The sequence below is a fragment of the Wohlfahrtiimonas chitiniclastica genome (assembly GCF_002252325.1).
Taxonomy (GTDB): domain Bacteria; phylum Pseudomonadota; class Gammaproteobacteria; order Cardiobacteriales; family Wohlfahrtiimonadaceae; genus Wohlfahrtiimonas; species Wohlfahrtiimonas chitiniclastica.
This window is the reverse complement of record NZ_NEFL01000002.1, coordinates 230,686-461,371: the sequence shown is the minus strand read 5'-3', so window position 1 is coordinate 461,371 and position 230,686 is coordinate 230,686. Positions and strand designations below refer to the sequence as shown.

At 42.5% G+C, this 230,686-nt stretch carries 207 protein-coding genes, 2 pseudogenes and 3 riboswitches (2 of these 212 running past the window's edge); of the genes and pseudogenes, 90 read left to right on the top strand and 119 right to left on the bottom strand.

Annotation, left to right across the window (positions count from 1 at the left end):
- The 6 genes from murD to B9T10_RS07370 form a co-directional block, all read right to left on the bottom strand.
- Positions 1–45 carry the beginning of a UDP-N-acetylmuramoyl-L-alanine--D-glutamate ligase gene (gene murD / locus B9T10_RS07395; RefSeq protein WP_094538182.1) on the bottom strand. 1,332 nt of this gene lie to the left of the window's left edge, so the window shows 45 of its 1,377 coding nt (coding positions 1–45); the start codon lies at positions 43–45; the stop codon falls past the left edge of the window.
- Positions 32–481, bottom strand: a complete 450-nt coding sequence (locus B9T10_RS07390; protein ID WP_063455658.1) for a hypothetical protein — start codon at positions 479–481, stop codon at positions 32–34. The genes murD and B9T10_RS07390 overlap by 14 nt, the downstream gene beginning before the upstream one ends.
- A gap of 76 nt (positions 482–557) precedes the next feature.
- The gene (gene hpf, locus B9T10_RS07385; RefSeq protein WP_008316765.1) at positions 558–899 is read right to left on the bottom strand and encodes a ribosome hibernation-promoting factor, HPF/YfiA family; all 342 of its coding nucleotides are present in this window, start codon (positions 897–899) and stop codon (positions 558–560) included.
- Between the two features lie 120 nt (positions 900–1,019).
- Entirely contained in the window at positions 1,020–1,940 is a 921-nt protein-coding gene (locus B9T10_RS07380) for a Dyp-type peroxidase (RefSeq protein WP_094538181.1), read from the bottom strand.
- A gap of 159 nt (positions 1,941–2,099) precedes the next feature.
- Entirely contained in the window at positions 2,100–2,648 is a 549-nt protein-coding gene (locus tag B9T10_RS07375) for an isochorismatase family protein (protein ID WP_094538180.1), read from the bottom strand.
- Between the two features lie 21 nt (positions 2,649–2,669).
- The gene (locus B9T10_RS07370) at positions 2,670–3,167 is read right to left on the bottom strand and encodes an acyloxyacyl hydrolase (RefSeq protein WP_008316769.1); all 498 of its coding nucleotides are present in this window, start codon (positions 3,165–3,167) and stop codon (positions 2,670–2,672) included.
- A 201-nt stretch (positions 3,168–3,368) separates the two neighbouring features.
- Between B9T10_RS07370 and B9T10_RS07365 the strand changes: the two genes are divergently transcribed.
- Positions 3,369–4,481 (top strand): glycerol dehydrogenase, encoded by a 1,113-nt coding sequence (locus tag B9T10_RS07365; RefSeq protein ID WP_094538179.1) that lies wholly within the window; start codon positions 3,369–3,371, stop codon positions 4,479–4,481.
- 48 nt (positions 4,482–4,529) lie between these two features.
- On the opposite strand, the gene B9T10_RS07360 is transcribed toward B9T10_RS07365, so the two are convergent.
- From B9T10_RS07360 to B9T10_RS07345, 4 genes are all read right to left on the bottom strand, one after another.
- Positions 4,530–5,687 carry an iron-containing alcohol dehydrogenase gene (locus tag B9T10_RS07360; RefSeq protein WP_094538178.1) on the bottom strand — a complete coding sequence of 386 codons (1,158 nt, stop codon included), beginning with the start codon at positions 5,685–5,687 and terminating at the stop codon, positions 4,530–4,532.
- 12 nt (positions 5,688–5,699) lie between these two features.
- On the bottom strand, positions 5,700–7,556 hold the full coding sequence (locus B9T10_RS07355; RefSeq protein ID WP_063455653.1) for an SLC13 family permease: 1,857 nt from the start codon (positions 7,554–7,556) through the stop codon (positions 5,700–5,702).
- A gap of 84 nt (positions 7,557–7,640) precedes the next feature.
- A complete protein-coding gene (locus B9T10_RS07350) occupies positions 7,641–8,144 on the bottom strand; it encodes a chorismate--pyruvate lyase family protein (protein WP_094538177.1) in 504 nt (167 codons plus the stop codon).
- 24 nt (positions 8,145–8,168) lie between these two features.
- The gene (locus B9T10_RS07345) at positions 8,169–9,209 is read right to left on the bottom strand and encodes a DUF481 domain-containing protein (protein ID WP_094494129.1); all 1,041 of its coding nucleotides are present in this window, start codon (positions 9,207–9,209) and stop codon (positions 8,169–8,171) included.
- A gap of 175 nt (positions 9,210–9,384) precedes the next feature.
- Here B9T10_RS07345 and B9T10_RS07340 point away from each other — a divergent pair, with 175 nt between their 5' ends.
- A complete protein-coding gene (locus B9T10_RS07340; protein WP_094538176.1) occupies positions 9,385–11,670 on the top strand; it encodes a TonB-dependent hemoglobin/transferrin/lactoferrin family receptor in 2,286 nt (761 codons plus the stop codon).
- 83 nt (positions 11,671–11,753) lie between these two features.
- Here B9T10_RS07340 and B9T10_RS10305 read toward each other — a convergent pair whose 3' ends face one another.
- The 35 genes and pseudogenes from B9T10_RS10305 to ndk form a co-directional block, all read right to left on the bottom strand.
- Positions 11,754–13,274: a toxin-antitoxin system YwqK family antitoxin gene (locus tag B9T10_RS10305; protein WP_246782178.1), complete on the bottom strand. Its 1,521-nt coding sequence runs from the start codon at positions 13,272–13,274 to the stop codon at positions 11,754–11,756.
- A 31-nt stretch (positions 13,275–13,305) separates the two neighbouring features.
- Positions 13,306–13,911, bottom strand: a complete 606-nt coding sequence (locus tag B9T10_RS07330) for a hypothetical protein (protein WP_094491652.1) — start codon at positions 13,909–13,911, stop codon at positions 13,306–13,308.
- Positions 13,904–14,545: a hypothetical protein gene (locus tag B9T10_RS07325; protein ID WP_094538175.1), complete on the bottom strand. Its 642-nt coding sequence runs from the start codon at positions 14,543–14,545 to the stop codon at positions 13,904–13,906. The genes B9T10_RS07330 and B9T10_RS07325 overlap by 8 nt, the downstream gene beginning before the upstream one ends.
- Positions 14,546–15,775 (bottom strand): annotated as a pseudogene (locus B9T10_RS07320) (HlyD family type I secretion periplasmic adaptor subunit); the annotation flags it as partial.
- A pseudogene (locus B9T10_RS10360) lies at positions 15,768–15,920 on the bottom strand (heteromeric transposase endonuclease subunit TnsA); the annotation flags it as partial. The pseudogenes B9T10_RS10360 and B9T10_RS07320, both read right to left, overlap by 8 nt.
- Before the next feature lie 377 nt (positions 15,921–16,297).
- Positions 16,298–19,096: an NACHT domain-containing protein gene (locus tag B9T10_RS07315; protein WP_179220635.1), complete on the bottom strand. Its 2,799-nt coding sequence runs from the start codon at positions 19,094–19,096 to the stop codon at positions 16,298–16,300.
- A gap of 257 nt (positions 19,097–19,353) precedes the next feature.
- Positions 19,354–20,493 carry a hypothetical protein gene (locus B9T10_RS07310; RefSeq protein WP_094538172.1) on the bottom strand — a complete coding sequence of 380 codons (1,140 nt, stop codon included), beginning with the start codon at positions 20,491–20,493 and terminating at the stop codon, positions 19,354–19,356.
- A gap of 59 nt (positions 20,494–20,552) precedes the next feature.
- On the bottom strand, positions 20,553–20,960 hold the full coding sequence (locus B9T10_RS07305) for a hypothetical protein (RefSeq protein WP_094538171.1): 408 nt from the start codon (positions 20,958–20,960) through the stop codon (positions 20,553–20,555).
- A gap of 8 nt (positions 20,961–20,968) precedes the next feature.
- Positions 20,969–22,756, bottom strand: a complete 1,788-nt coding sequence (locus tag B9T10_RS07300; protein ID WP_094538170.1) for an anti-phage protein — start codon at positions 22,754–22,756, stop codon at positions 20,969–20,971.
- A 49-nt stretch (positions 22,757–22,805) separates the two neighbouring features.
- Positions 22,806–23,456 carry a Cap15 family cyclic dinucleotide receptor domain-containing protein gene (locus tag B9T10_RS07295; protein ID WP_094538169.1) on the bottom strand — a complete coding sequence of 217 codons (651 nt, stop codon included), beginning with the start codon at positions 23,454–23,456 and terminating at the stop codon, positions 22,806–22,808.
- A complete protein-coding gene (locus B9T10_RS07290) occupies positions 23,437–24,330 on the bottom strand; it encodes a nucleotidyltransferase domain-containing protein (protein ID WP_094538168.1) in 894 nt (297 codons plus the stop codon). Before B9T10_RS07290 ends, B9T10_RS07295 begins: the two co-directional genes overlap by 20 nt.
- 44 nt (positions 24,331–24,374) lie before the next feature.
- A complete protein-coding gene (locus B9T10_RS07285) occupies positions 24,375–25,739 on the bottom strand; it encodes a hypothetical protein (RefSeq protein ID WP_094538167.1) in 1,365 nt (454 codons plus the stop codon).
- A gap of 9 nt (positions 25,740–25,748) precedes the next feature.
- Positions 25,749–27,266 (bottom strand): Tn7-like element transposition protein TnsE, encoded by a 1,518-nt coding sequence (locus B9T10_RS07280; protein ID WP_094538166.1) that lies wholly within the window; start codon positions 27,264–27,266, stop codon positions 25,749–25,751.
- A complete protein-coding gene (locus tag B9T10_RS07275) occupies positions 27,266–28,789 on the bottom strand; it encodes a TnsD family Tn7-like transposition protein (protein ID WP_094538165.1) in 1,524 nt (507 codons plus the stop codon). Before B9T10_RS07275 ends, B9T10_RS07280 begins: the two co-directional genes overlap by 1 nt.
- Before the next feature lie 4 nt (positions 28,790–28,793).
- On the bottom strand, positions 28,794–30,479 hold the full coding sequence (locus tag B9T10_RS07270) for an AAA family ATPase (RefSeq protein WP_094538164.1): 1,686 nt from the start codon (positions 30,477–30,479) through the stop codon (positions 28,794–28,796).
- A 5-nt stretch (positions 30,480–30,484) separates the two neighbouring features.
- The gene (locus tag B9T10_RS07265; RefSeq protein ID WP_094538163.1) at positions 30,485–32,632 is read right to left on the bottom strand and encodes a Mu transposase C-terminal domain-containing protein; all 2,148 of its coding nucleotides are present in this window, start codon (positions 32,630–32,632) and stop codon (positions 30,485–30,487) included.
- Complete coding sequence (locus B9T10_RS07260) at positions 32,619–33,419, bottom strand: TnsA endonuclease N-terminal domain-containing protein (protein WP_094538162.1); 801 nt, start codon at positions 33,417–33,419, stop codon at positions 32,619–32,621. Before B9T10_RS07260 ends, B9T10_RS07265 begins: the two co-directional genes overlap by 14 nt.
- Before the next feature lie 364 nt (positions 33,420–33,783).
- The gene (locus B9T10_RS10295; protein WP_094538161.1) at positions 33,784–44,148 is read right to left on the bottom strand and encodes a calcium-binding protein; all 10,365 of its coding nucleotides are present in this window, start codon (positions 44,146–44,148) and stop codon (positions 33,784–33,786) included.
- 27 nt (positions 44,149–44,175) lie between these two features.
- The gene (locus B9T10_RS07250; RefSeq protein WP_008315648.1) at positions 44,176–45,159 is read right to left on the bottom strand and encodes a toxin-antitoxin system YwqK family antitoxin; all 984 of its coding nucleotides are present in this window, start codon (positions 45,157–45,159) and stop codon (positions 44,176–44,178) included.
- Positions 45,160–45,189: 30 nt separating this feature from the next.
- A complete protein-coding gene (locus tag B9T10_RS07245; protein WP_008315649.1) occupies positions 45,190–46,623 on the bottom strand; it encodes an HlyD family type I secretion periplasmic adaptor subunit in 1,434 nt (477 codons plus the stop codon).
- A 12-nt stretch (positions 46,624–46,635) separates the two neighbouring features.
- Positions 46,636–48,777 (bottom strand): type I secretion system permease/ATPase, encoded by a 2,142-nt coding sequence (locus tag B9T10_RS07240; protein ID WP_018122655.1) that lies wholly within the window; start codon positions 48,775–48,777, stop codon positions 46,636–46,638.
- Positions 48,778–48,979: 202 nt separating this feature from the next.
- Positions 48,980–50,542, bottom strand: a complete 1,563-nt coding sequence (locus tag B9T10_RS07235; protein WP_008315651.1) for a Tn7-like element transposition protein TnsE — start codon at positions 50,540–50,542, stop codon at positions 48,980–48,982.
- A complete protein-coding gene (locus B9T10_RS07230; protein WP_008315652.1) occupies positions 50,539–52,095 on the bottom strand; it encodes a TnsD family Tn7-like transposition protein in 1,557 nt (518 codons plus the stop codon). The genes B9T10_RS07235 and B9T10_RS07230 overlap by 4 nt, the downstream gene beginning before the upstream one ends.
- Positions 52,096–52,097: 2 nt before the next feature.
- On the bottom strand, positions 52,098–53,774 hold the full coding sequence (locus B9T10_RS07225) for an AAA family ATPase (protein WP_008315653.1): 1,677 nt from the start codon (positions 53,772–53,774) through the stop codon (positions 52,098–52,100).
- 18 nt (positions 53,775–53,792) lie between these two features.
- Positions 53,793–55,895 carry a Mu transposase C-terminal domain-containing protein gene (locus B9T10_RS07220; RefSeq protein ID WP_018122654.1) on the bottom strand — a complete coding sequence of 701 codons (2,103 nt, stop codon included), beginning with the start codon at positions 55,893–55,895 and terminating at the stop codon, positions 53,793–53,795.
- Positions 55,879–56,694: a heteromeric transposase endonuclease subunit TnsA gene (locus B9T10_RS07215; RefSeq protein WP_008315655.1), complete on the bottom strand. Its 816-nt coding sequence runs from the start codon at positions 56,692–56,694 to the stop codon at positions 55,879–55,881. Before B9T10_RS07215 ends, B9T10_RS07220 begins: the two co-directional genes overlap by 17 nt.
- A gap of 150 nt (positions 56,695–56,844) precedes the next feature.
- The gene (gene glmS / locus B9T10_RS07210) at positions 56,845–58,635 is read right to left on the bottom strand and encodes a glutamine--fructose-6-phosphate transaminase (isomerizing) (protein ID WP_008315656.1); all 1,791 of its coding nucleotides are present in this window, start codon (positions 58,633–58,635) and stop codon (positions 56,845–56,847) included.
- A 21-nt stretch (positions 58,636–58,656) separates the two neighbouring features.
- Positions 58,657–60,111 carry a ribosome biogenesis GTPase Der gene (gene der, locus B9T10_RS07205; RefSeq protein ID WP_063455649.1) on the bottom strand — a complete coding sequence of 485 codons (1,455 nt, stop codon included), beginning with the start codon at positions 60,109–60,111 and terminating at the stop codon, positions 58,657–58,659.
- 3 nt (positions 60,112–60,114) lie between these two features.
- Complete coding sequence (gene bamB / locus B9T10_RS07200) at positions 60,115–61,263, bottom strand: outer membrane protein assembly factor BamB (protein WP_094538160.1); 1,149 nt, start codon at positions 61,261–61,263, stop codon at positions 60,115–60,117.
- Positions 61,264–61,298: 35 nt separating this feature from the next.
- Complete coding sequence (locus B9T10_RS07195; RefSeq protein WP_008315659.1) at positions 61,299–61,916, bottom strand: YfgM family protein; 618 nt, start codon at positions 61,914–61,916, stop codon at positions 61,299–61,301.
- 15 nt (positions 61,917–61,931) lie between these two features.
- Entirely contained in the window at positions 61,932–63,209 is a 1,278-nt protein-coding gene (gene hisS, locus B9T10_RS07190) for a histidine--tRNA ligase (RefSeq protein ID WP_094538159.1), read from the bottom strand.
- A gap of 2 nt (positions 63,210–63,211) precedes the next feature.
- Positions 63,212–64,216, bottom strand: coding sequence for a RodZ domain-containing protein (locus B9T10_RS07185; protein WP_094538158.1), 1,005 nt, complete (start codon positions 64,214–64,216; stop codon positions 63,212–63,214).
- A 27-nt stretch (positions 64,217–64,243) separates the two neighbouring features.
- On the bottom strand, positions 64,244–64,975 hold the full coding sequence (locus tag B9T10_RS07180) for a tetratricopeptide repeat protein (protein ID WP_008315662.1): 732 nt from the start codon (positions 64,973–64,975) through the stop codon (positions 64,244–64,246).
- 51 nt (positions 64,976–65,026) lie between these two features.
- On the bottom strand, positions 65,027–66,142 hold the full coding sequence (rlmN, locus tag B9T10_RS07175; RefSeq protein WP_281463838.1) for a dual-specificity RNA methyltransferase RlmN: 1,116 nt from the start codon (positions 66,140–66,142) through the stop codon (positions 65,027–65,029).
- A 12-nt stretch (positions 66,143–66,154) separates the two neighbouring features.
- Positions 66,155–66,595, bottom strand: coding sequence for a nucleoside-diphosphate kinase (gene ndk / locus B9T10_RS07170; protein WP_008315664.1), 441 nt, complete (start codon positions 66,593–66,595; stop codon positions 66,155–66,157).
- A 227-nt stretch (positions 66,596–66,822) separates the two neighbouring features.
- Between ndk and uvrD the strand changes: the two genes are divergently transcribed.
- The 4 genes from uvrD (at position 66,823) to B9T10_RS07150 (ending at position 71,379) form a co-directional block, all read left to right on the top strand.
- A complete protein-coding gene (gene uvrD / locus B9T10_RS07165) occupies positions 66,823–69,006 on the top strand; it encodes a DNA helicase II (protein ID WP_094538157.1) in 2,184 nt (727 codons plus the stop codon).
- Between the two features lie 70 nt (positions 69,007–69,076).
- On the top strand, positions 69,077–69,511 hold the full coding sequence (locus B9T10_RS07160) for a DUF1090 family protein (RefSeq protein ID WP_008315667.1): 435 nt from the start codon (positions 69,077–69,079) through the stop codon (positions 69,509–69,511).
- 113 nt (positions 69,512–69,624) lie between these two features.
- The gene (locus tag B9T10_RS07155) at positions 69,625–70,827 is read left to right on the top strand and encodes an MFS transporter (protein ID WP_063504218.1); all 1,203 of its coding nucleotides are present in this window, start codon (positions 69,625–69,627) and stop codon (positions 70,825–70,827) included.
- A gap of 171 nt (positions 70,828–70,998) precedes the next feature.
- The gene (locus B9T10_RS07150; protein ID WP_008315671.1) at positions 70,999–71,379 is read left to right on the top strand and encodes a YgiW/YdeI family stress tolerance OB fold protein; all 381 of its coding nucleotides are present in this window, start codon (positions 70,999–71,001) and stop codon (positions 71,377–71,379) included.
- A 70-nt stretch (positions 71,380–71,449) separates the two neighbouring features.
- Here B9T10_RS07150 and xseA read toward each other — a convergent pair whose 3' ends face one another.
- Both xseA and mazG read right to left on the bottom strand, forming a co-directional pair.
- On the bottom strand, positions 71,450–72,748 hold the full coding sequence (xseA, locus tag B9T10_RS07145; protein ID WP_246782177.1) for an exodeoxyribonuclease VII large subunit: 1,299 nt from the start codon (positions 72,746–72,748) through the stop codon (positions 71,450–71,452).
- The gene (mazG, locus tag B9T10_RS07140) at positions 72,718–73,482 is read right to left on the bottom strand and encodes a nucleoside triphosphate pyrophosphohydrolase (protein ID WP_246782176.1); all 765 of its coding nucleotides are present in this window, start codon (positions 73,480–73,482) and stop codon (positions 72,718–72,720) included. The genes xseA and mazG overlap by 31 nt, the downstream gene beginning before the upstream one ends.
- A 112-nt stretch (positions 73,483–73,594) precedes the next feature.
- Here mazG and yoaA point away from each other — a divergent pair, with 112 nt between their 5' ends.
- Entirely contained in the window at positions 73,595–75,535 is a 1,941-nt protein-coding gene (yoaA, locus tag B9T10_RS07135; protein WP_094538155.1) for a DNA repair helicase YoaA, read from the top strand.
- A 25-nt stretch (positions 75,536–75,560) separates the two neighbouring features.
- Positions 75,561–76,181, top strand: a complete 621-nt coding sequence (gene plsY, locus B9T10_RS07130; RefSeq protein WP_008315676.1) for a glycerol-3-phosphate 1-O-acyltransferase PlsY — start codon at positions 75,561–75,563, stop codon at positions 76,179–76,181.
- Here plsY and rpoN read toward each other — a convergent pair whose 3' ends face one another.
- The gene (gene rpoN, locus B9T10_RS07125) at positions 76,182–77,639 is read right to left on the bottom strand and encodes an RNA polymerase factor sigma-54 (RefSeq protein WP_094538154.1); all 1,458 of its coding nucleotides are present in this window, start codon (positions 77,637–77,639) and stop codon (positions 76,182–76,184) included.
- 171 nt (positions 77,640–77,810) lie between these two features.
- Here rpoN and B9T10_RS07120 point away from each other — a divergent pair, with 171 nt between their 5' ends.
- From B9T10_RS07120 to B9T10_RS07075, 10 genes are all read left to right on the top strand, one after another.
- Entirely contained in the window at positions 77,811–78,491 is a 681-nt protein-coding gene (locus B9T10_RS07120) for a response regulator transcription factor (protein WP_018122636.1), read from the top strand.
- On the top strand, positions 78,484–79,875 hold the full coding sequence (locus B9T10_RS07115) for a HAMP domain-containing sensor histidine kinase (RefSeq protein WP_008315679.1): 1,392 nt from the start codon (positions 78,484–78,486) through the stop codon (positions 79,873–79,875). The genes B9T10_RS07120 and B9T10_RS07115 overlap by 8 nt, the downstream gene beginning before the upstream one ends.
- A gap of 75 nt (positions 79,876–79,950) precedes the next feature.
- Complete coding sequence (rluB, locus tag B9T10_RS07110) at positions 79,951–80,991, top strand: 23S rRNA pseudouridine(2605) synthase RluB (RefSeq protein ID WP_094538153.1); 1,041 nt, start codon at positions 79,951–79,953, stop codon at positions 80,989–80,991.
- The gene (locus B9T10_RS07105) at positions 80,978–81,928 is read left to right on the top strand and encodes an ABC transporter ATP-binding protein (protein WP_094538152.1); all 951 of its coding nucleotides are present in this window, start codon (positions 80,978–80,980) and stop codon (positions 81,926–81,928) included. Before rluB ends, B9T10_RS07105 begins: the two co-directional genes overlap by 14 nt.
- A complete protein-coding gene (locus tag B9T10_RS07100) occupies positions 81,921–82,694 on the top strand; it encodes an ABC transporter permease (RefSeq protein WP_094492644.1) in 774 nt (257 codons plus the stop codon). Before B9T10_RS07105 ends, B9T10_RS07100 begins: the two co-directional genes overlap by 8 nt.
- 31 nt (positions 82,695–82,725) lie before the next feature.
- On the top strand, positions 82,726–83,478 hold the full coding sequence (locus B9T10_RS07095; RefSeq protein WP_094492643.1) for an MlaA family lipoprotein: 753 nt from the start codon (positions 82,726–82,728) through the stop codon (positions 83,476–83,478).
- A gap of 2 nt (positions 83,479–83,480) precedes the next feature.
- Positions 83,481–84,398, top strand: coding sequence for a lysophospholipid acyltransferase family protein (locus tag B9T10_RS07090; RefSeq protein WP_094538151.1), 918 nt, complete (start codon positions 83,481–83,483; stop codon positions 84,396–84,398).
- A 3-nt stretch (positions 84,399–84,401) separates the two neighbouring features.
- The gene (locus tag B9T10_RS07085; RefSeq protein ID WP_094538150.1) at positions 84,402–85,139 is read left to right on the top strand and encodes a 16S rRNA (uracil(1498)-N(3))-methyltransferase; all 738 of its coding nucleotides are present in this window, start codon (positions 84,402–84,404) and stop codon (positions 85,137–85,139) included.
- A gap of 72 nt (positions 85,140–85,211) precedes the next feature.
- Entirely contained in the window at positions 85,212–86,180 is a 969-nt protein-coding gene (gene gshB / locus B9T10_RS07080; protein WP_094538149.1) for a glutathione synthase, read from the top strand.
- Positions 86,170–86,730 carry a YqgE/AlgH family protein gene (locus tag B9T10_RS07075; RefSeq protein WP_063504208.1) on the top strand — a complete coding sequence of 187 codons (561 nt, stop codon included), beginning with the start codon at positions 86,170–86,172 and terminating at the stop codon, positions 86,728–86,730. The genes gshB and B9T10_RS07075 overlap by 11 nt, the downstream gene beginning before the upstream one ends.
- Positions 86,731–86,765: 35 nt before the next feature.
- On the opposite strand, the gene B9T10_RS07070 is transcribed toward B9T10_RS07075, so the two are convergent.
- Genes B9T10_RS07070 through nfo form a run of 3 tightly spaced genes read right to left on the bottom strand, consistent with a single transcriptional unit; the run spans position 86,766 to position 89,050 of the window.
- Entirely contained in the window at positions 86,766–87,440 is a 675-nt protein-coding gene (locus B9T10_RS07070) for an HAD family hydrolase (protein WP_094538148.1), read from the bottom strand.
- A gap of 9 nt (positions 87,441–87,449) precedes the next feature.
- Positions 87,450–88,202 (bottom strand): class I SAM-dependent methyltransferase, encoded by a 753-nt coding sequence (locus B9T10_RS07065; protein ID WP_246782175.1) that lies wholly within the window; start codon positions 88,200–88,202, stop codon positions 87,450–87,452.
- A complete protein-coding gene (gene nfo, locus B9T10_RS07060) occupies positions 88,199–89,050 on the bottom strand; it encodes a deoxyribonuclease IV (protein ID WP_008315692.1) in 852 nt (283 codons plus the stop codon). Before nfo ends, B9T10_RS07065 begins: the two co-directional genes overlap by 4 nt.
- Positions 89,051–89,190: 140 nt before the next feature.
- On the opposite strand from nfo, the gene B9T10_RS07055 reads away from it, so the two are divergent.
- Complete coding sequence (locus B9T10_RS07055) at positions 89,191–89,964, top strand: hypothetical protein (protein WP_094538146.1); 774 nt, start codon at positions 89,191–89,193, stop codon at positions 89,962–89,964.
- On the opposite strand, the gene nagZ is transcribed toward B9T10_RS07055, so the two are convergent.
- The 6 genes from nagZ to rimO form a co-directional block, all read right to left on the bottom strand.
- A complete protein-coding gene (nagZ, locus tag B9T10_RS07050) occupies positions 89,894–90,868 on the bottom strand; it encodes a beta-N-acetylhexosaminidase (RefSeq protein ID WP_246782174.1) in 975 nt (324 codons plus the stop codon). The genes B9T10_RS07055 and nagZ overlap by 71 nt on opposite strands.
- Positions 90,865–91,872 (bottom strand): Holliday junction branch migration DNA helicase RuvB, encoded by a 1,008-nt coding sequence (gene ruvB, locus B9T10_RS07045; protein WP_026165744.1) that lies wholly within the window; start codon positions 91,870–91,872, stop codon positions 90,865–90,867. Before ruvB ends, nagZ begins: the two co-directional genes overlap by 4 nt.
- Entirely contained in the window at positions 91,873–92,310 is a 438-nt protein-coding gene (gene dtd, locus B9T10_RS07040) for a D-aminoacyl-tRNA deacylase (protein WP_008315696.1), read from the bottom strand. It abuts the gene before it with no gap.
- Complete coding sequence (locus tag B9T10_RS07035) at positions 92,307–92,816, bottom strand: LPS-assembly lipoprotein LptE (protein WP_094538144.1); 510 nt, start codon at positions 92,814–92,816, stop codon at positions 92,307–92,309. The genes dtd and B9T10_RS07035 overlap by 4 nt, the downstream gene beginning before the upstream one ends.
- A 10-nt stretch (positions 92,817–92,826) precedes the next feature.
- Positions 92,827–94,914: an EAL domain-containing protein gene (locus B9T10_RS07030; protein WP_094538143.1), complete on the bottom strand. Its 2,088-nt coding sequence runs from the start codon at positions 94,912–94,914 to the stop codon at positions 92,827–92,829.
- Positions 94,915–94,978: 64 nt separating this feature from the next.
- Complete coding sequence (rimO, locus tag B9T10_RS07025) at positions 94,979–96,295, bottom strand: 30S ribosomal protein S12 methylthiotransferase RimO (RefSeq protein WP_094538142.1); 1,317 nt, start codon at positions 96,293–96,295, stop codon at positions 94,979–94,981.
- A gap of 123 nt (positions 96,296–96,418) precedes the next feature.
- Here rimO and gpt point away from each other — a divergent pair, with 123 nt between their 5' ends.
- The 5 genes from gpt to fabB are packed head-to-tail and all read left to right on the top strand — an operon-like array spanning position 96,419 to position 100,613.
- Positions 96,419–96,895, top strand: a complete 477-nt coding sequence (gpt, locus tag B9T10_RS07020) for a xanthine phosphoribosyltransferase (protein WP_008315700.1) — start codon at positions 96,419–96,421, stop codon at positions 96,893–96,895.
- A 2-nt stretch (positions 96,896–96,897) separates the two neighbouring features.
- Positions 96,898–97,800, top strand: a complete 903-nt coding sequence (gene lpxL / locus B9T10_RS07015; RefSeq protein WP_094538141.1) for an LpxL/LpxP family Kdo(2)-lipid IV(A) lauroyl/palmitoleoyl acyltransferase — start codon at positions 96,898–96,900, stop codon at positions 97,798–97,800.
- Complete coding sequence (locus B9T10_RS07010) at positions 97,793–98,812, top strand: glycosyltransferase family 9 protein (protein WP_094538140.1); 1,020 nt, start codon at positions 97,793–97,795, stop codon at positions 98,810–98,812. The genes lpxL and B9T10_RS07010 overlap by 8 nt, the downstream gene beginning before the upstream one ends.
- A gap of 47 nt (positions 98,813–98,859) precedes the next feature.
- Positions 98,860–99,375, top strand: a complete 516-nt coding sequence (fabA, locus tag B9T10_RS07005) for a 3-hydroxyacyl-[acyl-carrier-protein] dehydratase FabA (RefSeq protein ID WP_008315704.1) — start codon at positions 98,860–98,862, stop codon at positions 99,373–99,375.
- 17 nt (positions 99,376–99,392) lie between these two features.
- Entirely contained in the window at positions 99,393–100,613 is a 1,221-nt protein-coding gene (gene fabB, locus B9T10_RS07000; protein WP_008315707.1) for a beta-ketoacyl-ACP synthase I, read from the top strand.
- A 59-nt stretch (positions 100,614–100,672) separates the two neighbouring features.
- Here the strand turns inward: fabB and rlmH are convergent, their stop codons facing one another.
- The gene (gene rlmH, locus B9T10_RS06995; protein ID WP_063504198.1) at positions 100,673–101,143 is read right to left on the bottom strand and encodes a 23S rRNA (pseudouridine(1915)-N(3))-methyltransferase RlmH; all 471 of its coding nucleotides are present in this window, start codon (positions 101,141–101,143) and stop codon (positions 100,673–100,675) included.
- A 1-nt stretch (position 101,144) separates the two neighbouring features.
- Complete coding sequence (gene rsfS / locus B9T10_RS06990; protein ID WP_008315709.1) at positions 101,145–101,459, bottom strand: ribosome silencing factor; 315 nt, start codon at positions 101,457–101,459, stop codon at positions 101,145–101,147.
- A 142-nt stretch (positions 101,460–101,601) separates the two neighbouring features.
- On the opposite strand from rsfS, the gene hemL reads away from it, so the two are divergent.
- The 9 genes from hemL to rpsT all read left to right on the top strand — a co-directional run bounded on the left by hemL (position 101,602) and on the right by rpsT (position 108,326).
- A complete protein-coding gene (gene hemL, locus B9T10_RS06985; protein WP_094491626.1) occupies positions 101,602–102,885 on the top strand; it encodes a glutamate-1-semialdehyde 2,1-aminomutase in 1,284 nt (427 codons plus the stop codon).
- 3 nt (positions 102,886–102,888) lie between these two features.
- Complete coding sequence (gene rpe, locus B9T10_RS06980) at positions 102,889–103,560, top strand: ribulose-phosphate 3-epimerase (RefSeq protein ID WP_094538139.1); 672 nt, start codon at positions 102,889–102,891, stop codon at positions 103,558–103,560.
- Between the two features lie 60 nt (positions 103,561–103,620).
- On the top strand, positions 103,621–104,658 hold the full coding sequence (locus B9T10_RS06975; protein ID WP_008315712.1) for a type IV pilus twitching motility protein PilT: 1,038 nt from the start codon (positions 103,621–103,623) through the stop codon (positions 104,656–104,658).
- A 109-nt stretch (positions 104,659–104,767) separates the two neighbouring features.
- Complete coding sequence (rpmB, locus tag B9T10_RS06970) at positions 104,768–105,004, top strand: 50S ribosomal protein L28 (RefSeq protein WP_008315714.1); 237 nt, start codon at positions 104,768–104,770, stop codon at positions 105,002–105,004.
- Between the two features lie 11 nt (positions 105,005–105,015).
- Positions 105,016–105,183 carry a 50S ribosomal protein L33 gene (rpmG, locus tag B9T10_RS06965; RefSeq protein WP_008315715.1) on the top strand — a complete coding sequence of 56 codons (168 nt, stop codon included), beginning with the start codon at positions 105,016–105,018 and terminating at the stop codon, positions 105,181–105,183.
- Between the two features lie 135 nt (positions 105,184–105,318).
- The gene (locus B9T10_RS06960) at positions 105,319–106,335 is read left to right on the top strand and encodes a methionine ABC transporter ATP-binding protein (RefSeq protein WP_008315716.1); all 1,017 of its coding nucleotides are present in this window, start codon (positions 105,319–105,321) and stop codon (positions 106,333–106,335) included.
- 3 nt (positions 106,336–106,338) lie between these two features.
- Positions 106,339–107,076, top strand: coding sequence for a methionine ABC transporter permease (locus B9T10_RS06955; protein WP_008315718.1), 738 nt, complete (start codon positions 106,339–106,341; stop codon positions 107,074–107,076).
- A 31-nt stretch (positions 107,077–107,107) separates the two neighbouring features.
- Entirely contained in the window at positions 107,108–107,881 is a 774-nt protein-coding gene (locus B9T10_RS06950; protein ID WP_018122612.1) for a MetQ/NlpA family ABC transporter substrate-binding protein, read from the top strand.
- A 178-nt stretch (positions 107,882–108,059) separates the two neighbouring features.
- A complete protein-coding gene (gene rpsT / locus B9T10_RS06945; RefSeq protein WP_008315720.1) occupies positions 108,060–108,326 on the top strand; it encodes a 30S ribosomal protein S20 in 267 nt (88 codons plus the stop codon).
- Positions 108,327–108,434: 108 nt separating this feature from the next.
- On the opposite strand, the gene secA is transcribed toward rpsT, so the two are convergent.
- A complete protein-coding gene (gene secA / locus B9T10_RS06940; RefSeq protein ID WP_094538138.1) occupies positions 108,435–111,185 on the bottom strand; it encodes a preprotein translocase subunit SecA in 2,751 nt (916 codons plus the stop codon).
- A 67-nt stretch (positions 111,186–111,252) separates the two neighbouring features.
- Positions 111,253–112,362 carry a glutamate 5-kinase gene (gene proB / locus B9T10_RS06935; RefSeq protein WP_063504194.1) on the bottom strand — a complete coding sequence of 370 codons (1,110 nt, stop codon included), beginning with the start codon at positions 112,360–112,362 and terminating at the stop codon, positions 111,253–111,255.
- A 109-nt stretch (positions 112,363–112,471) separates the two neighbouring features.
- On the opposite strand from proB, the gene leuC reads away from it, so the two are divergent.
- Genes leuC through alaS form a run of 3 tightly spaced genes read left to right on the top strand, consistent with a single transcriptional unit; the run spans position 112,472 to position 117,181 of the window.
- Complete coding sequence (gene leuC, locus B9T10_RS06930; protein ID WP_008315723.1) at positions 112,472–113,872, top strand: 3-isopropylmalate dehydratase large subunit; 1,401 nt, start codon at positions 112,472–112,474, stop codon at positions 113,870–113,872.
- A 9-nt stretch (positions 113,873–113,881) separates the two neighbouring features.
- Positions 113,882–114,547: a 3-isopropylmalate dehydratase small subunit gene (leuD, locus tag B9T10_RS06925; RefSeq protein WP_063455624.1), complete on the top strand. Its 666-nt coding sequence runs from the start codon at positions 113,882–113,884 to the stop codon at positions 114,545–114,547.
- Positions 114,548–114,574: 27 nt separating this feature from the next.
- Complete coding sequence (alaS, locus tag B9T10_RS06920; RefSeq protein WP_094538137.1) at positions 114,575–117,181, top strand: alanine--tRNA ligase; 2,607 nt, start codon at positions 114,575–114,577, stop codon at positions 117,179–117,181.
- 63 nt (positions 117,182–117,244) lie between these two features.
- On the opposite strand, the gene B9T10_RS06915 is transcribed toward alaS, so the two are convergent.
- Positions 117,245–118,315: a zinc-dependent alcohol dehydrogenase family protein gene (locus tag B9T10_RS06915; RefSeq protein ID WP_343231741.1), complete on the bottom strand. Its 1,071-nt coding sequence runs from the start codon at positions 118,313–118,315 to the stop codon at positions 117,245–117,247.
- A 300-nt stretch (positions 118,316–118,615) separates the two neighbouring features.
- Between B9T10_RS06915 and B9T10_RS06910 the strand changes: the two genes are divergently transcribed.
- Positions 118,616–120,643, top strand: a complete 2,028-nt coding sequence (locus tag B9T10_RS06910; RefSeq protein ID WP_094538136.1) for a TonB-dependent receptor domain-containing protein — start codon at positions 118,616–118,618, stop codon at positions 120,641–120,643.
- 71 nt (positions 120,644–120,714) lie between these two features.
- Here B9T10_RS06910 and B9T10_RS06905 read toward each other — a convergent pair whose 3' ends face one another.
- The 6 genes from B9T10_RS06905 to rpoH all read right to left on the bottom strand — a co-directional run bounded on the left by B9T10_RS06905 (position 120,715) and on the right by rpoH (position 126,255).
- Complete coding sequence (locus B9T10_RS06905; RefSeq protein ID WP_008315730.1) at positions 120,715–121,230, bottom strand: PAS domain-containing protein; 516 nt, start codon at positions 121,228–121,230, stop codon at positions 120,715–120,717.
- Between the two features lie 108 nt (positions 121,231–121,338).
- Positions 121,339–121,899 carry an L-threonylcarbamoyladenylate synthase gene (locus B9T10_RS06900; RefSeq protein WP_094488840.1) on the bottom strand — a complete coding sequence of 187 codons (561 nt, stop codon included), beginning with the start codon at positions 121,897–121,899 and terminating at the stop codon, positions 121,339–121,341.
- A 3-nt stretch (positions 121,900–121,902) separates the two neighbouring features.
- Positions 121,903–123,369, bottom strand: a complete 1,467-nt coding sequence (locus B9T10_RS06895; protein WP_008315732.1) for an inorganic phosphate transporter — start codon at positions 123,367–123,369, stop codon at positions 121,903–121,905.
- Positions 123,370–123,425: 56 nt separating this feature from the next.
- Positions 123,426–124,763: a glutathione-disulfide reductase gene (gene gorA / locus B9T10_RS06890; RefSeq protein WP_094538135.1), complete on the bottom strand. Its 1,338-nt coding sequence runs from the start codon at positions 124,761–124,763 to the stop codon at positions 123,426–123,428.
- 9 nt (positions 124,764–124,772) lie between these two features.
- The gene (locus B9T10_RS06885; RefSeq protein ID WP_008315734.1) at positions 124,773–125,375 is read right to left on the bottom strand and encodes a BON domain-containing protein; all 603 of its coding nucleotides are present in this window, start codon (positions 125,373–125,375) and stop codon (positions 124,773–124,775) included.
- 13 nt (positions 125,376–125,388) lie between these two features.
- A complete protein-coding gene (gene rpoH / locus B9T10_RS06880) occupies positions 125,389–126,255 on the bottom strand; it encodes an RNA polymerase sigma factor RpoH (protein WP_094488841.1) in 867 nt (288 codons plus the stop codon).
- A gap of 191 nt (positions 126,256–126,446) precedes the next feature.
- Here rpoH and B9T10_RS06875 point away from each other — a divergent pair, with 191 nt between their 5' ends.
- From B9T10_RS06875 to B9T10_RS06865, 3 genes are all read left to right on the top strand, one after another.
- Positions 126,447–128,768, top strand: coding sequence for an NADP-dependent malic enzyme (locus B9T10_RS06875; RefSeq protein ID WP_094492909.1), 2,322 nt, complete (start codon positions 126,447–126,449; stop codon positions 128,766–128,768).
- A 115-nt stretch (positions 128,769–128,883) separates the two neighbouring features.
- Positions 128,884–129,582 (top strand): peptidoglycan DD-metalloendopeptidase family protein, encoded by a 699-nt coding sequence (locus B9T10_RS06870; protein ID WP_094492910.1) that lies wholly within the window; start codon positions 128,884–128,886, stop codon positions 129,580–129,582.
- A gap of 117 nt (positions 129,583–129,699) precedes the next feature.
- Positions 129,700–130,131, top strand: a complete 432-nt coding sequence (locus B9T10_RS06865; protein WP_008315742.1) for a TOBE domain-containing protein — start codon at positions 129,700–129,702, stop codon at positions 130,129–130,131.
- Between the two features lie 52 nt (positions 130,132–130,183).
- On the opposite strand, the gene panC is transcribed toward B9T10_RS06865, so the two are convergent.
- Together panC and panB are read right to left on the bottom strand one after the other, a co-directional pair.
- Positions 130,184–131,011: a pantoate--beta-alanine ligase gene (gene panC / locus B9T10_RS06860; protein WP_094538134.1), complete on the bottom strand. Its 828-nt coding sequence runs from the start codon at positions 131,009–131,011 to the stop codon at positions 130,184–130,186.
- 9 nt (positions 131,012–131,020) lie between these two features.
- Positions 131,021–131,812 carry a 3-methyl-2-oxobutanoate hydroxymethyltransferase gene (gene panB / locus B9T10_RS06855; RefSeq protein ID WP_063504184.1) on the bottom strand — a complete coding sequence of 264 codons (792 nt, stop codon included), beginning with the start codon at positions 131,810–131,812 and terminating at the stop codon, positions 131,021–131,023.
- 83 nt (positions 131,813–131,895) lie between these two features.
- On the opposite strand from panB, the gene B9T10_RS06850 reads away from it, so the two are divergent.
- Positions 131,896–132,834, top strand: a complete 939-nt coding sequence (locus B9T10_RS06850; RefSeq protein WP_008315745.1) for an arsenic resistance protein — start codon at positions 131,896–131,898, stop codon at positions 132,832–132,834.
- Between the two features lie 41 nt (positions 132,835–132,875).
- Here the strand turns inward: B9T10_RS06850 and B9T10_RS06845 are convergent, their stop codons facing one another.
- The 4 genes from B9T10_RS06845 to B9T10_RS06830 are packed head-to-tail and all read right to left on the bottom strand — an operon-like array spanning position 132,876 to position 135,761.
- Positions 132,876–133,643 (bottom strand): ABC transporter ATP-binding protein, encoded by a 768-nt coding sequence (locus B9T10_RS06845; protein WP_094491615.1) that lies wholly within the window; start codon positions 133,641–133,643, stop codon positions 132,876–132,878.
- Complete coding sequence (locus B9T10_RS06840) at positions 133,636–134,481, bottom strand: ABC transporter permease (RefSeq protein WP_008315747.1); 846 nt, start codon at positions 134,479–134,481, stop codon at positions 133,636–133,638. The genes B9T10_RS06845 and B9T10_RS06840 overlap by 8 nt, the downstream gene beginning before the upstream one ends.
- A gap of 6 nt (positions 134,482–134,487) precedes the next feature.
- Positions 134,488–135,456: an ABC transporter substrate-binding protein gene (locus tag B9T10_RS06835; protein ID WP_008315748.1), complete on the bottom strand. Its 969-nt coding sequence runs from the start codon at positions 135,454–135,456 to the stop codon at positions 134,488–134,490.
- A 20-nt stretch (positions 135,457–135,476) separates the two neighbouring features.
- Positions 135,477–135,761 (bottom strand): YerC/YecD family TrpR-related protein, encoded by a 285-nt coding sequence (locus B9T10_RS06830; protein WP_008315749.1) that lies wholly within the window; start codon positions 135,759–135,761, stop codon positions 135,477–135,479.
- Positions 135,762–136,056: 295 nt separating this feature from the next.
- On the opposite strand from B9T10_RS06830, the gene B9T10_RS06825 reads away from it, so the two are divergent.
- On the top strand, positions 136,057–137,412 hold the full coding sequence (locus B9T10_RS06825; protein ID WP_094538133.1) for an MFS transporter: 1,356 nt from the start codon (positions 136,057–136,059) through the stop codon (positions 137,410–137,412).
- A 32-nt stretch (positions 137,413–137,444) separates the two neighbouring features.
- On the opposite strand, the gene B9T10_RS06820 is transcribed toward B9T10_RS06825, so the two are convergent.
- Positions 137,445–138,380: a LysO family transporter gene (locus B9T10_RS06820; protein ID WP_063455613.1), complete on the bottom strand. Its 936-nt coding sequence runs from the start codon at positions 138,378–138,380 to the stop codon at positions 137,445–137,447.
- Positions 138,381–138,540: 160 nt separating this feature from the next.
- On the opposite strand from B9T10_RS06820, the gene B9T10_RS06815 reads away from it, so the two are divergent.
- The 3 genes from B9T10_RS06815 to glnA all read left to right on the top strand — a co-directional run bounded on the left by B9T10_RS06815 (position 138,541) and on the right by glnA (position 141,078).
- Positions 138,541–139,224 (top strand): AzlC family ABC transporter permease, encoded by a 684-nt coding sequence (locus B9T10_RS06815; protein WP_094538132.1) that lies wholly within the window; start codon positions 138,541–138,543, stop codon positions 139,222–139,224.
- Positions 139,225–139,563, top strand: coding sequence for an AzlD domain-containing protein (locus B9T10_RS06810; RefSeq protein ID WP_008315760.1), 339 nt, complete (start codon positions 139,225–139,227; stop codon positions 139,561–139,563).
- A gap of 102 nt (positions 139,564–139,665) precedes the next feature.
- Positions 139,666–141,078: a type I glutamate--ammonia ligase gene (glnA, locus tag B9T10_RS06805; protein WP_008315761.1), complete on the top strand. Its 1,413-nt coding sequence runs from the start codon at positions 139,666–139,668 to the stop codon at positions 141,076–141,078.
- 56 nt (positions 141,079–141,134) lie between these two features.
- On the opposite strand, the gene queE is transcribed toward glnA, so the two are convergent.
- The 5 genes from queE to B9T10_RS06780 form a co-directional block, all read right to left on the bottom strand.
- Complete coding sequence (gene queE / locus B9T10_RS06800; RefSeq protein ID WP_094538131.1) at positions 141,135–141,842, bottom strand: 7-carboxy-7-deazaguanine synthase QueE; 708 nt, start codon at positions 141,840–141,842, stop codon at positions 141,135–141,137.
- The gene (gene queD / locus B9T10_RS06795) at positions 141,839–142,264 is read right to left on the bottom strand and encodes a 6-carboxytetrahydropterin synthase QueD (protein ID WP_094538130.1); all 426 of its coding nucleotides are present in this window, start codon (positions 142,262–142,264) and stop codon (positions 141,839–141,841) included. Before queD ends, queE begins: the two co-directional genes overlap by 4 nt.
- Positions 142,264–142,926: a 7-cyano-7-deazaguanine synthase QueC gene (queC, locus tag B9T10_RS06790; RefSeq protein ID WP_179220634.1), complete on the bottom strand. Its 663-nt coding sequence runs from the start codon at positions 142,924–142,926 to the stop codon at positions 142,264–142,266. Before queC ends, queD begins: the two co-directional genes overlap by 1 nt.
- Before the next feature lie 4 nt (positions 142,927–142,930).
- Positions 142,931–142,975: riboswitch (PreQ1 riboswitch) on the bottom strand.
- 84 nt (positions 142,976–143,059) lie between these two features.
- Positions 143,060–144,319: a sodium/glutamate symporter gene (gene gltS / locus B9T10_RS06785; protein ID WP_008315765.1), complete on the bottom strand. Its 1,260-nt coding sequence runs from the start codon at positions 144,317–144,319 to the stop codon at positions 143,060–143,062.
- A gap of 86 nt (positions 144,320–144,405) precedes the next feature.
- Positions 144,406–146,625, bottom strand: coding sequence for an NADP-dependent isocitrate dehydrogenase (locus B9T10_RS06780; RefSeq protein WP_063455607.1), 2,220 nt, complete (start codon positions 146,623–146,625; stop codon positions 144,406–144,408).
- A 143-nt stretch (positions 146,626–146,768) separates the two neighbouring features.
- On the opposite strand from B9T10_RS06780, the gene B9T10_RS06775 reads away from it, so the two are divergent.
- Entirely contained in the window at positions 146,769–147,317 is a 549-nt protein-coding gene (locus B9T10_RS06775; protein WP_094538128.1) for a hemerythrin domain-containing protein, read from the top strand.
- A gap of 21 nt (positions 147,318–147,338) precedes the next feature.
- Here B9T10_RS06775 and gatB read toward each other — a convergent pair whose 3' ends face one another.
- From gatB to B9T10_RS10200, 15 genes are all read right to left on the bottom strand, one after another.
- Complete coding sequence (gene gatB / locus B9T10_RS06770; RefSeq protein WP_281463880.1) at positions 147,339–148,781, bottom strand: Asp-tRNA(Asn)/Glu-tRNA(Gln) amidotransferase subunit GatB; 1,443 nt, start codon at positions 148,779–148,781, stop codon at positions 147,339–147,341.
- 14 nt (positions 148,782–148,795) lie between these two features.
- On the bottom strand, positions 148,796–150,241 hold the full coding sequence (gene gatA, locus B9T10_RS06765) for an Asp-tRNA(Asn)/Glu-tRNA(Gln) amidotransferase subunit GatA (protein WP_008315771.1): 1,446 nt from the start codon (positions 150,239–150,241) through the stop codon (positions 148,796–148,798).
- Positions 150,242–150,272: 31 nt separating this feature from the next.
- Positions 150,273–150,563 carry an Asp-tRNA(Asn)/Glu-tRNA(Gln) amidotransferase subunit GatC gene (gene gatC, locus B9T10_RS06760; RefSeq protein ID WP_008315773.1) on the bottom strand — a complete coding sequence of 97 codons (291 nt, stop codon included), beginning with the start codon at positions 150,561–150,563 and terminating at the stop codon, positions 150,273–150,275.
- Positions 150,560–150,766 (bottom strand): cbb3-type cytochrome oxidase assembly protein CcoS, encoded by a 207-nt coding sequence (gene ccoS, locus B9T10_RS06755; protein ID WP_008315774.1) that lies wholly within the window; start codon positions 150,764–150,766, stop codon positions 150,560–150,562. Before ccoS ends, gatC begins: the two co-directional genes overlap by 4 nt.
- Positions 150,763–153,195: a heavy metal translocating P-type ATPase gene (locus B9T10_RS06750; RefSeq protein ID WP_094488850.1), complete on the bottom strand. Its 2,433-nt coding sequence runs from the start codon at positions 153,193–153,195 to the stop codon at positions 150,763–150,765. Before B9T10_RS06750 ends, ccoS begins: the two co-directional genes overlap by 4 nt.
- A 3-nt stretch (positions 153,196–153,198) precedes the next feature.
- Positions 153,199–154,020 carry a FixH family protein gene (locus tag B9T10_RS06745; RefSeq protein ID WP_008315776.1) on the bottom strand — a complete coding sequence of 274 codons (822 nt, stop codon included), beginning with the start codon at positions 154,018–154,020 and terminating at the stop codon, positions 153,199–153,201.
- A gap of 75 nt (positions 154,021–154,095) precedes the next feature.
- Positions 154,096–155,505, bottom strand: a complete 1,410-nt coding sequence (gene ccoG / locus B9T10_RS06740) for a cytochrome c oxidase accessory protein CcoG (protein ID WP_063455603.1) — start codon at positions 155,503–155,505, stop codon at positions 154,096–154,098.
- A gap of 146 nt (positions 155,506–155,651) precedes the next feature.
- Positions 155,652–156,593 (bottom strand): cytochrome-c oxidase, cbb3-type subunit III, encoded by a 942-nt coding sequence (ccoP, locus tag B9T10_RS06735; protein ID WP_008315778.1) that lies wholly within the window; start codon positions 156,591–156,593, stop codon positions 155,652–155,654.
- A 27-nt stretch (positions 156,594–156,620) separates the two neighbouring features.
- Entirely contained in the window at positions 156,621–156,887 is a 267-nt protein-coding gene (locus tag B9T10_RS06730) for a cbb3-type cytochrome oxidase subunit 3 (RefSeq protein WP_008315779.1), read from the bottom strand.
- A gap of 26 nt (positions 156,888–156,913) precedes the next feature.
- The gene (gene ccoO / locus B9T10_RS06725) at positions 156,914–157,717 is read right to left on the bottom strand and encodes a cytochrome-c oxidase, cbb3-type subunit II (RefSeq protein WP_026165734.1); all 804 of its coding nucleotides are present in this window, start codon (positions 157,715–157,717) and stop codon (positions 156,914–156,916) included.
- Positions 157,718–157,738: 21 nt separating this feature from the next.
- Positions 157,739–159,199, bottom strand: coding sequence for a cytochrome-c oxidase, cbb3-type subunit I (ccoN, locus tag B9T10_RS06720; protein ID WP_018122577.1), 1,461 nt, complete (start codon positions 159,197–159,199; stop codon positions 157,739–157,741).
- A 162-nt stretch (positions 159,200–159,361) separates the two neighbouring features.
- The gene (locus B9T10_RS06715) at positions 159,362–160,732 is read right to left on the bottom strand and encodes a deoxyguanosinetriphosphate triphosphohydrolase (RefSeq protein ID WP_094538127.1); all 1,371 of its coding nucleotides are present in this window, start codon (positions 160,730–160,732) and stop codon (positions 159,362–159,364) included.
- On the bottom strand, positions 160,725–161,753 hold the full coding sequence (tsaD, locus tag B9T10_RS06710; protein WP_094491603.1) for a tRNA (adenosine(37)-N6)-threonylcarbamoyltransferase complex transferase subunit TsaD: 1,029 nt from the start codon (positions 161,751–161,753) through the stop codon (positions 160,725–160,727). The genes B9T10_RS06715 and tsaD overlap by 8 nt, the downstream gene beginning before the upstream one ends.
- A 24-nt stretch (positions 161,754–161,777) precedes the next feature.
- Entirely contained in the window at positions 161,778–162,146 is a 369-nt protein-coding gene (locus tag B9T10_RS06705) for a diacylglycerol kinase (protein ID WP_094538126.1), read from the bottom strand.
- On the bottom strand, positions 162,143–162,286 hold the full coding sequence (locus B9T10_RS10200; protein WP_008315786.1) for a hypothetical protein: 144 nt from the start codon (positions 162,284–162,286) through the stop codon (positions 162,143–162,145). Before B9T10_RS10200 ends, B9T10_RS06705 begins: the two co-directional genes overlap by 4 nt.
- 195 nt (positions 162,287–162,481) lie before the next feature.
- Between B9T10_RS10200 and B9T10_RS06700 the strand changes: the two genes are divergently transcribed.
- The 6 genes from B9T10_RS06700 (at position 162,482) to B9T10_RS06675 (ending at position 172,356) form a co-directional block, all read left to right on the top strand.
- Positions 162,482–164,965 (top strand): DNA topoisomerase I, encoded by a 2,484-nt coding sequence (locus tag B9T10_RS06700; protein ID WP_094538125.1) that lies wholly within the window; start codon positions 162,482–162,484, stop codon positions 164,963–164,965.
- A gap of 2 nt (positions 164,966–164,967) precedes the next feature.
- Positions 164,968–166,347, top strand: a complete 1,380-nt coding sequence (locus B9T10_RS06695) for a sigma-54-dependent transcriptional regulator (protein WP_008315791.1) — start codon at positions 164,968–164,970, stop codon at positions 166,345–166,347.
- 4 nt (positions 166,348–166,351) lie between these two features.
- Complete coding sequence (locus tag B9T10_RS06690; protein ID WP_094538124.1) at positions 166,352–167,062, top strand: YggS family pyridoxal phosphate-dependent enzyme; 711 nt, start codon at positions 166,352–166,354, stop codon at positions 167,060–167,062.
- A gap of 118 nt (positions 167,063–167,180) precedes the next feature.
- The gene (gene dnaK / locus B9T10_RS06685; protein WP_063455598.1) at positions 167,181–169,112 is read left to right on the top strand and encodes a molecular chaperone DnaK; all 1,932 of its coding nucleotides are present in this window, start codon (positions 167,181–167,183) and stop codon (positions 169,110–169,112) included.
- A gap of 135 nt (positions 169,113–169,247) precedes the next feature.
- Positions 169,248–170,414 (top strand): molecular chaperone DnaJ, encoded by a 1,167-nt coding sequence (dnaJ, locus tag B9T10_RS06680; RefSeq protein ID WP_008315794.1) that lies wholly within the window; start codon positions 169,248–169,250, stop codon positions 170,412–170,414.
- Between the two features lie 376 nt (positions 170,415–170,790).
- The gene (locus B9T10_RS06675) at positions 170,791–172,356 is read left to right on the top strand and encodes an AbgT family transporter (protein ID WP_172635341.1); all 1,566 of its coding nucleotides are present in this window, start codon (positions 170,791–170,793) and stop codon (positions 172,354–172,356) included.
- 56 nt (positions 172,357–172,412) lie between these two features.
- On the opposite strand, the gene B9T10_RS06670 is transcribed toward B9T10_RS06675, so the two are convergent.
- The 4 genes from B9T10_RS06670 to B9T10_RS06655 all read right to left on the bottom strand — a co-directional run bounded on the left by B9T10_RS06670 (position 172,413) and on the right by B9T10_RS06655 (position 174,543).
- On the bottom strand, positions 172,413–172,733 hold the full coding sequence (locus B9T10_RS06670) for a Dabb family protein (RefSeq protein ID WP_063455595.1): 321 nt from the start codon (positions 172,731–172,733) through the stop codon (positions 172,413–172,415).
- Positions 172,734–172,812: 79 nt separating this feature from the next.
- Positions 172,813–173,148 carry a DMT family transporter gene (locus B9T10_RS06665; RefSeq protein WP_008315798.1) on the bottom strand — a complete coding sequence of 112 codons (336 nt, stop codon included), beginning with the start codon at positions 173,146–173,148 and terminating at the stop codon, positions 172,813–172,815.
- The gene (locus B9T10_RS06660) at positions 173,141–173,488 is read right to left on the bottom strand and encodes a DMT family transporter (protein WP_063455593.1); all 348 of its coding nucleotides are present in this window, start codon (positions 173,486–173,488) and stop codon (positions 173,141–173,143) included. The genes B9T10_RS06665 and B9T10_RS06660 overlap by 8 nt, the downstream gene beginning before the upstream one ends.
- A 200-nt stretch (positions 173,489–173,688) precedes the next feature.
- Positions 173,689–174,543: an EamA family transporter gene (locus tag B9T10_RS06655; RefSeq protein WP_063504166.1), complete on the bottom strand. Its 855-nt coding sequence runs from the start codon at positions 174,541–174,543 to the stop codon at positions 173,689–173,691.
- A 245-nt stretch (positions 174,544–174,788) separates the two neighbouring features.
- Between B9T10_RS06655 and B9T10_RS06650 the strand changes: the two genes are divergently transcribed.
- The 4 genes from B9T10_RS06650 to B9T10_RS06635 are packed head-to-tail and all read left to right on the top strand — an operon-like array spanning position 174,789 to position 178,470.
- A complete protein-coding gene (locus B9T10_RS06650; protein ID WP_018122565.1) occupies positions 174,789–175,745 on the top strand; it encodes an ABC transporter permease in 957 nt (318 codons plus the stop codon).
- Positions 175,742–176,689: an iron chelate uptake ABC transporter family permease subunit gene (locus tag B9T10_RS06645; RefSeq protein ID WP_094491600.1), complete on the top strand. Its 948-nt coding sequence runs from the start codon at positions 175,742–175,744 to the stop codon at positions 176,687–176,689. Before B9T10_RS06650 ends, B9T10_RS06645 begins: the two co-directional genes overlap by 4 nt.
- A complete protein-coding gene (locus B9T10_RS06640; protein WP_008315805.1) occupies positions 176,683–177,441 on the top strand; it encodes an iron ABC transporter ATP-binding protein in 759 nt (252 codons plus the stop codon). Before B9T10_RS06645 ends, B9T10_RS06640 begins: the two co-directional genes overlap by 7 nt.
- Before the next feature lie 24 nt (positions 177,442–177,465).
- Positions 177,466–178,470, top strand: a complete 1,005-nt coding sequence (locus tag B9T10_RS06635) for a siderophore ABC transporter substrate-binding protein (protein WP_063455592.1) — start codon at positions 177,466–177,468, stop codon at positions 178,468–178,470.
- A gap of 42 nt (positions 178,471–178,512) precedes the next feature.
- Here B9T10_RS06635 and B9T10_RS06630 read toward each other — a convergent pair whose 3' ends face one another.
- From B9T10_RS06630 to B9T10_RS06605, 6 genes are all read right to left on the bottom strand, one after another.
- Positions 178,513–179,352, bottom strand: a complete 840-nt coding sequence (locus B9T10_RS06630; protein WP_246782173.1) for a formate/nitrite transporter family protein — start codon at positions 179,350–179,352, stop codon at positions 178,513–178,515.
- Between the two features lie 46 nt (positions 179,353–179,398).
- Positions 179,399–180,001 carry a hypothetical protein gene (locus B9T10_RS06625; RefSeq protein ID WP_008315809.1) on the bottom strand — a complete coding sequence of 201 codons (603 nt, stop codon included), beginning with the start codon at positions 179,999–180,001 and terminating at the stop codon, positions 179,399–179,401.
- A gap of 57 nt (positions 180,002–180,058) precedes the next feature.
- Positions 180,059–180,919: a magnesium transporter CorA family protein gene (locus B9T10_RS06620; RefSeq protein WP_094538122.1), complete on the bottom strand. Its 861-nt coding sequence runs from the start codon at positions 180,917–180,919 to the stop codon at positions 180,059–180,061.
- A 9-nt stretch (positions 180,920–180,928) separates the two neighbouring features.
- Positions 180,929–181,879 (bottom strand): magnesium transporter CorA family protein, encoded by a 951-nt coding sequence (locus B9T10_RS06615; RefSeq protein ID WP_094538121.1) that lies wholly within the window; start codon positions 181,877–181,879, stop codon positions 180,929–180,931.
- An 8-nt stretch (positions 181,880–181,887) separates the two neighbouring features.
- Positions 181,888–182,787, bottom strand: a complete 900-nt coding sequence (locus tag B9T10_RS06610; RefSeq protein ID WP_094538120.1) for a magnesium transporter CorA family protein — start codon at positions 182,785–182,787, stop codon at positions 181,888–181,890.
- 125 nt (positions 182,788–182,912) lie between these two features.
- A riboswitch (M-box (ykoK) riboswitch) is annotated at positions 182,913–183,093 on the bottom strand.
- A gap of 69 nt (positions 183,094–183,162) precedes the next feature.
- Positions 183,163–184,026, bottom strand: a complete 864-nt coding sequence (locus B9T10_RS06605) for a pirin family protein (RefSeq protein WP_094538119.1) — start codon at positions 184,024–184,026, stop codon at positions 183,163–183,165.
- A gap of 107 nt (positions 184,027–184,133) precedes the next feature.
- Here B9T10_RS06605 and B9T10_RS06600 point away from each other — a divergent pair, with 107 nt between their 5' ends.
- On the top strand, positions 184,134–184,697 hold the full coding sequence (locus B9T10_RS06600; protein WP_094538118.1) for a YceI family protein: 564 nt from the start codon (positions 184,134–184,136) through the stop codon (positions 184,695–184,697).
- Position 184,698: 1 nt separating this feature from the next.
- Here B9T10_RS06600 and B9T10_RS06595 read toward each other — a convergent pair whose 3' ends face one another.
- The 7 genes from B9T10_RS06595 to B9T10_RS06565 all read right to left on the bottom strand — a co-directional run bounded on the left by B9T10_RS06595 (position 184,699) and on the right by B9T10_RS06565 (position 190,122).
- The gene (locus tag B9T10_RS06595; protein ID WP_246534806.1) at positions 184,699–184,848 is read right to left on the bottom strand and encodes a hypothetical protein; all 150 of its coding nucleotides are present in this window, start codon (positions 184,846–184,848) and stop codon (positions 184,699–184,701) included.
- A 41-nt stretch (positions 184,849–184,889) separates the two neighbouring features.
- Positions 184,890–185,519 (bottom strand): YdcF family protein, encoded by a 630-nt coding sequence (locus B9T10_RS06590; protein WP_008315817.1) that lies wholly within the window; start codon positions 185,517–185,519, stop codon positions 184,890–184,892.
- 30 nt (positions 185,520–185,549) lie between these two features.
- A complete protein-coding gene (gene ribH / locus B9T10_RS06585) occupies positions 185,550–186,017 on the bottom strand; it encodes a 6,7-dimethyl-8-ribityllumazine synthase (protein WP_008315819.1) in 468 nt (155 codons plus the stop codon).
- A gap of 18 nt (positions 186,018–186,035) precedes the next feature.
- The gene (locus B9T10_RS06580; RefSeq protein ID WP_008315822.1) at positions 186,036–187,241 is read right to left on the bottom strand and encodes a bifunctional 3,4-dihydroxy-2-butanone-4-phosphate synthase/GTP cyclohydrolase II; all 1,206 of its coding nucleotides are present in this window, start codon (positions 187,239–187,241) and stop codon (positions 186,036–186,038) included.
- A 1-nt stretch (position 187,242) separates the two neighbouring features.
- Positions 187,243–187,866, bottom strand: a complete 624-nt coding sequence (locus B9T10_RS06575) for a riboflavin synthase (RefSeq protein WP_008315823.1) — start codon at positions 187,864–187,866, stop codon at positions 187,243–187,245.
- The gene (ribD, locus tag B9T10_RS06570; protein ID WP_094538117.1) at positions 187,866–188,972 is read right to left on the bottom strand and encodes a bifunctional diaminohydroxyphosphoribosylaminopyrimidine deaminase/5-amino-6-(5-phosphoribosylamino)uracil reductase RibD; all 1,107 of its coding nucleotides are present in this window, start codon (positions 188,970–188,972) and stop codon (positions 187,866–187,868) included. The genes B9T10_RS06575 and ribD overlap by 1 nt, the downstream gene beginning before the upstream one ends.
- A 76-nt stretch (positions 188,973–189,048) precedes the next feature.
- Positions 189,049–189,173: riboswitch (FMN riboswitch) on the bottom strand.
- Between the two features lie 46 nt (positions 189,174–189,219).
- Complete coding sequence (locus B9T10_RS06565; protein WP_063504156.1) at positions 189,220–190,122, bottom strand: LysR family transcriptional regulator; 903 nt, start codon at positions 190,120–190,122, stop codon at positions 189,220–189,222.
- Between the two features lie 111 nt (positions 190,123–190,233).
- On the opposite strand from B9T10_RS06565, the gene B9T10_RS06560 reads away from it, so the two are divergent.
- Together B9T10_RS06560 and B9T10_RS06555 are read left to right on the top strand one after the other, a co-directional pair.
- On the top strand, positions 190,234–190,647 hold the full coding sequence (locus tag B9T10_RS06560; protein WP_094538116.1) for a DoxX family protein: 414 nt from the start codon (positions 190,234–190,236) through the stop codon (positions 190,645–190,647).
- A gap of 70 nt (positions 190,648–190,717) precedes the next feature.
- The gene (locus B9T10_RS06555; protein WP_008315827.1) at positions 190,718–192,049 is read left to right on the top strand and encodes an MATE family efflux transporter; all 1,332 of its coding nucleotides are present in this window, start codon (positions 190,718–190,720) and stop codon (positions 192,047–192,049) included.
- A gap of 59 nt (positions 192,050–192,108) precedes the next feature.
- Here the strand turns inward: B9T10_RS06555 and lpdA are convergent, their stop codons facing one another.
- The 3 genes from lpdA to B9T10_RS06540 form a co-directional block, all read right to left on the bottom strand.
- Positions 192,109–193,536 (bottom strand): dihydrolipoyl dehydrogenase, encoded by a 1,428-nt coding sequence (lpdA, locus tag B9T10_RS06550; RefSeq protein WP_008315828.1) that lies wholly within the window; start codon positions 193,534–193,536, stop codon positions 192,109–192,111.
- A 73-nt stretch (positions 193,537–193,609) separates the two neighbouring features.
- Positions 193,610–194,815, bottom strand: coding sequence for a 2-oxoglutarate dehydrogenase complex dihydrolipoyllysine-residue succinyltransferase (gene odhB / locus B9T10_RS06545; protein ID WP_063455584.1), 1,206 nt, complete (start codon positions 194,813–194,815; stop codon positions 193,610–193,612).
- Between the two features lie 31 nt (positions 194,816–194,846).
- Positions 194,847–197,681 (bottom strand): 2-oxoglutarate dehydrogenase E1 component, encoded by a 2,835-nt coding sequence (locus B9T10_RS06540; protein WP_008315833.1) that lies wholly within the window; start codon positions 197,679–197,681, stop codon positions 194,847–194,849.
- Between the two features lie 364 nt (positions 197,682–198,045).
- Between B9T10_RS06540 and B9T10_RS06535 the strand changes: the two genes are divergently transcribed.
- Genes B9T10_RS06535 through B9T10_RS06520 form a run of 4 tightly spaced genes read left to right on the top strand, consistent with a single transcriptional unit; the run spans position 198,046 to position 200,857 of the window.
- Complete coding sequence (locus B9T10_RS06535) at positions 198,046–198,918, top strand: hydrogen peroxide-inducible genes activator (RefSeq protein WP_008315834.1); 873 nt, start codon at positions 198,046–198,048, stop codon at positions 198,916–198,918.
- Positions 198,919–198,935: 17 nt separating this feature from the next.
- Positions 198,936–199,913 carry a GTP 3',8-cyclase MoaA gene (gene moaA / locus B9T10_RS06530; protein WP_008315835.1) on the top strand — a complete coding sequence of 326 codons (978 nt, stop codon included), beginning with the start codon at positions 198,936–198,938 and terminating at the stop codon, positions 199,911–199,913.
- A 24-nt stretch (positions 199,914–199,937) separates the two neighbouring features.
- On the top strand, positions 199,938–200,144 hold the full coding sequence (locus B9T10_RS06525; RefSeq protein ID WP_008315836.1) for a hypothetical protein: 207 nt from the start codon (positions 199,938–199,940) through the stop codon (positions 200,142–200,144).
- The gene (locus B9T10_RS06520; RefSeq protein ID WP_094538115.1) at positions 200,144–200,857 is read left to right on the top strand and encodes an HAD-IIB family hydrolase; all 714 of its coding nucleotides are present in this window, start codon (positions 200,144–200,146) and stop codon (positions 200,855–200,857) included. Before B9T10_RS06525 ends, B9T10_RS06520 begins: the two co-directional genes overlap by 1 nt.
- Here B9T10_RS06520 and B9T10_RS06515 read toward each other — a convergent pair whose 3' ends face one another.
- Positions 200,858–201,922, bottom strand: a complete 1,065-nt coding sequence (locus tag B9T10_RS06515) for a methyltransferase (RefSeq protein WP_094538114.1) — start codon at positions 201,920–201,922, stop codon at positions 200,858–200,860. It abuts the gene before it with no gap.
- A 103-nt stretch (positions 201,923–202,025) separates the two neighbouring features.
- On the opposite strand from B9T10_RS06515, the gene B9T10_RS06510 reads away from it, so the two are divergent.
- Genes B9T10_RS06510 through B9T10_RS06425 form a run of 18 tightly spaced genes read left to right on the top strand, consistent with a single transcriptional unit; the run spans position 202,026 to position 215,747 of the window.
- Complete coding sequence (locus tag B9T10_RS06510) at positions 202,026–202,712, top strand: beta-ketoacyl synthase chain length factor (protein WP_094538113.1); 687 nt, start codon at positions 202,026–202,028, stop codon at positions 202,710–202,712.
- A complete protein-coding gene (locus B9T10_RS06505; protein ID WP_094538112.1) occupies positions 202,712–203,500 on the top strand; it encodes a lysophospholipid acyltransferase family protein in 789 nt (262 codons plus the stop codon). Before B9T10_RS06510 ends, B9T10_RS06505 begins: the two co-directional genes overlap by 1 nt.
- The gene (locus tag B9T10_RS06500; RefSeq protein ID WP_008315843.1) at positions 203,497–203,757 is read left to right on the top strand and encodes a phosphopantetheine-binding protein; all 261 of its coding nucleotides are present in this window, start codon (positions 203,497–203,499) and stop codon (positions 203,755–203,757) included. The genes B9T10_RS06505 and B9T10_RS06500 overlap by 4 nt, the downstream gene beginning before the upstream one ends.
- Position 203,758: 1 nt before the next feature.
- Positions 203,759–204,004, top strand: coding sequence for an acyl carrier protein (locus tag B9T10_RS06495; RefSeq protein WP_008315845.1), 246 nt, complete (start codon positions 203,759–203,761; stop codon positions 204,002–204,004).
- A 31-nt stretch (positions 204,005–204,035) separates the two neighbouring features.
- Complete coding sequence (locus tag B9T10_RS06490; protein ID WP_094538111.1) at positions 204,036–204,572, top strand: COG4648 family protein; 537 nt, start codon at positions 204,036–204,038, stop codon at positions 204,570–204,572.
- On the top strand, positions 204,572–205,882 hold the full coding sequence (locus B9T10_RS06485) for an AMP-binding protein (protein WP_179220633.1): 1,311 nt from the start codon (positions 204,572–204,574) through the stop codon (positions 205,880–205,882). Before B9T10_RS06490 ends, B9T10_RS06485 begins: the two co-directional genes overlap by 1 nt.
- Entirely contained in the window at positions 205,875–206,225 is a 351-nt protein-coding gene (locus B9T10_RS06480) for an ApeI family dehydratase (RefSeq protein WP_008315850.1), read from the top strand. Before B9T10_RS06485 ends, B9T10_RS06480 begins: the two co-directional genes overlap by 8 nt.
- A gap of 3 nt (positions 206,226–206,228) precedes the next feature.
- Complete coding sequence (locus B9T10_RS06475) at positions 206,229–206,969, top strand: glycosyltransferase family 2 protein (RefSeq protein ID WP_094538109.1); 741 nt, start codon at positions 206,229–206,231, stop codon at positions 206,967–206,969.
- A complete protein-coding gene (locus B9T10_RS06470) occupies positions 206,962–207,930 on the top strand; it encodes a lysophospholipid acyltransferase family protein (protein WP_094538108.1) in 969 nt (322 codons plus the stop codon). The genes B9T10_RS06475 and B9T10_RS06470 overlap by 8 nt, the downstream gene beginning before the upstream one ends.
- Positions 207,905–208,342, top strand: a complete 438-nt coding sequence (locus B9T10_RS06465; RefSeq protein WP_063455577.1) for an acyl-CoA thioesterase — start codon at positions 207,905–207,907, stop codon at positions 208,340–208,342. The genes B9T10_RS06470 and B9T10_RS06465 overlap by 26 nt, the downstream gene beginning before the upstream one ends.
- On the top strand, positions 208,321–208,917 hold the full coding sequence (locus B9T10_RS06460) for a LolA family protein (RefSeq protein ID WP_094538107.1): 597 nt from the start codon (positions 208,321–208,323) through the stop codon (positions 208,915–208,917). Before B9T10_RS06465 ends, B9T10_RS06460 begins: the two co-directional genes overlap by 22 nt.
- A complete protein-coding gene (locus B9T10_RS06455) occupies positions 208,895–211,192 on the top strand; it encodes an MMPL family transporter (protein WP_094538106.1) in 2,298 nt (765 codons plus the stop codon). The genes B9T10_RS06460 and B9T10_RS06455 overlap by 23 nt, the downstream gene beginning before the upstream one ends.
- The gene (locus tag B9T10_RS06450; protein WP_008315856.1) at positions 211,192–211,755 is read left to right on the top strand and encodes a DUF3261 domain-containing protein; all 564 of its coding nucleotides are present in this window, start codon (positions 211,192–211,194) and stop codon (positions 211,753–211,755) included. Before B9T10_RS06455 ends, B9T10_RS06450 begins: the two co-directional genes overlap by 1 nt.
- 13 nt (positions 211,756–211,768) lie before the next feature.
- On the top strand, positions 211,769–212,956 hold the full coding sequence (locus B9T10_RS06445) for a beta-ketoacyl-[acyl-carrier-protein] synthase family protein (protein ID WP_094538105.1): 1,188 nt from the start codon (positions 211,769–211,771) through the stop codon (positions 212,954–212,956).
- Positions 212,940–213,380 (top strand): hotdog family protein, encoded by a 441-nt coding sequence (locus tag B9T10_RS06440; RefSeq protein WP_063504140.1) that lies wholly within the window; start codon positions 212,940–212,942, stop codon positions 213,378–213,380. The genes B9T10_RS06445 and B9T10_RS06440 overlap by 17 nt, the downstream gene beginning before the upstream one ends.
- Positions 213,381–213,386: 6 nt before the next feature.
- Positions 213,387–214,106: a 3-ketoacyl-ACP reductase FabG2 gene (locus B9T10_RS06435; protein ID WP_094538104.1), complete on the top strand. Its 720-nt coding sequence runs from the start codon at positions 213,387–213,389 to the stop codon at positions 214,104–214,106.
- A complete protein-coding gene (locus B9T10_RS06430; protein WP_063455570.1) occupies positions 214,103–215,329 on the top strand; it encodes a beta-ketoacyl-ACP synthase in 1,227 nt (408 codons plus the stop codon). Before B9T10_RS06435 ends, B9T10_RS06430 begins: the two co-directional genes overlap by 4 nt.
- Positions 215,330–215,372: 43 nt before the next feature.
- Complete coding sequence (locus B9T10_RS06425; protein ID WP_094538103.1) at positions 215,373–215,747, top strand: hypothetical protein; 375 nt, start codon at positions 215,373–215,375, stop codon at positions 215,745–215,747.
- A gap of 43 nt (positions 215,748–215,790) precedes the next feature.
- Here the strand turns inward: B9T10_RS06425 and prmC are convergent, their stop codons facing one another.
- Positions 215,791–216,624: a peptide chain release factor N(5)-glutamine methyltransferase gene (prmC, locus tag B9T10_RS06420; protein WP_246782008.1), complete on the bottom strand. Its 834-nt coding sequence runs from the start codon at positions 216,622–216,624 to the stop codon at positions 215,791–215,793.
- A 74-nt stretch (positions 216,625–216,698) separates the two neighbouring features.
- On the opposite strand from prmC, the gene B9T10_RS06415 reads away from it, so the two are divergent.
- The 7 genes from B9T10_RS06415 to B9T10_RS06385 all read left to right on the top strand — a co-directional run bounded on the left by B9T10_RS06415 (position 216,699) and on the right by B9T10_RS06385 (position 225,710).
- A complete protein-coding gene (locus B9T10_RS06415; protein WP_063455569.1) occupies positions 216,699–217,505 on the top strand; it encodes a sulfite exporter TauE/SafE family protein in 807 nt (268 codons plus the stop codon).
- 237 nt (positions 217,506–217,742) lie between these two features.
- Positions 217,743–218,132: a succinate dehydrogenase, cytochrome b556 subunit gene (gene sdhC, locus B9T10_RS06410; RefSeq protein WP_008315866.1), complete on the top strand. Its 390-nt coding sequence runs from the start codon at positions 217,743–217,745 to the stop codon at positions 218,130–218,132.
- A gap of 12 nt (positions 218,133–218,144) precedes the next feature.
- A complete protein-coding gene (gene sdhD, locus B9T10_RS06405) occupies positions 218,145–218,531 on the top strand; it encodes a succinate dehydrogenase, hydrophobic membrane anchor protein (protein ID WP_008315867.1) in 387 nt (128 codons plus the stop codon).
- 48 nt (positions 218,532–218,579) lie between these two features.
- Positions 218,580–220,382, top strand: coding sequence for a succinate dehydrogenase flavoprotein subunit (sdhA, locus tag B9T10_RS06400; protein ID WP_008315868.1), 1,803 nt, complete (start codon positions 218,580–218,582; stop codon positions 220,380–220,382).
- Positions 220,383–220,393: 11 nt separating this feature from the next.
- The gene (locus B9T10_RS06395) at positions 220,394–221,176 is read left to right on the top strand and encodes a succinate dehydrogenase iron-sulfur subunit (protein WP_018122539.1); all 783 of its coding nucleotides are present in this window, start codon (positions 220,394–220,396) and stop codon (positions 221,174–221,176) included.
- Between the two features lie 381 nt (positions 221,177–221,557).
- Positions 221,558–224,767 (top strand): pilus assembly protein, encoded by a 3,210-nt coding sequence (locus B9T10_RS06390; protein ID WP_246782172.1) that lies wholly within the window; start codon positions 221,558–221,560, stop codon positions 224,765–224,767.
- Between the two features lie 94 nt (positions 224,768–224,861).
- The gene (locus B9T10_RS06385; RefSeq protein WP_094538101.1) at positions 224,862–225,710 is read left to right on the top strand and encodes a PhzF family phenazine biosynthesis protein; all 849 of its coding nucleotides are present in this window, start codon (positions 224,862–224,864) and stop codon (positions 225,708–225,710) included.
- Here the strand turns inward: B9T10_RS06385 and B9T10_RS06380 are convergent, their stop codons facing one another.
- Entirely contained in the window at positions 225,711–226,109 is a 399-nt protein-coding gene (locus B9T10_RS06380) for an MORN repeat-containing protein (RefSeq protein WP_094538100.1), read from the bottom strand.
- Positions 226,110–226,116: 7 nt separating this feature from the next.
- Complete coding sequence (gene recG, locus B9T10_RS06375; protein WP_094493643.1) at positions 226,117–228,153, bottom strand: ATP-dependent DNA helicase RecG; 2,037 nt, start codon at positions 228,151–228,153, stop codon at positions 226,117–226,119.
- Between the two features lie 83 nt (positions 228,154–228,236).
- Here recG and ispB point away from each other — a divergent pair, with 83 nt between their 5' ends.
- Both ispB and glnE read left to right on the top strand, forming a co-directional pair.
- Complete coding sequence (ispB, locus tag B9T10_RS06370) at positions 228,237–229,217, top strand: octaprenyl diphosphate synthase (protein WP_008315879.1); 981 nt, start codon at positions 228,237–228,239, stop codon at positions 229,215–229,217.
- A 50-nt stretch (positions 229,218–229,267) separates the two neighbouring features.
- Positions 229,268–230,686, top strand: partial view of a bifunctional [glutamate--ammonia ligase]-adenylyl-L-tyrosine phosphorylase/[glutamate--ammonia-ligase] adenylyltransferase gene (gene glnE / locus B9T10_RS06365; RefSeq protein ID WP_094538099.1) — the 5' portion only. Its footprint extends 1,374 nt past the window's final position; only the first 1,419 of its 2,793 coding nucleotides appear in the window; it begins with the start codon at positions 229,268–229,270; the stop codon falls past the right edge of the window.

The following is a 230,686-nucleotide window of genomic DNA, read 5'->3' as shown; positions in this document are numbered from 1 at the left end:
AAACCCCACCACTAAATGTTTAGCTGATCCCTCAATCGGAAACATGACAAGCGCCTCGCTCTTTAAATGTAATTGTTTCTTGCTGCAATACAGCATGATCTTTGTCAAAAATCGTCCGCTGCCACACTTTTTGCTGCCTGTGATCTTTCAGTGTGATCTTCACAAAAAAGCGTGCGGAGACATTTTGACAAGTGCCGGAAATTTTATACCCATCTTGGTGATTTTCAATCAAATTGTCGCAAAATTGCGCCAACTGCGCTGAATCTTTATTCACCGAGAAGATTTTGGCAAACTCATCCTGACTAAAGCATAGCGCATCCTCACTGATTAACGTGCGCGCTGCCCCCTCAATGCGTTGATGAGATTTTGCCCAAAGACGGGGTGCCTTTCGGTCAATCAAATGGGTCATGTGCTGACTTTGCCAAAGAATGCCTAAGGCTGTGAGCATCAATAGCCCACAGCTGATGATGATTTTGTTCATGATTCCTAAAAATTAACACGCATAAAAAAACCTTAAAAACAGAGTACCATTTTTAAGGTTTTAAGAGAATGTGCAATTATTCTTCGTCAGTTTCGCGTACTTCTTTCTCGTGTTCTTGACGTTGACGTTGAAGCGTCATCGCTTTATCTTTCATTTTCAGATATTGCTTTTCAAGCTTATTGACGGCTTCATCAATCGATACATAGAGATCATCGGTTGTGGCTTCTGCATTAATGTCTGCCGCATGGGGAACATTCATGCTGATTTCAGCTTTTTGGCGTTTGTTTTCCACAGATAACACCACGTCCACTTGAGTGATTTGATCACGATGGCGCTCGATTTTGCTTAAACGTTCTTTGACATGTTCTTGGATTGCAGCGGTTAATTCTAAACCATCACCAGTAATGTTAATGTTCATAACTACTCCTTTTATAATCGACGTTGAAACGTTTTGTTGTGACTGTGTAGCTGTTACTTACCCTTCACATTAATACAGATTCTGAGAAATGAGAAGGGATAAATCCGATTCGTACAATGTTTAATCATCCCCTAAGGCATCTAATTGATCCACCGAAGGTGCATAGAGATAACTGCCGGTCACCGCATGGGTGTAACAGAACATGCGATCAAAATGCTCATCTTTTTCACCACACATATTGGTGAGCATCGCATCAATCGCCGTCAAATGCGCGCAATAACCCACAAAATACAAACCATGTTTGCCGCTTGCTTGACCATAGGGCAAGCTTTGACGTACGATTTCAAGCTCCTCACCATCTTCTTCAATCACCACGCGCTCTGTATGTGCACCGACAGGCTTTTCATCATCACCCATTTCGATGTCATCTTGTTTTGTGCGCCCAAAGGTGCCCTCTTGTGTGGCTAAATCTAAGTGGTGAAACTGCTCTAAATGATGCTCCCAACGCTGAGCAATCACGTAGCTGCCACCTACATCGATACCATCGTTGATCACTGCAACATCGACGCGATCCTGTATGCCTTTAGGATTTTCTGTGCCATCGACAAAACCGCCTAAATCACGCGCATCTAACCAACGAAAACCATGCACCTCTTCCTCAATCGTCACCACATCTTTAAAAATGCGGACAAACTCTTGGGCAAGTGTGAAATTCATTTTATGTTCGTTTGACACTAAATGCACAAAGAGATCGCGCTGCGTACCGGCGACCATGCCATGGGCTTTATCTGTAAGATCAAATAATTCAGGGGCACTGTCATCATTGCCGGATAATTTTTTCCATGCTTGTTGGCCAAATGCCATCACAGAGGCAATGCCCATGTGACCATAACGGGTTTTGTATGAGCGAATGCGCGCCATAAACTCAGCGATGGCATCTTTGATGGCATCCATATCCTCTGTTTTAAAATTTGCTTCAATAAAAATGGCATGATCTCGATTTTCCACAACCATGCCATCTTGATAATTCAATTCGCTCATTCATTCACTCCAAAAGATCATTATTGCTATGTGATAACTCATATTATGGGGATGATTCCACCTTTTAAAAGCACAACTTCAATAAAAATGATTTAAAACAATTTTTCAGTCAATCGCCGCATGAAGCACCACCCTTCATGCAGCAACCGATGCCTTTACTTACTTAATTAAACGGCTGATCTCTTTAAATTTCGGATGTTCTGCCGTTTCTAACAATTCAAACAACAAAGATTCTAATGATGTGACCCCAGCGCCATAACCGACCATGCGATCAATGCCAATCTCTTTGTTCTCTTTTGTGCGTGAAGAGACACAATCGACCACCACATCTACCGTCACATCATTCTCTTCTAACAATAAATCACGCGCGGTTTGAAAGACGCACACATGGGATTCAATGCCTGCAAGCAACACATGATCTGCCCCTGATTCTGCCAACGCACGGCGAAACTCAGCTGAACCCATCGCACTGAAACAATTTTTAATGATGGGTGAATACCCACCTTCCACTAAAATCTCTTTTAAAGAGCCCACCGTTTCCCCTAAGCCTTGAGGATATTGCTCTAACCATAAAACAGGCACATCCAAGATTTGTGCACCTTTGAGTAATTTTTCAAGTTGTGGCACAAGTTCATCTTGATTGTGCATCACTTGTGTGAGTTTCTCTTGTACATCGACAAATACAATGATTGGGTTTGCGTATTTCATCTCTCAATCCTCCACGGATGGTTAAAACTCATAAGCATAATAGAGCGCATAGCTCTCAATGCCTTCATTGGGCCTTTTCAAGCCCGCATTTGAATAGTGGATGGCGCGTGCACCAAAAGTGTGTGCGCCAATGGTTGCCCCTATTCCAATGCGATCCTCAAAATTCACACTGCTGCCTAGATTTTGATCACCCACTTTGGTTTTTGAAAACGCCGCAATTCCGACACCCAATTCAATAAAGGGTTCCATGCCGCTCCCCGTATAAAAGTTATAGGTTAACACGGGACTTAAAGAGATCGAGCTCACATCTTTGCCATATTTGCCTTTTTCCCAATAAGTGTACGCCACATCCCAATAGCCTGATAAATAACCCACAGATGTGTCAAAATATTTCCCTTCCCAAGGCGATCTTGCGCCAATGCGAAATGTATTTTCACTTTGCCCGGTGTGCCCTGCGGACACCTCTAATTGCCAAGCACTCGCTAAATTCACAGAGGCGGCAACCATCGTTGCAAGCATCACTCTTTTTGTTAGTAGATTCACGTGATTCACTCCAGATTGAACAAAATGATCTCAATATAACCGATCGGCTAGCAAAATTAAACCATCATTCCTCGAACTCAAATTTGTCACACAGATCTGTTATACTGAAATTGAAGTCACAACAAAGTTGCAACACGATTCACATCGATACAACAACATAAACATAAGGAGCTTCGTATGCTAAAAGTATTACAATCCCCCGGTAAATATGTTCAAGGTCCCGATGCACTTGCTAAAATTGCTGATTACATCGCACCCCTTGGCAAAAAGGCTTTCGTGATCGCCGATGAATTTGTCTTTAGCCTCGTCAAAGAGATTGTGGAAAAAAGTTGTCAAACTCAAAACATCCCTTACAGTGAAGCGATTTTTCAGGGCGAATGTTCTGCAAAAGAGATCGATCGCTTAAGCGATGCCTTTAAACAGAGCGGTGCAGATATTGTCGTTGGCATCGGTGGCGGTAAAACCCTAGATGCTGCAAAAGCTGTGGCTCATTATGGTCACGCGCCCATCATCATCGCGCCAACGATCGCCTCAACCGATGCGCCGACAAGCGCGCTCTCTGTCATCTATACAGACAATGGCGAGTTTGAAAGCTATCTGCTCTACCCTAAAAATCCTGATGTTGTCTTGATGGATACGCGCATCATTGCCAATGCACCGGTTCGCCTTTTTGTGGCAGGCATGGGCGATGCGCTCGCCACTTATTTTGAGGCCAGAAGCTGCTCAGAGGCACAAAAGACCACTATGGCCGGCGGATTGACCTCATTAGCCGCGATGTCACTGGCCACATTGTGTTATGAAACACTGCTTGAAGAAGGTTTTAAAGCAAAATTGGCGGTGGAAAATAAAGTCAGCACCAAAGCGGTGGAAAACATTGTCGAAGCCAATACGCTCCTCAGTGGTTTAGGCTTTGAAAGCGCAGGTTTAGCCGCCGCTCATGCCATTCACAATGGTTTAACGGTGATTGAAGCGTGTCATGATCGTTATCATGGTGAAAAAGTCGCCTTTGGTACATTGGTGCAATTGGTGCTGGAAAATAGCCCGATGGAAGAGATTGAAGAAGTGCTCGATTTTTGTACACAAGTGGGTTTACCTGTCACCTTAGCAGAACTTGGTTTAACGGCGGATGCGCCAAATTATCATGAATTATTGCATGCAGCCGCTGAGTTAAGCTGTGCAAAGGGTGAAACCATTTATAACATGCCTTTTGAAGTGAAAGTGGAAGATGTCTATGCCGCGCTTTTAACGGCGGATCGACTCGGGCGCGCATGGCGCAATGAAGACATCTGATGCATCTTGTCATCATAAAAAAGCCCTGCATTGACAGGGCTTTTACTTTTATAGGCGAAGCGTTAAAATCTCACGCACGCGTTTGGCATCAATCGATTGATGCTCTCCAAGCTGCCAACCACGCTCGGCAAAACGGGCACAAATGGCATCGATGGCTGTGGCATCTAATTGATAATCACTCAAGCGCGTTTTCATGCCAACGCTGTGGAACCATGCCTCAACTGCCGCAATCGTCTGTGTGATGAGTGCATCATCATCGATGGCATCAATGCCAAACACATTGCGCCCAAGCTGCATGATCTTACGGGCTTTGTGCGCTTTTTCCATCACCATTATACCTGGCAACACAATGGCTAAGGTTTGGGCATGATCTAAACCATACAATGCCGTCAATTCATGCCCAATGGCATGCGTTGCCCAGTCATTGGGCACGCCCACTCCAATCCAACCATTGAGCGCCCAGGTGGCCGCCCACATAAAATTGGCGCGCGAATTGTATTCCGGTGCTTGATGAATGATGGCCTCTGAGGTTTCAATCAATACCTTCACCACCGCTTCTGCCATATAATCTTGTACCAAGGCTTGATGTTGATCCGTTAAATATTGCTCCATCACATGAATGAATGCATCCACCAATCCATTGGCCAATTGACGCGTTGGCAATGTATATGTGGTCAAAGGATCCAGCACAGAAAATGCAGGAAACGTGTGAGGACTTGTGAATGATAATTTTTCCTGCGTTGCGGCACGGGTGATGACGCCACCATCATTCATCTCTGAACCTGTCGCGGGCAATGTCATCACTGCACCAAATGGCAAGGCCTGTGTGATGCTGCTGCCACCATCAAGCAAAATTTGCCAAGGATCATCCCCTGTATAACTGGCCGCAGCAGCAATGAATTTCGTGGCATCTAACACAGAGCCACCACCCACCGCGAGCAGAAAATCGATCTTCTGCTCACGAATGCATGTCACTGCTTGTAAACACGTTTCATAATGTGGGTTCGGCTCAATGCCCGCAAATTCAATCACGGTGTGTTCACTCAATGCCGCCTTGACTTGATCATAGACGCCATTACGTAAAATGCTCCCACCGCCATAAATCATGAGCACGCGTGCCGCCTTTGGCACCACATCTTTGAGTTTTTCAATCATCCCCTGACCAAAAATGATCTCAGTGGGATTTGCATACATAAAATTGTTCATCAACGTTCCTCATTAAGGTGAGACAGGACTCAATGATAACGGAAAGAGGAGCGGAACGAAAAGCACAGCAATCAACATCACAATCATCGCAAAGGGTAATCCCACCTTCACAAAGTCCCCAAAGCTGTAATTACCGGGCGCAATCACCAAAGTATTAACAGGCGATGACACCGGCGTAATGAAAGCGGCCGATGAAGCAATCGCCACTATCATGGCAAATGGATAAGGTGATAAGCCAAGTACAGAGGCGGTTTGGATGGCGATCGGTGCCAATAAAACCGCTGTGGCGGTATTGGAAATAAAGAGCCCGGTGAGCGCCGTGACACCAAAGAGAATCATCAATAAAATCCGTGGACTCGCATCCCCGCTGATCTCTAATAAAAATTTAACCGCTAAATCCACACCACCCGTATTTTGTAGGGCAATCGCAAAAGGAAACATCCCTACAATCAGGATAATGCTTTGCCAATGGATGGATTTATAAGCACTGTCCATCGTAATGCAACCAAATACGCCCATCAATAGCGCCCCAAAAATCGCCACAAGCACCGTTGGAAAAATACCGGAAATCATCAATCCCACTGTGATCAACAGCGCCACAACGGCATACGGCGCTTTTTCCATGGCCGGCGCCACTTCATCCACTTCTGCCGGAATGGTGAGCACCACAAAATCATCTTTTAAGGATTGTAATTGACGAATCGCTTTCCACATCCCGATGACCAACAATGTATCGCCCTGCTTTAAGCGCTCATCTAACAGCTCATTTTCCACAATTTTGCCTTGGCGACGCAGCCCGATCACGTTGAGATTGTAATTGGTGCGAAAGGCATTTTCTAAAATGGTTTTATCAATGAGTTGTGAGTCCGGATGAATCGTCACTTCCACCATGCCAATTTCGCGCGCATGCTCATTGAAGTAGCTGCTCAATAGCGGCAAAGACATCAAATGAAACTCTAAACAAAATTGATTGATCTTTTCAGGATAGAAAAAGTCAAAGAGCAAAATGTCATTCTCTTGAATGATCCGATCCGGCACAGCATCGAGCACCACATTTTTAAAGCGGCTCAAACGGCGTTCAACAGCAATGATATTCGCCCCATGCTTTTCCCGTAGGTGCATGTCTGACAATCTTCGCCCCACTAAAGGTGAATCTTTCCCAACGCTCGCGCGGTGATTGCGCCCTTTGAGTTGATATTCACTCACTAAATAGTCAATGTCCACGCGGGATTTACGAGATTTTTTAGTAGCTTCATCGGCTTTTTTTCCAAGCAAACGGCGGGCAAACAACATATACACAACGCCAACGATGAGCACCATTAAGCCAATCGGTGTGAATGAGAAAAACTCAAAGCCTTCGTGACCAGACAGTTGCAATTGCCCAGACACCACCAAGTTAGGTGGCGTTGCCACCAACGTCATCATGCCACTGATGAGCCCTGCAAAGCTGAGCGGCATCATCAATCGGCGGACATCTGCCTTCATTTTTGCGGCAATGCTGAGCACAATCGGAATGAAGATTGCCACAATCCCTGTTGAACTCATCACTGAGCCTAAAATCGCCACCGACAGCATCAACAAAACAATGAGCCGAGTTTCACTGTTTTTAGATTGGCGAATCAGCCAGTCACCCACGCGAAAGGCAACGCCTGTACGCACAAGCCCATCCCCAATGATGAAAAACACCGCCACAATGATGACGCTTGTGTCACTGAAGCCAGCTAAAGCTTGATCGAGCGTCACGCTGCCCGTTACAGGCAATGCAAGCAGCGCGCACACCGCCACCACATCCATGCGTGGCTTGTTGATCATAAATGCAATCACGGCTGCAAACAGCAGCCCTAACACAATCATTAATTCGTGAGTCATAATCTTTATTCTTTGAAGACTTTTTTAGGGAGATCTCGCCATTATAGTGATTTACACAAAGGTTTCATCTCCTATTCACATCTCTTAAGATTTTGATGCAAACTGCTGCAATGTGGGCAGATAATACTCAGTTAAGGTTAAACTTTCTTGATTCATATAAAACGTAGAACGGCGCGCTACGACAGTTGTCAATGACATTTGGCAATGATCACGCAAAGCACTTGGCAACTCATGCGGCTCAAAGATTTGATAGCTGAAGGCTGATCGCTCAATCACATTTTCGCCACTGAATAATTTGCGCCCTAAAGATTGCGTGCCACAGTTTAAATAATCACACCAAAAATGCGCCGTTTGATCACACAAACTTTCTGCCCAAATGACTGCAATGCCTGATAATTGCAAGACCACTTGACGACTGAATGCATCACCCTTTTCACCTAAAAAAAGTAAATTGACGCTAAAGTCATCCTTTAAAGCCTCTAACCCCACCGTCAATGATTGAATGGTGAGCAATGGCTCATACAGCTCAATTGATAAACCGGCTTGTGTGAGTTCTGTGTGCAGCTGATCCTCATGAAACCATCGCATCGAAACACTCCTTATCCATAAAAATCACCAATGATACCCCAATCCAAAATGGACGCTGCGATTTCTCGATTCACCATCTTTTGAGCGAATCTTTTCATAGCTCACGCCTGTATTGACGGAAATGGCATCCGTTAATTGATAGGAAAGCGTCGCCCCTAAATTTAAATCGAGCGTCACCGCTTGATTAAAGCTTCGACCCACCTCACCAGTTGTGCTGAATTTAATGGATTGATTCATCAAGGCTTGTCGATAATCCCATTTTAATGAAGCTTGTGGGTTTTCACGATGATCACCATTTCGATACTCAAGCACCTGATAATTTAAGAGCGTTGCCACTGAAAAGGCTGAGCGCTCATTGTTCCAAAGCTGCCAACCAGGACCTGTACCCACCATGGTATTTTCACGAATCTCTTCTATCCAATCATGCTGATAACTCATCGCGCTTTGCCAGAAAAAATGAGGCGAGAAAAAACGATCCACTGAATAACCTAAATTATAATAATAGCTCTTAGTGCGATCACTCTCTGTTTTTCGATAAAACGCGCCATTCAATGTATGCCGCCACAATCCGTGCTCAATTTTAATGGTATTGGCCCAATTGTAACGCGCTGTTTTTGTACTGTCGCGGTCAATATAGGCACCAAAAGTGACATTGCCCGTCACTTTCAAATCTTGGCGTTTAGGCATCTTCTCATTGATTTTCGCGAGTGAAATTTGCTCACTCATTGGCATTTGCACAACGCCGTCATCAGTATCCACCAACAGCAATCGCTGTGCACGCTTGCCCTCTTTTTTGACAATCTTAAACTCAGCGCCGTGCCCCACAATTTCAGAAGAGAAGAGATCACGCTTCACATTGACGGCATTTGTTGTTGTAAAACTGACCACTTGCGATTGATCAATCTTCACTGTCCCGGCGTAATCTGTTTTTAAAAAAAGATACGGCCCTTCTAGATATGTGATTTGTCCTGATAAACGATCGCCGTTTTTCAGAGCCACTTCATCGGCAAAGACCGAAGATAAGAGCAAGAGTCCGACGCTCCATCCAATTTTTTTCACTGACATTCTTCCTGTGTTTTGCACAAATACACTGCCATTATAGCGCCCTTTTAATGAGAACCGATTGATAACTGTATAAAAATTATGATGATTGTGATCAACAATGAGATTGATAATCAAATACTATCATGATACATTTGCATACGATAATGATTCCCATTGACATTTGGACCCAATTTACATGCACCCTAAATATCCTGTGACCACTGCTTTAGCAATGTCTTCATTGCTGCTCCCCCATTTTACATTTGCTCAGCCATCCTCTGATGAGGAAGATACCAATGCCATCAACCTTGATAAAGTTGTGGTCATTGGTGAAGTCAAACCACAAGCCGTCTTTAAATCCACACAAACGGCTGCAGACATCACCAAAAATATGGTGCAAGATGAGCGTGATCTCTTTCGCAATGAATTGAGTGTGGGCGTCACTGAAAGTGGCCGTGCTGGCAGCAATGGTTATGCCATTCGCGGCGTGGATAAAGATCGCGTGGCCGTCATTGTCGATGGTTTACCTCAAGCTGAAACCTTCATGCCCTCTATTTATAAAGGCTATGGTTATTTTAATGGCAGCATGAACAATACAGAGTTTGAAAACATCAGTTCAGTGACTGTCAATAAAGGCGCAAACTCTGTCAGTGATGGCAGTGGCGCCGTCGGTGGCTCTGTTTACTTTAAAACCAAAACTGTGGATGATTTTGTCAAACCGGGTGAAAAGCTTGGACTCTACACTAAAGGGGCGTACTCCTCTAAAAATAAAGAGTGGCGCTATGTGTTAGGGGCAGGCTTTAAAGTCAATGGCTTTTTTGGTTTTGCACAATTAACGCAGCGCCGCGGCCATGAAACGAAAAATAATGGCCGAGGGGATGATGTGTATGGCTGGACACGTGGCCGCCCGGATCCTTCAAAATTTCGCACCACATCATGGCTGACAAAATTTGGCTATGAGCTCAATGAGTCAAACCGCATCACCGCTTTTTATGAAGATCGTGCGCATCGTCAATTTACTGAAGAAAAAACATTTGATAGCTGGAATACGCACCGCTTTGCTTCAGATACTGCACCTTATCGCCGCTATGGCTTAGAGTATGACTACTTTGCCACCGATTCCACATGGTTAGACACCATTAACATCATCGCCGCTGATCAGAAAATCAAAATGCAAGCGCACACTTATAATGTGAATCAACGCGATTTTAAAGTGGATCAACGCTATTTTCGTGAGTTTGAACAGCGTCAAAAATTACTAAAAGCACAACTCTTTACACAAGCCATCAACCTCGGTGGCATCGAGCATACCTTCCAAGGCAAGTTAGAGTTCCGTAAAGGGCACCTTAAAAATCAAAACTATGATGTTTTATATTTCACAGACAGCGTACATCCGTCAAAATACAGCATCATGACGCCCGTCAGCTCAAAAGTGCTCGCACTCTCTTTGCAAGATGAAATTCAAGTCACCCCTGAATTACATTTGTCCCTAGGTGCCCGTTATGATCAATACACATACAGCCCAAAATTAGATGGCAGCAACCAATTCCCCATCAGTTTTGACGACAGTAAAAAACATTTCTCGCGCCCATCTTGGTCAATCGGCGCAACCTATAACTTTACGCCAGAGCATCAAATCGGCTATAAAATCAGCACAGGCTTTAGAGCCCCTAAAATTGAAGAACTCTTTTTTGAATTCGGTAAAGGCGGCGCCAATCACTTTATGCCAAATCCACAACTGAAACCTGAAACAGCCCTCAATCAAGAGATCACCTACCAATTCCAAAATGATTACAGCCAATTTGGCATTGGCATCTTCGAAAGCCGCTATCGTAACTTTATTGATGAGCGTGTTTCAGAGGGTCGAGCACCGAATCCCTATTATGATCCATACAACCGATGGAGTGGTGGCGAATACTTCTTCGTGAATCAAATCCAGTTTGTGAACATTGCCCGCGCAAAAATCAAGGGCATTGAAATCAATGGCTCAATCAATGGTGAATTATTGGGATTATCGGACAGCTGGAACTTTAACGCTAAAGCACAATACAGTCGCGGTAAAAATCAAGATGGTGATCCACTCAAATCCATTCAACCTTGGAGCGCATTGGTAGGCATTGAATATCAAGCACCTTCTGATCGCTGGAACCTCGCCTTAACCGGTCGTTACAGCGCCGCGAAAAAGGGTAAAGACACCAAAGAAACACAATATTCATGGCGCGGTGTTGAGGAAAAAGAGTGGCCTTGGTTAAGCCCATCTTATTTCGTAGTGGATTTAACAGGGCAAGTGAACATTGATAAAGACATGACCATCAACTTTGGTGTGTTCAACCTCTTTAATCGCAGTTACACCACATGGGACAGTTTACGAGACATTCCTACTTATGGTACAACGAATCTCGTGGATCCAAAAGGTAAAGGCTTAAATCGTTTCACAGCGCCTAAACGTAACTTTATGATTTCGTTTGAAGCTCGATTCTAACAACAATTTTTAATCAACCAATATTACCGATGATGCTCATGTATCATCGGTTTTTTTATTGCGCTTTCAGCATAGCTCAATCCTTAATTATCCTGTTTTATTAATATATTTAAATTGGAACACTCTTTAATCATTTCTTCTGTTCCTAAATGAGGTTTGTTTATATCTATTTTATTATCGGAGAAATAACCTTCTGCAATCAAATCCCCAACTTCATCCCAAACTTTCCAAATCCCCACCCTATCATTTGCCCACAATCCATCTGAATCGTACATTCCTTCACATCTTTTCTCACCATTACTATGCCAATACTCAGCCCATCCATGATTAGCTGAACTAGTCTGTTTATGTTTTTTAAACATAGCCTGCCCATTTTCGTACCAAGCAAAATCTTCTCCTGATTGGCTACTAGGGTAATCATGAATGAACATGCTTTTTTTTGAACCATTTGAATAAAACGTCTGATCCCATAACCGACTCCCATCGTTGCTATAAGCAATGATAGTTCTCAAAGTATTTTTTTCATCATATTCATGCTTTTCACTAAAATATCGTGTTTTTTTGAATTGGCCATTACTATATTTTTCTGCTGTTAGTAAAGAGCCTTCTTCTTTTTTTGTACCATCTTCTCTCCATAAACGATATGGACCACCAATATGGCCATCTATCAATTGGTATTCTGCTCGCTTAATCCCTTTTTCATCTATTACAACTTTTTTTTCAATATTTCCTGTACGGTAATCCCCTCTAAAATTAACCCAAACTAAATCCCAGAGTTCACCAACTGATGAAATATCGTAAGTATCCTTACCAATTCCTGCATCTGTCTTAAATTGATCCCAGCTCCCAGAAAGAAAATTCCCATCTTTATCTAAAATTGTAGCTGAAATGGCTTTTTTCATAGAAAAATAAGCAAATAGTACATTTTTAAGATCATCCATTCGGTTAAATGAGACTTTATTAATGCGATCTCCATATTCATCATTATCTCCTAAATAGTCTCCTGCTGTAAATAAACGCCAAGTTTGATCGCTACCTAATGACGTAAATAACATCGTACCAGACCAACCTGCATTCATAGAAGCATATGCATTTTCGCCATCAGATTTAGCAGTATCACCATTTTCTAATCCTGAAAATAATACCTGCCCGACACCGATAGCATCTTGTAGAGAAATATCTTCAATCGTAGGAAAAGAATAAAAACCATCTTGATCAAGTTCTCTATCTAAAATATCATTCATAGCATTTTCGGCCACTTTATTAGAGGCTTGTTGCATTAATGCATCAGAATAACTGATGCCTCTTAATGCCATCTGTTGTTCACTGTATTCACGAATCATTACAGAATAAACACTCGTACTATCAGGATTATTTGCTTGTGCCGCCCCTCTAAACCACACAACTACAGGATGATCCTCTCCTTTTCTTAACTCTCCATTACCTGTATAGATATTATCTAGATCTAGCTTCTTTTCTAGTAGTTCGGCAATTGCAGTATAAGCATGGCTCCAATTAGGTGGATTTCCTTGTGCTTTTCCATCATATAGTTTTTGTATTGTATCTCGCTCTGCTTGAGTTAATTTAATTTGATATTCACTCATTATTTTTTCTCCATTAATAATTTACTATCGCTTATTCTGAATAATACTTTTTAATACTTTCTTCTATCTCTTTAGGAATTCTGACAAGAAATTCTAGTTCTTCATCTAATTTTTCTAAATCTGATCCAAAAACATACCTAATTGACACACCATGTGCTGAATCCCAAAAACTACTAGTACATAAACCATCATCTCGACAAGAAATAAAGAAATCTCTACCATCAATTAATCTATATTCTTCTTTATGACTTAAATATTTTATTGATTGAAGTTTTTTGTCATCCCATCTCACAACATATTTAGTAAAACCTTGTTCAGATAGTTCTATTTGTTCTACTATTGTATGCCCTCGTGTTTTAGGAATAATACGATCTAACTCTTCTTCTCTAAACTTATCTCTTCTTTCATCAACTTCTTTCTGTGTTCGTGTAGGGCTAAAACTAAGTTGCACACCAACTTTTTTTATTTTAACCATACTATCATCCGCAAACTTTAATTTAGGCGGTTTCCATTCAAGAACTTGGCTTGTATCTAGCTTTTGTGATTTTGGAGATAAAAGTTTATCAAAAAAATAAACCCCAAAAATAAATACGATAATCGCTAAAATAATATAGCCAGTGTTATTGGGCTTACTCATTATTTTCTCCTTTAATTATTAATTGTGGATTTTCTTCATAATATTTTTTAATACTTATCTCTATTTCTCTTTGAATTTTTACTATATTTTCTAACTCATTCTCTAATCTATTTAGATTTATCCAAAAGTCATACATTACTGATAATCCATGTACTGAATCCCAAAAACTACTTGTACAAAAACCATCATCTCCTCGGCAATAAAGAAAGAAATTTCTACCATCTATACTGTAATGATTTTCTTGGTGACTTAAATATTGTATTGACCATATTCTATCTTCGTATCTTTCGATAAATTTGGTAAAACCTTTCTTTGGCAACTCCACTGTTTCAACAGTAAATACGCCTCCTGACTTAGGAATAATACGATCTAACTCTTCTTCTCTAAACTTATCTTTTCTGGCATTAACTTCTTCTTGTGTGCTTATAGAACTCTCGTAAGTTTCTATATAAACTCCATATTTTCGCACCAAGCTATCATCCGCAAACTTTAATTTAGGCGGTTTCCATTTGAGTACTTGACTTTCATCAATTTCTTGAGGTTTTGGAGATAAAAACTTATTAACAAAATAAGCTCCAAAAGCAAATACGATAATCGCTAAAATAATATAACTAATGTTATTTTTCTTATTCATTTACAACTCCCTCATACTCTCTTGCACCTTCGTTTGTAGTGGACTTAAGAAATAATCTATCACTCGACGCTCTCTGATCTTAATCTCAGCCGTCACATTCATGCCCGCTGTCAGCGGTATTTTCTTTTCATTAATCATTAAAAAATCTTTATCTAATTTAATGATTGCTTGATACACCAATCCATAATCTTGATGCTCGATTGCATCAAAGCTAATGCTTTTCACTCTTCCTGTAATGTAGCCATATCTCGTGTATGGAAAGCTTTCCACCTTGATAACAACCTCTTGGTTATGTTCAATAAAGCCAATGTCTTTATTCGGCACCAATGCTTCCACCTCCATAAAGTCACCTTCAGGCACAATCACCATTAACTCTTCACCATGGGAAACAACACCGCCTTCTGTATGGATATTCAGCTGTTGCACAGTGCCATTGGCTGGCGCTTTAATGTGTGCTTGATCCATACGGTGTTTGGCTCGTTGGCTATCAGCTGTATATTGAGGAATCAGTTCTTGGGCTTCTCGTAAGCCGTTTAATGTTTCTTGTTTGAGCTGATATTCAGTATATTGTCGCTCTTTCTCTAACTGTATTTTACCTTCATTGATTTCAATGAGTCGGCTCTCTTGAGAGGCTAACTCATGTTTAGCATTGATATGATCTTGTCTCTTTTGGTTATATTGATGTTTAGAGACACCTTTACTCTTATTATTGCTGAGCTTTTCATAGTCCTGTAGCTCTTCTTCGATGAGCTCGATGTTTTGTGTGAGCTTTTCCACTTGGGCATTGGTGGTGCGATACTCTGCATCCTTTTGACGAATGGCTGAACCATAACGATCATCTTGGGATTGCCATAGCTGATACTGGTTTTGCACCAGTTGTTCAGCCTGTTTGAGTTCATCTAGTGTGATGCGTTCTGTGGCTTCTTCTGTGATGAGTGGCATCTCTTGATTTTGGAGTGCTTTAATCAATGCTTCAGAGCGGTATTTTAACAATGTTGCTGCTTCTAAAGATTGCTCTGCTTTTTCATAATCTTGATCAGCACCTAAAAAATCCAAAGTGACTAAAGGGTCATCTTTTTTAACTTCATCACCATTTTTCACATAGATTTTAACAATGCCACCATCCTCTAGGCTTTTGATGGCTTTACTGCGCCCACTTAATACTGTTTTCTCTTGTGCAGTTGCCACAACTTCCATATGACCTAAGATGGCCCATAAAAGAGTGATGAGTCCGTCTAGATTTATATCCATATACTCGATGCGAACGACCACTCGAAGGAATATCTCTCACCGTTATCCACGGTTTATACAATGAACCTTCACCTGATCCTCTACCTTCTTTAACCCATTTCTCTTGTTGCTTTTCACTAGCCATAAAAAAACACCCATTATTCTAATTTTCAACAGAATAACAGGTGCTTTTAAACCGAACAACCATTTTAGTTCCAAACTTTATTGTTCAGTATGATACTTTATTGTCTAGTTCCAAACTTTATTACTCGCTTACAAGGGTTTGTAAACGAACAATATAGTTTGGAACTAATAATCACCTAACTATATGATTATTACCTAACACCCAAACAATAAAGTTTCATACTCAATTTCGTCATTTTCTAACTGATCAAAAATACAGACAATAAAGTACCATACTGAAATAAAGTTCACATGCATTTACGAGACATTTAATACACGTATGCTACAGTTTGTTCTAGTCAAGCTAAATAAAGGAATAAATATATTTAAACTTCAAATTTAAACATTGGATAATTCATCAATAATCAAAGATAAGTTATCACCCTTCAAGTTCTGAGTTAAAAAATCCTTAACTTCTTTAGCATAATCTTTACATACTTGGTAGCCATCCGCTGAATCGAACTTAGATGACTCTTTTATCAATATTCCTTTAATACTTAACATATTAATTATATAAGAAAGTTTATAGTTTCCCTTTAAACTAGCGCATTGTTGCTTATATACGCCTTCAGATTTCCATAAAAAGCTACTATTTTTAAAGCCCACTTTGAAAATTTTCTTCAAATCTAAAATAACATTTTCTTTATTTTTACTATCATGAAAATCTGAAAGATCTAATAATGCTCTAAATTCATTTAATATACAATCACTATCAAAGTGATTTTTTAACAATTGTTGTTTCCCAAATATTTTCGTATCAAAATTGCAGAAGGTACTATTATAAAAAATAGTTTCATCGATTGGTATATTACTTTTAGAGAGACTATTATAACCATCGAAATAACCATTCTTAACTTTAAATAATGAAAAGTCTAAAGGAAAAAACTCCCCAAATATAGAAAAATTATCAAGAATACTACCTTCATTTACATCATATAACTTCAGAATTTGATTTGTCATATCAATTCTATTATTTGTTTCTTGAATTGTTAAATATAATAATGCTGAGATAATCTTACGATTATTTAGTTCTTCCCTATTCTGCGTAATATTCTTACTAAGATTCTGAATAATATTTCTAGCATATTGACTTTCATTAGATAAGCTTTTTTTAATTTCTTCGACTAAAGCCCCACCTCTATAGCAGCTACGTACAAATTCACGCATAATCTGTTCATCATTTTCTGTATCACGATGATTGATTAAATAAGATAAATATCTAGATTTAATCCAAAACTCTAAAGAATCATATTTAATATGAAATTCTCTGCCTGTATTATTCAATAAGTTTGATGTATGGTAATTTCTAGCAACATCTTTATTACATTCAATACCAGTGCCAGCTAAGGTTAATTCAACTAACTCAAATAATTGCTCTTCATTCACGTTACCATTATATTGAAATATAATATCTTTCAAAATTTCAAAATATTGCTCACAACTTTCAATACCTAGTGATTGTTTACCAATTTCTCTTTCCATTAGTTGATAAATAATCTGATCCAATGCATTATGTAAAATAAAATATTTAACCGCACCATCCGTATATGAAGTTTTTCGTCCTTCTTCGACTAAATCACATACTAACCTTAAAATTAAAGGAGTAATTTGAGAATCATTTTGTAACTCTGAAATATATTCTTTTGCCATACTTTTTAATTTAGCAACATTTTCCTTCGCTTTAAATCTTTTATCTAGATATTTATCTATTAAGTCTTCATCAAAACCATAAATATTAAAAATATGAATATCTTGATCTATCAAAGATTTATTTATTATCACTCGTGAAGTAATAATAACAGAACAGTTTTTATATGTATCATTCAATGTTTGGACAGAATGTATAAATTCATCTAATCTAAACTGCTCTTTTAACTTTGATTGAATTTCATCCAAACCATCAATAATTACTAATATATTTCCTGAACTTATATTTAAGTTCAAACTATTTTGATCGATACTACCATCATCAGATACTAAGTTATATAAACCTTCAATAGAATTCACAATATAATTTTCATTTAATATATTTTCAGGAATATCAAATGAAGAAATTAAAATAATCTTCTTCTTTACACCCTGTTTTTGTTGCTCATTAATCAACTGCATTGCTTGATCACAGAATGTAGTTTTCCCTGCTCCTCCATCACCAAAAATTATATAGATTGGTTTTTTAGATTTAATTTGATTGGGTTTATTAGTAATTAGCTCGTTGATAAAATCTAAACCTAATATGCTTACTTCATCTGATTGTAATTTTTGATCAATAAAATATGGTTCTGAAGGTACATCTATAATTTCTTTAGCTGCATGCGATAAACAACGTTCCCAAATATAATCTTCAATAAAGTCGTATGTTAAATTCAATGTTGAAATTTTACCTAAAACTTCTTCTGATATTTTTTTTATATTTTCTTTTCTATTTTTTACTGCTTTACCAGTAGCCTCGCTTATCTCTCTAGGAAACAAAAGAGTCAAACTAGTTAAACCACTCAACTCTTGTAATGTAAAAATTTTCTCAAAAACTCTTTTAAAACTAATATTTCTACCAAGAAATAATATTCCTATTTTCCTAGTATCAGCTTCTTCCAAAGCATAAAATTCAAATCCTTTACTGATTTCTTTTTTAAAAATTACTCTATTTGGATAAACTATCGATAAAATTTTTTCACATCGCCAATTTTCATCTTCTATCACTGATTCATATAGTCTCCTATATATTTCATCAGGAATTACCTCATCAATATAAATCTTATCTTTTGAATCAAAAATCAACTTCAATAAACTATTAATTGCTTGAGAAACTTTTTGTTGATCCTCATTCGTTATAACTTCTTCATTGTCATGTGAGTCTATATTTCCTAATTGTTGGATAATATTCAACTCAATTTTAATACGTTTTAAATGATTATCAGGTATAGATAAGTTTTTAGTCGTTAAAGATTCTATTAAAACATTAAACTTACTATTACTAATAATCTTTTCCTTTCCAAATTCACCACCATTATTTAACAATAATATTTTACAAAAAGCTTCTCCTGCTTTTCTTGCATAATTTATAGTTAGCTGTTCATCAAAACTTTTAATATGTTGATTAAGTCTACCTATAACATTGCCTATTACTAATTCTGTACACACTTTAAAAATCCTTTACTTATAATATGCTAAATGATGTATTCTAGGTCAGCAAAGATGAATTTGTCACAGTATTTTTATAAACTATTGAATAATTTCATTCTATTCATTAGGATTATACTTTTCTGTCTCAGATTAGATAATAGTACCTGTAGTATGCTTAAAATCAGTTAAGACCTTCTTTGTAGTCAATTCACTCTTCATCTACAACAACGCCTTAGGTATTTCAATATTAATAAATAGTCGTAATATAAACATTATTATTTTGTAATAAATGTACTAATTTTTTGATTAAACCCGCCATCATCAGTGCGTAACATAAAATTAAATACCACTTGGCTTAAAATAGATTGTGGCAAATTGTAATTACGCTTAAATGGTCCTATATTCCAGTCATTTGCTATAGCTCGCTCATATTGTCTTTGTATATTACCAACAACCGAATTAGCTGCTTGTTGTTTAGAAATTCCACCTTTCATATAGTATGCAGCTGCATCCTTACAAGCACGCCAAATAAAAGTGTATATTTGAGCAACAGAATAGACACCTAAAAGCTGAATAAAAATAGCTTTTGTTTTCTCTCCTGGATTAAATGGTAAGTTATGCTCATCTAAGTTGTATTCTAAAAATGCTATACATTCCATCAAACTAATTTCAATGAGCAGCTCATAAAAATCCTCTTTATATGCATCAATAAATTCAGAATCAAGCAATAAATTTTCTATTTGTTTTAGAAAATACCCTAAACTTACTCCTTCTTCTAGCTCTATTTGCCACACAGAGTCAATCAATGAAAAAGTAGTAAGCTCATCTCCTGTAAAATGGAAAGCATTTTGAGGACTATCATCACTGAGAGAAATCACATCTGACTTATATAAAAAACGAATGAGATCCCCTGGTAAATTTGGATGTGGCATTAATTGCTCAGCTTTATTCTTGGAGATAGCATGAAATTTCACCAACATCTCATCAGAACTATGTCTAATTAGGGCTAATAGATAAGCACATTGTTTAAGAGATAAGTCACTTATGTCAATAGACCCTGTTTGGGTACGTTCGATAAGATCATCAATTTGTTTTTGCCGAATATTTAAAATATTATCCTGCTCATCTTGTATACAAGCTGCACACTTCCATGCATTTCGATAACGATGATGTGAACTATAATCTGTTCTATTAGATAACTCATATGGTTGTTCACATTCAATACAGTAAACTGTATTGGAATATACAACACACGATTCTTTCATAAGACTAGAAATTTGAATAGGTTTTATACCCATCATGTTAGCAATTTCTGACACTTTATATTTAAATCGTTCTTCTGTTTCTAATTCCCAATATAATCTGCAAACTGCTTCATTTTTGTCTTGAAAAATATCTATATTTAATTGTTCCATATTAATTCTATTACTCTTGTCCAACTTTGATAAAAATTTTGTTATCTATATTAAGTATGCTACGAATAATGTATTTCCCATTCTGACAATAGAGTAGTTTTACTAGCAAGATCTAATAATTCATCATTTAATTTAATCCAAGCTTCCAAGTTATTAATAACATCCTTTCTCTTAGATAATAATTTCAATACTTTATGCTTTGTTCTGACTTCCTGGATTAATTCTATTGCCCTATCCCCACATTGCCCAAAAAACACTTTATTTGTTTTTCTAAAATGTTTTGTTGCAACACCTATAACTTGTGAATTAAATATGAATACAGACTTTTCAGAATCTAACCGTTTCAATTCTTTTTTTGAATAAATTTTTATAGGTTGTTTTTGAGATAAAAATTCCTCAAATCGATTCTTTAGATAATTTCCTGCAATTCTATCTTTAACATCTACTTCAAAAAACTCAGAAAACATAAATACCTCTACTTAAAATATTCATCATCCATCTCTGGATCGGGGATAAAATTTGTTTCAATAAACCTTATACTGCAGTCTTCATATGGTAATTCATCTATTCTTTTTAAAGCTTTATTTATTCTTTCACATCTGTTTTCATTTATATAAAATCTATGTTTATCTAACCAATTTTTAAACTCCCAATAATTATCAGCATCTGCACCTTCTAGTTGAGTGATATATGCATCCAATTCCCTTTCTGATACTTTAGGCCTTAATAAAGGCTCTACCTCAACTGATTTATCATCAGAGATAATAACTGCTAACCTTCCTATCTGCCTTTTTACTTTGCCATACACATAACGCATCGCAGAATTGTATCTTGAACCTCGAGCTGGAGAACACTTTAAGTTTACATCCCCATCTAGTATTACGCCTATTGCATAACACATACCTGTATAATCCAATAAAATACTTCCATCTATACGCCTAACCCTAGTTAAGAGTTCTTTTGTTAATAATATTGGTTCGATGGGGGTGCTTTGCTTTGCTAATCGTTGTGACTCATTTTCAGCATCATCTACAATGACCAGCATGCATCCTGAAAGATCACATAAAGCATAATTAACTAAATCCCATATATGTTGCTGGTTCTCATAAGTAGAATTTGGAAAAATTCTAACAAAATTGTCTATAAATAATTTCTGCTCAATTATAGTTTTAGGAACCATAGGTTTCTCATAGACACTACGTATAATTCCTCGATTCTGATAATATAAACACCAATCATAATGATCTAAAAACTCAATGAAAAACGTAGCATTTATGGCATTAGGATTATTAACATTTAGACAACCTAACCCATAAATTTTGTTACCATCAGAGATCAATGAAATATCTTTTGTTGTCATATGTAACAACTTTCTTATCCATCGATAGTTACGAACAGAAACCTGATGCTCAAATTTCAAATAAAAATGTACAGAATCATCTTCTGGGTTAAAGATAATTATTTTTCCTTCAATCGGCTGACCCTCATATGAAAAAGAAGATATCTTATTTAAATCATCAAATAATGACTCTCGCCCCATATATTCATGCTTACCATTTTGAATGGCATTTGCGTGTATAGAACGATATAAGCTTGTTAACAAGTATTTTGCAGCGAAAGGGATCACATGATCTGTTTTACTAAAAGCATCCAAGAAATCTTTACCTGGATTTGGCTTAGACAATTCTATTGTTGCTTGTTCTAACAACTCTGTAATACATGTTTTTATAAGCGATGTTTGGCAGCTCTGCTTTTCTCCCACATAATGGTTATATATTTCAATATCTACAAGTCCTGATCTATCAAGCAATTCAGTTTCTATCTGTATTACAGGAACAACGTAGTAATCATCCACAGGGTATGCTGTGCCACAGAAAGATTGTGTATTATTCTTATTGTCATATTCCTTCAACGCTTCAGATATCGCAGAAGTAACACAATACCGCATTATCTTTTCGGGCTTTTCTCGCATTGCAATTTCATCATTACTATAGAATACTTGATGATTAGGATCATTTTTATAATCTTCATCGATTTTTTGAATTATCCCTTCAAATATATCTAATCCCCATTTTTGAAATTCTGGCTCAATGCATACAGGATGATATGATTTGCTACCTTTCCTTTTAACCCCAACTAAAATTACTTCAGCCTCACATTCAAATCCTATTTGAGCTAAAGTTTCTTCAGTAAAAGACTTTAATCGACTGCAAAAATAGTGCTGGAATCCCCACATAAACAGGTGAATAGTTTTTCTTGCCATGCAGTTTTACCTTTCTCTTCATAAAAACATTTACTAGTATTTATATACATTATATTTTTTCATTAGGATGCCTATCAAAATCATCAGGAAGTTCTTCAAGTATATCTTTTGAATAGAATTTAAGAACAATTTCACCTTTAGTTAATCGATCAGTCCAATACCTACCTACTAACTTTCTATCTGGCTTTTCAACGATATTCAATACCACAGTCCCATCATGGGGAATGCTTTTACTCTCCACACTACTACGTGTCTTGCTACTATAAAAATATGTTAGACGCTTAATTTGGCGGTCAGTATCAATAAGAAAGTTCTCAGAATAAGAAGAACTTTCCATTTCACCTGTACGCATTATGCAACTAATATGAATAAAAGACTGACTAATTGTAAGCATTATTGGAATTTTTGGAATTTTCTCTCCCGTTTTAGTATCTATCCATTCGGATTGGATATGGCCTGTCCAACTCCCACTCAAATCAGGAAAAAGCACTAACCATCCTTTAAAATATTTATACTTCCATCCCCATTTCATAAAGATCATGACTGCAATTAAATCAATGGTTACTACTTTTGAAAAAACACTAAAATAATCCTGCCATTTTGAAAAATCCAATCCACCAATATAATAAATTAATAAACAAACTATCCCAGAAAATCCAAGAAATATTTGGATAAAATATTTAAAATTTATATTTCGCATTTTTTAATCCCAAGTAATTCCAAGCAATCTTTGCAAATTCTCTTCCATCTTTTCTACTCCACTCTTGATCAGCATGGAACAAATCAGAGTATTCATTTACTTCTACCCAACGATTCAACACTGGTTCATCATCCTGCAATTCTTTAAAAATATGGCGAAGCATTGCTTTAAGACATTCAGTCCATGTTTCATGCATAAATACCTCATCGGGGCAGTTATAAGCCAAACACTCCATAAAATATGACGGTAATTCACGAAACAGACCTTTTTCTGCCATTTCATTTTCAATGCGCTTTAATAGTCGAGCACCTTTTTTATAAGAATGATTTGTTCGATTATTTTTGATCCTTCCATTTTCTAATTGTTTTTTAGGATAATTAACCAAACTGCTTCCATCTTTCTTAAAAATTGCTGTCCCTTCTCTAAATCCTGTTTCCATATAATAACGATAAGTAAAACAAGGAACGACATCAGCATCTACTCTTGCTGAACTGGAGTTTATTTGTATTGCAGTACTTCCAGTTGGATCAACCTGTTCACCAAATTCAGCCTCCATAGCAAAAACAAGTTCTTCCCGTAATTTATCTGGCGTCCAAACTCCAGTATATGGGGCTCCTATTGGAGGAGGTATTTCTTCAGCTTTTTCCCAATAAAATACTTCAGTACATTCAACAGCAATATCTACATCACTATCTGAGCGTACATTAGTATTATTGGCATAAGATCCTTTTGCATAAATTTCTAAATTACAACCGTCAAAAGCACGATGAGAAGATATTGCCTCACGAATCATCCGTTCGGTACGTTCTTGTTTTTCTTGCTCTGTGTCACTTGACGGTTTTGTCCAACTTATCAATTTTTCTTCTAAAGACATGCTATTAACCCTAATAATTATTTAATCGATATATATTTGATACTTTATACTAGCTTTCTAAAACCATGATTGTCATCAACGCCATCATAATTTGGTAGCCACATCAAAGCCCGTATCAAAACCTCTCGAATATAACGAGTAGATTCTCTTCTTGCTTCTTCTAACCTATTAAATTTCTCACTCGATAAACCATGCAAAATTTGAGAACGTCCATCACCATAAATTCTCTTTACAAGGTTTTCTATATCTGATGAATCACCATATATTTTTTTAAATACGACTGTTATTGGGGTTTGACTGCCTGCTTGAAATAATATATCTAATGCTGTAGCCATTTTAGGCAATGCTATATAGTCATGTAACTCTCTGCACCCTTCAGCATACCAATGCAAAGCAGTAACCCATCTCTCACTTAATTTTGGATGTTTAGATAAATTAGGACTCATTACACCGCCCAACACAATCTTCAATGAGTTCATATATTTATCGTTATTTTCAATCGTACTTAATGCTTTTTTACCAGATATAATAGGAACTCTATTACTTAGACTCTTACCTGGTAATGATAGATAATTGTTTATTTCCAATAGTTTGTATGACATAACAGATTCAATGCGCTCATCAGATAGTATTTGTTGATGAAAACAATCCTTATTAAATAATAATGAAATAGAATCTAAAACTGTTTGTGCTAAAATTTTCCCATACCTATGTGCATAATCTGTATCCATATCTGGTAAAGAGATAGATATAACTGAACGATGCTGTTTGATAATTGGGTAAATAATTTCAGCAAATTTAGATATATTACCGATATCAGAACTTTTATCGTTATTATTCAGAAGTTTTTCAATATCTTGCTTCCATTTTATTTCATCACCATATTGATAAATATGATTTTCTTGCTTGAAAGCAGGAAAATTAACTTTTTGAATCCAATGTTCTCTACTCGTTATTGTAATATTACCTATTTCTAAAGGCTTATGTTTCTCAAAACCTAAAGTAGATGCTGGATAATAAAATATTCTTTCTAATTCTAATCCCTGTTCAATAATAGATCGAATAGTATCCTTTATTTGCTTAATTGTATTTGTTACATCTTCTGTTTCTATATAATTTAATTCTTCCCAATTATCTATAACTACCTGCTTCATGATCTGTTGCAATTTCGTTTTATCTATAATTTTTAATATATCTCTATTATCGGAGAATATACCCTTATCACTCGGTAGTACACTTTCAGTCATTTCATTAATTAAAATTAAATATTTTTGAGTAAGAATAATTTGTTTTCCTAACTTTGATGTTAAAGAATTAAATGAAAGATCATTTTCATCTAAAGTACTTTTATTTAGTTCATCAAAAACTTCAGGAATAATTTTCTTCCAAGATCTTTTATTTTTGGACATTATGAATAACTAGCCTCTCTCTACTATTGTATTAATTACACGCTGTAAATATGCTTGATAATCAATAGAATGATTCAAATAATATGGTTTACCAACTTCATTTAGATTCTTTCTAGGCCAACTTAATGAGCCTGCTACAATTTTTTTGGTAATTTTTGGAAGATCATTGTCCCATTTATTGAGAGCATATGACGTTACCATTAATGTTGACATTGATTTAACGCCATCACTGATATCTACTTCTAAAATTGAATAGAAAGCTCCATTCAATTGAAATTGTACTTCCATCATATACCTAGCTCGTCCATCCGACATTCTATGGCACTTAGACTTACCAACACCTGGCAATTTATGTAAATACTCTTTGTACTCAAAGCCACATTGTTTGCTCAACTCAGCAATCATAGATTTAAATAATTCAAATCGACCTAATATAGATTGCTGATCGTCATTATTAACACCTAAATATTCGCCTTTGAATGCATTGCCATTAGAGGTTGCTTCTCCTGTATTAACAGCAACTTCATCAAGTTTCTTTTCTGTGTCAGATTCTATAATAACCCCTCCAGCATGTTTAGATTCATCTAAGACCTTCTTCGTAACTAATTCACCATTAAATTGCAACAATGCCATAGGAACTTCAATATTAACAATATCTTCTGATTCTGTAGCTTCCCGATCATCATCTACAACGATATCTTCTATACCAATACTCCCCCCGCCTTCTTTCACGACTCCTGATCCTTTTTGTCGAGTTCTAAATCTATCACTCTTGAAATCCACCTCATGGCAAGTATCTATTGGTAATCCTGAAATACCGACTATTTCATTAACTAAATAAAAATTCTCTTCTTTCTTAAACCAACCTGCAGCCCGAATGACGACATTCTCCAGATCAGGTGGATCAAAATGAAAGTTCCAACATGTTACATTATCAAGAGCCACCTTTTCCCTCACAAAATAATCAGCAATACTTTCATATGATTTTCGAACAATTGGATTTGTTAATACCCATGCTAAATGTTTTCTAGTAGCTTCATCCTTAAGCGCTGATAATGGAAATGAGCAATGTGGCAATACAAAAACAATACCTTTATCATCTTCAATACCGACATCAAACTCTCTGGATAAAATGCCCGAGTCAACACAATTTCGAGCCAAATAAGCATTACGAAAAAATAAGGCTCGTGCAAGTTCAATTTGAGGGATTAGAATTTCTTCACCCGTAGAAGAATCTACATAGCGAAATTTTGTCGTTTTATTATCTATGATTTTACAACTTATTAACTCTTTTAAAGATATGCAAAAAGTTTTTAGATACCCCTTTGGCCTCACATTAGAACTTTCATTATTCAAAACACTATTCACAACCAATGAAGGCAAATTAGATACATCCAACAAAGTATCCTGAAGCTGACCATCATGCTCTAAACCTACAGAAATTTTCCATTTTTTTAAACCATTTTGCCTTTTAAACATCCCCAATGATTTAACTTTAGAATTACTTGGTATTCCTTTCATCGTCATTATTTATCACTCTGTTGCTGTAAAACCATATCTAAAAAATCTTTTGTTTCTTCTGTCATTCGTTCATCACTTAAACCTGATAAACGTAAAATTTGCCATCTCGGAAGTTTTTCATTATTGACTAGCAGACCTACTATCACTTTACTAATTCTCCTAATCTGATAATCACTGATAGTTTCATGATAACGCTCTAAAAATAAATTCATTAAAGGCAGTACTGCTTTCTTTTTTGTGTAAGTATGATGCAATCCTAATTGATTTAACCACCACTGCTTTGATCTGAGAGGGCCTTGCATATCTAGTACTACCTTTTTTTGTAGACCTAACAATCTTTTCGTATGTACTAGATCTCGTTTAGCCCAATCAATGCCTCTATTACCTTGTACTTTGGGTACATGATATTTTTTATTAATTTCTAACAGCCAATCTTTATCATGCCTATATAGCCATGCATACAATGCCCCATTTAGCAGCCTTGATGACTTCACTGAATATTGATCCAATAAACCCTGCCATTGCTGACGATTCTTTAACGTATGATTATCAATATAATCTGTAGACATATTGTTAGATGCTTGTTTCTCCATTTCTAGTGGCATTGCACTGATAGCCTGAAATATATCGGAAAATAGCCAATTACTATCATTAAAAGCTTCTAACACAACAATATGCTCTAAGTAACTAAAAGATTTTCTATGTTTTCTAAAAATAGCTTTAAGCCAGCTTGTATCTGACTCTAAATCACTCAAACCATAATTCAACAAAAATTTTGATGACCATTTTTGATGAACCCGCTCTATGATTTTCTCGTGATCAATATGGTAATTACCTCGCAAACAATCATTCCGAGCCGCTAGTAACTGATAAAACTGTGTCCATTGTGCAAAAGAAGGTGAAATTTTTCCACCTAAATCTAAAAGCTCTCGAACCTTATGAGTAACAATAACTTCACATTGATACTTCAATGGTCGTGATTCAGATGACTCTAATTGTATATCATTCACTGCAACGAACTCATGTCTATGATTAGAACGAAAACCAATTTCAGTATTTCTTAATGCGCCATGAGATACACAGCAAGTACCACCTACTTGCCATTCTCTTTTCCAGTATGCTTCCTTATACAAATCCAATTGATCCTTAATGCATTGAGGGCAATAACGTATTGAACTTACAATAGGGATTCGAGAGGCATTCATGCCTGTCGCTAAGTGCACCACTCCTTGAGATTCAGAAGACATTAATTGAATACACTTTTGTCGTCTATTTTCAGGCATGAATGGTGCGTATATGGGGAATAACGTATGTTGATATATCAGATCCAGTACTGATAATTGCTGCCCTAAATATAAATCAGAAATAACACTTAAATGACAAGGTAAATCAACCGTTGCAATAACTTTCCTATTATTAAATATTAGATCTAATAGCTGTTTTGGGCTTTCCAATGCTAAACGTACTTTAGCACGAGCAATGATGCTATAAACAAGTTCATCCTGGTAAGGTAAAGGAAAGCCTAGCATGCTTCTAAGCCATTTCAATCAAATATGATTCAATATCAAAGATCATATCGCTACTAGCTTTTAAGTGATGATAAAAATCATTTGTATGCTCTTTCTGAGAAAACATAAACCGTAAATCATTACTTGGTAAAGTATTCCACTCTTTTGGTTTAATCGTCTCTACCTTTGATATCTTATTCATGGATTTTTGTTTAGGCGTATCATTTGTTTTTTGTGCAATACTTAATTCTTGCATAATAATCGGCATCAACGTTTGCATGTTATCAGTTGGATACTGCGCACAAATTCGTTTCACACATGGCACTAATAATTCGGAATCATACCCCAATTCCAATAACATACAATGAAGCCTAGTTGCAGTTTCATGCCCATGATACTCACTAATATCATCTCTGTACCCCAAACTTTTATCAATCATAGATGTCAAATCTAACAATTTTTTATCAATGCTTGGAATAGTTAAATCTGAATATCTTGCTATCCTATTTGGATCTCCTGACCGCAATGCCTCAATAATTGGATGAATAGTCTTTAATTCATCTTGATAAGTTTGTCTTAATAATTTAACAGTGATTCTTTCAACTTTAGAAGAGATTGCTTTAATTTGAGCCAATACAAATAGCTTAATGGCAATATCTAAAATACCTTGGCTTAATTCATACCAACAATCTCTAATCTCTTGTGATAGCGTAACATCTGCCTTATTTAACCATTGATATTTCCATAAAGCATCCGTAAACATATTCCACTCGGATCGAATAATAATATCAGTATTTATGATTTCATCTGGCTCATTCAACATAGGCTCCCATAGAATAGAACCTAGCCCAGCACCTCTTCTTGCTGATCGCAAGTCATTCTCAAAAATAAATCTAGCTTTTGGTGTACCCACCATAATCACAGGTAAACCAACAACATTAACCAATGTGACAAAGAAACTTAACATTTTGTCAGCACCACCTGACTTATTAATACTTAAATGCTGAATTTCATCTATTAGTAGTAAACCTATTGCATGAAGATTAGCTATATGTCTCATCAAATGTAATAACGTTTCGATACCATGTCTTTTAGATGCATATTTTTCTTCGTAATCGGTATCCAATGCAACATCTATCGCTCTAAAAAAATGTAAACAAAGGCTTTTTAAAGAACCATCATGTGGGCAATCAATTTTCAAATAGACTATCTGTAAAAAATTATGCTCAGGATGATATAAAACCTGTGGGTATCCAGACAAGATACGATTAGTTGTTGTTGTTTTACCACTACCTGAACATCCTATAAATGATAAGCTTTGCGCCGTGGATTTTGCTGTATCAAAGCGTAAAGCTGAGATATCCTTAGTAATAGTTCTTTCATAACTATTTTGAATATGCTGATTTAAATCTCCAGTAGAAATATTACGACCGACATACCCTTCACGAATCAGAATAGAAATTTTTGTTTCTAAGTCAATATGCCTAGCAATGGGATGAAAAAAGTTATTCAGTAATTGTGATATCAAATGAATTCTGGAAGATGCTGGTAACTGTCGATCAGAAATTTTAAACTCTACACGACCACGTAATAAGTTAATAACATCCTTTTTTTCTCGAATAGGCGGTAACGCCTCTATAAATGGATTACCTTGGTAATGACCAATAGTTTCACCATATTTAGCAATAATTGCCTTAGTTGGTAATTTCATCTAGCCTACTTCTCACTATCATCATTATCGTCATACAATGAGAGCTCATCATAATGAGGATATTTTAGTTTCAAATCATCCAATGTTTCATCATGTGATTGAGCCTTATCCGAAGGCATGGGAATAATATTGTGTTTAACAGGAGAAATACTGGGCTTCTCTTTTTCATAAAACTGTTGAGCGAGATTATTACTATATTCTCGTCTCTCTTTTTTCTGAGAGTGCTCACGATTAGCCTTAATATTGCTGATTTTCTCCTTTATCGTTCTGGTATCTTTTGTTTTTTCTAAAGATGCCTGTTTAATAATAGCTTCTATAGCATCTTCTAAGTCTGACTTCGCAATATTGCTCCTTAGATCTTGCTCTTTGGCTGTCTTACTTAATTCTTTTGTTTTCTGCCAAACCTCCCAAAAACTATGATCTTGGAATTCTCTAGAATGATCAGATAGTTTTGCTTCCCAAAACTTTAAACTATTGCCCTCATAAAAGACATAGATCTTATTCGCATCACTAGGATCATAAGCTACTTCTAATGCTTTAGGTCTGTTAACACTTCCTTTTCGATGCAGCCAACCAGCAGTAAAAAATTCAGCACAGGTATAAATCAATCTAAATAACTTAATCCCTTTATCAGATAGAGTTGCTTTTTTTCGTGGTAATAGTGCGATATATAAAGATATATCTGGTGCTGACCTAAGTTTTCCTGTCCTATTTTGTATTCCCCAGTTCCATAAATCCAATGGAACTAGTGGCAAATTAACAGGCATATCAGGCTCTCTATCATATGTTGTCAAATGGTGTGTTCTATTATATTGCAGCACAGAAAGCAAAATAATTTTCTGAAATTCTTGCAAATTTAAAGTTGCATCTAATCTTGAATCTTTTCCACCTTTTTTTCTCTCTTTAACACTCAGCACGATACCTTCGGCAAACGGCTTAAACTGTGCCTGAATCAATTTAAAACGACTTTCAACAACAGGCTTTAAATCCCCTCTAAAGGGCGGAGTATTTTCAATACGTATGGCAAAGCTTTTTTCTAAATTTTCAATCTGATGCCCTAATAATTCACCTCTATCCGCTAAAATTGCATCAGGCAAACCAACACTTGGCCAATCCTCAGAATTAATAGATATACCAAATTGATTACAAAATTCTATTTTATCTGTAAATGCCATGTATAAAGCACGCATACTTGTAACATATGAAGCATTTTCCAATCCAACATAAAAACCTGTGATCATTCGGCTAAAAACATCTATAACAAAGTAAATGGTTGGCCGACCAATAATCATATGTCGATCTGTATTAGATACCAAGTAAATATCAGCAATAGTCGCATCTATTTCGTAACGTGCACCTGGCCCTAATACATTTGTATTAACCGTTGATCGCAATGCTTTAATATCTTTATTGTATTCTATAAATCTTGTACGAGCTTTAACTTGGGTTGCTTGATCATATTCTCTTTTATAAAAATACTGAAACTGCCTGAAACTTGGGATTTCAGTTTCTTCTACATTCGGATACAGTGATCGATATTGAGATTGAAATTTCCTATAAGCATATCTTTGAGTGTGAGTTTTTTCTGTCAGCATAAATTTAATAATTGCCTTATGAAACATTTCTTCTATTTCATGAGTAATAATTGCACCTTCACCTGTAGAAAACTCTCTTTTTCGCCCTAATTTATTATCTTTAGCAACTCTTTTTTGCCCTTTAGCGCCAGAATTATAATATTTCGGTAGCAAAGCATTAGGTGTTTGCCCTTCCTGCCAATAGCGTCTAAGTAATCTATATATAGTCTGTTTACTCGTACCAAATTTTTGCTGAATATCTTTAATCAATATTGCTCTAATCTTAGGAACATAAAAATGTGTATGCTGTACCAAGTCAGCAATCAAAGCATAATTTTCATCTCGTTTAATTTGATAGACTGATCCTTTCTCTGGCTCAATAAACTCAATATCAAAATAAGGATCTGCAATCAATGACAATTCAAAATCTTCGATCTGAGCCACAAATTCATCACGATTTAAAACTTTAGGAAATACCGTATCATCGTGTAGTTGAATAACGACTAATTGATCAGGATAAATTTTAAGTATCCTATAACTAATATCTCCTGAACTATAAACATCATTAACCCGCAACATTGTAGATATCCTCCCATAAAGCTTCCGTACCTAAATGTATATCTTGCACATTGAGTTTCTTATATGATGTTCTCAGATCAAATTTAAAAAATCGCTGAGCAATCAAAGATCGTAACTCCCCCAAAGATGTTCCTAATTCTAAATCATATGCTGTGTCTATTTTTTTAGTAAAATCCATCAACGATAAATGTTGGTATTTCACTAATTGCGATGTGTAGAATTCAATCTTTTCTAATAATTTTAACTGCTCATCTTCTATTCGAGGATATAGCCACTGAATATTTTGAAAAACAACCTTTGATATATCTAATTCGGTAATAATCTTCCACGGAACATCTTTTTGCTGCCAATAACGACGTTCTATCTCTAATTTTTCTATCACACGAGTTTTATCTAGATCAGAATGATACTTAGCCTGAATAGCAAATCGTTGTTGAGGATAATCGGAGGTTAAAATATAAAAGTCACTACTCATAACCTGATCAACACCTTGCATAGATGGGTGCTTAATTTGAGCTTCATTGGCTATTATTTTTGTATCTTCTAAACGTAGAGGAAATTGCTCACGAATATCCGAGGTCCTTTCATTCCACTCAAATAGTAGAAATATGGCTAATTCTAAGTCAGATAATAAATGATGAGTTCGTTTAGATTTATATCCATATACTCGATGCGAACGGCCACTTGAAGGAATATCTCTCACCGTTATCCACGGTTTATACAATGAACCTTCACCTGAGCCTCTACCTTCTTTAATCCATTTCTCTTGTTGCTTTTCACTAGCCATAAAAAAACACCCATTATTCTCATTTCTAACAGAATAACAGGTGCCTTTAAACTGAACAACAAATTTAGTTCCAAACTTTATTGTTCAGTATGATACTTTATTGTCTAGTTCCAAACTTTATTGTCCAGTATGATACTTTATTGTTCGCTTACAAGGGTTTGTTACCGAGTAATAAAGATTCACCCTAAAACTAACACAACACATTGATTTTATAAAATTTTATTCGATGATAAAATAATAAAGTATCATCTTAAATCTTAAAAATATTGGTATTAAACTAGAAAATAAGTAATAAAGTTTCATCCTGAAAATTAGAATTAACAAAAAGCCCTGCAATATTTACAGGGCTATTCTATATATTAAATCAATACGCAGAAGTTGTTAACATTGGTCTAGACAGTGATTGATCTGTTGTCACCATGAAATCCTCATTAGAACTATTCGTTGAATCGAATGCAGCCATTGCACTAATTAATTGATGTAAACTTTGATCCACAGAAAAATCCGCATCATTCTGCATTGCCATCCTAGAAGAACTCATTCTATTGACGGGTATTGTTAAACCAAATGCTCCAAAAATTTGATCTGCAGATATACTGCCACCTGTTTCAAACTCAATAGATTCAATTAAATATTTTCCACCTAAAAAGAAATTCTTAATAGTCACTTGATTATCAGGACTTTGGTCTACACGTAAAATAAGATCATCGCCTGACTTTGTCAATCCTGATCCTACTTGATTAAAGGTAATATTATTACTAAAGCGCAATCTGTCATGCCCACCAGATTCTTCAATAACATCTCGACCCCCACTATAAATGTATAGGTCATTTCCTAATCCACCACGCATGTAGTCATTTCCTAGTGTATCACGCAATGTATCATTACCTTGTGTACCTTCAATCCATTCGATGCTTGTATTCTCAGGCATTGTTAAACCAAATGCTCCAAAAATTTGCTCAGCAGAAATGCTACCACCTGTTTCAAATTCAACAGATTCAATTAAATAATTACCACCCAAGAAGAAGTTTTTAATTGTAATCTGATTATTAGGATTCTGATCAACTTGTAAAATTAAATCATCACCAGATTGTATCAACCCAGAACCTACTTGGCTGAAAACAATACCATTAGAAAAACGTATACGATCATAACCACCTGCTTCCTCGATGATATCCTTACCTCCTGTATAAATATACAAATCATCACCAAGGCCTCCCATCATATAATCATCTCCGAGAGTGTCTCTTAAAATATCATTCTTATCGGTACCAACAATATTCTGCCCTTCACCACTTCCAGGGTTTGTTCCTGGATCTGTTCCTGGATCTGTTGGAAGCACTGTTAATTGTTTTGCTATTTGTGCAGCTGAAAGAGTATAACCGGTGCCTGGTTGAATATAATTTAATAACCAATCACCACCTAAAAAATGATTCAAAACACGTACTTGCTGTTGTAAATCTTTATCAACTAGAATGACTAGATCATCTTTATCACGGTGATAACTAATACGATTCGCTGCAATGCCATTCATAAATAATCCATCATTACCGCCACCAGTATTGTCAATAGTATCTACACCACCACCTTCTGTGTATAAATATTTATCATCACCTGTTCCACCGATTAGTAAGTCATCACCATCTTCACCATACAATGTATCGTTTCCAGCACCGCCTAGCAAAATATCATTACCAGACCCTTGGCCACTACCGTTACCACCAGACAAGTAATCATCACCATTTCCACCTTCTAGTCGATCATCACCACCCATACCAAATAATTTATCGTCACCATCAAAACCTTGAATCCAATCAGCACCTGAACCTCCTGCTAATTGTTCACCTTGTGATGTTCCTTCAATGACTCTATCAAATTTACCACCACTTTCAGCAGCTTTAATCATCTCAGAAATTTTAATAGCAGGGATTAAGTATCCTCCTTGAGCTTGTACGAAACTTAGCTCTTTCTCACCGCCAAGAAAATGATCTTTGACTGTAACAGATTGCAGGGAATCATTATCTACTAAGATAACCAAGTTCATGCCATCTCTATGGAAACTCAATCTCTCTTCACGAATATCATTAAAGAAAAGAACATCTTTACCACCACCTTGATGATCTATAATATCCTGACCATCTCCAGCATAATAAACATAATGATCATCGCCTTCGCCACCATCTAGAACATCATTTCCTTTTCCACCACGAAGCGTGTCATTTCCTTTACCTCCGAAAAGCTGATCATCACCTTCACCACCATCTAGATAATCATTGCCTTCATTTCCATATAGCACATCGTTTCCCTCTCCTGAGAAAATCTGGTCATCACCTGCGTGACCGTAAATATGCTCGCTTCTATCTCGGTATCCAATTGTCTGTTTTTTATTTGGATCTGCATAGTAATGAATACTATTCTCTATCATTTCAGAAGTTACAAAGGTTCCATCAAAAAATTCAATTTTGTTAATTTTATGGTGATCATTACCATCTTTATATTCTACAAAGTAATCTTTAACTGTAATGCTATCGTTTTGATTACTATGCTGTATTACTAAATCCTCGCCAAAACGCTTAAATTCAATATTCTCTTTAGAAATATTTTCTCCAAAACGAATAATGTCAAACGATTCCAATACATTGCTATACGCCTCTCCTTTTGCACGTTCAATAATGGTGTCATTTCCATCCCCTAATTCAAATAAATAAATATCATCAGAAAATGCGCCATATAATGTATCGTTACCTTTTCCACCTTTAAGATAAGTCACTCGATCTGATTCAAATTCAGTATTTTCTCTATCAAATTCAAGATCAGCTAATAGCATTTCCTTCTCTTCTAATCCATTAAAGAAATGGCGATACTTATCTTCAGCACGCAAAATATCATTACCAAGCCCACCATCTAAAAAGCCCTGGCCCTGGAGCAAGTCATTACCTTTACCACCCTCAAGAAGACCATCACCGATTAAAGTATCATCTCCAGCCCCTCCTACTAGATGACCAGTACCTTCTAAATGATCATCTCCGTCACCACCATCAAGATAACCACTACCTGAAATGGTATCGTTACCATCTTCACCGAATAATTGACTATTTGGACCTATACCATGAATTGTGTCATTACCACCACCTGCACGAATAATATCATCGCTAGTTAAACCATGAATAATGTCATCCTGTGATGTTCCTTGAACACTATAATGAATGATGTCATTTTGATCCCAAGATGTACCGTCTGCAAATTCAATTCTATTAATTGGTAGTCTACGATTCAAATTATCAAATTGCGCATCAATCTCTATACGATTATTAGGGTCTAATGCTTCATAAATTATTAAATGGCCATTTCCATCATGCCAAAAAACCAATTGATCGGCATTTAAGTGGGTAAATACAATAGTATCAATTTCATCTTCAGAATTTTCCCGATACCAACCTGTAATCTGATCACTTCCCCAATTTGATCCAAAGATATATCTATCACTGCCTCGACCACCATTTAAAGTATCATTTCCAGCACCACCCTCTAGAACATCGTCACCATCTTCACCATAAAGAGAGTCATCACCACCACCTCCCTTTAACAGGTCATTACCATCATTACCATAAAGAACATCGTGACCATCACCACCTTCTAAAAGATCATCTCCATCCTGTCCATATAGAGTGTCATCTCCATCACCACCTAATAAATGGTCATCCTTATCTGCGCCATATAAGGTATCGTTTCCAACGTTACCATGAATGGTATTCGAAATACTGTTATACCCCAAAAGCTTATTATCCGACGATGTGCCGTTCAGTGAAAAGTTACGGAGCCAATCAATACCAGATATTGTTTTATCTGCAAAGACAAATTCAGAAAATGGCGCATTTCCATTGATGCGGTCAAAATTATTAATCAATACTCTGTCATTATCACCATATTCAATGACTAAAGTATTGGAAGAATATTCAGGCTTCTGAGTGAATATAACTTCATCTGAGTTAATACCTTTAAATATTATTTTATGGCTAGCACCTAAAAATGAATCATTTTCCAAGTTAATATGATCAACACCATCACCTTTATTGAATATAAACGTATCCGTTAGGCTGTGGCTAAAGAACTCATCATTGCCAGCACCACCTGTAAAAGTTGTATGACCACCGTAACTACCATGAAGGGTCTCATCACCTTTTCCACCTTTTATATCAGCATTGCCTGTTAAATATAGGTGAACTGTAGCCTTTTCTGTAGACTTAGTATCTAAGTGTAATTCTGCATTTCCAGACCAATAAAAATTGGAATCATTATAATTACTCAAGCTCTTAAGTGATAAAACCTCAAAAGTATTTAACTTAATGCTTTTATTCCCAACTTTCAAATCGGTAACTGTTGGTATCACAGTTCTATCACGCCAAGTACGCGCATAATAATCCTTAACTGTTATTTGATCCTCATTACCATAGTGTAATATTAGGTCATAGTTATTTCGTTGAAAATGAATATTCTCTAGTGAATCATCAGTTATATGAATCTGATCTTTATCTTCAGTTGATCGATTATTACTAATAATAATATCTTTACCATCGCCAACACTAAACTGATAAGTATCATTGCCAGCCCCACCATTTAATGTATCATTTCCTCGCCCACCTACAAGTAAATCATTCCCATTGTTACCCACTAAAGTATCATTTTTACTAGCACCAGTAATATATTGATTCTTACTCGTTGATATTTGAATTGTACTACCTTGAGATGAAGACACATCATCTGTTGTAACAATTAATTCACCATCCCAATAGAAGTTATAACCAATATTAGATTTACTTGTGACAAGTAACGGTAACTGTAATAAATCTTCTACCCCTAATATTTTGTCAGTGAATTTAAATTGGTGAATTTTATTGCTTAACCAATCTGCTTTATTTGCACTCTTAGCATAGAAAAAGTTATTAATACGAATAGAATCATTTTTACCATATTCAATGATTAAATCATATTGTTCTGCATGCAGTCGAGCCTCAGCACTGCTTACATCTAAAAACTCAATAACATCTACATCGGTTGTACTGTTATAGCTATCTGAAATAACATCCTTACCATCCCCTTTACGGAACTTATAGGTATCGCTACCAGCACCACCCACTAAACGGTCATTACCTTTACCACCAATAAGCACATCATTACCAGCACCTGTTGTGATCTGATCATCGTAAATGCTACCTGTTATATGATGAACATCTTTGGCTTCACCTGATAATTCAATCGTGTGTCCTTTAGCAACATCAGGATTAGACAATACAGTGATATCACCTCTCCAGTGAATCCCTGTTAAATCACTGCCTTGGCTTTCCCATTGAATTAATTTTGACTGTGCCAATTCTTCTAAGGTCAGGACAACATTATCTTTAAATTCAAAGTATTTAACCTTATTGGTTAACCAAGCAGCTTCGCCTGAAGCATAATATCCATTTTGGAAAAAATCTTCGATTCTAACTGAATCATTTTCACTATACTGAATTAATAAATCCTTCCCTTGAGCATGGTAAGTAACCTGCTTATTATCAATATCTAAGAATCGAATCGTATCATGATCATCAGCCGAGGCATTATTTGTTCGGATAGTGTCATTACCATCACCCAAGCTGAATTGATAGGTATCGCTACCTGCACCACCCACTAAACGGTCATTACCTTTGCCGCCAATGAGAGTGTCATTGCCTGTGCCTGTTGTAATTCTATCGTCATAGTCACTACCTGCTACATGATGCACATCTTTGGCTTCACCTGATAATTCAATCGTGTGTCCTTTAGCAACATCAGGATTAGACAATACAGTGATATCACCTCTCCAGTGAATCCCTGTTAAATCACTGCCTTGGCTTTCCCATTGAATTAATTTTGACTGTGCCAATTCTTCTAAAGTCAGGACAACATTATCTTTAAATTTAAAGTATTTAACCTTATTGGTTAGCCAAGCAGAATTACTAGAACCTTTTCCATTCTTAAAGAAATCTTTTATGATGACAGAATCACTTTCTGTATATTGAATCAGAAGGTCTGAGCCTTGGTTATAGTAATGTACATCTTTACTATTGATTTCATTAAAGACGATTGTATCGTGGTCATTTATTTCATGATTCAGAGTTTTAATTGTTGTTGTTTCATCACCAACATTAACAATATATACATCACTCCCAGCCCCCCCACTTAACAAATCATTCCCCTTACCTCCAATTAATGTATCATTTCCTCCATCCCCATATAATTCATCATCACCATCTCCACCATGAATATAGTCATCGCCATCTCCACCAAAAACTACATCATTACCACCTAATGCCTCAATTCTATTATCTTCAGCATCTAAATATAAAACATCATCCCCATTTGTTGCTACTGGTACTAATTTTTGAAGGACATCCTCTACAGTCCAAACAACCCGATTAGGATCAGAAAATACTATTTTTTCTATTACTCCTTCTGCTAGAGTGCCATCAAAATCAAAATAATTTTGAATCTCAATGACATCATTAGTCAAATTACCCAGATCATCAATCCGCGTTAAAAAGACACTAGTTAATCCTCGGGAAATATTTATATGTTCTGGCTGAATACCACGAAAAATAATTTCATCATTTTGACCACTGCTATCATAGATTTTATCACTACCAAATCCGGTTTCAAAAATATAAGAATCTGATCCTGCACCACCTTGTAATGTGTCATTTCCTGCACCACCATGAATAGTATCTCGTTCATTTGTTCCGCGCAGTGAATTATTCCCACTATCACCTTCAATATTTTTATCATCAATAATCAGGAACAATCCTAAATTATTCGCTCTCAAATAAGAAAGATTATCTTCCCATGATGCCTTATATACACTACTATATATACCTAAGTCATGTGCGATTTTACCTAGTTGCTTAATAGTACCCATATCACCAGATTGATGTAACTCGTATAATTGAGCATTCAGCTTATCCCATTGATAAATACTTATCTTTTCTTTTTTATTATAAGATTTTTTAAAATATGGGCTGGTAGAGGCTAATAAGTTTGCATTAACATAATCTGCAAATTTTTTAAATTCAGCAACTAATAATGGTGAGGCTCTACCATGTGGATTTGGATCCAACTCCCCCCAACACCACGTTCCCATATATCCTTTTCCAACTAAATTTTCTAAAGATACCAATTGCCTTGCATCCATTACATGCCCATAAACCTTGGCAGGATCACGGCTATTTGGATCAATTAACGAAGAACCAGTCCATTGATATATTAGATTATAAAGATTTTCCTCAGTTTGATTATTAGCAGAAGATATATAATTCTGAATCATATCACGAAGGGTATGGTCTAATGCCATTGCTTGTCTCAGGTTTAATACATTACCAAATGCATATATATTTGGTAAATCAAATATCTCTTCAGGTATTTCAATTTCCTGAGTAGATTTTGTTTTAGCAGGGTCAACTTGAAACCAGACATCTGTAACATCTGTGGCTCTACCGTCCATCCAAGTTACTGTTGATGTCTGTTTATGGATATTACCTGATTCATCTGTCTGATTAATATTTCGATATGCTAAATTAATTTCTTTAAGGCCTATCTGATCTAAGGTTTTTAATTCCCCTATATCTACAATGCCATCTTGATTAAAATCCTGCCAAACTTTTAACTCTTTCCAAATACTATCTTGATTATCTAATTTATCATTTTTATTAACATCAAATTCTTTCAATCCTTCAAAACCATTTTTTGCTTTTGAACCATCTTGCAAAATAGTATGATTTCCAAATAGCTCAGAGCCATTATCAATCTTACCATTGCTGTTACGATCTAGCACAAGCAAACCATCATTATCATCAACCCAACCAGATTGTTCTGCAAATGTATTGCTATCTAAATCAAAATAAAATGTATTGTTTTTAGAAGTAGTTTTAACTCCATCACCATTTAAATCTATGATTATAGGAGATTGGACCTGCTCTGCATCTCCAATATTAGGAGTACTATCATTAGGATCTTCATCATCTTCTGTAGTTAATCTTACATGTACTGTATCATCAATCTTATTATCTTTTTCATCTACATAACTAGCAGTGATTGTCAAATCTAAGTCTTCATCACCTAATACTTCACTGCTATTTAAAATAGTAATTGCTATGCTACCTAATGCTTGTTGATCAAACGTATCATTATCTACATAAAATTGAATTTTATTATCATTAACTACTAACTCTTTTCCTTGTACATTAAGAGCTGTTCCATTTTCCAATCCATTGAATTTTAATGTAACCAACTCTCCTTTTTTAGGATTTAGGCGAAAATGAACATAGAACATTAATTCACCTGAACCTCTCCATGTTAACTTTGAAGGAGGGATTTCGCCATCAATCATATCATTATGTTCAGAATCATTAATAATCAGCTTATTGGTAACTAAGTTAATGCCTAAATCACCATCTTTAAAATCATTAATAATTACGACAGAATCATCTTTAGCAGCTTCTTTTGATCTTTGCGCATCTTGAAAACTAGTAATTGTTAATGTATATGAGCCATTACTATTAGCATTTGTAGTATTTTCAACTGCATATAAATTCCATTTATCCTGATAAACCCAATTATTCTCAACAATATTGCCATCTACAATGAGCGGCTTCCAATGTTTGGGATTAGATGTATCAATTTTCTCACCATTGTAATAAATTACACCCTTACCATCTTTATCTGTGAGATTGTAAATTGCACCACCTTTAGCATTAAACTTGTAGATATCATGGCCACCCTCGTCCACAATAGTGATTTCTGTTTCATCTGCCCACTGATTACCTGTATTAACGGTATTAAACGAACTACCTTCAAAAAGATAATAATCATTCCTAGAGCCGTAATCTGTAATGCTTAAAGAACCATTGAAGCTTGTAAAAGAATAAACATCTTCTACCTCAGAACTTTTATTATTTTGCGCAGGTGCAGCTGAGTTGGCATCTTTTTCTTTACCATCAATAATTGTAATTTCAACTTCTTTGAATGATGCATTAGAATACTTAAAATCATATGTATCACTGCCTTGTAAATCAGTTGCAGTATATTTTCCTGAAAAGTCCGTTACAATGTATTTATCATCTCCATGCACATCGAAACTAACGTGTCCTATACCATTTGACCCATCTAACAGTTTGCTTGTGCCTTTTAAATGGTATTGATCATTCCCATAGCCCGCTTCAACATGATCATTACCATCAAAGCCAAAGTGGATAATATCATTGCCATAACCACCATAAATCTCACTGCTTATGGTATTACCTACTCCTCCTTTGAGAGCTTGAAGTATTTTTCCTTGGTCACCATAAATGCTTTCTAAGTCAAAAATATATTGTTTTTCATCTCCATAGGCTGATGGAAAAACTCCTGTTTGTGATTGAGCAACTAGCTTTGCATTCTCATATGGTGAAAATTCAATTCCATTTTTAACATCGAAAAAATAACCATTTGCTGTATTTCTAACAGTGGTATTTAATATTAAGTTATCTGACTGATCTTCAAGATGATATTTTGCTAATAAATCCAAATACGATAATCTAGCCGAAAAAAAATTCTGGTTAAAAATATTATTATCTGAAAGTTTTAAATCCTTATGAATTCCTTTGTCATCATAATTAATACCTGTAATTATAAAAAAGTTTCCTTTTAATAAGGCATATCGATAACTTAGTAATTCTTTTTGTTTATCAGATAATTCAATTATTCCATCTTGTACTATCAACGTGTCAATTGTATATTCACCACCTTGCACAGCAATTTTGTTAAATAAACTTTCTAGTTTATGTTTATAGTAATAAGCTTGCTCCCTTTTCGGTGGGTCATTAACTTTCTTTTCACCAAAAATTTCTAATAAAGCATTCAACATATTGAAAGGTTCGTTTGAAATAGTACTAATACCAAACAAAAACGATGCATAATCTAGGCCTGTAGCGTTTAAAGATCCTAAATATTGACTTAATTTTTTAGCAGCATCAAATTCTGCCACAGTAATTTCTTTTCCACTCGAATTACCCTCCTCTTTATTCAGTAAAGATAATTTAACCACAAAAGCTGCAAATGGCTCTGTGATAGACCAATTGTCTCCAACATATTTTTGGCTATTTGTATCACTTACAATATCAGTAAGATCTTTTTCTATCCTCAGATTATGATCTAAATAAAATTGTTGTAATTTAACTTCAGTCTCTTTTAGTTGAGCTTCATATTCATCAAGTCTATGCGTGGCTAACATACCGAGTAAAGTTACTGCAACGTTAATTGTTTTTATTATGGGTGTTGATGACAATCCAGGCATGCTAGTGATAATTTCAGCAGACTTTGTTAATACTTGTATAAGTTTACCTTGTGCCCTATAAGATAATTTATAGTTATTAGTATTCTCTGCATCTTTAATTAAAAATACATTTAATTGTGCTACATCATCTAATAATTTCTTAAAATCAAATGCTCCTTTGAGAATAGTTAGAGAATCCGCAATATGCGGCTGCATTTTATACTTTTTGATTATGTCTAACTCTGATAATTCAGCTATATCTTTATACAACCCCATAAGGTCTATAGATAAAGAAAGAATGGCAAACATTCTATCATCCTCTGAAATGCCATTTAATTTTGCCCAGTCATTTAAAGCACCTTTTGAGCCCAAGGCTAACTGCATTAATTCTTGATATGAATTCATCTTATATTACCTTTTTTAATTTATAAATTATATTTGATCAAAATCTTTAAGCGGAGGGACTTTCTGGCACTTCACATCAGGTCTATAATTAACAGCTTCACGACTATGTTGCTCCCTATTGTTTTGCAAAAAAGCTTTACGAATTAGCACGCCATTTTCATCCCATTGTTGACACCAACCATTGGCATATCCAAAATCATCGAAGAGAATTTCGGCATATTTTCGACCAGATTCATACCAATAAGTTGCAATCCCCTGTATTAATCGATCTTTATAATTGGCTTCAAAATATTTTTTACCCGATTTGTACCAATAAGTTGTCTTCTGTTGCTTAGCCTGATACCTATCTTCAAAATACTTGTACTGGGGCTCTCCTGATGGATAATATCCAATAACAACAGTTAAATCTAAATCTGGATCAAAAAATGTTTCATATTTAAGAGTCCCATCTTCACGCCAAGATTTTCTGTACTCTTTTTCAAGTAACCGACTGTTTTTATATGACTCTTCACGCTTATTACCATTGATATACCACTGAGTATTGTGCTCTCCAAACGATCGATTTTCATCAGTGCGATCATATTGAGAAATTGAACTAATTGTATGTTGTGAATTGTCAAAATAATTTTTTCTCTCACCCACTAAAAAGCCATTTCTGTAGGAAGCTTCACTTGAAATTAAACCATTTTTATACCAGAGAATATATTTTCCTTCTTTTCTCCCTTCAAGAAGTACATACTCCTCTTTTTTCTCACCAGTATCATAATGCGTTACAATCTTTTCAACTTTACCTTCGCCTTTAGCAATGCGTTCTAACCGAGCCTCTTCTTCTAATTTACGATTAATGGCATCTTGTCTATTTTCTTCTATCATTTTTCGAATACTTTGATTACGCTCTTGCAATAAACGAGCATATTCACGTTTTTGATAATCTTGATACTGCGAATATCCAAAATATCCACCACCTAACACAGTGATAATTGCTAATCCTATTAAACTTTTCTTCAACATATATTCTTCCTTTCAGTTTTAATTTTATTTCTATAATTCACGCATACTCTCACCCACCTTCGTTTGAAGTGGGCTCAAGAAATAATCTATTACTCGGCGTTCTCTGATCTTAATCTCAGCCGTCACATTCATGCCTGCTGTGAGCGGTATTTTCTTTTCATTAATCATTAAAAAGTCTTTATCCAGTTTAATAATCGCTTGGTACACCAATCCATAATCTTGATGCTCGATTGCATCAAAGCTGATGCTTTTCACTCTACCTGTAATATAGCCATATCGAGTATATGGGAAGCTTTCCACTTTGATCACAACCTCTTGGTTATGTTCAATAAAGCCAATATCTTTATTGGGCACTAATGCTTCCACTTCCATAAAGTCACCTTCAGGCACAATCACCATCAACTCTTCACCATGGGAAACCACACCACCTTCTGTATGAATATTCAGCTGTTGCACTGTGCCATTGGCTGGCGCTTTAATGTGAGCTTGATCCATGCGGTGCTTTGCTCGTTGGCTATCTGCTAGATATTGAGGAACCAGCTCTTGAGCTTCTCGCAAGCCGTTTAATATCTCTTGTTTGAGTTGGTATTCAGTGTATTGACGCTCTTTCTCTAACTGAATTTTCCCTTCATTGATCTCAATGAGCCGGCTCTCTTGCGAAACCAATTCATGTTTAGCATTGATATGATCTTGTCTCTTTTGGTTATATTGATGTTTAGAGACACCTTTACTCTTATTATTGCTGAGCTTTTCATAGTCCTGTAGCTCTTCTTCGATGAGTTCAATGTTTTGTGTGAGCTTTTCCACTTGGGCATTGGTGGTACGATACTCTGCATCTTTCTGACGAATGGCTGAACCATAACGATCATCTTGAGATTGCCACAGCTGATACTGGTTTTGTACCAATTGCTCAGCCTGTTTGAGTTCATCGATTGTGATGCGTTCTGTGGCTTCTTCTGTGATGAGTGGCATTTCTTGATTTTGCAGTGCTTTAATCAAAGCTTCAGAGCGGTATTTTAAAAGCGTTGCCGCTTCTAATGATTGCTCTGCTTTTTCATAATCTTGATCCGCACCTAAGAAATCTAACGTGACTAAAGGGTCATCTTTTTTAACCTCATCACCATTCTTCACATAGATTTTAACAATCCCACCATCTTCTAGGCTTTTGATGGCTTTACTGCGCCCGCTTAATACGGTTTTACCTTGCGCAGTTGCCACAACCTCCATATGACCTAAGATGGCCCATAGAAGAGTGATGACAAAAAAGAGCATGATCAATCGTGCAGCCCATTTAGGTGCATTGGATAAAGGGGTTTCCACCAACTCTAATTGAGCAGGTAGAAATGCACGTTCATCCTCATCACGTTTTGGTGGATCTAATTGTTCTCTGATATTCCAAACGGCTTTCCAAATCTCTTTGTAACGTTTGAACATGGCACCTAAGCCTTCTTTCCATAATCCCATGGTTTAATCTCCTTAGCCATTCTGTAACTGGTGGAGATAGGCGTAGTAACCGTTCTCTTTTTTCAATAAGTCATCGTGTTTACCTTCTTCCACAATGACACCTTTATCCATCGCAATGATTCTAGTTGCCATCCGCACTGTGGATAGGCGATGGGCAATGATCAATACTGTACGACCACGGCAGATATCTTTCATATTCTTCATGATGGCATGTTCAGATTCATAATCTAAAGCACTCGTTGCTTCATCAAAGATTAATATTCTAGGATTGCCAATCAATGCACGAGCAATGGCGATGCGTTGTCTTTGACCACCTGACAGTGTGGAACCATGTTCGCCTACCATGGTGTCATAGCCTTCTGGGAGTTCCATGATAAAGTCATGAGCACCTGCCAATTTAGCAGCAGCCATCACACGTTCTAATGTCATACCAGGATCAGAGAGTGCAATATTATCTTTGACGGATCGATTGAATAATAAGTTCTCTTGCAGCACTACACCAATCTGACGGCGCAGCCATGCAGGATCAGCCAAAGATAGATCATTGCCATCAATGAGCACTCGCCCTCGCTCAGGGACATAAAGCCGTTGGACTAATTTGGTTAATGTACTTTTACCTGAACCTGATCGACCTACGATGCCGATGATCTCACCTGCTTGAATGGTAAGGTTAGTATTTTTTAAAATTTCAGGGCCATCGGGACGATAGCGGAACACGATATTTTCAAAAGTGATGTCACCTTTAATGGGTGGCAATGCCAACTGGCTTTTAGGATTTTCTGTCGGAGTATTTAAAATATCCCCTAAGCGAGCAACCGAGATACCTACTTGCTGAAAGTCCTGCCATAGCTGAGCTAATCTTACAATCGGTGCTGCCACTTGCCCTGCGAGCATATTAAAGGCAATCAATTGACCCACTGTCATTTCACCTTTAATAACAAGTTGAGCCCCTAACCATAGTGTCATCACAGAGACAATCTTTTGAATCAGTTGCACACCTTGTTGACCAATGGTGGCTAAACGCGTAACACGAAAGCTTGAGTGAACATAAGCAGCTAACTGTTTATCCCACTGTGTGGTTGCTTGTGGTTCAACTGCCATCGCTTTAATGGTGCCGACACCACTGACTGATTCCACCAAAAATGATTGGTTATGAGCACTCTTTTGGAATTTATCATGTAAACGCGCACGAAGAACTGGGCTGATGAAAGCAGACCAAATTGCATAACAAGGTAATGAAGCCAAAACCACCATCGTTAACCAAACGCTGTAATAAAGCATCACAGCAATGAATATGAATGAGAACAATAAGTCCAATAAAGAAGTTAAGGCCTGCCCTGTTAAGAAGTTACGGATCTGTTCTAACTCACGAATACGGGCAACAGTTTCACCCACACGGCGTGATTCAAAATAAGAGATGGGCAAAGCCAACATATGTCTGAATAGTCGAGCACCCAATTCAACATCAATACGGCTTGTGGTATGGGCAAAGATATAGGTTCTTAAACCATTCAACACCACATCAAACAATGTAATGACAACTAAGCCAATGACAATGACATCTAAAGTAGTTAAACCACGATGTACTAATACTTTATCCATCACCACTTGGAAAAAGAGTGGCGTCACTAAAGCAAATAACTGTACAAATACAGAAATTAATAGAACTTCACCTAAAATTTTACGGTATTTAATGACAGCAGGAATAAACCATGTGAAATCAAACTTACGGAGTTCGCCTAAAATAGAGGCACGAGAAGCCACAACAATGATGCGACCTTCATAACAAACATCAAACTCCTCACGGGATAACATCTGAGGCTTGCCTGTTCTTAAATCATGAATCAATACTTGTTCATCATCTACCCGGGCAATGATGAAGTGTTCACCATCTTCTCGCCATGCTAACGCTGGGAGCGCTGCTAAGTGTAAGCGACTGTTGAGTTGTTTAATGCATTTTGCTTTAAGTTCGAGGTGTTTAGCCGCTAACAACCATTGCGATTGTGTGAGCCCTTTACCTTCAACATCATACTGATGGCTAATATCTTCTGCATTAACAGCAATGCCATGAAAACCTGCCAATAAAACCAATCCTCGTAATGCCAAATCAATGGGTTGATCTGACAGTGAATCCTCTACTTCTGATACTGACATATTTATTATACTTCCGATTTATATTGAAAAATTTAATAGAATAATGGTCTTTTACTAGTTAAATATTTTTTATAATTATAACTAAATCAATCAATCAATCAATCAATCAATCAATCAACACAAATAATAAGTTTTATTTTTAACAATCAATAATATAATATCTTAAGTAATCACAGAATGTATAAGCCCTATAGTCATACTGCTAAACAATACTCAAAACTTGACATAATCTTCTTTGCCAATTAATAAAATCTTCGCTAGCCTCGGTTAACTCCAAGATGCCTTGAGGATGATTTAAAGTATGAACGGTGCCGAATTTTTCTAAACAACTAACTTTCGGCCATCCTAGCGACTTCTGGACTATAGCTTTCAATATCTCATCAATATTCTCATTCCAAACATTGATATCATCAATCTTTAATATCAAAGTTGATACTGACTTATAGTTATCCCTCGTATCTATTTCTAAGATGATAAATTGAGCAGCACCTGTCTCAACTCTAACCTCAAGCACAGATCGATTATTACCGTCTATCGTTCTATGTAGCCGAGAACGCCCAACAGCAGATAAAAAATATAATTTTTCAGTGCAGTGAATATTAGGTCGTTCTGCAAGTCTTTTAATGAGTAGTTTAAATGCTTCAAATCTTTTCATATAAAGTTCTAAAATATCACTATCATCGTCTAGACCAGAAAAGTCTGCTTGACATGCAGTGCCTTCAATCGTAGCTTCATCTGTACTGACATCTAACTCTACAAATTCACTATGTTCTTCATTTTCTGTTCCTTGTGCACTTGACACTCTTTTTTTGATAACCTTTCGAGTTTCGACAGGACTAGCAAAACTAAAGGAGGTTGTTGGAATATCTATCGTTTTTGACTTAGTATCGATATCTGCTTCTTGTTGATCATCAATCGTAGTACTATCCAATGAACCAGTTGGCCTAGATCCACCACTCGCCCTCCCGCCCGTACCAATTTTGAATTTCTCACTAAAAAAGTGTACTTTTTTAGGCAGGTGAGATGGAATATTGCTGATACTTATAATTTCATAAACATGGTAGTTACCAGTCTTCTTATCCATCCAGCCTCTAACCTCTAATGAAATATTTTCTAATTTCGGAGGATCAAATTGAAAATACCATACCTTTTTATCTTTATTGTCTTTAGCATCTTGTATAAAATACCTAGCGATGCTTTCATACGAACAACGAGCATTATCATCTAGTAATATCCATGCTAATAAACGCCTTTGACCTTCATTCTCAAAAATTTTTAAAGGCAAAGTTCCTATGGGCAATACATTTACTAACACTAAGTCATCTTGTCTATCTTGAACCCAAAATTCTCTATTCAATAGCCCATGATCTATACAGTTTCGCGCAAGATAAGTATTATGGAAAAATAAAACTCGTGCAAACTCTATGTGAGGTATGTGAACGGTTATAGCTGGTTCGTCTGATGTAATATAGTCAAATACAAAGGTATTGCCTATACACTCTGAATCAACATCTATACGCCAATTAGAAGTAGAAATATTTTTCAAAATAAATGGATATCCTCCTTTACGAGATTGCCCATCTGATGGATTTATAATCCTTCTCTTTGCAATAGCTGGTAAATTTGACAACCGAGTATGCAATATCTGATCTTTTCCATCACTTCTTATACATAGCTCAATATTCCACGATTTTAAATCACGAAACTTAAAAATATTAGCAATATACCGTATTTGGGAGTCTTCTGGGCAGCCTTTTACTTTCATATACTCACCTTTTTAATTTGTTGATTCACAATATTATGTACCTCAGCTAAAAATTGATTGGCTTCAGGACTAATTCTCTCATCACTTAATCTAGCTAGTCGTAACACTTCCCAACGCTGTAGATATTCTTTGTTTAAAAAGCTATCAATTAAAACTCGACTTAACCGCCTTATTTGATAATCACTAATATCTTCACTACATTGACCTAAAAATTTGGATACTTTGGGTAGCTTATCCAAATTTTTCTCAATCAGAGAAACAGCACCAATTTGTTGCATCCACCATTTTTTGGATTTACGAGGCAATATTAAATCCATATAAATTTGCTTATCTAGGCTAATCAAAGATTTTACTAACTCAACATCTCGCTTTTCCCAGTCAACTATGAGTCCTTTAGGTATATAATACTGATGATATCTTTTATTAGTCTTCATAAGCCATTGCTGATCATTTCGATACAACCAGGCATACAGTGCTTGATGGGCTTTCCTAGCTTCTTTAACAGAAGACTTATTATTCTCTATCAACTTTAACCAAAGATTACGATTTTCTTCAATCATTGCCATATCAACTTTATGTATATTTTTAGTTTGGTCTTTATATAGAAGCTGTTTAAATGGCTGATTTTTTACTTCAGCGATAATTTCTGAAAAAGTCCATGCCTGACCTTCTAACATAGATTCAATAGCAATAATATGTTCCATATAACTAAATGACTTACGATGCTTTCGAAAAATACCTCGAAGCCAGCCTGTTTCACAATCAAGCTTATTTAAGTTATTTTGCTCTAAAAATTCTAACGACCACCTTTTCTTTACTTTCTCTATAATACGCTGATGATCTATATGTTGAGAACCCTTAATACAATCATAGGAGCGAGCTAAACCTTGATAAAAGGCTGTCCATTGCATTAAATCAGGAGAAACTTGAACACCTAAAGATAATAGTTCAGCTATCTTAGATGTAATAAACAGATCATATTCACTAGCACTCTCTTGCTTATATATTAGACAATTTCTAGTATTAGGTGCAATAAAATCATGCCGAGAAGCTGGTCTATACTCGATTAACGAATCTACTAATTTATTGCCATGTTTGATACAGCAATTAGCTCCTGAAATCTGCCAAATACGCGCCCAATACCATTCACCATGTATTTTAAACTGCTCATCAAAACATTGGGGACAGTAACGAATATACTTTAAGGAAGGAAGCCTAGATGCATTGCGACCAATAGATAAATGTATTGCACCTTGCGAATATCCAGACATCCATTTTAAACACTCCTGCCTTCTATTTTCAGGAATAAATGGAGCGTACAAAAGAAAAAGAGTATGCTGATGTACTAAATGATGTAGGTTAAAAATATTTTGAGGATAATGACTAAGAATCTTAGATAAATGACAAGGCAAATCAACGGTTGCAACCACACCTCTATCTTCAAAAACATCATCTAACAGCTGCTTTGGACTAATCAGCCCTGTCCTAATTTTATACCTTGCAACTGTACTATAGATTAATTCTTCAGGATACGGCATAGGAAGATTGATCATATTTACCCTACTTTAGGTAGCCAATCGTCAATCTCAAAAATTAACGACGTATTATCTCTTAAATACTCATAAAATGGCTCACCTTCTTCTCTTTGAGTAAACTGAAAACGTAAGTCATCAGAATCTAATGTATGCCACTCTTTCTGCTTAATAGGTTTTGAGATTTTTGTCCCCCCTTTTGCCTTCACATTGCTTTTTAATGAAGTAATTTCTATCTTATCTTCTTTCAGCCAGTCTAAAATGATGGGTATTAAATCAGCAATACCTGCTTCAGGCAACTCAAAAACAGCCCTGTTAACTGTGGGAATTAAAAGACGAGAGTCCAATCCCATTTCTACTAACATACGATGTAATCTAATACTTAATTCATGGCCTTGATATTCTGATATCTCATCAAACTCCGCACTTTCTTGGCCTAACTTACTTTGAAGTTGTAATAACTTTTTATCTATATCTGGCACTACCAAATCTGAAAATTGAGCGATTCTATCAGCTCTTCCAGACTTTAAGGCCTCAATCATAGAATGAATAGGCTTCAAATCCTCATCATAAGTTGTTTGCAATAATTTAACAGTAATGCGTTCTATCCCCGAATCAATAGCTCTTAACTGAGCAAGAACAAAAAGCTTAACAACAACATCTAAAATACCTTGAGATAACTCATACCAACGCTCTCTGATCTCATCAGATAATGTAATATCTACTTTTTTTAACCATTGGTATTTCCATAGATTATCTGTAAAACTATTCCATTCGGATTTATATAGTCTACCATCTGGCAAAGTCATATTAGGTTCTTGAGCCATCTGCTCCCAGAAAATAGAGCCAAAACCTACACCACGACGAGCTGATCTTAAATCTCCCTCAAAAATAAATCTAGCTTTGGGGGTCCCCACCATAATCACTGGAAGACCTACAGTATTTACTAGTGTCACAAAAAAATTTAACATTTTTTCAGCACCACCAGATTTATTAACACTAAGATGCTGAATTTCATCTATGACTAAAAGTCCTATGGCATGATGATTAGAGATTTGGCGCATTAAATTGAGTAGGGTTTCTACACTGTGACGCTTTAAGGCATATTTCTGTTCATAATTAGAATCTAAGGCTTGATCAATAGCTCTAAAAAAGTGAAGGCAAAGGCTTTTAAGAGAGCCATCATGAGGACAATCTATTCTTAGGTAAACTATTTGGGTGAAATTAAACTCAGGATGATAAATGACCTGAGGATAAGTTGATAGAATTTTGTTAAGCGTAGTTGTCTTGCCACTACCAGAGCAACCTATAAATGCTAAACTAAGAGCCGTAGAATTTACTTGAGGAAAACAAACAACATCATCTTTGCCTGACATCAAACGTTCATAACCATTCTGAAGTCGAGTATTCAGTGATCCATCTTTAAGATTACGCCCCACATAGCCTTGGCGAATCATTATTGATAATTTTTTCTCAAGATCAATATGTCGGTCAATAGGTTGGAAAAATTTTCCCATCATCTGAGAAATCAAATGGGCTCGTGCAGATGAGGACGCTTGGCAATCAGATTGATTAAAGTCAATATGACCCTTGAGGATTTTAGCCACCTGTACTGGCTCTAAAATATGAGGTAATGCCTCGATAAATGGATTCCCCTTGTAATCACCAAAACTTTCTTTATAAACTGCATTAATCATCATTATCTTGACCTTCTCTAATCAATCATCTTCAGACAAAATATCATGATAAATAGGAAATTTAAGTGCTAAATCTTCATCACTCAAGTCTACTTTATTATCACTATCTACCTTCCTTGTAGATAACCTAATTAACGTCCCTTGTTGACTTTTATTTTTTCGTCTATCTTTACGCTCATCATCTTTTGCTTTCTTCCTATTATTATTAATATTTGCTAACTGATCTGCTTTGGTTTTAACTATTCTTGGCTTGGCATTGATGGCTTCCTGAATGATTTTTTCATTTTCTTGCTCAAGCATTTCCAATGCTAAACTACTTTTAAGTTCCTGATAAGCTGCTGTTTTTTTCTGTTCTTCTTGTATTTGCCACACTTCCCAAAAACTACAACCTTTAAACTCTCTTGAGCGATCAGATAGATGAGCCTTCCAGTAATTAAGACTATTTTGCTCATAAAATATATAAATTGTATCCGCATCTAAAGGATCATACGCAACTTCAAGTGACTTGGGTCTATTAATTGTATTTTTCCGATGTAACCACCCGTGCTCTCTAATTTCAGAGCAAATATAATAATTACCAAAGAGCTTAATACCTAAATCTGAAAATGTAGCTTTCTTTCGAGGTAATAACGCAATATATAAAGCTTTCGCCGACACCGAACGAAGCCTGCCTGTGCGATTCTGTATCCCCCAATTCCATAATTCAATAGGAACTAAGGGTAAATCAGCAGGCATATCACTATCTCTGTCGTAGTAACTTAATTGATGAGTATTGTTATGCATTAAAATTGAATTAATAATAATTTTCTTAAAATCTGAGATTGTTAAAGCAGCATCTAAACGATAATCATTTCCACCCTTTTTTTTCTCTTTAACCCCCGTGACTACTCCAGGAGCAAATGGCTTAAACTTTGCCTGCATGGTTTTAAAATATCGTTCTACAATAGGTTTTAAATCACCACGATAAGGCGGTGTATTTTCTATTCGAACTGAAAAATTCTTTTCCAAGGTCTCAATTTGATGTCCCAATAGCTCACCACGATCTGCAAGAATAGCATCAGGTAAACCTATACATGGCCAATTATCATCTGTGATGTTTATGCCATATTTGCTACAGTAACTTTGTTTATCTGATACCGCCATTTCTAAAGCCTGAATACTTGTAGCATAGGAAGGATTTTCAAATCCAATATAAAAACCTGCTACCATACGACTGAATACATCTGTAACAAAATAAATCACTGGACGACCTACAATGCTCTGTCTATCTGAATCAGATACCAGATAAATATCTGCAATTGTAGCGTCAATTTCATATCGTGAACCAGGGCCGAGAACTTGCATATTAACTGTTGACTTTAACTGCCTCACATCTTTGTTATAGCTAATCTTGTTATACCTAGCTTTAAGTTTCTGAACAGAAGTAAAATTCTTGCTATAAAAGTATTTAAATTGCCAGATGCTAGGAAAATCTTCTTCTTTAGCTTCGGAATTTAGAGAACGATACATTACCTTAAATTTTCGGTATGCATAAACAACGGGAAACTTCTTATCGTTTAATAGGTATTTATTGATGATGATAGAAAAAAGCCTTTCTATATCTTCGTTAATCACAGCAGTCATCCCTTTCTTATAAACTCTAGGCCTACCTAACTCTTTATTTTTGGCAATACGTTTCTTACCTTTTGCCCCAGAATTTTTATAATTTGGAAGTAGTGCATTAGGCACTTGGCCTCTTTGCCAGTACATTCTGATAAGACGGTAAAGTGTTTGATTTGTACACCCATCATTGCTTACAATATTATTAATTAATCGAGATCGTGTCTCTGGTTGATAATACAAAGCATCTGAAATAACAGGTTGTATTAGCTGAAAATTTTTATCTCTTTTAATTTGAGCAGTAGTACCTTCTTTTGGAGACTCTAATAATAAATAACTAAAGGGATCATCTATTAAATAACAGCTTCCATCTTCTATCAATTCAACTAAATTTCTTAAAGAGATTAATTCTGGTAGCGCTTTGGCTTTTTCGATGTCTATCCAAACTAGAGTATCTTCAGACAAGTATTTTAAAATTCTAAAATTTTTACCTTGGTTATTGTAAACATCATTGATTCGCAGCATATCTAAGCTCCTCAGATATCAACTCCCAATAATGAGAGTTACTTATTTGAATATCATTACATTTCAATTTTCTAAAATCTATACGAAGATCAAATGTAAAAAATCTCAACCCTAGTAGAGTTCTTAGCTCTTTTAGAGATTTACCTGCCTCATGGAAGTAAGCAGTATCTATGGTTTTACACAAATCAATAAATTTTTTATCTGGATATTTAGCAAGTTCATTAGCGTAAAAAATTAAATTACCTTGAGCATCAAAGGACCTGTCTTCTCTCACCTCTGGATAAAGCCATTTAATATTATTTTGAATAGCTTTCGGTATATCTTTTTCAGTAACTATCTGCCATGGAATACCTTTAGAATTCCAGTATCGACGTTCTATCTCTAATTTCTCTATGACTCGGGGTTTCTTTAGTTCATTTGCATATTTTGCCTGCAAAACAAGTTGACTAAATTTTTTATCAGAGCTAACAACATAAAAGTCTGATGTCATAACATGAACATTGCCTCCAATTGCAGGATGTTTTACCTGTATGTACTCTGCAATTTCAATAGTCTCATCAAATTTAAGAGGAAATTGCTCTCGGATATCTATAACTTTAGAATTCCACTCGAGAAATAAAAATATTGCTAATTCTAAATCTGACATCAAATGATGAGTACGTCTTGTTTTATGTCCAAAAACACGATGTGATCGGCCTGATGAAGATATATCAGAAATTTTTATCCAAGGTTTATAATCAGCTAGTTCACCTTGACCTCGACCTTCTTTAAGCCACTTTTCTTGATTCTTTGAGAGCATAAAAAAACCTCTTGCCATTATTACAATAAACAATAGCAAGAGGTATTCATTGCGTCAATAGAATGATACTTTATTACCTAAGATGATACTTTATTACTTAAGATGAAACTTTATTACTCGCTTACAGGGTTTAATTAAAATGATATTTTCTTACTCAACCGTCACAGATTTAGCGAGATTACGAGGTTGATCCACATCTGTGCCCTTAATGCAGGCAACATGATAAGAGAATAATTGTAAAGCAATGGACACCAAAATGGGTGCACTCATTTCTGGCATTTCTGGCAACTCAATCTCATGGCCAAAGCCGATGGTTTGTGTCACAGAGCGCTCTTTGAAAATATACAAACGACCATTGCGAGCATTGATTTCTTCAAGGTTAGCAATCATTTTATCCGTCAACGCATTTTTTGTCACAATGGCAATGACTGGCATATTTTTGTCCACCAACGCCAATGGACCATGCTTTAATTCGCCGGCAGGATAGCTCTCTGCATGAATGTAAGAGATCTCTTTTAACTTCAATGCGCCTTCCATCGCAATCGGATACAAAATTCCACGTGCCACAAATAAAGCACTGGTGGATTCTGCAAACTCTGCGCTGATTTTTTCAATCGTTTCATCAAGTGCCAGCATGGATTCTGCATAAAATGGCAATGAGGTTAAAGCATCACTCATCGCATGATCTTTGTGATGAGAAAATGCATCCGCGAGCATCAATAAAACCGTCAATTGCGTGGTGAATGCTTTTGTGGATGCCACACCAATTTCACGCCCAGCATGAGTTAAAATTGTCCAGTTAGACTCACGCGTAATGGCGCTGTCTGCACTGTTTGTAATTGCTAAATACCCTAAAAATGGCTTTTGTTTCGCCAATTTTAATGCCTCAATCGTATCTAATGTTTCCCCTGATTGAGAAATGGAGATAAAGAGCGTATTTTTCGGTGTCACGCTTTGACGATAGCGATATTCACTCGCCACTTCCACATGGCACGCAATGCCAATGGATTCAAACCAATATTTTGCCACCAAACCTGCATGATAACTTGTACCACATGCGTTAATGTGCACCGCCTCAATTTGTTCAGCCATTTGAGCATCACAACCAAGCAATTGCGCTAAATCCACTTTGAGACGATTTTGCAACGTATCACTGAGGGCTTTAGGCTGCTCATAAATCTCTTTGAGCATGTAATGCTTATATAAACCTTTATCGGCCGCATCATCAGAAGCATACAATTGCTTAACTGCACGCTCCACAAAGCGCCCTGCTTTATCTTTAATCACCAACGCATCACGCTTTAATTTCACACAATCAAAATCTTCTAAATAGATGAATTGATTCGTAACAGGCAACAATGCAAAAGGATCAGAGGCAATGAAGTATTCACCAATGCCAATGCCCACCACAAGTGGTGTCCCTTTTTTCGCAGCAATGAGTTCATCTGGCACAGTTGAATCCACCACCGCAATGCTAAATGCGCCCTCAAGCTGCTCAAGCGCCGCTTGTACGGATTCATACAACGACATGCCTTGCGCACGATAATGATGAATCAAATGGGCAATCACCTCAGTATCGGTTTCAGAATCAAACTGATAAGCACTCACCAACGTCGCTTTTAATTCTTGGTAATTTTCAATGATGCCATTATGCACCACCGCAATCGTACCGCTGACATGCGGGTGCGCATTGCGCTCATGAGGAATGCCATGTGTGGCCCAGCGCGTGTGAGCAATGCCAAGAGAGCCTTTGATGCCATGCTCAAACACTTTCGCCTCTAATGCAGCCACTTTACCTAAACTGCGTTCACGAAAGAGCTCATCATGATCGATCAATGCGACCCCTGCTGAGTCATATCCACGATACTCTAATCGCTTCAAACCGGATAATAACACAGGGCAAATATTACGCTCTGCGATTGCGCCAACAATTCCACACATAGACTGTTCCTTATTATTGTATTACTTACGTTTTTGTTTCAAATGCTTACCCTTACTATTGACAAGCTTTTGTTTATCGGCTTGCACTTTAGTTTGCGCTTTTTCCACCGCATATGGATTGTCACCCGAACGGAAGTCTAAACGCACTGGCGTGCCTTCTAGCTTCAATTGTGATAAATAAGTATTGGTTAAATAACGCACATAATCCGGCTTCACATGCGTGATGCGCGAACCATGAATCACGATGCGTGGCGGATTTTTACCCCCTTGGTGCGCATAACGTAATTTTGGCGCTAAACCTTGTACCACTGGCGGATGATGCTTGTGCACAGCAGCTTCTAGAATGTTTGACAATTCATTGGTGGTGAATTTCTTCATGGCATTGTCAAAGGCATTAATGGCCATTTTCAATACTTTATCCACATTTGAACCATGCAAAGCGGAAATGAAGATCGGCTTTGTAAAGTCAATGAAGGCAAACTTACGCGTGAACTCTTGCTTGATCCATTCGCGTTCATCATCCGGCAGATGATCCCACTTATTGACTGCAAGCACCAACGCACGGCCAGACTCTAACACATTGCCAAGTAAGCCCGCATCTTGATCCGATAAACCTTCATGAGCATCAAACACAAACACCACAACATTCGATTTTTGCATCGCCTCTAAACTTTTGATGACGCTGAATTTTTCAATTTTATCATCAATGCGGCTGCGACGACGAATCCCCGCGGTATCGATCAAGATGAACTCACGCCCTTCTTTCTCGAACGGAATTTCAATGGCATCACGCGTTGTACCCGCGACATCACTGGCAAGCACACGCTCTTCACCTAAAATACGGTTAATGAGTGTGGATTTACCTGCATTCGGGCGACCTAAAACCGCTAAGCGAATCGGACCTAAATCCTCTTCTTCATCTTCATCGCCTTCAAACTCATCATTTTCAGCTTCTTCTTCATAAGCCAACTCAGGGTGACGATCAAAGGTAGAGTGCACCAAATCTAAAATGCCACGATTGTGCGCTGCTGAAATGGCAATCGGATCGCCCATGCCCAAGGTATAAAAAGGTGCAATGGCTAAATCTTCATCTTTGCCTTCAGATTTATTCACCACAACCACCACAGGTTTATTCGTGCGACGAATCATCGCTGCGATCTCTTCATCATAGCCCGTCACATCGTTGCGACCATCTAAAATAAAGTAAATTAAATCAGCATCTTCCACCGCTTTCCACACTTGGCCTGCAATGAGGTTATCCATGTGATTGCTGTCATCACCTGATAAACCACCGGTATCAAGCACAATGTACGGAGACTCTTCAGAGCCCACACGCCCCATGCCGTAACGACGGTCACGGGTTAAACCAGGCTGATCGGCCACAAGCGCATCACGCGTACGGGTCAATGCATTGTATAACGTAGATTTTCCGACATTCGGACGCCCTACAAGCGCAATAATTGGTAAGTCTTTCATAAATTAAATCGTAATACGGTAAACGTTACCGGAATGATCCTGGAAAATCACATCGTTATTGAGCGGCAATACATCTGGCATGAATCCAGATTTCGCCACTTTCGTCGAACCAAGGCGCTGACCTGTGTGTTTATCTAACACATGGACATAACCTTCATTATCGCCCACAACGATGCGATCATTAATCAATACAGGGTTGGTTAAGTGGCGGGCATATAACGCCTCACTTTTCCACTCTTCTTGCCCTGTTCTCTTCGATAATGCACCCACATTGCCATCATCATAAGCAACGTATAGTCGTGATGCATCCACCGCTAAACCTGCATAAGCGCCTGCGGCTTTGGTTGCCCAAAGTTTACGGCCATTGTTCAGAGCAACGGCACTCACACCAGAGCGCGCCACAGGAATATAAGCAATATTTTGGTCAATCACGGGTTCAGCATCGATGTCCACAATGCGTGCCATCGCTGTACCCCCACGGGATTCACCCACTTTTTGACCCCAGACAACAGCGCCTGTGTCCACATTTAAATAGCCAATGAGCCCTAAATCTGTTGGCACCAATAGATGCTTGCCCACTACAACGGGGGCTGCGCCACCACGAAGTGCAATTTCTGGCACTTGTACCATATAAGCCCAAGATTGATCACCTGTTTGTGCATCAAAGCTTTCCACAGAGCCGCCAATTGTACGGATGATCACGCGATTGTCCGCCACCACAGGTGAGGTGCTTGCAGCGCCATATAAATCAGCACTCCACACTTGTTTGCCATCTTGTGCAGACAATGCCACTAACTTACCAGATTGCGTGCCCACAAATACTAAATTGCCATTTGTGGCTGTGCCTGTGTATAAAGTATCCACTTTTGTGGACCAGCGTTTTTGACCACTGCTGCTGTCAATGGCAGACACAGAACCATTGGCATTGGCGACATAAATCACGCCTTGACCATCGGCCAATGTAAAGCGCAAACTTGTTTCTTGTGAATTGCCTAAGCCCGATGCGCTCCAAACGGTGCGCACCATTGAAGCATTAACAGAAGCATCAATGGGCGCTGGCACCGGCGCATTACTTTTGCCCACAAAAAATCCTGAACAACCGGTGATGGCGATGCTGGCCATCAATACTGCGGAAATTTTTAATTTATTCATTGTCAATCCTTCAATTTATCGGCTCAAGATCAGCGTTAGGATTTTGCGCCAAGCTGATTAATTTTTCGTTGAATGATGGGCGATTGTAAAAGTTCATACGCTTTTTGATAGACCGCTCTGGCATTGTCTAAACGTCCTTCTTTCACATACACATCACCTTGCAAGGCTTTCACTAAGCCTTGATAGCTCTCTGTTTGAATGTTGCTCAACTCATTCAATGCTTTCTCGTAGTCGCCTTGTGCATACAAAGCTTTTGCTAAGCGATAACGGTATAAATCCTTCATCACAGGCTCTTTAATGTTCGCAATTTCAGCCGTTAAACTTGCAATCGCTTGATCTAACTGATCTTGACTCGCTGCTAAACCCGCTTGCTGCAACACTGCTAATTCCACAAATCCTGTGGCTTTATCTTGCTGCAAAGCTTTGAATGCATTGTCATTGATTTTGCCATCACTCAAAGCTTGTTCAAAATGATAGTAATAAGCGGCCTCTTTGATCAATTGTTGGCGCTGATGATCACGGTAATAATCCCAACCAATGATGCCACCGATCACCACAACAAATGCCAAAAAGATCAAGCCGCCATTGGCTTTTAACCAATCGACGAGGGCTTCTGCGCGCTGCTCATCTGTCTCAAGTTGATTTAAACTCATCTCGACCCCTTAAAATTATGCTTGAATGTTTTTTAACCAATCGATCACATCTGTCATGGCCACTTCTGTTTGTTCACCACTTTGACGCAAATCTTTCATGATCACGATGCCATTGCTGAGCTCATTTTCACCCAAAATCATGGCATAACGCGCACCACTTTGATCCGCTTTTTTCATTTGTGACTTCATGCCTGCTTCACCAAGCACTGTGGTCACTAAATAATTTGGATACGCTGAGCGAATGTTTTCCATCAAAGGCAAACCTGCTTTTTTCGCATCTTGCCCGAGCAACACAGCCACTACATCCGTCGCGTGTGTTGCGCTTAAGCCTTCCACTTCTTCACACAATAAGTAAAGACGCTCCATCCCTAAACCAAAACCAATGGCAGGTGTTTTATGACCGCCAAGCTCTTCCACCATGCGATCATAACGACCACCGCCACAAATGGTGGCTTGGGCACCTAATTTATCTGTTGTCCATTCAAACACTGTACGCGTGTAGTAATCCATGCCACGCACAATGCGGTGATTGATCACATATTGAATGCCCAATTCATCTAAATATTGACACAATTTTTTAAAGTGTTCTGCTGAATCTTCTGTCAAATGATCCAATAATTTTGGCGCATTGTTGAGCAATGCTTGCATCGCAGGATTTTTGGAATCTAAAATGCGAAGCGGATTCGATTTTAAACGGCGAAGGCTGTCTTCATCTAACAACTCGATGTTGTCTTCAAAGTATTTGACGATCACATCACGGTAACGTTTACGGCACTCTTCTGTACCCATTGAGTTGATCTCTAAGGTCACATAATCAGCCACGCCCAATTGTTGCCATAAGCGATTGATCATTGCCAAAATTTCGGCATCTGCATCCGGCGTTTCAATGCCAAAGACTTCAATATCTGCTTGATTGAATTGACGATAACGGCCATGTTGTGGTTTGTCATAACGGAACACTGAACCGATCTGCCACACTTTTTGCACTTGGTTATAAAACAAACCGTGCTGAATGCCAGAGCGTACAATGCCAGCGGTCAATTCAGGACGCAAAGCTAAACTGGTTTTTTCATCACTGTCGGCAAAGATGTACATCTCTTTTTCCACAATGTCAGTCACTTCACCTAAAGAACGCGTGAATAAACGAGTCTCTTCAACGATCGGTGTGCGAATCTCACGATAACCATACTGAGCAAATAGATGACGCAATAAACTCTCAATATATTGCCATTTCGCTGTTTGTGTGGGCAATGCATCGTGCATCCCTTTGACTGATTGAATCTTCTGACCCATGATTAACTCTCTTCCTTAGCTTCTAACTTAATTTTTGACACAGTTGTTCGGGCAGTCGGACGATACACTTTTTCATCCACCACCTCACCATTTAAAACCATTTGATCGATCGCTTTGGCATTGCCCATGTGTACAAAAAAGGGCGCTTTTCCTTCAATATGATATGTGGCATTACCTGCGAGCACTTCATTCATCACCACTTTTTGATTTTTATCTTTGATCTGAATCCAACACTCAGAAGGCCCAAGGGTTAAAGACAATGCAGAAAAACCTTCGGGTAACGGGGCTTTTTGCGCTTGATCTGTCACATCTAATGCAGCGTCTGTTTGATTGGCCAACTCAATTTTGCCGGTTTTAATGATTTGATCGAGCTCAAAATCAGACAACGCAGACTTCGTATCAATGGCCGCAACAGGCGCAGTTGAAACCGCCGCCGCAACAGGCACTTCCACCTCAACTTTTTTAGGGGCGGGCGCAACACGTTCGGTTACAGTTTCTGTGGCAATCGGGATTTCGATCTCTGAGGTCACCGTTTCAGATGGCACCTCTGCCTCTGTCTCTTGATAATTGATGATGTGATCGGGTGTTGGTTTAATGTTAAATAATTCTGCTGTTTTCTCACCATATAAGAAATAGGCAGCGGTGCCAATCACACATAAAATCAATAAAATCCACATGTACCATTTGAAAAATGAACGCTGAACCATGCGCTTTTCTTCATTGAGCTGCGCGCGGATTAAACTTTCATTGTGCATATTGTTGGCAAATGGATCGTCAACTTTTGCAAGCAATGCTTCGATCTCATCACGATCAAGCTTTAAATAATCGGCATATTTTCTCACATAGCGTTTAATGTAGATCATCGCACCTAATTGTTCATAACGTCCATCTTCTAAATCTTGCAGCACTTGAACACGCAGTGAAAGGACGCGGGCAGCATCTTGCAATGAAACATTGCGTGCTTCACGAGCCTCTTTGAACTTGTGCATCAACTCTTCTTTTGCCATAAGGTCTCTTCTTGTCTATACAAACAGTTATGATTGATAACGGGCTAAGACAGATTCATATTTCTCTGTTTCAGCTTTATTGCGGGCTTGTTTTGCCGCTTCTAAACCTAAATATACGCTTGCCGGTTCATAGCCATATTCATCATGATAGCGATCAAGGGCAGGAAACACTTCCTGATAGCGTTTAAGGTCTTTAGCCGCCATCGCTTTAAAGAAATAGCTGTCCCCATAATGAGGATTCGCTGCAATGGCTTTGTCAGCATAGAGATTGGCATTGACAGGATCTTTATGCACCAAATAACAAGCCGCCGCACCGCTGCTCATGCCAGCTTTCACTTCTGACATTGCATTGTCTGCAATCTGCGCTAAATGACTCGGTGCATTTTTATCATATTGATTACACTGTAATCGTGCATAGTGTTTAATCGCCATGCGATCGGTAGGGTTGGTCGCAATGGCTTTTGAATAAAAATTCAACGCATCTGTGCGCTTGCCTTGGCGCTCTTGCACCACGCCAAGCATCACAAACAGCTCAGTAAAATTCGGGTATTTAGGCACAAGGGTTAATAATTTTTCTTCTGCCACCGTATATTCTGCGCGCTCGATGTATTGAACGCCCATTTGATACGTTAAGCGATCATTGTCTGGCAAGGCTTCTGCGGTGATGGTTTGCACTCGCTGACCGCTTTGTCCTGTGCCCTGCGTTGTGGTACACGCTAATAATGTCGATGAAAGCAATAACACTGCGATATAACGCATGAATCTACCCCTTCAATATTCTCTAAAGTGATCAATACCCGAAAGATTGTATCAAGAATCTGTTGTTTTTGTGCGCTTTGTTCGGTCGTTCACACGGCCAGCAAGCTGGCCACACGCAGCATCAATGTCTTCGCCACGGGTTTTACGAACGGTTGTCACAACGCCTTGGCGCTGCAAAATTTCACGAAAACGGTTGATGCGGTTCATGGATGAACACTCATAACCTGAGTTCGGAAATGGGTTAAATGGAATCAAGTTCACTTTACCCGGAATGTCTTTAATGAGTTTTGCTAAGGCAAACGCATCTTCTTCACGGTCATTGACATCTTTAAGCATCACATATTCCCAAGTGATCTTACGATATGCAGAAGATTCCGTGATGTATGCCTTACACGCTTCTAAAAGCTCTGCAAGCGGATATTTTTTATTAATGGGCACAAGCTCATTACGCAAGGTGTCATAAGGTGCGTGCAATGAGATGGCTAAAGAGACATCAGAGACCTCTTTTAAGCGATACAATGCAGGCACAACGCCAGATGTACTGAGCGTCACACGGCGTTTAGATAAGCCAAAACCATAATCATTGAGCATGATGTCAATCGCTTGGGTGACGTTGGTAAAGTTCAAAAGGGGCTCGCCCATTCCCATCAATACCACATTGGTCACACGTCGATTTTGACTCTGCTGCACATCGCCTTCATATTCGCCTAATAAGCGTTTAGCGAGCATCACTTGCCCGACGATTTCAGCAGTGCTTAAGTTGCGGTTAAAGCCTTGGCGCGCAGTTGAACAAAATGAGCACTCAAGGGCACAACCAACTTGTGAAGATACACACAGTGTCCCACGATCATCCTCTGGAATGAACACCATCTCGATGGCATTGCCAGATTCTAATTGAATGAGCCACTTATGTGTACCATCGTTAGAAGGCTTGTCAAGCAAGACCTTCGGCAACTCTAAAACAAGTCGTGACTTTAACTTCTCACGTGTTTTTTTAGAAATATCCGTCATATCATCAATGGAGCTTGCCCCTTTATGATAGACCCATTTCATGATCTGCATGGCACGATAAGGCTTTTCACCAATCTCTTCACAGAGCTCGAGCATTGCTGGATATGTTAAACCATACAAATTCTTTTCCACTTCTTTACTCACGACTTGTTTCACTTTACCTAAAAATTAACGATCACAGATTTTAACAGGTGCTACAGCATTTGGGCCGAAGAAATATTCAATTTCAACTGCAGCTGTTTCAGGGGCATCAGAACCATGAACAGCGTTTGCATCAATGCTTTCAGCGAAATCTGCACGGATTGTACCTGGCGCTGCTTCTTTAGGGTTTGTTGCACCCATGATTTCACGATGTTTAGCGATTGCATTTTCGCCTTCTAATACTTGCATCATTACAGGACCTGAGATCATGAATTCTACTAAGTCATTGAAGAAAGGACGTTCTTTATGCACAGCGTAGAAGCCTTCTGCTTCTTCACGAGTCAAATGAACCATTTTAGCCGCAACGATTTTGAAACCTGCGCCTTCGAAACGGTCATAAATTTTACCGATAACATTTTTTTTAACAGCATCTGGTTTGATGATTGAGAAAGTACGTTCAATAGCCATTTTTACTCCTTAAACCTAAACATAGCTAAACAAATAAATTGTGTGATGTTTTTATGATAAAAACCGAGAAATTCTAACACAAAAAAGCTTCATCACTTCAAATTCGTGCAATTATTTATTCCAACCGCCTCAAAGCGCCGCCTTTTAGCGCACTTTCGTATTTATTCTCATCGCATGGTATCATGGGCGCTGGTTTATTTTTCTCCCCACTTCTTAAGATCTCTGTTATGTCTATGCTTGAATCGCTAAATAATGCTCAATATGATGCCGTCACTGCTCCTTTAGGTCCTGTTCGTGTGCTCGCAGGCGCAGGTTCAGGTAAAACCCGCGTGTTAGTGGCACGCATTGCATGGCTCATTGAAACAGAACAAACAACGCCGCATGGCATTTTAGCTGTGACCTTCACCAACAAAGCCGCCCTTGAGATGCGCACGCGTTTAGAAACCGTCCTCAATCGCCCGTTAAGAAGTTTATGGCTCGGCACGTTCCATTCATTGTGCCACCGTTTGTTGCGTTTACATCCAACAGAAGCGCACCTTGATCCTAACTTTCAGATCATGGACAGCGATGATCAATTGCGTTTATGTAAACGCCTATTAAAAGAACGCAATGTTGATGATAAAATCGTCACCGCAAAAACTTTACAGAGCTTCATCAATCACCATAAAGATGAAGGACGCAGGGCAAGCCACATTGAGCGCGGTCACAACTTTGCCCACAATATGATGATTGATCTGTATGCACAATATCAATCCATCTGCGCCCAATCAAGCTTGGTGGATTTTTCAGAGATTTTGCTGCGCACTTTAGAGATGCTCAGAAGCAATGATGCTTTACTCAAACATTATCAGCAGCGTTTTAAATTTGTGTTGGTGGATGAATTCCAAGACACCAACAGCATTCAATATGCATGGTTAAAACTTTTAAGCGGCGGACATCAACAAATCTTTGTGGTTGGCGATGATGATCAGTCCATTTATGGCTGGCGTGGTGCGCGTGTGGAAAACATCCTCAATTTTGATCAAGATTTCCCAAACAGCACCACCGTGCGTTTAGAGCAAAATTACCGCTCCACATCCACCATTTTAGAAGCCGCAAACCATGTAATCGCTAAAAACAGCGAGCGCCTCGATAAAAAGCTCTGGACAGAGAATAAAGATGATTCCCTCATCACGCAATATGCAGCAATGGATGCCTATGAAGAGGCACAATATGTGGTGGATCAAATCAAAATCGCCACATTAAAAGGCACGCCACGCGCTGAGCAAGCAATTTTGTATCGCTCAAATGCGCAATCACGTATTTTTGAAGAGATTTTATTGCGTGCTAACATTCCATATCGCATCTATGGCGGTTTGCGCTTCTTTGATCGCATGGAGATTAAGGACATCATCAGCTATTTACGTTTGATTGTGAATCCGCACGATGACATCTCCTTTGAGCGCGCCATCACAACGCCCGCTAAAGGCGTGGGCGCTGCAACCATCGAAAAAATCCGTTTAGAGGCGATGCAAACAGAAGTGTCACTCTGGACTGCGATGCAAAATACACTCGAAAGCCAATTGCTCGCAAAACGTGCACAAAACGCGTTGATGAGCTTTAAATTATTGATTGAAAATTTAGCCGATGCCCTTTCTGATTTAACGTTAGATCAATTCATTCAAGAGGTGATTGATCGTGCGGAACTTGAAGCCCATTATAAAAAAGAGCCCATGGGACGCGGTGAAGATCGCATTGAAAACCTCAATGAATTCATCTCCGCAAGCCGTCAATTTGTGGAGGATTATAACAATGATCCTGCCGCTCAGCCTTTGACCATGCACGGTTATTTATCAGAGTTTTTAGGGCGCATTACACTTGATTCCACAGCAAACAGCGATGATGATCAGGAAGATAAAGTCCAATTGATGACGCTGCACAGCTCTAAAGGGCTTGAATTTGAACATGTCTATTTAGTGGGTATGGACGATGGCTTATTCCCAAGCGAAAGCTCCATGAATGATCCTGCCCGCTTAGAAGAAGAGCGCCGCTTAGCGTATGTGGGCATCACGCGCGCAAAACGTTTATTGACCTTAACCACAGCTGCTTCACGCATGATTCATGGCAAAACCATTCAATTGTCCCCATCGTGCTTTGTTAAAGACATTCCGAGTCCATTGGTGCAGATGAAAGGCGCGAAAGTGAGCATCTCTAAACCGATGACGGCGCGTTCAAGCAGTCATACAAGTGCATCACAAGATCAAGCCATGAATGGTTTTGCCCTTGGGCAAACGGTGACGCATCCGGTCTTTGGCGATGGCGTCATCACGAACTTTGAGGGCGTTGGCAATCATGCACGTGTCACCGTGAATTTTAGAACCGCAGGGCAAAAAACCTTAGTGATGGCATATGCAAAACTCACTGCGATTTGATCAACGTCATTGACAAACTTACGTATCTTTACGATATACTGAATGCATCCCTCATTCAAAGGAGTTTGTCATGAAACGTTTGACCACGTTAGGCCTCATCGGTGCAATGCTCACCCTCAATGCACCGGTGTTCGCTCAAACCCATCCGAGTTGTAAAAAGAAAGAAGACAATCTACAGTTGCAGCTGCGCTATGCAGAAAAATATGGCAACATCCACCGCGCAGAAGATCTTAAGCGTGCCATTTTAAATGTGCGTGAACATTGCGGCAAAGAGAGTTATCAAGAAGATCCTAACTTTGTCCTCAACAATGCCATTTACAAAGAAAACCTCACAAAAAAAATTGATAAACAGCGAGCAAAAGTTAACAGTGCTGCCGATGAGCTTAAAAAAGCGGAGCACTCTGGCAAAGCAAAAAAAATCCGTGAAAAAACCGAAAAACTCAAAGAACGCCAAATGCGCTTAGATCACTATTTGTCGGAATTAGAGAGTTTATCGGGCAGTTAATCAAGCGTTGCATGCAAGAAGCAACTTTCGTACGGTTTCTTCTTGTTTTTGCCCACAATCTGTCCTATGCTCCCTACTATTGAATAAAAAACAATCACTCAAAAGTAGAGCATATGGATACCGAACAAGCTGTGGGCTACACCATCAAAGATCCTGAATTTTGGAAGATTTCCATTCTATTAGGCGCAACGTCCATTTTTATTTTTGCCAATCTCTACTCACTGCAACCGATCCTTCCCATTCTGGCGCGAGACTTTGAGGTTTCCTCCACCTACATCAGCCTCACGTTTTCCTTGCCCATTTTAGGGCTCATCATTGGACTCAATCTCTTTGGTGCCCTCAGTGATCGCATTGGTCGGCGTAATTTTATTTTAGCCTCCATATTTTTTTCATCCATTTTATTGATCCTGATTGCCCGCTCAGACTCTCTACCCTTTGTGCTCTTTTGCCGATTTTTTCAAGGCATGGCAACAGGTGCATTGCCGGCCTCTGCTTTGGCGTACTTAAATGAAGAGATTTGTAAAAATGATCAAAAATTTGCTGTCTCTTTCTACATTGCCGCAAATGCCATTGGCGGCACATTAGGGCGCGTATTAACCGGTGTGATGACACACTATTATTCATGGCACACCGCCCTTTTGATCTTTGGGGTGCTCAGTTTAATCACAGCATTGATGATGCTGATTTTACTGCCTAAATCCCAGCGCTTTAGCAAAAGCTCAGGGTCATTCAAACACACCTTTGCAGGTTTTGCTTTTCACCTTAAAAATCCTGTGCTGCGCCGCTATTTTTTAATTGGGCTGGTGATTCAACTGAGTTATTCAGGCATTTGGACGTATCTGCCTTTCCATTTAGAAAGCCCACCGTTTTTACTCTCCACCGCTGTGATCAGCTCATTTTATTTAGCACTATTGTGCGGGATTCCGAGTGCACCGATGGTGAGTTTTATCGCCGCGCGCCAACCCATTAAAGTGGTGTTATCGAGCATGCTGCTGCTCTTATCTTTAGGTGCACTGCTGACGTTGCTTGATTCTATGACTTTCATCATCATGGGACTGGCCATTTTAAGTTTTGCCATGTTTGCTGCCCATTCACTCACCGCAGCCCTCATTAACCTCAATGCACAAGTGTACAAAAGTACAGCTTCTAGCCTCTATTTTGTGGCGTACTACATTGGCGTTGCCATTGGCAGTACACTCTTTGCACCGATTTGGCGTTATTTAGGCTGGGATGGCGTGGTGATCATCGCCGCCATTTTACCTGTGATTTATGTGGTGTGGCTCATCATCGCTTCGCGCCCTTCTCTTCATAAATAGGCGTGATGTATGCTCAGCGGCACTGTGCCTAAGCTTTGAGATGCCCTGTCAATTGAGATGTCAAATATTGTAAACGAGGCGTAAAACTTATAAAACCTCATAGGACTTCTTAAAACACAATGCTATAGTACATCCATTGAATCAATCTTAAGTTTCGATACGGAGTAAAGCATGAAGAAGATTGCAATTGTGACATTGATGGCCATGAGTGTATCGGTTGCTTCTGCGCAATATTTTGGCCCTACAGATGGTGAGCCCACCCAAGGCGGATTTAATGGCCCTGCCCTGAGCCAATCGATCACCACTGTGAAAGATGCCATGACGCTGCGCGATGATGCTTATGTGAAATTACGTGGCAAAATCATTAAGCATTCTCATAAAGATAAATACATCTTTAGCGATGATACAGGCAGCATCACTGTCGAGATTGACAAAGACAAATGGCGTGGCCTGACCATCAACGATAAAGATTTAGTGGAAATTGTCGGTGAAGTGGATAAAGACTGGAACTCAATTGAGATCGATGTCGATTACATCACCAAAGTACAATAACACACCAACCTCACACTGTATGATCCTTGTCCGCACGACTTCCCCCGAATAAGTGCGGTTTTTTTTGTCTTTAATTTTTTGGCACAATCGCTTTAACTTCTGAATGAATCTCGCCATTTGCTAGCCGCGTCACCAAAAGATCACCCATCGATGCAGCATTGACATCCTCAATCGCGCGCCCATTGACTTCCGTAATGGAATAACCGCGCCCTAACACTTTCAGCGGACTCAAATTATCGAGCATGCGAGCATTTTTCTGTAAACGCGCTTGATACGCTTTAAATAAATCATCCATGCTTTTAGTCAAGCGCTGATCTAATCGCGCCAATGTTTCTGAGTGTCTTTTAAAAGGCTGCCAGATGAGCTGTGCATTTAAACGCTGACTCAAATGCATCAGCGCTGTGCGTTTTTCTGTGATCTGGCGCATGGGGTGCAAATAATTCAAGCGCATTTGTAGCGTATCCACTGCTTTATTGGCCAATGCTACACGTCCCGCCATGACGCGCTCTAATCGATGTGCTAAATGATCTAATTGCTGAACCACTTCCATTTTAGAGATCGCCGCAAATTTTGCAGCCGCCGTTGGCGTCGGTGCGCGAAGATCCGCCACATAATCTATGAGCGTGGTGTCAATTTCATGCCCAACGCCGCTGATGATGGGAATCTTGGACGCAAATGCCGCCCTCACCACAATTTCCTCATTAAAGCACCACAAATCCTCAATGCTGCCACCGCCGCGCACCACCAATAACACATCACACACCCCCTCACGGTTCGCGCGCTCAATGGCTGCGGCAATCTTTGGGGCGGCCAAATCACCTTGCACCAAGGTTGGATAAATCACATAAGGGATGTCTCGGCGATGCTCTTTTAAAACTTTCAATACATCTTGCAGCGCTGCGGCATTTTCTGAAGTGATAATGCCAATGGCTTTCGGATGCTGCGGCACACTTTTTTTATATTGTGCGTCAAATAAACCTTCAGCCGACAAACGCATCTTTAATGCTTCATAAGCAGCCGCTAAATCTCCTTGCCCAGCTAATGTGATGCGATTGGCCACCAATTGATATTCACCGCGCGGCACATACACAGTCACTTTGCCGTGAATCTCAAGGGCTGCACCATTGTCAATTAAATGCCCAAAAATGCCTGCTTGTGATCGCCAAATGACGCAACGAATCATGCCGCCATCATCTTTGAGGTTAAAATAAATGTGCCCCGATTGCGCGCGCGTCACATTTGACACTTCCCCCGTCACTAAGCATTGAAAAAAGCCACTTTCTAATTGCTGCTTAATCTGCTGATTGAGGATAGAAACCGTCACGCTTTGTAATGTCATCATGGATGCACCTGCTTTGATGCTTCCCACAAAGCATCCATCTCTTCTAAGGCTGCCTCCGCCATCGGTTGATCTAAATGTTGCTCAATGTAAGCAAAGCGCTGTTTAAATTTATGATTGGTGGTGGCAATCGCCGTTTCAGGCTCAATGCTGGCATGGCGCGCTAAATTGACCACAGCAAACAGTAAATCCCCAATCTCTTTTTGTAAGCGCTCAGGATTGTTATTAGCAAGTTCCTCTTTCACTTCATCGAGCTCTTCTTCAATTTTTGCCAAAATGGGCGCAGCATCGTCCCAATCAAAACCGACCTTGGCTGCTTTGGCCTGTAAATCACGCGCCACCGTTAAACCTGATAAAGATGCTTTAACATCATCTAAAAAGCTCACATTTTCTGCACGCTCCAATTTTTCTGCCTGCTTAATCGCCTGCCATGCTGCCTTTTGTGCGGCTTCATCTTCATACGTCACACCTGCAAACACATGCGGATGACGGCGAATCATCTTCTCATTGATGCCGCTCACCACATCATTAAAATCAAAGTGCCCTGCTTCTTTGGCAATTTCACTGTGCAGCGCAATTTGCAGCAACAAATCCCCCAATTCGCCTTTTAAGGCAGCGGGATCTTTGGCAATGATGGCATCGACCACCTCTGCGCTCTCTTCATTGAGGTAGCGAATCAACGTTTCATGTGTTTGAGCACGATCCCACGGGCAGCCATCTGGCGCACGCAAGGCTGCAATGGTTTTTAAAAATTCATTCATCATCCGTATCCTTATGCATTTAGGCATTATACGTCATTGATTCAAAGATTGATGCTCGAAATTCTTGGGAAAGTTCGTATAATGAATCTTTATTTGACAGTTGCAAGCGAACCGAATGACTGATATTGACGCAATATTTTCCGAGTACGGCCCTCTTGGCACGAACCTTGATCACTACTCTCCGCGTGCGGCGCAAATTGAGATGGCCAAAGCCGTACAACATGCCATCGAAGAAGATGACACGGTGATCATTGAAGCCGGAACCGGGACAGGCAAAACCTTTGCGTATCTGATTCCTGCGCTATTGTCTGGCAAAAAGGTGATTGTTTCCACAGGGACAAAGCATCTACAAGATCAGCTCTATGAAAAAGATTTACCCCTCCTAAAAAAACTCTTTAAACATGTGCCTGTGCAAACTGCGCTGTTAAAAGGACGCAGCAACTATTTGTGTTTATATCGCATTAAAACGATGCGCCAACGCGGACGCTTTGAGAATAAAAAGCAGCTTGAAGCCTTTTATGACATCGAGCGTTATGCCGGACAAGATCCAATTGGCGATGTCACCAAAATCGAAAATTGCAATGATCATTCGCTCATCAGCCATGTCACCTCCACAAGCGAAAGTTGTCTGCATTCTGAATGCCCTGATTATGAAGAGTGCTTTGTGTTTAAAGCCCGTAAAAAAGCGATGGATGCGGACATTATCGTCATCAATCATCACCTGTTTTGTGCAGACCTTGCCTTAAAGCAAGAGGGCTTTGGGGAATTATTGCCAGAAGCGGACACCATCATCATCGATGAAGCCCATCAATTGGCAGAAATTGCTGGCGTCTTTTTCAGTGAACAAGTGGGCACCAAACCCTTTTTAGATTGGCTTGAAGATTTTAACCGCACCATCGCCGTGGAGGCCAATGACTTTTCTGCCCACGATACTTTAACCGACGCCATTCGTGAATCCATGATTGGGCTGCGTAAATCTTTACCGGAAGGTTCGCGCCGCTATGCATTGTCTGAGTTTTATCAAGATCCGAAAATTGCCACGCAATTGGCACACATCAGTGATCAACTGCTCGATTTAGTGGGCATCATTAAACCTTTGCTCATCCGCTCAAAGCCTTTGGCACAAATGGTGGAGCGTGCGGAAGCTTTTCATGATGCTTGGACGCGCATCGCCATCAACTCCCAAGAAAATCCGGATGACAATACTGTGGTGTGGCTGGAAACCTATGCTCACCATTTAACCATCGCCGCAACGCCTTTGGACATCTCGGAGATTTTCCAGAGAAACAGCGAAGGCTTAAAAGCCGGCTGGGTATTCACCTCAGCAACCTTAGCCGTCAATGGTAAATTCTCTTATTTCTGTGGGCCTTTAGGCTTATCTGATCAAAACACATTGTTCCTAAAGAGCCCTTTTAATTACAAATACAATGCGCTCTTTTATCACCCTGAATCCTTACCGGAGCCGAATCACCCCACTTATATTGAAAAATTTATTGATGCCATGCTGCCTGTGATCACTGCGGCTAAAGGGCGAACGTTCATATTATTCACCAGTTATCGCGCCCTTAATGAAGCGGCAAAACTGCTGAAAAATTTGGTCAGTTATCCACTTTTTATCCAAGGAGATGCCCCTAAAATTACGTTAATTGATCAATTTAGAGAATCGGGCAATGGCATTTTGCTTGGCACCACAAGCTTTTGGGAGGGCGTCGATGTGCGCGGTGAAGCACTCTCTTGCGTCATCATTGAAAAATTACCATTCGCATCCCCAGGCGACCCGATTGAACAGGCCAAAATTGACCTCATCAATAAAAAAGGGCTCAATGCCTTTATGACGTATCAATTGCCCAAATCCATCATCACCTTAAAACAAGGCGTTGGACGCCTCATTCGTGACACTCAAGATTATGGTTTGTTGGTGATTGCGGATCCGCGCCTTGTGACTAAAAACTATGGTAAACAGTTTTTAGCGAGCTTGCCTGAGATGGCAAAAACGCAGAAAATTGAGCGCGTAGAGAAGTTTTTTGAATACGTTGATAAAAAACGCTTAGAATAAGCAAAATTTCATTAAAGGTTTCGATATGTCCTCTGTCACACTCATGATCACTTATCCATTTGTCATCATCTTATCTTATTTAATCGGTTCGCTCTCTGCCGCAATCATTACGTGCCGCGTCATGGGATTGCCTGATCCACGCACAACAGGCTCAAACAATCCGGGCGCGACCAACGTCATGCGCATTGGCGGAAAAAAAGCCGCCATCATCACTTTGATTGGCGATGCACTCAAAGGCTTCATCCCGGTTTGTTTGGTGGCCATTTTATTTCCAAACGATTCTACCTTGATGGCATGCAGCGCATTGGCCGCATTTTTAGGGCATTTATTCCCCATCTTTTTTGAATTTAAAGGCGGCAAAGGTGTGGCAACCGCGTTAGGTTGTATCATTGCATTGAGTCCATGGGTGGCATTATGCGCCTTTGGCACATGGATCGTGGTGTTTTTATCCACACGCATCTCATCTTTATCCGCTTTAACGGCCGCAATCTTTGCACCGCTCTATTTATGGTTGTTTGATGCGTCTTTATATGTGGTGCTTGCTGTTGTGGTGATGGATGTATTGCTCATCATTCGCCATAAAGCGAACATTGAGCGCATTTTAAAAGGCGAAGAGAAAAAAATGAGCTTTGGGCAAAAAAAATAATCACACCAACTGTTTACGCTCTGTGGAACTCTTGATGCCTAACACATCACGATATTTTGCCACAGTGCGCCGAGAAATCTCATGCCCGCGAGTGGCTAAAAGGGTTTGTAACTTTTGATCACTCAAGGGCTTTTGTTTATTCTCGCCATCGATCAACTCTTGCAAAATGGCACGAATGGCAACGCCGGACGCTTCATCGTCCGTCACTTGATTGGAAAAAAAGAAGCTCAACGGATAAGTGCCCCGTGAACAAATGAGGTATTTACCTGCAACCGCGCGGGAAATGGTGGATTCATTGAGCGCAACAGCTTCTGCAATGGTTTGCATTTTCAGCGCTTTCATCGCGCGCTCACCTTGTAAGAAAAAATCAGCCTGCGCCGTCACGATGGCTTTTGCCACTTTAAGCAGCGTATCAAAGCGATCCTCTAAGCTCTTTAAGAAAAAGCGTGCCTCCGTCAATTGACCACGCAACAAATCACGCTGGGCAATTTTCGCTTGCTGTGCTAAACGGGCATATTGCCGATTGATCCGAAGCTTTGGCAGCACTTCCTCATTTAATGTCACCTCAAGCTCTGCTTGCTTTTGCGTCACGATGATGTCTGGCAATACCGTTTCAATGGCATCGGTGCGATACGCCGCAGCCGGATAAGGATTTAAACCCTTAAATCCCTCAAGCATGGTGATCACATCCGCTTCTGTACATGCATATGTACGGGCAATGCGCTTTAAATCATGTTGCAATAACCATTTTGAATGATAACGCAATACATCAATCGCCATCTCAGCCCATGTCGGCGCGGGGTGCAAATGACGAATTTGCGCAATCAAGGATTCTTCTAAAGATTGTGCCCCAATGCCAGGCGGATCACACTGCTGAAGATGATGGAGCATCACTTTAAGCTCAGCCACTGTGATGTCTAAATCTGGGCGCGCGGCATTCACTTCTGCCAAAATATTTTCAAGTGGTTCTGTGCAATAACCATTGTCATCTAAGGCATCGATCAAGACAAGCCCAAGCCAACGATCCGTCTCTGATAAAGGCAGCAATTGCAATTGCTGCCACAAATGCTCTGCTAAAGAGAGTTCAGCCGCATCATGATCAAACGTTTCATGTTCTGTATGATCTAATAAAGGGTGATCCTCATATTCTGCCCATTCATCAATCATTTCTGTGGGAATGAGCTGATCTAACTCCACCGAGTGATGCATGCTTGAGTCATTTGTTAAATTATTTTGCTCATTTTTTACGCCAAGATGACCCTGCACAAGGGCGGCATCATCCATTTCAGCCTCTGAATTAACATCTTGTTCTAGCATCATATTTTCGGTCAAAAACGCCTCAACCTCATGCGCCAATTCTAATTGAGAGCATTGTAAAATTTTCAAAGCATTCTGCATTGACTGTGTCAATACAATGGCTTGCGTCTGTTTTTGTACTATACTAGAGCGGATTTTCATATCTATCAAAGCTTATCATAAAACGTTTTTTATCGATTGAATCTATCAACATGATGCGAATTTAGGTACAGCTCCCCTAGATATTATTGTATAGTGAAGTGTTAATAAATACTTTATATTATCCTTGCTTATACTTTTGTTTAACCTTTTTGTGATTTATAGGATTGCAGTGTGAATAATAAAAAATTATTACTCGTCGACGATGATATAGACTTTTCTGAGCTTTTATCCACTTACTTATCCGGTGAAGGTTTAGAAGTTGTCGTGGCCAACGATGGCTTTGATGCTCTCGCAATTGCACAAACTTCATCTTTCGATGTTTGCTTACTCGACGTGATGATGCCGAATTTAGATGGCATTGAAACGCTCAAGCAATTACGCCAAACCTATCCAAACTTACCGGTGATCATGCTCACGGCTAAATCTGAACCCATTGACCGCATTTTAGGTTTAGAATTAGGCGCCGATGATTACATCTCAAAACCCCCAGAGCCCCGTGAATTGCTTGCACGCATCAAAGCCATTTTGCGCCGTGCTCAGCAAAATGCCACCCAAGGCGTTGAGAGTTTTGAGAAAGAAAAAATTCATTGGGACAAACAAAAGCGCATTTTCTACATCAATCAGCAACCGATTGATTTAACAGGCATCGAGTATGAAATCCTCGTGGTTCTGGCAGAAAATCCAGGAGCTGTGGTGCCAAAAGACACCATTTCCATGCAGGCGATGCACAAAAAATTGCCACCGTTTAATCGCAGTTTAGATGTGCACATTTCAAACATTCGTAAAAAAATCATTGAACACGATGTGGAAATTAAAAGTGTTCGCGGTCGAGGCTATCAGTTAAGTGTTTAAGCAGAAATTTTCGGGCTTTAAGGAGTTTTATAAAAGCTTCTTATTCAGAGCGTGGCTATCTGTCGTTTTAGTCTACAGCATCATTGTACTGAGCGTGCAGCTCGCCTACATTTACATCTCTGATCAATACAATGATGAATGGAAAACCATTTATCATCAAGAGGTCATTCCTGTGCTCTCTGAGCTCGTGATTGCAGGCAATTATGGCACAGATGGCAATCCTGTGTATCGTGTTGAAGCACTGGCGAAAAAGTATGATCAATACATTTCCCTGCACCTTTTAGGCCCGATTACGCCTGACAAAAACATTTTAACCACCCACACAGAGCTGTTTCAAATGAGCGCCATTAAACAGAATCAGCTCTTTTACTTCACCGATCAAAATGACAATCTCTACCTGATTGAAGTGAAAAATCCGAGCCACTCTATGCTTTACTTTGGCCTCTCCTTTGAAGGCTTTGTGATCCGTGGCATTCCGATCTTTTTCTTCATTCTCTTTTTCACCTTCTTTTGGGCGCGCCGTTTTTTACTGCCTGTGGCTGAAATGATCCGCGCTTCCCAACAAGTGGGTAAAGGCAATCTGCAGCAAATTGCCCCTGAGAGCATTCAAATTGCCACGCCTGAGATTCGTGAATTGTGCCAAAACTTCAACATCATGGTGCAAAATCTCTCTAAATTACAAAAATCACAGCAAGAGATGATCTCAGACATTGCCCATGAGCTCAGATCACCCCTTGCTCGCCAAAAATTGGCCATCAACTTACTCAAAGAGCGCCAATTTCATAAATACGATTATAAAGAGCTGCTTGATCGCATCGAAAATGAAGGCTCACGTCTCAATGAATTGATCGATGAGATCCTAAACTATCTGCGCCCATTGCAAAATCATCAGCTTTCCCTGATTGATACAGGCGAAGAGGTTTATTTAACCGCGATGCTTGAATCGTTGATTGATGATGCCGCCTTTGAATTCTCAAAACAAAATAAAGGCATCGAGTTTGACCTTGATTTTGACAATCACATGGTGGTGCGCGGTGATTTCTTAAAATTAGAGCGTGCGATTGAAAACATCATTCGCAATGCCCTCTTTCACACCAAGCCTTACACTAAAATCATGGTGACTTTAAAACTTGATCCTGCCACCAATGAGGCCATCATTGAGGTGAAAGATCACGGCAATGGCGTGCCTGAAGAGCACATTCCATTTTTAACCAAACCGTTTTATCGCGTGGACAGCGCCCGCAATAAAAAAGATGGCGGCTATGGCTTAGGGCTCACGATTACGAACGAGATCATCAAGCATCACAATGGCTCGATCTCCTTTGAAAATGGCGCCGTCGATGGCTTAATTGTCACCATTCGCTTACCACTTGTTGAAGATTAAATAAATGCAATAGGCTTTAGGCAGTTTTTTCGGTAGAATATAGACCTTTTTCTATCACATTTTATCGGAAGAACTATGAGCGAACGTTTACAAAAAGTATTGGCAAATCTTGGTTTAGGCTCGCGCCGCACCATGGAGGATTGGATTCGCGAAGGCAGAATCAGTGTCAATGGTAAAGTGGCCGCCCTTGGCACCACCGTCGATGGTTCAGAGAAGATCCTTGTGGATGGTCAGCCGATAAAATTGGATGATTCCCCATTCGTGCGCCGCATCATTGCGTATAACAAGCCTGTGGGCGAAGTGACGACGCGCAATGATCCTGATGGCCGCCGCACAGTGTTTGACAGCTTGCCACCCATCAAAAATGGCCGCTGGATCTCCATTGGCCGTTTAGACATCAATACACAAGGCTTATTGCTCCTCACCAATGATGGCGAATTGGCCAACAAAATGATGCATCCCTCAAGCGAAATTGAGCGTGAATATGCCGTTCGCGTGCTTGGCACCTTAACAGAAGAGATGGTGACAAACATGAAAAACGGTGTGGAATTTGAAGATGGCCTCTCTAAATTTGATGACATTCTCTACTCTGGCGGTGAAGGCGCGAACATTTGGTATCACGTCATTTTAAAAGGCGGTAAAAACCGTGAAGTTCGCCGCTTATGGGAATCTCAAGGCTTAACCGTGTCTCGCTTGATTCGCGTGCGCTATGGCAGTTTTACCTTGCCAAAATCATTGCGTGCCGGTCACTCCATTGACTTAGAAATCGATGACACCAAAGCCTTATTAGAAGATGCAGGCATGCAATTTAGAATGGAAAACTTCTACGTTGCCCCTGAAAATAAACGCGGCGCGTATCGTGCTAAACCCAACCGTAAATTTGCCCCCGATCGCCCAATGGGAGATCGCAAATCTCGCGGAGAACGCACCGATCGCTCAGCGCGAACAGACAGAAGTGAACGCGCACCGCGCACAGAACGCAACGAGCGTTCATCACGCCCATCCTTTGGGGATGCAAAGCGCTTTGATGGCGCAAAACGTAGCGACAGCAGCCGCTCAGCGCGCCCTGCTCGCGCTTCTAATCAATCAAACAATCGTAGATATGACAGAGATTAATGCAAAGCAACCGGCCCTTGCCATTCGTGGATTAGCAAAAACCTATCACAATGGCAAAGTGGCATTAAAAGGCATCGATTTGACCGTGGCACAAGGCGACTTTTTCGCCTTGCTTGGCCCAAATGGTGCAGGTAAATCCACCACCATCAGCATCATTACGGGTTTACTCGATGCATCGAGTGGTCAAGTGGAGATTTTTGGCCATGACCATAAAAAAGAGATGCGCGCTGCAAAATCCTTAGTGGGCTTAGTGCCACAAGAGTTTAACTTCAATCAGTTTGAATTGTGTGAGGACATCCTTGTCAATCAAGCCGGTTACTTTGGCGTGCCACGCAAAATTGCCAAAGCGCGCGCCGCAAAATATCTCAAACTGTTAAACCTTTCTGATAAAGCCCGCGTGATGGCGCGCAATTTATCCGGTGGGATGAAGCGCCGTTTATTGATCGCGCGTGCTTTGATGCATGAGCCAAAGCTTTTGATTTTAGATGAACCCACAGCAGGTGTAGACATTGAGATTCGCCGCCAAACGTGGGAGCTTCTTCAAGAGATCAATGCAACCGGTACAACAATTATTTTAACGACGCATTATCTAGAAGAGGCAGAATTGCTCTGTAAAAACATCGCCATCATCAGCCATGGCGAGATTATCGAGCATTGCTCGATGGATCATCTTCTGCGTCAACTTCAATCCGAAGCCTTTGTGCTGAGCTTACATGCACCTTTAACCGAAGCGCCCAAAGCAGCACCGGGCATTGACTTTCGTCTCATCAATGAGATGACCTTAGAGGCTGAAATCACCAAGCCCCACACCATCAGCGAAGTGTTCAACACATTGAATGCACAAAACATTCAAGTGGAAACATTGCGTAACCGTGCCAATCGCTTAGAGGAGCTTTTCATCAAACTGACGGGAAACCATGAGGACAGCCATGAATAAACATGTCAATTGGATTGCCTTCCAAACCATTCTCATCAAAGAGATTTTGCGCTTTGTGCGCATTTGGCCACAAACCTTATTGCCCCCTGCCATCACCACAGCTTTATACTTTGTGATTTTTGGGAAAATCATTGGTGGAAAAATTGGCGACATGGGCGGCTTTAGCTACATTGAATACATTGCGCCAGGCTTAATCATGCTCACCGTCATCAATAACAGCTATGCGAATGTGGTCTCCTCCTTCTTTGGGGCAAAATTCCAACATTATGTGGAAGAATTACAAGTCTCGCCCGTGTCTAATCTGCTCATCATTTCTGGCTATGTGGCAGGCGGCATTGCGCGCGGCGTCTTTGTGGGCATCATTGTGACGATTGTCACACTCTTTTTCACACCGATCTCCATTCAGCACTTTGCATTGACGATCACGGTCTTTTTACTGACCTCTGCTGTCTTTGCGCTCGCTGGCTTTATCAATGCGGTGTTTGCCAACTCATTTGATGACATCTCCATTGTGCCCACTTTTGTCTTAACGCCCCTCACCTATTTAGGCGGCATTTTCTATTCCGTGACATTGTTGCCACCGTTTTGGGAAACGCTCTCCTACTTCAATCCAATTTTATACATGGTCAATGGTTTTCGTTACAGCATGCTTGGCATCTCTGACATTCACATTGGTTGGACATTAGGCTTACTGAGCCTGTTATTGGTGGTATTGTTTGCAGCGGCGAATCATTTGATGAATCGCGGGACTGGGTTAAAATACTAAAAATTTCTAAAAACTTTCTTTTGAGCATCCCATGACTAAATTAACAACGCTTCTTCTTGGCACTTTGATCCTCGCAGGTTGTGCGGGCAGCAATCCGGCTGACCCTTATGAAAGCTATAACCGTAAAGTGTATGCATTCAACACCACGGTGGATGAAGTTTTATTAAAACCTGTGGCAACAGGTTACCGTGCGATTACCCCAGAGCTCATGCGTGAAGGGGTTTCAAACGCCTTTAACAACATCACAGAACCACGCAACGTGGTCAATAACCTATTGCAAGGCAAACCGGTGGCCGCGCTAGAATCGATGCATCGTTTTGTCTTTAACAGCACCTTTGGGCTAGCAGGACTCATTGACCTGACCCACACCTTTAAATTACCAGAGTATCAACAAGCGGATTTTGGGATGACGCTTGCCTATTATGGTTGGAAAGACACCAACTATTTCCTCTTGCCATTCTTGCCACCACGCACCATGCGTGATCAAGTGGGCTTTGGGGTCGATGTCTTTGCCACCAATCCAAAAGGCTACTTCATTGACTTTAAAACGGAAGTGGCGCTTGCAGCCGTTGATGCCGTCAATGCGCGCTCTGAATTATTATCAGCCGACAACATCTCTAAGAAAATCTCGCTCGATAACTACACATTCCAGCGCGAAGCCGTTTTACAATACCGCAACAATCAATTGCGTAAAGCAGGCATCGACATTCCTGAAAAATCCTATGACGATGATGACGAGGAGTTTTCCATCGCGGACATCGCCCGTCAAAACGCTGAGCAATAATCATGAGCGATTCGATACCTTTACGCCGCCGCATTCGTGCAAAAGTGATCACCGCTTTGCTACGGTTCTTTGCGCGTTTTTCGCTCAAAAGCTTGTATCGACTCTCTGACCTCATTGCCTTTGGGCTTTACCACATCCCGAATCAAACGCGTAAAATCGCCGCGCGCAATCTACAATTGGCTTTTCCTGAATTGTCAGATGCCGAACGCCAAACGCTACTCAAAGAGACGCTTCGCCACAATTCTGCCACCCTCTTTGAGATGAGTTTTATGTGGCTCAATCCCTATGAGAAGATTTTGCAATCGGTGACCAACATCACTGTGCCGCCTGAATTTACCGAGGATCAAGCACGTTATCCGCAGATGATTTTCATCACGCCGCACTTTGGCTCATGGGAATTGAGTGGCTTATATGCCTCATCCTTGTATCCTTTAGCGACACTTTATCGCCCGAGCCGCCTGTACATTGATCCCATCATCATCGAAGGGCGCGGAAAAAATGGTGCAGTGCTTGTGTCCACCACCACGCAAGGCATTCGCGACATGATGAAAGCCATGAAAAATGGGCGCAGCGTTGGCATTTTACCGGATCAAGATCCTGGCCATGGCGAAGGCATTTTCGCGCCATTTTTTAATCTGCCCACCAATACGATGGGACTTGTTTCTCGGCTGGCCAATCGCTTTGACATTCCAGCCTACATTGTGGCCTCAAAACGCGATTTAGCCACGGGCACGTTCACCATTGAGCTCATTAAAATTGATGATCAATTGCGTGATCCAGACACATTGACCTCCATCACTGCGCTCAATCACGCCATTGAAACAGAGATCCGCAAAGCCCCTGAACAATATTTGTGGACATATAAACGCTTTAAAACTGCCCCCGAGGGCGAACCTGACCGTTATCAGCATTTGGATTAATTCATGCGCATTTATACTCAAGAACCGCTAGCACCTCACGCAACCGTTGAACTTAAAGACCCACAATTCAATCACATCGTGCGTGTGATGCGTAAAAAAGTGGGCGATCACCTGGTGCTGTTCAATGGTGAAGGTGGCGAATATCCTGCCATCATCCATGACATTGGCAAGCGATCCCTCACTGTGACGCTGCATGCCCACATTGCCATTGATCGCAGCGCGCCATTTGATGTGCATTTGATCCAAAGCTTTGCAAAGTTCGATAAAATGGACTTTGTGTTTCAAAAAGCAGTAGAGCTGGGCGTCAATCGTATCACGCCCTTTATGAGTGAACACAGCAGTTTTAAGCTCAATGACAGCGACAAACAAGATAAAAAGCTCAGCCATTGGCAAGGCATTCTTGAAAGCGCTTGTGAGCAATCTGGCTTGAACAAAGTCCCAATGCTGACGCCTTTTGCCTCCCTTAAAAACATTGAGTCGTTATTGTTAGATCGCCCGTATTTAATTCTCTCGCCCACTGCGGAATGTTCCCTCGGTCATTGGATCAAAAATCATCAGACAGAACATGCATTTGGCATCATCATTGGCCCTGAAGGCGGGTTTAGTGAGGCTGAACTTGCATGGTTATCCTCACAAGACAATTGCCATCCTGTGACCCTTGGCCCGAGAATTTTGCGCACAGAAACCGCCGCCCTCTCTGTCATCAGTAGCTTACATACACTCTTAGGAGATTGGGCATAACCCTTGTTTTTTCTTCACGCAAGCCCCATAGTATTTGGCAACGGAATTTTATTCTCAATTTAGGAAATTGCCATGAGCTTGCCTCGCATATTCTTCGTCATGGATCCGCTCCATACCCTTAACATTCACAAAGACAGCACATTGTCCATGATGATGGCTGCTCAAGATTTGGTGAATGAATGCTTTTACGTGAATCCTGCCCACATCTTCATTGACGAAGGTGTGGTCAAATCCACCGTTCAAGCCGTTACGATCGATTTGACAGAACACGATTGGTATCAGCTCAAAGAAGCTGAAATCGTGACATTTTCAGATCAAGACATCATCGTGCAGCGCAAAGATCCACCCTTTGACATGCATTACATCTATGTCACTTACCTCTTAGAGCTTGCGCAAAAACAAGGGGCACTTGTTTGTAATGATCCGCGCTCCCTTCGTGATTGCAATGAAAAATTGTTCACTGCATGGTTTGCGGATGTGTGCCCCATTACGCTTGTCACCAGTCAATATCATCTCTTAAAAGCCTTCATTGAAAAGCATGAAGACACCATCATCAAACCCCTTGATGGCATGGGCGGCACGGCAATCTTTAGAATCCAAAAAGATGATCCGAATTTAAATGTGATTTTAGAAACCTTAACCGCCCAACAAACCACCACGGTGATGATGCAAAAATATTTACCTGCCATTAAAAATGGTGACAAACGCATCCTCATCATTGATGGCGAACCTGTGCCTTATGCGATGGTGCGCATTCCACCTAAAGGCGAAACTCGCGCGAACTTAGCGGTCGGTGGGACAGCGGTGGTTGAGGCTTTAACTGAACGTGACTTTGAGCTCTGTGCGCGCCTTGCACCTGAACTTAAAAAACGCGGTTTAACCTTTGTGGGCTTAGATGTGATTGGCGGTTACTTAACCGAAATCAACGTCACAAGCCCCACAGGCATTCGTCAAATTGAAAACGCCACCGGCATTCCGGTCGGACGTGATTTAATGACCGTGCTCATTGATCAATGGAAAGCTCAGCGACATGTCAGTTAATTTTCGCGGCCAATTTTTGATCAGCATGCCCCACATCGACGATGAAGTGTTTCATCGTTCGGTGATCTTCGTGCTCGAACATACGGATCAATTTGTGTTAGGCGTCATCATCAATCAACAAAATTTACTCTCAAAAGATGAAATCTCTGCCCAATATGATCTGGCCATTGACCCTAAAGACATGGATAAATTAAATTTCATTTCAGGCGGTCCTGTGCGCTTAAAAGAGCTGTTTGTGCTCCATGAACACATTCAAAAATGGCACAAAGCTGTCGAAATTGCGCCGGGTGTGGACATCACCACCTCTGCCGATGTACTTGCCACCATCATTGAATCGTATCCTGAGATTTCTCACTCCATCATTGACAGCTATTCTGTGTGGAGCACGGATCAATTCAACGAAGAGTTAAAACGCAATGTCTGGATGCCGCTGCCTTTTGATAAGCAGTTTCTCTTCTCTCGTGATGAGCGGGAATTGTTATGGAATGATTTATTTGAGAGCTCCGGCGTGAAAATCCAAAGTTTATCTCAAGAAATTGGCACCGCCTAAGAAAAAAGCGAACATCTGTTCGCTTTTTTATCCTCTTACCAATGGTAATGCTGCTGAATAAAGTCAGAGGCATGCTTTAAGCTTTCGCACTCTTTGAGCAAAGAGGGACGAAGCGCATCCGGCGGCGGCAACATATCTGGCACCATAATCACCGGTACATTTGCCGCAATGGCAGCTTTAGCACCATTTGTTGAATCCTCAAACATCACCACATCCCTGTGAGATTGCCCTAAAAAATCCACCGCTTTATGCACAATTTCTGGGTGCGGCTTCGGATTTTCAATGTGATCGAGCGCATAAATGTGCCCAAAGTGCTCGCGAATGCCATGGTGTGTGAGCATCGCATCAATGAAATGGGCATAATTATTTGAAGCGATCACGCACGGAATGTTCCTTGATGCCAAAAATGCCAATAAATCGGTAGCGCCAGGCTTAATCGCCACATCGCCAGCCAATAAATATCCTTCGGCTATCGATTGCACTTCACGAATGAATTGATCCACATCCTCAACACTCAAAAAGGGAAAATCTTGCTGATAGATGGTGTACAAATCTTGATTCGATGTGCCCAAATAACGGCGATAATAGTGCTCATCATATGTGGTGATGCCATATTTAGGCGCCACCTCAATGCAGATGTCACAATAAAGTTGCTCTGTATTAAACAGCAACCCATCGACATCAAAAATCGCCCCGTGTAATTGTTTCATGTTGACTCCTTAAGGCACGTAAACATCAAGGCGCGTATTGGGCGCTTCAACGCTGTAACTGGGTTTAAAATCGCCCAAATATTCTGATTTTGCAGGTCGCTTAACCACCACGCGCTGCATACCGCGCCCGCTTTTCAGTAAATCAATGGCCAGTGATAGTAATTCTGCACTGTCCGGATCATCGCCCACTAAATCACGCACCATGCGTAAATCTAATTTCACCAATGCTGATTTTTTACGGTGCGGATACATCGGATCCATATAGCAACTGTTTGGCAATGGCATGGCGTCATCTTTCAATGCCAATTTTAAATGATCAATCGAACTCATGGGATTTAATGTAATGCGGGCAGCCATCTCTGGCATCTCTGTTTGAAGGCTAAAAATCGCCTCAGAGAGCAGAATTTGCAACGTGGGATTGCGCTCAAAGAATGTCACTGTACAACCAGAATATGCCAGCAATCCACCATCGCGCCCAAGGCCTGCCGTTAAATCCCACACCGTTTGACCTTCGCCATTTTTCCATTTTAATGCACGCAAAATGGGCTCTTGCGCTTTATTGAGTTTAGAAAAGCGCCACAACTGTTTCGGAGAGGCAAAGTCCACAGTTAATTTCTGTTTCGCTTCATCTTGCCAAAAGAGTGATTGCCCATCCCACACAAAAGAGGGATACGTCAATGGTGCACTTTGTACCGTGTATGTATTGGCCAACTCTGGCATTTGCCCATCTGCTGGCAAAATCAATGCTAATGAATCCATCATGCTTCCTGTGTAAAACTGCGCAATAAACCGATCTCTTGATCCCAAATGTCAGGATTGGTGGTTTCTAAAATTAAAGGAATGCCTTCAAATTGTGGGTGCTGCATAATGTATTCGAACGCCCCTAAGCCAATGGTGCCTTGTCCTAAACTCGCATGGCGATCCACACGGCTTTCAAAGTCTGTTTTCGCATCGTTTAGATGCATCGCACGCAAATATTGATTCCCAACAATCTCATCAAAGGCGGTAAAGGTTTTTTCACACGCTTCAAACGTGCGTAAATCATACCCTGCCACAAAGGCATGACAAGTATCGATGCATACGCCCACGCGACTTTTATCTTCCACATGGTGAATGATCTCAGCAAGCTGCTCAAATTCAAAGCCTAAATTGGTGCCTTGCCCTGCGGTGTTTTCAATCACAGCCACCACATTTTTGGTTTGATCCAACGCAATGTTAATGGACTCGCCAATGCGTGCTAAACAGTCAGAAATATTGATCTTATTTAAATGGCTGCCTGGATGAAAGTTCAGCAACTCAATGCCCAATTGCTCGCAGCGCTGCATCTCATCTAAAAAAGCCTCACGGGATTTGGTGAGTCCCTCTTCTTCCGGATGCCCTAAGTTAATGAGGTAACTGTCATGGGGTAAAATCTGATTGCCTTTAAAACCGAGTTTGAAGCACTCCTTTTTAAAGTTGGCAATCACTTTTGGCTCAAGCGGCTTGGCCTTCCATTGGCGCTGGTTTTTCGTAAATAAGGCAAATGCGTTTGCCCCAATATCTTTCGCTCGCTGCGGTGCTAAATCCACACCACCTGATGCGCTGACATGTGCGCCCACAAAATAGGTCATACCTTTCAATCCCATCAACAAAAGTTTACATTTTAATGCAGTTAAATGTTTTTTAAAGCAAAAACTGTCACCAGATCAAAGTATTTTTTTTAATTCTCCGTAAACTAGTGAGCATTGTTACCAAAACGGAGACGATCGCTGTGTTAAAAACAATACATACAAAAGACAATGCCATCTTTGAAGCGCTGGTTGATGAATTAAAAACCCGATCTTACCAAGATTTTTTAGCCATGCCAGAGCGCATGCAACTGCTGCCTGAAGGATTGTCTGAACACACCACCATTGAAATCTCGCGCCGTTTTGACCCCATTGATGCTGCATTGCACATTGTGGTGTCACAATTTTTGTGGCTCAGTGAAGAAAATGATCCCACCCTTATTCAAGGTATGCACACGATTGCCGTACCATTGCCAAATCGAAATCCTGCACTCTTTTATTCAGGGCACTGTAAAACAGAATTCTTTTATGTGCTCAAAGATGATTTCATCACCGATGATGTTTTTGAGCGCAATGAACGCGCTGAGGCTTCTGTCTTAGAAATGGCTGATTGGTTTGGCACCACAGGCTTAACAGATACAGAAGAGCGTGGCATTGCTGCCTTTATGCGCTATGAATATGGCGATTTATTGATCGATGAAGATGGACTCAAAGCCCATGACTTAGAATTTATGGGCTGTTTTCACCTCAATAAAACTTTAACGAAAAAGCTGAAAATTGAGGCAAAATTCCCCGTCACTGAACTTTATGTGTGGCACTATTATGATGATCATTATGCCTATGCTTATCGCGATCCTGAGGGCGTTTTACACTATGATTTAGGAACGCGCTTTAATCCTGAACAGTTCAAGCGCTTACCGAGCAATCCTGCAAGTGCGCGCGCATCACTTCACAGCGAAAACGCACATCCTCACTAAGCACGCGCTCTGTGGTGAGGGATAAAAGATCCTCAATTGCCGCAAAATCATTGCAGCACAAAATAATGTCAATGCCTGCATCAAAGCAGGCTTGAGCTTTTGCTATGGCACTGCCTAAATGCGCTGCCCCTTTCATATCTAAATCATCGCTGATGATGGCACCTTCAAAATGCAACACCTCCCGAAGATATGTCAGCCATGTGCGTGAAGTGACCGCTGTATGAGCATCATCCATCGCTGTATAGATGATGTGGGCAGGCATCACGCCTTCTATTCCGGCATCAATCAATGTAATGAAGGGCAATAAATCTGTGCGTTCGATCTCATCAAGCGAGCGCTCATCAATGCCAATCCCTAAATGGGTATCCACTGACACATAACCATGCCCCGGAAAATGCTTAGCCACGCCAATGGAACCTGCGCGACGAATGCCTTGATAAAAAGCCATCACCAAGGCCGCCACCGCATCGGGCTCACTGTGAAAAGCGCGATCGCCAATCACTGTATTGTGCCCATAATCAATATCACACACAGGCGCATAGCTAAAATCCACACCCACTTGCTTGAGCTCTGAGGCCATCACATAACCATAATGCTCCGCTTGCATGAGGGCTGAATGCATATTTTGTGCATACAACTCTTTTAATGATCCCATCGGTGGTAAACGGCTGAATCCCTCACGAAAACGCTGAACGCGCCCACCTTCATGATCCACAGAGATCATCAATTTCGGGTTGATCATTTTGATTTTTGCTGTCAACAAAATGAGCTGCTCTAAGCTTTCATAATTGCGGGTGAATAAAATCACGCCCACCACCAAAGGATGCATGAGCCATGCACGCTCTTGAGTCGTGACGGTCGTACCCTGTAATCCAATGATCAATCCACCTGTTTTTTGCATCATGCTTCCATCTCTAAGCCAAAATATTGCCAACACTTTTCAGTGGCCACGCGACCTTTTGGGGTACGCATAATGAACCCTTCTTGAATCAAATAAGGCTCAATCACATCCTCTAACGTTCCGCGATCCTCCCCTAAAGCTGAAGCAATCGTATCTAACCCCACAGGACCGCCTGAGAATTTTTCCACAATCAACTGCAACAAACGGCGATCGTGCTCATCTAAACCATAGGCATCAATTTCTAGCATGTTTAACGCTTCTTTAGCAATCGCCACATCGATCACGCCATTTGAACGCACCTCTGCCACATCGCGCACGCGGCGCAATAAACGATTGGCAATCCTTGGCGTACCGCGGGAGCGTTTACCAATTTCAGCGGCACCTTCTGGCATCAATTCCACATTCAAAAGCGATGCTGAACGCAAAACAATGTTGGTCAATTCATCATTGGAATAAAACTGCAAGCGGGACATGATGCCAAAGCGATCACGCAGTGGCGAGGTTAATAAGCCTGCACGCGTTGTCGCACCCACCAATGTAAAAGGCGGCAAATCAATCTTAATGGAGCGCGCCGCAGGCCCTTCCCCAATCATGATGTCCAACTGATAATCCTCAAGTGCAGGATAGAGCACCTCTTCAATCATCGGGCTCAAGCGGTGGATTTCATCAATGAACAGCACATCATTCGGCTCTAAATTCGTCAATAGTGCCGCCAAATCCCCTGCTTTTTCAAGCACAGGCCCTGAGGTTTGTTTTAACCCCACATCCAACTCATGGGCAATGATGTGGGCAAGTGTTGTTTTCCCCAATCCTGGTGGACCAAACAGCAACACATGATCGAGCGCTTCCCCACGATTACGGGCAGCCGTAATAAAAATTTCTAACTGATTGCGAAGCGCCGCTTGCCCAGTGTAATCTTGTAAACGCTTCGGGCGAATGGCGCGATCAATGACGGTTTCTTCGCGTTGTTTTTCACCGCTGATCAATATTCTATCGGATTCTATCATCTACACTTCTAACCAAAATGTGACAGGGCCATCGTTTTCTAAGGATACTTTCATATCGGCCCCAAATTCCCCTTGTGCCACCGTTTGTAACAATGTTTTGGCATGCATAATGCTGTGTTCATACAGCGCAATGCTCATTTCAACCGGTGGGCTGTCTGTAAAGGATGGACGGCGCCCTTTATCGGTATTGGCCAGCAATGTAAATTGCGACACCAATAATAATCCGCCCGCTGTGTCTTGCAGCGATCGATTCATTTTGCCGGCATCATCAGAAAAAATGCGGTAATGGATGATTTTTTCCACCATTTTTTCAACCGTTTGTGGCGTGTCATGTTTTTCAATGGCGACAAATGCCAATAAACCTGCATCAATCGCCCCGATGGTTTTTCCATCAACCTTTACACTTGCGTGATTGACACGTTGAATCAGTGCAATCATGGTTGAACTCGTAAGGCAGCTTCTAAACGGCGCATGAACATGCCCGCCAACTCTTGGCGAAGGGCGTAAGAGACACGTTGACTGTCTGTGGATTTACTGAGTAACGCCGCTTCTTGATAACTAAAGTCACGTTCGCGCATTAATGTGGTCGGCGGCAAAATCTCTTGCCCATCGTGATCTTTCGCTTGCACCACCATGGTTAATGTCACCACTTCTTCTGTGGCGCGATCCACCGCTAAACCTGACACGGCACGTGAAGTTTGCTGCTCTGACAATACTTGAATGATTAAATCTGCTTGAGCTTCATCCATCACAATTTTAACGCCAGATGGGAAAAACTTCACAACTGCGCTGTAAAACGTCTGACGATCATCAGGGTTATAGCCCACCATATAAACCTTCTGATACTCTTTTGGCCACTGAATGGCACCGCGCAAATGAAAGCCACAACCAGTGACCACTAAAGCCGCTGCTGCCAGTAATACGCCTCGACGTGTCATTGTCATTTTTATCCCCTTACATGATCACTTGTGAAAAATCAAAGTCCAATGACTCTGTCACAGCACCAATCATGGTGCCTGAGGCATAAGGAATGGTGTATTCCCACACAAGCGTCATGCTCGTTGGTGAGTTGACACCCGTTGCCATTAAACCTGCGCCTTTGCGCTCTAAATCTTGTAATAATTTTGGTAATTTGATCATCTCATCACTCGAGATGCTGCGACTCATACGGCCAATACAGTTTTCAGACAAGGCCACCATCACCACATCAAGTTCTGTGACCATCGTCGATGTAATGTCCACCACGTCATACACCATGCCGGCAAAGCCTGCATCTGCAATCACATGGAAGAAGTGTTTAGCTGCCTCAAAATGCTCATCGACCACCTCTTCTGCCAAACCAAAGATGATTTGATGATCCACACAAGGCGCTTTAGCATTTTGCTCAATCCAATCCATCAAATATTCAGGCTTGGTTAAAAAGTACATGGATAACGGCACTAAAATGCGCTTATTGCCGCCCTCGACTTTGGCAAGATTCTCAGCGGCTGTTGAGAGCATGAATTGATCTAAATCACGCATCAAAACATTGTCTGAGGTGAAGGTGAAGCTTCGGTTCCACACCACAGGATTGCCCTGTGCATCGCGCAATGAGAAGCTGGCCACATAATTCTCTTTGCCTTGGGCTAAGAAGTCTGCCACCGGAATATAGGTTTGACGAATGTGCTGATCATTCAATGCAGTAAAGAGTGGCATGTACTCTTCATCGATGTCGCCCACTTCTAAGATTTCAACGCCATGTTGCACCGCTTGAATGGCACGGGTTGACTCTTCTTTTTTATCCGTAAAGACCACGCGGGTTTCTAATAAACCAGATAAATCATCTAAACGCGCACAGGCATCAATGATGCCTTCCACTGAATCGCCTAAATTGGTGTAAGAGAAGGAAAATGAACCATGAAAACTCACATCCCCTGCTTTAAACACATAACCTTCTGCGCTGGCCACAATCGCCATCCCTAAGCGATCCACTTTTGTCATGTCACTGTTAGTGAGCAAAAGCACCATGCTTTCATCAGAATAACGCGCATAATGCAGATTGCTGATCTGGGCATCTAAATGTTTAGCCAGCCCCAAGAAATAGGACTCTAACACCTCAACGCCATATTTTTTACGAAAATTAAAATAATCTTCTAAGACTAAACTCACCAACCAAGATGAGCTGCCCACAAAATTTGATAAATTCTCAATGAATGCCAAACGGTTATAAAACTGCGACGCAAGAGAAGGTGTAGCCTCCACCACAACAGGTGCAGTTTGTCCTGCATTTGATTGCGCCACAAAAATTTCAAGGCAAGGCAACTCTTGATGCATTGCAGGTTTAATCGTCACCACTTCCTCTGCAGCTTCGCCACTGCGAGGATTGATGAGGTTTAACGTCGCTTGCTGCTCTTTGCCTGTTTTGCTCGCAATTTTCATCATCTTTTTAAAAGATGCCGATTGCTCAGCCCCAATGTATTCAAGCGCCGTTGTCGCTGCCAATTCATTAAAATCTTGCCAACCGAAATATTTTAAAAAGGCTTCATTTGCATATAAAAAGAGGCCATCGGTGGCACCAAAATAGGCAATCAAATCTTCAGATTGCGCGGCCAATTGCGCCGTAATTTCTGCCAACTGGGCATTTTTCTCTAAAGTTTCGCGGTAACCTTGCTGATTTTTACGCTCAAAAATGGCACGCACGATCTGTTTAAAAAGCACATCACTTTGTTGCAATGAACCGACATCAAGCGCCCCTTCTTGCATCATGCTTTGACGTTTTTCTAAAAATTGCTCTTCTGCCACTAAGACAAGCACCGGCACACTTTGCATGCCGATGGCATCGGTGATTTCTTTCAGATCAGGGACTTTTGGAGAGTCTTGTAACAAAATTAAGTCACAGCCCTCTTTGGTTAAGGCCATTTTAATGCCATCCACAGAATCTGTCGTTGCCACATCAAAAGTGATTTTACTCTCAACACTCGACACACGAATCAACTGCTTGAGTTGAGTGACCTTTTCTGCACTGCTTTCAACATAAAGAATTCTGTAGATATCATTGGCCATTATTAATTACCCATTTCTAAATTTTAACTGTCATAGTGTAGCTTAATTCGGCACAAAACTCATGTTAGATGAGCTCACCATATAAATCATAGGTGTCCGCTTCATCGATCAATACATTGACAATTTTACCAACGCACGATGCATCCGCGCCATCGATGTAAACCAAGCCATCAATTTCAGGGGCATCAGCTTTTGTGCGGCCAATGGCGACACCATTTTCAGCATCAAAGTCATCCACCAATACTTCTAACGTCTGACCCACTTTAAGCGCCAATTTCTCCGCAGAAATGCGGGCTTGAAGCTCCATAAAGCGACCTAAGCGCTCTTCTTGAATCTCAACCGGAATGAGTTCTGCAATATCATTAGCGGGCGCGCCTTCCACCGGTGAATAAATGAATGCCCCCACGCGATCTAAACGTGCTTCTTCAATGAAATCTAAAAGCATTTGGAACTCTTCTTCCGTTTCCCCTGGGAAGCCAACAATGAAAGTTGAGCGAATGGTGATTTCAGGGCAAATTTCACGCCATTTTTTGATGCGCATCAACATATTTTCACTATTGGCGGGGCGCTTCATGGCTTTTAAAATGCGTGGGGATGCGTGTTGCATGGGCACATCGATGTACGGCAAAATTTTGCCTTCTGCCATCAATGGAATCAAATGATCAACATGTGGATAAGGATAGATGTAGTGTAAACGCACCCATGCATCCATTTTACCAAGCTCTTCACAGAGGTTTTGAATGTGTGTTCTGACAGGTGTGCCATCGGCAAAACCTGTTTTATATTTCACATCCACGCCATAAGCACTGGTATCTTGCGCCACCACCAATAGCTCTTTCACACCTGAATTCACCAATTTTTTCGCCTGTGACAAGACATTTTCCACAGGATATGATTGATGTTTACCACGCATCGTCGGAATGATGCAGAACGTACAACTGTGATTACACCCTTCTGCAATTTTAAGGTATGCATAATGGCGCGGCGTCAATTTAATGCCCGCTTGTGGCACCAAATCCATGAAGGGATCGTGCGGCTTTGGCAAATGATGATGCACAGCGCCCATCAATTCTTGGAATGCATGCGGACCTGTCACACTCAATACATTTGGATATTTTTCCAAAATGGTGTCCGCTTTTGCGCCTAAACAACCTGTGACAATCACTTTGCCATTTTCATCTAACGCTTCACCAATGGCATCTAAGCTCTCTTGCACCGCTGAATCAATAAAGCCACAAGTGTTGACCACAACGAGGTCTGCATCATTGTATTGTGGAACGATTTCATATCCTTCAGTACGCAATTGCGTCAAGATATATTCGGAGTCAACCAATGCTTTTGGGCAACCGAGCGAAACAAAGCCAATCTTAGGAGTAGTCACTGTCTAACCTTACAAAAAAAGATCACCCGTCAAATCAGCAAATGTTTTGACTGGTGTAATCAAAGAAAAAAAACTATAATAACCGGCTATTTTATATCAGAACCTCATCTACTGGAAACCAAAATGTCGAAAAAATATTTAGTTACTTGGGATATGCTCCAAGTTCACGGGAAAGCTTTATCTCAACATTTAATCGAACGTCAAGAGTGGAAAGGGATCATTGCGGTCAGTCGTGGTGGTTTAGTGCCTTCTGCGATCGTTGCGCGCGAATTGAACATTCGTTACGTGGATACCTTGTGCATTGCAAGCTACCACGAATATCAACAGCAAACAGACATGCAACTCGTTAAAGAGTGCAATTTACCGAATGAAGGCGAAGGCTTTGTCATCATTGATGACTTAGTGGACTCTGGCAATACGGCAAAATTGATCCGTCAATTGTATCCAAAAGCTTACTTCGTCACCATCTTTGCCAAACCACAAGGCAAACCATTGGTGGACTTTAACGTCATCGATGTGTCACAAGATACATGGATCGAGCAACCTTGGGACACAGCCGTACATTTCATTGCCCCAATTTGTGATCAAAACAAACAGTAATCATGCAATACCATAAGCCGAACTGGATTAAAGATCATGCGATTGCCTTAGGCTTCTGGGTTGGCAAATACATTGCGAGATTGCCAATGCCCATCTTATTAGCCGCAGGCAAAGGCGTTGGCAGGCTCTCGTATTATGTGGCGAAAAAACGCCGCCACATTGTGGAGCGCAACATCGCGTTGTGCTTCCCTGATTTATCTAAAGATGCGCAAACTGAGCTCGTTAAGGAGAATTTTAACGCCCTTGGCATGGGCATCTTTGAAACTTTAGCCGCTTGGTTAAAACCTGAAGCACAGGTCAAAGAGCTCTTCATCTATGAAGGGTTAGAGAATTTAGACGCCGTGAAAGCCTCAGGTGAAGGCGCGCTGTTATTGACCGTGCACTTTTGCAACCTTGAGCTTGGCGCACGTGCCATTACGCTCAAAACCCCATTTGTGGCGATGTATCGTCAGCACAAAAACCGCGCGTATGAAGAGCGCCAATTTAAAATGCGCACTGCTCAATCACAAAATGAGCCCGTCAATCGCAACGAAATCCGCAAAACCATCAAACTCCTTCGCCAAGGCAAGCTGCTTTGGTATGCACCTGATCAAAACTATGGCGGCAGTGATCATGTGTTTGTGGATTTCTTTGGTGTCAAAGCATTGATGATCACCGCGACCTCCCAAATGGCAAAAGTGGGCAAAGCTAAAGTGCTGCCTTATTATTGCATTCGTGAAGGCAATCAATATCGAGTGAAGATCCTCCCTGCCCTTGATCACTTCCCTTCTGAGTCGCCTGTTGAAGATTGCGAGCGTTTGAATAAAATGTTTGAATCATGGATCATGCAAGCCCCTGAGCAATATTTATGGGCGCATCGGCGCTTTAAAACTCGCCCTGAAGGTGAAAAGGATCTCTATGAATAACCTTGTGAAAGATTATCGCCGCATTTTGATCATTCAATGGAGCGCGATGGGCGATTGCGTGCTTGCAAGCAGCACCTTTGATGACATTAAAGCCACATTTCCACACGCAAAGATTGATTTAAATGTGCTCCCTCCGTGGCATCAGCTCTTTGTGCATGATGATCGTTTTCATCAACTCATTGACTTTAAACTCAGAAAACAGGGCTTTGGCGCCACTTGGCGTTGGCTCACCACATTAAAACAAGAAAATTATGATCTGATCATTGATCTACAAAACAGTGATCGCTCTCGCATGTTGCTCTCTGCGGCAAAAACTCTCCGCTTTACTCGCGCAACCATCATTGGACGCAGCCGCCATTGGTGTTATGACAATCACATTAAAACCCATGACATTGAAAACAATCACGTTGTTGATCGTTTTTATGCAGCACTCAAAAGTGTGGGCGTGGTTCGCACAAGTACACGCCCCCGCATCATTGCATCGCCTGAAATCATCGCGCGCATTGAAGAGAAAAAGCAGCATCTATTAGAGCATCATACCTTTGCCGTTTTTGTGCCTGGTTGCAGTCCACAGCACCCCGAAAAACGTTGGCATCCTGAGCGCTTTATGGAACTTGCGCAATTATTATTCAATCACAATTGTGTGACGCGCATTTTAGTCCTTGGCGCCGGCAGTGAAGCGGAAATCTGCAAACAAATCGCTGATAGCGATGAGCGCATCATCAATTTATGCGATCAAACCGCACTGTTAGACATCCCCTATTGGCTCAATGGCGCTGAGCTCATTGTGGCCAATGATACCGGCATCGCACACTTTGCAGCGGCAAGTGATGCGCCCGTCATCGCCCTCTTTGGCCCGACAAATCCAACACAATCGAAGCCTTATGGGGAAAAAGTCACCGTGCTTGAGGCCAAAAATTTTGGAAATGACAATAAAATTGACCAAATCACGGCAAATGACGTTCTGAATCACTACCAAACCATTTTCAATCCATCCGATAAAACAGTATAATCATCGGATTTTATAATTGAATATCCACTATTTTCAAAGGAATTGATGTGACAAAACAAGCAAGTTATACCAAAGAAGAACTGATTGAATGCGCAAAAGGCAACTTATTTGGTGAAGGCAATGCACAATTGCCAATGCCACCAATGTTGATGTGCGATCGCATTGTGGAAATCACTGAAGATGGTGGCAACTACAATAAAGGTTTAATCGTCGCTGAACTCGACATCAATCCCGATTTATGGTTTTTCCCTTGTCATTTTATTGGCGATAGCGTCATGCCAGGTTGCCTTGGCTTAGATGCAATGTGGCAATTGGTTGGCTTCTATTTAGGCTGGAAAGGCGGCATTGGTCGCGGCCGTGCACTTGGTTGTGGCGAAGTGAAATTCTCCGGTCAAGTCTTACCCACCGCAAAAAAAATAACTTACCACATTCACATGAAACGTGTTATTTTGCGCAAATTGACGATGGGTATTGCAGATGCGACTTTATCCGTAGATGGTAAAATCATCTACACAGGACATGACCTCAAAGTTGGTCTTTTTACCTCAACAGATAATTTTTAACGTTTAGGAGAAACATTATGAGACGTGTTGTTATCACAGGTCTTGGGATTATTTCTAGTATCGGAAACAACAAAGAAGAAGTATTAGAGTCTCTCAAATCAGGTAAGTCAGGTATTGAATTCTCTCAAGAGATGGCTGATCTCGGTTTTAGATCCCATGTTCACGGTGCGATTCGCATCAACCCTGCTGAACATATTGATCGTAAAACTTTCCGCTTTATGGCTGATGCTGCGGCATACGCTTATTTAGCGATGGAGCAAGCGATTGAAGACTCAAAATTACCCCCTGAAATGGTTTCGAATGAGCGCACAGGTTTAATCGTGGGTTCGGGCGGTGCATCGACGCGCAATCAAATTGATGCCGTCGATAGCATGCGCAAAACAGGTGCCACGAAAAAAATGGGTCCATACATGGTGACTCGCACAATGGGCTCTACTGTATCTGCATGTTTAGCCACACCGTTTAAAATCAAAGGTGTGAACTATTCCATCAGCTCAGCGTGCTCTACATCTGCCCACTGTATTGGTAATGCTGTTGAGCAAATCCAATTGGGTAAACAAGATGTGATCTTTGCCGGTGGCGGTGAAGAGTTGCACCCATTTATGAGCGCAATGTTCGATGCCATGGGCGCATTGTCTTCTAAATACAATGACAATCCATCTGTGGCATCACGTCCATATGATCGTGACCGTGATGGTTTTGTGATCTCTGGCGGTGGCGGCATCGTGGTGGTTGAAGAGTTAGAACACGCATTAGCGCGTGGTGCACACATCTATGCAGAAATCACTGGCTACGGCGCAACATCTGATGGTTATGACATGGTTGCTCCAAGTGGTGAAGGCGCAGAGCGCTGTATGCGTCAAGCATTGGCCACAGTTGAAGGCCCGATTGATTACATCAATGCACACGGCACTTCAACACCTGCCGGTGACATTCCTGAAATCATGGCCGTTGAACGTGTATTTGGGGATAAATTCCCAATGATCTCTTCAACAAAATCACAAACAGGCCATGCGTTAGGCGCAGCCGGTGTGAATGAAGTGATCTATTCCCTTCTGATGATGGAAAACAATTTCCTTCAAGCAAGCATGCACATTGATCACATTGATCCTTTATTGGAAAACTTCCCAATCATCCGCAAAAAAGTGGAAGATGTTGAGATCAATAACATCATGAGCAATAGCTTTGGCTTTGGTGGTACAAACGCAACTGTGGTGCTCAGCCGTTATAAAGGTTAATGCATTCCACAACAAAAAAGCCTGATCAATGATCAGGCTTTTTTTATATCTCATTTCAATTATTCACGGTGATACGGATGATTGTGCAAAATACTCCAACCACGGAATAATTGCTCTGCCACCAAAATACGCACCATCGGATGTGGCAACGTCAATTTAGACAGAGAAATGCTCTGCTGAAAGCTCTGTTTGACGTCATCAGAAAAACCTTCAGGACCGCCAATCAATAACGCAATATCAGTGCCACCTTGCAACCAGCCGGCCATCATTTGGCTCAACTCTGGCGTTGTCACCGCTTTACCCACCACATCAAGCCCCACAATGCGCGCACCTTTTGGCACGGCAGCAAGCATCTTTTGCCCCTCTTCTTTGAGGATTTTAGAGATGTCTGCATTTTTCTTGCGAGCTTGGGCAGGAATTTCCACCATTTTGAGTTGCACTTCATTACGAAGACGGCTTTGATACTCATCAAAGCCTTCTTTCACCCAACTTGGCATATTGTTGCCAATGGCAATGAGGTGAACAATCATACTAGATGAACAATTTTTCTAACTGATAAAACTCACGCGCATCTTTAGTCATGATGTGCACCACGATGTCACCATAATCTTGTAATACCCAGTTGCCGCTTTCCACGCCTTCAATGCCGATCACGGTATGACCTTGCTCTTTCATATTGATTTCAAGCTTATTGGCCATCGCTTTAAGGTGAGTTGAGGAAGTCCCTGTAACAATCACAGCCCAGTCGGTATACTTCACAATTTCGCTGACATCGAATACTTTAATATCCACACCTTTCATATCATCTAAGGTTGTTTCAACAATATTCTTCATTGCTTCTGACATAAAATTCATCCAATTAATTTAAAATTCATCAATCATTAATACACATAGTGTTGGTTATTGTACTTCATTTTAATTTAACAATTAAATCTTAATTAATTTTGCTAGAATATTAGCTTTATTTCTAAGTTTTGAAGGTTGAGAAATGGTCAGTTTTGAAGCACTTTACGAAGAAGCACAACAATATATTCCTGGCGGCGTGAACTCTCCTGTGCGCGCATTTAAACAAGTGGGCGGTGCACCTGTGTTTTTCAAAAAGGGTGAAGGCGCTTATGTTTATGATGTCAATGACAAAAAATACATCGATTATGTGGGTTCATGGGGCCCGATGATCGTGGGTCATGCCCATCCTAAAGTGATTGAAGCCGTTGTGGAAACCGCAAAAAATGGCCTCTCTTTTGGTGCGCCCACTGTTTCTGAAACCGCATTGGCCAAAAAAGTTCTTGAGATCATTCCTTCAATGGACAGCGTACGCATGGTAAGCTCAGGCACAGAAGCCACCATGAGTGCCATCCGTTTAGCCCGTGGTTATACTGGCCGCAACAAAATCATCAAATTTGAAGGCTGCTATCATGGCCATTCTGATTCCCTTTTAGTGAAAGCAGGCTCTGGTTTATTGACCTTTGCTGAGCCATCATCACCGGGCGTACCAGCTGATTTAACGCAGCACACCATCGTACTTGAATACAACAATCCTGAAGAACTCAAAGAAGCCTTTGCCAAATATGGCGATGAAATTGCGTGCGTGATTGTAGAACCCATTGCCGGCAACATGAACTGCATTCCACCGTCACGTGAATTTTTACAAACCATTCGTGATTGCTGTACAGAGGCAGGCGCTGTATTCATCATGGATGAAGTGATGACCGGTTTTCGTGTACACAAACATTCTGCCCAAGGCTTATTTAACATCACGCCTGACTTATCAACCTTCGGTAAAGTGATTGGCGGCGGCATGCCGGTGGGCGCTTTTGGTGGTAAAGCTGAAATTATGGCGCATTTATCCCCAAATGGTGCGGTGTATCAAGCAGGCACATTGTCTGGTAATCCTGTGGCCATGGCAGCGGGTTTAGCCACATTAGAATTGGTGTCTGAAGAGGGCTTTTATGATGAGCTCAAAGCCAAAACCGATTACTTAATGGATGGGATTGCCAAAATCTTTGCCAAACATGATTTACCCATCCACATCAATCACGTGTGCGGTATGTTTGGTTTATTCTTCACCCATCAACCTGTGAACACTTACAAAGATGCGCTCACCAGTGACATCGAATTTTTCAAACAGTTCTATCATGGCTTACTTGAGCGCGGCATCTATTTAGCACCGAGCGCATTTGAAGCAGGTTTCTTATCGAATGCACATACGTATGAAGATTTAGATCAAACCCTCAAAGCCATCGACGAAACATTAGCAGACATCAAAGGTTAACCCATGAAACAAACTCCTTGGATCGCCCCATCGATTTTATCCGCAGACTTCGCACGCTTAGGCGAGGAAGTCGATGCTGTATTAAATGCAGGCGCAGACATCATTCACTTTGACGTGATGGACAACCACTATGTGGAAAACCTCACGTTTGGCCCGATGATCTGTAAAGCATTGCGTGATTATGGCGTCACTGCCCCCATTGATGTGCATTTGATGGTTTCACCGGTCGATCGCATGATCGAAGCCTTTGCAAAAGCTGGCGCAACCTACATCACTTTCCATCCTGAAGCCTCTTTGCATGTGGATCGCTCCCTTCAACTCATCAAATCATTGGGCTGTAAAGCCGGTTTGGTGTTGAATCCTGCAACCTCTATCCATGTGCTTGATCATGTTTGGGACTATTTAGACATGGTGCTGGTGATGAGTGTGAACCCGGGCTTTGGCGGACAAAAATTCATCCCATCTGCTTTAGATAAATTAAAGCAGTTGCGTACAATCATTGATGAAAAAGGCTTAGACATTCGCCTTGAAATTGATGGCGGCGTCAATGCCGATAACATTGCAGAAATCTCTCAAGCAGGCGCGGATACTTTCGTGGCAGGCAGCGCGATTTTCACACAAAAAGATTACACAGACATCATTACTCGCTTAAAATCAAATGCAAAATTAGACTGATGCCATTTTGTCGTTTAGAATACGAGCGTTATTTCTATTAAAAAAACTAATGAGAAAATTATGAACATTACAGATCTACTCACATTTGTGGTCAAATCCGGGGCATCGGATTTGCACTTGTCAGCAGGATTGCCACCTTTGCTGCGCATCGATGGTGACGTAACAAGAATCAATGCACCTGCGCTCAATAACGATATGGTTTATGATTTGATTTATGGCATCATGAATGATACTCAGCGCAGAACCTTTGATGCAGAGTTAGAAGCTGACTTCTCTGTAGATGTTCCTGGTTTATCTCGTTTCCGTGTCAACGCCTTCCACCAAAATCGTGGCGTTGGCGCTGTTTTTAGAACAATCCCTAACAACATTAAATCCATGGATGAACTTGGCATGCCTGCCATTTTCCGCCAAATGGTTTCGGTGCCTCGTGGTTTAGTGTTGGTGACAGGGCCCACAGGTTCAGGTAAGTCAACGACGTTAGCTGCAATGATTGACTACCTAAACAAGCATCATCCTTACCATATCTTGACGGTGGAAGACCCCATTGAGTTCGTACACACGCCAAGAAAATCACTCATCAACCAACGTGAAGTGCACCGAGATACTCTCTCGTTTAACAATGCGTTGCGCTCTGCTCTTCGTGAAGATCCAGACGTTATCTTGGTGGGTGAGCTTCGTGACTTAGAAACCATTCGTTTAGCCTTAACCGCTGCGGAAACGGGTCACTTAGTATTTGGTACCCTCCATACCACATCGGCAGCGAAGACCATCGACCGTATCATTGACGTTTTCCCAGAAGGTGAAAAACCATTGGTTCGTTCAATGTTATCTGAGTCTTTGCAAGCCGTTGTTGCGCAATCACTTTTGAAGAAAAAAGGCGGCGGTCGTGTGGCTGCTTGGGAAATCCTTATGGGTACGAATGCAATTCGAAATCTGATTCGTGAAGATAAAATTGCACAGATGTATTCTGCGATTCAAACTGGCCAATCCTTTGGCATGCAAACCCTTGATCAGCACTTGATGCAGCTAGTTCGAGCGGGCATCATTGATGCGGAAGTTGCAGCAAGTAAGGCTAAGAACCCTGCTGATTTCACTTAATCAGTGTATTGCATATTTTTTTGAAATACGTATAATGACGTGTCTGTTTTTAAGGGCCGTCTTTGCGTTCCTCAAAGAATTTAATTTATTGAAATAGGTTATTTTAATTATGAGTAAAGTTTGTCAAGTCACTGGTAAAGCACCTGCTGTTGGGAACAACGTTTCTCACGCAAACAATAAAACTCGCCGTCGTTTTTTACCAAATCTTCACTCACATCGTATTTGGGTAGAAAGCGAACAGCGCTTTGTAACATTACGCGTAACATCTGCTGGTTTAAGAACTATCGATAAAAAAGGCATCGATGCTGTTCTTAAAGATATGCGTGCACGTGGTGAGAAAATCTAAGGAGCTTTATCATGGCAAAAGGTATCAGAGAAAAAATCAAATTAGTGTCAACGGCTGAAACTGGTCATTTTTACACTACAACTAAAAACAAAAGAACAACTCCTGAAAAATTAGAGTTCATGAAATATGATCCAGTTGTTCGTAAACACGTTTTATACAAAGAAGCACGTATTAAATAAGTTTACTTGTTTAAAAACACACAAAAGCAACCTCAGGGTTGCTTTTTTATTGTCGTAAAATCGTCTCATCTTCAAATTAACGCCGTATTATGCTAGATTGTGCGGTATCTTTTTAGACTGTAGATGATTCTATCCGTGATCACATTAGACCATATTTCAAAATCCTATCCGACTGCGAAAGGCGACATCATTGCCCTCTCAGACATCTCTTTGACCATTGAAGCCGGTGAAATCTTCGGTGTCATCGGGCACTCTGGCGCCGGCAAAAGTACATTGATTCGCTGCCTTAACTTATTGGAAAAGCCTTCAAGTGGCCACGTCATTTTAGATCAAGTGGATTTAACCACCTTAAGCAAACGAGAATTGATGCATGAGCGCCGCAAAATCGGTATGATTTTCCAGCACTTTAATCTTTTCTCTAGCCAAACCATTTTTGACAACATTGCCTTTCCACTTCGCTTAGAGAAAATGTCGAAATCTGAGATCAATGCCCGCGTCAATGAATTGCTAGAATTAGTAGGCTTAACAGAACATGCCAAAAAATACCCCGCCCAACTCTCTGGCGGACAAAAACAGCGCGTAGGGATCGCTAGAGCCCTCGCTAACAAGCCAAAAGTCCTATTGTGTGATGAAGCCACCTCTGCCCTTGATCCACAAACCACACAGTCCATTTTAGAGCTCCTACGCGAGATCAATCAAAAGCTCGGTTTAACCATTGTGCTCATCACCCATGAAATGGAAGTGATCCGTAAAATCTGCCATAAAGTGGGCGTCATTCATGCCAGTCAAATTGTGGAATGCGGCCCTGTTGAAGAGGTGTTTTTAAACCCTCAACACGAAGTGACCAAAGAGTTCATTTTAGACAACAGCCATTATGCTGAGCTTAAAGTTCATTTGAAAAACAGCCCAATGAAAGGGGCAAACCTTTATCAAATCACTTATTCTGGGGAAGATTCCTATCATCCGCATTTAAGTGACATCATCAAATCCACCGGCGTGCATTTCTCAATCCTGTCTGGCAACATCAGCTACATTCGTGATTTGCCGTATGGTCAATTGCTCGTGGCCTTAAATGGCAGTGCTGAGGTTCAGCAGCGCGCCTTAGAAGAATTTGCAGCGAAAAACATTCACACATTAGCGGTCACTTTATAAACTATGTCAAATCTCATCGAAACCTCTCTGTACACAGATTTCAAAGTATGGGCAGCGAATGCTCTTCAAGAATTCATCACGCCCTATTTTCCTAAAGTGAAAGTGAGCATGCTCTGGGAAGGCACTGAAGCCACCTTGCAAATGCTCTCCGCCTCTTGGGCATTGACCACCATTTTTGGCATCATGCTTGGGGTGATTTTATACCTCACGAGCCCAAAACAATTAATGCAAAATCGCTTGGTGTATCCGATTTTATCGATCTTCACCAATATTTTGCGCTCCATTCCCTTTTTGATTCTGATCATTTATCTATTGCCCTATACAAAAAATATTGTGGGCACCTCCTTTGGGGTCAAAGGTGCAATTGTGCCCTTAACCATTGGGGCGATTCCATTTTTTGCCAAATTGGTAGAAACAGCCCTGCGTGAAGTGGATCGCGGCATCATAGAAGCTGCCGTCAGTATGGGCACACCGATGCATAAGATCATTTTTTCTATCTTATTGCGTGAAGCGCGCCCAAGCTTGATTGCAGGGGCAACCATTACAGGGATTCTCCTCCTCTCCTTTACAGCCATGGCAGGCGTTGTTGGCGCAGGTGGACTTGGTGATTTGGCCACCCGTTTTGGCTTCCATCGCAATCAACCTGAAATTACCAATTTTGTGATTGTAATTATCATTATTATCGCGCAAACTATTCAATTAGTGGGGGATACATTCATGCGTCGCCTCACACGAAAATAACAATTGCCATCCAATATTTAGGAGTTTATTCATGAAGAAATTTGCAACAGCGCTTCTCATTTCTGCATTGCCATTTTTTGCCAATGCCAATGAAACCATCAAAGTGGCAGCATCTCCTGTGCCACATGCTGAAATTTTAGAACACGCGCAAACGCTTGCCCCTAAAGATTTCAACATTGACGTGGTTGTGGTCACCGATTATGTGTTACCTAACATCATGCTCAACGAAGGCGAAGTCGATGCAAACTTCATGCAACATCAACCCTATTTAGATGAATTTAACAAAGCCAACGACATGACATTGGTGTCTGTGGGCGGCGTGCATTTAGAACCTTTAGGCGGCTATTCTAAAAAGATCAAAGATGTGAAAGACTTACCACAAAATGGTAAAGTGGCCATTCCAAATGACCCCACCAATGGCGGTCGTGCTTTGATCTTATTGCACAACAATGGCGTGATCACATTGACAGATCCGACAAACATTTTAGCCACGATTCAAGACATCAAAGAGAATCCTAAAAACTTATCGTTTGTGGAGCTTGAAGCGCCAATGCTTGCCCGCACCATCGATGAAGTGGATTTAGCCCTCATCAACACTAACTTTGCGTTAGATGCGGATTTAAACCCAGTCAAAGATGCTTTGATCATTGAAGACAAAAACTCACCTTATGTGAACATCGTTGTGGTCAAAGATGGCAACAATGAGAAAGAAAATGTTAAAGAACTCATGAAGATTCTTCACTCTGATGAAATGAAACAATTCATCGAAACTAAATATGAAGGCAGTATTTTACCTGCATTCTAATTTTGCAAAATATGCGCTATAATGATTCACAACAAGAGAGCTGCTCGCAGCTCTTTTTTTTCATTGAGCCACATTGTCCGCTGTTTTAATCCGAAGCATGATTGACTTTTGCTTGGAAAAACAAGATAATGTTGCGTCTTATATTGTTTAAACTATTGGTTATATTTGGAGAATACCTTTGGCAAACTCAGCTCAAGCAAAAAAACGCGTACGCCAAGCGGAAAAAAGCCGTTTAGCAAATGCTTCATATCGTTCAATGACTCGTACTTATGTTAAGAAAGTATTGAAAGCGATCCAAGAAAATAACGTTACTGCTGCTCAAGATGCATTGAAAAAAGCACAAGGCGTTTTAGATCGCGCTTCTAACAAAGGCTTATTTCATAAGAAAACAACAGCTCGTTTAGTGAGCCGTTTGAACGCACGAATCAAAGCAATCGCTGCTTAATTCGAAATGCATTCAAAAAGCCCTGTTTAAGGGCTTTTTTATTGTCTGCCATTTATACAAGCCATAAAAAATCCCGCAAGATGCGGGATTTTTCAATCAGCTGACCAATTAGATTTTACCGTGGCAATGCTTATACTTTTTACCAGAACCACATGGACATTCATCATTGCGGCCAACGGCACTGAAGTCTAAGCCTAAAGCATCCATCACATTATTTTGCTCTGGCGCTTGAACCTCATTAGAAACACCAGCATCACTGAATGAGCGCTGCATCAATACTTCTGTTTCTTCCTCTGAATTTTGCAAGGCTTCAATGGCTTTGGCATCTTCTTCTGTCACTTTTGGCAACTCGATCGTTAAACGACTCAAGAAACCAATCGTTTCATAGTAAATGCGATCAAGCATCATCTCAAACATTTCAAAGGCTTCGCGCTTATACTCTTGCTCAGGACGTTTTTGTGCATAGGCACGCAACTGAATGCCTTGGCGCAAATAATCCATCGCCGCTAAATGATCTTTCCAGTTGCGATCTAACAACTGTAACAACACATTTTTCTCAAAGGCTTTGAAGTTCTCTTGATCCACAATGGAGATCTCTTCGCCCGTATCAGGCAATGTGATGTATTGCTTATTGCGATACGCTTTTTGATTCATCTCAATTAAGCGTGCGACCACACCTTCATAATCAAGCGTGTCATCCTCTTTGAGCCAATCTTCAAGCTTCACATCCATCATAAAGTCACGAGACAATTTTGCCTCTAATCCTTCCATATCCCACTGTTCAGGGAATGATTGTGGCGGAATGTGTTTAGCCACAAGCTCACGGAACACTGTTTCACGAATTGCATCAATGGCAGGACCCACATCCGATGCCGCTAAAATATCATCGCGCTGCTGATAGATCACTTTACGTTGATCATTGGCCACGTTGTCATATTGCAATAAGTTCTTACGAATCTCAAAGTTATGACCTTCCACTTTGCGCTGAGCATTTTCAATCGAGCGGCTGATCCATTTATGTTCTAACGGAATGCCATCGCCCATGCCAAGCTTTTTCATCATGTTGTAAGCCGAAGGCGAGGTGAAGATGCGCATTAAGTTATCTTCTAATGAAAGATAAAAACGTGATGAGCCCACATCCCCTTGACGACCCGCACGACCACGCAACTGATTGTCAATGCGGCGGGATTCATGGCGCTCTGTCCCGATGATGTGTAAACCACCTTTAGATAACACATCATCATGGCGTTTTTGCCATTCAGCCTTCATCGCTGCACGCTCTGCAGCAGTGGCATCTGGATAAGCTTCCATTTCCATCTCAAAGTTACCGCCAAGCACGATGTCCGTACCACGACCGGCCATATTGGTGGCAATCGTCACCGCCCCCGGTTTACCAGCTGCGCCCACAATATAAGCTTCGCGCTCATGCTGTTTTGCGTTCAACACTTCATGATGAATGCCGCGGGCATTGAGCATCTCTGCCAATAATTCTGACACTTCAACAGATGCTGTCCCCACTAACACAGGCTGCCCTGCTTCGCGGCATGCTTCGATGTCTTTAATGATGGCTTCATATTTCTCGCGCTGCGTTAAGAAGATCAAATCCCCATAATCTTTACGCTGAATGACTTTATTGGTTGGAATCACCACCACTTCTAAGCCATAAATTTCTAAAAGTTCTGGCGCTTCTGTATCGGCTGTCCCCGTCATCCCGGACAATTTTTTATAAATTCTAAATAAGTTCTGGAACGTAATGGATGCCAATGTTTGGTTTTCAGGTTTGATCGGCACGCCCTCTTTCGCTTCAATGGCTTGATGCAAGCCATCTGACCAGCGACGCCCCGCCAATGTACGGCCTGTGTGCTCATCGACAATGATGATTTCATTGTTTTTAATCAAATACTCCACATCGCGGCGGAATAAATGATGCGCACGCAAGCAGCTGTCTAAATGATGATACAGTTTTAAGTTATTGGCATCATATAAGCTTTCACCTGCTTTGAGTAAACCTGCTTCCACCAATAAATTTTCAGCATGTTCATGGCCCACTTCTGTCAATAACACTTGGCGATCTTTTTCATTGATCGTAAAGTCATTGTCGCCATTGGCATCGGCTTTTTTCAAATAAGGCACGATCTCATTGATGGCTTTGTATAAATCTTCCGAACCTTCCGCAGGACCTGAAATGATGAGTGGCGTTCTTGCTTCATCGATCAAGATGGAATCCACTTCATCGATCACCGCAAAGTTCAATGGACGCTGTACTTTATGTTCAGGATCAAAGCTCATGTTATCGCGAAGGTAATCAAAGCCGATTTCATTGTTCGTACAATAAGTGATGTCCGCTTCATAGGCTGATTTTTTCTCATCTGGCGCTTGATCAGACACCACAACGCCCACACTTAAACCCATCCAACGATAGAGCTTACCCATCCAGGCGGCGTCACGTTTTGCTAAGTAATCATTGACGGTCACAACGTGCACGCCCTTGCCTTCTAATGCATTTAAATACACAGCAAGGGTCGCCACCAATGTTTTACCTTCACCGGTGCGCATTTCAGCGATTTTGCCTTGATGCAATACAATACCGCCGATCATTTGCACATCATAATGGCGCATGCCCATCACGCGGCTACTTGCTTCACGCAATGTGGCAAACGCCTCAGGCAAGAGCTTATTTAAAGACTCGCCATTTTGAATGCGCTCACGAAACTTGATGGTTTGTTGTTGTAACTCTTCATCCGTCATCGCTTGCATTGTCGGCTCAAGCGCATTGATTACTTTAACAGTCTTCTGAGCCTCTTTTACCAAGCGATCATTTCGGGTTCCAAAAATCTTTTTTGCAATCGCACCAAACATGGCTGTCCTTCTAATAATAAATATGAATTAACGGGGCATTTTAACGTATTTTGACGTCAAAAAGAACTTATTGATGGGATACCCAATTGTTTCTATGAATAATCTCTTCAGAAATCACATAACCAAGTTTATTAATGATGTCACTTGATGGCGTTTTCAAGAGCTTTTGCACTTCTTGTGAATGATAAGTGGATAAACCGCGCCCTAACTCTTCGCCCGCCTCATTTAAACAGGCAATGATCTCCCCGCGCTGAAACTCGCCATTGACGGCAATCACGCCAATGGGTAACAAACTTTTCTTATGCGCCATCAAGGCTTTTTCTGCCCCTTTATCCACCACAACACTGCCAAGCACATGGGCTTGATTGAGAATCCAACGTTTTTTCGCCGCCATGGTTGTATCTTCTGGCTCAAATTGCGTGCCGATCTCTTCATGATTGGCCACGCGCAACAAACCATTGTCCGCTTTGCCATACACAATGTAAGTTTGCGTGCCACTTGTGGCAGCCTTTTGCGCCGCCTTCACTTTCGTGTACATGCCGCCTTTTCCTAAACTGCCGCCTTCTGGGCTGGCCATATCCAATAAAGATGGATCCATCGCACGCACATGATGAAGCAGCTTCGCATCACTATTTTTACGCGGATCTTTATTATACAAGCCTTGTTGATCCGTCAAAATGATGTAGGTGTCGGCTTCAATGAGGTTGGCAACTAAAGCGCCGAGCGTATCATTGTCCCCAATGCAAAACTCATCGTAGGAAACAGTGTCATTTTCATTGATGATGGGCACCACATTATGCTGAATCAAGGCATTGAGCGTGGCACGAATGTTTAAATAACGGGTGCGATCCAATGCATCTTCATGGGTCAATAAGACTTGGGCTGCGGTCAATTGATGCTTTTGCAAAGCCATTTGCCACGCTTCCACAAGTTTTGCTTGCCCAACGGCCGCGGCTGCTTGCAATTCACTTAACTCCGTCGGTCTTGATGTCCACCCTAAACGTTTCATCCCTGCGGCAACCGCCCCAGATGAAACCACCACAATTTGATAACCTTTTGCCTGTAATTGTGCAATTTGCGATGCATAATCATCGAGCAAAGAATAGTCAATCCCAACACCGCCATTGGTGATCATGGCGCTGCCAATTTTAATTACCCAAAGAGTTTCTTTTTCCATACAATTCATATTATGATGTCTAGTTCGTGAGCAAATTAATTTGCATAAAAAGATAAGATTTGTTACGAGATTATCATAGCAGGATGTTTAATTTTAGGGGAGTTTTAAAATGGCCAAAACGCTTTACGATAAGTTGTGGGATGCCCACGTTGTGCGCACAGAAGAAGACGGCACCGCTTTATTGTACATTGATCGACACATCATCCATGAAGTCACCAGTCCTCAAGCATTTGAAGGGCTGCGACTGGCAGGACGCGACCTTTGGCGTAAAAACTCCATCATTGCAACACCTGATCACAATACGCCAACCACACCAGGCTTTACAACGATTGATGATCCCATCTCTAAATTACAGGTGGACACTTTAGATCAAAATGCCCGCGCAGCCGGCGTCACCTATTTTCCGGTGGGCGATATACGTCGCGGCATTGTCCATGTTGTGGGCCCTGAACAAGGCGCCACATTACCTGGCATGACGGTTGTGTGCGGCGACTCTCACACGGCAACCCATGGCGCATTTGGCGCACTTGCCTTTGGCATTGGCACCAGCGAAGTGGAACATGTGATGGCCACATGCTGTTTGGTGCAAAAGAAATCTAAAGCCATGAACATCATTGTCGAAGGGCAATTACAAGCAGGCGTGACGGCAAAAGACATCGTCCTTGCCATCATCCGTGAAATCGGTACGTCAGGTGGAACAGGTTACGCCATTGAGTTTTCAGGCTCTGCCATCCGAAGTTTATCAATGGAAGGCCGCATGACCATTTGTAACATGGCGATTGAAGCCGGCGCGCGCGTTGGCATGGTGGCTGTGGATGACACCACATTAGAGTTTGTGAAAGATCGTCCGCTCTCACCAAAAGGCGAGATGTGGGATCAAGCGGTGGCTTATTGGAATACCTTACATTCTGATGAAGGCGCGCAATTTGATCATGTGGTGCGTTTAAATGCCAACGAGATCAAACCGCAAGTGAGCTGGGGCACGAGCCCTGAAATGGTCATCGCCATTGATGAGTGCATTCCTGATCCTGCCAAAGAGCATGATCCGGTGAAACGCTCAGGGATGGAAAAAGCTTTGGCCTATATGGATTTAACGGCCAACATGCCATTATCCGCCATTCCATTAACCAAAGTATTCATTGGTTCTTGCACCAACTCGCGCATTGAAGATCTACGTGAAGCCGCAGCTGTGGCCAAAGGCAAAAAAGTGGCACCGAACATTTTACAAGCCATGATTGTGCCAGGTTCAGGTTTAGTCAAAGCACAAGCGGAAGCCGAAGGCTTAGATAAAATCTTCACGGAAGCGGGCTTTGAATGGCGTGAACCCGGTTGCTCTATGTGTTTAGCCATGAATAATGATCGCTTAAATCCTGGCGAACACTGCGCTTCGACCTCTAACCGTAACTTTGAAGGTCGTCAAGGTGCTGGCGGACGCACACATTTAGTGAGCCCTGCCATGGCAGCCGCTGCTGCAATTGCTGGCCATTTTGTTGATGTTCGTACGTTATAAGGAGATCCCATGAAACCATTCACCACTCATCAAGGCATTGCCGTCGCCATCGATCGCCCGAACATCGACACGGATGCCATCATCCCAAAACAATTTTTAAAATCCATCAAACGCTCAGGCTTTGGCGTGAATCTATTTGATGAATGGCGCTATTTAGATGTTGGCGCGCCGGGCATGGACAACAGCACGCGCCCAATCAATCCTGATTTTTCACTCAATCAAGCCCGTTATCAAGGCGCCTCCATTTTAGTGGCCCGTGAAAACTTTGGCTGCGGCTCTTCTCGTGAGCATGCCGTTTGGGCATTGGATGATTACGGTTTTCGTGCCGTCATTGCGCCAAGTTATTCAGACATCTTTTTTAACAACTGTTTTAAAAATGGTGTGTTACCGATTGTGCTCTCGGCAGAAGATGTTGATATAATCATTGAACTGATTCATCAGCATGAAGGCTTAGAGATCATCATTGATCTGCCATCACAGCAACTCATTTGTCAACTCGATGGGAAAGGATTACACTCACCGTTCACTTTTGATGTGGATGCGTTCCGTAAATATTGCTTGCTCAATGGTTTTGACGACATTGGTCTGACCCTTCAACACACAGATGACATCAAAGCTTATGAAGAGCGCATGAAACAAAAAACCCCATGGGTCTTTATGGATCACGCTCTGTAACTTTTAATTAAACCTTTGTATATTTTTATGAAAACTACTGAAATACGCCGAAAATTTTTAGACTTCTTTGCTTCAAAAGGGCACACAGAAGTCGCTTCAAGTTCATTGGTTCCGCATAATGACCCAACGTTGCTCTTTACGAACGCGGGCATGAACCAATTTAAAGACCTATTTTTAGGCTTAGAAAAGCGCGACTATGTGCGTGCAACAACCTCTCAACGCTGTGTGCGTGCCGGTGGTAAACACAACGACTTAGAAAACGTAGGTTTTACTGCGCGCCATCATACATTTTTCGAAATGTTAGGGAACTTCAGTTTCGGCGATTATTTCAAAAAAGAAGCCATCAACTTTGCGTGGGAACTCCTCACAAAAGTGTATGGTTTTCCGGCTGAGAAATTAACCGTTACCGTTTTTCATAACGATGATGAAGCTTATGACATCTGGAAAGATGAGATTGGCGTCCCTGCTGAACGCATCATTCGCATTGGCTTAAAAGAGGATGGCAGCTCAGATAACTTCTGGCAAATGGGTGACACAGGCCCATGCGGACCTTGTTCTGAAATTTTCTATGATCATGGTGAGCACATCTGGGGTGGCCCTCCGGGTTCTCCTGAAGAAGATGGTGACCGTTTCATCGAAATCTGGAACTTGGTGTTCATGCAATTTAATCGCGATGAAGCCGGTGTATTGCATCCATTGCCAAAACCTTCTGTTGATACAGGTATGGGCTTAGAGCGCTTATCGGCGGTGTTGCAGCATGTCAATGACAACTATGACATCGACCTGTTCCAAACCTTGATCAAAGCGGCTGCGGCGGCAACAGGTTGCACAGATCTTAAGCACAACTCATTGAAAGTCATCAGCGATCACATTCGCTCTGTGGCCTTCTTAATTGCCGATGGTGTGTTGCCTTCGAATGAAGGCCGTGGCTATGTGCTTCGCCGCATCATTCGCCGCGCTGTGCGTCATGGTTATAAACTCGGTCAAAAAGGTCTATTCTTCCACACATTGGCCAAAACTTTAGCCGATGTGATGGGGGATGCATACCCTGAATTGATCGAAAAACAAGCGCACATCGAAGCGGCCATTAAGCAAGAAGAGATGCGCTTTGCAGAAACCCTTGAAAATGGTTTGAAACTCTTAGAGGCAGACATTAAAGCCCTCAATGGTGCCACAACCATTTCTGGCGAAACGATCTTTAAGTTGTATGACACTTACGGCTTCCCCGTTGATTTAACCAATGACATTGCCCGCGAGCAACAATTGGCCCTTGATATGGATGGCTTTGAAGCGTGCATGGAAGAACAACGTGCCCGCGCCCGTGCTGCGAATCAATTCAGCGCAGAAAAAACAGTCGCCATTGATTTAAGTAAACCGGTTGAATTTGTGGGTTATACAGAAAATCATTTAGACACAGTGATCCTAGAGTTGGCCAAAGATGGCGAATTGGTGGATGCATTGTCAGAAGGTGATCACGGCATTGTGGTGCTTGAACGCACGCCTTTTTATGCTGAATCAGGTGGCCAAGTGGGCGACCATGGTGCAATCTCCATCGATGAGAATCTATTCATCGTAGAAGATACGAAAAAGCAAGGCGATGCCATTTTACATTTTGGTCACATGAGCCGTGGTTCATTGACAAAAGCTGCCACTGTGCATGCAAAAATTGATGAAAGTTATCGCAATGACATTCGTAAAAATCACTCTGCCACGCATTTATTGCATCATGCCTTGCAAGCTGTTTTAGGCGAGCACGTTGAGCAAAAAGGCTCAATGGTGACCTTTAACCGTTTGCGCTTTGACTTCTCTCACAATGCAGCGATTCCATTAGATGTATTGCAAGCCATTGAATCTCATGTCAATGCTGCCATCATCGCGAATGAAGCGGTAGCCATTGAAGTGATGCCCATTGATGATGCGAAAGCAAAAGGCGCAATGGCGCTCTTTGGTGAAAAATATGGTGACAATGTGCGCGTGGTTGAAATGGGTCATTCCATCGAACTTTGCGGCGGTACACATGTGGCGCGCACAGGTGACATCGGTCAATTTAAGATTTTATATGAAACAGGCATTGCCTCTGGCGTTCGCCGCATTGAAGCCACCACAGGTTTACATGCGCTTGCCATTACGCAAGAATCTGAGCGTTTGATCGCCACATTGTCTGAACTCTTTAAATCCACGCCTGAGCAGCTTGTGACCAAATCTGAGCAAACCTTGGCAGATTTAAAAGCCTCTGATAAAGCGTTACAACAAGCAAAATCAAAACTTGCCTTAGCGTCAAGTGGCGAATTGTTGGCCAATGCTGATGTCATCAATGATGTGAAAGTGATCATTGCCCATGTGCCTGACGTTGAAACCAAAATGCTGCGCGAATTGGCAGATAAATTGCGTGATCAATCTCAAGGCATCGTGTTGTTAGGCTCTGCTGTGGATGGTAAAGCAACTTTGGTTGCCTCCATTGAGAAATCACTGACCGCTAAAGTGAAAGCCGGTGACTTTGTGAATGTTGCCGCTGCCATTGTGGGCGGTAAAGGCGGCGGTCGCCCTGATTCTGCCACAGCTGGCGGACAGCATGGTGATAAAGTGGATGACGCTTTAGCCGCAGCATCCACTTGGATTAAAGCACAACTTTAATTCTCCATCCTTCAGTTGAGATGAAAAAAGCGGGCATTGCCCGCTTTTTTATTGATGACATCATTAATAGTTGATGATCACTTTCATCGCCTTTTCATTGGCAGCATTTTTAAAGACTTTATAGGCATGCTCAAGATCATCAAATTTAAAATGATGGGTGATCATTTTATCTAATGGCAATTTACCTGAGCAGCAGGTTTTGAGCAGCATGTCTGTTGTGTTTGCATTGACTAAACCTGTGGTGATTTTAAGATTTTTGATCCACAGTTTTTCAAGGGCAAAACTCACCGATTGACCATGCACGCCAACGTTGGCAATGTTGCCGCCCTCTTTCACCACATGTTGGCACACATCCCACGTTTCAGGAATGCCAACCGCTTCAATCGCACAATCCACGCCGCGCCCGCCAGTCTCTTTTAAAATGCGCGCAATGGGCTCTTCTTTCCCTGAATTGATCACCATCGTTGCACCCATATCGAGCGCCATGTCTAAACGGTTTTCATCCATATCCACCACAATGATTTCACTTGGGGAATAGAGTTGCGCCGTTAACAATGCCGCCATACCAATAGGGCCTGCGCCCACAATCGCGACTGTGTCACCGGGTTTAACATCACCATATTGCACGCCAATTTCATGGGAAGTTGGCAATGCATCGGACAGGAGCACCGCCACATTTTCATCTAAGGCTTCTGGCAGATGATATAAAGATGTGTCCGCAAACGGCGTGCGCACATATTCAGCTTGCGTGCCATCGATCATATAACCCATGATCCAACCGCCGCCATTTAAACAGTGAGCATAGAGCTGTTTTTGGCAATTTTCACAGGTGCCGCAGCGAGAGACACACGAAATGATCACCTCATCGCCCACTTTAAAATTTTTCACCGCGCTGCCCACTGCTTCCACAATGCCAATGCCTTCATGGCCTAAAATTCGGCCATTGAATGCGCCTGTTTTTTCTTTGGCAGTGGACTCAATTTCTGGGTTTTTGCCCTTCATGATGCCTAAATCTGTACCACAGATGGTGGTTTTGGTTAAACGTATGATCGCATCTGTCGGCTCGATGATTTTAGGTTTTGGGCGTTCTTCAAATCGCAAATCATTTTCACCGTAATACACCATTGCTTTCATTGTTTCTGTCATGACTAATCCTCCTATTTTTAGATTAATTGACTGAGATGAGTCTTGTGATTCTTCGGGACGAATCGATTGCATGACTCTTAGAATTAGCACAATTTTCAGTCAGATTCAAATTTATCCATTGAATGGGACATCCTAAGTTCACTTAAAATTCAGTCATTTGAGGAAATCATCCTAAAAGCGAATGATTGATGTTTACAAAAGTAAACCATTATTCATTTGACTATTATTTCTATTTGATAATAATTATCATTCAAATATGAAAACAATGTTATCAATCAAAGGATCATTATGCCCACATTTAACCCACGCAAAAGCTTAATGGCATGTGCTGTCATTGCTGTTCTCTCCCCTGCTGTTGCACAAGTGAACGAAACTTTAGATGATTTAAACAATTACTCTGACGAGACTTCTATCATTGACCTCTCAAAAGTGGTGGTCACTGCCGGTGGTTTTAGCCAAGAAGTGAAAAGTGCACCAGCCTCCATCTCTTTGGTGTCTAAAGAAGCCTTAGACAATGCGCCCTTTCGTGATGTGACCGATGCCATTAAAGATGTACCGGGCGTTGTCATCACAGGTGGCGGCGCGAGCCAAGACATCAGCATTCGCGGCATGGCACCACAATACACATTGATGATGGTGGATGGTAAACGTCAAAACTCCCGCGGCTCTCGCCCAAACAGCGATGGCTCTGGCATTGAGCAAGGTTGGATTCCACCCTTAGCCGCAATCGAGCGCGTTGAAGTGGTGCGTGGCCCAATGTCTTCTCGTTATGGTTCAGATGCCATGGGCGGCGTTGTGAATGTCATCACCAAAAAAATCACCGATCAATGGATGGGCAATGTGCGCGCCGATTACACAGTGCAACACAATTCTGATCAAGGCAATTATGGCAACACAGAATTTTATTTAAATGGCCCGCTCATTAAAGAGACGCTAGGTTTGCAAGTGTATGGCAAATACAGCCATCGTAAAGAGGACAAACACCTTGAAGAGACCCCCGGACGTGATTTGACCAACATTGGCGGTAAACTCACAATCGTACCTGTTAAAGGTCAAACCTTTGAACTTGAAGCGGCCACAAGCACACAAAAGCGCATTTATCATGTGGGCAAAACCTTAGCGGAAGGTTATGAGAATAAAAAAACAGGTCAATGGATCAAAAACGAAGATAAAACAGAAAAATATACCCGTGATAACTTTTCCGTGCGTTATTTAGGTGAGTTTGACAATGGCATCACCAGTGATTTGTTGATTGCCCATGAGAAAAATAACAACACCACGCGTAAAATGATCGTAAAAAATACGGAAGTCACCGGCAATGTGATCATTCCGATCGCCACACATACTGTGACGGTTGGCGCGCAATATCGCGATGAAAAACTCACAGATAGTAACAACCAATTGAAAAAATCCGTCAATAACATCTCCCGTAAAAGCTATGCCATTTTTGTGGAAGATGAATGGTGGATTTTAGATAACTTTGCCCTAACCGCAGGCGTGCGTTATGAGCATGATGAAAACTATGGCGGCGAAGTGACACCACGTTTATATGCGGTATGGAACATTGATGATGCTTGGACATTAAAAGGCGGCATCTCTTCTGGTTATCGCACGCCAAACATTCGTCAAGCGGTGGCCGATTGGGGTCATGGCACCGGTGGCCCTGGCGGCAATGGCGTGATTTTGGGCAATCCTGATCTTAAACCTGAGAAATCTTTAAACTATGAAGTGAGCTTAAACTTCTCACCGAATGATCAATTAAGCTTAGATGCCACAGTGTTCTACACTAAATTTAAAGACAAAATCCAAGAAATCACCGTATGTAAAATTGGCGATGCGTGTGATTATGGCTTTAGATTCATCAACACCAACCAAAACGTAGACACCGCAAAACTCTATGGTGCAGAGCTTTCTGCACAGTGGTATCCGGTGGATACTGTTAAATTATCCACCAGCTACACCTACAATAAAACGGAACAAACCAGTGGCATCCATAAAGGTAAACCGTTAAATCGCATTCCTAAGCATGTCTTTAATCTCCATGCTGATTGGCAAATGACGGAAAAAGCCAACCTTTGGACACAAGTCAATTACCGTGGTAAAGAGATCGAAACCAGTGGCCGCAGCAAAAAAGGGATCGACTATGTTTATCCTGATTACACCACATGGGATCTTGGCGGATCTTACCAAGTGACGAAAGATGCCAGCGTCTTTGCCGGTATCTATAACATCACCAATCAACGTGTGAACCAAGACACTTATGGTAAAAACCTAGATGGCCGCCGTTATTGGTTGGGTGTGAGCATCAACTTCTAAACATTCTTAGCCACAAAAAAGCCCAATGTGAATTGGGCTTTTTTTATGACTCTTGTTTAATGGGCTGTTGATTACTCTGCTGCCCACAATTTAGCAATGGTTTCCAAAGTTTGGTTCACCCCTTCTTGCGAAGGCTTACGGCGCACAGATGTGTACGCAATGATGTGACCATCATCATAGTTTGGGCTAGCGGTTGCATACACCCAATAATAACGACCATCTTTACGCAAATTCTTCACAAATCCACGCCAAGGCTGACCCGATTGCACAGTGTTCCATAAATCTTGAAAGATCACAGGTGGGACATCCGGATGACGCAAAATAGAATGTGGCGAGCCAATGAGCTCTTCTTCTGTCCATGCAGACATGTCCACAAACGCTTGGTTCGCATGCGTGATGATGCCATCAGTATTGGTGCGCGAAACAATCAAGCGACCATCAGGATATGGAACCTCTTCATCCACCACATAAATGCGGCGCGTTGATCCATCGTAATAGGTCAAGGTTTTCTCTTCATACTCTGTGACACCTTCTGGCAAATCAGAGAGTTCCATATTCGGGGGAGTTTTATAATCTAAATTTGTCATTGTGCTTCCTTTATGGTTTTCCATCAATTGGGGCTATTATGCCGCACTCAATTCAATCATAAACGCAAAAGGTTTTATTTTCTGCACAATTTTGATGGGAATCAAAATTTAGACGCGGTAAACCTCACCTGTCACCACATGCTGAATCTTTGTGGCTTGTGGTAGCCCACCTAATTGACCATCAACCACGCCAAAGATGAATGGATGATCAAAAGCCAATGCATCTTCTTTCGTTAAAATGGAAGGCTCACCTTGGGCATTTGCACTCGTGGAAATCAGCGGTGCGCCCAATTGTTCACACAAAGCGCGCGCGGTGGCATGTGTGGTTAAACGCACAGCTAAATCATCAGAATCGCCGGACAATTCAATCGGGCACTTTTCGGTTTTAGGCACCAACCACGTGTGATGAAAGCCGTAATCTAATGTCTTCATGCGTTCTTTTTGCTCATCGGTTAATGGAATGATCCAATCGCCTAGGCGAGATAAATCATCCACCAATACGATGAGCCCTTTGCTTAAGGGGCGCCCTTTGATGGCACAGATTTTTTTGGCCAATTCAACATTGCGCGCATCGCCACCGATGCCATAAACGCCCTCTGTGGGGTAGACAATGATCTCTTGAGCGATCAGTGCCGCAGCCCCTTCTTCAACTGTTAATAATTTGTTCATAATCTAGATAAATAAATGGTTACCAATGTAATACAGTCCAAAGGCTAAAATGATGGACACAGGCAATGTTAATACCCAAGCCATCAAAATGCTTCGAACTGTGGAGGCCTGTAGGCCAGACTTATTGGCCACCATTGTCCCTGCAACGGCACTCGATAGAATATGTGTCGTAGAAACAGGTAAACCAAAATAACTGGCAGATGCAATCGACACACCCGCGGTAATTTGAGCACTCATGCCTTGAGCATACGTCATCTCTTTTTTACCGATTTTACCGCCCACAGTATTCACAACACGGCGCCAGCCAATCATGGTGCCACAACCAAGTGCCACAGCCACCGCCAAAATCACCCAAATGGGTGCGTATTGTGTTGTTTTTGTTAAATCTTTGGAAATGCTTTTATACGTTTGACGATCCGCGCTTGATAACTCATCGGCGTGTTCTAATTTCTTAGAGATGTTGCCAAGACACAACACTTCATTGCGCACCGCCCAGCGTTGATCCGTATCTAATTGACTGTAACTGGTGATGCCATTTAATAAACCCACCAATTTATCCGCATGTTTTACCATTTCTGATGGCTCACAGCTGAATAACGTTTTCATTTCGTGCGTGGGTTTAGGGAAAATTTGCTCCATCACCTCTTTGTTTTTATCATATGATGTCACAATCAATTGTGCGGCAACTTTCGTTTGCTGAATGTCATAAACGTTTGAATTCATGTTCACCACAAATTGTGCTGGCACGATGCTAAAGAGGACAAGCATCACAAGGCCAATGCCTTTTTGACCATCGTTTTGACCATGGGCAAAGCTCATGCCCATTGCCGAACACACCAAACAAAAGCGCGGCCAAAATGGCGGACGTTTTTTCTTCTCGATGTTGTGACGAATGTGCGGGGTTTTATGAATGTTGCTTTTTGGCTTCCATTTTAACAATAGAATCATGAATAAGCCGGCAATCCCCGCCCCAATGATGGGTGAGAATAAGAGGGAGAAAAAGACATCCCAAGCTTTGTGCCAATTCACGCCTTCCACTAAAGAGCCATGCTCAATCAAAGCATTGGCCAAACCCACACCTAAAATTGAACCGATCAAGGCGTGCGAGCTCGATGCCGGAATGCCAAAGAACCATGTGCCTAAGTTCCAAATGAGCGCCGCAATCAAGAGTGAAAAGATCATCACCAAACCTTTTGTGGAGTTTGCCGTTGCCAATAATTCCATCGGCAATAGATTCACAATGGCATATGCCACTGCTAAGCCACCAAAGGCCACCCCTAAAAAGTTAAATATGCCCGATAAAAAAACCGCCATCCCTGGCTTCATGGATTTGGTGAAAATCACTGTAGCCACGGCATTGGCGGTATCATGGAATCCATTGACAAACTCAAAAGCTAACACCAGCCCAACGGACCCAATCAATATCGCGATTAACTGCCAATCAATCCCTGAGAAGAATTCTGCGAACATAAAAAAGCTCTTTTAACTACGAAAAGAGCTATTGTAATACAAAATGAATTTTAAGTTTAGCGCATTGTGACCAATTCTTCTGCGGAAGTTGGGTGAAGGGCCACTGTATCATCAAAATCTTGTTTCGTAGCCCCCATACGCACCGCAACTGCAAAGCCTTGGAGCATTTCATCCACTTGTGGACCAAACAAATGCACGCCCACAACTTTTTCATTCTCGCCTGCCACAATGAGTTTCATGGCTGTTTTGACAGGGTTTGGCGTAAAGCTTGAATACATCGATGTGAAAGATGTGGTGTAGCACTTAATGGCATCTTCACCATATTGGGCTTTGGCCTCTTTTTCCGTCATGCCCACAGTACCAATCGGCGGATGAGAAAACACGATGCTCGCAATGTTCTCATACGGTAAGTATCTGCCCTCTTTGCCACCATATAAACGATCCGCTAAACGGCGCGCTGCAGCAATGGCCACTGGCGTCAATGGGAATTTACCTGTGATGTCACCTAACGCAAATACGCCTTTGACATTCGTTTCTTGGAATTGATCTGTGGGGATCACGCCACCGGCTTCAACGGTGACGGAGGTATTTTCCAAACCAATATCATCGGTATTTAAATCACGGCCAATCGCCCAAATGACGGTATCCACTTCAATCGCGCCATGGTTTGAGATCACAGCAATGCCATTGTCTCTTTGCTCTAATGCTTCAATTGCTGAATTTGTGTGTAAATGAACGGTTTTTTCTAATTCTAATTTTAATTCATCGGTCACAAAGTCATCAAAGCTGCGAAGCACATTGTCATGACGACAGAATAAATGAGATTCAGAGCCTAAACCATGCATCAATTGTGCAATTTCAACCGCAATGTAACCTGCGCCAATGACGGCAATGCGTTTAGGTTGTGTTTCTAAGGCAAAGAAATCATCGGATGTGATGCCAAGTTCAGCACCTTTCACATCAGAAGGCACACGTGGACGACCGCCTGTTGAAATCACAATGTGATCAGCCGTGTATTGCTTGCCATCGACTTCAATGGTGTGATCATCCACAAATTTAGCCGCACCTTCCACATAATCGATGCCTAAAGACTCAATGTAACCACCGTACCAACCGGTGATGCCGTTGATGTAACCATCGCGCTTTTCCTTCAATGCAGCCCATGAAAAGCCTTTGTAATCCACATCAAAGCCATAACCTATCGCATTGTGAATGGTGTCTGCCACATGGGATGCATTCCACATGATTTTCTTTGGCACACAACCCACATTCACACATGTACCGCCCACAGTGCCTTTTTCAATCACTAAACATTTTGCGCCATAACTTGCTGCGCGTTCCACAACGGAGATGCCGCCGGAACCGGCACCAAGGGCAATCACATCATATTTCATTCTCTATCCTTATCCTTTCTTTTCTGGGTAATACGTTTGGAATAATGGCACCACTTCAATCACGCCAGAGACTTTGCGCGCAGCATCAATCACAGGTTGCATTTCTGTCGGTTTAAGTAAGCCCATTAAATAAACATAGCCTCGTTCTGTCACCACTTTGACGTTGCCTGCATAAAAATCAGGTGAGATGGTTAAAAGCGCAATCTCGCCTTTGACTTTTGCAGTGATGAAGGTGTCTTCTGCACGTTCAGCCATAGAAGATGGCGGTGCAATCACAAGCTCATTGTACACTTCAACAACGCCCGGAATTTTCTTCACTTGTTCTTCAAGCGTAATGCCAATGTCACGGGTGTACACTTCCCCGGCTAACAGCACATGGCGATTATAACTCACCTTATTGATGTGGTTTTTAGAGCTGTATGGCAAATCACGAATGATGCCATCGATCTTAAACTCAATCTCTTGATCTTCAATGATCACGGAGTTTGCGCGGCGATCTGCCATAATCACGCCCGTTGTGCCCACTGTGCCAAACACTAAAGCGGGGGCACATCCTGAAAGGGGCAAAATCAATGCCCCAAAAACCAATGCTAAAATTTTTCGATAGCTCATACGCTCAATCCGATTATTCCACTAAAAACTTCTTCAATTTTGTCATCGCTTGCGCTTCGATTTGACGAATGCGCTCTGCGGAGACTGAATATTCTGCTGCCAATTCATGCAGCGTCGGTTTTTTACTGTCATCCACTTCCATCCAGCGGCGCTGAACAATGTCACGGCTGCGATCATCTAAGCTCGCCATGGCTTTTGTCAAAGCTTCTAGACGACGATTGTCCGTATCATCTTGCTCCACTTGCATCGATGGATCCATATCTTCATCGGCCAACCACTCTGAAGGTGAATAATGCTCATTGTCATCATCACTGTTTGATAAGTCAAAGGAAACATCATTAGAAAACAGACGCGATTCCATGCGTTTGACTTCATCCACACTCACATTGAGTTCATCGGCAATGGTTGCGGCCTCATTTTCGTTGAGCCAACCTAAACGCTCTTTAGAAGAACGCAAGTTAAAAAAGAGTTTGCGTTGCGCTTTCGTGGTGGCCACTTTGACAATGCGCCAGTTACGAATCACAAAGTCATGGATTTCCGACTTGATCCAATGGACTGCAAAAGAGATCAAACGGACGTTGTATTTTGGGTCAAAGCGTTTGACCGCTTTCATTAAGCCCACATTGCCCTCTTGGACTAAATCCACTAAAGGTAAACCATAGCCAGAAAAGCCTTTGGCAATGTGTACAACAAATTTCAAATGGGCAATCACAAGCAACTGCGCCGCTTGGATGTCATTGTGTTCAATCAAACGGGTTGCAAGCTCGCGCTCTTCTTCTGCCGTTAAGGTTGGGATATCTGCAATGGCAGAGGTGTACGCGCTAAAATCATCACTGACTGCAGGTAATGAATTTGCTCTTAACACTAAGGATTTATTCATGTAAACCTCCCTAAAATTGATGGGACGATTATAGCACAGATCATCGACAACGATGTTGTGCTCGACCTCTATTATATTTCTAATACTTTATATAGAATAGTCAATAATTACATTTTTTGGTAACATTAACCATTAAATTTTAGCATTTTTATGCGTAAATTTTACACAATTTAACACATTCTGGAGGAATCATGACAACCAACGATAAAGCACAAAAAGAGATAGAGTTTAGAAAAGCGGCTCTCAATTATCACCGTTTTCCTAAACCTGGTAAAGTGGCGGTTGTTCCCTCAAAACCCGTGAGTGATCAACGCGACCTTTCCCTCGCTTACTCACCGGGTGTTGCCTATCCTTGTGAGGAGATTAAAGCAAATCCCTTAGCCGCCCTTGATTACACTGCAAAAGGTAATTTAGTGGCGGTTATTTCTAATGGGACCGCTGTTTTAGGCTTAGGTAATATTGGTGCCCTTGCCGGTAAACCTGTGATGGAAGGCAAAGGCGTCCTCTTTAAAAAATTTGCGGGCATTGATGTGTTTGACATTGAAGTGGATGAACAAGATCCACAAAAATTCATTGAAGCGGTGGCAAGTTTAGAGCCCACCTTTGGTGGCATCAACTTAGAAGACATCAAAGCGCCTGAATGCTTTGAGATTGAAGCGGCATTAAAAGCGCGCATGAACATTCCTGTGTTCCATGATGATCAACACGGCACCGCCATCATCGTGGCCGCTGGCATTATGAATGCCTTAAAATTGGTGAATAAACCGATTGAATCTGTGCGCTTAGTGTGTAGTGGCGCAGGTGCTGCTGCCCTTGCCTGTTTAAACTTATTGGTCTCCCTTGGCCTTAAAAAAGAGAATATTTTGGTGTCTGACATCGATGGCATCATCAATACGCGCCGCCCTGAAGAGACTTTAAATCAATACAACAAAGTCTATCAACAAGAAACGCCGCACAACACCTTAGCCGATGCCATTTGTGATGCAGACATTTTCTTAGGTTTATCTGCGCCGCGCGTGTTAAAGCCTGAAATGGTGAAAACAATGGCGCCGAACCCAATTATTTTTGCCCTTGCCAATCCTGAGCCAGAAATTCGCCCAGAATTGGTGTTAGAAGTTCGCCCAGATGCCATCATGGCCACAGGTCGCTCAGATTATCCTAACCAAATCAACAACGTATTGTGCTTCCCATTCTTGTTCCGCGGCGCATTAGATTGTGGTGCCACAGAAATCAACGAAGCCATGAAAATTGCATGCGTCAATGCCATTGCCCGCCTGGCGCAACAAAGCGCAAGCATCAACATGCCGCATTCCCGTAAAGGCATGACGGCAAAATTTGGCAAAGACAGCATCATCCCAAAACCTTTTGATTCGCGCCTCATCATTGAATTGCCAGTCGCTGTTGCCAAAGCTGCCATGGAGTCTGGCGTGGCTAAGCGCCCGATTGAGGATTTAAACGAATACCGCCAACATTTAACTTCGCTCGTGTATCGTTCATCCATGATCATGAAGCCTTTATTTGATGAAGCGAAACACAATTACCGCACCATCGCCTATGTGGAAGGTGAAGATGAGCGCGTATTGCGTGCTGCTGAAATCATCTTCAATGAACAATTGGCCAACCCTGTGTTGGTGGGTCGTGCGGAAGTGATTCAAGCAAAATTGGCAGATTTATCCATCACTTTACCCACAAAAGTCTTGGGACGTGAAGACACCATCAGCCGCACCAATCGCGATTACGTACAGATCATCGATTACCGTGATCCGCCGCATTTAACCGAGTGCCATCAAGCCTATTATGCCAAAATGTGCCGCAAAGGTTTAACGTCTGATTGGGCGTATCACCGCTTACAAATGCGCCCAAATGTGTTAAGTGGCATGTTGCTTGATCAAGGTTTCATTGATGGGATTGTGGCGGGTACATTGGGTCAATATCAAAACCATTTAGAGCACATTACCGATACTGTGGGCTTAAAAGATGCCAATCAAGCGCCTTCAGCCGTGAGTTTATTGCTTTCATCAGAAGGCCCGCTCTTTTTCACGGATACACATGTCACCGTCAATCCATCAGCAGCGCAACTCGCTGACATTACATTGGCCGCCACAAAAATTGTAGAGCGTTTTGGGTTAACGCCAAGCGTTGGGCTGATTTCTCACTCAAACTTTGGTTCTGCGGATACAGAATTCTCCCGTAAAATGCGTGAAACCTTAGCCATTTTACAAGAGAAAGCACCCACATTGGCGGTCGATGGCGAGATGCAACCTGAATTGGCGCTCTTTAAACATCATCGTGATGAATATTTGCCCACCAATCATTTAGCGAACAATGCTAATTTATTTGTATTCAATAATATTGATTCTGCAAACGTGACGTACAACTTTGCCAAATCCATTACGCAAAGCGTGGTGGTTGCCCCGATTTTAACGGGCTTTGCCAAACCTGTACAGATCCTCACGAACATTGCCACAGTGCGCCGTGTGGTGAACATCACCGCGATTTGCGCCACTGAGTAATGGCTCAGAATCATTAGGATGTTCGCAAAATTAATCCTTTACAATCTCAGTTAAAGTGGTTATTTTGCGAACTTGTTTAAATTTTTGGAAGACTCATAAAAAGACAATGAAATCTATGCGTACAACCCTCATCGTTCCGTTCATGTTAGTGATTGCTGCCTGTTCTAGCCATGGTGTGTATACCGTTCGCTCTGGCGACTCTTTAAACAGCATTGCCAATCGTTACAATCTTTCGGTCGCTGAGTTAAGTCGCATGAATAACATTTCTAACCCCGATCACATTCGGGTGGGTCAACAATTGAAGATCAGAGGCGGTGCTAAAGTGCGTGACGGTCGCGCGGTGGCATCGACTCAAACATCAACTTACAAGCCGAATAAAACAACGGCGGCTTCTGATCATACGATTAAAGCGCCAAGCACATATAACAATCAACCGATCCCCAAAATGGGTGGCTGGCATAAGCCAACACAAGGTAAAGTGGTGCGGAATTTTAATCCGAATTTACCAGGTCACAAAGGCATTCAGATTGCCGGCAATCTCAATCAACCCGTCACCAGTGCCAACAATGGCCAAGTGGTGTATGCAGGTGTTGGCAGCGGCGGATTTGGGCAATTGGTCATCGTTAAGCATTCTAACAATGTTTACACCGCCTATGGCTATTTATCTTCTATCTCTGTGCGTGAAGGTGAACGCGTAAAAAGTGGTCAGCAAATTGGCACCATGGGTAAAAGTTCAGAGGGGCGTAATATCCTCCATTTTGAAATTCGTGTGAATGGATCCCCAATCAATCCAACACGTTATGTGAAATTTTAATTTCGCGCGCCCGCATTTTTAGGGCTATCTTCCGGCCTGCGAGATGGTGTATGATTTCAAATGCGTTCGATCAAAGAACCATTAAAAGTACAACATAAGTAAAGTAAGGAAGGAAACATGAAAACAACAGCACGCAACCAATTTACAGGCACCATCGAAGCCATCCAAACAGGGGCGACCAATGATGAAGTGATCATTGACATCGGCCATGGCTTAGAAATCGTCGCGGGCATTACACAAGGCAGCACTCGTCGTTTAGACTTATCTGTCGGTCAAGAAGTGATCGCACTCATCAAAGCGCCATGGATCATCCTCGCTGAAGACACGGATGAATATGAATTCTCAACACGCAATCAATTCAGTACGACAGTCTCTGCTGTAAAAACAGGCGCTGTTAACAGCGAAATCTTTGTCAAAACTGAAGAAGGCATTGAGCTTGTGGCCATCGTGACCAATGAAAGCGTTGAAAATTTAGATCTTAAAGAAGGTCAAAAAGTTAAAGCCCTCTTTAAAGCACCACACGTTATTTTAGGCGTCAAAAAAGCATAATCAAAAAAAGCATATCTCGCTTGAGATATGCTTCTGTGTCCATCACATACTGTTAAATTCTTAAATTATCTAATAAACGCGTTGCCCCGATTTTCGCAGCCGCCAAGACAATTAAATTGCCTGTGCGCGCACTTGCCACGGCCAATGTATCCGCATCACGAATGGATAAATAATCCACCTGCCAACCTTTGGCATTTAAATGATCCATAGCCTTTTGCTCAATCGCACGTAAATCGTCATCACTCTCTAAAATCGCCGCACGCACAGTGTGCAAACACTCAGACAATTCGATGGCTTGGGCTTTCTCCTCAACAGATAAATAACCATTGCGACTCGAGAGCGCTAAACCATTTTCATCACGTTTAATGGGCACAGAGATGATCTCTACCGGGACATTGAGTTCATTGACCATCTCTTTAATAATGTGCAGCTGCTGAAAATCCTTCTCCCCAAAGCATGCACAATCTGGCGTAACGATGTTAAACAGTTTTGTCACAACGGTGGTCACACCATTAAAATGCCCTTCACGGGTTGCGCCGCACAGCTCATTTTGAATGTTTGAAGGCACCACACGCACAGATTGCACGCTGAATGGATACATCTCTTTCGCGCTTGGAGCAAACACCGCCGTCACGCCTGCTTTGGCCAATTTTTCACAATCAGCTTCGAGCGTGCGCGGATAACTGCCAAAGTCCTCATTTTCGCCAAACTGAATGGGATTGACGAAAACGGAGACAATCACATGATCCGCCGCCGCTTTTGCACGCTCAACAAGGGACAAATGCCCATCGTGCAAATTGCCCATTGTGGGCACTAAAGCCACGGATGATAATGTTTGACGAAGGGCGCGCAACTCTTTAATGGAATGGATGATTTTCATGTAATCCTCTTATGCTTCAAATGTATGAATGGATTCAGGAAAAGTCCCCGCTTTAACCGCCGCAATGTATGATGATATGGCGGCTAAAATGGAATCTTGACCCTGTAAGAAATTTTTCGCAAATTTCGGTGGTTTCGGATAAATGCCGAGTAAATCTTGTAACACCAAAACTTGTCCATCGCAATCTTTACCCGCCCCAATGCCAATCACGGGAATGCTTAAAGCCGCTGTCACGGTCTTTGCCAAAGGCGCCGGAATGCACTCTAATACCAACAACGCAGCGCCGGCAGCTTCATGGGCTTTTGCTGCGGTCAATAATGCTTCTGCTGCGCTTTCATCCCGTCCTTGCACACGATAACCACCAAGGGTATTGACGGATTGCGGTGTTAAACCTAAATGCGCACACACAGGAATGGAACGCGCCGTTAAATATGCGGTTTTCTCCACTTGATGCATACCACCTTCTAATTTCACCATGTGTGCGCCTGCCTTCATTAAGGCGGCTGCATTTTGATACGCGCTGATGGCATCGGCTTCATACGTGCCAAAAGGTAAATCGGCGAGCAATAATGCCGTTTGATTGCCCCTTGCCACATTTTGTGTGTGATAAATCATCTGCTCTAAGGTGACAGGCAATGTACTCGTGTGCCCTTGAACCGTCATGCCCAATGAATCGCCAATCAATAAAATCTCAACGCCTGCGGTTTCCATCACGCGGGCAAACGATGCGTCATAACACGTCAGCATAGTGATTTTTTCTTGCTTCGCCTTCAACTGTTTCAATGTGGTCACTGTAATCATGATCATTCCTACTTGATAAAAGGAGCTTGATTATAACGCCGCTCACAAAAAGTGCTATCCTTGAATCATTTAGGAGCCACTCTGTGCAAGCTCAACTCGAACGATCTCAAGTGAGTATTTATCTCATCACCCTTAGCATTGCCGTTTTGGTGGGTTTATCTATGCCCGTCAATCTAATGGATGCTTTACCCATCGCGCTTGGCATCCTCATGTATGGGATGTTTGTGCAGATTCCTTTTTTAAAATTCCTCGATATTTTAAAAGCGCCACGTTTTTTATGTGCGATTTTGCTCAGTAACTTTGTAATCATTCCGCTTGTCTTGAGTGTGGTTTTCCCCTATTTTCCTGATCATCCTGCCCTACAATTTGGCATTGTATTGGTGTTACTGACGCCTTGTATTGATTATGTCGTGGTGTTCACAACCCTTGGCAAAGGCGATGGCAAATTGATGCTGGCCGCGACGCCAATTTTATTGATCCTGCAAATACTGCTGTTACCCATTTATATTTATCTATTTTTAGGGCAAAGCTTTGTGGCTGCGCTCTCCATTCAGCCCTTTGTGGAATCGTTTTTTGTCTTAATGTTATTGCCTTGCGTTGCGGCTATCCTTGTGCAGAGCACACAACAGCATCGATGGAGTCAAATCACGCAATCCATTTCTAATGCTTTGCCCGTACCGCTGATGGCGCTTGTGTTGTTCATCATTGTGAGCAGCAATATTACTGTGGTGGTGGCAGATTTAACATTATTGCAACAATTGATCCCCATTTATATTGGATTTATGGTGATCATGTTCCTCATTAATCTCATGCTTGGGCGATCATTTAAATTGCCCTCCAATGAACTTCGCACAGTGATTTATAGCGCAGGCACACGCAATTCACTGGCGGTATTGCCCTTTGCCTTAGCGTTGCCAAGCGAATGGGTGCTGATTGCCATCACCGCAATTGTCACACAAACCTTGGTGGAACTTGTGGGCGAACTCATCTATGTGCGCATCACGCCAAAGATTCATGGATAAAAAAAGCCCTGCAATGCAGGGCAACTTTATGAACAACGGGATTATACATCCGCAAAGTCTGCTTCAAACATCCCCGCCAATGCAGGCGCTGAAATGTTTTGCTTCTCTTGACGGGTAAACGTTTTTAAGAACTGACCATTTTTAAGGAGCATCGTGCGATCGCCATATTCAATGGCGTGATGCATGTTATGGGTGATCATTAAACAGGTTAAATCGGAGTCTTCCACAATTTTGTTGGCCAAGTACATCACCGTTTCCGCAATTTTCGGATCAAGGGCAGCGGTGATTTCATCTAAAAGTAAAATCTTAGAATCTGCCAAAATCGCCATGATCAAACTCAACGCTTGGCGCTGCCCGCCTGATAAATTCATCACGGAATCGGATAAGCGATCCTCAAGCCCCATGTTCAATAACGATAAACGATCTTGGAAAAATTCACGCTGAGCTTTGCCATTGAAAAATTGCAAGCCTCTGAATTTTCCACGCTTAGCAGCAAATGCCATGTTTTCTAAAATCGTCATGCGTTCCATGGTGCCCACACGCGGATCTTGCATCACAATCGACACGTCTTTTGCGCGCTTTTGTTGGGATGCATTCGTCACATCCACATCATCAATCAAAATGCGACCTTTAGCAGGCTTCATAAAACCTGAGATCACATTAAACAATGTAGATTTACCCGCGCCATTGCCGCCAATGATGACGGAAAATTCGCCTTTTTTCACTTCAAGATTTAGGTTAGAGAGCACTTCTCGCTCAAGCTTTGTGCCTTTTGCCACAACCACATCGATGGATTCTAATTTAAGCATTTTTACGTCCCGGCATTGCCATAATCACCACAATCAATAAACCTGCAATCAAGTTAAAGTCTGAGGTTTGAAGGTGTAAGAATTCAACGTTTAAAGCCACCGATGTCACCACGCGATATGCAATTGAACCAATGACGCAGCTCAATAATTTCACCCAAAGGGAGCGAAATGGCAAGATCTTCTCACCGATGATCACCGCAGCAAACCCTGCAATGATCGTCCCAATGCCTGAGGTTAAATCCCCAAAGCCTTGCTGCTGAGAGAACAATGCGCCGCCAAGGGCAATCAAACCATTGCCGAGCGCCACGCCTAAAATGATCATCCATTTAACATTCACGCCACCATTTAAGCATAAACGCTTATTTTGACCGATGGCGCGCAGTGATAAACCTAGATTGGTGCTCAAAAACCAAGTGAACACCGCCACAAGCACAATGGCAATGATGGCTAAATAGATCAGTGGTGAGAAGGTGAAAATCGTCGTTTTACCCAGCAATGAAATGTTAGGAATGCCGCCCATCACATGGATATTGACGGAATAGAGCATAAATGCCACCAAAATCCCCGCCAATAAATCCGTCACTTTAAAATAGCAATTTAAAATGCCTGTGACAGAACCTGCAAGCATGCCGCCTGCAATCGCCATCAAAAGTGAAAAATAGGGATTGTATCCATATTTAATCATCACGCTTGAAATGGCAGCGCCTAACACAAAACTACCATCGCAGGTTAAATCTGGGAAATCAATCACGCGAAACGTTAAATAGATCCCCATCCCGACGATCCCATAGATGAGCCCTAAAATCAGGCTCATCTCCAACTCATACATACTGATCATGCAACATTAATCCTTTTTGATGATTTTTGCAGCTTTCGCTGTCACGGCTTCTGGGAATGTGTAGCCCAATTTATCTGCCGCATCTTGGTTGATGTAAAGCTCTAAACCACTTGGGAAACCCACATCAATGGTGTTGATGTCTTTACCATCTAACACATCGGCGATCATTTCTGCAGTGTCTAACCCTAAATCATATTGATTAGGACCAAGGGCAGCCAATGCGCCTAATTCAACCGCATCTGTATCTGCCACAAACACAGGTTTTTTCTCTTTTGTTGCCGCCATGACGATGCTTTCAAGCGCTGCTAAAGCAGTGTTGTCACCATAAATGAAGAGCGCATCTGTTCTGCCCGCTAAGCGTGTGGCGGCTTGTGGTACGTCTGAGGTTTTATTCACAGCTTGCTCAACAATCGTTAAGCCCAATTGTTTGGCTGCTTTTTGTACATCATCTAACTGCTGAATGGAGTTCGCTTCTGCAGGATTATAGATAAAGCCAATGGTTTTAAGGTTTGGCAATAACTCTTTAAACAATTCAAACTGTGGCACCACATCCACTTTGTTGGACATGCCCGTCACATTGCTGTTTGAGCCTGATAATTTGGTCACTAAACTTGCCGTTAATGGATCAGTAATGGAGGAGAAAATCATTTTGGTTTTCCCTTCATTGGCAGCTTTGACTAAGCTTTGGGCTGATGTTGTGCCAATGCCCACCGTCACATCTGCTTTTTGGCTCACAAATTTAGAGGAAATTTGGCTGGCTAAGGCAATGTTACCTTGCGCAGATTCCACGCGATAATCTAAATTTTCACCCACTTTATAACCGCGTTTTTCTAAGCCATCTTTAATGCCACGCGCCGTTTGATCTAATGCCGGGTGCTCGACGATTTGGTTCACATAAACTTTTTTCATCTCAGCATATGATGCACCGAATAAAGTCACCATACCAAGCGCTGCTGCCAATACTGTCTTTTTCATTCCATACTCCTGATGTTTAATTATGCCTGATCAATCTTTGCCAAAACGGCGGTGTAACCATTGTTATTTTCATCTTTTAAGAAGCGTGCAACACGCCCAATTGTGGTCAAACTTGCCCCAGTGAGGGCATGAATTTCACGGTATGAATATTGCTCTTTTGCCAACAAGCGACACACACGCCAGCGCTCCACAAATGCGGCATATTCATTGGGCGTACAAAGATCACGTAAAAAAGCGTTCATGCTTTCTGCATCCTCTATCGTCAATAATGCGTCACATAAGGCTTTATAATCTTCATTTTTCATACTCGAAACTCCCAATCAAACTGTACTACCATGATAGTACAGTTTGCTCTTTTGTCAATTTATTTTCATCATTTTTATGGAGAGACTTGCAATTATTTCAGAACAATTGTACAAAAGATGACATGAACAAAATGATTGCACTGGTTTATTTCTTTTATTTCTATTACTTCAAGCCCTGCGGGACTCGGAGCTTTTTTGTGATGCAGAAATAAAACCACACAATTTTTCCGAAACCCGCCAAATGGCGGGTTTTTTATTACCACCACTATAAAAATCATCAAAAAAGGAGTCACCCATGAGTGAAATCGCTCAGCCCATATCCAGGCGTCAGCCATTGACAAAAGAGGATAAGAAAACCCTCTCACTTTCTGCATTAGGCGGAACCTTAGAATTTTACGACTTTGTCATCTATGCCCTCTACATTGAAACGGTGGTCAAACCCCTATTTTTACCTGCCGACCTTGCCGCAGGCTTTTGGGGCGATATTTTTGCATGGGGTGGCTTTGCTGCCGGTTACTTAGCACGCCCGATTGGTGGCGTTGTGATGGCGCACTTTGGCGACACTTTAGGGCGCAAAAAAATGTTCACCCTCAGCATTTTTATGATGGCCATCCCGACATTATGCATTGGCATCATGCCCACATATGAAACCATTGGCATCTTTGCCCCCATATTATTGATCCTCTTTCGCGTGTTACAAGGCGCTGCCATTGGTGGTGAAATGCCGGGCGCTTGGGTGTTCATTGCTGAACATGCCCCAAAAAAACATTACGGGCTTGGCATTGGCATTTTAACGGGTGGCATTGCCGGCGGGATTTTATTGGGCTTTTCCATCTCCCTTGGCATCGACATCATCTATGCGGACAATAAAGCGGCCATCACCGATTACGCTTGGAGAATTCCATTCATTATTGGCGGGATTTTGGGCTTAGTGGCGGTATATTTGCGCCGTTTTTTATCAGAAACCCCTGTGTTCCAAGAAATGGCAAAAAAACGTGCATTGTCCAAAGAGATTCCGATTGTTGCCGTTGTGAAAAAGCACCGTTTGGCTTGCTTATTAACGGGTTTACTCACATGGTCATTGTCAACAACGGTCATGCTTGGGATTTTATTTACACCTGTTAAAGTATTGCAAGGCATTTATGGGATGGATCCCCTCATTACACGCGCATCCGGCTTAGTGGCGGCTGTTTTCATTGTCATTGGCTGCGTGGTGTGTGGCATGATGGAAGATCGCATCAAAACGCGTCAAGCCTCACTCTTCTTTTGGGGCGGATTGATCATAAGTTCTGCCGTATTTTACACCACATTGATGTACAACCCATCTGTGCCATTGATGATGACGTTATACGCAGTGATGGGATTTTTTGCAGGTTGCACATCATTACCACCGATCATTGCCACACGCATGTTCCCGCCGGCGATTCGTTTTAGCGGATTATCCTTTGCTTACAACATCTCTTATGCCATTTTCAGTGCATTGACACCTGCAATTGCCATTGCCCTACTTAAAATGACACCGATGGGCGTTGCGTACTACTTATGGTTCATTGCGGCATTGGCCATCGTCATTGCCTTTATACCGTTAGCCTACAAAGGTTGGCAGGTAGAAGATGAGGCTGCACCCCTTGCGGCTGCGCCTGCACTGTAATTCCACACAAAACCTACGGCAACGTAGGTTTTTTATTGCGCTAAGCTGCCAAAAAAGACCAAGAAAAAGGGCGCCACTAAATTGATGATGAACCCAAAGCTGATGGCGATGGGCACCACTTTGATGCCGCCTGTTTTTTGGATTAACGGCAACACAAAATCTAAAGATGTTGCCCCGCCCGACGCCACCGCAGATAGTGGATAACGTGCCATTAAAAGCGGAATCACCGCAAAAGCAAAAAACTCACGAAAGAGATCATTAAAAAAGGCGATGCTGCCCACGGTGGGCCCTAAGCTTTTTTGCAACACGCTTGCGGACAATGAATACCAGCCAAAGCCTGAACTGATCGCTAGCCCTTCTAACACTGGGCGACCATTGAACCATGCGGCGATAATGCCGCCCACAAAAGAAGAGATGATCACCGCCACACTCAAAATCAAACCATAACGATTGAGAAAAACAGCCTTCAAACCAATGCCATTGCTGCGAAGCTGAATGCCCACAAACAATAACAACAGCATCAAAGCGCCCTGCCCAAGCACATCGTTGATCACCTTAAAATCGTGCATCGCCAAAATATTGAGGGCTAAAATCCCTTGCCCCACAAAAATCCCTGCCACAATTGCGCCAAGGAGCTTTGCGGCATTCCAAACAAGCCCCCAAGTTGAGGTTTGATAATCCGCGGCCTTTTGCGTTGTGACAGGCAAGGCACGATCTAAATAGATGCAAAACAGAAGATTCATCCCCAAAATACAAACGATGTAAATTGCCGTTTGCCAGAGAATGTTACCAAGTTCACTGTTGAGGTTTTCCATCGTGGCCAAGCTTAACCCCATCACAAAAAGAATCAAATAGATCAGGATCATTAGGCTGTGGTCAATCAGCTTCAAAAGTGTTTTCGAGCGCACCACCGTAAAAAAGCCAATGAATAACGGCGCTAAAATCCACAGCAAGTTAAGCAACATCATGATGAATCAACCCATCAAAAAAACAGAATCACAAAGAGTAGCAGACATCTTGCTCAGTTGCCAATGCGTCAATGCTATACAACCCCCACAATCTCTTATAGAATCATGCGCATCAATTGAACATAACAATAAAATTCAACCACTGACAAATGAGGATATTATGGAACGCTCCACATGGAGAGAGGCACTGAAAGTCTCAACGCCTGTTGCAATGGGTTACATTCCTGCAGCCATGGCTTTTGGCGTATTATCAAGCGCCGCGGACATTCCCGCATGGATCTCAATTTTCATCAGCATCACTGTCTTTTCAGGTGCGGCTCAATATGCGGCAATTCAGCCCGTTGCCATGGGTGCATCCGTGTTAGATTTAGCCATCAACACATTTGCCATTAACCTTCGTCACATTTTTTATGCGCTGCCTTTAATGGATGCATTGCCTGACTCAAAACTCAAGCGCACCTACTGTCTCTTTTGCCTCACCGATGAAGCATTTTCATTGATGACAACCTTGCCAAAGGAGAAACAAAAATCCCTCTTTTTAAAAATTGCCACCTGCGTACACAGTTATTGGATCACGGGGACCATTTTAGGCGTCATGGCTGGCCATAAACTTGGGCAATGGATTCCGAATTTAGAATTTGCCCTCACCTGCCTATTTGTCATTTTGTGGTACGAACAATGGAAGCAGAAAAAAGTCCTTTATCCCATGTTGATTGCATTGCCTGCCTTTTTGATCGCTTATGTGCTCTTTCCAAAAGCATTATTGATCATCGCGCTTGTGATCACCATTGCAGGCATTTTGCTCCATTATGTCATGCAACAAAAACAGAAAGTGGAGGCTTAAATGTTACCGATTCCATTATTACTGATTGGCATTTTAGTGATGGGCGCGATCACCCTCATTCAGCGCGCTTTTCCAACGTTAGTGCCCCAGCGATTATTAAGGCAACGTTGGTTGGTGGCATTAAACTTTGCCTTGCCGATGGCGGTGATGACCATTTTAATCCTCAGCAGTTTAGATGCCTTTAGCCCAAATCCTGATCTTTTTAAAATTTTCTCAGAAGCCCTCGCCTTAGTCTTAGTTTTGCTATCATATATCCGCTTTGGCAATGTGTTCATTAGCCTTGCGGTGGGCATTGGTGCTTTAAATGGATTTTTAGCCCTCTTTGCGATGATGCAATGATGCCCATTTGAAAAGTTGCGAAAAGGCTGAAGAAATATTTGGCGGACCCTTCGCAATTTGATTACAATTAATTCTTTCTGCGCTCTTAAAAGGATGCTTATCATGTCTGAGTTTACTGCTTCTTCCATATTATCCTTCATTCAAGATGAAGAGGTGAAATACGTTGATTTACGCTTTACGGATATCAAAGGGTTAGAACATCATTTAACCGTGCCGGCACGCCAGATCAATGAAGATTTCTTTGAAGAAGGCAAAATGTTCGATGGCTCAAGCTTCAAGGGTTGGAAAGGCGTTGAAGATTCTGACATGATTTTGATGCCAGATCCTAAAACTGCACGCCTTGATCCTTTTTATAATCACAAAACATTGATGATCCATTGTGACATCGTGGAACCTTCCACATTGCAGCATTACTCAAGAGATCCACGCTCCATTGCAAAATTGGCACAAAATTACTTGGTATCCACAGGCATTGCGGATGATGCATTTTTAGGACCAGAAAACGAATTCTTCATTTTTGACAATGTGTCCTACAGCACAGAAATGGGCAATGTGGGTTACACAGTTGATGCTGAAGAAGCCTCATGGAACTCAGATTTAATGGAAAATAACCTTGCCCACAGAAATGGCGTACAAGGCGGTTATTCTCCGATTGCTCCGATTGATCGCTTACATGAATTGCGTGCAGAAATGTGCGAAATGATCGAAGCCCTAGGCATTGAAACAGAAGTACACCATCACGAAGTGGCAAGCGCAGGCCAATCTGAAATTGGTGTCAAATTCAATACTTTGGTGGCCAAAGCCGATGAAACGCAATTACTCAAATATGCCATCAAAAATACGGCGCACCAATATGGTAAAACTGCCACATTCATGCCAAAACCTTTGCACAATACCAGCGGCTCTGGCATGCATGTTCACATCTCTTTGATGAAAGATGGTAAAAACCTCTTTACCGGTGAAAACTACGCGGGATTGTCAGATACCGCTCTTTACTTCATTGGCGGCGTGATTAAGCATGCTCACGCGCTCAATGCCTTCACCAACCCATCAACGAACAGCTATAAGCGTTTAGTGCCTCATTTTGAAGCACCTGTGATGTTGGCTTATTCAGCAAAAAACCGCTCTGCTTCCATCCGCATTCCATACATCAATAACCCGAAAGCACGCCGCATTGAAGTGCGCTTCCCGGATTCCACTGCCAACCCTTATTTAGCATTTGCAGCGTTATTGATGGCGGGTTTAGATGGCATTCAAAACAAAATTCACCCAGGTGAAGCGATGGATAAAGATTTGTATGATTTGCCAAAAGAGCAATTACAAGACATTCCACAAGTGTGCTTTAGCTTAGAAGAAGCCATCAAAGCATTAGATGCAGATCGCGCCTTCTTAAAACAAGGCAATGTTTTCAATGATGATTTCATTGATGCGTACATTGCGCTCAAAACAAAAGAGTATGAATATGTGAACCGCATTCCACATCCTGCGGAATTTGAGTTGTACTATTCACTCTAAGTTAAATCTTCCAACAAAAAAGGCGCTCAATGCGCCTTTTTTATTTGCTGTACAAACTAAACGCCGCGGCGATTGCCCCAAAGCAGCGCATGCATTTGCGGCAGTACACGCACATTTTTAAGCACAGTCGAACGCATCACTTCATCCACAAGCACCGCATAGCGCTTGAGTAAATGGAGCGATGTATTTGCTTCATCTGCCTCCAATGTTTGATCATTGCCCGCTTGTACAAACATCGGGAGATGCGGATAACGCTGATGGATCATCTCTGCATAGAGTAAATCCATGCGATCAAACACCACCACTTTCAGGGAGACATTGCGCCCTTCAAGCTCTGCAATCATCTGATCAAGCACTTTAAAATTTGTATTCATGCCACTTGACGGCGGCTTTGGGGAAATCGTCACTTCATCAATAAACTTAAGCCCCTCATTCCAATGGGAGCCTTGCGTCTCAATCGCTGTTTGATAACCTGCATCATTCAATGCCAATACCAATTGATCAAGCCCTTTATACAAAGCAGGATTGCCACCGCTGATGGTGACATGATCCACTTGATCCTCATGCAATTGATTGACAGCATCAATGATCATCGGAATTGTCATCACATCGGGTTTCATAGAACCATCCCATGTGAATTTAGAATCACACCATACACATTGATAATCACATGCCGCTAGGCGAATGAAGCAAGTTTTTCGCCCAATGACCATTCCTTCGCCCTGCACTGTTGGGCCAAAGATTTCTAAGACGGGAAAATTCATGCAAAATCCTCCGCACATGGCAAATAACGCACATAACTGGTGGGCGTTTCTCGCACCAAAATCTGAACGCAGCGCGGCTGATTGTCTAACTGATTCAAATGATCCTGAATGCGGCGCCAAATGCGCTCTGCCACAATTTCTGTGGACGGCGGCGCGCTGTTAAAATCCGCATGATCATTCAATAACGTATGATCATACTCACCGTGCACCAAATGCTTGAGGGTTTGGAAATTCACCAAAAATCCGCACTCATCCAATTGATCACCCACAATGGTGACATTGGCAAAATAGGTGTGGCCATGCACGCGCTGACACACGCCCGCAGATTCATTGGGAATGAAATGGGCAGCGGCAAAGTGCATGTCTTTATTGAGCTCATAACGAAAGGCATGCGTCACAGTTGGGTAAAATTGCTGTAGCATTATGCCTCCCCTTTTGATTTTTTAGCTAAATAGGTTTCTAGCCCATTTTGACGCAAAACACAGGCAGGACATTTTCCGCAGCCCGCTGCCGGAATGCCTTCATAGCATGTGAGCGTATGATCTCTGACAAATTCAAACGCCCCTAATTCATCTGATAAAGCCCAAACAGCCGCTTTATCGCGCCACATTAATGGCGTATGAATTTCAAAGGGGGCTTCCATGGCTAAATCTAGCGTGACATTGAGTGATTTAACAAACTGATCCCGACAATCTGGATAACCGCTGAAATCCGTTTCACTGACGCCCACCACAATGTGTTTGGCATCCTTTTGATAAGCCACCATCGCTGCAATGGAGAAAAATAGATGATTACGACCAGGTACGAATGTTGAAGGCAATTCACCTTCTGCCATTTCAATGGCAACATCTGGCGATGTTAATGCATTTTTGGTGAGTTTTTGAAACAGATCCAACTCAATGGATAACCATTGAACCCCAAGCATTTCTGCAATCGCTTTTGCATGCTGAACTTCGTTGCTGTGTCTTTGTCCGTAATCAAAAGTCAAGGCAATGACTTCTTTGAATTGTTTTTGTGCCCAAAATAGACAGGTTGTACTGTCCTGACCGCCACTGAAGACGACGATCGCACGATCTTTATTCACAATGATCTCCTTAGTTTTTTATAGAGGGTTGCGCTAGAACCTCTGCTCATTAGCGTTTGCATAGTATAGCAATCTCCATAAAAAAAGCCATTGAAGTTCCCCTCAATGGCTCAAAGTCAATGAATTGACACAGTTATGGTGTTGGTACCGCCGTCAACATACTGGTGAACATTGGCAATTTCAAGAAGCCTTGAATCACAATCACGTTCACAAGATCGATGAAGAATGCGCCCACCATTGGCACCACGATGAAGGCAACTGGTGCAGGACCATATTTTTCTGTCACCACCTGCATGTTTGCAATCGCAGTTGGCGTTGCCCCCATACCAAAGCCACAGTGACCGGCGGACAATACAGCCGCAGTATAATCGCTACCCATTAAGCGGTAGGTCACAAAGATTGCATACATCGCCATCACAACAGTTTGTACAGATAAAATCACCAACATTGGAACTGCCAATGTTGCCAAATCCCATAATTTCAAGCTCATCAATGCCATGGCTAAGAAGAGGGATAAACAGACGTTACCTGCAATGGAAACCGCGCGTTCAAAGATTTGATAACTTGGCACAAAGTTCACTAAGTTGCTGATGATCACACCTACGAACAATACGCATACGAACGTTGGCAATTCAACCGCTGTGCCTTTCAATAAACCTGCAATCGCCGTCCCTGCGCTTAAACAGATGGCAAGCATTGCGATGGTTTCTAACATGGAAGAGGCTGTGATTGCACGGCGAATCGTTGGGCGATCAAATGCTGTTAAGCTGTCTGCGCTGGCCGTTGGGTCAATTTCCACTTGATCCGGTTTACGATTAATGAGGAAACGTGCAATTGGCCCACCGATCAATCCACCTAACACCAAACCAAAGGTTGCACAAGCCATCGCAATTTCAGTGGCGGAGGTAAAGCCATATTTTTCAGCAAAGGTTGCACCCCAAGCAGCGCCCGTACCATGACCACCTGATAAAGTGATGGAGCCTGCCAATAAGCCTAATAATGGATTTTGATCCAATGCTGTTGCTAAACCCACACCCACAGCATTTTGGATGATCAATAAGCCCACCACGCCAATTAAGAAGATCGCGATCATTTTGCCGCCCGCCATCAATTGCTTGATGTTTGCGTTCAAACCGATGCTCGCAAAGAACATGAGCATTAAAGGATCTTTCAAACTTTGGTCAAAGTTGATCTGAATGCCCTGAAAACTTCTCAAAGCAAACAACGCCAGTGCGGCTAACAAACCACCTACAACAGGCGATGGAAGGGTTAAACGATTGAAGATCGCTAAACGCTTCGTTAAAAAACTCCCCAATAACAACACTAAGCTTGCACAAAGCAACGTGTTATAAATATCCACTGGGATTTCTGTTATAGTTTTCGCAGCTTCCAAAATGTACCTCCAATAAATAAAAAGCCACTACGCCATTTTCATAGCATAGTGGCGGCGGCAGACATTCTACCTTAAATTTTTATAAATTATAAGCTTGTAACATATTGATTTAAGGTAATACTTGGGCGCATCAAGGAATTCAATGCTTTATCTGTTGGCAAGTAATAACCTTCAATCTCTTGATTTGGCGTTTGTGCATCGATCAATTCTTTCACAATTTTCGCTTCATTTGTAGCTAAATTGTTGTAGAACTCTGTGAATACTGCTTTCAATTCAGGATCTTCATCTTGGTTTGCCAATGCTTTTGCCCAGTACAAAGTCAAATAGAAATGAGAGCCACGCGTGTCTAATTGACCTGGGCGTGATTGTGGGGATTTATTTTCCACTAAGTATTCAGCATTCGCAGCTTCTAAGGCTTTTGCGATCACAGCAGCACGTTGATTGTCATTCGTGCGCGCTAAATGATGCAAAGATTCTGCCAACGCCATGAATTCACCGAGTGAATCCCAACGTAAGTGACCTTTAGCTAAATAATCTTCCACCAATTTAGGGGCAGAACCGCCCGCGCCTGTTTCAAATAAACCGCCGCCTTGCATTAAAGGTACGATCGATAACATCTTCGCAGATGTGCCCAACTCTAAAATTGGGAATAAATCTGTTAAGTAGTCGCGCAATACGTTACCCGTCACAGAGATCACATCTTTACCCGCACGGATCAATTCCAACGTTTTTTTCGTCGCTTTTTCAGGGGATAAAATCGTGATGTCTAAACCGTTAGTATCGTGATCTTTCAAATATGTTTCCACTTTTTTGATGAGCTCACGATCATGGGCACGATTTTCATCCAACCAGAAGATTGCAGGCATGCCAGATAAACGCGCACGCGTCACAGCTAATTTCACCCAATCTTGGATCGGTGCATCTTTCACTTGGCACATGCGGAAAATATCGCCCGCTTCAACCGCTTGGCTCATCAATACATCGCCCGCTTGATTGATCACTTTAACGGTGCCATTGTCAGCCATTTCAAATGTTTTATCGTGCGAACCATATTCTTGTGCTTTTTGCGCCATCAAGCCCACGTTTGGCACAGTGCCCATGGTGGTTGGATCTAATGCGCCGTTCTCTTTACAATCATCCACCGTCACTTTGTAAATGGATGCATAGCAACGATCAGGAATCATCGCAATGGTATCGGCTTGCTGACCATTTTTATCCCACATTTTACCGCCTGAACGGATCATCGCTGGCATGGACGCATCGACGATCACATCAGATGGCACGTGGAAGTTTGTGATGCCAAGATCAGAGTTCACCATCGCTAAATCAGCCGATGCATCAATGATGGCTTGGATGTCTGCTTTGATTTGAGCTTCTTTGGCGTGACCTGCGATTTTTTGTGTCAAATCACCTAAACCGTTGCGCGCTGTGATGCCAAGCGCTTTGAATTCTTCAGCATATTTTGCAAATAATTCTTCAAAATAAACTTCGATCAATGCACCAAAAATGATGGGATCAGACACTTTCATCATCGTGGCTTTTAAGTGGGCAGACAACAATACACCTTCTGCTTTCGCACGTGCAATGGCATCTTTTGCAAAGGCTTTGAGTTTGTTCACATTCATCACAGATGAATCGATGATTTCACCCGCTTGAAGCGGTGCAAAATCTTTAAGCACTTTCGTTTCGCCTGCAGCATTTTCAAATACGATGCTGTATTCAGTTGCGGCATCAATCGTCACAGCTTTTTCTGAGCCATAGAAGTCGCCTTCTGTCATGCTCACCACATCTGTTTTAGAATCTTTCACCCATTGACCCATGGAATGTGGGTTTTTGCGCGCATATGCTTTCACAGCTTCTGGCGCACGGCGATCTGAGTTGCCTTCACGCAATACAGGATTCACGGCTGAACCTAAAACTTTTGCATACGCTTTTTTAATGGCCGCTTCTTCATCATTAGCAGGTGCTTCAGGATAATCAGGCACATTGTAGCCTTTAGCTTGAAGCTCTTTGATCGCACGTTTTAATTGTGGAATGGATGCTGAGATGTTCGGCAATTTCACAATGTTGGCTTCAGGAGATTTGGTTAAATCACCAAGCATCGCCAATGCATCATCAATGCGCTGCTCTTCTGTCAAACGCTCTGGGAACAATGCAATGATGCGACCGGCTAAAGAGATGTCCGTCAATTGCACATCAACATCTGCGTGTTTTACGATGGCTTGAACAATTGGTAAAAATGAGTATGTGGCCAAAAGTGGCGATTCGTCTGTCTTAGTATAAAAAATGGTGTTGCGATTGGTCATTTCTATCCTCCGTTATATGATGACGCACCTTAAAAAAATAGTTACACGTTAATATTTATTTACTTTACAATACATTTGTCTTTACAATATACGTTTAATGATTCAATTGCCCGCTTGATATTTAAAATGATCCTAAAATAGCCATGTTCAAACAATTCATCACCAAAACCATTCCTCATGAGAAGCTTTCCCCTGCGATGCTCACTGATCGTGCTTTTTCAGCAGATCAAACATCGACAAAGCATCTTCCCATTTTTGATGATTATAACCCAGATCTGATCGAAAATTTGACTAAAGAGCACAAAGAGATCCTCAAAACCTGTTTTATCATCGAACACTTAGCCTCTGAGCAAGAATGGGAAAAAACTCAAGCGGCCATGCAGTCCCTCTCACATCTTTTAAATCGACACTTGGATAAAGAAAATCATATTTTGTTTCAATTACTTGAAGATGCTTTAGAGGATGACAGCCAAGAAATTGAGATGGTGCAATACATTCGCCGTGACCTCAATCAATTGAGCATCAACCTCAGAAATTTCATTCATCAATATTGCAACATGCCACATGATGCCATCAATGGTTCGCAGTTTTGTAAAGAATTCGCATTGATGCTGCGCTACGTTGAACGGCGCATTGAACTTGAAGAGAGTGCCCTTTACCCTTTGTACGAAATCCTCTATAAAAAAACCTAGTCAATGACTAGGTTTAATTGTTTACTGTAATTTTTCTGCCATCAATGCATTGATCGCGGCAGGATCGGCCTTGCCCTTACTGAGCTTCATCACCTGCCCCACAAAGAAGCCAAGGAGTTTGGTTTGTCCACCCTTGTATTGCTCTACTTGTTTCGGGTTTTTCTCGATCACTTCATTGACCCAGCCTTCGATTGCGCCAGTGTCTGTCACTTGTTTTAAGCCTTCAGCCTCAATGACTTCATCGGCGGTTTTCGATGATTGCAGCATCAACTCAAACACTTTTTTCGCAATTGAGTTAGAGATGGTTTTATCGGCAATGCGCGTCAATAATCCAGCTAAACGATCGGCGGAAATCACAAAGGCATCAATGCTCACACCTTGTTGATTCAAGGTTGCCGACACTTCACCTAATAACCAGTTCGCCGTCATTTTTGGATCCGTGCCATTGGCCACCATTTGACCAAAGTAATCACACATCGCACGTGATTGCGTCAAAACAGATGCATCATATTCAGATAAACCATAATCACTGATCAAACGTGCTTGTAACACTTCTGGCAATTCCGGCAATGTTTCGCGCACTTTTTCGATCATCTCTTCGGTGACCACAATCGGCAATAAGTTCGGATCAGGGAAATAGCGATAATCGTTCGCTTCTTCTTTCGTACGCATGGAGCGTGTTTCATTTTTATCCGGATCATACAAACGCGTCTCTTGCACCACTTCACCGCCCGCTTCGATGATCTCGATTTGGCGTGCCACTTCATGATTGATGGCATCTTCAATGAAACGGAAAGAGTTGATGTTTTTGATCTCTGCGCGCGTACCAAAAGGCGTGCCCGGTTTATGAACAGAAACGTTGGCATCACAACGGAAAGAGCCTTCTTGCATGTTGCCATCGCAAATGCCAAGCCAAGTCACCAATTGATGCAATTGACGCAAATACTGAATCGCCTCTTTTGCAGAGTTAATGTCAGGCTCCGTCACGATCTCAAGCAAAGGCGTACCGGCACGGTTTAAGTCAATGCCCGTCATGCCGTACACTTCATCATGCAAGGATTTACCGGCATCACACTCCATATGCGCGCGGTTGATGCGAATTTTTTTCTCGCTGCCATCATCCGCCGTCACCATCAAGTGACCATTTTGTACAATCGGCAACGCCAATTGGCTGATTTGATAGCCCGTCGGTAAATCAGGGTAAAAATAGTTTTTACGCTCAAACACTGTTTTCGGTGCAATGTGTGCATTGATCGCTAAGCCCAATAAAATGGCTTTGTCCAACACCGCGCGGTTAAACACAGGCAATGTGCCCGGCATCGCTAAATCATAGAGGCTTGCTTGCGTATTAGGCTCAGCACCGTATTGAATGCTTGAACCGGAAAACAGTTTCGTTTGCGTTGTAAGCTGTGTATGTACTTCTAATCCAATGACAACTTCCCAAGTCATGGTCAATTCCTTTATTCTGCGTGGCTCAATTAATCCAAAGTTGGCAATTTAGTGTGCCAATCCGTCTCTTTTTGATAAGCATGTGCCACATTTAAGATTTTTCCTTCGTCAAATGCACGGCCAATGATCTGTAAACCCACAGGCAATCCCTCAACAAATCCTGCAGGAATCGACATGGCAGGTAAACCGGCTAAGTTTGCGCCCACCGTAAAGATGTCGCTCAAATACTCATTGGTGCCGCCTTTGCTGTCTTGTCTAAAAGGTAGATCAGGTGAGGTTGGCCCCATGATCACATCCACTTGACTCAACACAGAGTTGTAATCATTTGCCACAAGACGGCGCACTTTTTGTGCTTTGACATAATAAGCATCATACGCACTTGCACTTAAGGCATATGTTCCCATAAAGATGCGTTTTTTCACCTCTTCGCCAAAACCTTCGGCGCGGCTACGCATGTATAAATCTTGTAGATCTTGTGGATTTTCACAACGGTGGCCATAACGCACACCATCAAAACACGCCAAATTACTCGATGCTTCTGCCGGTGCAATGGTGTAATAGACAGGCACCACCACATCGGTATTTGGCAATGTGACTTCAACTAATGTTGCGCCCATCGCTTCGTACTGTTTTAATGCATTTTCAATCACGGCGGCAATTTTAGGGTCTAAATCTTTAGATAAAAACTCTTTAGGAATCCCGATGCGTAAACCTTCAATGGATTGATTGAGTAGATCTGAATATTTTGGCACAGCCACATGATGGGAGGTGGAATCTTTCGCATCATGCCCCGCCATCGCTTCAAACATATAGGCACAATCTTCTGCAGTTTTTGCAATCACGCCCGCTTGGTCAAATGAACACGCAAATGGAATCATGCCCCAGCGCGAAATGCGGCCATAGGTGGCTTTAATGCCTGTTAAGTTACAAAAGCTCGCTGGCTGACGGGTTGAGCCGCCAGTATCTGATGCCGTTGCCGCTAAAGCAAACCCTGCACTCACTGCCGCAGCTGAACCGCCTGAAGAGCCGCCTGCCACATGATCACGATTCCACGGGTTATGCACAGTGCCAAAGTGACTGGTGCGGTTACTGCCACCCATGGCAAATTCATCCATGTTCACTTTACCAAGCACCATGACGCCCGCTTGATCTAACTTTTCAACCACAGTGGCATCATATGGGGACACAAAGTTCTCCAACATTTTAGAGGCTGCCGTTGTTTTAATGCCTTTGGTGCAAAAGAGATCTTTATGAGCAATCGGAATGCCCGTCAGCATCTTTTGCTCACCTTTAGCGATCGCTTCATCGGCCTTTTGCGCTTGGGCTAAGGCATGATCATACGTTTTAGTGATGAAGCTGTTGATCTTTTGATCATGGGTTTCAATCTCTGTTTTGAAGTGCTCTAACACCTCAACGCTTGACACCTCTTTAGTATCTAGCGCTTCGCGTAATGCTTTAATGCTATAGTTTTTCATAATGCCTAAATTCTTTCGATGGATAAATGGGTTATTCGATCACTTTCGGAACGAGATACAAGCCTTTTTCAACGGCTGGCGCCACCACTTGATACTCATCACGGTGATTCGTTTCCGTCACCACATCGTCTCTAAAAGGTTGTGTACGATCAAATGGGTCACTCATCGGTTCGATATTCGTGGTATCCACACTTTGCAACTGATTGAGGATCGCTAATGTATTTTGTAACTTCTCTTCTAACATCGGCAATTCATCGTCACTGACGGCAATCTGTGCCAACGTCGCAATTCTCTTGATATCAGAGGCTTTCAATTGACTCATTTCTTTTCATCCTTCTCTTCTAAAGTCTTCTCTTCTTTGTCCACACCTATTCGATAATAATCATCATCTTCATCAAATAAAATGCGATGGGCAGGCCCTTCTAAATCATCAAACTGTTTAGAGCGCACCGCCCAAATAAATCCAATCGCTACGGCCACCAATAACAAGAATGATAGCGGCAGAAGAAAGTACAGAATTTTCACTCTTTGTCTCCTTCTCTGATTCTTAATGTGTTGCCGATGACGAGCAGTGAACTTAAGCTCATCCCAAGTGCTGCCATCCAAGGCAGAATAAAGCCCATCATCGCGGCAGGTAATAGCAGAATATTATATAGTAAAGCCCACGCGAGATTTTGAATAATTATTTTATGAGTGCGTTTTGCAACTTTTATGCCATCAAGGAGCGGCGTCAATTCTGTGGAATGCATCAAGATCATATCTGCCGTGGCTTGGGTTAAAAGTGCCCCTTGACCAATGGCAATCGAAACATCCGCTTGCGCTAAAACAGGCGCATCATTGATCCCATCGCCAAGCATCGCCACAATTTTTCCAGATTGCTGCAATGCTGTCACATACGCCAATTTATCCTCTGGCGTTTGATCCCCAAGGGCATGATCAATCCCTAAACGCTGATTCATGTGCTGCACCGTTTCTGTGCGATCGCCACTTAAAATGTGCAACGTATAACCGGCTGCTTTTAAGGATTCAATCACAGCGATGCTGTCAGATTTTAATTCATCTTTTAAGCAATAGAGCGCTAAAAGCTCTTCATTGCTGCCAAGTGCAATCCAAATGCCATCATCCAAATCATAATCACGGCTGGCATTGAACCAATCGACGCGCCCAATGCGATAATTGACGCCATCAATGTAACCTTCTAACCCTTTGCCCACGATGTTATCCACATCTGTCACGGTCAAAAGCACATCATCACGATGCCCTTTTTTAAAGGCAGAAGCGATCGGGTGATTCGAACTGGCCTCTAATGAACGGGCAATCAACATCAGTTGATCTTCTGAAAAGCGATCGGTTAATAACTGCGTTTTCACCAAGGTCAAATTGCCTTCTGTGAGGGTGCCTGTTTTATCAAACACAATGTCCGTCACTTGGGACAAAGCTTCAATCGTGCCGGAGCGCGTGCCAATCAATCCCTTTTCAATCATCACTTGATTTCCTGTGCTGATGGCAGAAGGCGTGGCAAGCGCCAATGCACACGGGCAAGAAACCACCAAAACAGAGAGCATCACTTCAAAGGCGCGCGCATCATCCACAAAGAGCCACGCTACATATGTACCAATACAGGCAGCAATCAAAATGAGCACAAACCAGGTCGAGACAAGGTCAGCGAGTTTGACAAACTTTGGCTTCTCGCTCATTGCACGCTCGATCATCAAGGTCATTTGTGAGAAAACGGTATCGCCACCCACTTTTGTCACCTTCATTAAAAGGGATTGCTCTTGATTGATCGCCCCGCCAATCACTTCATCATGGCGCTGCTTTTCGACAGGTAAACTTTCACCCGTTAATAACGACTCATCCACCCATGCAGTTTCTTGCAATAAAATGCCATCGGTTGGGATTGATTCACCGGGTTTAACACGCAATACATCGCCAATGTTGATTTGATTGACAGCAATCAGTTCACTTTGTCCATTACTGAGCATGCGCTCGGCAATGTGCGGCTTTAATTTTAACACGTGATCCGTCATCATTAAGGCTTTGTGGCGAGCATTCATCTCAATTAAGCGCGCGCCTAACAATAAAAAGCCAAACATGGTGACCGATTCAAAATAGATTTCGCCGACGTTAAATATTGTGTTCCAAATGCTCGCCAGCGTCCCTAAAATGATGGCCAGCGAGATGTTCACATTCATGGTCAGCCGCTTATTTTTCAAATCATAATAGGCAGATTTATAAAACGTCCAACTTGAATACGTCACGCATGGAATTGCCATAATGAAACTTGCCCAGCGCAAAATGAGGCGAGAGCCATCACTGATGCCATCATAGTGACCAAAATAAAGGCCAAAAGAGAACATCATCACTTGCATGGAGAAAATGGCGGCAACACCAAACTCTAACAATAAAGTTTGGCGTTCTGCTTTAAGTTTTTTCTGTTGCGTTTGCTCATCATACGGCGTTGCTTCATAGCCTAAATTATAAATGGCCAACAAGACCTTTGAGAGCTGCACTTGATCGGGATTGAATTCTAAATATGCGCGGTGCGTTGAATAGTTAATGTCAAACTTACGCACGCCCGGCAATTGCTTAATCTGATGCTCAATGAGCCACACACATGCTGCACACACAATGTTGTCAATGATGAGACTTAAGCGCGAAAGATTTTCATCCCCTTGTGTTTGCGAAGAGACAAATTGCTTAGCAATCTCAGGATGATCATAAAAACTGAGCTCATCACGCAGCTCCTTTGGCACCAAATCACCAATGGAATCTGGGCGCAATGCAGCCTCTGTACGAAATTCATAGTAATGCAATAATCCTGAATCACGGATCATCTCACAAACGGCTTTACAGCCTGAGCAACACATCGGCTGCGGTTGATCCTTGATGGTGACATAAAAAGGGGCATCACCATGAATCGGCTGCGTACAGTGGAAACATTGTGTGGACATAGATTAAGTCGTCTTTTTAGCAGGTGGAATCACTTCAATGAGGTTATCGTTCACGTCTTGATAGACTTCGTCGCCTTTTTTAATGTGCACTTCAAAGTCCCAACGCCCTAAGCGTTCAAACGTCATTGGCGCTTCATAGATGCCCTGACCCACTTCTGTAAATGGCACAATGCGATTGAGTTCTTGCTCTGCTAAACGTTTTAAATTGATGGACACTTCTGCATGCTCAATCGGTACGCCTTCGCGATCCACCACTAAAAAGCTCATGATGTTCTCTTCATTCATGCGCGGGGGATTGTGTTCAAATTGATAGCGCACTTTCCAGCCACGTTCGGCTTGTTCACGCATTTTAGCTTTATGGGCATTAAAATATGCCTCTTTTTTATGATAAGCATTCGGAACTTCACCAGGAAAGCGCGTATTGACGCTTTTCACGCCGCCATCTTGATCCACATATTGCACACGTAAACCTGATTCTGCCATAAAGACAAATGCACCATCTAAAATGGTGAGCACCACAAAAAAGCCAAACACAGTAATCGGCACCCAATGGGTGCGTTTGCCATCTTTGCCTTTTAAAGCATTCGTTTTTTTGCCCACTAAATAGTAAGCATAACTCGTTAATATGTTACATGAGAAATAGAGGGCAGCCACATCGCCACCCGTCCAATTCATAATTAAATAAGGCACCAATACGGCAATGCTCAATAACCCTGAGATCACAGAAGCTTGTAACCGTGTAAAACGCAACACATGATGCAACAGTAACGTCACCACTAAAACACTGACGATCCCGGTCATCATTACGGTTAAAACGTCATTCATTTCTACTATTCTCCTTCAAAGTTATCTCACATGAAAAATAGAGCTTACGCTCTATTTTTCACGGTTGTTGCCGGTTTACTTGGTCACAAATTTAGAGTTCAGATGATGAGTTTCAATCACCTTACCCTGATCATCTTTGACCAAAATTTCCACATCAATCGGCTGGCTTGGCGCGCCTTTTACGGTTTGATGCACCAATACTCGCCAGTTTTTACGGTCACCCGCGGCGATGGTTTCGTTGTTCTCAGAGACCACTAAATCTAAATCTTTAGCGTCCACTAACTTCACTTCCACCATTTTTGGTGTCATGGTGAGGTTGTTGAGTTTTAACATATAACGGTTTTGAATCAAGCCGTTACTCATCACGGTGTAGGCAGGTGTTCTTGTTTTTTCAAGCAAGAAAGACATCTGTGCACTGGTGACCATGCTCCAAATCAATACGCCAATGACCACTAAAATCACCAAACCATAACCGATGTTACGGGGTTTAAAGAAGTGCGTTTTCTTGCCTTCTAAACCATTGAGTGAGTCATAGCGAATCAATCCCGTTGGATAGCCCGTTTTGGTCATCATGGTATTACACGCATCAATACACAAGCCACACGTGATACACTTATAGTTTAAACCTTCACGAATATCAATCCCTACAGGACACACTTGCACACATAGATCACAATCTACGCAATCCCCGTGACCGGCTTCATGACGTGTTTCTAAATCACGCAGCTCTTTTGTAGGTTTTGCACGGCCTTTCGCTCCTTCACCACGTTTTTCATCATAGGCCACCACCAATGTGTCTTTATCAAACATTACGCCTTGGAAACGGGCATACGGACACATGTAAGAACACACTTGTTCACGGGCAAAGCCAGCCATCACAAAGGTTGTGGTGGTGATGAATAAAATGGCACCATATGCGGCAAATGGCGCATCCCCTGTGATCACTTCCTTCAGTAATTCTGAAGATGGTACCCAGTAAGCGGTGAAGGTAAAACCTGTCCAAATGGCGACTAACAACCACACCAGCCACGTTCCGCCCACTTTGATCAGTTTTTCACCGTTCCAAGGCATTTCATACAACTTGCTGCGCTTGTTACGACCGCCTTGAATCCAAGTTTCGATCTTCATGAAAAAGTCTGTCCAAATGGTTTGGAAACAGAAATAACCACAGAACACGCGCCCTGCAATATTGGTGATGAAAAATAGCAAGAATGCAAAAATCATCAACACGCCAGCAAGCCACATGATGTTTTGAATGTCCACATCTAATCCTAAAACGTAAAATCGTCTTTGAGCAATGTCAAACAAAACGGCTTGATTTGGTACGCCCGCAGCGCGTGGCCAAGGCAACCATGGCAATAAATAAAACACCGCTAAACCGAAGTATAAAACCGCGGATTTAAAACGGCGAAAAGTCCCCTTAACATCTCGTGTAAATATTGGAATGCGCTTTTGATAAAGCGAATCTGGTTGTTGATCTGACACAACGCCCTCCCTCTTACAAATCTAACGAATTACTCTCTATACTCCCGCCCCTATTGTACTACTCTTTCGGGGTGAATAAAAATAAAGGACTCAACATTTCGAAGAGTCCTTTACATTAATCAATTTTTTTTGACACGCCAAAAAAGTTATTGACCGCCGCCTAATTCATGAACATAGATCGCAAGCGCTCTGATTTGTTCTTTCGTTAAACGTTCTTTCCAAGTTGGCATCACACGATCATCTTGTGGTGTCACACCAATGGTGATGCGGTGTGCCATCATGGCCACTTTTTCTTCATCATTTTTTGCTTCAAATACAGGCACCAATTCCCAGATTTGATCGGTTAAGTTTGCAGAACCCATGGTTGGCAAACCTTTACCATCCGCACCGTGACACGTAAAGCAAGTACCTTTACCTTCAAAGATCGCTTTACCGCGCTCAGTGGCTTCATCCGCAGTGTAGTTACCTGACAATGTCAATGCGTATTTTGCAACATCATTGATTTCATCTTCAGATAAACCGGTCAATTTAGCTGGCGTCATGTTACCTGTACGACCTAAAGTGATGGTTTGCTCGATTTGCGAGTAATGACCGCCCCACAACCACGCATCGTCCGTTAAGTTTGGATAAATACCAAATTTACCTTCACCGCCCGCACCGTGACAGGTTGCACAGTTATCACCGAACAACACCGCACCTGTTTGCAATGCGAACTCTTTTAAACCTTCATTTTCAGTCGCTTCGATGTCATCAATTTTACCAAGCGCTGCCAATTTACCGTAGTAATCTGCACGGTTTTTAGCTTCTGTTGAAGATTGTAATTGTTCTGCTAACAATGTACGGGTGTTCCAATGTAACTTCTCTTCTTTACCATCAACCTTAACTTCTACGGTTTTAATCCCTTTTGTCCAGCTGTTTGGTAACGGCCAAGTTGGATATAACACCCAGTAAATCAAGGCAAAAATGACTGTGCCATAAAAGGCTAATAACCACCATCTTGGCAATGGGTTGTTGAACTCTTGAAGGTTCTCATCCCATACGTGCCCCGTGGTTTCTACTTCTTGTTTTTTATTGATATTTTCACTCATAAATCAATCCTCAAAATAAAGTAATCATCAAGCTTTATGATCATTACTTACATGATTTTGTCCGCTATGAGACGCATCAGTTTGCGCCCTTTTCTCCTCAGCACGGGCTGAATTGACTTGGCCTAAATCCTCATCATCTAATAGAGGAATCATACGATAGCCATCATAGCGAGCCTTGCGGTCTTTATTAGTGAAGACATAAATAATTATTCCAACAAATACGGTGAAAAAGATCACCGCCGCAACGGTTTTACTGTTGCTCATATCCGTGAACCATGAAAAAAACTCAATCATTTATTTATGTCTCCAACGCTTAATAATTAACGGAATTTACTGTATTCGATACCATCATCATCTTTAAACTGATACATCGTACCTAATACTTGTAAATATGCGACCAAGGCATCCATTTCTGAGATATAGTCACTAGATGTGTCGAACATGCCTGTTTTCGCTTGGTCTTCCAAGTTTGCAGTTGCATTCTCAATCACAAGAAGTTTCGCAACGCTTTCACCAAAACGCTCTACGTTCGCATTGTACTCTTCCTCTGTTTTAGAGTAAGGCACACCTGTGATGCGTAAGGCTTTCATGTGAGCTTCAACATCTTTATAGTAAAGTTTGTTTTTGCTCAACCAAGGATAGCTTGGCATGATGGATTTTGGCTCAACGCTTCTTGGATCTGTCAAGTGTTCTACATGCCAACGGTTACTGAATTTACCACCAACACGCGCTAAGTCTGGACCTGTACGTTTAGAACCCCATTGGAATGGATGGTCAAACTGAGATTCAGCTGCTAATGAGTAGTAACCGTAACGCAAGTATTCATCTTGCATTGGACGGATCTGTTGTGAGTGACACGTATAACAACCTTCTCTCACATAGATATTGCGACCTAACATTTCAAGCGGCGTGTATGGACGAATGGCATCCACTTCACGCTTCACACGTACGCGCTTACCTGTATTTGGATCGACCGTGCGCTCTGTCACTTCTTTTTTCACAACTTCAATGGTGTCATTGATGAAGAACAAAGGCACAATTTCAATCAAACCACCGATGCTGATGATGACGAGTGTCAACACCAACAATAAACCGGAGTTCTTTTCAATTTGTTCATGTCTAATCATAATTTATCTCTCCCTCTATTAAGCATGAGCAACAGCCGCAGGAATCGCTGCGTGTTTATCTGCTTGCGCTCTAGTGCCTTGTTTGATTGTCATATAGAAGTTATAGATCATGATGACAGCACCTAATAAGAACATAGAACCACCTAATGCACGCAAGATGTAAGGTACATGCATGAATTGAACAGTTTCGATAAATTTGTATGTCAATGTACCGTAGTTAGGATCGAAACCACGTAACATCATACCTTGGCCGATACCTGCAACCCATAAAGCTGCTACGTACAATACGATACCGATGGTTGCTAACCAGAAGTGCGCAAACACCAATTTTTCGCTGTACAATCTGCCACCAAATACGCGTGGAATCATGTGGTATAAAGAACCAAACGTGATCATTGCAACCCAACCTAACGCACCTGAGTGAACGTGACCAACCGTCCAGTCAGTGTAGTGAGACAATGCATTCACAGACTTCAAGCTCATCAATGGACCTTCAAACGTACTCATACCGTAGAAAGATAATGCAACGATGAAGAAACGTACGATTGGGTTTGTACGAACCTGATCCCAAGCACCAGACAATGTCATGATACCGTTGATCATACCGCCCCAAGAAGGTAACAATAAGATGATGGAGAATGTTGCTGCCAATGAAGACACCCAGTCAGGTAATGACGTCCAGTGTAAATGGTGCGCACCCGCCCACATATAAAGGAATGACAATGCCCAGAAGTGGATGATGGATAAGCGATAAGAGTAAACTGGACGGTTCACTTCTTTTGGTACGAAGTAGTACATCATACCTAAGAACGCAACTGTTAAGAAGAAACCAACCGCGTTATGACCATACCACCATTGAACCATAGCATCTTGAACACCGGCGAATACGTTATATGATTTAATGGTGAAACCATCAAATACTGGAATGGCGATGTTATTGAAGATGTGCAATAAAGCAGTGGCTAAAATGAACGCTAAGTAGAACCAGTTCGCAACATAGATGTGCTCTTGTTTACGGCGCAATAAAGTATTGAAGAATACCCAGAAATAACACACCCAAACAATGGCAACAGCCCAGTCAATTGGCCATTCGAATTCAGCATACTCTTTACCTTGTGTAAAGCCTAATGGGTAGCTGATCATGATTAAAAATACGCCGACAGTCCAACCCCAGAATACGAATTCTGCAAGTTTACCGTATGCTAAACGCACCTGACATGTACGTTGTACAACATAGAAAGAGGTACCAATCAAAGCGGAACCACCCATACCAAAAATCACCATGTTGGTATGCACAGGACGCAAACGACCAAAACTCAACCATGCTTGGTCAAAGTTCAACACAGGCCAAGCCAACTCTAAAGCAGCCCAAACGCCCGCGAGCATGCCGATTGCCCCCCAGACTAATGTCATGATCGCAAATTTACGAATCACACCATAGTTGTATTGGGTATCCCTAATATCTACGGTTTCTCCCATACTTCCCCCGAAAATAAAATAAAAAGTCACGTATTAACTAACTATACACACTGCAAAGATATAGCAATGCGCCATATTTTACGTCATACAGCGTTAATAACATTGACAAAAATCAATAGACTACTGCTGTAGACCGCCCTATTCTACCTGAATTATTTTTTTTTAGGTAGTTAAATGCACCCCTGTAATCATTTGATAAACGTGGACTGCATAACGATCAGTCATTCCTGAAATGAAATCGGTAATTTTTAAAATCCGTAAATATGGATCCGCATCGAGCTTGCGATTTGCCCCTAAAAACTGATCGGGCAAGAAACTCATCAACATACGAGATTTTGAAGTGGAACGCGCATAATATTCTTGATTGACTGCACCGACAAAGGCTTTTAATAAACCTTCAATTATTTCATGGCCAGCGATGCCCACTTCTAAGACAGGTTGGGAGACATAAATATGATCATAGGCATAGGTTTTAATGTTTGCCAATACATTTGCCGATGGAATGAGGCTCAATAAATCCACCGTCAATTGTCCATTAAGAATCTCTGTTTCATGCTCAATGAAGGCTTTGACCACTTCATCAATCAGCAACCCCATGGCAAAGGCACGAAGGTATTCGATTTTATCTTTATCGCGCGTGATGCGTTTAACCTTATTTGGAAAACCGCCATATGGCGCGATGATCGACTCATAAAAACCGATCACTTCCCCACTACTCATGAGGGATAAACGATACGCATCCTCAATGTCCACGAGCGAATAACACAGATCATCTGCCGCTTCTAATAAATAGACCAACGGATGGCGCGCCCACGCAATCGCTTCCCCACTCTTATTATATAAGAGTGGCAAAATCTCTAAACGGGACATGATGCTGCTAAACAGATCCTTTTCCGCTTGAAAGTAATTGAATTTTTTGAGTGCAATGTGATCAAGAGTTTTGCGCTCTAAGCTGCCACACGGATACTTAATGAAGCTTGCCAACGTCGCCAATGAGAGCTGCATGCCGCCATCATTGTCCACATTTTGTAATTTTGTCAGTAGGCGAAAGGCTTGCGCATTGCCCTCAAAATAGAGGAGATCATTTTGCTCGGCTTTCGTCATCTCTGCTAAGGCGCGCATGCCAATCTCTGAATCTGCAAAGAACTGCCCAATCCCATCTTCTCCCGCATGCCCAAACGGCGGATTGCCGATGTCATGGGCTAGTGCTGCGGCAGATAATATGGTGCCCACATCGGTGGCCGACAGATCACCTAAGCGATCATTGTCCGCCAAATGCTGCCCCACTAATGTGCCAATACTGCGCGCGACGCTGCTTACTTCTAAACTGTGTGTTAAACGCGTGCGCACATAATCGGTTTGCGCTAGCGGAAAAACTTGTGTTTTATCCTGCAAGCGACGAAATGCCGCGGAGAAAATCAAGCGGTCATAATCTTTTTGAAACGCCGAGCGATACCACTGCGCAGCTTCCTGTGAACGGGCAACGCCTAAACGATCTTTCGTGAGTAGATGTTGCCAATTCATGCTAGGCATCGTGTTGATCCACCTTTTGCGATAAATCAGAGAGTGGCCAACGGGCTTTGAGTTTGACCTCATAATTGACGGCACCTTGATTGCGCACCAAGCGCTCATGGCCAACGTATGCCACCATGGCACCATTATCCGTACAAAAGAGTGGACGCGGATAAAAAACACGCACACCCAGCGGATCCATTACGCGCGCCAACTCTTGACGCAACAATTGATTCGCAGCCACGCCGCCGGCAATCACAATGGATTTAACGCCAGTTTGCAATACAGCTTTTTTAGCCTTTGCCGTCAATGTATCAATGACTGCGCGCTGAAAACTCGCAGCGATGTTCGGGTAATCAGCTTCGGTGGCATCTTTAATGGTCATCGCCACTTTGGTTTTTAAACCACTGAAACTGAAACGCAAATCGCCGCTGTCTAACATTGGGCGTGGGAATGCGTACGCTTTTTCATCCCCCGCTTCTGCCAATTTAGCCAATTTAGCGCCACCAGGATACGGTAAATCCATGAGTTTTGCTGTTTTATCAAATGCTTCACCCACGGCATCATCTAACGTATCACCCAAAATTTGATACTCGCCAAATGCTTCAACTAAAACCAATTGCGAATGGCCGCCCGATACCAATAGCGTTAAAAATGGATACTCCGGCTTATCCTCTTCTAAATGCACCGCTTGCAAATGGGCTTCCATGTGATTGACACCCACGAGCGGCTTATTCAACGCATAGCCTAAACCTTGGGCATACAACGCGCCCACCATCAATGCACCAATGAGCCCCGGGCCTTCTGTAAAGGCAATGCCATCGATGTCTTTATAATCTTTGCCAGCCTCTTCAAGGGCAGCATTCACCAATAAAGGCAACTTACGGATGTGATCACGCGATGCCAATTCCGGCACCACGCCACCATAGAGCGCATGCAACGCAATTTGTGAATAAATTTGATGTGCCACCAAACCGTTTTCGCTGTCATACAGCGCAACGCCCGTTTCATCGCACGAACTTTCAATTCCAAGTACTAACACTTTTACCTTCTATTTCTGATTCAATTAGCGAAATACCAATACTGCAACCCATGTCACAGCCATCAAGATCATGGCCACCATCACAATGGCCGATCCTATATCCTTCGCCTGCCCAGAGAGCGGATGATGCTCAGGACCAATGCGATCCACCACAGCTTCAAGGGCAGAATTGATAAGCTCTGCCACTAAAATTAAGCCAAAACTCCCAAAGAGGAGCGCAAACTCAATGCCAGTGTTTGCAAGCCAAATGGCCAAACCGAGCACAATGGGCAATGCATACACTTCTTGTCGAAAGGCCGCTTCACTTAAAAAAGCTGCCCGTAAACCTTTAACGGAGTAACCGCACGCATGACGAATGCGTGTTAGCCCAGTTGCTCCTGGTTTATTCATCATGGCATCGGGATCTCAATGGATTCATTTTCAAATAAACCAGCACCATAATCATCCATCATCACCCAACCAATGAAGACAACGATGATGACGATGTACAACCATCCAAATGATCTCTTTTGTTTCTCTTCGCGACGACGCATATGATCTTTTATCCTATGACTTGAAAGATTAGAGCCAACATTGTAGCTTATTATTTAGTTTTCATTAAGTACATGAAAGTGTATTATCTCCACATTTTTAGTAAAACTTCGTAAAGCTTTATGACAAAATTCTAAATAACTACTAAGCTTTAACCTTTTAACATATTCAGACAACTGTAGGAAATTTTAACATTCATGAGTAAAACTCTTGTTATTGTGGAATCCCCCGCAAAGGCCAAAACGATCAATAAATACTTAGGCAAAGACTATAAAGTGCTTGCCTCTTTTGGGCACATCCGTGATTTGGTGCCTAAAACCGGTGCGGTTGATCCCGATCATGATTTCGCCATGAAGTATGAAATTGTCGAGCGCAATCAAAAGCACATCAATGAAATTGTCAAAGCCTTAAAAGATGCTGATGCGTTATTGTTAGCGACGGATCCGGATCGCGAAGGTGAAGCCATCTCTTGGCACATTAAAGAGTATTTAGATGAGAAAAATCTCCTCAAAGATAAATCGGTGGCGCGCGTGGTGTTTCATGAAATCACCAAATCCGCGATTGAAGAAGCGATCACCCATCCGCGAGACATCTCGATGGACATGGTCAATGCACAGCAAGCCCGCCGTGCCCTTGACTATTTAGTGGGCTTTAATTTATCGCCACTTCTTTGGAAAAAAATCAGCCCGGGATTGTCGGCAGGGCGTGTACAAACGCCTGCCCTTCGCATGATTTGTGAGCGCGAAGATGCCATTGAAGCCTTTAAACCTGAAGAGTATTGGACCATTGAGTCACAATTAAAACACAATGATGTGGCTTTTAAAGGTCGCTTAACTGAATTTGATGGGCAAAAAGTGGAGCAATTTTCATTCACCAATGAACCGAGTGCAATGGCCGCTAAAAATGCCTTGATCCAGACTTTTGGTCAAATGCTGCCTGTTTATAACATCGAGAAGAAGCAGCGCCGCAGAAATCCCACCGCGCCTTTTACAACATCAACCATGCAACAGGAAGCTGCGCGTAAACTTGGCTTTGCCACAACACGCACGATGCGCACTGCCCAATCGTTGTATGAAGGGATCAACATTGGCACAGAAACCATCGGTTTGATCACGTATATGCGTACAGACTCCGTGTCCCTTGCCAAAGAGGCCGTCGAAGAGATCGCAGCCCTCGTTAAAACACGCTATGGCGATGATTATCTGCCTGAAACGCCGCGCGTTTATAAAACCAAATCCAAAAATGCACAAGAGGCGCATGAAGCCATTCGCCCAACCTCTGCATTCCGTCATCCTGATGACATTAAGCAATACTTAACCTCAGATCAATTCCGTTTATATGAATTGATCTGGAAGCGCACGGTGGCTTCCCAAATGTCCTCTGCCATTTTAGATACGGTGGCTGTGGATCTAGGGCAAGCAAAATTGCACACATTTCGTGCCAATGGTTCCACCATCTTATTCCCTGGCTTCATCATCGTTTACACCGAAAGTTTTGATGATAAAAAAGAGGAAGATGATGAGAAATTATTGCCTGCTTTAAATGTGGGCGATGCCGTTCACATTGATGAAGTGATCGCCACCCAACACTTTACCGAGCCACCACCACGCTTCTCTGAAGCCTCGCTCGTTAAAGCGTTAGAAGAACATGACATTGGCCGCCCATCCACCTATTCTGCCATCATCTCCACATTGCAAAATCGTGAATATGTCACCGTGGATCAACGCCGCTTTTTCCCAACGGATGTTGGGCGGATTGTCTCGCGCTTTTTAACGGAGCATTTCACACAATATGTGGATTATGACTTCACGGCCAAAATGGAAGGCGAGCTTGATGAGATCGCCAATGGACAATTGGCATGGATTCCTGTGATGAAAGAGTTCTGGACACCGTTTCATGAGCTATGTGTCACCAAAGATGAATCTGTATCACGCGCGGATGTGGCTCAAGCCCGTGAACTTGGCATTGACCCCAAATCTGGTAAACCTGTCTCTGTGCGCATCGGACGCTTTGGTCCCTTTGCACAAATTGGCGATAAAGATGATGAAGAGAAGCCAAAATTTGCCTCGCTTCGTAAAGAGCAGCGCATCAACACCATCACATTAGAGGAAGCCCTTGCCCTTTTCACCTTGCCAAGAAGCCTTGGCACGACAGAAGAAGGCGAAGCGGTGCGCGCTAACATTGGTCGCTTTGGCCCTTACATTCAATATGGTCAGAAGTTTGTCTCTTTAAAAGAAGATGATCCTTACACCATTGAATTGCCCCGCGCCTTAGAACTTGTGGCGGCCCACAAAGCAGCAGAAGCGGCAAAATTCATCAAAGCCTTTGAAGAGCATAACATTCAAATCTTAAATGGCCGCTGGGGACCTTATGTGACAGATGGCGAGAAAAATGCCCGCATCCCGAAAGATTGCGAAAATCCTGCCGCTTTAACGTTAGAAGAGTGTCAAGAATTGCTCGCAAAAGCCCCTGCTAAACGCACAAAGAAAAAGGCAGTCAAAAAAGCTGCCCCGAAAAAAGCAACAACTAAAAAAGCCCCTGCGAAAAAGTCTACGAAAAAAGCAGATGACGCAGACGGCAAAGAGAAACCTAAAAAAGCGGCCGCAAAAAAGGCACCGGCAAAAAAAGCCGCGCCTAAAAAAACGGCAGCGAAAAAAGTAACAAAAAAAGAGAGTGAATAATCATGAGCGATCTTAAAGATACACAAATTTTAGTGGTCGATGATGAAGAAGACATCAACGACCTCATTAAAGACATTTTGGAAGATGAAGGATTTTCCGTGCGCACGGCGTGTAATGGTCAAGAAGCGCGCGATGCCATCGATCAGAGCAAGCCTGATTTGGTACTCCTAGACATTTGGATGCCTGACATTGATGGCATTTCCCTTCTCAATGAGTGGAAACAGAGCTATCAAACCTTGCCCTTTTCTGTCGTGATGATGAGCGGACATGGCACCCTTGAACATGCCATTGAAGCCACAAAGCTTGGCGCATTTGATTTTCTTGAAAAGCCCTTAACATTGGCAAAATTGGTGGCGGTGGTCAAACGCGCTTTAAAGGAGCAAACCACGCAGCCATCAGCAAAGCCACAAAACTTTAACCCACAGCCTGTGTTTGAACCTGTGGGCAAAAGCTCAATCATGACGGCGCTTCGCAATCAAGCGAAACAGATTGCTGAATCTGGCAATCGCACGGTGCTCCTAGAAGGCGACATTGGCGCAGGCAAGCATCTGTTTGCCCATTACATTCATTCGTTGTCAGACAGAGCGCAGCAGCCTTTAATCACCGTCAATTTAGGGCAATTGTCTGAAGAGAACATCGAAGAAACCTTGCTTGGCAAAGAGATGGGCAGCCATGTCACACAAGGCATTTTAGAGCAAGCCAGCGGCGGCTCTGTCATTTTAGACAATGTCACTCAGCTCAGTTTAGAGGCACAAAAGAAACTTGCGGACATTTTATCAAACACCGATTACTTTCGCGTCAATGGTAAGAACTTGCTGCCTAAAAATGTGCGTTTCATTGCCATTTCTCGTGATGATCTATCCGTTTTAGTGGATGAAAAAGAGTTCAATGAAGCGCTGTACTACAAGCTCAATGTCTTACCGTTAGAGATTCCTGCCCTCTCTGCTCATCCTGAAGATGTGCCCGATTTAATTGCCTTTTACATTCATCATTTTGTGGATGAAGAGCATTTGCAATATCGTCATTTCCCAATTGCGGTGCAAAATCGCCTTCGCAATCACACTTGGCACGGCAATGTGCAAGAGCTCAAATCTGTGGTGCAGCAATTATTGGTGCTTGGTAAAAATGAGGAGGTTTCCCTAGATGAGGTCAATCAAATCCTCACGAAAAAGAGCCAAACCCATGTGATCCCTGAAGACTTATTACCGCTTGATTTACCGCTTCGTGAAGCCCGTGAGCAGTTTGAAAAAGCCTATTTACTCGCGCAATTTAAATCATGTGAAGGCAATATTGCCAAACTTGCTGAAAAAGTTGGCATGGAGCGCACCAACCTCTATCGCAAGCTTAAATCCTTAGACATTGACCCGAAAAAAATCGGATAGTGACATGACCTTAGCCAACCATTTAAAGACGATTACCGCGCGCATTGAGGCGGCTTGCCAAGCAGCACAGCGTGATCCTAAAGAGATCAAACTGCTCCTTGCCACCAAAACACAACCCCTTGAAACCATTCAAGCCGCCATTGATTTAGGCTATGGCTTAATTGGGGAAAATCGCGCCCAAGAAGTGACAGATAAATTCCCATTGATTCACCCGGCGCCCATTACCATCATGCCGTATGAGCAGCACTTCATTGGCCATTTGCAAACCAATAAAGTCAAAGCCATTTTCCCGTATGTGCAGTGCATTCAATCTGTAGATCGCCCATCTTTGGCAGAAAAGCTGCATGATGAATGCATCAAACATGCCACAACCCGCGAGATTTTCATTCAAGTGAATGTCTCAAAAGAAGAGAGCAAACAAGGGATTGATCCGCATCATCTTTTTGAATTTTTAGAAACCTTCACAAATTTGCCATCTTTGAAGATTCGTGGCTTAATGACCATAGGCCTCAATGCCGATGATGAAATGGCAGTGCGCGACGGTTATCGTTTATTGCGATCCCTGCGTGATGAGGCTTTGCTCAAGGGTTTGTTACCGCCCTTAGCAACAGAGTTATCTATGGGCATGAGCCATGATTTAGAATGGGCCATATTAGAAGGGGCAACCTTGATTCGCGTCGGCAGCGCGGTGTTTGGCGCCCGTCCGCCGTTGTAATTGAACAGATTTAAATAATTTTCATATTTTCTCTTGAAATCCCAAAAGTGCGCCCCATCTTTATAGCCGTTAGAGATTAAAACTGAATTTAAGCAATCTTTTTTAGGAGCAAATCATTATGAGTAAAATTATTGGTATTGACTTAGGGACCACCAACTCTTGTGTCGCTGTAATGGATGGCGATAAAGTACGCGTGATTGAAAATGCTGAAGGCGATCGCACCACGCCTTCCATCATCGCTTATACTGAAAGCGGTGAAATCTTAGTGGGTCAGCCTGCAAAACGCCAGTCTGTGACGAATCCAAAAAATACATTATTCGCCATCAAGCGCTTAATTGGTCGTCAATTCAGTGACCCTGAAGTTCAAAAAGACATCGGTTTAGTGCCTTACTCCATCATCAAAGCTGACAATGGCGATGCATGGGTGAGCGTATTAGATGGCAAAAAATTAGCGCCACCTGAAGTGTCTGCTCGTGTATTGATGAAAATGAAACAAACGGCAGAAGATTTCTTAGGCGAAAAAGTAACAGAAGCTGTCATTACAGTGCCTGCATACTTCAATGACTCACAACGTCAAGCCACAATCGACGCAGGTCGCATTGCAGGTTTAGATGTTAAACGCATCATCAACGAACCAACAGCAGCTGCCCTTGCTTACGGCATGGATAAAGGCTCTAAACAAGATGCTAAAGTGGCTGTATACGATTTAGGTGGTGGTACATTTGACTTATCCATCATTGAAATTGCAGATGTTGATGGTGAAAAACAATTTGAAGTACTTGCCACAAATGGTGACACATTCTTAGGTGGTGAAGACTTTGACGCAGCTGTGATCGATTACTTAGTCAAAGAATTCGAAAAAGAGAGCGGCATTGATTTACGCAACGATCCTTTAGCGTTACAACGCTTAAAAGAAGCGGGCGAGAAAGCAAAAATCGAATTGTCTTCAGCGCAACAAACGGAAGTGAACTTGCCATACATCACGGCAGACAGCACAGGTCCTAAACACTTGAACATCAAGTTGACGCGTGCAAAATTAGAATCTTTGGTAGAAGATTTGATTGATCGCACATTAGAACCTTGTAAAGTTGCATTGAAAGATGCAGGCTTAACAGTTTCTCAAATCGACGAAGTGATTTTGGTGGGCGGTCAAACGCGCATGCCTAAAGTGCAAGAGAAAGTGAAAGAATTCTTTGGCAAAGATCCTCGTAAAGACGTGAACCCTGATGAAGCTGTGGCTTCGGGTGCAGCTGTTCAAGGCGGCGTATTAGGCGGTCATGTTAAAGATGTGTTGTTATTAGACGTGACACCATTATCTTTAGGGATTGAAACCATGGGCGGCGTGATGACTAAACTCATCGATAAAAATACGACGATCCCAACGAAAGCAAGCCAAGTGTTCTCAACAGCAACGGATAATCAACCTGCTGTTACGATTCATGTATTGCAAGGTGAACGCCCTCAAGCGTCTCAAAACAAAACATTAGGTCAATTTGAGTTGTCAGACATTCCACCTGCACCACGTGGCGTGCCACAAATCGAAGTGACATTTGACATCGATGCGAACGGCGTGATCAACGTATCTGCGAAAGATAAAGCGACGAATAAAGAGCAATCCATCGTGATTAAATCAGATTCTGGTTTATCTCAAGATGACATTGATAAAATGATCAAAGATGCAGAAATGCACGCAGAAGAAGATAAGAAGTTCCAAGAATTGGTGGCAGCACGCAATACAGCAGAACAAATGATCCACATGTCTGAAAAATCTTTGAAAGATTTAGGCGAACAAGTGGAATCAAGCGAACGCGCTGCGGTTGAATCAGCGATTAAAGAACTTCAAGAAGCGGTGAAAGGTGACAACCTTGAAGCCATCGAGAAGAAAACTGAAGCGTTGACAGAAGCTGCAGGCAAAATTGCTGAAAAAGCCTACGCTCAGCAACAAGCAGCCGGTGAAGCTGGTGCAGCTGGGGCTCAAGATGCAGGCGCACAACCAAAAGATGATGTGGTTGATGCTGAATTCGAAGAAGTCAAAGACGACAAAAAATAATTGATGTAACATCACACTCAAGCAATATCCCTTCGGGGATATTGCGCTATTTAAACCACTGAAACCCCTGATTTTTCCGTAATGATTCATTATTGAAAAATGATGAGTTTCTGAGCACAAGGAAGTTAAAACATTATGGCACAACGCGATTATTATGAAGTGTTAGGCGTCGCAAAAACGGCCTCTCAAGATGAGATCAAAAAAGCCTATCGTCGCATGGCGAGCAAGTATCATCCTGACAAAAACATCGGGAAAGAAGAAGAAGCGGAAAAGCAATTTAAAGATGTGCAAGCCGCTTATGAAGTCTTATCGAATGAAGAAAAACGCCGCATGTATGATCAATATGGTCATGATGCTGTCAATGGCCAAGGCGGCGCCGGTGGTTTTGGTGGCGGCTTTGGAGGGTTTGGCGGTCAAGGTGGCAATGCTGACTTTAGCGACATCTTTGGTGATATGTTTGGCGACATCTTTGGTAGCAGCGGTGGCGGCCGTAGAAGTTCAGGTCCGCGCGCGTATCGTGGCGAGGATGTGGCGTATCAATTAGACATCTCTTTAGAAGAAGCGGTGTTTGGTACCAATGCCCGCATCAAAACCAACATCCGCAGCACATGTGATCATTGTGATGGCACAGGTGCAGAGCCTGGCACAAGCATCACAACTTGTGACACCTGTCATGGTGCGGGTCAAGTGCGCATGTCACAAGGATTTTTCTCAGTTCAGCAGCCCTGCCCAACGTGTCATGGCCGCGGTAAAATCATTAAAAATCCATGTAAAAAATGTAACGGCTCTGGCAGTGAATACAAAACGCAAACTTTGGAAGTTAAAATTCCAGCAGGCGTTGATACCGGCAATAACATTCGCTTAGAAGGTAAAGGCGAAGCAGGCGTTAATGGCGGGCCAAATGGGGATTTATACGTACAAATCAATGTGCGTCCACACCCAATCTTTAAGCGCGAAGGTCAAAACCTTCACTGCACAGTCCCGATCAGCTTTGTGACGGCATCTTTAGGTGGCGAGATTGAAGTACCAACGCTTGATGGCCGCGTGAATCTTAAGATTCCGGCAGAAACACAAACCGGCCGTGTGTTCCGTTTACGTGGTAAAGGTGTGCGTTCTATCCGCGGTGAATATCAAGGCGATTTGCTCTGCACCGTGAACATTGAAACACCTGTGAAATTAACCACAGAACAAAAAGAGATTCTCAAACAATTTGGCGAAACCCTTGGGGAAAAACACAATCCACAAGAAAAAGGCTTCATTGACCGCGTCAAAGATTTTTTAGATAATCTTAAAAAAAAATAGTGAATCTTTTTAAAAGATGACGATAAATCCCGACTTGATCGGGATTTATTTTGCCCATCATAATCCTTATCGCTACAATACCACCTAAATGAACCATAAAAATAATTTCTCATAATATGAGAAATATATTGATTCGATATTTCCTTTAAAACCCTGATATTTTCTACTAAAAACCACATAACTATAGAGATTTTGTCCAACTTTTTATTTGATTAAAAAGAATACAAAGTTACATAAACACTACAAAAATATAAAATCTTTTGATATCGTTGCGGATCAAATCGTAAAGATAATGACCCAAATCAATGAATTTCAATCCATTAACAAAATGTGTGTGGATTCGATGATGTAGAAATAAGGATAGGATGTTATGGAAATGAAAGCTAAAAAGAATCGACTGCTCAATACCCTTGAGTGGCTCGGCAATGCACTGCCCCACCCTGTGGTGCTCTTTGCCATTCTCATTACCATGCTTTTAGTGGCATCAGCCATTGGTGATTACTTTGGGCTGAGCGTTGCGGATCCGCGCCCTGAAGGTGCAAAAGGCCGCGCGCCTGATGGCATCATTCGTGCCGTAAACTTACTCGATGCCGATGGCATCCGTAAGATTCTCTCAAATGTCGTCACAAACTTCACAAGCTTTGCGCCTCTTGGCACTGTATTGGTTGCAATGCTGGGTGTCGGGATTGCCGATCGCGCTGGCTTATTCTCCTCTGCCATGCGTTTAATCGTCTTAAAAGCCCCACCTAAATTAACCACCGCCGCCATTGTTTTTGCAGGCGTGATGTCAAATACCGCAGGTGAATTGGGTTACGTTGTTTTAATTCCCTTAGCCGCTGTTATTTTCCATTCGCTTGGCCGCAATCCATTGGCAGGTTTAGCCGCTGCATTTGCCGGCGTATCGGGCGGTTATTCTGCCAACTTATTACTTGGCACAGTCGATCCTTTGCTCTCAGGCATCACGCAAGAAGCGGCGCGCATCATTGATCCTACCTATATTGTGGGTGCTGAAGCGAACTGGTATTTCATGGCATTCAGTACCTTTGTGGTGACTTTTTTAGGTTGGTTTGTGACAGAAAAAATCGTTGAGCCACAATTAGGTCCTTACAATCACTCAGACATGAGCGATGAAGAGAACATGATTGCCTCATCGGCTGAAGTGACGCCCATCGAGAAAAAAGGGCTCTTCTGGGCAGGGATTACTTTTGTGATTTTAGCCATCATCGTAGCATTAATGGTGGTGCCTGCAGATGGTATTTTACGTAATCAAACCACTGGCGCGATTGCAAACTCACCGTTCTTCCAATCCATCGTGATCTTCATTTTCTTCTTCTTTGCCATCCCCGGCATTGTGTATGGCTTTATTGTGAAAAGCTTTAAGAATGATCGCGACATCGTCAATGCCATGAGTGGCTCAATGAGCACCCTTGGGCTCTATTTGGTGATCGTATTTTTTGCCGCGCAATTCATCGCTTTCTTTAACTGGACGAATCTTGGGCAAATCATCGTGGTGCATGGAGCAAACTTCATCACAAGCATTGAAATCAATAGTATGGTGCTATTCATCTGCTTTATTTTGATCTGTGGTTTCATCAATTTAATGATGAGCTCTGCCTCCGCACAATGGGCGGTGACAGCACCAATCTTTGTGCCAATGTTGATGCTGGCAGGTTATGCGCCTGAAACCATTCAAGCGGCCTATCGCATTGGGGATTCTGCCACGAACATCATCACGCCGATGATGAGCTACTTTGGTTTCATTGTCGCGCTCGCGATTAAATATAAGAAAGATGCCGGCATTGGCACAATTTTAGCCATGATGGTGCCATATTCGGTGGTGTTTTTAACTGCATGGATCGTTGTGTTCTGTATTTGGGTGTTTGTGTTTGGTATTCCTGTGGGCCCAGGTTCTGCCATTTACTTCTCCCCATCGGCAGGCTAACGAAATCAACCAATAAAAAAGCCATCAATAGGATGGCTTTTTTAATGCGTCAATGGTTACAACAGATCCGTATCATAATCAAAGGCAAAAAATGACTCACTGCCTTGATGATCTAACATGCTGCGAAGTTCTGTCCCAACTTTCACATGCTCAGGGTGTACTAAATATTCATCACGTTCTTGAGCATTGTTAAATGTCATATAAAACGCATAATCAAAACCTTTATAACGCGCTTCTGCCCCATTGTATAAACCATAATCAAATGATTGCATGGTGGGCAATACAGACTCTAAGGCACGGATTTTTTCAAAAATGGCACGAATCGCCGCTTGAGATGTCTCTTTTTTAAAACGAACCAACACAATGTGCTTAACCATGATCTCTCCTTATTGATTGAGCCTTGATTATGGCACAAACTGAGGCCATAAAAAAACCCCGGTTGCCCGAGGTTATGCATCAGCTTAAGAATTTCAAACCGCAGACCCCTGCGATGATGAAAGCTAAACTGATGATGCGTTTAATGTCTTTAGATTCATTAAAAAACATGATATTGATCACAACAGCCGCAGCCGTCCCGATCCCTGTCAATACCGTGTAAGCAATGCTCACCGGCAAATAATGAAACGAGTAATAGAGCGCCACAAATGATGCCGCTAAACCCCCAAAATACAATAAACGATTGATGAGATTTTTTTTGCGAGTGTATAAGCTTAAGCCAAAAATACCCACCATCTCTGCAGCCACGGCTAAAGTCACCAAACCCCAGCCGATCCAAGTGCCGTAATTAGCCATGATTTTCCTCCTCTTCATCTGCTGAAGGATCAGATAAATTCAAGCCAAGCACGCCGAGCAAAATGAGTCCCATGCACACCATCATAGCGGTGGAGATGGTTTGTTCTAATAAGAAGGTGTCCATTAAAATGGTACCGATGGTGCCGACTGCAGCAAACACAGCATACACGGTTCCGGCGGCTAAATATTGGCACGCTTTGGCCAAAAAGTTGAGATCCATGAAAATAAATAGCACAACCAGTGCCCATTCCCACGGTGCATCCGCGCGATTAAATCCATAAAGCCAAATCAGCTCAAAAACGCTTGTGAGCCCGACATAAAACCAAGCTTTATTGTTCATAAGAATTCCTCTATCTAAAATGTGTAATTAAAAAATTGACAACGCTGAGTAGATAGAGACGCTAATAAAGTAGCAGTAAAAAATGAGATGTTAAGAAATGTGAGGTGTTATCTATATGATATATGACAGGCATAAAAAATTTGGTAGTGGAACACATAGATATGTTAGCGTCGCACTACCCTTTGGTCAAGTCATATTGACTATTTTCCGCGCGCAGTTAAAGTCGCCCCAAGCGATGCACAAATGATGGCACTGAGGGCAATCCATTGAATGGGCAATAGATACTCACTTAAAAAGACAATGCCAAAAATTGCGCCAACGGCAGGCTCCATACTGCTGAGGGTGCCATAAGTTTTTGCAGGAATGTGCGTCATCGCGATGAGTTCTAATGCAAAGGGAATGGCAGAGGATAACAGCGCCACCAATAATCCTAAGCCTAAAATGGTGGGATTGAGTAAATTCGCACCTTCTGTGATGATGCCAATCGGCGCAAAAATCAACGCGCCCACAATCATCCCGGCCGATACAATCGGAATGCCATACGCTTTACCCACTTTGCGGCCATAAATAATATAAACCGCCCACCAAAAACCTGCGATCAATGCATAAATCACACCTTTAAAATTCACATTGTGCACCTCTTGACCAATCGGTAAGAGCAATAATAAACCAATGACTGCCAATAAAATCCAGATAAAATCTATCGGACGGCGCGAGTAAATCAGTGCAACAGACAAAGGTCCCACAAATTCAATGGCAACGGCAATGCCGATCGGAATCTCTTTTAAGGCACGATAGAAAAAGAAGTTCATGGCACCCAACGCCACGCCATAGACTAAAAAGTGTTTTAAATTGCCTTTTCTAAAATTGATGCGCCAAGGACGAAACACCACCAAAAGCATCAAAGCTGCAAAGCCTAAACGCATGGAGGTTGCACCTTCTGGCCCCACCAATTCAAATAATTTTTTGGCCAACACAGCGCCAGATTGCACCGTCAGCACTGCCAATAAAAACACGCCAATGGCCCACGGCGCGAATGTCTCTTTATTTTCCATAGATTAATCTTTCATAAAAGTGGCGAACATTCTACATCAGTTGCCTAAACAGTGCGCAGATTTAAAATCCTTATAATGCCAATTAATTCAATTAATTGATGAAATCTGCACAAAAAATTGAACAAACATTATACATGTAATCCCACCATTTTTCCTGCCCTTACTATGAAAAGGTTAAATATCATGTAAAATACAATCATTATCATTCGAGCATTAATTGCATTTATGAAGGGCTATTACTAACCATGAGAAAACGTCATCTTTTTCTCATTTTAATCATCCTCTCTGTGATCTCACTATTTGTGGGTGTCTTGAACATCTCTGTGCGTGATGTTCTCACACTTAACCTCACAGAGATTCAATTGCAGACCATTTTTGTGAGCCGCGTGCCGCGCTTGGTGACCATTTTAATTGCGGGGGCAAGCCTAAGCATTGCCGGTTTGATCATGCAAAAGCTGAGTCAAAATGCCTTTGTTTCTCCAACCACCGCAGGCACGTTAGAATCCGCAAAATTAGGGATTTTAGTGGCACTTCTGCTCTTTGCAAGCTCAAGCCCGATTGTCAAAATGCTCCTTGCTTTTGCCTTTTCCTTAGCGGGCACCTTTATTTTCATGAAAATTTTAAACCACATCCGCTATAAGGATGCGGTGTTTGTCCCCTTAGTGGGCTTAATGTTTGGCGGGATCATCAGCTCGATCTCAACTTTCATCGCCTATAAATATGACCTCATTCAAAACATCTCCTCATGGCTGCTTGGCGATTTTTCCATGGTGATGAGTGGGCGTTATGAACTCATGTATGTTTCCATTCCCTTGATGATTGTGGCGTATCTTTATGCCAATCAATTTGCCATCGCAGGCTTAGGGGAAGATTTTGCCAAAAATTTAGGGCTCAAATACCATCAAGTGGTGAACATTGGATTGGCGATTGTGGCGATGATCACTGCCTGCGTGATTCTCACCGTGGGCATGATTCCCTTCATTGGGCTCATCGTGCCAAACATTGTGTCGCTCTATAAAGGTGACAATGTGCGCATCACACTGCCCTACACCGCGCTTGTGGGCGCCATCATTGTGCTTGTGTGTGACATTGTCGGGCGCATCATCATTCATCCATACGAGATTCCCATCAGCGTCACCATTGGTATTTTGGGCAGCACCCTATTTGTCTGGCTACTCTTTAAAAAGGCTGCAAACACATGAGTCATCGCACCAAAATATTCATTCTGCTCGGTCTGACGCTGCTGAGCATTCTGCTCTTCCTTTTTTATAAGCTCGGGGCTAACTGGAGCTATTCACTGCCTAAACGTGGTTTTAAAATCGCGGCAATGGTGGTTGCTGGCAGCGCGATTGCCATCTCTACTGTGATTTTCCAAACAGTAACCCACAATCGAATTCTGACCCCAAGCATCATTGGGCTCGATTGGCTCTATCTTTTGGTGCAAACCCTGCTCATCTTTTTACTGGGCAGTAAAAACTACACGCTCCTTGGCAATCAATGGCTCTTTTTCATCTCCATTGCCATTTTAGTGGGCTTTGCTGTTTTACTCTTTAGAGTGATGCTGAAAAACGGTAAATCTGTCTACTTTTTATTATTGGTGGGCATCATTTTAGGTGCGCTGTTCCAAAGCTTATCCACCTTCATGCAAGTGCTGATTGATCCCAATGAATTTTTGATCGTGCAAGACAAGATGTTTGCAAGCTTTAACAACGTTCAAGTCAAACTGTTGTGGTGGTCTGTGGGCATCATTGGCGTGGTGATGGCAGGTTATTTCCCCATCATCAAATACCTTGATGTATTGAGCCTTGGGCGTGATCAAGCCGTGAATCTTGGCATTGATTATGCAAAAGTTGTGCGTACTAGCTTAATTGTGGTGGCAATCCTCACGGCGGTTTCCACCGCGCTCATTGGTCCCATCACATTTTTGGGATTATTGGTGGCAAACCTCACCTATGAGATTTTTAAAACCTATCAACATTCAATCCTCTTGATCGGTTCAGTGCTTGTGAGCATCTGTGCCCTAGCCTTTGGCCAGCTTTTGGTGGAACGCTTTTTCACCTTCTCCACCACTTTAAGTGTGATCATCAACTTCATCGGCGGCCTTTACTTCATGTATTTATTACTGCGGGAGAATCAAAAATGGTAGTGGTCAATAATGTTTCTAAATCCTTTGGGCAACGCAAAGTGGTGGACAATGTCTCCATCACGATTCCTGAAGGCAAAGTCACCTCCCTCATTGGCCCAAATGGTGCCGGTAAAAGTACATTGCTTGGCATGATGAGCCGCTTATTTAAGCCGGATCAAGGCGAAATCTACATCGATGGCCGCGAAATCCATACATGGCAGCCCGATCAATTGGCACAAAAGATCTCCATTTTAAAGCAAGCCAACCACATCAACCTTCGCATTACAGTGCGTGAATTGGTGGCATTTGGGCGCTTTCCCTACAGCAAAGGGCGCTTAACGGCAGAGGATCAGCATTATATTGATCAAGCCATTGAATACATGGGGCTTGCCCATTTACAGGATAAACACATCGCGGAACTCAGTGGCGGACAGCGCCAATGCGCTTTCATCGCGATGGTGGTGGCACAAAATACGGACATCATCTTTTTAGATGAACCCTTAAACAACTTAGACATGAAGCACTCTGTGGAGATCATGCAGGTGCTACAAAAATTAGTGCGCGAGAAGAATAAAACGATTGTGGTGGTCATTCATGACATCAACTTCGCATCGTGTTATTCCGATCACATTATAGCCCTCAAAAACGGCGCACTCGTGCATGAGGGAGAAACAGGGAGAATCATCGATTCCCATGTCCTTAAAGACATTTATGACATGGAAATTCCGATACAGTTAATCAACGATCAACGCATTTGCGTCTATTTTACTTAAAACTAGCTTTGTAAGGAGTTATGAATGAAGTCATATAAAAAAGCTGCGTTAGCTTCCGCGTTTGCCTTAATGCTTGCCGCTTGTGGTAACGAACAACCTAAAACAGAAACCGTTGTCATCGAAACTCAAACAGAAACCACAACGAATGCACCGGCTGCGTCTGCTGAGAAAGCACCAGAAGCTGCTAAAACCATGACCATCAAACATCTATCTGGTGAAACTGTGGTGCCCATGAATCCTCAGCGCACTGTGGTGTTTGACTTTGGCTCATTAGACACATTAGAAGCCCTTGGCGTTAATGTGTTAGGCATTCCAAAAGCCAACATTCCTGCTTACTTGAGCGAATATAAAGATCCAAAATATTTAGACTTTGGCGCATTAAAAGAGCCAGATTTTGAAGCCATTCACGCGGCAAAACCTGATTTTATGATCATCGCCATTCGTCAAGCGCCGCTTTATGAGCAATTTGCAGAGATCGCGCCGACCATTAACTATAATGTGGATGATCAAAACTACATGGCATCTTTAACCGAAAATGCCACCACATTGGGCAAACTCTTTGGTAAAGAAGATGTGGCGAAAGCACAATTGGCTGAACTCAATCAAGAGATCGCAAAAGTGAAGGCGAAAACGGAAAACATGCCAGAAAAAGCCCTCATCATTTTAGCGAACGATGGCAAAATCAGCGCTTATGGCCCAGGTTCTCGCTTTGGCTTCATTCATGATGTGTTAGGCTTTAAACCTGCTGATGAAACCATTGAAGTCTCTCGTCATGGTCAAAGCGTTTCTTTTGAATATGTGATGAACTTAGATCCGGATTACATCTTTGTTGTCGATCGCACTGCCGTCATCAACGAAGGTGGCACCACAGCAAAACAAACGGTGGAAAACGATTTAGTGAAAAACACCAAAGCCTTTAAAAATGGCAAAATCATCTATTTAGATCCAAACGTTTGGTATTTATCAGGTGGCGGATTGAAATCCACTAAAGTGATGATTGAAGATGCCAGCAAAGCACTGATGCAGTAATCATCATTGAATGAAAAACCTCGGTCACCCGAGGTTTTTTTATTAGAAGCGATTGTTTGGCATGTCACTTCTGATCTCACCATGACAGATCAAGCCAAACAGAATCGTACCCCCAAAGATATTGCCAATCAAAGTTGGAATGGCAAAGGGATAAAAATAGTGACTCCAATGTTCATGCCCCGTAAACACTAAATATAACACCTCGCTTGAACCGGCAATGATGTGAGTAAATTCCCCAAGGGCAATGATGTAGGTGATGAAAATGATCCCCCAAATCTTATTGTCCCCAAGGTTTGGTAACATCCACACCAACGCCGCCATCAACCAACCGGCAAACACACCTTTGACCAGCATTTGATATGGACTGTTCTCCATAATGTGGTGCCCAAGCGCCGGCAAATGAGCACGCACATCCACAGAGAAATCCGGCAGATAAATCAATGACAGCGTAAACGCCACAACGCCCAATAAGTTGCCACATAAGACAATCACCCATAAGCGCATGATCCGATACAACGTGCGCTTTGAAGGATGGCTCATAAAGGGCAACACTGCCGTCAGCGTGTTTTCTGTAAAAAGCATTTGATTCGATAAAATGATGATCACATAGCCTAATGTGTACCCAAAACCACTGAGTAAAAAGCTTAAATTCGGATCCTCAATGTGCATGGCAATGACGGATTTGGCAATGAACCCTGCCCCCATCGCAAAGCCTGCTGCAAATGCCGAGAGCAGCAATGCATAACCATCGCGCTCTAAAACACGAATGCCCTCATAGCGCACCGTTTCATGCAGCACGGCCGCTTCTGATGGCAATAATTCACCATCTTTTTCGATGGCTTCTAACTGTTCTTCAACCTCTTTTGGTAACTGTGTTTTCATACGTGCCCCCATCAAAAAAATCCCCAAGCATGCTTGGGGATTTGATTCATAAGCCTAAACTTTTTAAAGAGAAACCGCTGCTGATTTTTGGTAAAGGATAATCAGCATTCATCAAACGCAGCGTCACCGGTGTTGTGGCGACATTGTCAAACTGCCAGGTCACCTTCACGGCAGCTTTTGCGGGCACAATGATTTTATTGTTGTGCTGTAAAGAAGCCTCGGTGGCAAAGTAGGCAATGCTGTCTTGGTCTAACACAATCACATCGACTTTGTTTTTCAGATCTTTAAACTTCACCGGTTTATCTTGATTATTTTTTAAGAGCACTGTCACCGTCAAGTGTTCATCTTCAAGGGAAACCGCAGGAATTTCCACCACTAAATATTTTTGTAATGTCGCGGCATCTGTCACAGCATAACTATTCTTAAAATCATCAAAACTGCTTTTGATGGATTCGCCGGCTTTATCTAACTGCACTTTGGCATCATCTGAGAAGTCACTGAGGGCATCTTTTGATTTGTCCCACCCTTTTTTCACAGACTTTGACACATCATCCGTGAGTTTAGAAAAGTCCTCTGTAAAAGAGCTCTCTTGTGCGTGGGCAACTGACAACGCGAACATTAAACTGCTTAGGCATAATAATTTTTTCATACGTTTCTCCTAACAATCACATCAATGCGGATGCTTTCATTATAACGGATCACTGCCTTAGAAGTAATGTTTACGCCAGAATAATCCGGCGACACCAAGACTGATGAGCACCATCACGGCAATCAACACATAAAATGCATTGTCTGCCTCTTGAAAAGGCAGTGGCACATTCATGCCATAGATGCTTGCAATCAGGGTCGGAATGGATAAAACAATCGTCACGGCTGTTAAAAGCTTCACCACATGACTCACGTTATTTTGGATGATGTTGCCATATGCATCCATCACGTTATTGGCATTGAGCTGATTGATTTCCGTAATGGTATAGGCTTGATCTAATTCAACCGAAGCATCCATAAAAATGGCATGATCCTCTTTGTGCAACAACCACAATCCCTTTTCCAATTTACGCATCATACAACGCATCTGTTTGAGTGCCGTTGCCATGTAGAGCAAACTCTCATTGAGATACAACAAGCGATACAACTCGGGATTGCGATAAGAGCGCGACAATTCATCTTCCGCCGCTGTGATCTCCGCCTCAATTTGCTGCGTCAATTGAATGTAATCCACTGCTGTTTGATGCAAAATACCCAAAATATTGGCGGTATGGGTGCGATGATCAAAGCTCAAAGCCGTCTTTTCACTGCACACAGTGATTAACGTATCCCCCGTAAGAATCATGCTAAAAGGCAGCGTGCGATATTTCACATCCATTGAGCTGTCTGTCACCTGTTGATCCACATAAGGCAAATGAATCACCAACAATTGATGTCCGCCCTCTTGCTCAAGCTTAGGACGTGCATTGATGTCAGTCGCTTCATGCATAAAATACGCAGGTAAATTAAAACGTTCTGTCATCTCGTGTTGCTCTGCGATGGTCGGCGCCACCAAGGAAAAATGGTTCATAAATGTCATGATGTCCCCTTACATGCGTAAATATTTTTTTCGATAAAAGACAATGAGCAGCATCACACTGATCAATACCATGCTAGAGGCAATGATGACGGTAGATACAGGATCTTCTTCCCCTGGCAATGTGACGTTCATAGAGAAAATGCTGCCAATCATGGTGGGAATGATCATCACGATCGCAAGCGTCGTCAGCATTTTTAAAACAGCGTTTAAGTTATTGTGAATGATGGTGGCATATGCATCCATCAAGTTACTTAAACTCTCGCGGCGCATTTCAATCACCTCGGCCGATTGCTCTAAATCCACCAAAATTGACTCTAAGCGCTGCTTTTCATCCTCATGAATTTTAAATGTATCGCCGAGGGTCAGGCGCTGATACAAAATGGTCATTGCACTCAACGCCGTTGAGAAAAACACCAAACTTTTATTGAGATTAATCAGGGCAAACAACTCGGTATTTTTATACGAGGCTCTGAGTTTCTTTTGCAACTGACTCACTTGTGCATTGATCAATGCCAAATGATCTTCATACGATTCAGACACCGCTTTAAACAATAACAATGAAATGCGCGTTTTCATGTGGCTATAAAAATCGCCATATTGCCCCGTTAACACTTCATCCACCACGGTTAATGGCTCGCGGCTCACAATGATGAGATGATCTCGCCCATGAATGATGCCAAGGGGCACCGTATGATAAGGCGGCGCCGTTAAATCTTCAGCATTCGCAGCCGTTACAGGTACATTTAAAATGATCAAAGTGCCATTGTCGTCCCGCTCAATGCGTGGGCGCTCATGACGATCAAGCACGCTATGAAAAAAATCCAATGGCAAATGAAGTTCATTGACCAACACGTTGATCTCTTCTTCTGTGGGATTGACCAAGTGAATGAGGCTATTGTGCGCTAAGGTTTCACTTGGCAATAACTGCCCATTCGCATGGGTTTGATAAATGGATAACATAATCTCTCCTACAAATAACGGCGGGCTTTAAAAAAGCCCATGACAACGGCAGTAACCACCGCAGCAATGCCAGCTAATGCCACAAATGCATAAGGTTCATCTTGAAAGGGTAAAGGCGTATTCATGCCATAAATGCCTGCAATCGCCATCGGAATCGCGGCAATCGTCACAAAAATGGTTAAATACTGCACCGCTAGGCTTAAATTATTCTCAATCGCCGCAGAATAGGCATCCATTAAATTTCGAAGATTCGCGTTATAAATCTCCACTTTTTTCTGGGTTTGCAGTGTTGCAAGTATCACATCTTGCAACATCGCATCGGTTTTATGATCACTGAGCAATAAGCGCTTGGCAGCTAAATCCTTAAACACGCGGCCATTGTGTTTCAATGCACGAATGAATGCACCATAACTTTTATTGTGATTGAGTAGATCAAAAATGTGCTGATTGCTGATGGCTTTCTCAATCTGATTTTCCACCTCAAGCACGGTGCGATTGATCTCATCGATGGCCAATAAATAGCGGCCAATGGTGTGTTCAAATAAATGCAGCAACAGATGCGTGGCATTGCCCTCAGTGCTGAGCGCTGTCAAGGCTTGCTCAAGCTGCGTTAAAATCGGATGCTCACATTCACTGATGGTGATCACGACATTGCCCATCACAATGACGGAAACATTCATCACAGTAAACGGCATCACCTCATCAAAGCGACTGCGCATCGGCAATTGCAACATAAAGGCAAACAGCTCTGCATGGCGCTCAATCATGCGGCTTTTTGCGCCATTTTGATGTAAGTTGAGCATGGAAAAAGGAATGAAAAAGTCATGGCTGATGCGCTCAAGCTCTTGTGGCGTTGGCGCTGTGAGTTGAATCCAGACATGTTGAGCACGGTTCAATGTTTTAATCATGGGTGCCTCCCGAAAAACAGTCAAAAAATTTCGCATAAAAAAAGCGCCTCTAACGAATAGAGGCGCATGCGATCTTAAAAAACCGTAACGCGGGCAACCATACACGCAAAGGCGCATACGGTGCTCTCTCCCCCCAAATCGTTGAGTTTTAGCACTGTACGGCATAAGACGTGAAGCATGCTTCACTGCTAGCTACGTTATAAACCACCTTAATTCGATGGTTTCTGTTCAAACCCGTTGGCGTCTTTGGACGTTTCTGGGCAGTAGCATGTCTCCGTACAGGAGCCTCACCTAACGAGGTTAGATTTGCAATTTGTGTGCATTATAAGCAGAATAAATCTTTTAGCAACCTAAATGTCGATAAAATCTTTTAATTTAGTCGATCTTACCAAATCGTCCTTGTGCGTAATCAAGTGATGCCTGCATAATTTCTTCACGCGTGTTCATGACAAAAGGACCGTACCCTGCGATCGGTTCATCAATTGGCTCACCACTTAAATACAACACAATGGCATCATCATCGCTTGATAAAATAAACGAATCACCTGCTTTGTCTAATAATGCTAAGTCAGATGGATTCAGCTCTGCATCATGATTAAGACGCACATGCCCTTTAATCACCACCAACCCCACATAGCGATCATGATGAGCTGCAATGGTCACCTCATGATTGCCCTTCAAATAGATGTCCCAAACATCCACAGGCGTAAAAGTGCGGGCAGCGCCCTTTGTGCCAAGATAGTCACCCGCGATGATGCGCGCATAACTGCCATATTGATCAAGCTGAATCACCGGAAGATGCTCTTCGGTCAACAATTGATAGCCGGGTGCACTCATTTTATATTGCGCAGGCAAATTCACCCACAGCTGCACCACATCAAACACGCCACCTGACTGTGTGAACGCATCTGAATGATACTCTTGATGCAAAATGCCTGATGCTGCCGTCATCCACTGCACATCGCCTTGACCGATGACACCGCCATTGCCAGTAGAATCATGGTGCGCCACTTCCCCTTCATACACAATTGTCACAGTTTCAAAGCCGCGATGCGGATGCTCACCCACGCCACGCGGTACAGTGGCCGGCTCAAAATGAGTGGGTTCGCCGCGATCAAGCAGTAAAAATGGATTTAAATGGCGTCCATGATTGTGATAAGTGAAGAGCGAACGGACATAAAAGCCATCGCCCACCCAATGGGGCGCTGGCGCATGATGGATCTGACATAATGATTTCATAGTGTGCTCCTAAAAATGAAAACGGTTTGTTTTGTTCATTTTTAGAACAATATCATATACATTATTCTATTATCAGAATAAGCTTTTCTAAACCATAAGGAATGAACATGACCAAAACATTGCTCACACTCGGCGCACTCTTATCCCTCACACCAAGCTTAGCCGCACATTATCAATTAGAACCAGAACACACCAATGCGCGCTTTTACATTGATCACTTTCAAACCTCCACCAATCATGGCGGCTTTTATGGTTTAACGGGCGATGTCACATATGATCCACAAAACGAGATCGGCAGTGTTTCCCTCATCATACCCATTCAAAACTTAAAAAGTGGCTCTGATGCGTTTGATCAGCACCTGAAAAACAGCGATCTATTTGATGAAGCAAAATATCCTGACATGCGCTTTATATCCACGCAATGGCAATGGACAAACCATCAACCCACACGCATTACAGGGGATTTAACGCTGCTTGGGCAGACGCATCCTGTCACGCTAACTGTGGAACGTTTTAATTGTTATCACAGTCCGATTTGGCAAACGGAAGTGTGTGGCGGTGATTTCAGCGCAGAGATTGATCGCACACAATGGGGCATGGACTTTTTTGTGGACAAAGGGATGAGCAAAACTGTAAACATTCAGATTCAAGCAGAAGCCGTCAAGCAATGAATCAACGGTTATTTCGATGATGCATGATGATGCCAAGCAGTACCATAATCATGAGCAAAAGCCCACTGGCTAAGGCAAATGTCCCCACAATGCCGGCCGTGGTGCTTGGGGCGATCCAATAAAATAAGGCAACATATGGCGATGCCATCATAGCTGCTACAAGAACGATTAAAATCAGAAAAATCGGCATGATTATGGATGATCAAACAGCCATGAATTCAACAGCGCAAACGGCTCGCGAATATAGGCGGTAAAAATGGCACGTGAATCTGTGGGCGTTGGTGCTGCTAAACCTGAGACATGCTTCAACCCTGAGCGCTCTGCTAACATCAAAGAACGCGGCAGATGAAAATCATTGGTCACAACCACAACATTGCCTAAATCCATTAACTGCATGGCATTGACAAATTGGTGCGCGGTGCGTGTTGAGATCTCCTCCATAACAATCACATCGCTTCGGACGCCGTGCTGAATCAAATAATCACGCATCACTTCTGCTTCGCTTTTGGCCAACCCCTGAGTTTTACCACCGGAGACCACAATCCGTGTATCGGGGGATTCCAACCAATATTGGCGCGCCATTTCTAAACGATTGGCCAAAGCATTTGTGGGGGCAAGGGGCTCACCTTCCACTTTATAGCCTAGCACCAATAATGTGTCCGCATTGTCTTCAGCGTGCAGATGTTTAATTTCGGATTGAATCCATACATTGCCCACCACAACCACCATCAAACAGATGATCAACGAGCTCACCAACCAACCCCGTAAATTACGCGCACAAAAAAGGACAAATGCTTGTAATGGATCTTGTTTACCTGTCATTTGCCCTTCCTTTACCTCTGTTAAAATTAATTAGCCATCAATGGCAGCCATTAAGTTTAACATTTCAATCACCGTAATGGCAGCATCTGCACCTTTATTCCCTGCTTTTGTGCCAGCGCGTTCGAGTGCTTGCTCGATGCTGTCTGTGGTTAAGACGCCAAAAGCAATCGGTTTAGCATTCTCTAAGCTCACACTTGCAATGCCTTTTGACACTTCATTGGCCACAAAATCAAAGTGTGGGGTTGAACCACGAATCACAGCACCTAAACAGATCACCGCATCCACATCCGCTTTTTTCGCAAATTGCTGCGCGATCAATGGAATTTCAAATGCGCCTGGCACCCATGCCAATTGAATGTTCTCTTCATTCAGACCGTGGCGTTTAAGTGCATCAACGGCACCATCAATCAATTGCTTAGTGATTAAGCTGTTGAAACGACCGGCCACAATGGCGATTTTTTTGTTGGAAATGGATAAATTGCCTTCAATAACTTGCATGATATGTCTCCTAAAAACTTATAGATAGTGACCCATTTCGGTCGCTTTGGTGGTTAAATAATCTTGGTTCTCTTTTGTCACAAATCTTGGGGTGGGCACGCGCTCAACCACTTCAATGCCATTGGCTTCAAGGGCGGCGACTTTCTCCGGATTATTGGTGATGATGCGCACGCGCTTTTGATCAAAATATTTCAAAATCTGCGCCGCCACCGTGAAATCTCTAGCATCCACCGGATGACCTAATGACACATTGGCCACAATGGTATTTTGCCCTTGATCTTGCAATGCATACGCACGGATCTTCTCCGCAAGCCCAATGCCGCGCCCTTCTTGGCGCAAATAGATCATCATGCCATTGGCATCATCAGCGATGGTTTTGAGCCCAAAGTCAAGCTGCGCTTGGCAATCACATTTGACCGAGTGGAAAATATCCCCCGTTAAACATTCAGAGTGAATGCGCATAGTCAGCGGTGCTTGATCATCATATTGAGCATTGCGAAGCACCACATGCGGCTCCTCGCCTTCACTGTTTGGAAACGTATAAATCTCAAAATTGCCATAAGCGGTGGGCAAATGCGCATGGCTTAATGGCTCAATGCTCGCAGCTTGATTTGCTAAATGGTGACGATAATTGACGATGTCCTCGATCGTGATAAAAGGCATATTTTCAGCCTGGCTCACCTTTAATAGATCATCGTGGCGCGCCATTGTGCCATCTTCTTTTAAAATCTCACAAATCACGGCAGCTTCCGTTAAACCTGCAAGCTTCATCAAATCCACGGAGGCTTCAGTATGCCCACGGCGCACTAAAACGCCGCCATCTTTGGCAATCAATGGAAAAATGTGCCCTGGGCGTTTAAAGTCCGCAGCCACCGTCTCTTTTGCCGCCAATTTACGGCAGGTTAAAGCACGCTCGGCCGCAGAAATGCCGGTATGCGTTGCGATAAAATCCACAGTGACCGTAAATGCCGTTTGATATTCATCTTCATTTTTCACCACCATCGGCGTTAAATCTAAGCGCTTGGCAATCTCAGCTGAGATCGGCGCGCACACTAAACCGCCGGCTTTACGAATCATGGTGTTCATGTCCTGATCATCACAAAACTCAGCCGCCATGATCATATCGCCTTCATTTTCACGGGATTCATCGTCCATCACGATGATGATTTCACCACGTTTAAGGGCGGCCAATGCTGCTTCCATGCGTTGAACCATTGCATTCATCTTAATATCCCCATTGTGCTAATTTGTCGTAAGTTAAGGTCGAAGCCTGCTCTTTCAAAATATATTTACCGAGCTGATCAAATTCGATATTGACGCGGCTGCCCTCTTTGAGATTGTGTAAATTCGTGATCTCAAACGTGTGCGGAATGACGCTCACACTAAAAGCATTCATCGTGACATCCGTCACCGTCAAACTGATGCCATTGATGGCAATTGAGCCCTTTTCCACCACCATTTTCTGGTCAGATTTATCCAATCGAAAGCTCAGTACATAACTGTTTTGCAACTTTTGTAAACGCGTCAATTGCGTGATGGTGTCCACATGGCCAGAAACCAAATGCCCATCTAAACGACTGTTTGCCAATAAAGCACGCTCTAAATTAATCGGGCTGCCCATTGGTAAAGATGCAAACGTGCTGCGCTTTAAGCTTTCCGGCGTTAAATCCGCTTCAAAGCTTTGTGCATCGAACTTTGTCACCGTCAAGCACACGCCATTGCTGGCAATGCTGTCGCCAATTTTGACATCCGTTAAAATGGCACGGCAACCCACTTTAATGGTGATCACATCGCCGCGCTGTTGTTTGCTTTGAAGTGTTCCCACTTCCTCAATAATGCCAGTAAACATTATTCAACCTCCTTAAAGGTTGCTTGTACATAAATCGATTGCCCTAAGCATTCTGTGTGTGCAATGTTGAGAATCGGCGCATCGCTGAGTTGTGTAATGCCACTGTGATCCCACAAACTTGGCGCATCATCACCGATCAAACGCGGGCCATAAAAAAGCGCCAATTCATCCACTTTGCCGGCGGATAAAAAGGCGTTATAAATGCTGCTGCCACCTTCTAAGAGCACACTCATGATGCCTTGTTCATAAAGGTAAGATAATAAAGTTGCCGGATCAATCGCAGGCAATGCATGAATCATCACGCCTTTTGCTGTTAAATCCGCTTTAAGGGCATCATCCATCATAGCTGTATTTAGGTGAATGATTAGCGTTTTTGCTGCAGTTGTCTCAAAGATTTGGTAATGAGCATGCCTGATGCCGTCAAAATTTCTCAATAATACAATGCGCACAGGATTGCGATCATCGCCTTCTAAACGCACGGTTAAGGCAGGATCATCATTGAGTAACGTGCGTTTGCCAATCAAAATGGCATCATGCATGGCTCTGAGTTCATGGGCTTTTTTACGCGCAGCTTGGCACGTGATCCATTGTGAATCACCCGTTTTAGAGGCAATTTTGCCATCTAAACTTAAGCCTGCTTTTAATGTCACGAAGGTCGATTGCGTCAATTGATTATGAAAAAAGATGCGGTTGATGGCGCGGGCGGTGGGATCATCTGCACAGATGACTTCAATGCCATGGGCTTGTAAAAATGCTTTGCCACGCCCGGCAACATTTGGATTCGGATCTTCTGTGGCATACACAACACGTGCAATGCCTGCCTTTAAAATGGCTTCGGTGCATGGCCCTGTTTTACCATGATGGCAACATGGCTCTAATGAGACATAAATGGTGGCGCCTTCTGTGGATTCTGTCGCGTTTGCAATGGCCACAACCTCAGCATGTGCAGTGCCTGCTTTGGCATGAAAGCCTTCACCGATGATTTTGCCGGATTTGACAATGACTGCACCCACATAAGGATTTGGCGACACAGCACCGATTGGCACGGTTGCCAATGCAACAGCGCGCGCTAAAAACCTTAAATCTGATTCCGTTAGCTTGTTCATATGCCCTCTTTATTCATTTATTTTCGGGGCATAACAGACAGCCACGACCCGCCTGATGGCACGCCGTTTCTATCCCATTCATCTTTTACCATCCAGACTTTACTGTCGGTCTTGGAATTACACCAAGTCAGCTTGCGCTCGCGGACTGTCACCGCCGGTCAGGAATTGAAGTTACCTTCTCACCTTGCCCCAAAGATCAATGTTCAACGGGAAAAACTCTATCACATTTGCCAGATGATATCAAATCTCAATTGCACCGGCGCGGCGCATGAGCAAAGAGATGATCAATAAACACCCGCACCTTCGCCGGTAAATAACCACTGAGATAGACGATATTCACCGATAAAGGCGGCGGTCGATGATCACTGAAGAGCTCAACAAGTGTGCCATTGTTCAGTCCCTCTTTGACAGAAAAATCCAGCAATTGAATGATGCCAAAGCCCTCAATGACTGAGGTTAAAGCCCCTAAAGGATCGCTGTATTGCACAGTGTGCGTTAAGGGTAAAGCGCGCCCTTCATCCACTCGCCACGGTAATACCGTTGGCATGCCCGGAAATTTTAACCCCACGCAATGATGATGTGATAAATCTGCAAGCGTCTTTGGCGTGCCATATTTCGCCAAATAACGAGGCGATGTCACGATCTTTTGCTCAAGTTGATCAAACGGTCGCGCGATCAATTGATCATTGCCCACATCGCCAATGCGCAGGGCAACATCTATGTCTTCGCGCATGAAATCCACATATGAAGTGCTGAGCACAATTTCCACCTTCAATTGCCCTAAGTGCGCCTCGATAAAGTCATTGATCACAGGAATGAGATGAAAAATCGCCAAACTGTCTGGCAAGCTGATGCGCAGCGTGCCTTGTGGTTGTGCATGATGAATGAGCTGCTGTTCAATCATCTCAATGCGCCTAAGGGCATCTTGGCACACATCATAATAACGTTGCCCTGCTTCAGTCAGACGCATCACACGCGTTGAACGATGAAAGAGTTTAACTTTTAATCGCTCTTCGAGTCGCTTAATCGCTTTACTGACTGCCGATGGCGTCATGCCAAGGCTGATGGAAGCTGCGGTGAAATGGTCACTCTCAACGGCGCGACAAAAAATCTGAATGTCATCTGTGGCAATGGGTGAAAGGGGCTTCATATGTTCTCCATTAATGCCTCAGGGGCACAAATGATTTTCTAAAACGCAATGGTAACAAAAAAATAATCCCATTAATATGCCGCCTTTCTCATCACTCTTCTAGGAATCCTTATGAACCTAAACCGTTTATTTGCCACATTTGTGGCTAAACCAAACTTACAATCTGCCATTTTACTCATCGCACGCGCACTATTGGCGTATCTCTTCATTGTTGCCGGCTGGGCAAAAATTGGCGGCTATGCAGGCACGGCAGCATTCATGGCATCAAAAGGCATCCCTGAGTTCATGTTAAGCCTTGTGATTGCTTTAGAGTTTGGCGGCGGATTGGCAATTTTAATCGGCTTTCAAACCCGCATCATTGCGCTGATCATAGCCATTTTTTGTGTCATGTCTGCCATCATTTTCCATGGTACGCCAGAAGATGCCACAAGCTTTATGAAAAATCTATCCATTGCTGGCGGATTTTTAGCCCTCATCCCACAAGGCGCGGGTTTATGGAGCCTTGATCACTGGCTTGAAAAATAATTGCCTGCCCACTGCCCGAGCCCTAAAAAGTGGACTATAATCTCACAATCTCCCTAACTCCGAGGTCTTTGTGAGTCAAAAAACACTGCGCTTATTATTCATAAGCTACGTGATTCCAACGTTAGGTGCCATGCTCATCAGCGGCACTTATCAATTAATCGATGGCTTTTTCATTGGCCATTTCATCGGTCCTGAGGGCTTAGCTGGCGTCAATATTGGCTGGTCCTACATCACTGTTTTATTGGGTTTTGGGCTCTTAGTGGGCGTCGGTACCGGCAGCCTTTATTCGATTGCTAAAGGCGCTGAAGATGATGAAACCGCCAGAGCCATCATTGGCCAATCCATCCCATTAATCCTCATTCCCGGCCTCATTTTTGGCATTATTTTATACGTTGCTGCGCCAAGCTTGGTGTATATGCTTGGTGATCCGCAATATCAAGTGAGCAAAACCTTCCAAACCGCTGCCCTCATGGCGGTGGATTTCATTCGCGTCTTTGCGGTGAGCTCGCCCTTGGTGATTGGTAGCCTTGCCTTGCCATTTTTGGTGCGCAATATGGGCAATCCTTACCGCGCCACGTTATATATGGCCATTGGCGTCACCATTAACATCATCTGTTCGTATTTTATGATTGTAGTGTGGGAATGGTCGATCTTTGGGGCGGCGCTTGCGAGCATCATTGGCGAATCCTGCGCCATGTTTTTAGGGCTCTATTACATTTTGTATCAAAGTGGTGAAAATCTTCAATGGCGCCACTTTAAACCGCGCCCGAAATTACTTAAAGAGATCGTCATCAACGGTGCCTCAACCTTCTTCATGTACATTTATGTGGGCTTTATCATGATGCTCCATCACATGATGCTGGTGAAATATGGCGGCACCATCGCGGTTTCTGCCTACACCATTACAGGCTACATCGTGACGATCTATTATTTGGGTATGGAAGGGATCGCCAATGGCGTGCAGCCCATCATCAGCCGTTTATATGGGCGGGAGAATTTCTTATCCACGCGTGCCATCATCCGCATGATGGTGATTGTGGGCATGACTTATGGCATCGGTTTAACGATTTTACTGCAAATATTTCCGGGATTTTTTACGCTATTATTTACGAGTGATCAAGAGCTCTCTAAAGTCACCATTCATGCCATCAACATCCATTTATCCTTACTCTTTTTAGAGGGTGTGTTTGTGATGGTCACCGTCTTTTTCCAAGCCATTGGCGAAGGCTCAAAAGCCTTGGTGATCTCCATCGGTAATCTACTCATTCAAGTGCCATTTTTACTCATTGTACCCAAATACTTTGGGCTCGATGGCGTTTGGATCAGCATGCCGCTGAGCTCATTTTTACTGGCCATTCCGGTGGTGTATTGGGCATACATTCGTTACCGACACATCGTATAAATCACCCATAAAAAAAGCTTGTGTCACCACAAGCTTTTTTTCATTGCGAAAAACAATGATTATTTTTTATTAACAGCGTGAATTGCTTCTTTATGTACCGCTAACGCTGCTTCTTTCACAGATTCTGCCAATGTTGGGTGTGCATGCATGATGCGTGCAATGTCTTCTGCAGATGCATCAAAGCTCATGCCCACCACCGCTTCATGAATCAATTCAGAAGCATTTGGCCCAAAGATGTGTACGCCCAAGATTTTGTCTGATTTAGCATCGGCAATGATTTTCACTTGACCTTCAGCGGCATCCATCGCGCGTGCGCGGCCTGATGCTGCAAATGGGAAGCTGCCCACTTTAATGTCTAAACCTTCTTGTTTACAAGCTTGTTCAGTTTTACCCACCCAAGCAATTTCTGGCGCTGTGTAGATCACAAATGGCACTAAATCATAGTCCACAAATGAATATTTACCAGCAATGCGCTCAGCCACTGCCACACCTTCTTCAGAACCTTTATGCGCAAGCATTGGGCCACGCACTAAGTCACCGATTGCCCAAACGCCCGGAATGTTTGTGGCACAGTTGCCATCCACATGTACGCGCGGACCGTCCATCACCAAATCAACACTTGGATCCACCAAGTTTGTGGTGTATGGCGTACGGCCAACGGCTACCAATAGGTAATCAAAGGTTTCAGCGTGTTCGCCCTCAGTGTTTGAGTATGTCACTTTCACATCTTTTTTAGACGTCACCGTAGACAACACACGCGCACCTAAACGCACATCTAAGCCTTGTTTTGTGAATGAACGAAGGGCATCACGCGCAATGCCTGCATCTGCACCGGCTAAGAAACTGTCCATCGCTTCAAAGATCACAACTTCAGAGCCTAAACGAGACCAAACGCTCGCCATCTCTAAACCGATCACGCCGCCGCCAATCACGCCTAAACGTTTTGGCACTTCAGTCAAGGCTAAAGCACCTGCTGAATCGATCACACGTTTACCATCGATCGGTGCTGCACCAATATCAATCGGTGTTGAACCGGCCGCTAAAATGATGTTGTCTGCTTGATATTCAGACACTTCGCCCATGTGATCTTTCACTTTAACGGTGCGCTCAGGGAACAATGTACCTTCGCCTTGCAACCAGTCAATTTTGTTCGCTTTGAACAATTGCGCGATGCCGCCTGTCAATTGTTTCACAATGCCATCTTTACGCGCGATCATTTGTTCAACGTCAATGCCAACGCCGCCCATTTTGATGCCGTGTGCGCTAAAGCCATCTTTGGCATATGCAAAATGATGCGAAGATTCAAGCAATGCTTTAGAAGGAATACAACCCACGTTCAAGCATGTACCGCCTAAGACAGGATCACCTTCGGGTGACAACCATTTTTCCACACATGCTGTTTTCAAACCCAATTGTGCTGCACGAATCGCTGCGACATAGCCTGCAGGGCCGCCGCCAATGACGATGACGTCATATTTTTTTGCCATGATGATTTTCCTTATCAAGAAGAAGCGGATTAAAGCACTGCCCTAATCCGATTCTATTTGCGTCAATGATTGATTAGATGTCTAACAATAAACGAGTTGGATCTTCGATCGCATCTTTGATGGCCACTAAGAAGCCGACAGCTTCTTTACCATCGATGATGCGGTGATCATAAGAGTGCGCTAAGTACATCATTGGCGCGATCACAACTTGACCATTTTCCGCAATTGGGCGATCGTAAGTTTTGTGCATGCCCAAAATACCACTTTGTGGTGGGTTGATGATTGGCGTTGACAACATTGAACCGAATACACCACCGTTGGTGACAGTGAATGTACCGCCTGTCATGTCTTCTAAACCTAATTTGCCTTCTTTGGCGCGAATTGCAAAATCCATGATGGTTTTTTCAATTTCTGCCAAAGATTTTTGGTCTGCATCACGGATCACAGGCACCACTAAACCGCGTGGTGAAGAGACCGCAACACCAATGTCAAAGTAACCATGATAGATCATGTCATTGCCATCGATCGATGCATTCACCGCAGGATATTTTTTCAATGCTTCAACGGCTGCTTTCACGAAGAAAGACATGAAGCCTAATTTAATGCCATGACGTTTTTCGAATTCGTCTTTGTATTTTTTACGTAAGTCAATTACGTTTTTCATGTTCACTTCATTGAATGTCGTGAGCATGGCTGTGCTGTTTTTCGCTTCTAATAAACGTTCTGCGATGGTTGCACGTAAACGTGTCATCGGTACGCGTTGTTCTGTGCGGTTACCGCTCACAACGTTTAAAGGTGCAGTAGGTGCAGCAGCTTTTGGCGCTGCAGGTGCGGCTGCTTTTGGTGCGGCTGCGCCTTTTTCTAAGAAGTTCAAAATGTCTTCTTTCGTGTGGCGACCATCTTTACCTGTGGCAGGAATCACAGAGATGTCTAATTTATTCTCTTCCACCAATACTTTCACAGCTGGGGATAATTTGTGAGCAGATTCAGCCTCAGCTTTAGGGGCTTCTGCAGGTGCAGCTTCAGCTTTTGGTGCAGCTGCGCCTTCTACCAATACGGCTAAGACTTCGCCTGCCGTCACGTTTGTGCCTTCAGCGATTTTGATGGATTGAATGGTGCCGCTAACGGTCGCTGGCACTTCAAGCATCACTTTATCTGTTTCTAAATCAACTAAGTTGTCGCCTTCTTCTACAAAGTCGCCTTCTTTTACGTGCCAAACGGCCAAGAGCGCATCAGCAACCGACTCAGGTAACACAGGAACTTTAATTTCGATACTCATGAGATTCTCCTTAAAAATCTTTGGTGGTATTTTATAAACTCATATTAAAAGTTTGTTGTAACAATTGTTGCTGCTGTTCGACGTGCACGCTGTTGTAACCCACAGCAGGTGATGCACTCGCTTCTCTTGTTACGTAACGAATGGAAATTTTCTTCGACGCATGAACATCTAAATAGTCACGAACAAAGAAGGCATAACCTTGGTTTCTTGGCTCATCTTGAACGAATACGATTTCTTTCAAGTTTGGATAAGTGGCCACGATCTCTGCCAATTGTGCTGCTGGGAATGGATAAATCTCTTCTAAACGCACCAATGCAAAGCTGTTCAATGCTTTCTCTTCGCGCATTTCGAATAAATCATAGTAGATTTTACCCACAGAAATCACGAGTGTATCCACTTTTTTATTCTCAAGCTCTTTGCTTTCAGGAATCATTGGTTGGAATGCACCATCGGTTAAATCTTCTAAGGTGTTCACAGCCAATTTATGACGCAATAAGCTCTTTGGCGAGAAGCAGATCAAAGGCTTGCGATACTCTTGCAACACTTGACGACGGAATAAGTGGAATGTTTGCGCAGGCGTTGTTGGCACCACGACAGACATATTGTTTTCCGCACACATTTGTAAGAAGCGTTCAGGACGTGCTGAAGAGTGCTCAGGGCCTTGACCTTCATAACCATGTGGCAATAGCAATGTTAAGCCGCATAAACGCATCCATTTGGTTTCACCGGCTGATACGAACTGATCGATCACCACTTGTGCACCGTTGGCAAAGTCACCAAATTGACCTTCCCAAATCACGAGTGAATCAGGTTCAGTGGCTGCATAACCATATTCAAAGCCCATGACAGCCGCTTCAGATAAAATGGAATCAATCACAGTAAAGCGCGCACCACTGTTGATGTGTTGTAATGGCACATAGCTTGAGCCATCCACTTGGTTGTGGTACACAGCGTGACGATGGAAGAACGTACCACGACCAGAGTCTTGACCAGAAATGCGCACACCATGACCTTCTTTTAATAAAGTCGCGTATGCCATGTTTTCTGCAAAGCCCCAATCGATCGGTGCAGCGCCAGCTGCCATTTTGATGCGATCTTCATAGATTTTTTGAACACGTGGATGCAATGTAAAGCCTTGTGGCAACACACTCATCTCTTCTGCCAATGTTTTGATTTCAGAGGCAGGCACTGCTGTTTTTGGCACCACTTGTTCAGGTGTACCAAATTTAGGGGAATCTTTTAAGAATTTCGCCCATTTTTTCGTGTATGTATCGTTGATGGCAGGAATCGTTGGATAGCCCACGGATTTACCTTCTTCTAAACGATCACGATACGCTTTAGTCATCGCTTTGTATTCAGCTTGTGTGATGGTGCCTTCAGCAATCAAACGCTCTGCGTAAACGGCGGCAGGTGTTTGATGCGCTTTGATTTTCTTGTACATCATTGGCTGAGTTGCGCTTGGCTCATCCGCTTCGTTGTGACCTAAACGACGATAAGAAACCAAATCAATCACAACGTCTTTGTTGAATTTTTGACGATAATTGATGGCCAATTCTGCAATGAATTTTACGGCTTCAGGATCATCACCATTGACGTGGAAAATTGGCGCTTGAATCAACTTAGCAACGTCAGAGCTGTAAGCAGATGAACGCACGTCTAATGGGTTAGACGTAGTAAAACCGATTTGGTTATTAACGATGATGTGAACCGTACCACCACAACGATAACCACGCACTTCTGACAATTGTAATGTTTCCATCACAACGCCTTGGCCCGCAAACGCCGCATCCCCGTGAATCAACACAGGCAATACTTTGTTAAAGGGTAATGGTGATAAGTTTTCTGCACGGCGCTCTAAACGGGCACGCACAGAACCTTCAGTCACAGGATCAACGATTTCTAAATGCGATGGGTTAAACATCAACGCTAAGTGTAAATCGCCATGTTTGGTTTGGATGCTTGATGAGAAGCCCATGTGATATTTTACGTCACCTGCGCCGCGTTCAACGGTGCGTTTGCCTTCAAACTCATCAAACAAATCTTTCGGTGCTTTACCTAAGATGTTCACCAGCATGTTCAAACGACCACGGTGCGCCATACCAATGATGACTTCTTCTGCACCTTCTTCGCTTGATTCATCGATCAACTCATGCATGAGTGGAATTAAAGCATCACTGCCTTCGAGTGAGAAGCGTTTTTGACCCACATAACGCGTGTGCAAATAACGCTCTAAACCTTCAGCGGAGATCAACTCTTTTAAAGTGTCGATCTTTTGTTCTTTAGAGAACTTGATATTATTATTAACGCTTTCTAGCTGATTTTGAATCCATGTACGCTCTTCGGTTTTTGTGATGTGCATGTATTCTGCACCGATCGATTGCGTATAGGTTCTGTTTAAAATTTTGATGATGTCTTTTAATTTCATCTGTGCAACATTGGTCAATGTGCCAGTGTTGAATTCAGATTCGAAATCTTGGCTGCTTAAACCATGATATTCAGGTGACAATTCAGGAATGATTTGGCGATCACGAATGTGCACAGGGCACAATTCAGCCGCTTGATGACCACGCATGCGATACGCTTCGATTAAGCGCAATACCGCTGCTTGTTTTTCAGACGCCACAGGGTCAATGGTGTATTGAGCAGCCGATTGGTTTTTGATTCTTGCCAATTCTTTAAAGGATTCTTTCACCGCTGCATGTGATACATTGATGGTTTCGTCGTTTTTGAAGTCCTTAAAAAATGCGGCCCACTCTTCTGAGACAGAATGTGGGTCGGATAAATAGGATTCATACATTTCTTCTACATAGATCGCATTCGAGCCATACAATGCTGACCACTGTTTAAATCTATCAATTTGTTTCATCTTTATCCTCTTTGGTTTAGAGCTTGAAGGCTGCCTAAATTTTATCGTCTTTTGAGTAATAGTCCAATCTTTTTCTTAAAAAATGCACCCCCCTATCGTTTTTTGAGTCATTATAAATTTTTTAAATCATAAAAAACGTAAATTTTCATCACCCCCTGATTTTTTATCGGATATTCATGAATAATTTAAATGTGCCAATGAAGTGAAAAATTGAGTGATTCTGATCAAAAATTGGAAAGATTGATCTTAGGGTCTGAAGCCTGTACCCTAACTTTTTTATGCGCAATGGTGTTATCATTGATAAAATAATGAAATGATTATAACAATGCAACTTTGAGTGGTTTACTTTATAGGAGTCTGACTGATGAAATTGAACGAACTTAGGTATTTCCTAGCAGTGGCCGAAGAGAAACACTTTGGTCGCGCGGCTCAGAAATGTTTTATCTCACAACCTGCCCTCTCGATCGGCATCAAAAACTTAGAATACTCTTTAGGTGTGACGCTGTTTGAGCGTTCTGCCAGTGAAGTATTTTTAACGCCCGAAGGATTAGAGGCCTTACCTAAGGTTAAACAGATTTTTGCCATTGTGCAACAACTCAAAGAGTTACGTGTTTCTATTAACTCTGCACAAGGCGAGTTGAAGCTTGGCATTATCTTTACGATCGCCCCATATTTACTACCGCGCGTGATTCCTGTGTTAAAAGAAGCCGCGCCAGAATTGACGCTCAACATCTTTGAAAACACAACCGACAACATCATTCCTATGCTCAAAAGTGGCGAGATTGATGCAGCGATTGTGGCACTACCAATTTATGAGCCCTCTTTAGCCGTCGATGAATTGTATGATGAAGAGTTCTATGTGATCACGCCAAAACATCATCCGCTCTCTGGCGAATCTTCCATTGATGCTGCGGTGATTCATGAATATGATCCATTATTGCTAAACATTGGTCACTGTTTCCGTGATCAAGTGGTGGAGCAATGCCCAGAAATCAGCTCAAATAATGCCCATCATTATTCATTAGAAACCATCCGTAACATTGTGGCATCTGGCCAAGGCATCTCAGTTTTACCAAAGTATGCATTGATCAATGACCACGTTCAAGAGCTCATTGCTTGTATCCCTTTCAAAGCGCCTGTGCCTAAAAGAAAAATTGGTTTGGTGTATAGAAAAGAGTATACTCAGCTCAAGAAGTTAGAGTTACTTTCTGAATGCATTAAGTCACTCCACTTATAAGTTGTGTGAGGTAAGTTATGTTAGTTGATCAGTTTGGCCGTACAATCGATTATGTGCGAATTTCCGTCACCGATAAGTGCGATTTACGTTGCACTTACTGTATTCCTGAGGGATTTCGCGATTTTGAGGTGCCGCAAAACTGGTTGACCTTCGATGAGCTCACGCGCATCATTCGTAACTTTACAGAGCTTGGGGTTAAACGCTTTCGCTTAACAGGCGGCGAGCCTTTATTGCGTAAAGATCTCCCTGAGCTTGTGGCTTCCATCAAAGCCATTGACGGCGTTGAAGATCTCTCCATGACCACCAACGCCACCCAATTAGAAAAACATGCTGTGGCTTTAAAAGAAGCAGGACTTGACCGCTTAAACATCAGTTTAGATGGATTGACCACATCGGTGATCAAAGAGATCACAGGGCTCAACTGCTTTAACAAAGTCTACAACGGCATTATGGCTGCAAAAAATGCAGGCTTTAAACAGATCAAAATCAATATGGTGCCCATGCTCAATCTCAATGATAATCAGATTGAGCCAATGATCGCCTTTTGCATCGAGCATGGTTTCATTTTGCGCATGATCGAAGTGATGCCGATGGGCGACACAGGGCGCAATACACAAGGCAAGAATCTCTCTGATTTTCTCAAAGAGATTTATCATAAATATGATCTCGTCGAATCCATGCAAGTGCGTGGCGGTGGCCCTGCACGTTATTGGCAATCTAAAGATGGCAAATTCACCTTAGGCTTAATCACGCCAATTTCGCAGCATTTTTGTGAAACGTGTAACCGCGTGCGTTTATCTGTTGATGGCACCTTATATATGTGCCTTGGGCAAAATGAGCAATATGCGCTGCGTGATTTGGTGCGCTCGCCTGATTGCACGGATGAATCGATTAAACATGCGATTCGTCAAGCCATTGATCTAAAACCTGAAAAACATGAATTTGTCGAAGATAAAGGCAAAATCGCGCGTTTTATGTCCATGACGGGCGGTTAATTAATCATTAAAGAGGAGTTTTGTATGAGTCAAAAATATGGCGTTCGCATGACGCTGCCAGAAAACAATCCATTGAACGCCGAGCACTTATTAGGTGCCGATTTTACCGCAGAGCGTTGGTTTGACACAGAAGCTGAGCGCGCGGCCTTTTTAGAATCGTATCAAACCCCTTTTATCTTTTATCGTAAAAGCGATACCGCAACCCTTCATTATCAATTGCTTGAAAAATAATGCAGTTTGTTTTTGATTTAGATGGCACGCTCTGTTTTCAGGGCATGCCATTGTCTTCTGACATTGAGGCAGCCCTCAAAGCCCTCAATGAAAACCATACATTAACCATCGCTTCTGCGCGCCCGATTCGGGACATTTATCCTGTCATTCCGACATGGATGCGACAACTCAATTTAATTGGCGGCAATGGTGCGCTTGTCAAAACAGGTGATGTCACAACCGCCACCTACTTTGATGATTTCTCGCCTTTAGCTCAACTTCTAGAAGATTATCCCATCGATTACTTAGCGGACAGTGATTGGGATTATGCCTATACAGGCGCACAAGATCATCACATTTTTGGCAAAGTCGATGAGCTCAAACTTGCCCGCAATCATTCGTCGTATCACACATTGCCAAGCATCATTAAATTGGTGATGATGACTGATCACCCCAAGATTTTAGATGCCATTGCCAATTTGCCCGTGGAAGCACACATTTATCACAATGAAGCGTTGATTGACATCAGCCCGGCTGGCATCACGAAATATCGTGGTGTGCAAGCCCTTGGCATTGATGAATTCATCGCCTTTGGCAATGATGCCAATGACATCAGTCTCTTTGAACATAGCTGTGAAAGCATTTGTGTGGGCGCGCATCCAAAAGCTTCCGCTTGTGCCACGCGCACCATTGACAGCGCCCACGTGGCACGCACCATTTTAGAGTATTGCTGATCACTCACACATCAGTAACGTGTGATAAGGACCGATGCCTCTCACCTCTTTCACAATGGACAGCCCTGCCGCCTCGATATAAGATTTAAATACTTCAGCCTCATAAAAGCGACTGTTGCCATTGGCGATCGCCGTAAAATATAACGAGGATGCATTTAAGCTAAAAGCGGCCGCTTCAAACTGTTGTTGATCCCAGAAGATCTCCAAAATACAGACTTTTGCTGTGGGGGCTTTTGTCGCTTTGATGAGTGATAAAATGCGAACAATCTCTTCTCCACTGAAGCAATCTAAAAACTGACTCATCCAATAGAGATCTGCAGCATTTGGCAAATCCTTCGCGGTGAGAATGTTCAATGAATGTGTGTCAATGCGATCAGATAAACCCGCTGCCACAATGTTTTCAGTGGCAAGCCCCACTTGCTCGGGTAAATCTAGAATCGTCACGTGTACATCTGCACTCTTTTGACAACACGCCATGGAAAATTTCCCAGTATTACCACCAATGTCATAAATGTGGGCAGGTGATTCAGCGAGCACCACATTAAGGGCGGCATCAAAGGCACCATCTGAGTAAAAATGATCATACTCGAACCAGCTCTTTTGCTGCGTCGGCGTCAGATCTTTTAAATGGCGATAAAAATGCTCAAAGTTACCGAGCGATTTTAAGCCTTGTGGGGTATTGCTGATTAAAGATGCTTTTAAATGGGATAAGCCGTCATAACAGATGTCCCGCGTGAAATCCATGTTGATGCGCGTCATCTCATCGTGCAGTAAAAAGTGTCCAGTTTTGGCTAAATAAAAACGGGCATCTTGCTGATAAACGATTGAACAGCTCAACCCCATGTCAAGCAAAACACTGACAGAATATTCACTCAATGATCCTTGATCGACGATCTCACGCAAGGTTAACCCGTTTTTTTTTGCTGCATCTAAATGGGCTAAAATGCCAAAATCACGCAAACAAACCGCCGCTTGGAAAATCATGGGCGCAAAGGCAATGCGCTGTGCTAATGTAATGGCTTCTAATGCATTTAATGAGTCTTTATTATAAAAATCTGATGGCACAATTTGCCCCTTCGCTCGGATCAATCATTGAAAAAATGCATTCTAGCAATTAAATAATTATTTTGTATAATATCGCACACGATTTCTCTGATAAATTAAGCACATGCAATTTTACACTGACATTTCTCACATCGAAGGATTGACGGCAAATGAGCCTGTCGATGGCGCGCCCACTGCCCCATTTGACTACCCTAAAACGCCAAGCATTCCGATGATGCAAGCGCGACGTATGAGTCTTGCGGCTAAACTTGCCTGTGAAGTTTTCATCAGAACCCTAAAAACCACACCGGTGGATGCTGCCATTTTTTTAAGTGAGCATGGCGAACTTGAGCGCAGCTTTAATGTGATCAAACACATTGCAAACGGCGAAAGCGTCTCCCCGACAGATTTTTCAATGAGCGTGCACAATACAGCGGCGGGTCTGGCCACCATTTTAACGCGTACGCCCATTGAGGTGACATCGATTGCCGGCGGTCAAGATGGCTTAATCCATGCCCTCAATGAAGTTGTGGCATTGCAGCACAGCGGACACCATCACATTGCCTTGATTGCCTTTGATGGCGAAGTGCCCGATTTTTATGCCGCCCATGGTGCAATGTTAACGCCAGCGTATGCCATGGCTTTGGTATTCAGTCCGGGCGATGCATTTACCATCACCTGCACCCACAGTGAGCCACAAACCCTCACAGAGCCTTTACCGCTGAGATTGTGGCGCGATTGGCAAACTGATCCCTCTCACATCACATTGCGTGGGCAACGCCTCACCTGCTGCATTCAGAGCAAATCATAATGTATCAAAAACTCAATTGTCTGTGGCGCATCTCTATGACAGGTGTCGCCTTTGCCCTCTTTGGCATGGGTGGACTGATTCTATCGATGATCATTTTTCCGTTGCATCATCTAATGGAACGTGATCATCAGCGACGCAAATGCTTTGCACAAAAAGCCATTGGACGCACATTTCGTGCCTTTTTATGGTGGTTAAAAACCTTTCGCGTGTTTCAATACCGCTTTGAAGGCTTTGAGACGCTCAACGAAGATCAAAATGTGATTGTGGTGGCCAATCATCCAAGCATTTTAGATTACGTCTTTTTAGCCTCCCGCATTGATCATTGTAGCTGCATTGTGAAAAAAAAACTCTTAGAGAATATCTTTATGAAGGGCGTCATTGGCGCGGCCGATTACATTCCTAATGATGAAACCGAAGGCTTCATTGCATTGTGTGAGGAAAAACTCAGCCCACAAGATAAATTGCTGATTTTTCCAGAAGGCACGCGCACCACCGCAGGCGAACCCCTTCGTTTACAACGCGGGGCGGCAAACATTGCCCTTCGCACTCAAAAAGACATTCGCTTGGTGAGCATTGACCTTGACCAACCGATGCTCACAAAAGAGCTCAAATGGTATCAAGTGCCACCCCTGCAGCCCACCTTCATCATTAAAGTACAAGAGAAGATAAATATTTGTACGTATTTAAACTCAGAACATCGTTTAAGCTATCAATCGCGTCAATTGACGGATGATTTAACCCAACGATTGCAACACAATCTACAACAATCAAAAAAGGACACTGCATGAGCCTTCATGACGACATTAAACAACTGATCATCGACTCTCTGAATTTAGAGGGCATGACCATTGATGACATCGACACCGATGCACCACTTTTTAACGAAGGTCTAGGCTTAGATTCCATCGATGCCTTAGAGCTTGGTTTGGCCATTAAAAATCATTTCAACATTGTGTTATCGAGCAACACGGAGGACAACAAAGCCTACTTTGCTTCTGTGGCAACACTTGCCGATTACATTGCCTCTCATCACAAGGAACCCTAGCATGACCCGCGATCAAATCTATGCCCAAATCGTCAGCATCATTTCAGAGTTGTTTGAAATTCCACCTGAAGATATCCGTTTAGATTCTAATTTATATACAGAACTTGATTTAGACAGCATCGATGCGGTGGATTTAGTGGTACAGCTGCGCAAAGTGCTCAAACGCGATATTGAGCCTAGCGTCTTTAAACAAGTGCGCACCGTCAATGATGTGGTGGATGTGATTGAAAACATCCTCAAAGACTAAAGGACACTGGCTAAAAGCACTGCTCACTCCCTTGAGCATTGCCCTAATTGGCCTTTATCCGCTCATCATCTTTTTTGGCATGGCCATCATTCCCTTACCAGTCATGGTGAGTGTGATGGCGCTCATTTTTGCTGTGCGCTATTTCACCCTAAGCGAACAGCACTCTGAGCTCAAATCAGTGATGCGCCTCATTTTAATGATTGCATTGATTCTGTGTCTGTGTGCGCTGTTGTTTCGATCTTTGCAGGTGATGCTCTATTATCCCGTGGTGGTCAATGGCGTGATGCTCTCTGTTTTTGCACGCTCTTTATATGTGCCACCGCCCATCATTGAGCGGTTAGCAAGATTACGCACGCCTGATTTACCCAAAGCAGGCATTGCTTATACTCGCACCGTCACAAAAGTGTGGGTGGGCTTTTTCATCCTCAATGGCAGCCTTGCTTATCTCACCACGCAGATGGATTTTGCCATTTGGACCCTCTATAACGGGCTCATCAGCTATGGTTTAATGGGCGCATTGTTCCTAAGTGAATGGTGTGTCCGTCAGCGATGCATGGCAAAAACATAATGCGCTACCAGGACCTATTTTTACAGCACAATCCCGCAGCCATTCGTTACATCGATGGGCAACGTGCGCTGTCATTTTCTGATCTTAAAGCACGCATTGCCACCCTTGCCCATCGCCTTCACAACATGTCAGAGCAGCGTTTTGTCATTGCCACCCTCAATTGTTTTGAGGTCACTGCCTGCTTTTTTGCCCTATTATATGCAGGCAAAACACCGGTCATCCTTGGGCACACCCGTGAAAAACTCTTGGCAGAACAGCGTGAACATTATGATGCCATCTTAACGGATCGAGCGATATCATTAGAGGCGCCTTGCCTGATGCTTGATGAGATCACAACACAACATTTACCGCTCGATTTTTCAGCGCCCATCGAAGATCAAGTGGTGCACTTTTTTACCTCAGGCTCAAGTGGCATTGCCAAATGCATTCCTAAACGCGTGGCGTTGCTCGCTAAAGAGAGCGCATTGCTACAGCAAACATGGCCTTTAATGCAGGGCACGGTGGTGATTGCCACTGTCTCGCCGCTGCATCAATATGGCTTAACGTTTAACATCCTTTGGCCATTGATCAATGAGGGCTGCGTTTATATGCACGCCATCACTTATCAAGAGGAGCTGGCAGGATTGCCACGCAATCGCCGCTATGCATTCATCACAAGCCCGGCATTTTTAAAGCGTTTAGATCCTGCATTAATGAGCCCACTTGAAATGACACACATTTTTTCCGCAGGCGGCCCCTTGCCATCCGCGGCAGCCCATGAGTGCGAAATGCGCTTGCAATGCGCACCGATTGAGATTTATGGCAGCAGCGAAACCTGCGTGATTGCCCATCGCATGCCCACAAAACACGCGCTGTTTCAGCCTTTTAAGGGCATTGAGATCATGCAAAACAATGATCAAACGCTCCGCTTATCCTCACCTTTGATAGACGCTGCTGATTTTTCCCTCAATGATCGCATTGCCATCCACTTTGAGGGGTTTGAACTCCTTGGGCGCACCGATCGCATTTTAAAAATGGAAGAAAAGCGCATCTCTTTGACAGAAATTGAGGCGCGCATTGAAGCCTATCTGCCAAACTGCACCGCTCATCTCGTACCCTTAACCCATGGGCAGCGAACCATTTTAGGTGCTGTGCTTGTGATGGCACAACCCCATGATCCGCAGTACCTCATTCGTGATCTCACCGCCCATCTCAAAGCCTATATTGAGCCCATTGCCTTACCAAAACGTTGGCGATTGATTGACAAAGCACCCGTCAATGCGCAAGGTAAAGTGAGCCACTATGATTTAAAGGAGCTCTTTGATGATTAAAAAATTCTCCGAAGCTGTCGTGTGCGAGCAACAATCAAGCACACACGTGACCTTGCAGATCACCATTGAACCTGATCTATTTTGGTTTCAAGGTCATTTTGACACCTTTCCATTACTCGCGGGCGTTGCCCAAATTGATTGGGTGATGCATTATTTTGCCCAATACATCCGCGATGATTTACAATTCAATGGCATTCAACAGGTGAAATTTCAACAGCCGATCGTGCCCAATGATGTGATCACCTTAACCCTTGATGCCCCATCAGATACCCTATTGACCTTCGAATTTAAAGCCGATGCGACTAAAAGCAAGGGCAAAATTCGCCTCAAACCCAAAGGATGATCCATGAGCACGCATCGACCCTGTTTTGTGATTCCCTGTTATAACCATGCGGCAGAATTATTACCCTTAATGCCTGATTTAGTGGCATTTGATCTGCCCATCATTGTGGTCAATGATGGTTCAGATGCTGACAACACAGCGCGCCTTCAAGCCATTGCAGATGAATATGCCATCCATTTACATCATCACACCCATAATCAAGGCAAAGGGCAAGCGATGATCACAGGGCTTGAAATGGCCGATCAACTCGGCTTTACCCATGCCATTCAGATCGACAGTGATGGACAGCATCAACTGGCAGATGTGCCAAAATTTCTTGCCCGTTCTGAAGCTGAACCTGACGCTGTGATTTCTGGGCAACCCGTTTATGACGCATCCATTCCTAAAGGCCGTTTATATGCCCGTTACATCACCCATTTTTGGGTGTGGGTGGAAACCTTATCCTTTGACATTAAAGACAGCATGTGTGGCTTTCGTGTTTATCCTGTGGGTATGACTTTGTATGTGATTGAAAACTCAAAAATGGGTGTGCACATGGATTTTGACACCGAGATTTTAGTGCGCCTGCATTGGCAACATGTGCCGATGATTTTCATTCAAACACAGGTGATCTACCCTGAGCATGGCGTCTCTCACTTTCGCATGCTCAAAGATAATGTGCTCATCTCATGGATGCACACGCGCTTAGTCTTTGGCATGCTCAAACGCTTGCCCTGCTTATTGCGGAGAAAATTGCATGGCTAAATCTCACGATTGGCATCAACAACCGGAAATGAAAGGCGCGCTCATTGGCATTCGCATTTTATTGTGGATCGAGCGATACCTTGGACGCCCCTTTTTCACCGTCATTTTGTGGCCGGTGATGAGCCTCTATTGGCTCTTTGGTCAAACGGCTCGCCGGGCATCAAAGGAGTATTTAACAACACTGCACCGCTATGGCCGCGCCCACAACATCAGACTGCCTAATACCTCTTCTCTGGCACATTTTATGAGCTTTGGGCAAGCATTATTGGATAAACTGCTGTGCTGGAGTGGTAAAATTCAGCTCAAAGATGTGGTGCTCAGTGATGAGAGCCGCGATATTCTCAATCGCCGCGAAGGCATGCTCATCATGGGCAGCCATTTAGGCAACATTGAAGTGTGCCGGGCACTGGCTGAAATGGAAACCACACAAACCATTCATGTCTTGATGCAAGTGGAGCAAACTGCCGGCTTTAATCAAGTGCTCACAGCATTGAACCCTCAATCACAAATCAATTTGGTCTCCATTTCTGACATCACGCCAGAAACCATGATCTTTTTAAAATCTGCCCTCGATCGTGGCGATTACGTGGCGATTTTAGCCGATCGCTTGCCTGCCGCCCATCATCATCGTTCGGCAAATTATGCCCATGTGCTCAATTTTCTTGGGCGACCTGCGGCTTTTCCCACAGGCCCCTTTGTGCTTGCAATGTTGCTCAAAGCGCCCACTTATTTTATGGTGGGCTTAAAAATGGGCACGCAATACCACATTCATCTTCACGCTTTAACGGCGCCAAACGTAGCACGCGGCGAGCGCACACAAGCGATGGTGAACATGATGCAAGAATATGTGGATCATTTGACCCATTATTGTCTGAGCGCCCCGTTACAATGGTTTAATTTTTATCCTTTTTGGCAACCCATCGAAGGAGCCACGCATGAAACGTCCACAACCCCTCGTTGAACATTCTGTGCCGTATGTGGTGCCATTTTATGATTTAGATCCCCTTGGCATCGTGTGGCATGGTAATTATCTGAAATATTTTGAAAAAGCCCGTGAAGCATTGATGATCAAATTAAACTATGGTTATCAAACCATGGCACACAGCGATTATATTTTCCCGATTGTGGAAAGCCATGTGAAATACATTAAACCGTTGGTGCATGAGCAAGCCATTATCATCACCGCGCAATTGATGGAATATGAAAACCGCTTGAAAATTCATTACCGCATCACAGATCAAATCCATGGACACAAACTCACAGAAGGCTACACCACACAAGTGAGTGTCAATCGCAACAGCCGTGAATTGGAATTTCAATCCCCCCCTGAACTCATTAGAGGTGTGCAACAATGTTTAAATCACTCTCTGTAATCCTCATTGCACTGGCATCATTGTGTCTAAACGCATGGGCAACGCCTGCCTTGCCTGCAGCATTTCCAGTATTGTCGGCAGATTTTAAGCAAGTGCGCACCATCGAAGGCTTGCCACAACCGATCATCTCCACTGGGCACATAATCATTTCTGACAAGCATGGACTCTATTGGGAACAACAAACCCCGTTTATGCTGAGCATTCTCTTTACGTCAAAACACATGGTGCAGCAGATCGAGCACGGTCAAAAAGAGGTGATCACCGCTAAAAATAACCCCATGCTCTTTCAATTCAATCAACTCCTCTCCGCCCTCTTTACAATGGATCCTAAAGTGATTGAGCAATACTTCACGGTGACAGAACGCACTGAAAAAAAGGGGCTGCAAACTTTGGTGCTGACACCGAAAACGGCGCCCTTTAACCAAATCTTCCGCTCCATCACCTTAGTGCATGATCAATTCATTCGTGAAGTGGCACTCAAAGATCAACAAAATGATGTCACTCACCTCTATTTTACCCATCATGCAACCGCAGATGCCTTAAGTGATTTTGATGCCAAACGTTTTAACCCCTAATTCCATCAAAGCCCTCGCTAAACTTTGGGGCATGGTGATTTGCGCGATGCTGCTGCTCTTAGCGTGGCTCATCCCCCACAGCCGCATTAACAGCAATCTCTTTGATCTATTGCCTAAAGAGAGCGCTGCCGCTTATCCTCCTGCTTTAGTTGAAGGCTACCTCAACACCCTTGATCAACAGTTGGTGTGGTTAATCTCAGCGCCCTCAGTCGAAATGGGCGAAGCGGCCGCCACTCAATTTGTGGATGATTTAAAAAACATTGACCACATCACCCACATTCAGGCACAAAAATCCCCTGAGGATTTACGCGCGTGGCACGATGCCATTCAAAGCGCCCCGATGTTGATGCCACACAATTTCTTTGAAAAAATGGCGGATCAAAGTTATTTGCCCTGGATTTTATCTCAGCTGTATTCACCCTTTTCAGGCGTGTCGATGGCAGAGATCAAGCATGATCCTTTATTGCTGACCCGTGCATTTGTCCTCAATCAAATGCAGCAACATCAACAGTTTTCCCTGATAAATGGCTGGGTCACCCTCACAACGAACGATCAAACCTGGTTTCTCATTCGTGCAGAAATTGCCGATGATGCCCGCGGCATGCTGCAACGCAAACCCATTGCCAATGCGCTTGAATCAGCAAAAACACACTTACTGCAAAACTTTAACTCTGTCACACTGTTACAAAGTGGCGCCCTCTTTTATGGCAATCATGCAGCCACACTCGCTGAGCATGACATCACAACCATTGGACTGACTTCTTTGATTGGCATCATCGTGGTGTTTTATCTCTTTTTCCGCTCATGGCGTGCCATAGGCTTAACGCTGTTCACATTGACCCTTGGCAGTCTGTTTGGCCTAACCATGGTGCTCCTCATTGATCATGAGATTCATCTCATCACCCTAGTGATGAGCACGAGCATCATTGGTGTGGCGATTGATTACACGCTGCTTTTTCTCACCTTTAGAAGTTTGCTGCCCAATCTTTCAGGCATTGACACCATTCGCACGATCTTCTCACCACTTGTGGGCGCATTGATCAGCACAGTGCTTGCCTATGTGGTGCTACTGTTTGCCCCGTTTGCAGGGCTGGCGCAATTGGCCATCTTTACCATCACAGGATTGCTGTGTGTGTTCATCACCATTGTGGTGTGGTTTCCCTTCACACGCCCCTTGCCCACACGCACCACACCGCGTTTATTGCATCACATCACAAGATACACAAACGCTTGGCAAACCCAATCTTTGCTTCGCATCGGTTGCCCCATTTTATTATTGATCATTGCCACCACAGGAATGCTTCAACTGAAAATTGATGATGACATTAGCGCACTGCAAGACCTGCCTAAAACGTTGGTGTCAGAGCAACATGCCATCGGGCAACTGCTCAAACAAAACATGGATCAACGTGTGGTGATGGTGACCGCAGATTCACCTGATGGACTCATCACCAACCTAGAAGCCCTAACGCCCACCTTTGACCATTGGGTGCAACAAGGCTGGATCGAAGGTTATCAGCCTCTGCCCTTTGCCTCGCATGCCACACAAACCGCGCGTTTAACGCAATTAAAGGACACATTACCGCATTTAATGACGCAATACAGCAGCCTTGGCATCACAGTTGATGAGATCACGCTGCCTGAACAGCCCATGCGTCTATCCGAGTGGCTGCATTCACCCTTAAGCGAAGGATGGCATCTACTCATTCAAACGCTGCCGAATGGTGAGAGCGCCGCCATTGTGCCCATCACACATATGCACAATGCCACTGCCATTGAAGCGGCCACACGCGATCATGCGAATCTTCATTGGGTGGATCGCAAAGGTGAATTGTCCACACTGTTTGGGCAATATCGTCACACCATGCAATGGCTGCTCGGCGCTGCGTTAATGATTGTGATGATCGCCTTATTGAGTCTAAAAGGCATTCAAAATGGCATGATCAGCAGCATTGTTTTACTGCTTGCGATTGCGTTGCCCCTTGGGATTTTTGGATGGTTTGGCATCACCCTTAATCTCTTTGGTGTGATGGCGTTGATCCTAGTGCTTGGCATCAGCATTGATTATGTGCTGTTTTTCAGCAGTCGTAACCCTGCGCCTATCTTATTGATCACCTTGATGTTAGCCGCCCTCATTTCTGAGCTCACCTTTGGCTTATTGGCTTTGAGTCAAACCAATGCCATCTCAGGCTTTGGGCTCATTTTATTACTTGGCATTGCCACCGCTTTGCTGCTCGCCCCATTAGCACGCACGCGTGCCCCTTCGGAGTTATGATGATGAAATGGTTATATACGGGCATATTGCTCATGTTCCTCAGTGGCTGTGCGCATCCACCAAAGCTCGCCCCCACAGAATTTCACCTAACGCAGCGCTTGATCGCTCAATTACCTGCGCCAAAATCACATGCACCCTTTCACTCTCAAGCGCTCATCACCACCGCTGTGCGTGGCCATGAGCTCTCCTTTATGGCAATGGTGACGATTCAGGATCATACCTTAACCCTTATGGCGCTCACACCTGTGGGCATTCGTGTGTTTAAAACTGTGTACGATGGTCACACCATCACAACAGAACAGTATCTGCCCAACATTCCTCTGCCGAATATGCCAGAAATTTTAGGCAATTTCATGCTCGCTCATTATGATGCTCAAGCCTGGCAAGGACATTTACCAGAGACGGTTCACATCCATGATGCGGGTTTAACACGCACATTGATCAATGATGCGCATCAAACCATTCTCACCATCGAATATGTCCAAAACGGCCGTCAAAAAGTGCCCGTACAAATTCACAACGAGGTGCTAAACTACACCTTAACCCTTAAAAATATTCAGTGATGGGAGCAACTGCATGATTTACATCAACGCCCTTGGCCTCGTCAATGGCCTTGGCATGGACAATGCGCGCATTGCGCACGCCTTAAAGTACGGGCAATCAGGCTTGGTGCGAGATGAATGCGTCTTGCTTGATCACTCACCGACATACCTTGGCAAAATCACAGGCACTTTACCCACCATTGCCACTGAATTGATGCAGCACAACTCCCGCAATAATCAATTGACTTTAGCCGCTTTGATGCAGATTGACACAGCCGTTGCCGCGCTCTTAGCGCAATATTCTACAGATCGTATTGGCATCATCATGGGCACAAGCACCTCTGGCATTGCCGAAGGGGAGCGCGCCCTTGCCCATCATTTAGCCACTGGCGAATATGACCCTGACTTCCACTATCAGCAGCAACTATTTTCTGATCCCAGTGACTTTTTAGCCGCACATCTTGGCATCACGGGCCCTTGTTATACGGTTTCTACGGCATGCTCCTCAAGTGCAAAAGCCATCAGCAGTGGCGCCGCCCTCATTGAGGCAGGCATGATTGATGCCGCGATTGTGGGCGGCACGGACTCTTTATGCCAATTGTCCGTAAATGGCTTTCATGCATTAGGGGCATTGTCGATGACGCGCTGCACACCGTTAAGTCAGAATCGCAGTGGCATCAACATTGGTGAAGCCTCAGGCTTGATGATTCTCTCAAAAACAGCAGCACCGCTGGCATTGCTCGGTTATGGTCATTCATCGGATGCCCATCACATCTCAGCGCCCCATCCTGAAGGTCAAGGGGCGCAAGTGGCCATGGCGCGCGCCTTAGCACACGCGAATCTTTCGCCATCAGAGATTGGTTACATTAATCTTCATGGCACTGGCACATCCCTCAATGATTCAGCAGAAGCAAAAGCCGTACATGCCATTTTCAATGATCAAGTGCCCTGCAGTTCCACAAAGCATCTCACCGGGCATACATTAGGCGCAGCGGGCATTACTGAACTTGGGTTATCTGCGCTCATTTTGCAGCATAATTTACCCTTACCCATCCAAGCCTTTAGCCCTGAACATCCACGAGATGATGCATTGATGCCAATCAATGTGGTGACCACACCACAAATGATCACCACTCCCATCATTTTGTCAAACTCCTTTGCCTTTGGTGGCAACAATACAAGTTTAATCATTGGAAAAACAGCACATGTATCAAGCCATTGAACACTATTTACCACACAAAGCACCCATGATTTTATTGGATCACGTGGTCGATTGCGCCGATGACTTCACACGCTGTGAAGTAACGGTGACAGATGATGGCGTCCTAGCACCATTTTTAACCACAGAAGGGTTACCTGCATGGTTTTTTGTGGAAATCATGGCGCAAACGGTGGGCGTTTGGAACGGGCTTCGCCTTGAAAAGGCTGAACGTTCCCCCGCGATTGCCTTATTGTTAGGCATTCGTAACTTCATCACATCGGTTGATTATGCAGCCCGCAATGATCATTTGATCGTGCGTGCGGATATGGTGCTCTTTGATGAAGTCCTCAGTAATTTTAAATGTGAACTTGCCCTCAATGGCTCGGTGGTGGCATCGGCGAACATTGTGGCATATGAAGCAAGTCATCTATCAAACATTAAGTGAGTGTATATGCATAAAGTATTAGTCACCGGCGCAAGTGGCGGCTTAGGCCGTGCCATTGCCGAACGTCTTGCACAAGCAGGGTATCATATTGTGCTTCATTATTTTAGTCATCAAGCGGCTGCTCAGGCGTGCCTTGACCGCATCTTAAATGAGGGTGGCAGCGGTGAGCTATTGCAGTTTGACGTCAGTGATCAAGCCAGCACACGCACCATTTTAGAGCACCACATTGACGCACATGGGGCATTTTATGGCATCGTGAACAATGCGGGCATCATTCGTGATGGTGCATTTCCTGCTTTGTCAAATGATGATTGGAACAGCGTGATTCACACCAATTTAGACAGCTTTTTCAATGTCATCCATCCGTGCATCATGCCCATGATCCGTTTACGCCAAGGCGGGCGCATCATTACTTTGTCTTCAGTTTCTGGCATTATGGGCAACCGCGGGCAAGTCAATTACAGCGCAGCTAAAGCAGGCGTCATCGGTGCAACAAAAGCTTTGGCCGTTGAATTGGCCAGCCGTAAAATCACCGTCAATTGCATCGCCCCAGGCATCATTGAAACAGATATGACCTCAGATTTTACCGAAGAAGCCCTCAAATTAGTACCCATGCAGCGCTTTGGTAAACCACAAGAGATCGCCAGTTTAGCGGCCTACTTAATGAGTGATGATGCCGCTTATTTAACGCGCCAAGTGATCTCTGTCAATGGAGGCATGCTATGAAACGTGTCGTGGTTACAGGCATGGGCGGCATCAGTGCCCTTGGGCAATCGTGGGCAGAGATCAATCAAGGCTTGCAGCGCTATGAAAACACCACGCGCTACATGCCGCAATGGGAAATTTTCCAAGGTTTACATGCAAAAATTGCCGCCCCCATCACAAACTTTACACAGCCTGCACACTATCCGCGCAAAAAAATTCGCAGCATGAGCCGTGTTTCCATTTTGGCCACCGCCGCTACCGAACATGCACTGGCCATGGCAGGATTATTAGAGGATCCCATTTTAACAAGTGGCGAATGTGGCATTGCCTATGGTTCCTCCACAGGTGGCACCGGCGCGGTGGCTGAACTTGGCAAGCTCATCACAGAACACTCCGTCTATAACATCAATGCCACCACCTATGTCAAAATGATGCCGCACACTGCAGCTGTCAATGTGGGGCTCTTTTTTGGATTGCGTGGCCGCGTGATTCCCACCTCTTCCGCTTGCACATCCGGCAGCCAAGCCATTGGTTATGCGTATGAAGCCATCGCGATGGGTCAACAAACTGTGATGGTGGCAGGTGGTGGTGAAGAGCTCTGTCCTTCTGAAGTGGCGGTGTTTGATGTGTTATATGCCACAAGCACACACAATCAAACACCACAATTGACCCCTAAACCCTTTGATGCCACACGAGATGGCTTGGTGATTGGTGAAGGCGCTGGGACATTGATTTTAGAAGAGTACGAACATGCCAAAGCCCGCGGTGCCACCATTTATGCTGAAATTGTCGGCTTTGCCACCAATTGCGATGCCACCCACGTCACAGAACCGAATAAAGAGACCATGGAAATCTGCATTGCCAAAGCATTAGATCATGCGGGCATTGCGGCTTCAAACATTGGTTACATCTCTGCGCACGGCACAGCGACCACCAAAGGTGACATTGCAGAAACACAAGCAACCTTTCATGTGCATCAGTCAGCCACACCCATTTCATCCTTTAAAAGCTACGTGGGGCACACGCTCGGTGCTTGCGGCGCATTAGAGGCATGGGCGGCCATTGAGATGATGAATCAAGAGTGGTTTCATCCGACACTGAACCTCACAACGCCCGATCCATTGTGTGGTGATTTAGATTACATTCAAGGCGAAGGGCGCACCATTGCCACCGAATTTGTACAGAGCAATAATTTTGCCTTTGGCGGGATCAATACTTCCCTTGTTTTTAAAAGAACTTTATAATTGCCGTGGATTATCAATCAACTAGATCACATAAGGATCATTTATGAAAAAAATTATCACCCTCATTGCCACACTTTTTTTCATCACCGCGTGTACAACCACAAGCCGCGTTTCTGATTACAATCGTCACAGCGAAGTGGCATCAACCTACACGCCTGCCCAAATCCGTGATGCCATCATCACAACGGGTAAGGCACGCAAATGGCAAATTCAAGAAGTGACCAAAGATGCCGTGATTGCTAAGCAAGACATTGGTAAAGGTCGTTATGCGGTGACAGAAGTCAGCTATGGCCGCGGTCACTATGACTTTAAACTTTTGAAAAGTGAAGGTTTAAAACAGCAAGGGAAATCAGTGCATCGCCGTTACAGCCATTGGATTCGTTTATGGAATGATGACATTCAAGCGAAGTTAAACTGATTCACCCATGAAAAAAGCAGCCCATGGCTGCTTTTTTAGTATGCTATTGCTTTTGCCCAAGGGTGATGCGGTCATTACCCCCAAGGTCTTTTAACGTCACCACATTGTGATAACCGGCAGCCGTCATTTTCTCACGCAATCGCGCCCCTTGCTCAAAACCATGCTCCATCATCAAATAACCTTGTGATTTTAAGCGCGGCAAAGCAGCCATCATCAGATGATCTAAATCCGCATAGCCTTCATTCTCTGCCACTAAAGCTGAGCGTGGTTCAAATTTGACGCCATCACCATCTAAATGCGCATCAACCCCATCAATGTAAGGTGGATTTGAGACAATCAGATCAAAAGGTTCATCCGGCACTTGATCAAACCAATGGCTATGCATAAATGTCACCGCTAAATTCAGCTGCTTGCCATTGTCCATCGCGACGGCTAAAGCTTCTTGAGACTGATCCACTGCCCATACAATCGCTTGTGGACGATGCTTTTTAAGCGTCAATGCAATCGCCCCGCTCCCTGTGCCCATATCAATCACGCGGCACGGTGCATCTTCTGGCATTTTAGATAAGGCTGTTTCCACCAACAATTCTGTATCCCCACGGGGAATCAATGTGGCACGCGTCACTTTGAGGGTTAAATCATAAAACTCTTTTTCACCCGTCAAATAGGCAAAAGGCACACCTTCTGCGCGCGCATTGACCAGATCTAAAAATGCAGATGCCTCTTCAGACGTCACAGTTTTTTCAGGAAACGCAATGATGCGGCTACGATTACACTTTAAGACAAAAGCCAGCAGAGATTGCGCCTCAAATTTCGGGTGATCTAAATGCGCTAAAGCCGCCTCAGCAGCGGTGATTAGGTCTTGATAACTCTTCACAATGGTGGACCCATACAAAAGTCTTACCTTAGCATTTTTCCGTGCTATGATCCATGACGAGGAGGAGTTTAAGCATGGGGATATTTTTAATTTTTATGGGCATTGGCGCAGTTGTGGGCGTCATTGCAGGTTTATTAGGCGTGGGCGGTGGTTCAATCATCGTGCCCATCATGAGTTATTTTGCAGAACAACAACAGATGGATTCATCCATCATCATGAAAATCGCCCTTGGCACATCGTTTGCCATCATCATTGTGTCATCAGCAGCTTCAGCGTGGTCGCACAATAAACGCGGTTCGATTTTATGGGACAAAGTACCCTATTTAGGCATTGGCGCTGCCATTGGCGTTGTGCTCGGCAGCTTGGTGGTGAGCCGCTTATCAAACACATTTTTACAGATCGTTTTTTGCTTTTTCTTGGTTTACACCATCTATTCAATGCTCGCACCTAAAAAGAAAACCGATGACAATCGCCCTGCCCCTAATCATTCCATGATTTTATTTTTAGGCTTAGGTTTATTGATCGGCTTTTTAGCGAGCTTCATTGGCATTGCAGGCGGTGCAATTGCTGTACCACTGCTCACTTATTTAGGTTATGAGATGCGCCGCGCGATCGCAACCTCTTCCACTTTAGGCGTAATATTGGCCTTTTTTGGCGCAGTGAGCTACATTTATACCGGCTGGGATCATCCACATTTACCAGAATATTCCTTAGGCTTTGTCTATTTACCCGCCTTTTTTGGAATCGCAATTGTGAGTTTACTCACAGCGTCGATCGGTGTGAAATTGAGCTATAAATTACCGGTGCCCCGCATTCGTCAAATTTTCGCGATATTTCTAGCCTTGATTCTCGTGAGAATGCTCAGCGCATTTCTGTTTTAATGCCGATGGTTATCACGCTCACTGATCATTGAAAATGTAATCAAAATGTAATCCATATTTTCCGCCGTTTGCCCAATCGGTCAAGATTCAGCGAAGCAGATCAGAATGCAGTTGAGGAAAAGTGGGAAGTTCATTAAAATGATCTGTGTTTTTGTTTGTTACACCGCGCTTTCGGGCGTAGAATAAGCAATTTGTTTTCATAATATTTTTACCACCAAAGTCTTACCAAGGAGTCGTATGGAAAAGCATCAACGGCCTTTATCACCTTTCATGCTAGGTTCAGGCTACAAATTTCAACAAACCTCAGTCATGAGTTTCTTGCATCGCTTAACAGGTATCGCTTCTTTAGTTGTAGTGCTTGTGATTTGTGCATGGATCATTGCCATCCCGTTTAACTTAAACTTAGCGATCGGCATTCAGTCCCTATTGACACATTATGCATTCTTCCCGCTTTTAGCCATCGGTGTTGCTTCTACGGTTTACCATTTCTGTAATGGTATTCGTCACCTTTTTTGGGATGCTGGCATCGGCATCAGCAATGAAGAGGCTCAAAAATCAGGTCGTTGGGTCATCATCGCGAGCGTTATCGTAACAATTGCGATTCTTGGCGTAGGCATTTGTGCATAATAGGAGACAATCATGAATTATCGTACACCGCTTGGCCGCGTTAAAGGTTTAGGCTCAGCTCACTCTGGCTCAAAAGAGTGGTTATTGCAGAAAGTTTCCTCTGTCATTTTAGCAGTGTTATTTGTGTGGTTTGCCTTCTCTATGGCATTTCTACTCAAATCTGACATCCGTGATGTGATCATCTGGATCTCAAAACCCCTTCACACAACATTGCTCTTAACGTTTATTTCTGTGAGCATCTTTCATGCTGCCCACGGTATTCAGACCATCATTGAAGACTATGTCCATCAAACGACAAAACGCGTCTTTTATATTTATCTTGTCAAAACCCTCTTAACCCTCGTTTGGTTAGTGTTGGTGATCGCTGTATTGAAAGTGGCATTGAACATTTTCATCTAAATCGCGTTCAAGAAGATAACAAATATCGTTAATAGTTAGAGGAATCACATGAATTTGAAAAAATATAAAGACTATAACATCACCGAACATGTATATGATGTTGTAGTAGTGGGCGCAGGCGGTGCAGGTTTGCGTGCGACATTGGGTATGGCGGAAAAAGGCTTTAAAACAGCATGTGTGACTAAAGTATTCCCAACGCGCTCTCACACAGTGGCAGCACAAGGCGGCGTATCTGCAGCTTTAGGCAACATGGGTGAAGATGATTGGCGCTGGCACATGTATGACACTGTGAAAGGATCTGACTGGTTAGGTGACCAAGATGCCATCGAATATATGTGTCGCGAAGCCATCCCATCGATTTTAGAATTAGAACATTATGGTTTGCCTTTCTCTCGCACGAAAGAAGGTAAAATCTATCAGCGTCCTTTCGGCGGTATGACAACCCATTACGGTGAAGCACAAGCACAACGTACCTGTGCAGCCGCTGACCGTACGGGCCACGCCATGTTGCATACGTTGTATCAACAATCTTTGAAACATCACGCTGAATTCTACATCGAATATTTTGCCCTCGACTTAATCATGGAAAATGATGAATGTCGCGGTGTGATCGCTTGGAACTTAGCCGATGGTACCATCCACGTATTCCGTGCCCAAATGGTGGTATTGGCCACAGGTGGTTATGGTCGTGCTTACTTCTCTGCAACGTCTGCCCATACTTGTACAGGTGATGGCGGCGGTATGGCAGCGCGTGCAGGTGTACCTTTACAGGATATGGAATTTGTTCAATTCCACCCAACAGGCATCTATGGCGCAGGCTGCTTAATCACAGAAGGTGTACGCGGTGAAGGTGGTTACTTAACCAACTCAAACGGCGAACGCTTCATGGAACGCTATGCACCGAATGCTAAAGATCTTGCCTCTCGTGACGTTGTCTCCCGCTCCATCTTATTAGAAATCCGTGAAGGTCGCGGTGTTGGTCCTAAAAAAGATCACGTGTATTTGAACTTAATGCACTTAGGTCCTGAAGTGATCAATGAACGTTTACCAAGCATTGCAGAAAGTGCAAAAATCTTTGCAAACGTAGACGTCACCAAAGAGCCCATCCCAATCATCCCAACCGTTCATTACAACATGGGTGGTATTCCAACGAACTATCATGCTGAAGTTGTGACATTGAAAGATGGCAACCCAGATCACGTGGTACCAGGTTTGATGGCGATCGGTGAAGCTGCATGTGTGTCTGTACATGGTGCGAACCGTTTAGGTTCTAACTCATTGCTTGACTTAGTAGTCTTTGGCCGTGCAGCTGCAAACCGTGCGGCTGAAATCTTAAAGCCAAATGCAACACAAAAAGATTTGCCTGAAGATAAAATCATTGCCATTTTAGATCGCTTTGACAGCATCCGTCATGCAAATGGCTCAATTCCAACGGCACAATTGCGTGACAAAATGCAGCGCGCAATGCAAGCAGACGTGTCTGTATTCCGTATGGAAGAGACATTAAAAGACGGTGTGACTGCCATCACTGAAGCCTTCAATGACTTCAAAGAGATCAAAGTGCATGACCGCAGCTTAATTTGGAACTCTGACTTAGTGGAAACTTTAGAGTTGTCTAACCTTTTAGCGAATGCCATGACCACTGTCGCTTCTGCTTACAATCGTAAAGAATCTCGCGGTGCACATGCTCGTGAAGACTTCCCGAATCGTAACGATGAAGAGTGGATGAAGCATACTTTAGCGTGGTTAGATGATGCAACCGGCGAGATCAAAATCGATTATCGTCCTGTGCACACTTACACTCTTACTGATGATATCGAGTATATCCCACCTAAAGAAAGAACATACTAAAGGAATCGGTTATGGCTGAGTTTAAATTACCTGCAAATTCTATTGTCAAAGAAAACGGACAATATTTTAAAGCAGAAGGCGCGAAAAATAAGCGCGTCTTTAAAATCTATCGTTGGAACCCTGATACAGGTGAAAATCCACGTTTTGATAAATATGAAGTCAATATGGATGAATGTGGGCCAATGGTGCTCGATGCGTTATTGAAAATCAAAAACGAAATCGATCCAACATTGACATTGCGCCGTTCATGCCGTGAAGGCGTTTGTGGTTCATGTGCAATGAACATTGATGGCACCAATACACTTGCGTGTACAAAAGCCATTGAATCCATTGGTACAGATGAAGTGCGCATTGCGCCTTTACCGCACATGCCTGTGGTGAAAGACTTAGTGCCAGATTTAACGCACTTCTATGCACAGCACGCATCCATTCAACCTTGGTTACAAGCGGATACGCCAAATCCTCCACGTGAGCGTTTGCAATCCATTGAAGAGCGCCGCAAACTCGATGGTTCATACGAATGCATCTTGTGTGCAAGCTGCTCAACTTCTTGCCCAAGCTATTGGTGGAACTCTGATAAATACTTAGGTCCTGCGGTATTGTTGCAAGCATATCGCTTCATTATGGATTCTCGTGATGAATACAAAGGTGAACGTTTAGCGGAATTAGAAGATCCGTTCAAATTGTACCGTTGTCACACCATCATGAACTGTACAAAAACGTGTCCTAAGGGCTTAAACCCTGCAAAAGCGATTGCGGAAATCAAAAAATTAATCGTGGCGCGCCATAATTAATCGAATGATTGCATGAATCAAAAGGCAGCTTTGCTGCCTTTGATAAAATCCTACACAGGGTGTAGGATTTTTTTATACCATTATAATGAAATCAAAGGAGTGTGTTAAAAATCAAAAACAATAAAAATACAGTTAAATACTAGAACAAATGTACTTTTAAATGATGTAACAAAATAAATATAACCATTAAATTTTATGTGAGTGAGTCCCCCAATGAAACATCAAAATTTTTTTGGCAAGCTGATTCTTGCCTCAATGTTTTCCGTTATGCCCATCGTTGTATATTCAAACACACAACCATTCCAACCTTCAACCGAACCCATATTTAGCACGCAACAAGCTAAACCCAATATTCATATGATTCTAGATGACTCAGGATCCATGAATAGTAATAGCGACATTTCTCTGACACGTAATGGCTCAAAAGTCAGACGCAGTGCTGCTCTGAGCGATACTGTTGAAAAACTGTTATACAAATATCGAGACAAAGCTTATCTTGGGATCTCTTTTTTATATCAACGGTCAGATCAAAATGGTCTCATTCGTTTGCCGATTGGGGACTTTCATTTACTCTCTGAAAAGGATTTTAAAACAACAGTTGTCAATCCAATTAAACAACTCATTGCAAATTCCCCTGGACATACGCCAATGCATGCAGGTGTCTATGAAGCATTTAAGATGTTTAGAGGATATCCTGTCAATCAAGCCGGCGGTCCTTGGCAAAGACACCATATGATAGATTTACAACCTAATCCAACAGGCAAAGGTAATCAACGTTACTTCCCTGCTGTACAATTAGAAACACCCTTGCGCTATCGTTGCCAAGCCAATCATATGATTCTCATGACAGATGGTGAACCCTATGGTGAAGATGTTTGGGGCATTCCAAAAGAAGATATCAAAGCATTAGGCGCAAGCAATGCATTTCTTGGCTACAATACTAAATCCAATATGTTCCATGGCGTTGAACAAACATTCGGCGCAGTATTTAATGCACAAAATAAAGATGGTCATTCTAGTGCATTAGGACATCTCATTGCGCAAACAGATTTAACACGTGCTCAAAAATACGTTAAGAAAAATCATCAATGGATCACAAAAGATCTTGATGATGCAGGCGAACCTTGGTTTGACCCCAATAATCCCATTCCCATGAAACTCACGCTGCATAGCGTCAGTTTATTCGTTAAACCAGATCACAATATTTATAAATGGCTCACGCAACCGAGTGGCGGTTATAACCTTGGGATTGATAAAAATAGTAATGGCAGTGCTGAAGATCTGTTATTGGCATTTGATACAATTTTTTCTTCAATCATTCAAAGTACCAGTAGTAGCAAAGCCATTTTAGATCGTATCCATGCAGATATTTTATATGGTGCACCAAAGACGAATGATTTAAGCACGATTGGTACCATTCGTTATGATACCACCTACAGTTTTAGGCAACGTTTTGGCACTGTGCGCGCAATGGTGCCATACATCAGTGAATGGCAAACAGATCCGCAAGATAAAACCAAACGCATCCCCACACAAACCAATACTTTAGAATTGTGGAACACTAACGATACCATCACGGCTAAACAAGGACGTTATATTACGCATCATCAGGTTTTGAACCAATCTGCCATTCATGAATTAAATCAAAGATATAGAGCAGCTTACCCCAATTCTAAAAATTCATTTGATCAGCATTATATTGCTTGGCTCACAGACTTTACAAAACCAAATCATCAACATAATTTACGCAGCCGTTTAAAACCCATGGGTAGTATTACCAATTCCGACATTAAATTAGCCAATAAAGATATTTTAAATATCAATACCGCATCAAATGCGATGTCCTATACATTAGCCGCAGAATTAAGACAGTGGCTCATGTATAAAGCTGCTCATCAGCCTGTCAACTTATTGATTGTTGCAGATAATGATGGTTTTATAAACTTCATCAATGCTCATCGCGGCCGTAAAAATGGCGCCTTAGCAGGTGCACGCAATACAGCTTATTTTCCAAAAATACTGATCCCTCGCATTGATGACATTGCTAAAAGTGATAAATTTGCCAGTCTAATTCTTGAAGGTAAAACAAATTTAACAGATGCAAAAATTGGTACAAATCAATATATGACCTTAGGTATGACAGGTATGGGCAGCGGCGGTAAAGGATTGGTGGGTTATCGCATTTTCAGTGCAACGGGCTCACCCATCACCGCATCAAAACAATTAAAATTCACAACGAATGCATCTTCACATGAGGTGACGCCGCTGTTTGAAATCACCAATGAAGGCCCTCAACAATATCGCACACCTGGCTTTGAAAACTTAGGTTATACATATTCTGGCTTTGAATTTTTCAATGAAGGCATACAAAAGGATGGGCAAAACAGTTACCGTTCTGTCGCGGTATTTGGCAATGGTTTTGGTACTCAGTCCTCCATTTTATATTTTATCGATGCTCATACTGGAAAAAAATTACATGAGATTGTTTTAGATCCTATGGGCGGCGGTGCAGCAACACCTGCGATTGTCATTACAAAATCTGAGTTAGGACAACGCATTGAGAGAATTTATGTGGGAGATTATTCAGGCTCTTTATATAAAGTGGATTTTAATGGTCAAAATTTTGATGATGCCCAAGCAGTGATCACCAAACTTTTCACAGCTCCCCAACACCCAGGACACATCGGACAATCAGCCATTTCCATCAAGCCATTGGTGCTCAAAGATGCCAAACAATATACGATCTATTTTGGGACAGGCTTAGCTGTCAGCCATCAACATGATCGTGGCGAAAATTCACAAGTGAATCATAATTTTTATGCTCTTGATGATCGCCCCACTGATGCAAAGCAAAATTCACAAGCCACTGTCAGTGCATTAAAAAATACAAGGATCTCCCATTTACAACCTCAAATCATGCTAGAAGATCTTAAAAAGGGTTCTGTTGAATATGTGGATAAAAATAAAGTGAATTATTTATTAGACGAACTTCACGAACTCAAAAGTATCACCCCCATCAATACCGCCCTTGGCGATTCAAATGCCAAAGGTTGGTACATTGCTTTATCTGCCGATCATACGAATGATTACATCAGTGGTGAACGCATCATTCATCCACCAACTTTTGACATCAACAATCAATCGGTCATCATCTCAACTTGGGGAATCTTCGAGCAGAGGCAACAAGCAACTGCCACAGGCATCGATGATCCTTGCCGAGCGGATGCTGCCATTGGTAAATCATTGGCTTTTAATATGAAAGATGGTTCTGCCGCCCATAAAATCGGACTTACACATAAAGGACGAACAAATAATGCATCAAGTAATCTAACAGGCGATAACTTAATTAAATCCCCCCTTGGCAATGAAATGACACAAGCGAGTGATTTTAGCAGTTCAGAAATCACAGAATTAAAATCCATTACCCACGAATTATCAAGTTCATACACAACAGATGACAATAATTTTGGTGTCTATTGTGAGGGGAATTTAAAAGGTGGATTACATTGTGAACTGCTTGATCGAAGTAAATTATCAAGCATTCCCATTCATAAAATACGAGTGAGCATTCAAAAAATTATGAATTTCTAATCTCATCAAGGCAGCTTTGCTGCCTTTTTTTGTGCGCCATGAAAAAATGTGGTAAATCTACTAGAACCCTTCATTTTTGCCATAAGGAGTGCACATGAAGACACTCACCTATTTTTGGATCAACGTCTTTACCACAGAACAAGACAAAGGCAATCCATTGCCCGTATTTGTGCTTGATGATCCTTTAAGCAAAACCGCGATGCAAAAAATCGCCGCAATGCTGAATCAATCAGAAACTGTCTTCATTGAACATGTGGACTCAACTGACCCTAAGCTCTCCATTTTTACGCCCATGCAAGCCCTACCTTTTGCAGGACACCCCATCATTGGGGCGCTGAAAATTTTAGAGAAATTGCAGCCGAATCCCACTTTCACCCATGTTAAAACTGAATCTGGCAATGTACCGGTTGAGATTGATCGCCATAAGCACATTTATTGGATCAAAGCACCCCTTGCCCCAACAATGCGGGCAAGCACATTAACCATTGCCAGCACAGCGCAAATGCTCGGTTTAACGGAAGCCAATATTCTCTCCTGCCCCACTTGGGTCAATACGGGCAGCGAACAATTACTGGTTGAGTTAGACAGCGCTGAAGCGGTGGATGCCATTGCCATTAATTCCACATTATTTAAAGAGCATGCCACACTCTATGAAGGGCGCACCATGATCTATGCATGGAGCCGCACAAACAATGATGTGTATGCACGCTATTTTTACCTTAAAAATGGCGCAATCGGAGAAGACAGCGGCACAGGATCAGCCGCCGCCAATTTAGGTGGTTTACACTGTTTAAATGGCACAACGTCTCTGGAATACCGCATTCGTCAAGGCTGTAAAATGGGGCGTGAAAACGTCTTATATTTAAAAGTTGTCGAAGGAGAAATTTGGATCGGCGGGCAAAACACCTTTATGGGACAAGGTGAGTTGCTTTGGGCTGAGTGATCAGCGTAGATCCACCGCTCGACCATCATTTAAAAACATCGTGCCTTTGCCCACTTTATTGTGGCGCATATGGCCGATGAAAAATGAGCCATCACTCAACGTGAGTTTGCCGCGGCCATGAAACTCGCCCATCACATGCTCGCCCTCATAGACCGCGCCATCTGTGCTCACTGTTTTGCCAAAACCATGGGCTTTGCCTTGCTGAATCGCCCCGGTATAAATGCCTTCTGCACTTTTTAATGTGCCATAACCTTCTGGCACACCATTGACCAGATCACCCACATAAGTTGCACCATCTGACAAGGTAATTTTACCTAAATCATCATCAATCGGCGCGCCATGATTGATGGCACAACCCGTTAACATCACCATCAATCCTACAATTGCCAAACCTTTCATATCACCTCTATACACTGATAAATTGCGTGCGATGGCTGAGCCAACGCTGAATCAAACCATTGACGATCACATCATTGTCAATGAGCTTAGGCACCATTTGCTGTGCGCGATCAATGATGTCACGATGCGCCAACATATTGGCCACTTTAAAGGTCACTTCCCCTGTTTGCTTAGTGCCGATGATCTCACCCGTTCCGCGGATCTCTAAATCCTTTTCTGCGATCACAAAGCCATCTTCGGTTTGTTGTAAAATTTGCAAACGCTCTTGTGCCACGGCTGATAAAGGCGGCTCATACATCAATAAACAAAACGATGCTTGACTGCCGCGCCCAACGCGCCCACGCAATTGATGGAGCTGAAAGAGCCCTAACCGCTCTGCATTTTCGATCACCATAATGGTGGCATTTGGCACATCAACGCCCACTTCAATCACCGTGGTGGCCACCAATACATCCAGCTCATGCTGTTTGAACGCCAACATGATCGCCTCTTTTGCCTTCGGCTTCATCTTGCCATGCAGTAAACCGATGCGCACATTCGGCATCATCATGGATAATGTTTGATGCGTCTCTTCAGCCGCTTGGGCAGATAAAGTTTCATTGGCCTCAATCAACGTGCACACCCAATAAGCTTGCACGCCCTTTGCACATTGTAAGGCTAAACGTGCAATCAACTGATCACGCTTTTGATGATTCACAAGCGTTGTGGTGATCGGCACACGATTGGCAGGCTTTTCATCAATGATGGAATGCTTTAAATCCGCATAAGCGATCATGGCCAATGTGCGCGGAATGGGCGTTGCCGTCATCATCAAAAAGTGTGGTTGATGATGTGGATTTTTCTCTTGCAAGGCAAGGCGCTGCGCCACGCCAAAGCGATGCTGCTCATCGACAATCACAAGGGCAAGGGATGCATATTCAACGCTCTCTTGAAACGTCGCATGCGTGCCCACAATGATCTCAATCTCGCCGTTAGCGATCGCTTCAGAACGGATGCGTTTCTCTTTCGCCGTCAAACCGCCCGATAAAAACGTGACACGAATGCCAAGTGGCGATAACAATTTATCAATGGTTAAATAATGCTGCTCTGCCAATAATTCTGTGGGCGCAATCATGATGGCTTGCTGCTTCATCATCGCCACATGTAAAAGCGCCACGGTCGCCACGATGGTTTTCCCTGCCCCCACATCGCCCTGCACAAGGCGCATCATCGGACTGTGTTGCATCATGTCCTCTTTGATCTCTGCAATCACGCGGTGCTGTGCATTCGTCAATTGATACGGCAAACTTTGTAGGAGTGCTTTCTCAGCAGGTAAAGCGAGCGCAATGGCAATGGCGGTTTTATGGGTATCCAAAACGCGCGCGCGCCCAAGCGCCAATTGATACGCGAGCACCTCTTCTAATGCCAATGCCTTTTGCCACGGATGCGAACCTTCAGAGAGTTGCTGCAAGTTCGCATCCGGCGGTGGATTGTGTAGATAATGGAGTGCATCTGACAAGGAATATTTGTTCGACACAAAACTTGGGAAAGATTCTGGCGTGGTTAATGTGAGTGCTGCTGTGATCATGCTGCGCATCTGCTTTTGATTGATGCCCGCCGTTAAGGGATAAATGGGTGTCAATCGCTCTTCGACAGCAATTGATTCATGCAATGCCCGAAACTCAGGGTGCACCATTTCTAAATAAGGATAACCCTTTTTCACCTCGCCAAAGGCACGAATCAACAAGTTTTCATCCAATACTTTCAATAAGCCATGATTAAAATTAAAGAACTTAAATTGCATGATGCCTGTGTCATCTTTCACCCAAACCGTCAGATACTTTTTGCGCCCTTGTGAGACCTCTTTTTTCACCACGCTCACTTCCACAACTGCTGTATCACCAACGTGCAATGCCGCAATCGGCAATAGGCGCGTGCGGTCTTGATAACGATGGGGCAGATGAAAAATCATGTCCTGAATCGTATGGATGTGGAGCTTCTCTAAAGTCTTTGCCATCTTCGGCCCAACACCGGGAAGCTTTGTCACAGATTGCTGAAGAATCACAAATTATCTCTTATATGAATACTTTTTATTGAACAGGCCTTATAATACCTTAATTCATAGTCAAAAGAGAAACAGGGGCGAGAATGTCTATCAAAAATATTCAAGCGTTGATTGCCGACGATTTTAACCAAGTCAATGAAGCCATCATGACGGCGTTATCCTCTGATGTGGCACTGATCAACGAACTTGGCGCATACATCATTTTATCTGGCGGTAAGCGCTTACGCCCGATGATTACTGTATTGTGTGCCAAAGCGGCACAATACACCGGTGATAAACACATTTCAGCGGCGGCGTTGATTGAGTTTATCCATACGGCAACCTTATTGCATGATGATGTGGTGGATCACTCCGACATGCGCCGCGGCAAAGAGACCGCCAATGCCATTTGGGGCAATGAGGCGAGCGTTTTAGTGGGCGACTTCTTATACACGCGTGCTTTCCAAATGATGGTGAATTTAGATTCCATGCGTGTGATGCGCATTTTAGCTGAAGCCACCAACCGCATTGCAGAAGGCGAAGTGTTGCAGCTTTTAAACATCAAAGAGCCAAACATCACAGAAGCCAATTACTTTAATGTCATCTACTCAAAAACGGCTAAATTGTTTGAAGCGGCTGCGGAAATCGCGGGCGTGATGGCCTATGAAACCTCAGGACAACCCGAATCCCAAGTGGAAGCGTTCCGTGAATATGGTAAATATGTGGGCACAGCATTCCAGCTCATCGATGACATTTTAGATTACACGGCCACCGCCGAAGAGATGGGTAAAAATACAGGCGATGACTTAGCAGAAGGCAAACCCACATTGCCACTCATTCGTGCCATTGAAGTTGGCACACCAGAAGAGGCTGAACTTGTCCGCAATGCCTTACTCAATGCTGATGTGAGCCAATTGTCCACCATTTTACAGATCATTGAGCGCACAGAATCCCTCACCTACACTTATCAAAAAGCATGTGAGCAAGTGGATCAAGCCATCGCTGCCATTGCGCCCATTGCTGATTCGCCCTATAAAGAGGCGTTGATTGGCCTTGCGAAATACGCCATTGAACGCAAATTCTAAACGCAATGAAGCCCTTCCATGAAGGGCTTTGCTTTATTTGAGACCTGCCCATGTTAAATTATTGGTTACAGTTTGAAGAACGTCATCCACAGCTCTATCACACCGTGGAAACGCACCCTGATTTTTTAGCCCTCAATCGTTTGCTTGAGTCCTCGCCGTGGGCGGGTCGTTTGATCCTCAATCGCCCTGAGCGCTATTTGACTGATTTTTTAAGCCAACAATGGAATGTGCCGCTTGATCTCTCATCACTCACCATTACTGCACATTCAGAAGCTGAAGCCCTACCAAAGCTTCGCACCCTTCGCAATCAATTGCTATTAAAAATGGCATACCGTGACATCAATCAAATCGATGATGTGCTCACCATCAATCGCGACATTACGCGCATTGCCGATTTCTTTTGTCAGCAAGCCCTGAATTTAGCCTATCAATTCACCACAAAAAACTCTGAAGCCCCAATCGATCAACACGGACAACCCATCGTTCCGTACATCATTGGCATGGGAAAAATGGGCGGCTTTGAGCTCAATTTCTCCTCAGACATTGATCTCATCTTTGGCTATTCTGGGGATGATGCACACTTTTTCCATAAAGTGGCGCGCCGCTTTATTCACCTGCTGCACACCACCACAGAAGATGGCTTTGTCTATCGCGTGGATTTACGCCTTCGCCCGTTTGGCAGCAGCGGACCGATTGCCTTATCCACTGTAGCGATGGTGAGTTATTATTTCCAATATGGTCGCGATTGGGAGCGCTACGCCCTCATTAAAGCGCGCGTGGTCGCAGGTAACATGGCAGAAGGTGAACACTTTTTAAAAGAGATTCACCCCTTCATTTACCGCAAAACCATTGATTATGAATTGGTGGATGCCCTTAAAAACATCAAAGACATGATCCAAAAGGAGGTGATTTTAAAAGACAATCACCACAACATTAAACTTGGTGATGGCGGCATCCGCGAAATCGAGTTCATCGCCCAAGTCTTTCAACTCATTCATGGCGGTAAACAAACGCAGCTGCAAACCACAGAGATCATGCAAGCATTAGATGTGATCAGTACGCGTTATCTTTCCCCTGAAACTGTGAGCGCCCTAAAAAACGCCTATATTTTCTATCGCTTGATCGAAAACCGCTTACAAATGGTGCACGATGAGCAAACCCACACATTGCCAAGTACGCCCGCTGAGCAAGCGCGCCTCATTCATGGACTCAACATCGCCTCATGGGAGAACTTCACTAAAACCTTGATGTATCATCAAAGCATCGTGCATGAAGAGTTTGAGAACATCTTTGGCGCCGTGACGGTGCAAGAGAGTGACAATCACTTCACTTCCTTGTTAAAACTGCTGCGTGAACCACAAGAAGCCATTGATTTTAAAAAGTGGTTTGATTTACAAAACGCCCGCGAGAGTGAGCAGAAATCTTATCTGTTGTGGGCGTTTCAAAAAGAGACCTTTTTAAAAGCAGAT

What these genes read in the sequence shown, in the direction of transcription:
- B9T10_RS06485 (WP_179220633.1), top strand. Translation starts at nt 204,572, where the DNA reads ATGCGCTACCAGGACCTATTTTTACAGCACAATCCCGCAGCCATTCGT.
- B9T10_RS07095 (WP_094492643.1), top strand. Translation starts at nt 82,726, where the DNA reads ATGACTAAATTAACAACGCTTCTTCTTGGCACTTTGATCCTCGCAGGT.
- lpdA (WP_008315828.1), bottom strand. Translation starts at nt 193,536, where the DNA reads ATGGCAAAAAAATATGACGTCATCGTCATTGGCGGCGGCCCTGCAGGC.
- B9T10_RS07375 (WP_094538180.1), bottom strand. Translation starts at nt 2,648, where the DNA reads ATGAAATACGCAAACCCAATCATTGTATTTGTCGATGTACAAGAGAAA.
- B9T10_RS06450 (WP_008315856.1), top strand. Translation starts at nt 211,192, where the DNA reads ATGATGAAATGGTTATATACGGGCATATTGCTCATGTTCCTCAGTGGC.
- queD (WP_094538130.1), bottom strand. Translation starts at nt 142,264, where the DNA reads ATGCTACAGCAATTTTACCCAACTGTGACGCATGCCTTTCGTTATGAG.
- B9T10_RS06705 (WP_094538126.1), bottom strand. Translation starts at nt 162,146, where the DNA reads ATGATGAATAAACCAGGAGCAACTGGGCTAACACGCATTCGTCATGCG.
- B9T10_RS06950 (WP_018122612.1), top strand. Translation starts at nt 107,108, where the DNA reads ATGAAGAAATTTGCAACAGCGCTTCTCATTTCTGCATTGCCATTTTTT.
- B9T10_RS06630 (WP_246782173.1), bottom strand. Translation starts at nt 179,352, where the DNA reads ATGAAAACACAGTTACCAAAAGAGGTTGAAGAACAGTTAGAAGCCATC.
- B9T10_RS07330 (WP_094491652.1), bottom strand. Translation starts at nt 13,911, where the DNA reads ATGAGTAAGCCCAATAACACTGGCTATATTATTTTAGCGATTATCGTA.
- B9T10_RS06745 (WP_008315776.1), bottom strand. Translation starts at nt 154,020, where the DNA reads ATGAATGACGTTTTAACCGTAATGATGACCGGGATCGTCAGTGTTTTA.
- B9T10_RS07275 (WP_094538165.1), bottom strand. Translation starts at nt 28,789, where the DNA reads ATGCTAGGCTTTCCTTTACCTTACCAGGATGAACTTGTTTATAGCATC.
- B9T10_RS06660 (WP_063455593.1), bottom strand. Translation starts at nt 173,488, where the DNA reads ATGAACAATAAAGCTTGGTTTTATGTCGGGCTCACAAGCGTTTTTGAG.
- B9T10_RS06750 (WP_094488850.1), bottom strand. Translation starts at nt 153,195, where the DNA reads ATGTCCACACAATGTTTCCACTGTACGCAGCCGATTCATGGTGATGCC.
- B9T10_RS06675 (WP_172635341.1), top strand. Translation starts at nt 170,791, where the DNA reads ATGAAAGCTAAAAAGAATCGACTGCTCAATACCCTTGAGTGGCTCGGC.
- B9T10_RS07035 (WP_094538144.1), bottom strand. Translation starts at nt 92,816, where the DNA reads ATGACAATGACACGTCGAGGCGTATTACTGGCAGCAGCGGCTTTAGTG.
- B9T10_RS06480 (WP_008315850.1), top strand. Translation starts at nt 205,875, where the DNA reads ATGATTAAAAAATTCTCCGAAGCTGTCGTGTGCGAGCAACAATCAAGC.
- B9T10_RS06635 (WP_063455592.1), top strand. Translation starts at nt 177,466, where the DNA reads ATGAAGTCATATAAAAAAGCTGCGTTAGCTTCCGCGTTTGCCTTAATG.
- rpmG (WP_008315715.1), top strand. Translation starts at nt 105,016, where the DNA reads ATGGCAAAAGGTATCAGAGAAAAAATCAAATTAGTGTCAACGGCTGAA.
- fabB (WP_008315707.1), top strand. Translation starts at nt 99,393, where the DNA reads ATGAGACGTGTTGTTATCACAGGTCTTGGGATTATTTCTAGTATCGGA.
- B9T10_RS06620 (WP_094538122.1), bottom strand. Translation starts at nt 180,919, where the DNA reads ATGACATTTATGAACCATTTTTCCTTGGTGGCGCCGACCATCGCAGAG.
- B9T10_RS06500 (WP_008315843.1), top strand. Translation starts at nt 203,497, where the DNA reads ATGAGCCTTCATGACGACATTAAACAACTGATCATCGACTCTCTGAAT.
- B9T10_RS07105 (WP_094538152.1), top strand. Translation starts at nt 80,978, where the DNA reads ATGACAGAGATTAATGCAAAGCAACCGGCCCTTGCCATTCGTGGATTA.
- B9T10_RS06610 (WP_094538120.1), bottom strand. Translation starts at nt 182,787, where the DNA reads ATGATTAAAACATTGAACCGTGCTCAACATGTCTGGATTCAACTCACA.
- B9T10_RS06535 (WP_008315834.1), top strand. Translation starts at nt 198,046, where the DNA reads ATGAAATTGAACGAACTTAGGTATTTCCTAGCAGTGGCCGAAGAGAAA.
- B9T10_RS07185 (WP_094538158.1), bottom strand. Translation starts at nt 64,216, where the DNA reads ATGGCAAAAGAAGAGTTGATGCACAAGTTCAAAGAGGCTCGTGAAGCA.
- alaS (WP_094538137.1), top strand. Translation starts at nt 114,575, where the DNA reads ATGAAAACTACTGAAATACGCCGAAAATTTTTAGACTTCTTTGCTTCA.
- B9T10_RS06730 (WP_008315779.1), bottom strand. Translation starts at nt 156,887, where the DNA reads ATGATTGAGTTTTTTTCATGGTTCACGGATATGAGCAACAGTAAAACC.
- B9T10_RS07345 (WP_094494129.1), bottom strand. Translation starts at nt 9,209, where the DNA reads ATGTCAGTGAAAAAAATTGGATGGAGCGTCGGACTCTTGCTCTTATCT.
- B9T10_RS06380 (WP_094538100.1), bottom strand. Translation starts at nt 226,109, where the DNA reads ATGAAAGGTTTGGCAATTGTAGGATTGATGGTGATGTTAACGGGTTGT.
- dnaJ (WP_008315794.1), top strand. Translation starts at nt 169,248, where the DNA reads ATGGCACAACGCGATTATTATGAAGTGTTAGGCGTCGCAAAAACGGCC.
- B9T10_RS07305 (WP_094538171.1), bottom strand. Translation starts at nt 20,960, where the DNA reads ATGTTTTCTGAGTTTTTTGAAGTAGATGTTAAAGATAGAATTGCAGGA.
- rluB (WP_094538153.1), top strand. Translation starts at nt 79,951, where the DNA reads ATGAGCGAACGTTTACAAAAAGTATTGGCAAATCTTGGTTTAGGCTCG.
- B9T10_RS06495 (WP_008315845.1), top strand. Translation starts at nt 203,759, where the DNA reads ATGACCCGCGATCAAATCTATGCCCAAATCGTCAGCATCATTTCAGAG.
- B9T10_RS06775 (WP_094538128.1), top strand. Translation starts at nt 146,769, where the DNA reads ATGTTCAAACAATTCATCACCAAAACCATTCCTCATGAGAAGCTTTCC.
- B9T10_RS06430 (WP_063455570.1), top strand. Translation starts at nt 214,103, where the DNA reads ATGAAACGTGTCGTGGTTACAGGCATGGGCGGCATCAGTGCCCTTGGG.
- B9T10_RS07215 (WP_008315655.1), bottom strand. Translation starts at nt 56,694, where the DNA reads ATGCTCTCAAAGAATCAAGAAAAGTGGCTTAAAGAAGGTCGAGGTCAA.
- lpxL (WP_094538141.1), top strand. Translation starts at nt 96,898, where the DNA reads ATGCAATACCATAAGCCGAACTGGATTAAAGATCATGCGATTGCCTTA.
- rlmH (WP_063504198.1), bottom strand. Translation starts at nt 101,143, where the DNA reads ATGATTGTTCACCTCATTGCCATTGGCAACAATATGCCAAGTTGGGTG.
- B9T10_RS07365 (WP_094538179.1), top strand. Translation starts at nt 3,369, where the DNA reads ATGCTAAAAGTATTACAATCCCCCGGTAAATATGTTCAAGGTCCCGAT.
- B9T10_RS06600 (WP_094538118.1), top strand. Translation starts at nt 184,134, where the DNA reads ATGACCAAAACATTGCTCACACTCGGCGCACTCTTATCCCTCACACCA.
- B9T10_RS07285 (WP_094538167.1), bottom strand. Translation starts at nt 25,739, where the DNA reads ATGTCCAAAAATAAAAGATCTTGGAAGAAAATTATTCCTGAAGTTTTT.
- B9T10_RS06625 (WP_008315809.1), bottom strand. Translation starts at nt 180,001, where the DNA reads ATGAAAAAATTATTATGCCTAAGCAGTTTAATGTTCGCGTTGTCAGTT.
- B9T10_RS07390 (WP_063455658.1), bottom strand. Translation starts at nt 481, where the DNA reads ATGAACAAAATCATCATCAGCTGTGGGCTATTGATGCTCACAGCCTTA.
- B9T10_RS07325 (WP_094538175.1), bottom strand. Translation starts at nt 14,545, where the DNA reads ATGAATAAGAAAAATAACATTAGTTATATTATTTTAGCGATTATCGTA.
- B9T10_RS06580 (WP_008315822.1), bottom strand. Translation starts at nt 187,241, where the DNA reads ATGAATGCAATGGTTCAACGCATGGAAGCAGCATTGGCCGCCCTTAAA.
- B9T10_RS06640 (WP_008315805.1), top strand. Translation starts at nt 176,683, where the DNA reads ATGGTAGTGGTCAATAATGTTTCTAAATCCTTTGGGCAACGCAAAGTG.
- B9T10_RS07195 (WP_008315659.1), bottom strand. Translation starts at nt 61,916, where the DNA reads ATGAGTTTAAATCAACTTGAGACAGATGAGCAGCGCGCAGAAGCCCTC.
- B9T10_RS07250 (WP_008315648.1), bottom strand. Translation starts at nt 45,159, where the DNA reads ATGTTGAAGAAAAGTTTAATAGGATTAGCAATTATCACTGTGTTAGGT.
- gpt (WP_008315700.1), top strand. Translation starts at nt 96,419, where the DNA reads ATGTCGAAAAAATATTTAGTTACTTGGGATATGCTCCAAGTTCACGGG.
- hpf (WP_008316765.1), bottom strand. Translation starts at nt 899, where the DNA reads ATGAACATTAACATTACTGGTGATGGTTTAGAATTAACCGCTGCAATC.
- B9T10_RS06870 (WP_094492910.1), top strand. Translation starts at nt 128,884, where the DNA reads ATGCGTACAACCCTCATCGTTCCGTTCATGTTAGTGATTGCTGCCTGT.
- rpoH (WP_094488841.1), bottom strand. Translation starts at nt 126,255, where the DNA reads ATGAATAAATCCTTAGTGTTAAGAGCAAATTCATTACCTGCAGTCAGT.
- B9T10_RS07150 (WP_008315671.1), top strand. Translation starts at nt 70,999, where the DNA reads ATGAAGAAGATTGCAATTGTGACATTGATGGCCATGAGTGTATCGGTT.
- ruvB (WP_026165744.1), bottom strand. Translation starts at nt 91,872, where the DNA reads ATGATAGAATCCGATAGAATATTGATCAGCGGTGAAAAACAACGCGAA.
- hemL (WP_094491626.1), top strand. Translation starts at nt 101,602, where the DNA reads ATGGTCAGTTTTGAAGCACTTTACGAAGAAGCACAACAATATATTCCT.
- plsY (WP_008315676.1), top strand. Translation starts at nt 75,561, where the DNA reads ATGTCCTCTGTCACACTCATGATCACTTATCCATTTGTCATCATCTTA.
- B9T10_RS06520 (WP_094538115.1), top strand. Translation starts at nt 200,144, where the DNA reads ATGCAGTTTGTTTTTGATTTAGATGGCACGCTCTGTTTTCAGGGCATG.
- B9T10_RS06465 (WP_063455577.1), top strand. Translation starts at nt 207,905, where the DNA reads ATGAAACGTCCACAACCCCTCGTTGAACATTCTGTGCCGTATGTGGTG.
- rpoN (WP_094538154.1), bottom strand. Translation starts at nt 77,639, where the DNA reads ATGAAAATCCGCTCTAGTATAGTACAAAAACAGACGCAAGCCATTGTA.
- B9T10_RS06875 (WP_094492909.1), top strand. Translation starts at nt 126,447, where the DNA reads ATGACAACCAACGATAAAGCACAAAAAGAGATAGAGTTTAGAAAAGCG.
- B9T10_RS07030 (WP_094538143.1), bottom strand. Translation starts at nt 94,914, where the DNA reads ATGGCCAATGATATCTACAGAATTCTTTATGTTGAAAGCAGTGCAGAA.
- B9T10_RS07075 (WP_063504208.1), top strand. Translation starts at nt 86,170, where the DNA reads ATGTCAGTTAATTTTCGCGGCCAATTTTTGATCAGCATGCCCCACATC.
- B9T10_RS07370 (WP_008316769.1), bottom strand. Translation starts at nt 3,167, where the DNA reads ATGCTTGCAACGATGGTTGCCGCCTCTGTGAATTTAGCGAGTGCTTGG.
- B9T10_RS06655 (WP_063504166.1), bottom strand. Translation starts at nt 174,543, where the DNA reads ATGGAAAATAAAGAGACATTCGCGCCGTGGGCCATTGGCGTGTTTTTA.
- gatA (WP_008315771.1), bottom strand. Translation starts at nt 150,241, where the DNA reads ATGAAAAACTATAGCATTAAAGCATTACGCGAAGCGCTAGATACTAAA.
- B9T10_RS06835 (WP_008315748.1), bottom strand. Translation starts at nt 135,456, where the DNA reads ATGAAAAAGACAGTATTGGCAGCAGCGCTTGGTATGGTGACTTTATTC.
- ispB (WP_008315879.1), top strand. Translation starts at nt 228,237, where the DNA reads ATGTCTATCAAAAATATTCAAGCGTTGATTGCCGACGATTTTAACCAA.
- B9T10_RS06615 (WP_094538121.1), bottom strand. Translation starts at nt 181,879, where the DNA reads ATGTTATCCATTTATCAAACCCATGCGAATGGGCAGTTATTGCCAAGT.
- B9T10_RS07350 (WP_094538177.1), bottom strand. Translation starts at nt 8,144, where the DNA reads ATGCGATGGTTTCATGAGGATCAGCTGCACACAGAACTCACACAAGCC.
- B9T10_RS06505 (WP_094538112.1), top strand. Translation starts at nt 202,712, where the DNA reads ATGTATCAAAAACTCAATTGTCTGTGGCGCATCTCTATGACAGGTGTC.
- B9T10_RS06840 (WP_008315747.1), bottom strand. Translation starts at nt 134,481, where the DNA reads ATGATCAGTATGTATGAGTTGGAGATGAGCCTGATTTTAGGGCTCATC.
- B9T10_RS10305 (WP_246782178.1), bottom strand. Translation starts at nt 13,274, where the DNA reads ATGAGTGAATATCAAATTAAATTAACTCAAGCAGAGCGAGATACAATA.
- B9T10_RS06645 (WP_094491600.1), top strand. Translation starts at nt 175,742, where the DNA reads ATGAGTCATCGCACCAAAATATTCATTCTGCTCGGTCTGACGCTGCTG.
- B9T10_RS06440 (WP_063504140.1), top strand. Translation starts at nt 212,940, where the DNA reads ATGTATCAAGCCATTGAACACTATTTACCACACAAAGCACCCATGATT.
- dtd (WP_008315696.1), bottom strand. Translation starts at nt 92,310, where the DNA reads ATGATTGCACTGATTCAACGTGTCAATCACGCAAGTGTAAAGGTTGAT.
- mazG (WP_246782176.1), bottom strand. Translation starts at nt 73,482, where the DNA reads ATGATGAATGAATTTTTAAAAACCATTGCAGCCTTGCGTGCGCCAGAT.
- B9T10_RS06525 (WP_008315836.1), top strand. Translation starts at nt 199,938, where the DNA reads ATGAGTCAAAAATATGGCGTTCGCATGACGCTGCCAGAAAACAATCCA.
- B9T10_RS07310 (WP_094538172.1), bottom strand. Translation starts at nt 20,493, where the DNA reads ATGGAACAATTAAATATAGATATTTTTCAAGACAAAAATGAAGCAGTT.
- B9T10_RS06820 (WP_063455613.1), bottom strand. Translation starts at nt 138,380, where the DNA reads ATGATGTTGCTTAACTTGCTGTGGATTTTAGCGCCGTTATTCATTGGC.
- B9T10_RS06565 (WP_063504156.1), bottom strand. Translation starts at nt 190,122, where the DNA reads ATGAAGCCCCTTTCACCCATTGCCACAGATGACATTCAGATTTTTTGT.
- bamB (WP_094538160.1), bottom strand. Translation starts at nt 61,263, where the DNA reads ATGAATAAATTAAAAATTTCCGCAGTATTGATGGCCAGCATCGCCATC.
- B9T10_RS07235 (WP_008315651.1), bottom strand. Translation starts at nt 50,542, where the DNA reads ATGAAAGTAAAAGGCTGCCCAGAAGACTCCCAAATACGGTATATTGCT.
- B9T10_RS06455 (WP_094538106.1), top strand. Translation starts at nt 208,895, where the DNA reads ATGCCAAACGTTTTAACCCCTAATTCCATCAAAGCCCTCGCTAAACTT.
- secA (WP_094538138.1), bottom strand. Translation starts at nt 111,185, where the DNA reads ATGTTTGGTGCGATTGCAAAAAAGATTTTTGGAACCCGAAATGATCGC.
- B9T10_RS06460 (WP_094538107.1), top strand. Translation starts at nt 208,321, where the DNA reads ATGTTTAAATCACTCTCTGTAATCCTCATTGCACTGGCATCATTGTGT.
- moaA (WP_008315835.1), top strand. Translation starts at nt 198,936, where the DNA reads ATGTTAGTTGATCAGTTTGGCCGTACAATCGATTATGTGCGAATTTCC.
- B9T10_RS10200 (WP_008315786.1), bottom strand. Translation starts at nt 162,286, where the DNA reads ATGCGTCGTCGCGAAGAGAAACAAAAGAGATCATTTGGATGGTTGTAC.
- B9T10_RS07290 (WP_094538168.1), bottom strand. Translation starts at nt 24,330, where the DNA reads ATGTCTTTAGAAGAAAAATTGATAAGTTGGACAAAACCGTCAAGTGAC.
- dnaK (WP_063455598.1), top strand. Translation starts at nt 167,181, where the DNA reads ATGAGTAAAATTATTGGTATTGACTTAGGGACCACCAACTCTTGTGTC.
- B9T10_RS06955 (WP_008315718.1), top strand. Translation starts at nt 106,339, where the DNA reads ATGTCAAATCTCATCGAAACCTCTCTGTACACAGATTTCAAAGTATGG.
- glmS (WP_008315656.1), bottom strand. Translation starts at nt 58,635, where the DNA reads ATGTGTGGAATTGTTGGCGCAATCGCAGAGCGTAATATTTGCCCTGTG.
- rsfS (WP_008315709.1), bottom strand. Translation starts at nt 101,459, where the DNA reads ATGTCAGAAGCAATGAAGAATATTGTTGAAACAACCTTAGATGATATG.
- gorA (WP_094538135.1), bottom strand. Translation starts at nt 124,763, where the DNA reads ATGAAATATGATGTGATTGCCCTTGGTGCCGGTTCCGGCGGCATCTCC.
- queE (WP_094538131.1), bottom strand. Translation starts at nt 141,842, where the DNA reads ATGAATTTTCCCGTCTTAGAAATCTTTGGCCCAACAGTGCAGGGCGAA.
- rpe (WP_094538139.1), top strand. Translation starts at nt 102,889, where the DNA reads ATGAAACAAACTCCTTGGATCGCCCCATCGATTTTATCCGCAGACTTC.
- B9T10_RS06415 (WP_063455569.1), top strand. Translation starts at nt 216,699, where the DNA reads ATGGGGATATTTTTAATTTTTATGGGCATTGGCGCAGTTGTGGGCGTC.
- B9T10_RS06435 (WP_094538104.1), top strand. Translation starts at nt 213,387, where the DNA reads ATGCATAAAGTATTAGTCACCGGCGCAAGTGGCGGCTTAGGCCGTGCC.
- rpmB (WP_008315714.1), top strand. Translation starts at nt 104,768, where the DNA reads ATGAGTAAAGTTTGTCAAGTCACTGGTAAAGCACCTGCTGTTGGGAAC.
- B9T10_RS07090 (WP_094538151.1), top strand. Translation starts at nt 83,481, where the DNA reads ATGAGCGATTCGATACCTTTACGCCGCCGCATTCGTGCAAAAGTGATC.
- ribD (WP_094538117.1), bottom strand. Translation starts at nt 188,972, where the DNA reads ATGAACAAGCTAACGGAATCAGATTTAAGGTTTTTAGCGCGCGCTGTT.
- B9T10_RS06845 (WP_094491615.1), bottom strand. Translation starts at nt 133,643, where the DNA reads ATGCTTAAATTAGAATCCATCGATGTGGTTGTGGCAAAAGGCACAAAG.
- B9T10_RS07065 (WP_246782175.1), bottom strand. Translation starts at nt 88,202, where the DNA reads ATGATGGATTCATTAGCATTGATTTTGCCAGCAGATGGGCAAATGCCA.
- B9T10_RS06900 (WP_094488840.1), bottom strand. Translation starts at nt 121,899, where the DNA reads ATGAACAAATTATTAACAGTTGAAGAAGGGGCTGCGGCACTGATCGCT.
- B9T10_RS07070 (WP_094538148.1), bottom strand. Translation starts at nt 87,440, where the DNA reads ATGAAACAATTACACGGGGCGATTTTTGATGTCGATGGGTTGCTGTTT.
- B9T10_RS07155 (WP_063504218.1), top strand. Translation starts at nt 69,625, where the DNA reads ATGGATACCGAACAAGCTGTGGGCTACACCATCAAAGATCCTGAATTT.
- B9T10_RS06780 (WP_063455607.1), bottom strand. Translation starts at nt 146,625, where the DNA reads ATGACCAATCGCAACACCATTTTTTATACTAAGACAGACGAATCGCCA.
- glnA (WP_008315761.1), top strand. Translation starts at nt 139,666, where the DNA reads ATGTCTGAGTTTACTGCTTCTTCCATATTATCCTTCATTCAAGATGAA.
- B9T10_RS06445 (WP_094538105.1), top strand. Translation starts at nt 211,769, where the DNA reads ATGATTTACATCAACGCCCTTGGCCTCGTCAATGGCCTTGGCATGGAC.
- ccoP (WP_008315778.1), bottom strand. Translation starts at nt 156,593, where the DNA reads ATGAGTGAAAATATCAATAAAAAACAAGAAGTAGAAACCACGGGGCAC.
- B9T10_RS06470 (WP_094538108.1), top strand. Translation starts at nt 206,962, where the DNA reads ATGGCTAAATCTCACGATTGGCATCAACAACCGGAAATGAAAGGCGCG.
- B9T10_RS07265 (WP_094538163.1), bottom strand. Translation starts at nt 32,632, where the DNA reads ATGTTGCGGGTTAATGATGTTTATAGTTCAGGAGATATTAGTTATAGG.
- B9T10_RS06695 (WP_008315791.1), top strand. Translation starts at nt 164,968, where the DNA reads ATGAGCGATCTTAAAGATACACAAATTTTAGTGGTCGATGATGAAGAA.
- B9T10_RS07355 (WP_063455653.1), bottom strand. Translation starts at nt 7,556, where the DNA reads ATGACTCACGAATTAATGATTGTGTTAGGGCTGCTGTTTGCAGCCGTG.
- B9T10_RS06865 (WP_008315742.1), top strand. Translation starts at nt 129,700, where the DNA reads ATGAAAACAACAGCACGCAACCAATTTACAGGCACCATCGAAGCCATC.
- proB (WP_063504194.1), bottom strand. Translation starts at nt 112,362, where the DNA reads ATGGAAAAAGAAACTCTTTGGGTAATTAAAATTGGCAGCGCCATGATC.
- B9T10_RS06905 (WP_008315730.1), bottom strand. Translation starts at nt 121,230, where the DNA reads ATGACAAATTTAGATTATAAAACTCCCCCGAATATGGAACTCTCTGAT.
- B9T10_RS06590 (WP_008315817.1), bottom strand. Translation starts at nt 185,519, where the DNA reads ATGACAGGTAAACAAGATCCATTACAAGCATTTGTCCTTTTTTGTGCG.
- B9T10_RS07360 (WP_094538178.1), bottom strand. Translation starts at nt 5,687, where the DNA reads ATGAACAATTTTATGTATGCAAATCCCACTGAGATCATTTTTGGTCAG.
- B9T10_RS06510 (WP_094538113.1), top strand. Translation starts at nt 202,026, where the DNA reads ATGCAATTTTACACTGACATTTCTCACATCGAAGGATTGACGGCAAAT.
- B9T10_RS06575 (WP_008315823.1), bottom strand. Translation starts at nt 187,866, where the DNA reads ATGTTTACTGGCATTATTGAGGAAGTGGGAACACTTCAAAGCAAACAA.
- nfo (WP_008315692.1), bottom strand. Translation starts at nt 89,050, where the DNA reads ATGACCTATTTTGTGGGCGCACATGTCAGCGCATCAGGTGGTGTGGAT.
- B9T10_RS07160 (WP_008315667.1), top strand. Translation starts at nt 69,077, where the DNA reads ATGAAACGTTTGACCACGTTAGGCCTCATCGGTGCAATGCTCACCCTC.
- B9T10_RS06595 (WP_246534806.1), bottom strand. Translation starts at nt 184,848, where the DNA reads ATGATGGCATCGCCATATGTTGCCTTATTTTATTGGATCGCCCCAAGC.
- B9T10_RS10295 (WP_094538161.1), bottom strand. Translation starts at nt 44,148, where the DNA reads ATGAATTCATATCAAGAATTAATGCAGTTAGCCTTGGGCTCAAAAGGT.
- B9T10_RS07340 (WP_094538176.1), top strand. Translation starts at nt 9,385, where the DNA reads ATGCACCCTAAATATCCTGTGACCACTGCTTTAGCAATGTCTTCATTG.
- leuD (WP_063455624.1), top strand. Translation starts at nt 113,882, where the DNA reads ATGAAACCATTCACCACTCATCAAGGCATTGCCGTCGCCATCGATCGC.
- yoaA (WP_094538155.1), top strand. Translation starts at nt 73,595, where the DNA reads ATGACTGATATTGACGCAATATTTTCCGAGTACGGCCCTCTTGGCACG.
- B9T10_RS06715 (WP_094538127.1), bottom strand. Translation starts at nt 160,732, where the DNA reads ATGCCTAGCATGAATTGGCAACATCTACTCACGAAAGATCGTTTAGGC.
- B9T10_RS07085 (WP_094538150.1), top strand. Translation starts at nt 84,402, where the DNA reads ATGCGCATTTATACTCAAGAACCGCTAGCACCTCACGCAACCGTTGAA.
- sdhA (WP_008315868.1), top strand. Translation starts at nt 218,580, where the DNA reads ATGAATTTGAAAAAATATAAAGACTATAACATCACCGAACATGTATAT.
- hisS (WP_094538159.1), bottom strand. Translation starts at nt 63,209, where the DNA reads ATGGGTCAGAAGATTCAATCAGTCAAAGGGATGCACGATGCATTGCCC.
- leuC (WP_008315723.1), top strand. Translation starts at nt 112,472, where the DNA reads ATGGCCAAAACGCTTTACGATAAGTTGTGGGATGCCCACGTTGTGCGC.
- B9T10_RS06825 (WP_094538133.1), top strand. Translation starts at nt 136,057, where the DNA reads ATGAGTGAAATCGCTCAGCCCATATCCAGGCGTCAGCCATTGACAAAA.
- B9T10_RS06810 (WP_008315760.1), top strand. Translation starts at nt 139,225, where the DNA reads ATGTTACCGATTCCATTATTACTGATTGGCATTTTAGTGATGGGCGCG.
- ribH (WP_008315819.1), bottom strand. Translation starts at nt 186,017, where the DNA reads ATGCAAGTTATTGAAGGCAATTTATCCATTTCCAACAAAAAAATCGCC.
- B9T10_RS06885 (WP_008315734.1), bottom strand. Translation starts at nt 125,375, where the DNA reads ATGAGCTATCGAAAAATTTTAGCATTGGTTTTTGGGGCATTGATTTTG.
- B9T10_RS07100 (WP_094492644.1), top strand. Translation starts at nt 81,921, where the DNA reads ATGAATAAACATGTCAATTGGATTGCCTTCCAAACCATTCTCATCAAA.
- B9T10_RS06690 (WP_094538124.1), top strand. Translation starts at nt 166,352, where the DNA reads ATGACCTTAGCCAACCATTTAAAGACGATTACCGCGCGCATTGAGGCG.
- gshB (WP_094538149.1), top strand. Translation starts at nt 85,212, where the DNA reads ATGAGCTTGCCTCGCATATTCTTCGTCATGGATCCGCTCCATACCCTT.
- B9T10_RS06665 (WP_008315798.1), bottom strand. Translation starts at nt 173,148, where the DNA reads ATGGCTAATTACGGCACTTGGATCGGCTGGGGTTTGGTGACTTTAGCC.
- B9T10_RS06560 (WP_094538116.1), top strand. Translation starts at nt 190,234, where the DNA reads ATGAACCTAAACCGTTTATTTGCCACATTTGTGGCTAAACCAAACTTA.
- panB (WP_063504184.1), bottom strand. Translation starts at nt 131,812, where the DNA reads ATGATTACAGTGACCACATTGAAACAGTTGAAGGCGAAGCAAGAAAAA.
- B9T10_RS06815 (WP_094538132.1), top strand. Translation starts at nt 138,541, where the DNA reads ATGGAACGCTCCACATGGAGAGAGGCACTGAAAGTCTCAACGCCTGTT.
- B9T10_RS07230 (WP_008315652.1), bottom strand. Translation starts at nt 52,095, where the DNA reads ATGATCAATCTTCCTATGCCGTATCCTGAAGAATTAATCTATAGTACA.
- B9T10_RS07240 (WP_018122655.1), bottom strand. Translation starts at nt 48,777, where the DNA reads ATGTCAGTATCAGAAGTAGAGGATTCACTGTCAGATCAACCCATTGAT.
- der (WP_063455649.1), bottom strand. Translation starts at nt 60,111, where the DNA reads ATGAAAGACTTACCAATTATTGCGCTTGTAGGGCGTCCGAATGTCGGA.
- B9T10_RS06650 (WP_018122565.1), top strand. Translation starts at nt 174,789, where the DNA reads ATGAGAAAACGTCATCTTTTTCTCATTTTAATCATCCTCTCTGTGATC.
- B9T10_RS06540 (WP_008315833.1), bottom strand. Translation starts at nt 197,681, where the DNA reads ATGAAACAAATTGATAGATTTAAACAGTGGTCAGCATTGTATGGCTCG.
- B9T10_RS07270 (WP_094538164.1), bottom strand. Translation starts at nt 30,479, where the DNA reads ATGAAATTACCAACTAAGGCAATTATTGCTAAATATGGTGAAACTATT.
- B9T10_RS07280 (WP_094538166.1), bottom strand. Translation starts at nt 27,266, where the DNA reads ATGACGATGAAAGGAATACCAAGTAATTCTAAAGTTAAATCATTGGGG.
- B9T10_RS07300 (WP_094538170.1), bottom strand. Translation starts at nt 22,756, where the DNA reads ATGGCAAGAAAAACTATTCACCTGTTTATGTGGGGATTCCAGCACTAT.
- B9T10_RS06425 (WP_094538103.1), top strand. Translation starts at nt 215,373, where the DNA reads ATGAAAAAAATTATCACCCTCATTGCCACACTTTTTTTCATCACCGCG.
- B9T10_RS06475 (WP_094538109.1), top strand. Translation starts at nt 206,229, where the DNA reads ATGAGCACGCATCGACCCTGTTTTGTGATTCCCTGTTATAACCATGCG.
- sdhC (WP_008315866.1), top strand. Translation starts at nt 217,743, where the DNA reads ATGGAAAAGCATCAACGGCCTTTATCACCTTTCATGCTAGGTTCAGGC.
- B9T10_RS06895 (WP_008315732.1), bottom strand. Translation starts at nt 123,369, where the DNA reads ATGTTCGCAGAATTCTTCTCAGGGATTGATTGGCAGTTAATCGCGATA.
- B9T10_RS07295 (WP_094538169.1), bottom strand. Translation starts at nt 23,456, where the DNA reads ATGCGAAATATAAATTTTAAATATTTTATCCAAATATTTCTTGGATTT.
- B9T10_RS06670 (WP_063455595.1), bottom strand. Translation starts at nt 172,733, where the DNA reads ATGGTTAAGCACATTGTGTTGGTTCGTTTTAAAAAAGAGACATCTCAA.
- B9T10_RS06910 (WP_094538136.1), top strand. Translation starts at nt 118,616, where the DNA reads ATGCCCACATTTAACCCACGCAAAAGCTTAATGGCATGTGCTGTCATT.
- sdhD (WP_008315867.1), top strand. Translation starts at nt 218,145, where the DNA reads ATGAATTATCGTACACCGCTTGGCCGCGTTAAAGGTTTAGGCTCAGCT.
- odhB (WP_063455584.1), bottom strand. Translation starts at nt 194,815, where the DNA reads ATGAGTATCGAAATTAAAGTTCCTGTGTTACCTGAGTCGGTTGCTGAT.
- B9T10_RS07245 (WP_008315649.1), bottom strand. Translation starts at nt 46,623, where the DNA reads ATGGGATTATGGAAAGAAGGCTTAGGTGCCATGTTCAAACGTTACAAA.
- B9T10_RS07380 (WP_094538181.1), bottom strand. Translation starts at nt 1,940, where the DNA reads ATGAGCGAATTGAATTATCAAGATGGCATGGTTGTGGAAAATCGAGAT.
- B9T10_RS06385 (WP_094538101.1), top strand. Translation starts at nt 224,862, where the DNA reads ATGAAGACACTCACCTATTTTTGGATCAACGTCTTTACCACAGAACAA.
- B9T10_RS07010 (WP_094538140.1), top strand. Translation starts at nt 97,793, where the DNA reads ATGAATAACCTTGTGAAAGATTATCGCCGCATTTTGATCATTCAATGG.
- B9T10_RS06915 (WP_343231741.1), bottom strand. Translation starts at nt 118,315, where the DNA reads ATGAAAGCAATGGTGTATTACGGTGAAAATGATTTGCGATTTGAAGAA.
- B9T10_RS06605 (WP_094538119.1), bottom strand. Translation starts at nt 184,026, where the DNA reads ATGAAATCATTATGTCAGATCCATCATGCGCCAGCGCCCCATTGGGTG.
- B9T10_RS06975 (WP_008315712.1), top strand. Translation starts at nt 103,621, where the DNA reads ATGAACATTACAGATCTACTCACATTTGTGGTCAAATCCGGGGCATCG.
- nagZ (WP_246782174.1), bottom strand. Translation starts at nt 90,868, where the DNA reads ATGATGCAAAAAACAGGTGGATTGATCATTGGATTACAGGGTACGACC.
- uvrD (WP_094538157.1), top strand. Translation starts at nt 66,823, where the DNA reads ATGTCTATGCTTGAATCGCTAAATAATGCTCAATATGATGCCGTCACT.
- B9T10_RS06395 (WP_018122539.1), top strand. Translation starts at nt 220,394, where the DNA reads ATGGCTGAGTTTAAATTACCTGCAAATTCTATTGTCAAAGAAAACGGA.
- ndk (WP_008315664.1), bottom strand. Translation starts at nt 66,595, where the DNA reads ATGGCTATTGAACGTACTTTCTCAATCATCAAACCAGATGCTGTTAAA.
- B9T10_RS06700 (WP_094538125.1), top strand. Translation starts at nt 162,482, where the DNA reads ATGAGTAAAACTCTTGTTATTGTGGAATCCCCCGCAAAGGCCAAAACG.
- B9T10_RS07225 (WP_008315653.1), bottom strand. Translation starts at nt 53,774, where the DNA reads ATGATGATTAATGCAGTTTATAAAGAAAGTTTTGGTGATTACAAGGGG.
- panC (WP_094538134.1), bottom strand. Translation starts at nt 131,011, where the DNA reads ATGAAAATCATCCATTCCATTAAAGAGTTGCGCGCCCTTCGTCAAACA.
- B9T10_RS07220 (WP_018122654.1), bottom strand. Translation starts at nt 55,895, where the DNA reads ATGCTGCGAATCAATGATGTTTACAATAACCAAGGTAAAAATTTTAGA.
- gatC (WP_008315773.1), bottom strand. Translation starts at nt 150,563, where the DNA reads ATGAGTCAATTGAAAGCCTCTGATATCAAGAGAATTGCGACGTTGGCA.
- B9T10_RS06390 (WP_246782172.1), top strand. Translation starts at nt 221,558, where the DNA reads ATGAATAGTAATAGCGACATTTCTCTGACACGTAATGGCTCAAAAGTC.
- B9T10_RS07180 (WP_008315662.1), bottom strand. Translation starts at nt 64,975, where the DNA reads ATGCGTTATATCGCAGTGTTATTGCTTTCATCGACATTATTAGCGTGT.
- B9T10_RS07260 (WP_094538162.1), bottom strand. Translation starts at nt 33,419, where the DNA reads ATGGCTAGTGAAAAGCAACAAGAGAAATGGATTAAAGAAGGTAGAGGC.
- ccoN (WP_018122577.1), bottom strand. Translation starts at nt 159,199, where the DNA reads ATGGGAGAAACCGTAGATATTAGGGATACCCAATACAACTATGGTGTG.
- B9T10_RS06830 (WP_008315749.1), bottom strand. Translation starts at nt 135,761, where the DNA reads ATGAAAAATGAAGATTATAAAGCCTTATGTGACGCATTATTGACGATA.